Origin of the sequence: Solwaraspora sp. WMMD791, assembly GCF_029581195.1 — a bacterium.
Taxonomy (GTDB): Bacteria; Actinomycetota; Actinomycetes; order Mycobacteriales; family Micromonosporaceae; genus Micromonospora_E.
On record NZ_CP120737.1, the window covers coordinates 6,663,485 to 6,891,856 of the forward strand.

Annotated in this window: 210 protein-coding genes, 3 tRNA genes and 2 pseudogenes (2 of these 215 only partly in view); 128 read left to right on the forward strand and 87 right to left on the reverse strand. The window is 72.0% G+C overall.

The window, feature by feature from the left end; translation table 11 throughout:
* On the forward strand, nt 1-907 hold the 3' portion of the coding sequence (locus O7623_RS30065) for a pitrilysin family protein (protein ID WP_282226291.1). Its footprint begins 443 nt before the window's first position; only the last 907 of its 1,350 coding nucleotides appear in the window; the start codon falls outside the window, past its left edge; the stop codon is at nt 905-907.
* A gap of 52 nt (nt 908-959) precedes the next feature.
* Nucleotides 960-1,742 (forward strand): 4-hydroxy-tetrahydrodipicolinate reductase, encoded by a 783-nt coding sequence (gene dapB, locus O7623_RS30070; protein WP_282229651.1) that lies wholly within the window; start codon nt 960-962, stop codon nt 1,740-1,742.
* A gap of 18 nt (nt 1,743-1,760) precedes the next feature.
* Here the strand turns inward: dapB and O7623_RS30075 are convergent, their stop codons facing one another.
* Entirely contained in the window at nt 1,761-2,369 is a 609-nt protein-coding gene (locus O7623_RS30075; RefSeq protein ID WP_282226292.1) for a GNAT family N-acetyltransferase, read from the reverse strand.
* A gap of 31 nt (nt 2,370-2,400) precedes the next feature.
* Between O7623_RS30075 and O7623_RS30080 the strand changes: the two genes are divergently transcribed.
* Entirely contained in the window at nt 2,401-3,645 is a 1,245-nt protein-coding gene (locus O7623_RS30080; RefSeq protein WP_282226293.1) for a glycosyltransferase 87 family protein, read from the forward strand.
* Nucleotides 3,646-4,016: 371 nt separating this feature from the next.
* Here the strand turns inward: O7623_RS30080 and O7623_RS30085 are convergent, their stop codons facing one another.
* Together O7623_RS30085 and O7623_RS30090 are read right to left on the reverse strand one after the other, a co-directional pair.
* Nucleotides 4,017-4,592, reverse strand: a complete 576-nt coding sequence (locus O7623_RS30085; protein ID WP_282226294.1) for a GNAT family N-acetyltransferase — start codon at nt 4,590-4,592, stop codon at nt 4,017-4,019.
* Nucleotides 4,593-4,705: 113 nt separating this feature from the next.
* Nucleotides 4,706-4,984, reverse strand: a complete 279-nt coding sequence (locus O7623_RS30090; RefSeq protein ID WP_282226295.1) for a YggT family protein — start codon at nt 4,982-4,984, stop codon at nt 4,706-4,708.
* 160 nt (nt 4,985-5,144) lie between these two features.
* On the opposite strand from O7623_RS30090, the gene O7623_RS30095 reads away from it, so the two are divergent.
* From O7623_RS30095 to O7623_RS30135, 9 genes are all read left to right on the forward strand, one after another.
* Nucleotides 5,145-6,395: a crosslink repair DNA glycosylase YcaQ family protein gene (locus O7623_RS30095; protein WP_282226296.1), complete on the forward strand. Its 1,251-nt coding sequence runs from the start codon at nt 5,145-5,147 to the stop codon at nt 6,393-6,395.
* A 29-nt stretch (nt 6,396-6,424) separates the two neighbouring features.
* Entirely contained in the window at nt 6,425-7,051 is a 627-nt protein-coding gene (locus O7623_RS30100; RefSeq protein ID WP_282226297.1) for a DUF2752 domain-containing protein, read from the forward strand.
* A gap of 46 nt (nt 7,052-7,097) precedes the next feature.
* A complete protein-coding gene (gene thyX / locus O7623_RS30105; RefSeq protein WP_282226298.1) occupies nt 7,098-7,853 on the forward strand; it encodes an FAD-dependent thymidylate synthase in 756 nt (251 codons plus the stop codon).
* Nucleotides 7,854-7,913: 60 nt separating this feature from the next.
* Nucleotides 7,914-8,837 (forward strand): 4-hydroxy-tetrahydrodipicolinate synthase, encoded by a 924-nt coding sequence (dapA, locus tag O7623_RS30110; protein ID WP_282226299.1) that lies wholly within the window; start codon nt 7,914-7,916, stop codon nt 8,835-8,837.
* On the forward strand, nt 8,834-10,522 hold the full coding sequence (locus O7623_RS30115; RefSeq protein ID WP_282226300.1) for a ribonuclease J: 1,689 nt from the start codon (nt 8,834-8,836) through the stop codon (nt 10,520-10,522). Before dapA ends, O7623_RS30115 begins: the two co-directional genes overlap by 4 nt.
* Before the next feature lie 119 nt (nt 10,523-10,641).
* Nucleotides 10,642-11,544, forward strand: a complete 903-nt coding sequence (locus tag O7623_RS30120; RefSeq protein ID WP_282226301.1) for a helix-turn-helix transcriptional regulator — start codon at nt 10,642-10,644, stop codon at nt 11,542-11,544.
* Between the two features lie 137 nt (nt 11,545-11,681).
* A complete protein-coding gene (locus tag O7623_RS30125; protein WP_282226302.1) occupies nt 11,682-11,879 on the forward strand; it encodes a DUF397 domain-containing protein in 198 nt (65 codons plus the stop codon).
* A 200-nt stretch (nt 11,880-12,079) separates the two neighbouring features.
* The gene (locus O7623_RS30130) at nt 12,080-13,633 is read left to right on the forward strand and encodes a S1 family peptidase (protein ID WP_282226303.1); all 1,554 of its coding nucleotides are present in this window, start codon (nt 12,080-12,082) and stop codon (nt 13,631-13,633) included.
* Nucleotides 13,634-13,762: 129 nt separating this feature from the next.
* Nucleotides 13,763-14,137: a DUF2784 domain-containing protein gene (locus O7623_RS30135; protein WP_282226304.1), complete on the forward strand. Its 375-nt coding sequence runs from the start codon at nt 13,763-13,765 to the stop codon at nt 14,135-14,137.
* Here O7623_RS30135 and O7623_RS30140 read toward each other — a convergent pair.
* From O7623_RS30140 to O7623_RS30150, 3 genes are read right to left on the reverse strand one after another with little or no spacing between them, the layout of a single operon-like run.
* Nucleotides 14,094-15,668, reverse strand: coding sequence for a YbjN domain-containing protein (locus tag O7623_RS30140; RefSeq protein ID WP_282226305.1), 1,575 nt, complete (start codon nt 15,666-15,668; stop codon nt 14,094-14,096). The genes O7623_RS30135 and O7623_RS30140 overlap by 44 nt on opposite strands.
* A complete protein-coding gene (locus tag O7623_RS30145) occupies nt 15,665-17,509 on the reverse strand; it encodes an HSP90 family protein (protein WP_282226306.1) in 1,845 nt (614 codons plus the stop codon). Before O7623_RS30145 ends, O7623_RS30140 begins: the two co-directional genes overlap by 4 nt.
* A 5-nt stretch (nt 17,510-17,514) precedes the next feature.
* On the reverse strand, nt 17,515-17,985 hold the full coding sequence (locus O7623_RS30150; RefSeq protein WP_282226307.1) for a YbjN domain-containing protein: 471 nt from the start codon (nt 17,983-17,985) through the stop codon (nt 17,515-17,517).
* A 228-nt stretch (nt 17,986-18,213) separates the two neighbouring features.
* Here O7623_RS30150 and O7623_RS30155 point away from each other — a divergent pair, with 228 nt between their 5' ends.
* The 9 genes from O7623_RS30155 (at nt 18,214) to O7623_RS30195 (ending at nt 27,219) form a co-directional block, all read left to right on the forward strand.
* Entirely contained in the window at nt 18,214-20,703 is a 2,490-nt protein-coding gene (locus tag O7623_RS30155; protein WP_282226308.1) for a DNA translocase FtsK, read from the forward strand.
* 56 nt (nt 20,704-20,759) lie between these two features.
* On the forward strand, nt 20,760-21,077 hold the full coding sequence (locus tag O7623_RS30160) for a multidrug efflux SMR transporter (protein WP_282226309.1): 318 nt from the start codon (nt 20,760-20,762) through the stop codon (nt 21,075-21,077).
* A gap of 1 nt (nt 21,078) precedes the next feature.
* Entirely contained in the window at nt 21,079-21,780 is a 702-nt protein-coding gene (locus O7623_RS30165; protein WP_282226310.1) for a TetR family transcriptional regulator, read from the forward strand.
* Nucleotides 21,781-21,894: 114 nt separating this feature from the next.
* Nucleotides 21,895-23,403 (forward strand): 30S ribosomal protein S12 methylthiotransferase RimO, encoded by a 1,509-nt coding sequence (rimO, locus tag O7623_RS30170; protein WP_282226311.1) that lies wholly within the window; start codon nt 21,895-21,897, stop codon nt 23,401-23,403.
* A gap of 4 nt (nt 23,404-23,407) precedes the next feature.
* A complete protein-coding gene (pgsA, locus tag O7623_RS30175; protein WP_282226312.1) occupies nt 23,408-24,019 on the forward strand; it encodes a CDP-diacylglycerol--glycerol-3-phosphate 3-phosphatidyltransferase in 612 nt (203 codons plus the stop codon).
* Nucleotides 24,016-24,558 (forward strand): CinA family protein, encoded by a 543-nt coding sequence (locus O7623_RS30180; protein ID WP_282226313.1) that lies wholly within the window; start codon nt 24,016-24,018, stop codon nt 24,556-24,558. The genes pgsA and O7623_RS30180 overlap by 4 nt, the downstream gene beginning before the upstream one ends.
* A gap of 231 nt (nt 24,559-24,789) precedes the next feature.
* On the forward strand, nt 24,790-25,230 hold the full coding sequence (locus O7623_RS30185) for a helix-turn-helix transcriptional regulator (RefSeq protein ID WP_282226314.1): 441 nt from the start codon (nt 24,790-24,792) through the stop codon (nt 25,228-25,230).
* A 281-nt stretch (nt 25,231-25,511) separates the two neighbouring features.
* Nucleotides 25,512-26,390 carry a PspA/IM30 family protein gene (locus O7623_RS30190; protein ID WP_282226315.1) on the forward strand — a complete coding sequence of 293 codons (879 nt, stop codon included), beginning with the start codon at nt 25,512-25,514 and terminating at the stop codon, nt 26,388-26,390.
* Nucleotides 26,391-26,433: 43 nt separating this feature from the next.
* On the forward strand, nt 26,434-27,219 hold the full coding sequence (locus tag O7623_RS30195) for a hypothetical protein (RefSeq protein ID WP_282226316.1): 786 nt from the start codon (nt 26,434-26,436) through the stop codon (nt 27,217-27,219).
* On the opposite strand, the gene O7623_RS30200 is transcribed toward O7623_RS30195, so the two are convergent.
* The 4 genes from O7623_RS30200 to O7623_RS30215 form a co-directional block, all read right to left on the reverse strand.
* Nucleotides 27,122-27,964, reverse strand: a complete 843-nt coding sequence (locus O7623_RS30200; RefSeq protein WP_282226317.1) for a DNA-formamidopyrimidine glycosylase family protein — start codon at nt 27,962-27,964, stop codon at nt 27,122-27,124. The two genes, O7623_RS30195 and O7623_RS30200, sit on opposite strands and share 98 nt — an antisense overlap.
* An 80-nt stretch (nt 27,965-28,044) precedes the next feature.
* On the reverse strand, nt 28,045-28,722 hold the full coding sequence (locus O7623_RS30205) for a DUF4142 domain-containing protein (protein WP_282226318.1): 678 nt from the start codon (nt 28,720-28,722) through the stop codon (nt 28,045-28,047).
* Between the two features lie 388 nt (nt 28,723-29,110).
* Nucleotides 29,111-29,383 carry a CPCC family cysteine-rich protein gene (locus tag O7623_RS30210; RefSeq protein WP_282226319.1) on the reverse strand — a complete coding sequence of 91 codons (273 nt, stop codon included), beginning with the start codon at nt 29,381-29,383 and terminating at the stop codon, nt 29,111-29,113.
* Between the two features lie 85 nt (nt 29,384-29,468).
* The gene (locus tag O7623_RS30215) at nt 29,469-34,148 is read right to left on the reverse strand and encodes an ATP-dependent helicase (protein ID WP_282226320.1); all 4,680 of its coding nucleotides are present in this window, start codon (nt 34,146-34,148) and stop codon (nt 29,469-29,471) included.
* A gap of 198 nt (nt 34,149-34,346) precedes the next feature.
* Here O7623_RS30215 and O7623_RS30220 point away from each other — a divergent pair, with 198 nt between their 5' ends.
* The 10 genes from O7623_RS30220 to O7623_RS30265 all read left to right on the forward strand — a co-directional run bounded on the left by O7623_RS30220 (nt 34,347) and on the right by O7623_RS30265 (nt 44,267).
* On the forward strand, nt 34,347-34,655 hold the full coding sequence (locus O7623_RS30220) for a hypothetical protein (RefSeq protein ID WP_282226321.1): 309 nt from the start codon (nt 34,347-34,349) through the stop codon (nt 34,653-34,655).
* A gap of 155 nt (nt 34,656-34,810) precedes the next feature.
* Entirely contained in the window at nt 34,811-35,224 is a 414-nt protein-coding gene (locus O7623_RS30225; RefSeq protein WP_282226322.1) for a hypothetical protein, read from the forward strand.
* Nucleotides 35,225-35,413: 189 nt separating this feature from the next.
* The gene (locus tag O7623_RS30230) at nt 35,414-38,350 is read left to right on the forward strand and encodes a Na+/H+ antiporter subunit A (protein WP_282226323.1); all 2,937 of its coding nucleotides are present in this window, start codon (nt 35,414-35,416) and stop codon (nt 38,348-38,350) included.
* 1 nt (nt 38,351) lies between these two features.
* On the forward strand, nt 38,352-38,837 hold the full coding sequence (locus tag O7623_RS30235) for a Na(+)/H(+) antiporter subunit C (RefSeq protein WP_282226324.1): 486 nt from the start codon (nt 38,352-38,354) through the stop codon (nt 38,835-38,837).
* Nucleotides 38,834-40,531, forward strand: coding sequence for a Na+/H+ antiporter subunit D (locus O7623_RS30240; protein ID WP_282226325.1), 1,698 nt, complete (start codon nt 38,834-38,836; stop codon nt 40,529-40,531). Before O7623_RS30235 ends, O7623_RS30240 begins: the two co-directional genes overlap by 4 nt.
* Complete coding sequence (locus O7623_RS30245) at nt 40,528-41,094, forward strand: Na+/H+ antiporter subunit E (protein ID WP_282226326.1); 567 nt, start codon at nt 40,528-40,530, stop codon at nt 41,092-41,094. Before O7623_RS30240 ends, O7623_RS30245 begins: the two co-directional genes overlap by 4 nt.
* On the forward strand, nt 41,091-41,384 hold the full coding sequence (locus O7623_RS30250) for a monovalent cation/H+ antiporter complex subunit F (protein WP_282226327.1): 294 nt from the start codon (nt 41,091-41,093) through the stop codon (nt 41,382-41,384). The genes O7623_RS30245 and O7623_RS30250 overlap by 4 nt, the downstream gene beginning before the upstream one ends.
* Entirely contained in the window at nt 41,381-41,740 is a 360-nt protein-coding gene (gene mnhG, locus O7623_RS30255; RefSeq protein WP_282226328.1) for a monovalent cation/H(+) antiporter subunit G, read from the forward strand. The genes O7623_RS30250 and mnhG overlap by 4 nt, the downstream gene beginning before the upstream one ends.
* A 128-nt stretch (nt 41,741-41,868) precedes the next feature.
* Nucleotides 41,869-43,206 carry a hemolysin family protein gene (locus O7623_RS30260; RefSeq protein WP_282226329.1) on the forward strand — a complete coding sequence of 446 codons (1,338 nt, stop codon included), beginning with the start codon at nt 41,869-41,871 and terminating at the stop codon, nt 43,204-43,206.
* The gene (locus tag O7623_RS30265) at nt 43,203-44,267 is read left to right on the forward strand and encodes a hemolysin family protein (protein WP_282226330.1); all 1,065 of its coding nucleotides are present in this window, start codon (nt 43,203-43,205) and stop codon (nt 44,265-44,267) included. Before O7623_RS30260 ends, O7623_RS30265 begins: the two co-directional genes overlap by 4 nt.
* A 65-nt stretch (nt 44,268-44,332) precedes the next feature.
* Here O7623_RS30265 and leuE read toward each other — a convergent pair whose 3' ends face one another.
* Both leuE and O7623_RS30275 read right to left on the reverse strand, forming a co-directional pair.
* A complete protein-coding gene (gene leuE / locus O7623_RS30270; RefSeq protein ID WP_282226331.1) occupies nt 44,333-45,007 on the reverse strand; it encodes a leucine efflux protein LeuE in 675 nt (224 codons plus the stop codon).
* A gap of 110 nt (nt 45,008-45,117) precedes the next feature.
* Nucleotides 45,118-45,744: pseudogene (locus tag O7623_RS30275) on the reverse strand (pyridoxamine 5'-phosphate oxidase family protein); the annotation flags it as partial.
* A 32-nt stretch (nt 45,745-45,776) separates the two neighbouring features.
* On the opposite strand from O7623_RS30275, the gene O7623_RS30280 reads away from it, so the two are divergent.
* The 7 genes from O7623_RS30280 to rny all read left to right on the forward strand — a co-directional run bounded on the left by O7623_RS30280 (nt 45,777) and on the right by rny (nt 53,858).
* Complete coding sequence (locus tag O7623_RS30280) at nt 45,777-47,150, forward strand: aminotransferase class I/II-fold pyridoxal phosphate-dependent enzyme (protein WP_348775117.1); 1,374 nt, start codon at nt 45,777-45,779, stop codon at nt 47,148-47,150.
* 23 nt (nt 47,151-47,173) lie between these two features.
* On the forward strand, nt 47,174-47,848 hold the full coding sequence (locus O7623_RS30285; RefSeq protein WP_282226332.1) for a UdgX family uracil-DNA binding protein: 675 nt from the start codon (nt 47,174-47,176) through the stop codon (nt 47,846-47,848).
* Nucleotides 47,848-49,206 (forward strand): MFS transporter, encoded by a 1,359-nt coding sequence (locus O7623_RS30290; RefSeq protein WP_282226333.1) that lies wholly within the window; start codon nt 47,848-47,850, stop codon nt 49,204-49,206. Before O7623_RS30285 ends, O7623_RS30290 begins: the two co-directional genes overlap by 1 nt.
* Nucleotides 49,207-49,264: 58 nt before the next feature.
* On the forward strand, nt 49,265-49,465 hold the full coding sequence (locus O7623_RS30295) for a DUF3046 domain-containing protein (protein WP_282226334.1): 201 nt from the start codon (nt 49,265-49,267) through the stop codon (nt 49,463-49,465).
* Nucleotides 49,466-49,772: 307 nt separating this feature from the next.
* Complete coding sequence (recA, locus tag O7623_RS30300; protein WP_282226335.1) at nt 49,773-50,819, forward strand: recombinase RecA; 1,047 nt, start codon at nt 49,773-49,775, stop codon at nt 50,817-50,819.
* Nucleotides 50,820-50,824: 5 nt separating this feature from the next.
* A complete protein-coding gene (locus tag O7623_RS30305) occupies nt 50,825-51,586 on the forward strand; it encodes a regulatory protein RecX (protein WP_282226336.1) in 762 nt (253 codons plus the stop codon).
* Between the two features lie 490 nt (nt 51,587-52,076).
* A complete protein-coding gene (gene rny / locus O7623_RS30310; RefSeq protein WP_282226337.1) occupies nt 52,077-53,858 on the forward strand; it encodes a ribonuclease Y in 1,782 nt (593 codons plus the stop codon).
* Between the two features lie 162 nt (nt 53,859-54,020).
* Here the strand turns inward: rny and O7623_RS30315 are convergent, their stop codons facing one another.
* The 4 genes from O7623_RS30315 to O7623_RS30330 form a co-directional block, all read right to left on the reverse strand.
* On the reverse strand, nt 54,021-55,043 hold the full coding sequence (locus O7623_RS30315; protein WP_282226338.1) for an amino acid ABC transporter permease: 1,023 nt from the start codon (nt 55,041-55,043) through the stop codon (nt 54,021-54,023).
* Between the two features lie 70 nt (nt 55,044-55,113).
* Nucleotides 55,114-55,821 carry an amino acid ABC transporter permease gene (locus O7623_RS30320; RefSeq protein ID WP_282226339.1) on the reverse strand — a complete coding sequence of 236 codons (708 nt, stop codon included), beginning with the start codon at nt 55,819-55,821 and terminating at the stop codon, nt 55,114-55,116.
* Nucleotides 55,822-55,981: 160 nt separating this feature from the next.
* Nucleotides 55,982-56,869 (reverse strand): glutamate ABC transporter substrate-binding protein, encoded by an 888-nt coding sequence (locus O7623_RS30325; protein ID WP_282226340.1) that lies wholly within the window; start codon nt 56,867-56,869, stop codon nt 55,982-55,984.
* Between the two features lie 82 nt (nt 56,870-56,951).
* Complete coding sequence (locus O7623_RS30330) at nt 56,952-57,698, reverse strand: amino acid ABC transporter ATP-binding protein (RefSeq protein WP_282226341.1); 747 nt, start codon at nt 57,696-57,698, stop codon at nt 56,952-56,954.
* 168 nt (nt 57,699-57,866) lie between these two features.
* Between O7623_RS30330 and O7623_RS30335 the strand changes: the two genes are divergently transcribed.
* A complete protein-coding gene (locus tag O7623_RS30335) occupies nt 57,867-58,367 on the forward strand; it encodes a hypothetical protein (RefSeq protein ID WP_282226342.1) in 501 nt (166 codons plus the stop codon).
* Nucleotides 58,368-58,410: 43 nt separating this feature from the next.
* On the forward strand, nt 58,411-59,913 hold the full coding sequence (miaB, locus tag O7623_RS30340; protein WP_282226343.1) for a tRNA (N6-isopentenyl adenosine(37)-C2)-methylthiotransferase MiaB: 1,503 nt from the start codon (nt 58,411-58,413) through the stop codon (nt 59,911-59,913).
* Nucleotides 59,914-59,990: 77 nt separating this feature from the next.
* On the opposite strand, the gene O7623_RS30345 is transcribed toward miaB, so the two are convergent.
* Nucleotides 59,991-61,199: a DUF349 domain-containing protein gene (locus O7623_RS30345; protein ID WP_282226344.1), complete on the reverse strand. Its 1,209-nt coding sequence runs from the start codon at nt 61,197-61,199 to the stop codon at nt 59,991-59,993.
* 271 nt (nt 61,200-61,470) lie between these two features.
* Between O7623_RS30345 and O7623_RS30350 the strand changes: the two genes are divergently transcribed.
* Nucleotides 61,471-62,322: a hypothetical protein gene (locus tag O7623_RS30350; protein WP_282229653.1), complete on the forward strand. Its 852-nt coding sequence runs from the start codon at nt 61,471-61,473 to the stop codon at nt 62,320-62,322.
* The gene (gene miaA, locus O7623_RS30355; protein ID WP_282226345.1) at nt 62,307-63,320 is read left to right on the forward strand and encodes a tRNA (adenosine(37)-N6)-dimethylallyltransferase MiaA; all 1,014 of its coding nucleotides are present in this window, start codon (nt 62,307-62,309) and stop codon (nt 63,318-63,320) included. The genes O7623_RS30350 and miaA overlap by 16 nt, the downstream gene beginning before the upstream one ends.
* 177 nt (nt 63,321-63,497) lie before the next feature.
* Here miaA and O7623_RS30360 read toward each other — a convergent pair.
* Nucleotides 63,498-64,883, reverse strand: a pseudogene (locus O7623_RS30360) (NAD-dependent malic enzyme); the annotation flags it as partial.
* 312 nt (nt 64,884-65,195) lie between these two features.
* On the opposite strand from O7623_RS30360, the gene hflX reads away from it, so the two are divergent.
* A complete protein-coding gene (gene hflX, locus O7623_RS30365; RefSeq protein WP_282229654.1) occupies nt 65,196-66,635 on the forward strand; it encodes a GTPase HflX in 1,440 nt (479 codons plus the stop codon).
* Between the two features lie 72 nt (nt 66,636-66,707).
* Nucleotides 66,708-68,408 carry a hypothetical protein gene (locus tag O7623_RS30370; RefSeq protein ID WP_282226346.1) on the forward strand — a complete coding sequence of 567 codons (1,701 nt, stop codon included), beginning with the start codon at nt 66,708-66,710 and terminating at the stop codon, nt 68,406-68,408.
* A 55-nt stretch (nt 68,409-68,463) separates the two neighbouring features.
* On the opposite strand, the gene lexA is transcribed toward O7623_RS30370, so the two are convergent.
* Nucleotides 68,464-69,177 carry a transcriptional repressor LexA gene (gene lexA, locus O7623_RS30375; protein ID WP_282229655.1) on the reverse strand — a complete coding sequence of 238 codons (714 nt, stop codon included), beginning with the start codon at nt 69,175-69,177 and terminating at the stop codon, nt 68,464-68,466.
* A 545-nt stretch (nt 69,178-69,722) separates the two neighbouring features.
* On the opposite strand from lexA, the gene nrdR reads away from it, so the two are divergent.
* Both nrdR and O7623_RS30385 read left to right on the forward strand, forming a co-directional pair.
* A complete protein-coding gene (gene nrdR, locus O7623_RS30380) occupies nt 69,723-70,220 on the forward strand; it encodes a transcriptional regulator NrdR (protein ID WP_282226347.1) in 498 nt (165 codons plus the stop codon).
* Nucleotides 70,221-70,499: 279 nt separating this feature from the next.
* On the forward strand, nt 70,500-73,373 hold the full coding sequence (locus O7623_RS30385; RefSeq protein WP_282229656.1) for a vitamin B12-dependent ribonucleotide reductase: 2,874 nt from the start codon (nt 70,500-70,502) through the stop codon (nt 73,371-73,373).
* A gap of 133 nt (nt 73,374-73,506) precedes the next feature.
* Here the strand turns inward: O7623_RS30385 and O7623_RS30390 are convergent, their stop codons facing one another.
* Nucleotides 73,507-73,629 carry a hypothetical protein gene (locus tag O7623_RS30390; protein ID WP_282226348.1) on the reverse strand — a complete coding sequence of 41 codons (123 nt, stop codon included), beginning with the start codon at nt 73,627-73,629 and terminating at the stop codon, nt 73,507-73,509.
* Nucleotides 73,630-73,707: 78 nt separating this feature from the next.
* Here O7623_RS30390 and O7623_RS30395 point away from each other — a divergent pair, with 78 nt between their 5' ends.
* The 7 genes from O7623_RS30395 to O7623_RS30425 are packed head-to-tail and all read left to right on the forward strand — an operon-like array spanning nt 73,708 to nt 81,621.
* Nucleotides 73,708-74,583, forward strand: a complete 876-nt coding sequence (locus O7623_RS30395; RefSeq protein ID WP_282226349.1) for a hypothetical protein — start codon at nt 73,708-73,710, stop codon at nt 74,581-74,583.
* Nucleotides 74,565-75,653, forward strand: a complete 1,089-nt coding sequence (locus O7623_RS30400) for a glycosyltransferase (RefSeq protein WP_282226350.1) — start codon at nt 74,565-74,567, stop codon at nt 75,651-75,653. The genes O7623_RS30395 and O7623_RS30400 overlap by 19 nt, the downstream gene beginning before the upstream one ends.
* Entirely contained in the window at nt 75,640-76,635 is a 996-nt protein-coding gene (locus O7623_RS30405) for a glycosyltransferase (RefSeq protein ID WP_282226351.1), read from the forward strand. The genes O7623_RS30400 and O7623_RS30405 overlap by 14 nt, the downstream gene beginning before the upstream one ends.
* On the forward strand, nt 76,635-77,693 hold the full coding sequence (locus O7623_RS30410; RefSeq protein ID WP_282226352.1) for a glycosyltransferase: 1,059 nt from the start codon (nt 76,635-76,637) through the stop codon (nt 77,691-77,693). Before O7623_RS30405 ends, O7623_RS30410 begins: the two co-directional genes overlap by 1 nt.
* Nucleotides 77,690-78,934: a hypothetical protein gene (locus O7623_RS30415; protein ID WP_282226353.1), complete on the forward strand. Its 1,245-nt coding sequence runs from the start codon at nt 77,690-77,692 to the stop codon at nt 78,932-78,934. Before O7623_RS30410 ends, O7623_RS30415 begins: the two co-directional genes overlap by 4 nt.
* 12 nt (nt 78,935-78,946) lie before the next feature.
* A complete protein-coding gene (locus tag O7623_RS30420) occupies nt 78,947-80,242 on the forward strand; it encodes a hypothetical protein (RefSeq protein WP_282226354.1) in 1,296 nt (431 codons plus the stop codon).
* Nucleotides 80,239-81,621: a glycosyl hydrolase family 28-related protein gene (locus O7623_RS30425; protein ID WP_282226355.1), complete on the forward strand. Its 1,383-nt coding sequence runs from the start codon at nt 80,239-80,241 to the stop codon at nt 81,619-81,621. Before O7623_RS30420 ends, O7623_RS30425 begins: the two co-directional genes overlap by 4 nt.
* A gap of 46 nt (nt 81,622-81,667) precedes the next feature.
* Here O7623_RS30425 and O7623_RS30430 read toward each other — a convergent pair whose 3' ends face one another.
* Nucleotides 81,668-82,642: an LCP family protein gene (locus O7623_RS30430; protein ID WP_282229657.1), complete on the reverse strand. Its 975-nt coding sequence runs from the start codon at nt 82,640-82,642 to the stop codon at nt 81,668-81,670.
* A gap of 276 nt (nt 82,643-82,918) precedes the next feature.
* Here O7623_RS30430 and O7623_RS30435 point away from each other — a divergent pair, with 276 nt between their 5' ends.
* Nucleotides 82,919-84,289 (forward strand): sugar transferase, encoded by a 1,371-nt coding sequence (locus tag O7623_RS30435; protein ID WP_282229658.1) that lies wholly within the window; start codon nt 82,919-82,921, stop codon nt 84,287-84,289.
* A gap of 45 nt (nt 84,290-84,334) precedes the next feature.
* Nucleotides 84,335-85,273, forward strand: a complete 939-nt coding sequence (locus O7623_RS30440; protein WP_282229659.1) for a DUF2332 domain-containing protein — start codon at nt 84,335-84,337, stop codon at nt 85,271-85,273.
* A 13-nt stretch (nt 85,274-85,286) separates the two neighbouring features.
* Here O7623_RS30440 and O7623_RS30445 read toward each other — a convergent pair whose 3' ends face one another.
* A complete protein-coding gene (locus O7623_RS30445; protein WP_282226356.1) occupies nt 85,287-86,018 on the reverse strand; it encodes a hypothetical protein in 732 nt (243 codons plus the stop codon).
* A gap of 129 nt (nt 86,019-86,147) precedes the next feature.
* Between O7623_RS30445 and O7623_RS30450 the strand changes: the two genes are divergently transcribed.
* From O7623_RS30450 to O7623_RS30475, 6 genes are all read left to right on the forward strand, one after another.
* A complete protein-coding gene (locus O7623_RS30450; protein ID WP_282226357.1) occupies nt 86,148-87,113 on the forward strand; it encodes a helix-turn-helix domain-containing protein in 966 nt (321 codons plus the stop codon).
* 96 nt (nt 87,114-87,209) lie between these two features.
* Complete coding sequence (locus O7623_RS30455) at nt 87,210-88,205, forward strand: helix-turn-helix domain-containing protein (RefSeq protein ID WP_282226358.1); 996 nt, start codon at nt 87,210-87,212, stop codon at nt 88,203-88,205.
* Nucleotides 88,206-88,343: 138 nt separating this feature from the next.
* A complete protein-coding gene (locus O7623_RS30460; protein WP_282226359.1) occupies nt 88,344-89,147 on the forward strand; it encodes an alpha/beta hydrolase in 804 nt (267 codons plus the stop codon).
* Entirely contained in the window at nt 89,147-89,983 is an 837-nt protein-coding gene (locus tag O7623_RS30465) for an alpha/beta hydrolase (RefSeq protein WP_282226360.1), read from the forward strand. The genes O7623_RS30460 and O7623_RS30465 overlap by 1 nt, the downstream gene beginning before the upstream one ends.
* Nucleotides 89,984-90,001: 18 nt before the next feature.
* Nucleotides 90,002-90,796 (forward strand): alpha/beta hydrolase, encoded by a 795-nt coding sequence (locus O7623_RS30470; protein WP_282226361.1) that lies wholly within the window; start codon nt 90,002-90,004, stop codon nt 90,794-90,796.
* Nucleotides 90,793-91,602: an MBL fold metallo-hydrolase gene (locus tag O7623_RS30475; RefSeq protein ID WP_282226362.1), complete on the forward strand. Its 810-nt coding sequence runs from the start codon at nt 90,793-90,795 to the stop codon at nt 91,600-91,602. The genes O7623_RS30470 and O7623_RS30475 overlap by 4 nt, the downstream gene beginning before the upstream one ends.
* A gap of 374 nt (nt 91,603-91,976) precedes the next feature.
* Here O7623_RS30475 and O7623_RS30480 read toward each other — a convergent pair whose 3' ends face one another.
* Together O7623_RS30480 and O7623_RS30485 are read right to left on the reverse strand one after the other, a co-directional pair.
* Nucleotides 91,977-93,059, reverse strand: coding sequence for a TauD/TfdA family dioxygenase (locus O7623_RS30480; RefSeq protein WP_282226363.1), 1,083 nt, complete (start codon nt 93,057-93,059; stop codon nt 91,977-91,979).
* Nucleotides 93,060-93,349: 290 nt separating this feature from the next.
* Nucleotides 93,350-93,478 (reverse strand): hypothetical protein, encoded by a 129-nt coding sequence (locus O7623_RS30485; protein WP_278168079.1) that lies wholly within the window; start codon nt 93,476-93,478, stop codon nt 93,350-93,352.
* Nucleotides 93,479-93,960: 482 nt separating this feature from the next.
* Between O7623_RS30485 and O7623_RS30490 the strand changes: the two genes are divergently transcribed.
* From O7623_RS30490 to O7623_RS30505, 4 genes are read left to right on the forward strand one after another with little or no spacing between them, the layout of a single operon-like run.
* On the forward strand, nt 93,961-94,926 hold the full coding sequence (locus tag O7623_RS30490; protein WP_282226364.1) for an ABC transporter substrate-binding protein: 966 nt from the start codon (nt 93,961-93,963) through the stop codon (nt 94,924-94,926).
* A 46-nt stretch (nt 94,927-94,972) separates the two neighbouring features.
* Entirely contained in the window at nt 94,973-95,833 is an 861-nt protein-coding gene (locus O7623_RS30495; protein WP_282226365.1) for an ABC transporter permease, read from the forward strand.
* Nucleotides 95,830-96,675, forward strand: a complete 846-nt coding sequence (locus O7623_RS30500; RefSeq protein WP_282226366.1) for an ABC transporter permease — start codon at nt 95,830-95,832, stop codon at nt 96,673-96,675. The genes O7623_RS30495 and O7623_RS30500 overlap by 4 nt, the downstream gene beginning before the upstream one ends.
* A gap of 44 nt (nt 96,676-96,719) precedes the next feature.
* A complete protein-coding gene (locus O7623_RS30505) occupies nt 96,720-97,565 on the forward strand; it encodes an ABC transporter ATP-binding protein (RefSeq protein WP_282226367.1) in 846 nt (281 codons plus the stop codon).
* Between the two features lie 20 nt (nt 97,566-97,585).
* Here O7623_RS30505 and O7623_RS30510 read toward each other — a convergent pair whose 3' ends face one another.
* Both O7623_RS30510 and O7623_RS30515 read right to left on the reverse strand, forming a co-directional pair.
* Complete coding sequence (locus tag O7623_RS30510; protein ID WP_282226368.1) at nt 97,586-99,535, reverse strand: FtsX-like permease family protein; 1,950 nt, start codon at nt 99,533-99,535, stop codon at nt 97,586-97,588.
* A complete protein-coding gene (locus O7623_RS30515) occupies nt 99,532-100,269 on the reverse strand; it encodes an ABC transporter ATP-binding protein (RefSeq protein WP_282226369.1) in 738 nt (245 codons plus the stop codon). Before O7623_RS30515 ends, O7623_RS30510 begins: the two co-directional genes overlap by 4 nt.
* Before the next feature lie 109 nt (nt 100,270-100,378).
* Here O7623_RS30515 and O7623_RS30520 point away from each other — a divergent pair, with 109 nt between their 5' ends.
* Both O7623_RS30520 and O7623_RS30525 read left to right on the forward strand, forming a co-directional pair.
* Nucleotides 100,379-101,647: a sensor domain-containing protein gene (locus tag O7623_RS30520; protein WP_282226370.1), complete on the forward strand. Its 1,269-nt coding sequence runs from the start codon at nt 100,379-100,381 to the stop codon at nt 101,645-101,647.
* A gap of 17 nt (nt 101,648-101,664) precedes the next feature.
* On the forward strand, nt 101,665-102,318 hold the full coding sequence (locus O7623_RS30525; RefSeq protein ID WP_282229660.1) for a response regulator transcription factor: 654 nt from the start codon (nt 101,665-101,667) through the stop codon (nt 102,316-102,318).
* A gap of 221 nt (nt 102,319-102,539) precedes the next feature.
* Here O7623_RS30525 and O7623_RS30530 read toward each other — a convergent pair whose 3' ends face one another.
* Nucleotides 102,540-103,604, reverse strand: a complete 1,065-nt coding sequence (locus tag O7623_RS30530; RefSeq protein ID WP_282226371.1) for a helix-turn-helix domain-containing protein — start codon at nt 103,602-103,604, stop codon at nt 102,540-102,542.
* Nucleotides 103,605-103,856: 252 nt separating this feature from the next.
* On the opposite strand from O7623_RS30530, the gene O7623_RS30535 reads away from it, so the two are divergent.
* The 4 genes from O7623_RS30535 (at nt 103,857) to O7623_RS30550 (ending at nt 107,254) form a co-directional block, all read left to right on the forward strand.
* Nucleotides 103,857-105,278: a hypothetical protein gene (locus tag O7623_RS30535; protein ID WP_282226372.1), complete on the forward strand. Its 1,422-nt coding sequence runs from the start codon at nt 103,857-103,859 to the stop codon at nt 105,276-105,278.
* Nucleotides 105,275-105,805 carry a GNAT family N-acetyltransferase gene (locus O7623_RS30540; RefSeq protein ID WP_282226373.1) on the forward strand — a complete coding sequence of 177 codons (531 nt, stop codon included), beginning with the start codon at nt 105,275-105,277 and terminating at the stop codon, nt 105,803-105,805. Before O7623_RS30535 ends, O7623_RS30540 begins: the two co-directional genes overlap by 4 nt.
* A 448-nt stretch (nt 105,806-106,253) precedes the next feature.
* Nucleotides 106,254-106,502, forward strand: coding sequence for a hypothetical protein (locus tag O7623_RS30545; RefSeq protein ID WP_282226374.1), 249 nt, complete (start codon nt 106,254-106,256; stop codon nt 106,500-106,502).
* Complete coding sequence (locus O7623_RS30550; protein ID WP_282226375.1) at nt 106,478-107,254, forward strand: GPP34 family phosphoprotein; 777 nt, start codon at nt 106,478-106,480, stop codon at nt 107,252-107,254. Before O7623_RS30545 ends, O7623_RS30550 begins: the two co-directional genes overlap by 25 nt.
* Nucleotides 107,255-107,331: 77 nt before the next feature.
* Here the strand turns inward: O7623_RS30550 and O7623_RS30555 are convergent, their stop codons facing one another.
* Together O7623_RS30555 and O7623_RS30560 are read right to left on the reverse strand one after the other, a co-directional pair.
* A complete protein-coding gene (locus tag O7623_RS30555) occupies nt 107,332-108,429 on the reverse strand; it encodes a glycoside hydrolase family 11 protein (protein ID WP_282226376.1) in 1,098 nt (365 codons plus the stop codon).
* Nucleotides 108,430-108,728: 299 nt separating this feature from the next.
* The gene (locus O7623_RS30560) at nt 108,729-108,938 is read right to left on the reverse strand and encodes a hypothetical protein (protein ID WP_282226377.1); all 210 of its coding nucleotides are present in this window, start codon (nt 108,936-108,938) and stop codon (nt 108,729-108,731) included.
* Between the two features lie 478 nt (nt 108,939-109,416).
* On the opposite strand from O7623_RS30560, the gene O7623_RS30565 reads away from it, so the two are divergent.
* The 5 genes from O7623_RS30565 to O7623_RS30585 all read left to right on the forward strand — a co-directional run bounded on the left by O7623_RS30565 (nt 109,417) and on the right by O7623_RS30585 (nt 113,731).
* Nucleotides 109,417-111,021 carry a ricin-type beta-trefoil lectin domain protein gene (locus tag O7623_RS30565; RefSeq protein ID WP_282229661.1) on the forward strand — a complete coding sequence of 535 codons (1,605 nt, stop codon included), beginning with the start codon at nt 109,417-109,419 and terminating at the stop codon, nt 111,019-111,021.
* 44 nt (nt 111,022-111,065) lie between these two features.
* Nucleotides 111,066-112,400: a cellulose binding domain-containing protein gene (locus tag O7623_RS30570; RefSeq protein WP_282226378.1), complete on the forward strand. Its 1,335-nt coding sequence runs from the start codon at nt 111,066-111,068 to the stop codon at nt 112,398-112,400.
* A 230-nt stretch (nt 112,401-112,630) separates the two neighbouring features.
* Nucleotides 112,631-113,011, forward strand: coding sequence for a DUF2089 domain-containing protein (locus O7623_RS30575; protein WP_282226379.1), 381 nt, complete (start codon nt 112,631-112,633; stop codon nt 113,009-113,011).
* Nucleotides 113,008-113,268, forward strand: a complete 261-nt coding sequence (locus O7623_RS30580) for a hypothetical protein (RefSeq protein WP_282226380.1) — start codon at nt 113,008-113,010, stop codon at nt 113,266-113,268. The genes O7623_RS30575 and O7623_RS30580 overlap by 4 nt, the downstream gene beginning before the upstream one ends.
* 31 nt (nt 113,269-113,299) lie before the next feature.
* The gene (locus tag O7623_RS30585; protein ID WP_282226381.1) at nt 113,300-113,731 is read left to right on the forward strand and encodes a hypothetical protein; all 432 of its coding nucleotides are present in this window, start codon (nt 113,300-113,302) and stop codon (nt 113,729-113,731) included.
* Nucleotides 113,732-113,905: 174 nt separating this feature from the next.
* On the opposite strand, the gene O7623_RS30590 is transcribed toward O7623_RS30585, so the two are convergent.
* From O7623_RS30590 to O7623_RS30600, 3 genes are read right to left on the reverse strand one after another with little or no spacing between them, the layout of a single operon-like run.
* Nucleotides 113,906-114,616 (reverse strand): DNA alkylation repair protein, encoded by a 711-nt coding sequence (locus O7623_RS30590; protein ID WP_282226382.1) that lies wholly within the window; start codon nt 114,614-114,616, stop codon nt 113,906-113,908.
* A 34-nt stretch (nt 114,617-114,650) separates the two neighbouring features.
* Nucleotides 114,651-115,601, reverse strand: coding sequence for a zinc-binding alcohol dehydrogenase family protein (locus O7623_RS30595; RefSeq protein ID WP_282226383.1), 951 nt, complete (start codon nt 115,599-115,601; stop codon nt 114,651-114,653).
* A gap of 27 nt (nt 115,602-115,628) precedes the next feature.
* The gene (locus O7623_RS30600; RefSeq protein WP_282226384.1) at nt 115,629-116,297 is read right to left on the reverse strand and encodes an NADPH-dependent F420 reductase; all 669 of its coding nucleotides are present in this window, start codon (nt 116,295-116,297) and stop codon (nt 115,629-115,631) included.
* Between the two features lie 171 nt (nt 116,298-116,468).
* On the opposite strand from O7623_RS30600, the gene O7623_RS30605 reads away from it, so the two are divergent.
* Nucleotides 116,469-117,014 (forward strand): TetR/AcrR family transcriptional regulator, encoded by a 546-nt coding sequence (locus O7623_RS30605; protein WP_282226385.1) that lies wholly within the window; start codon nt 116,469-116,471, stop codon nt 117,012-117,014.
* 15 nt (nt 117,015-117,029) lie between these two features.
* Here O7623_RS30605 and O7623_RS30610 read toward each other — a convergent pair whose 3' ends face one another.
* Both O7623_RS30610 and O7623_RS30615 read right to left on the reverse strand, forming a co-directional pair.
* The gene (locus O7623_RS30610) at nt 117,030-117,956 is read right to left on the reverse strand and encodes an alpha/beta hydrolase (RefSeq protein ID WP_282226386.1); all 927 of its coding nucleotides are present in this window, start codon (nt 117,954-117,956) and stop codon (nt 117,030-117,032) included.
* A gap of 1 nt (nt 117,957) precedes the next feature.
* Nucleotides 117,958-118,431: a hypothetical protein gene (locus tag O7623_RS30615; protein ID WP_282226387.1), complete on the reverse strand. Its 474-nt coding sequence runs from the start codon at nt 118,429-118,431 to the stop codon at nt 117,958-117,960.
* A gap of 128 nt (nt 118,432-118,559) precedes the next feature.
* Between O7623_RS30615 and O7623_RS30620 the strand changes: the two genes are divergently transcribed.
* A complete protein-coding gene (locus tag O7623_RS30620; protein ID WP_282226388.1) occupies nt 118,560-120,533 on the forward strand; it encodes a transglycosylase domain-containing protein in 1,974 nt (657 codons plus the stop codon).
* Between the two features lie 30 nt (nt 120,534-120,563).
* Here O7623_RS30620 and helR read toward each other — a convergent pair whose 3' ends face one another.
* Nucleotides 120,564-122,801, reverse strand: coding sequence for an RNA polymerase recycling motor ATPase HelR (gene helR / locus O7623_RS30625; RefSeq protein ID WP_282226389.1), 2,238 nt, complete (start codon nt 122,799-122,801; stop codon nt 120,564-120,566).
* 206 nt (nt 122,802-123,007) lie between these two features.
* On the opposite strand from helR, the gene O7623_RS30630 reads away from it, so the two are divergent.
* Both O7623_RS30630 and O7623_RS30635 read left to right on the forward strand, forming a co-directional pair.
* Nucleotides 123,008-123,409 carry a hypothetical protein gene (locus O7623_RS30630; protein ID WP_282226390.1) on the forward strand — a complete coding sequence of 134 codons (402 nt, stop codon included), beginning with the start codon at nt 123,008-123,010 and terminating at the stop codon, nt 123,407-123,409.
* On the forward strand, nt 123,391-123,825 hold the full coding sequence (locus O7623_RS30635) for a PIN domain-containing protein (protein WP_282226391.1): 435 nt from the start codon (nt 123,391-123,393) through the stop codon (nt 123,823-123,825). The genes O7623_RS30630 and O7623_RS30635 overlap by 19 nt, the downstream gene beginning before the upstream one ends.
* Before the next feature lie 36 nt (nt 123,826-123,861).
* Here O7623_RS30635 and O7623_RS30640 read toward each other — a convergent pair whose 3' ends face one another.
* Entirely contained in the window at nt 123,862-124,926 is a 1,065-nt protein-coding gene (locus O7623_RS30640; protein WP_282226392.1) for an SAM-dependent methyltransferase, read from the reverse strand.
* Nucleotides 124,927-125,000: 74 nt separating this feature from the next.
* On the opposite strand from O7623_RS30640, the gene O7623_RS30645 reads away from it, so the two are divergent.
* Together O7623_RS30645 and O7623_RS30650 are read left to right on the forward strand one after the other, a co-directional pair.
* Nucleotides 125,001-125,249 (forward strand): DUF5522 domain-containing protein, encoded by a 249-nt coding sequence (locus tag O7623_RS30645; protein WP_282226393.1) that lies wholly within the window; start codon nt 125,001-125,003, stop codon nt 125,247-125,249.
* A 158-nt stretch (nt 125,250-125,407) separates the two neighbouring features.
* Nucleotides 125,408-126,019 carry a hypothetical protein gene (locus tag O7623_RS30650; RefSeq protein WP_282226394.1) on the forward strand — a complete coding sequence of 204 codons (612 nt, stop codon included), beginning with the start codon at nt 125,408-125,410 and terminating at the stop codon, nt 126,017-126,019.
* A 92-nt stretch (nt 126,020-126,111) separates the two neighbouring features.
* Here the strand turns inward: O7623_RS30650 and O7623_RS30655 are convergent, their stop codons facing one another.
* Nucleotides 126,112-126,837 carry a metal-dependent transcriptional regulator gene (locus tag O7623_RS30655; protein WP_282226395.1) on the reverse strand — a complete coding sequence of 242 codons (726 nt, stop codon included), beginning with the start codon at nt 126,835-126,837 and terminating at the stop codon, nt 126,112-126,114.
* A 146-nt stretch (nt 126,838-126,983) separates the two neighbouring features.
* Here O7623_RS30655 and O7623_RS30660 point away from each other — a divergent pair, with 146 nt between their 5' ends.
* From O7623_RS30660 to O7623_RS30670, 3 genes are read left to right on the forward strand one after another with little or no spacing between them, the layout of a single operon-like run.
* Nucleotides 126,984-127,784, forward strand: a complete 801-nt coding sequence (locus O7623_RS30660) for a sulfurtransferase (RefSeq protein ID WP_282229662.1) — start codon at nt 126,984-126,986, stop codon at nt 127,782-127,784.
* A 4-nt stretch (nt 127,785-127,788) separates the two neighbouring features.
* A complete protein-coding gene (locus O7623_RS30665) occupies nt 127,789-129,012 on the forward strand; it encodes an acetoin utilization protein AcuC (protein ID WP_282226396.1) in 1,224 nt (407 codons plus the stop codon).
* A 17-nt stretch (nt 129,013-129,029) separates the two neighbouring features.
* Entirely contained in the window at nt 129,030-131,627 is a 2,598-nt protein-coding gene (locus tag O7623_RS30670; protein WP_282226397.1) for a bifunctional GNAT family N-acetyltransferase/acetate--CoA ligase family protein, read from the forward strand.
* A 92-nt stretch (nt 131,628-131,719) separates the two neighbouring features.
* Here O7623_RS30670 and sigB read toward each other — a convergent pair whose 3' ends face one another.
* The 3 genes from sigB to O7623_RS30685 all read right to left on the reverse strand — a co-directional run bounded on the left by sigB (nt 131,720) and on the right by O7623_RS30685 (nt 134,870).
* Entirely contained in the window at nt 131,720-132,709 is a 990-nt protein-coding gene (gene sigB / locus O7623_RS30675) for an RNA polymerase sigma factor SigB (protein ID WP_282229663.1), read from the reverse strand.
* A gap of 207 nt (nt 132,710-132,916) precedes the next feature.
* Complete coding sequence (dtd, locus tag O7623_RS30680) at nt 132,917-133,363, reverse strand: D-aminoacyl-tRNA deacylase (RefSeq protein WP_282226398.1); 447 nt, start codon at nt 133,361-133,363, stop codon at nt 132,917-132,919.
* Nucleotides 133,364-133,376: 13 nt separating this feature from the next.
* Nucleotides 133,377-134,870, reverse strand: coding sequence for a methyltransferase (locus tag O7623_RS30685; protein ID WP_282226399.1), 1,494 nt, complete (start codon nt 134,868-134,870; stop codon nt 133,377-133,379).
* Nucleotides 134,871-135,001: 131 nt separating this feature from the next.
* Between O7623_RS30685 and O7623_RS30690 the strand changes: the two genes are divergently transcribed.
* Nucleotides 135,002-135,577, forward strand: coding sequence for an HhH-GPD-type base excision DNA repair protein (locus O7623_RS30690; protein WP_282226400.1), 576 nt, complete (start codon nt 135,002-135,004; stop codon nt 135,575-135,577).
* 55 nt (nt 135,578-135,632) lie between these two features.
* On the opposite strand, the gene O7623_RS30695 is transcribed toward O7623_RS30690, so the two are convergent.
* Nucleotides 135,633-135,947 carry a hypothetical protein gene (locus O7623_RS30695; protein WP_282226401.1) on the reverse strand — a complete coding sequence of 105 codons (315 nt, stop codon included), beginning with the start codon at nt 135,945-135,947 and terminating at the stop codon, nt 135,633-135,635.
* Between the two features lie 11 nt (nt 135,948-135,958).
* Nucleotides 135,959-136,246 (reverse strand): hypothetical protein, encoded by a 288-nt coding sequence (locus O7623_RS30700; RefSeq protein WP_282226402.1) that lies wholly within the window; start codon nt 136,244-136,246, stop codon nt 135,959-135,961.
* Nucleotides 136,247-136,353: 107 nt separating this feature from the next.
* Between O7623_RS30700 and O7623_RS30705 the strand changes: the two genes are divergently transcribed.
* Nucleotides 136,354-136,710, forward strand: coding sequence for a DUF3099 domain-containing protein (locus tag O7623_RS30705; protein ID WP_282226403.1), 357 nt, complete (start codon nt 136,354-136,356; stop codon nt 136,708-136,710).
* Here O7623_RS30705 and O7623_RS30710 read toward each other — a convergent pair whose 3' ends face one another.
* Nucleotides 136,711-137,658, reverse strand: coding sequence for a PfkB family carbohydrate kinase (locus O7623_RS30710; protein WP_282226404.1), 948 nt, complete (start codon nt 137,656-137,658; stop codon nt 136,711-136,713). It abuts the gene before it with no gap.
* Entirely contained in the window at nt 137,655-138,596 is a 942-nt protein-coding gene (locus tag O7623_RS30715) for a pseudouridine-5'-phosphate glycosidase (RefSeq protein WP_282226405.1), read from the reverse strand. The genes O7623_RS30710 and O7623_RS30715 overlap by 4 nt, the downstream gene beginning before the upstream one ends.
* Nucleotides 138,597-138,686: 90 nt before the next feature.
* On the opposite strand from O7623_RS30715, the gene O7623_RS30720 reads away from it, so the two are divergent.
* The gene (locus O7623_RS30720; protein WP_282226406.1) at nt 138,687-138,905 is read left to right on the forward strand and encodes a DUF3039 domain-containing protein; all 219 of its coding nucleotides are present in this window, start codon (nt 138,687-138,689) and stop codon (nt 138,903-138,905) included.
* A gap of 85 nt (nt 138,906-138,990) precedes the next feature.
* Nucleotides 138,991-140,715, forward strand: a complete 1,725-nt coding sequence (locus tag O7623_RS30725; RefSeq protein WP_282226407.1) for a DEAD/DEAH box helicase family protein — start codon at nt 138,991-138,993, stop codon at nt 140,713-140,715.
* Nucleotides 140,716-140,803: 88 nt separating this feature from the next.
* On the opposite strand, the gene O7623_RS30730 is transcribed toward O7623_RS30725, so the two are convergent.
* The 4 genes from O7623_RS30730 to O7623_RS30745 form a co-directional block, all read right to left on the reverse strand.
* The gene (locus O7623_RS30730) at nt 140,804-141,292 is read right to left on the reverse strand and encodes an SRPBCC family protein (RefSeq protein ID WP_282226408.1); all 489 of its coding nucleotides are present in this window, start codon (nt 141,290-141,292) and stop codon (nt 140,804-140,806) included.
* Nucleotides 141,292-141,699 (reverse strand): metalloregulator ArsR/SmtB family transcription factor, encoded by a 408-nt coding sequence (locus O7623_RS30735; RefSeq protein WP_282226409.1) that lies wholly within the window; start codon nt 141,697-141,699, stop codon nt 141,292-141,294. Before O7623_RS30735 ends, O7623_RS30730 begins: the two co-directional genes overlap by 1 nt.
* A 187-nt stretch (nt 141,700-141,886) precedes the next feature.
* Nucleotides 141,887-142,117, reverse strand: coding sequence for a hypothetical protein (locus O7623_RS30740; RefSeq protein WP_123604458.1), 231 nt, complete (start codon nt 142,115-142,117; stop codon nt 141,887-141,889).
* Nucleotides 142,118-142,359: 242 nt separating this feature from the next.
* A complete protein-coding gene (locus O7623_RS30745; protein WP_282226410.1) occupies nt 142,360-144,063 on the reverse strand; it encodes an RNA polymerase sigma factor in 1,704 nt (567 codons plus the stop codon).
* Nucleotides 144,064-144,402: 339 nt separating this feature from the next.
* Between O7623_RS30745 and O7623_RS30750 the strand changes: the two genes are divergently transcribed.
* Complete coding sequence (locus O7623_RS30750; RefSeq protein WP_282226411.1) at nt 144,403-145,218, forward strand: inositol monophosphatase family protein; 816 nt, start codon at nt 144,403-144,405, stop codon at nt 145,216-145,218.
* A gap of 100 nt (nt 145,219-145,318) precedes the next feature.
* Here the strand turns inward: O7623_RS30750 and O7623_RS30755 are convergent, their stop codons facing one another.
* On the reverse strand, nt 145,319-145,834 hold the full coding sequence (locus tag O7623_RS30755) for a LytR C-terminal domain-containing protein (RefSeq protein WP_282229664.1): 516 nt from the start codon (nt 145,832-145,834) through the stop codon (nt 145,319-145,321).
* Nucleotides 145,835-146,264: 430 nt separating this feature from the next.
* On the opposite strand from O7623_RS30755, the gene O7623_RS30760 reads away from it, so the two are divergent.
* The gene (locus tag O7623_RS30760) at nt 146,265-146,561 is read left to right on the forward strand and encodes a DUF4193 domain-containing protein (protein WP_282226412.1); all 297 of its coding nucleotides are present in this window, start codon (nt 146,265-146,267) and stop codon (nt 146,559-146,561) included.
* A gap of 94 nt (nt 146,562-146,655) precedes the next feature.
* Complete coding sequence (locus O7623_RS30765; protein WP_282226413.1) at nt 146,656-147,564, forward strand: hypothetical protein; 909 nt, start codon at nt 146,656-146,658, stop codon at nt 147,562-147,564.
* Here O7623_RS30765 and O7623_RS30770 read toward each other — a convergent pair whose 3' ends face one another.
* Nucleotides 147,565-148,104, reverse strand: a complete 540-nt coding sequence (locus O7623_RS30770) for a DUF3093 domain-containing protein (RefSeq protein ID WP_282226414.1) — start codon at nt 148,102-148,104, stop codon at nt 147,565-147,567.
* A 124-nt stretch (nt 148,105-148,228) separates the two neighbouring features.
* On the opposite strand from O7623_RS30770, the gene dut reads away from it, so the two are divergent.
* The 4 genes from dut (at nt 148,229) to O7623_RS30790 (ending at nt 150,858) form a co-directional block, all read left to right on the forward strand.
* Nucleotides 148,229-148,714 carry a dUTP diphosphatase gene (dut, locus tag O7623_RS30775; RefSeq protein ID WP_282226415.1) on the forward strand — a complete coding sequence of 162 codons (486 nt, stop codon included), beginning with the start codon at nt 148,229-148,231 and terminating at the stop codon, nt 148,712-148,714.
* 111 nt (nt 148,715-148,825) lie between these two features.
* Nucleotides 148,826-149,512, forward strand: a complete 687-nt coding sequence (locus O7623_RS30780; RefSeq protein ID WP_282226416.1) for a DUF3710 domain-containing protein — start codon at nt 148,826-148,828, stop codon at nt 149,510-149,512.
* Nucleotides 149,513-149,663: 151 nt separating this feature from the next.
* On the forward strand, nt 149,664-150,044 hold the full coding sequence (locus tag O7623_RS30785; RefSeq protein WP_282226417.1) for an OB-fold nucleic acid binding domain-containing protein: 381 nt from the start codon (nt 149,664-149,666) through the stop codon (nt 150,042-150,044).
* 67 nt (nt 150,045-150,111) lie between these two features.
* Nucleotides 150,112-150,858 (forward strand): DUF3159 domain-containing protein, encoded by a 747-nt coding sequence (locus O7623_RS30790; protein WP_282226418.1) that lies wholly within the window; start codon nt 150,112-150,114, stop codon nt 150,856-150,858.
* Nucleotides 150,859-150,947: 89 nt separating this feature from the next.
* Here the strand turns inward: O7623_RS30790 and O7623_RS30795 are convergent, their stop codons facing one another.
* Both O7623_RS30795 and O7623_RS30800 read right to left on the reverse strand, forming a co-directional pair.
* Nucleotides 150,948-151,637, reverse strand: a complete 690-nt coding sequence (locus O7623_RS30795; RefSeq protein ID WP_282226419.1) for a TrkA family potassium uptake protein — start codon at nt 151,635-151,637, stop codon at nt 150,948-150,950.
* 1 nt (nt 151,638) lies between these two features.
* Nucleotides 151,639-152,304, reverse strand: coding sequence for a TrkA family potassium uptake protein (locus tag O7623_RS30800; protein WP_282226420.1), 666 nt, complete (start codon nt 152,302-152,304; stop codon nt 151,639-151,641).
* Nucleotides 152,305-152,477: 173 nt separating this feature from the next.
* Between O7623_RS30800 and O7623_RS30805 the strand changes: the two genes are divergently transcribed.
* The 6 genes from O7623_RS30805 to O7623_RS30830 all read left to right on the forward strand — a co-directional run bounded on the left by O7623_RS30805 (nt 152,478) and on the right by O7623_RS30830 (nt 161,428).
* The gene (locus O7623_RS30805) at nt 152,478-154,532 is read left to right on the forward strand and encodes an APC family permease (protein WP_282226421.1); all 2,055 of its coding nucleotides are present in this window, start codon (nt 152,478-152,480) and stop codon (nt 154,530-154,532) included.
* Nucleotides 154,533-154,582: 50 nt separating this feature from the next.
* Nucleotides 154,583-155,848 carry a TRAM domain-containing protein gene (locus tag O7623_RS30810; RefSeq protein ID WP_282226422.1) on the forward strand — a complete coding sequence of 422 codons (1,266 nt, stop codon included), beginning with the start codon at nt 154,583-154,585 and terminating at the stop codon, nt 155,846-155,848.
* Nucleotides 155,849-155,950: 102 nt separating this feature from the next.
* Complete coding sequence (gene dxs / locus O7623_RS30815; RefSeq protein ID WP_282226423.1) at nt 155,951-157,951, forward strand: 1-deoxy-D-xylulose-5-phosphate synthase; 2,001 nt, start codon at nt 155,951-155,953, stop codon at nt 157,949-157,951.
* Nucleotides 157,952-157,988: 37 nt separating this feature from the next.
* Complete coding sequence (locus O7623_RS30820) at nt 157,989-159,347, forward strand: PQQ-binding-like beta-propeller repeat protein (RefSeq protein ID WP_282226424.1); 1,359 nt, start codon at nt 157,989-157,991, stop codon at nt 159,345-159,347.
* An 81-nt stretch (nt 159,348-159,428) separates the two neighbouring features.
* Nucleotides 159,429-160,121, forward strand: coding sequence for a response regulator transcription factor (locus O7623_RS30825; protein WP_282226425.1), 693 nt, complete (start codon nt 159,429-159,431; stop codon nt 160,119-160,121).
* Nucleotides 160,122-160,216: 95 nt separating this feature from the next.
* Nucleotides 160,217-161,428, forward strand: a complete 1,212-nt coding sequence (locus O7623_RS30830; protein ID WP_282229665.1) for a HAMP domain-containing sensor histidine kinase — start codon at nt 160,217-160,219, stop codon at nt 161,426-161,428.
* Between the two features lie 138 nt (nt 161,429-161,566).
* On the opposite strand, the gene O7623_RS30835 is transcribed toward O7623_RS30830, so the two are convergent.
* Entirely contained in the window at nt 161,567-163,636 is a 2,070-nt protein-coding gene (locus tag O7623_RS30835; protein ID WP_282226426.1) for a 3-hydroxyacyl-CoA dehydrogenase NAD-binding domain-containing protein, read from the reverse strand.
* Nucleotides 163,636-164,850 (reverse strand): acetyl-CoA C-acyltransferase, encoded by a 1,215-nt coding sequence (locus O7623_RS30840; RefSeq protein WP_282226427.1) that lies wholly within the window; start codon nt 164,848-164,850, stop codon nt 163,636-163,638. Before O7623_RS30840 ends, O7623_RS30835 begins: the two co-directional genes overlap by 1 nt.
* A 245-nt stretch (nt 164,851-165,095) precedes the next feature.
* Here O7623_RS30840 and galE point away from each other — a divergent pair, with 245 nt between their 5' ends.
* A complete protein-coding gene (galE, locus tag O7623_RS30845) occupies nt 165,096-166,097 on the forward strand; it encodes a UDP-glucose 4-epimerase GalE (protein WP_282226428.1) in 1,002 nt (333 codons plus the stop codon).
* Nucleotides 166,098-166,217: 120 nt separating this feature from the next.
* Here the strand turns inward: galE and O7623_RS30850 are convergent, their stop codons facing one another.
* Complete coding sequence (locus tag O7623_RS30850; RefSeq protein WP_282229666.1) at nt 166,218-167,474, reverse strand: ribonuclease D; 1,257 nt, start codon at nt 167,472-167,474, stop codon at nt 166,218-166,220.
* A gap of 297 nt (nt 167,475-167,771) precedes the next feature.
* On the opposite strand from O7623_RS30850, the gene O7623_RS30855 reads away from it, so the two are divergent.
* Entirely contained in the window at nt 167,772-169,004 is a 1,233-nt protein-coding gene (locus tag O7623_RS30855) for a S1C family serine protease (protein ID WP_282226429.1), read from the forward strand.
* Between the two features lie 48 nt (nt 169,005-169,052).
* On the opposite strand, the gene O7623_RS30860 is transcribed toward O7623_RS30855, so the two are convergent.
* The gene (locus tag O7623_RS30860; protein WP_282226430.1) at nt 169,053-169,625 is read right to left on the reverse strand and encodes a DUF3000 domain-containing protein; all 573 of its coding nucleotides are present in this window, start codon (nt 169,623-169,625) and stop codon (nt 169,053-169,055) included.
* Between the two features lie 180 nt (nt 169,626-169,805).
* Here O7623_RS30860 and hemE point away from each other — a divergent pair, with 180 nt between their 5' ends.
* From hemE to O7623_RS30880, 4 genes are all read left to right on the forward strand, one after another.
* Nucleotides 169,806-170,882: a uroporphyrinogen decarboxylase gene (gene hemE, locus O7623_RS30865; RefSeq protein ID WP_282226431.1), complete on the forward strand. Its 1,077-nt coding sequence runs from the start codon at nt 169,806-169,808 to the stop codon at nt 170,880-170,882.
* Between the two features lie 72 nt (nt 170,883-170,954).
* Nucleotides 170,955-172,385: a protoporphyrinogen oxidase gene (gene hemG, locus O7623_RS30870; RefSeq protein ID WP_282226432.1), complete on the forward strand. Its 1,431-nt coding sequence runs from the start codon at nt 170,955-170,957 to the stop codon at nt 172,383-172,385.
* Nucleotides 172,382-173,086: a hydrogen peroxide-dependent heme synthase gene (gene hemQ, locus O7623_RS30875; RefSeq protein WP_282226433.1), complete on the forward strand. Its 705-nt coding sequence runs from the start codon at nt 172,382-172,384 to the stop codon at nt 173,084-173,086. Before hemG ends, hemQ begins: the two co-directional genes overlap by 4 nt.
* Before the next feature lie 117 nt (nt 173,087-173,203).
* Complete coding sequence (locus O7623_RS30880; RefSeq protein ID WP_282226434.1) at nt 173,204-173,578, forward strand: hypothetical protein; 375 nt, start codon at nt 173,204-173,206, stop codon at nt 173,576-173,578.
* 95 nt (nt 173,579-173,673) lie between these two features.
* Here O7623_RS30880 and O7623_RS30885 read toward each other — a convergent pair whose 3' ends face one another.
* From O7623_RS30885 to msrB, 3 genes are all read right to left on the reverse strand, one after another.
* Nucleotides 173,674-174,213, reverse strand: coding sequence for a GNAT family N-acetyltransferase (locus O7623_RS30885; protein WP_282229667.1), 540 nt, complete (start codon nt 174,211-174,213; stop codon nt 173,674-173,676).
* Between the two features lie 38 nt (nt 174,214-174,251).
* The gene (locus O7623_RS30890; RefSeq protein WP_282229668.1) at nt 174,252-174,512 is read right to left on the reverse strand and encodes a Prokaryotic metallothionein; all 261 of its coding nucleotides are present in this window, start codon (nt 174,510-174,512) and stop codon (nt 174,252-174,254) included.
* A gap of 128 nt (nt 174,513-174,640) precedes the next feature.
* Nucleotides 174,641-175,081: a peptide-methionine (R)-S-oxide reductase MsrB gene (gene msrB, locus O7623_RS30895; protein WP_282226435.1), complete on the reverse strand. Its 441-nt coding sequence runs from the start codon at nt 175,079-175,081 to the stop codon at nt 174,641-174,643.
* Between the two features lie 75 nt (nt 175,082-175,156).
* Here msrB and ligD point away from each other — a divergent pair, with 75 nt between their 5' ends.
* Nucleotides 175,157-176,200 (forward strand): non-homologous end-joining DNA ligase, encoded by a 1,044-nt coding sequence (gene ligD / locus O7623_RS30900; protein ID WP_282226436.1) that lies wholly within the window; start codon nt 175,157-175,159, stop codon nt 176,198-176,200.
* A gap of 60 nt (nt 176,201-176,260) precedes the next feature.
* Here ligD and O7623_RS30905 read toward each other — a convergent pair whose 3' ends face one another.
* The 3 genes from O7623_RS30905 to O7623_RS30915 all read right to left on the reverse strand — a co-directional run bounded on the left by O7623_RS30905 (nt 176,261) and on the right by O7623_RS30915 (nt 180,059).
* The gene (locus tag O7623_RS30905; protein ID WP_282226437.1) at nt 176,261-177,859 is read right to left on the reverse strand and encodes an alpha/beta hydrolase; all 1,599 of its coding nucleotides are present in this window, start codon (nt 177,857-177,859) and stop codon (nt 176,261-176,263) included.
* Entirely contained in the window at nt 177,856-178,941 is a 1,086-nt protein-coding gene (locus tag O7623_RS30910) for an ATP-dependent DNA ligase (RefSeq protein WP_282226438.1), read from the reverse strand. Before O7623_RS30910 ends, O7623_RS30905 begins: the two co-directional genes overlap by 4 nt.
* A 104-nt stretch (nt 178,942-179,045) precedes the next feature.
* Nucleotides 179,046-180,059, reverse strand: a complete 1,014-nt coding sequence (locus O7623_RS30915) for a class I SAM-dependent methyltransferase (protein WP_282226439.1) — start codon at nt 180,057-180,059, stop codon at nt 179,046-179,048.
* A gap of 138 nt (nt 180,060-180,197) precedes the next feature.
* On the opposite strand from O7623_RS30915, the gene O7623_RS30920 reads away from it, so the two are divergent.
* Nucleotides 180,198-180,728, forward strand: a complete 531-nt coding sequence (locus tag O7623_RS30920) for a DUF1990 domain-containing protein (RefSeq protein WP_282226440.1) — start codon at nt 180,198-180,200, stop codon at nt 180,726-180,728.
* Nucleotides 180,729-180,770: 42 nt separating this feature from the next.
* Here the strand turns inward: O7623_RS30920 and O7623_RS30925 are convergent, their stop codons facing one another.
* The 11 genes from O7623_RS30925 to O7623_RS30975 all read right to left on the reverse strand — a co-directional run bounded on the left by O7623_RS30925 (nt 180,771) and on the right by O7623_RS30975 (nt 193,864).
* Nucleotides 180,771-181,706 carry a DNA-3-methyladenine glycosylase 2 family protein gene (locus O7623_RS30925; RefSeq protein WP_282226441.1) on the reverse strand — a complete coding sequence of 312 codons (936 nt, stop codon included), beginning with the start codon at nt 181,704-181,706 and terminating at the stop codon, nt 180,771-180,773.
* A gap of 67 nt (nt 181,707-181,773) precedes the next feature.
* Complete coding sequence (locus O7623_RS30930) at nt 181,774-182,697, reverse strand: Pecanex-like protein 1 (RefSeq protein ID WP_282226442.1); 924 nt, start codon at nt 182,695-182,697, stop codon at nt 181,774-181,776.
* A gap of 276 nt (nt 182,698-182,973) precedes the next feature.
* Entirely contained in the window at nt 182,974-183,672 is a 699-nt protein-coding gene (locus O7623_RS30935) for a hypothetical protein (RefSeq protein ID WP_282226443.1), read from the reverse strand.
* A gap of 285 nt (nt 183,673-183,957) precedes the next feature.
* Nucleotides 183,958-184,836: a zf-HC2 domain-containing protein gene (locus O7623_RS30940; protein WP_282226444.1), complete on the reverse strand. Its 879-nt coding sequence runs from the start codon at nt 184,834-184,836 to the stop codon at nt 183,958-183,960.
* Nucleotides 184,833-185,528: a sigma-70 family RNA polymerase sigma factor gene (locus tag O7623_RS30945; RefSeq protein WP_282226445.1), complete on the reverse strand. Its 696-nt coding sequence runs from the start codon at nt 185,526-185,528 to the stop codon at nt 184,833-184,835. The genes O7623_RS30940 and O7623_RS30945 overlap by 4 nt, the downstream gene beginning before the upstream one ends.
* Before the next feature lie 80 nt (nt 185,529-185,608).
* Nucleotides 185,609-186,466, reverse strand: coding sequence for a fused MFS/spermidine synthase (locus tag O7623_RS30950; protein ID WP_282226446.1), 858 nt, complete (start codon nt 186,464-186,466; stop codon nt 185,609-185,611).
* A gap of 70 nt (nt 186,467-186,536) precedes the next feature.
* Nucleotides 186,537-187,538 (reverse strand): DNA double-strand break repair nuclease NurA, encoded by a 1,002-nt coding sequence (locus O7623_RS30955; RefSeq protein ID WP_282226447.1) that lies wholly within the window; start codon nt 187,536-187,538, stop codon nt 186,537-186,539.
* Nucleotides 187,535-190,075, reverse strand: a complete 2,541-nt coding sequence (locus tag O7623_RS30960; RefSeq protein WP_282226448.1) for an SMC family ATPase — start codon at nt 190,073-190,075, stop codon at nt 187,535-187,537. The genes O7623_RS30955 and O7623_RS30960 overlap by 4 nt, the downstream gene beginning before the upstream one ends.
* Entirely contained in the window at nt 190,072-191,223 is a 1,152-nt protein-coding gene (locus O7623_RS30965) for an exonuclease SbcCD subunit D (protein WP_282226449.1), read from the reverse strand. The genes O7623_RS30960 and O7623_RS30965 overlap by 4 nt, the downstream gene beginning before the upstream one ends.
* 25 nt (nt 191,224-191,248) lie before the next feature.
* A complete protein-coding gene (locus tag O7623_RS30970) occupies nt 191,249-192,997 on the reverse strand; it encodes an ATP-binding protein (RefSeq protein WP_282226450.1) in 1,749 nt (582 codons plus the stop codon).
* A gap of 102 nt (nt 192,998-193,099) precedes the next feature.
* Nucleotides 193,100-193,864 carry a pyrimidine reductase family protein gene (locus tag O7623_RS30975; RefSeq protein ID WP_282226451.1) on the reverse strand — a complete coding sequence of 255 codons (765 nt, stop codon included), beginning with the start codon at nt 193,862-193,864 and terminating at the stop codon, nt 193,100-193,102.
* Between the two features lie 148 nt (nt 193,865-194,012).
* On the opposite strand from O7623_RS30975, the gene O7623_RS30980 reads away from it, so the two are divergent.
* The 10 genes from O7623_RS30980 (at nt 194,013) to O7623_RS31025 (ending at nt 207,095) form a co-directional block, all read left to right on the forward strand.
* Nucleotides 194,013-194,558, forward strand: a complete 546-nt coding sequence (locus O7623_RS30980) for a plasmid pRiA4b ORF-3 family protein (RefSeq protein WP_282226452.1) — start codon at nt 194,013-194,015, stop codon at nt 194,556-194,558.
* Nucleotides 194,559-194,875: 317 nt separating this feature from the next.
* Nucleotides 194,876-196,177 carry an extracellular solute-binding protein gene (locus O7623_RS30985; protein ID WP_282226453.1) on the forward strand — a complete coding sequence of 434 codons (1,302 nt, stop codon included), beginning with the start codon at nt 194,876-194,878 and terminating at the stop codon, nt 196,175-196,177.
* Between the two features lie 138 nt (nt 196,178-196,315).
* The gene (locus tag O7623_RS30990; protein ID WP_282226454.1) at nt 196,316-197,305 is read left to right on the forward strand and encodes a sugar ABC transporter permease; all 990 of its coding nucleotides are present in this window, start codon (nt 196,316-196,318) and stop codon (nt 197,303-197,305) included.
* Nucleotides 197,306-197,311: 6 nt separating this feature from the next.
* Nucleotides 197,312-198,211: a carbohydrate ABC transporter permease gene (locus O7623_RS30995; RefSeq protein ID WP_282226455.1), complete on the forward strand. Its 900-nt coding sequence runs from the start codon at nt 197,312-197,314 to the stop codon at nt 198,209-198,211.
* The gene (locus O7623_RS31000) at nt 198,208-199,626 is read left to right on the forward strand and encodes a GH1 family beta-glucosidase (protein WP_282226456.1); all 1,419 of its coding nucleotides are present in this window, start codon (nt 198,208-198,210) and stop codon (nt 199,624-199,626) included. The genes O7623_RS30995 and O7623_RS31000 overlap by 4 nt, the downstream gene beginning before the upstream one ends.
* Nucleotides 199,627-199,711: 85 nt before the next feature.
* A complete protein-coding gene (locus O7623_RS31005) occupies nt 199,712-200,758 on the forward strand; it encodes a LacI family DNA-binding transcriptional regulator (protein ID WP_282226457.1) in 1,047 nt (348 codons plus the stop codon).
* A gap of 145 nt (nt 200,759-200,903) precedes the next feature.
* A complete protein-coding gene (locus O7623_RS31010; RefSeq protein ID WP_282226458.1) occupies nt 200,904-201,737 on the forward strand; it encodes an amino acid-binding protein in 834 nt (277 codons plus the stop codon).
* Between the two features lie 142 nt (nt 201,738-201,879).
* The gene (locus O7623_RS31015; RefSeq protein WP_282226459.1) at nt 201,880-202,947 is read left to right on the forward strand and encodes a GNAT family N-acetyltransferase; all 1,068 of its coding nucleotides are present in this window, start codon (nt 201,880-201,882) and stop codon (nt 202,945-202,947) included.
* Between the two features lie 417 nt (nt 202,948-203,364).
* Complete coding sequence (locus tag O7623_RS31020; protein ID WP_282226460.1) at nt 203,365-205,782, forward strand: glycoside hydrolase family 9 protein; 2,418 nt, start codon at nt 203,365-203,367, stop codon at nt 205,780-205,782.
* Nucleotides 205,783-205,913: 131 nt separating this feature from the next.
* Nucleotides 205,914-207,095 carry a low temperature requirement protein A gene (locus O7623_RS31025; RefSeq protein ID WP_282226461.1) on the forward strand — a complete coding sequence of 394 codons (1,182 nt, stop codon included), beginning with the start codon at nt 205,914-205,916 and terminating at the stop codon, nt 207,093-207,095.
* Nucleotides 207,096-207,148: 53 nt separating this feature from the next.
* On the opposite strand, the gene O7623_RS31030 is transcribed toward O7623_RS31025, so the two are convergent.
* Nucleotides 207,149-207,916 (reverse strand): GH25 family lysozyme, encoded by a 768-nt coding sequence (locus O7623_RS31030; RefSeq protein WP_282226462.1) that lies wholly within the window; start codon nt 207,914-207,916, stop codon nt 207,149-207,151.
* 59 nt (nt 207,917-207,975) lie between these two features.
* A complete protein-coding gene (locus O7623_RS31035; RefSeq protein ID WP_282226463.1) occupies nt 207,976-209,169 on the reverse strand; it encodes a S8 family peptidase in 1,194 nt (397 codons plus the stop codon).
* Nucleotides 209,170-209,357: 188 nt separating this feature from the next.
* Here O7623_RS31035 and O7623_RS31040 point away from each other — a divergent pair, with 188 nt between their 5' ends.
* A complete protein-coding gene (locus O7623_RS31040; RefSeq protein ID WP_282226464.1) occupies nt 209,358-213,593 on the forward strand; it encodes a hypothetical protein in 4,236 nt (1,411 codons plus the stop codon).
* 67 nt (nt 213,594-213,660) lie between these two features.
* Here the strand turns inward: O7623_RS31040 and O7623_RS31045 are convergent, their stop codons facing one another.
* The 4 genes from O7623_RS31045 to bioB all read right to left on the reverse strand — a co-directional run bounded on the left by O7623_RS31045 (nt 213,661) and on the right by bioB (nt 216,839).
* Entirely contained in the window at nt 213,661-214,983 is a 1,323-nt protein-coding gene (locus O7623_RS31045) for a S1 family peptidase (RefSeq protein WP_282226465.1), read from the reverse strand.
* A 138-nt stretch (nt 214,984-215,121) separates the two neighbouring features.
* Nucleotides 215,122-215,634 (reverse strand): GNAT family N-acetyltransferase, encoded by a 513-nt coding sequence (locus O7623_RS31050; RefSeq protein ID WP_282226466.1) that lies wholly within the window; start codon nt 215,632-215,634, stop codon nt 215,122-215,124.
* Nucleotides 215,627-215,836 (reverse strand): hypothetical protein, encoded by a 210-nt coding sequence (locus O7623_RS31055; protein ID WP_282226467.1) that lies wholly within the window; start codon nt 215,834-215,836, stop codon nt 215,627-215,629. The genes O7623_RS31050 and O7623_RS31055 overlap by 8 nt, the downstream gene beginning before the upstream one ends.
* A gap of 7 nt (nt 215,837-215,843) precedes the next feature.
* Nucleotides 215,844-216,839, reverse strand: a complete 996-nt coding sequence (gene bioB, locus O7623_RS31060; RefSeq protein ID WP_282226468.1) for a biotin synthase BioB — start codon at nt 216,837-216,839, stop codon at nt 215,844-215,846.
* Nucleotides 216,840-216,880: 41 nt separating this feature from the next.
* Here bioB and O7623_RS31065 point away from each other — a divergent pair, with 41 nt between their 5' ends.
* Both O7623_RS31065 and bioD read left to right on the forward strand, forming a co-directional pair.
* Complete coding sequence (locus O7623_RS31065) at nt 216,881-218,020, forward strand: 8-amino-7-oxononanoate synthase (RefSeq protein WP_282226469.1); 1,140 nt, start codon at nt 216,881-216,883, stop codon at nt 218,018-218,020.
* Nucleotides 218,008-218,742, forward strand: a complete 735-nt coding sequence (gene bioD, locus O7623_RS31070; RefSeq protein ID WP_282226470.1) for a dethiobiotin synthase — start codon at nt 218,008-218,010, stop codon at nt 218,740-218,742. Before O7623_RS31065 ends, bioD begins: the two co-directional genes overlap by 13 nt.
* A gap of 26 nt (nt 218,743-218,768) precedes the next feature.
* Here the strand turns inward: bioD and O7623_RS31075 are convergent, their stop codons facing one another.
* Nucleotides 218,769-219,983, reverse strand: a complete 1,215-nt coding sequence (locus tag O7623_RS31075) for a cytochrome P450 (RefSeq protein WP_282226471.1) — start codon at nt 219,981-219,983, stop codon at nt 218,769-218,771.
* 4 nt (nt 219,984-219,987) lie between these two features.
* A complete protein-coding gene (locus O7623_RS31080) occupies nt 219,988-220,665 on the reverse strand; it encodes a 50S ribosomal protein L11 methyltransferase (RefSeq protein ID WP_282226472.1) in 678 nt (225 codons plus the stop codon).
* Between the two features lie 192 nt (nt 220,666-220,857).
* Between O7623_RS31080 and O7623_RS31085 the strand changes: the two genes are divergently transcribed.
* On the forward strand, nt 220,858-221,739 hold the full coding sequence (locus O7623_RS31085) for a hypothetical protein (RefSeq protein ID WP_282226473.1): 882 nt from the start codon (nt 220,858-220,860) through the stop codon (nt 221,737-221,739).
* On the opposite strand, the gene O7623_RS31090 is transcribed toward O7623_RS31085, so the two are convergent.
* The 4 genes from O7623_RS31090 to O7623_RS31105 all read right to left on the reverse strand — a co-directional run bounded on the left by O7623_RS31090 (nt 221,710) and on the right by O7623_RS31105 (nt 225,634).
* Nucleotides 221,710-222,906 carry an FUSC family protein gene (locus O7623_RS31090; protein WP_282226474.1) on the reverse strand — a complete coding sequence of 399 codons (1,197 nt, stop codon included), beginning with the start codon at nt 222,904-222,906 and terminating at the stop codon, nt 221,710-221,712. The two genes, O7623_RS31085 and O7623_RS31090, sit on opposite strands and share 30 nt — an antisense overlap.
* 54 nt (nt 222,907-222,960) lie before the next feature.
* Complete coding sequence (gene rhaI, locus O7623_RS31095; RefSeq protein ID WP_282226475.1) at nt 222,961-224,130, reverse strand: L-rhamnose isomerase; 1,170 nt, start codon at nt 224,128-224,130, stop codon at nt 222,961-222,963.
* A gap of 21 nt (nt 224,131-224,151) precedes the next feature.
* Entirely contained in the window at nt 224,152-224,499 is a 348-nt protein-coding gene (locus O7623_RS31100) for an L-rhamnose mutarotase (protein WP_282226476.1), read from the reverse strand.
* A gap of 91 nt (nt 224,500-224,590) precedes the next feature.
* Nucleotides 224,591-225,634 (reverse strand): substrate-binding domain-containing protein, encoded by a 1,044-nt coding sequence (locus O7623_RS31105; protein ID WP_282226477.1) that lies wholly within the window; start codon nt 225,632-225,634, stop codon nt 224,591-224,593.
* 188 nt (nt 225,635-225,822) lie between these two features.
* Here O7623_RS31105 and O7623_RS31110 point away from each other — a divergent pair, with 188 nt between their 5' ends.
* A complete protein-coding gene (locus tag O7623_RS31110) occupies nt 225,823-226,668 on the forward strand; it encodes a PmoA family protein (RefSeq protein ID WP_282226478.1) in 846 nt (281 codons plus the stop codon).
* A 44-nt stretch (nt 226,669-226,712) separates the two neighbouring features.
* Here O7623_RS31110 and O7623_RS31115 read toward each other — a convergent pair whose 3' ends face one another.
* Nucleotides 226,713-227,315: a TetR/AcrR family transcriptional regulator gene (locus O7623_RS31115; protein WP_282226479.1), complete on the reverse strand. Its 603-nt coding sequence runs from the start codon at nt 227,313-227,315 to the stop codon at nt 226,713-226,715.
* A gap of 266 nt (nt 227,316-227,581) precedes the next feature.
* Here O7623_RS31115 and O7623_RS31120 point away from each other — a divergent pair.
* The 3 genes from O7623_RS31120 (at nt 227,582) to O7623_RS31130 (ending at nt 227,847) form a co-directional block, all read left to right on the forward strand.
* Nucleotides 227,582-227,654, forward strand: a tRNA-Gly gene (locus O7623_RS31120).
* A gap of 35 nt (nt 227,655-227,689) precedes the next feature.
* A tRNA-Cys gene (locus tag O7623_RS31125) sits at nt 227,690-227,760 on the forward strand.
* Between the two features lie 12 nt (nt 227,761-227,772).
* Nucleotides 227,773-227,847, forward strand: a tRNA-Val gene (locus O7623_RS31130).
* A gap of 155 nt (nt 227,848-228,002) precedes the next feature.
* Here the strand turns inward: O7623_RS31130 and O7623_RS31135 are convergent.
* Nucleotides 228,003-228,372, reverse strand: the 3' end of a protein-coding gene (locus O7623_RS31135) for a site-specific integrase (RefSeq protein ID WP_282226480.1). It continues 746 nt past the right edge of the window; the window shows 370 of its 1,116 coding nt (coding positions 747-1,116); its start codon lies off the right edge, out of view; its stop codon occupies nt 228,003-228,005.

The following is a 228,372-nucleotide window of genomic DNA, read 5'->3' on the forward strand; positions in this document are numbered from 1 at the left end:
CGTGATCCTCGAAGAGATCGCGATGCACGACGACGAACCCGACGACGAGGTCCATGACCTGCACGCGGAGGCGGTCTTCGGGCCGCACCCGCTGGGCCGGCTGATCTCCGGCACCGAGGCGACCATCTCGGCGTTGACCCGTCGGCAGATCCACGACTTCTACCGTCGCCGCTACACCCCGGGGGCGATGGTCGTCGCCGCCGCCGGGAACCTCGACCACCGTTCGGTGGTCCGCCAGGTCCGGGCCGCGTTGCGGGGCAGCCCGCTCGACGCCGAACGGCCCGGCCAGCCGGACCCGCCCCGCGCGGCCACCCCGGCGGTACGGGTCCGCCCGCCCCGGGTGGTCCTGCGACACAAGGAGACCGAGCAGGCCCACCTGGTGCTCGGCGGGTCAGGGATCCACCGCACCGACGAGCGGCGGTTCGCGCTCGGCGTACTGAACAACGTGCTCGGCGGCGGCATGTCGAGTCGGCTGTTCCAGGAGATCCGGGAGCGGCGAGGGCTGGCGTACTCGGTCTACTCCTACGCCAGCCAGTACGCCGACGCCGGCACGTTCGCCGTCTACGCCGGTTGCGCGCCGAACCGCCTCGACGAGGTGCTGGCCCTGGTCCGCGCCGAGTTGGCGGCCCTGGCCACGCACGGGGTGACCCCGGACGAACTCGCCCGGGGCAAGGGCATGAGCCGGGGCGGCTACGTGCTGGGGCTGGAGGACACCGGTTCCCGGATGGGTCGGCTGGCAAAGGGCGAACTGCTCTACGGCGAGCAGTTGCCGGTGGACCATCTGCTCCAGCGGGTCGCGGCGGTGACCGTCGAGCAGGTCGCCGCGGTCGCTGCGGACCTGCTCAACCGGCCGATGTCGCTGGCGGTCATCGGGCCGGTGGAGTCGGCGACGCTGTCCGGACCGTGACGCGCCGGTGGGATAGGTTGTGCCGGTGAGCGAAGATGGTGCGAATGTGACGATGGTGCCGGCCGCCGCCGCCGCCGGCGCGGTCCGGGCGGTCGGGGCGCCGGTCCGGGTCGGTGTGCTCGGTGCCCGGGGCCGGATGGGCGTGGAAGTCTGCCGGGCGGTCGACGCCGCCGACGGACTCGAGCTCGTCGCCACGATCGACCAGGGTGACCCGCTCGCCGCCGCCGCTGACGCCGAGGTCGTCGTCGACTTCACCAACCCCGACGCGGTGCTGGACAACCTGCGCTGGTGCATCGACCGGGGCATCCACGTGGTCGTCGGGACCAGCGGGTTCACCGATTCCCGGCTCGACCAGGTCCGGTCGTGGCTGACCGGGGCTCCCGAGGTCGGCGTGGTGATCGCCCCCAACTTCGGCATCGGCGCGGTGCTGATGATGCAGTTCGCCGCCAAGGCCGCCCGGTACTTCGAGTCGGTCGAGATCATCGAGCAGCACCACCCGGCGAAGGTCGACGCACCCAGCGGCACCGCCGGGCACACCGCCCGGGTGATCGCGGCCGCGCGCGCCGCCGCCGGGTCGGCGGCGATGCCGGACGCGACCACCTCCGAGGTGCCGGGTGCCCGGGGCGCGTCGATCGACGGGGTCCGGGTCCATTCGGTACGGGCCGCCGGCCTGGTCGCGCACCAGGAGGTGCTGTTCGGTACGGCCGGTGAGACGCTGACCATCCGGCACGACTCCTACGACCGGGCGTCGTTCATGCCAGGGGTGCTGCTGGCGGTACGGGAAGCGCCGCGACGCCCCGGGCTGACGGTCGGCCTGGACAGCCTGCTCGACTGAGATCCGCCGGCGGTCAGCTCACTCGTCGGTCGGCGGGGCCGGCGGGTCGGCCTGCTCCGGCGCTTCCGGTGGGATCGCCACGTGCAGCCGCAGCTGCGGCACCAGCATGTCGGCGACGTCCAGCGCCCGGGTCGCCCCGTCGGGCTCCCAGCCGGCCGAGCCGAGGAACGCGCGGGTCGCCGGGTCCTGCTCGTACGCCCAGGCCACGGCGGTGTCGAAACCGTCGCCGCGCCACAGGTCGACGGCGGCGGCGAGCAGCCGGCTGCCGTGCCCGCGTCGCCCCCAGCGCGGTTCGACGAGCAGGTCGGTGACGGCGGCCACCCGGTCGCCGAGCGCCTCGGCCGGCTCCTGCGGGGCCAGCGCCTGCTCGTCGACCGGGCCGGAGGCGGCGAAGCCCACCAGATACGATTGCTCGGCCTGCTCGACGGCGACCAGCACCCGGTGTCGCGGCGACGGCGGGCTGGTGATCGCGGCGTCCCACTGCTGCGCCAGCCAGCCCTCGTCCACCTCGTCGAGCACCTGCCGGGGCAGTAGCCGACGGTAGGCGACCCGCCAGGTGGCCAACTGGAGGCGGGCGATCTCACCAGCGTCGCCCGGTCGGGCAGGACGGACATATCCGAGCGCCATGACTGGTCAGCGTACGGACAGGGGGACGGCCATGCCGCAGCGGGCCACCGGGGGTACCGGCCGGCAGGTGGCGATCGTCGTCGCCTGCGTGGTCGTCGTCGCCGGCTTCCTCGCCGTCGCCGCCGAGCGGCACGGCTTCTTCGACCTGAAGGTCTACTACGGCGCGATGCACCACTGGTTGCGCGACGGCGGCGAACTCTACGACCACATGAAGCCGTTCAGCCAGTACGGGTTCACCTACCCGCCGTTCGCCGCCTTCGTGATGTCGCCGATGGCCCTGCTGCCGTGGCATCTGGCGATCGTGGTCAGCGTGAAGCTCGCCGTGGTGACCAGCGCGCTGCTGCTGTGGTGGCTGGTGGACCCGGTGTCGCGTCGCGAGGGCTGGACCCGCTGGTTCGCCTTCGCGCTCGCCGTCTGCCTGGTGGCGGCGTACGAGCCGATGCGGGAGACGGTCAACTTCGGCCAGGTCAACACCGTACTGCTGTTCCTGGTCGCGGCCGATCTGCTCTGGTTGGTGGCGGCCGGGTCGCCGGTGCCGCAACGGTGGCGCCGGTTCGCCGGTGTCGGGATCGGGCTGGCGACGGCGATCAAACTGACGCCCGGCATCTTCATCGTCTACCTGCTGGTCACTCGACGGTTCCGGGCTGCGTTCACCGCCGCCGCCACGGCGACCGTGGCGACCCTGTTCGCGGCGGCGTTCGCCCCGGACGCCTCCCGGGAGTTCTGGACGCAGGCGCTGTGGAACACCGACCGGGTCGGCGCGTTGGACTTCGTCTCCAACCAGTCGCTGCGGGGGGTCGTCGCCCGGATCGACCCGCTGCACCCGAGTACGGTCGCCTGGCTGGCGTTGGTGCTGGTCACGGTGCTCTGGTGGGCGTGGCGCTGCCGCCGCGCGGTCGCCGCCGGAGACGAGGCGACCGGGCTGGCGCTGACCGGTGTGGTCGGCTGCCTGGTCAGTCCGGTCACCTGGGTGCACCACCTGGTGTGGCTGCTGCCGGCGCTGATCCTGCTGGTGGACAACGGGCTGGCGGCACCGGCGCGGTCCCGGCGGCGGCGGGCGCTGCTCGGCTTCGCCGTGGTCGGCTACCTGGTGCTGATCAGCCGGTTCGTCTGGATCTGGCGCAACGAAGACGCCGCGAATCTGCCGGGCTTCCTGGGCAGCAACGCCTACGTCTGGATCAGCATCGGGCTGCTGCTGGTGCTGCCGGTGCGGCAGTTGGACCGCTCCGCGGCCTGGCCGGCACCGGCCGCCGGTCGAGCGATCACATCGAGGTGACGCTGACGCACGTCAAGACGCAAAGATGACGTGCGTCAGCGTCACCTCGATGTCGCGGGCGGGTCATCGTGCGGCAGTGTCGGTGCTTGGGCTGGTCGCGATCAGGTATGGGCTGCGCTGGAACGCCACGGCGTGGTCGAGCCGAGACCGCGTCCGATCCAGGCGTACCCAGCAGTCGGATCGGGCCGGAGCCGGTGCTGCCCCTGACTGGATTGTCTGACGTTGATCGCCGCCACAAGCTGCCGTGGACCCGACTCCGCAAGTGTTCACGAGATTCACGGACAGGGCTGTACTCGGACCGGCCCGGTCGACCGTTTGCGGGCTCTCGCGGTCCCTCCGCAGGGCGGATGGCAGGTCTCCGATCGTGCCGGTCAGCCGGCCAGGGCGAGGATCCGGTCGCCGGTGATCCGGGCCAGGTAGCGCAGCTCGTCGAGCCCGACCGGGGTCTGCCCCGGTGACCGGGGCACCTGGTAGACGCTGCGGTGCCCGTCGGGGCGCAGCCCGGCCGACTCGTAGAAGCGCCGGCCCCGCTGGTTGCCGTCGAGCACCCACAGCCGCATGGCCCGCCAGCCCTGGCCGGTCAGCCCGGCGATCGAGGCGGCGAGCAGGGTGCGGCCGATCCCGGTGCCCCAGCGGGTCGGGTCGACGTACATGCTGACGATCTCGCCGTACGTCGGGTCGAGGTTGTCCCGGTCCTGGTCGATGCGGTAAGGGCCGTAGGTGCTGAACCCGACGATCTGCCCGCCGTCGGTGGCGACCAGGGTGCGGAACGGCTGCTCCGGGTCGGCGGTGCCGACGTCGCGGCGGCGTTGTGCCCAGGCGGCGACGTTGAGCCGGTCGAGGACGTCGGCGGGGACCAGACCGGCGTAGCCGGCCTGCCACGCGCGGACGTGGACGGCGGCGATGGCCTCGGCGTCGTCCGGAGTCTCCTGCCTGACTTCTGGCATATGGGCTTTCTATCCTGATTAGCCCCGAACGTCCAGCAGCGCTCTCGGGTGTCGCCACCGGGTGGCCGGTGCCGTCGGCCGTACGAACCAGGCCGTGGCGGGTGCCGGTCGGGTCACGGCAGCACCGCCCGGATGATCACGATGGCGACGAAGACCACGATGAAGGAGAGGTCGATGGCGGCCCCGCCGACCCGTACCGGCGGCAGCACCCGGCGGACCGGGGCCAGGACCGGCTCGGTCAGCGTGTGCAACGCGACGGTCGCCCGGGAGCGCAACGAGTCGCGGGCGCTCGGCCCGGCCAGCACCGTGCTCCAGTCGAGGATCGCGCGGCCGATGAGCAGCAGTTGGAAGATCAGCAGCAGCAGGCTCAGCAGAGCGAACAGGGGACCCATCGGGGCAGACCTCCAGTGCCAGGCGGTGAGCGTTCCACTATGCCTGGCGATCGTGTGTGGCCGCTGGGAATCGCCGACGGGCGCGCCCGACGAGGGGCATCCGGTCGACAGCGCCGGCGTGGTGCGACTCTGTCGTACCGGGGCGGTAGCTTGCGTGACGATGCCCGCACCAGACAGTCTCTCGCTCGCCCAGGCCCGCCGGATCGCGTTGGCCGCCCAGGGCTTCGCCGACCCCGCGCCGACCGGCGTTCCGACCCGTCGGCACCTGCGTCGGGTGCTCGACCGGGTCGGGCTGATCCAGATCGACTCGGTCAACGTCCTGCAACGCGCCCACTACCTGCCGCTGTACAGCCGGCTCGGCCCGTACCCGACCGACCTGCTGGACCGGGCGGCCGGGCACGCGCCCCGGGAGCTGTTCGAGTACTGGGGCCATGAGGCGTCGTTGATCCCGGTCGACCTGCAGCCGGCGCTGCGCTGGCGGATGGCCCGCGCCCGCGACGACGCCTGGGGCGGGGTCCGACGGATCGCCGTCGAGCAGCCCGAGCTGGTCGCCCGCGTCCTCGAAGAGGTACGCACCCGAGGCCCGGTCACCGCCGCGCAACTGGAGCAGGACACCGTCCGTCCCACCGGCAACTGGGGGTGGAACTGGTCGGCGGTCAAGACCGCCCTCGAGTACCTCTTCTGGGCCGGCGAGATCACCTCCGCCGGGCGGACCAGCACCTTCGCGCGGCGCTACGACGTACCGCAGCGGGTGCTGCCGCCCCGGGTCCTCGCCGCGCCGACGCCGACGACGGCCGAGGCGCACCGGCAGCTGGTCGAGATCGCCGCCCGCTGCCTCGGCGTGGCCGCCGAGCCGGAGCTGCGGGACTACTTCCGGCTGTCGGCGGCCGCGGTCCGGCCGGTCGTGGCCGACCTCGTCGCCGACGGCATCCTGCGCCCGGTCCGGGTGCAGGGCTGGTCGCAGACAGCCTACCTGCACCATCAGACCCGACTACCGCGCTGGATCCGGGCCGCCACGCTGCTCAGCCCGTTCGACCCGGTGGTCTGGGAGCGGGCCCGCACCGAGCGGCTGTTCGGGCTGCGGTACCGCATCGAGATCTACGTACCGGCCGCACAGCGGGTGCACGGCTACTACGTACTGCCGTTTCTCGACGGCGACCGGCTCACCGCGTTGGTCGACCTCAAGGCGGACCGGCCGGCCGGGGTGCTGCGGGTGCCGGCGGCCTGGCCGGTGCCCGGTGTCACCACCGACCCGCAGCAGACCGCGGTGGCCCTCGCCGACGAGCTGGTCCGGCTGGCCGGCTGGCTCGGCCTGTCGCAGGTCGCCGCACCGGTCGCCGGCGACCTGGCCGGCCCGTTGACCCGGGCACTGACTGCCGCCGGTGCACGTGGCGCGGTCGGTGTACCGTGAAACCTTCCAGTGCTGCAGGAGGAGGGGCGATGGCGGGTCAGGACGGCACGGCCGCGAGCGCAGCCGCCGTCGACGCGCAGCCGCCGTCGACCGGCCCGACCCCGACCGGGTACGCCGACCCGCACACGCACCACCCACCACCATCTGACGCCGCCGCGTACGCCTACCCGTACCCGGGCGGCCACCACGGCGGCCCGCCGCAGCCGCAGCCGGACCGGCTGACCCGGCTGGTCAACCACGCGTGGGCGCGGTCGCCGCGCTGGCTGGCCCCGCTGGCGGTGCTCGGCTGCATCGGTGCCGCCGCCGGCTACACGGTGCTCACCGACCCGGCCACCAGCACCGCCGACGCCGCCCCGACCTGCCTGCTGAAGCTGACCACCGGGCTGGACTGCCCCGGCTGCGGCGGCACCCGGGCGGTCTGGTACCTGCTCAACGGCGACCTCGGTGCCGCCGCCCGGCACCACGTGCTGCTGGTCTTCGCGATCCCGTTCCTGCTCTACGTCTACGTCGCCTGGGCCGGCCAGCACATGGGCCGGTGGCGGCTGCCGCAGCTGGCGATGACCCCGAAGGTGATCGGCTGGTTCCTCGGCGCCTGGCTGGCCTTCTCGGTGCTGCGCAACCTGCCGTGGCCGCCGTTCACCTGGTTCTACGTCTGATTGCCCGTGTTGCTCGTGGTGCGGGCCGACAACTAGAGTCCGAGAAATGCCGGAAATCGTGTCGCCGCAGGTCACGCTGATCGCCTGGACCCACTTCGAGCCGCCCGCCGATGTCGACTGGTCCACCGACGCCGACGGCGGTCAGGCGTTGGCCGAGTTCGCCGGCCGGGCCTGCTACCAGTCGTGGCGCAAGCCCAACCCGGCGACCGCCACCAACGCCGGCTACCTGCGGCACATCCTGGACAGCGGCCACCTGTCGGTGCTGGAGCACGGCAGCGTCACCTTCTACCTGACCGGGATCTCCCGTTCGTTGACCCACGAGCTGATCCGGCACCGGCACTTCTCCTACTCCCAGCTGTCCCAGCGGTACGTGCCCGAACGCGACGCCGCCATGGTCGAGCCGGCGGTCATCGCCGAGGACCCGCAGCTGCATCAGCAGTTCGTCGCCGCCGCCGAGGCGAGTGTGCGGGCCTACACCGAGCTGCTGGAAGGCCTGGAGAAGCGGTTCGCCGACGAGCCCAACCCGACGCTGCGCCGCAAGCAGGCCCGGCAGGCGGCGCGGGCGGTGCTGCCGAACGCCACCGAGACCCGGATCGTGGTCACCGGCAACTACCGGGCCTGGCGGCACTTCATCGGCATGCGGGCCACCGAGCACGCCGACGTGGAGATCCGCGAGCTGGCGGTGGAGTGCCTGCGGCAGTTGCAGCGGGTCGCGCCGAGTGTCTTCGCCGACTTCGAGATCAGCCAGCTGCCGGACGGCAGCGAGGTCGCCGCCAGCCCGTACACCCGGCAGGGGGAGTAGGCCGTCCGCCCGTACCGCCAGCGCTGAAATCGCGGTGCGCCCGTCCGATAGGTTGTCCGTATGACGCAGCACCACCTAGCCGGTTCCGGGGCGGGGAGACCGACCCCGTTCGGGCGGCTCCTGACCGCCATGGTCACCCCGATGCACGACGACGGCTCGCTCGACTTCGACGGCGCGGCGCGGCTGGCCAGCTACCTGGTCGACGAGCAGGCCAACGACGCGTTGGTGATCAGCGGCACCACGGGCGAGTCGCCGACCACCAGCGACGCGGAGAAGGAGCAACTGCTCCGGGTCGTCGTCGACGCCGTCGGGGACCGGGCCAAGGTGGTGGCCGGCGTCGGCACCAACGACACCCGGCACACCGTCGAGCTGGCGGTCGCCGCCGAGAAGGCCGGCGCGCACGGGCTGCTGGTGGTCACGCCGTACTACAACAAGCCGCCGCAGGCCGGGGTGGTCCGGCACTTCACCGAGGTCGCCGACGCGACCGGGCTGCCGGTGATGGCGTACGACATCCCGCACCGCGCCGGGATCGCGATCGCCACCGAGACCCTGGTGCGCCTGGCCGAGCACGAGCGGATCGTCGCGGTCAAGGACGCCAAGGGTGACCTGGTCGCCACCTCCTGGGCGACCAGCCGCACCGATCTGGCGTTCTACTGTGGTGACGACGCGCTCACCCTGCCGACGCTGGCGATCGGCGGGGTCGGGCTGGTCGGCACCTCGACCCACCTGACCGGCGCGTTGACCAAGCAGATGATCGAGGCGTACGTCGCCGGTGACCAGGCCACCGCGCTGGCGCTGCACCACCGGCTGCTGCCGCTGTTCACCGGGATCTTCCGTAGCCCCGGCACCATCCTGGTCAAGGCGGCGTTGGCGACACTGGACCTGCCCGCCGGCCCGGTCCGTTCGCCACTGGTCGAGGCCACCGACACCGAGCTGGACCAGTTGCGCGCCGACTGCGCCGCGGCCGGACTGGAGCTGCCGTGAGCCAGGCACACGTCGACATGGATCTGCCGCCGCAGCTGCCGCCGGGCGGGTTGCGGGTCATCCCGTTGGGTGGGCTCGGAGCCATCGGGCGCAACATGACGGTCTTCGAGTTCGACGGCAAACTGCTGATCGTCGACTGCGGGGTGCTCTTCCCGGACGTCGAGCAGCCCGGTGTCGACCTGATCCTGCCGGATTTCGCCCCGATCCTGGACCGGCTCGCCGACGTGCAGGCGATCGTGCTGACCCACGGTCACGAGGACCACATCGGCGCGGTGCCGTACCTGCTCGCCCACAAGCCGGACATCCCCTTGGTCGGGTCGCAGTTCACCCTGGCGCTGGTCGAGGCGAAGCTGGCCGAGCGGCGGATCGACCCGTACACGCTGACTGTCCGGGAGGGCCAACGGGAGCGGATCGGGCCGTTCGAGTGCGAGTTCTTCGCGGTGAACCACTCCATCCCGGACGCACTGGCGGTGGCCATCCGGACCCCGGCCGGACTGGTGCTGCACACCGGTGACTTCAAGATGGACCAGTTGCCGCTGGACGGGCGGATCACCGACCTGGCCGGATTCGCCCGGCTCGGGGCCGAAGGCGTCGACCTGCTGCTGTCGGACTCCACCAACGCCGAGATTCCCGGCTTCGTCACCCCGGAACGCGACATCGGGCCGGTGCTGGACTCGATCTTCGGCAAGGCCAAGGGCCGGATCATCGTGGCGAGCTTCGCCTCCCACGTGCACCGGGTGCAGCAGGTGCTGGACTCGGCGTACGAGTACGACCGCAAGGTCGCGCTGATCGGCCGGTCGATGGTGCGCAACATGGGCATCGCCCGCGATCTCGGCCTGCTGCGGATTCCGCCCGGTCTGGTGGTGGGGCTGGACGAGGCGACGGCGTTGCCGCCGGACCGGATCGTGCTGATGTCCACCGGTTCGCAGGGTGAGCCGATGAGCGCGCTGGGCCGGATGGCCACCGGCGACCACCGGCACATCACCGTCGCCCCGGGCGACACCGTGGTGCTGGCCAGTTCGCTGGTGCCGGGCAACGAAACGTCGGTCTACCGGGTGATCAACCAGCTGTCCCGGGCCGGGGCGACCGTGATCCACAAGGACGTGGCGAAGGTGCACGTCTCCGGGCACGCGCCGGCGGGGGAGCTGCTGTACCTGCTCAACGTGGTGCGGCCGAGCAACCTGCTGCCGGTGCACGGTGAGTGGCGGCACCTGCGGGCGCACGCCCGACTGGGCATCGAATCCGGTCTGGACCCGCAGCGGGTGGTGCTCTGCGAGGACGGCGACGTGGTCGACCTGGTCGACGGGCACGCCACTCTGGTCGGCCACGTCAAGAGCCGGTACGTCTATGTGGACGGTCTCGCCGTCGGCGACGTCGGTGAGTCGTTGCTGACCGAGCGTCGAATCCTCGGCGACGGCGGATTCATCGCCGCGACCGTGGTGGTCGACTCGGTCACCGGCAAGGTCGTCGGCGGCCCCACCGTGTCGGCGAAGGGGTTCTCCGAGGACCCGGAGGCGTTCAACGCGGTGGTTCCGCTGATCACCGAGGCACTGGGGCGGGCCGCCGCCGACGGCATCACCGACCCGCACCAGTTGCAGCAGGTGGTCCGCCGGATCGTCGGGCGCTGGGTCAACGACGCGTACCGCCGTCGGCCGATGATCGTGCCGACCGTGGTGGAGGTCTGAGGACGCGCATCGGGTGGCACAGGTCTGAAGACGCGCTGACGGGTCGCCGGGGCTGACCCGGCGACCAGTTGGCGGCATACTGGACCGACAGTTACCTACCGTGGTCCGGAAGGCCTGGCGTGCGTGACGATCCCGGTCCCGGCGAGTCCCCGGCGGCGGCGCGGCGTCGGCTCCGGTTGGCGCTGCGCCGCGCGCGGGAGGCAGCCGGCTTCACCCAGGGCAAGGTGGCCGACACTCTGGACTGGTCGGTGTCCAAGGTCAACCGGATCGAGAAGGGCGACGTCACGGTCTCGTCGACGGACCTGCGGGCGTTGCTGGCGCTCTACGGAGTCGCCGACCCCGACCGGGCCGAGCGGATGCTGCACGACGCCCGCACCTCACGGCGGCGCGGTTGGTGGGACGAGCCCCGCTACCGCGAGCACCTGACCCCGGCAATGTTGCAGTTGTTGCAGCTGGAGAGCGAGGCCAGCGCCATCCGGGTGTTCCAGCCGACGCTCATCCCGGGCATGTTGCAGACCCGGGAGTACGGCGAGTTCGTGCTCAACTTCTGGCGCAGCGAGCTGCCGGAGGCGGACCGGGTGCTGCGACTGGAGGCCCGGCTGCGTCGTCGTGAGCATGTGTTGGACCGCCCCGACCCGCCGGAGTTCCACCTGGTGCTCGACGAGTCGGTGCTGTGGCGCACCATCGGCGGCCCGCAGGTGATGTCCCGGCAGTTCGCCCACCTGTTGCAGCAGATGCGGTCACCACACGTCCGGGTGCGGATCGCGCCGTTCGCCGACGCCGCGATCATGGCGATGCTGGCCCCGTTCACCTTGCTGGACTTCGGCGACGAGGACAACGCGCTGCTCTACCGCGAAGGGATTCTGATCGACGAGATCGTCCACGCGGCGCAGCGGATTCACCGCCACCGGGGCTACTTCGCCCATCTGTGGGCCGCGGCCCACGACGAGGCGACCTCGGCCCGGTTGATCGCCGAACGGTCGGCGGCGCTCGGTGGCGGCGAGCAGGCGGTACGCGACTGACGCCCAGCCGTGCGGCCCGGACGGTTGAGGCGCCAGGCCAGCCGACTGGACCGACTCTGGGTGGATCAGGCATCGGGCGGGTGAGCTGGCCGGCATAATGCCCGAAAAATAGGTGTAAATCATGAAAGGGGAATGTGATGTTGCGTGCCGACCAGGGCTGGCGGCGAAGCAGCCGGTGTGACACCAACGCCTGCGTGGAGGTGGCGGCGACGGCGGCCGGTGGCGCGGCGCTGCGGGATTCGGCCGACCCGGCCAGCCCGGAACTGGACTTCGGGCCGCACCAGTGGCGATCGTTCCTGCGGGGGATCTCCCAGGGGCAGCTCACCGGCCGGTGACAGCGCCGACCGGTAGGGATCGGGTGGAGGCCGATCCCTACCGGTGCGGCCGTCACGGTCAACGCGGCACCGGCCTGCCCGGTTCACCCGACCCGCTGTGAAATTCCGCATCGTCGAGGATTGATCCATCGACGGTTGTGCTCCGTACCACCGCGCGGCGCCAGAAAAAGGTCCGGCGCCCGCGGCGGAAGGAGACAGCGATGCGACGCCGACGGGTGATCACCGCAGGAGTCACCGTGGCCGCGGTGGGTCTGCTCGCCGCGGTGACGTTGCCGGCGGTGGCCGGCGACGACCGTACCGACCAGCCGGCCACCGACCGGGCCGGCGCCGAGCCGCCGGCCGCCACCGAGATCGTCACCGCCCTCGGCCGCGACCTCGGCGTCAGCGCGGCCGACGCCCGGACCCGGCTGGCCACCGAGCGGTGGGCCGGTCGCACCGTGGCCACGCTGCGCGCCGACCTCGGCGACGCGTACGGCGGAGCCTGGATCACCGCCGACGGCACCGACCTCGTCGTCGCCGTCACCGACCCCGACCTGGTCGCCCAGGTCGACGCCAGCGGTGCGAAGGCGCGGCTCGTACAGCGCAGCCAGCGCCAGCTCGACGCCGTCAAACGACAGCTCGACGGCGACGCCGAGACAGCCAACCCGGATCTGGCCGGCTGGTACGTCGACGTCGCCGACAACACCGTCGTGCTGCTCGCCCGCCCCGGTGCGCAGGCCGCCGCCCGTGACTTCGCCGCCGTCGCCGCGGTGCCCGCCGACGCGCTGCGCGTCGAGGTGTCCGACGAGGCCCCAGTGCCGCTGTTCGACGTACGCGGTGGCGACCCGTACTTCATCGGCGCCGGCGGACGCTGCTCGGTCGGCTTCTCCGTCGTCGGCGGCTTCGTCACCGCCGGCCACTGCGGCCGACCCGGCGACACCACCACCGGGTTCAACCAGCAGGCGCAGGGGGTGTTCCAGGCGTCGTCGTTCCCCGGCGACGACTGGGCCTTCGTCGCGGTCAACGGAGACTGGACCCCGCAGCCGGTGGTCAACGACTTCAACGGCGGCACCCTGCCGGTCGCCGGTGCCACCGAAGCGCCGGTCGGTGCCAGCATCTGCCGGTCCGGATCGACCACCGGCACCCGCTGCGGCGTGATCCAGGCCCGCAACGTGACGGTCAACTACCCGGAAGGCGCCGTCACCGGGCTGACCCGTACCGACGTCTGCGCCGAGCCGGGCGACTCCGGCGGTGCCTGGCTCTCCGGCGACCAGGCACAGGGCGTCACCTCCGGCGGGTCCGGCAACTGCCGGGTCGGTGGCGTGACCTTCTTCCAGCCGCTGGCCGAGATCCTCGAGGCCAACAACCTGACCCTGGTCACCACCGGGGCCGGTACCCCGCCGGGCGGCGGACCCGCCGTCCCGACGGTGGCACCGACCCCGCCCGGCGACGGCTCGTCGGAGGGGTGTGCCGGGCACGAGGTCGTCCGCCGGGGCGAGCTCGACGCCGTCGGTGACCGGCAGGTACAGCCCGACGGCCGGTTCTTCCGGGCCGGTGCCGGGCGGCACAGCGCCTGCCTGCAGGCACCGGACGGGGCCCGGTACGACCTCGCCCTGCAGCGGTTCACCGCAGCGGGCTGGCGCACCGTCGCCCGGGGCGACGCCGACGGCAGCGTGACCGAGCTGAGTTTCTCCGGACCCGCCGGGTCGTACCGCTACCGGATCGGGTCCGAGCAAGGCGTGGGTGGCTACCTCCTCGGGTTTTCGGTGAACTGACCGCCACCCGCCGCGCCGTCCCCGGGGACCGCCCTCCCCGGGGACGGCGCACACCCGGAACACCTGAGTACGCGTACCCTCCCGGCCGCCCGGTGCCGTTCGTAGCCTGGCAGTCGGGGAGGTTCCACCATGGGCTACCAGTTGTTGACCACCGTCATCCTGATCCTGCACTTCGGCTTCCTGGCCTACCTGGCCGTCGGCGGTTTCCTGGCCTGGCGGTGGCCGCGCACGATCTGGCTGCACCTGAGCGCCGCCACCTGGGGTGTCCTGGTGGTCGCCGCCAACCTGAGCTGCCCGCTGACCGTGGCCGAGCACTGGTCGCGCCGCCGGGCCGGACAGGTCGGCTTCGACGACGGATTCGTCGACCGCTACCTGTCCGGCGTGATCTACCCCGAGCGGTACGCCTGGCTGGCCCAACTGGCGCTGGCCGCCGTCGTGGCGGTCAGCTGGGCCGGGGTGGTCAGGGCAGCTCGGCGACGGCGTCGGCGAAGCCCGCTCCGGTGAGGATCGCCGCGTTGACCAGTACGGCGAGCTGCGCCCCGCTCACGCCGTGCTCCAGGTCGGTGCTGACGTCGCCGGCCAGGATCAACTCACCCTCGCCGGTGTCGTGTACGTAGACCTTCGGCAGCAGCCGGTCGTGGTTCCAGGCGTTGCAGAACTGGTACGCCTCGGTCAACCGGCCGGCCGGCAGCCGCCGTTCCGCGATGATCCGGGTGTGCAGGATCTCCCGCTGCTCACCGAGGCGTTCGAAGTGGATCACCGCCCGGCCCCACTTGCCGCCGACCACACCGTCGTCGTCGACGAAGTACCGGTCGCCACGCTCGTTGAGGGCCGCGGTGATGCCCTCCAACGTCAACGGTGCGACCACGTCCGGGATGCCCTCGGCGGGTAGCGCCTCGGCGACGTACCCGGGTCCGGCCGGCTGGTCGGCGGGCAGCTCGACGCCGTCGGTGAGCGGCTCGGCGGCCAGCCATTCGGCTATCCGTCGGGACTGGTGGTCGGTGCCGTTGCGGGCGTCGAACCGGCCGGCCAGCTCGGTGGCGGCCTCGGCCAGCAGCGCGCCGAGCGCGTCGACGGTCAGTTCCGCGGCCGGCCGTTCGCCGTGCTCGGGCCGGTGCATCGTCCGGTCGCCGGACCCGGCGGTGCCGGCGAGCCGGCAGACCAGGGCACCGGCGGCGGCGAACTCCATCGCCGACGCGTCGTCGTAGGGCCGGTCGAACCAGTCCAGGTGCTCGGCGAGGATCGTCAGGCCCCGCTCGTGGTGCCCGGTCAACGCGCAGAACCGCAGATGGTCGGCGAGGTACGGGAAGGCGTCCCGCTCGTGGCGGTGCCGCCGGTAGGCGCGCACGTGCGCCTGGGCCGCCTCGGCGTACCGACCCAGCCGCAGATAGGGCATGATCACCGCGACCAGGGCCTTCTCCGGCTGCTCGGTGCAGCCCAGCGCACCGCTGAGCACCGGTTCGGCCACTGCGATCGCCTGCTCCCATTCGCCCCAGTCGGCCAGCAGCTCGGCCTGCCGGGACGGGTCGCAGCCGGCGCAGTCACTGTTGACGTCGCGGGGCGCGGTGCGCCACCGGTCCAGCCACTGCCGTGCCTGCTCCTGGTCACCGACGTGGTCGGCGATCCGGCAGCGCAGGTTGTAGACCGCCTGCAGGCTCTGCCCGTCGCGGGTGAACCGGCGCTCCAGATCGTCCAGCGCCGCCTGGGTCTGCGCCAGGCCGACCCGTGGGGTGCTGCGCAACGTGGCGACCGCCCACTTGTGGTACCAGCGCAGCAGTTCGGCGTCCCACGCCTCGAACAGCTCCGGGTGCTCGTCGAAGGTGCGCAGGCACCAGCCGAACGCCGGCAGCATCCGCCACCGTTCGGTGTGGTTGTTGTACGTGTCGATCAACGCCATCCGGGTGTCGAATCCGATCCGGGTCTGCCCGGCCGCGTCGGCGTGCGCGGCGATGCGTTCCAGCTCGGCGATCTTGCCGTCGCCGTCGGGCAGGTCGGTCGCCTCGTCCAGTGCCTGGATCAGCTCCTCGGGGCTCACGGGGTCTCCTCGGCGGGGGTGCCCGGCCCGGTCGCCGGGTCGGTGAAGGCCCGGTCCAGCAGGGCCAGGAAGGAACGGTTCAGCGCGGCGCTGTCGACGGCGCGCAACGGATGATGCCCGGCCAGCAGCGCCTGGCCGTAGAGCGCTTCGACGGCGTGCCGCAGGGCGGGGGACGGCGGCACGGCGGCCAGCCGGCGGATCAGCGGGTGCCGCCAGTTGAACACCAGCTCCGGGCGGTGGTCGACGTCGACGTCGGCGAACGCCGACAGTACCTCGGACCAGAGTTCGTCGGAGCCTTCCCGGCCACGTCGGATGCTGTCCTGCTCCTGGGCGGCCCGGCCGACGATGTAGAGGGCGGGCACGGTCACCGGGTCGAACTGCCGCAGCTGCGGTACGCAGTCCAGGTCGGCCAGTACGGCGCGGGCGGTCGCCAGGAAGTCGGCGGCGGCGGCCAACTGCCCGGGGGAGAGGGTCTCCAGTCGGGCGGCGAGCTCACCTGGGTCGAGCCGGCGGGTGCGCACGGCCGGGTCCAGGCGGGGCAGCCGGTGCAGGATCTCGGCGTCGTAGGCGTAGCCGGCGTTGACGATCGGCGTACCGGCGGCGGAGGCGATGGCGGCGAGCGAGCGGAACTCGTCGACCGTCTCCACGTACCGGATCATCGCCAGGTGCTGGCGGAAGGCCCGCAGCGGCATCAGGCCCCGGCTGGTCTCGAACGGCAGCCAGGAGTCGACCAGCCGCAGCATCTCGTCGTCGCGGACGGCGAGCGCCTTGACACCGAGGTGGTGCACCCGCAGGAACGCGGCCAGGCGTTGCGGGTGGTGCACCGGTAGTTGCAGCAACCAGTCGCGCACCTGCTCGCCGAGGCTGTGTCGGACGGTGCTCAGCAGGTCGTCCTCGTAGAGCGCCTCGCGGCTGGCGGTCGGTCGCAGGACGGCGGTGTCGACTACGCAGCGGATGAAGAACGCCCATTCCGGCAGGAGCTTTCCGGCGTTGTCGCTGAGCAGCATGCGTTTCAGGTAGACCCGGTGCCCGCCGGAGCCGACGGCGGCCGCCGACGGCAGGACGAACCCGACGCCGACCAGGCCGGCCTCCGGTACCCGCAGGTCGATCACGTCCATCGGCCGCGCGCCGAGCAGTGTGGCACCGTAGTCGAGCAGCGCGTCGCGGCGGGCCTGCGGGTCGGCGTAGGGCTGCTCCCATGGTGCCTGCGGCTCGGTCAGCCGCACCGGTCCGTCGCCGGGCGCGGCTCCGTCGCCGGGCGCGGCGAACCATACCGGTACGTCGAGCAGGTGCGCGTAGCTGCTGACCAGCTCGCGGACCTGGTCGGCGGCGAGCCAGTGCTCGGCGCCGGCACGCGGGCGCAGCGTGACGGTGGTGCCGACCTCGGCGCGCGTGTCGGGGTCGACCTCGGTGGTGTAGCGCCCGTCGGCGTACCCGGTCCACCGCACCGCCGCCGCGCCCCGAGCCGACCGGGTGACCACTTCGACGGCGTCGGCGACCATGAAGCAGGAGAGCAGCCCGATGCCGAACTGGCCGAGGAAGTCCTGCCGGGCGAAGCCCAGCTCGTCGCGTTTGGAGGTCCGTCCGACACTGGCCAGGAAGGAGTGCACCTCGGGTTCGGTCAGGCCGATGCCGTCGTCGTGCACCCGCAGCCCGCCGTCGGCGGTCGGCTCGATGCGCACCGACCCACCGGACCAGTTCGGGTCGACGTCCCGGCGGGCGGTGATCGCGTCGGTGGCGTTCTGCACCAGTTCCCGGGCGAAGACCCGGGGGCTGGCGTACAGGTGGTGGCTGAGCAGGTCGACGATGCCACGCAGGTCGACCTGGAATCTGTTCTCCATGCCGGTCAGGTCGCCAGCTCGGCGGCGGCGTCGGCGACCTGGCATCCGGTGGAGATCCCGCAGCTGACCAGGTGGTCCAGTTGGGCCGGGGTGACGCCGCGCTCCAGGTCGGTGATCAGCTCACCGCAGACCCGCGCGGTGCCGTCGTCGTCGACGTGGACGAAGGTCTTCGGCCACAGCCGGTCGTGGTTCCACTCGTTGCAGAACGCGTACAGCGTCGGTACGTCGTCCACGGAGAACGCCGTCGCCGCGATGGTCCGCACCCGTAGCACCTCGCCGTGCGGGCCGAGGCGGGAGAAGTAGATGACGTTGTCGTTCCATCGGCCGACCAGGTCACCGTCGGGGTCGGTCTGGAACCGGTACTCCCGGGCCTGCAGCGTCTCGGCGATGAACTCGGTGGTCAGTGGCCGCAGTACCTGCATCTCGCCGCCACCGACGGGCGCGTCCGGCAGGTCGTCTCGGTCCGGCGGGGACATGGGGGATTCCTCTCGGTACGGCAGGGTCGTCGCGGTGGCGGGGTCGTCGCGGTGGCGGGGGCCGTCGCGATCGCGGGGGTCGTCGCGGGGCCACCGACGGCATCGGGCGGGCACCCGATGGACGGCGGCACCGACCGGCAATGGTGGCACAGCCGCGCAGCAGCGTGTGCCCGGGACACGGCCCGGAAAAGCGAGGATCGGTGCGCGGCCGGGTTACGGTGTGACTCTATGGCGGGCCGTTCCTCTCAGCCGAGTCGACGCCGTGGTGGGTCGACGACCCGTGGCGCCTCGACTTCGCGCGCCCGCACTCCGGCGCGCAAGCGCCCGGTAGCGCGTAAGCGGCCGACCCGGACGTCGCCGGCGGTGCTGGTCGGTCGGGCGGTCGGCACCACCTGGATGGGGCTCGCGCATGGCGTGGGGTGGGCGGTGCGGGCCGCCGGTCGACGGGCGGCCACCGCCCGTGACCTGGGGCCGGAGCATCGTCGCGACGGTGCCGGGCTGTTCCTGCTGGGCCTGGCCATCCTCACCTCGATGGCGGTCTGGTTCGGCGCGGCCGGGCCGTTCGGTACGCGGATCGCCGACTCGCTGCGGCTGTTCGTCGGCGCGATCGCGGTCGCGGTGCCGCTGCTGCTGCTGATCGGCGCGGTCCGGCTGATGCGCGACCCGCCGGAGGAGCCGGAGCCCCGGGGCCGGGGGTTCGTCGGCTGGACGGCGATGCTCGTCGGTACGGCGGGTCTGCTGCACATCGGCCAGAACCCCGACGGTGACCTGCAGCGCGACTACGCCGGCGGGCTGATCGGGCTCGGGGTCGGCGAGGTGCTGGCGCGGACGGTCAGCTACTGGGTGGGCGTACCGCTGCTGATCCTGCTGTTGATCTTCGGGCTGCTGGTGGTCACCGCCACCCCGATCAACAAGATCCCCGAACGGCTGGGGCTGCTCGCCGGAGTGGTCGCCGGCCGGGAGCCACCGGCCGGGCCGGATGCCGACGACGACGCCGACGAGCCGGGGCCGGCCCGCAGCCGGCAGCGCCCGCCGCGCCGCCGGCCGGCCGGCCCGCCCACCGACGCGACTGCGGCCGCCACCGCCGGTGACGATCCGGCCGACCTGCTGGATCTGCAGGAGACGGTGGAGCTGCCGCGCCGGGCACCGGCCAAGGTGCCGACCACCCGTAAGCCTGCCGAGCCGCCCGAGCATTCGCCGCTGCCGACCCGGGCCGAGCAGTTGGCGATCACCGGGTTGTCCGGCGACTACACGCTGCCACCGCCGAAGCTGCTGCGTACCGGCTCGCCAGCGAAGACCCGTAGCAAGGCCAACGACGAGGTGATCGCGGCGCTGCAGGGCGTCTTCGAACAGTTCGACGTCGACGCCGCGGTGACCGGGTTCACCCGTGGTCCGACGGTCACCCGTTACGAGGTCGAACTCGGCCACGGCGTGAAGGTCGAGCGGATCACCCAGCTGTCGCGCAACATCGCGTACGCGGTGAAGTCGCCGGACGTGCGGATCCTCAGCCCGATCCCGGGCAAGAGCGCGGTCGGCGTGGAGATCCCCAACACCGACCGGGAGGATGTCGCGCTCGGTGACGTGCTGCGCTCGCGGGCCGCCGGTGCCGACCATCACCCGATGCTGGTCGCGCTCGGCAAGGACATCGAGGGTGGCTACGTCGTGGCCAACTTGGCGAAGATGCCGCACATCCTGATCGCCGGCGCGACGGGTGCCGGCAAGTCGTCGTGCCTGAACTCGCTGCTGATCTCGATCCTGACCCGGGCCACCCCGGATGAGGTTCGGCTGCTGCTGATCGACCCGAAGCGGGTCGAGATGACCGGCTACGAGGGGATCCCGCACCTGGTCACACCGATCGTCACCAACCCGAAGAAGGCGGCCGAGTCGCTGGAGTGGGTGGTGCGCGAGATGGACATGCGCTACGACGACCTGGCGGCCAACGGCGTACGGCACATCGACGACTACAACCGCAAGGTGCGCGCCGGGGAGATCACCGCCCCGCCGGGCAGCGAGCGTGAGATCCGGCCGTACCCGTACCTGCTGGTGATCGTCGACGAGCTGGCGGACCTGATGATGGTCGCGCCGCGCGACGTGGAGGACTCGGTCGTACGGATCACCCAGCTGGCCCGGGCCGCCGGGATCCACCTGGTGCTGGCCACCCAACGGCCGTCGGTGGACGTGGTGACCGGTCTGATCAAGGCGAACGTGCCGTCCCGGCTGGCATTCGCCACGTCGTCGTTGTCCGACTCGCGGGTCATCCTGGACCAGCCGGGTGCGGAGAAGCTGATCGGCCGGGGTGACGGATTGTTCCTGCCGATGGGTGCGTCGAAGCCGCTGCGGATCCAGGGCGCCTGGGTCAGCGAGAAGGAGATCGACGACGTCGTCACCTTCTGCAAGAAGCAGCGGGAGCCGGAGTTCCGCCCGGACGTGCTCACCGCCGCCCAGGAGAGCAAGAAGAAGATCGACGAGGACATCGGTGACGATCTCGACCTGCTGGTGCAGGCCGTCGAGCTGGTGGTGACCTCGCAGTTCGGCTCGACCTCGATGCTGCAGCGCAAGCTGCGGGTCGGCTTCGCCAAGGCGGGCCGGCTGATGGACCTGATGGAGACCCGGGGCATCGTCGGCCCGTCCGAGGGCTCCAAGGCCCGCGACGTGCTGGTCAAACCGGACGAGCTGGAGGAGGCGCTGGCCGGATTGCGCGGTGTCGGGGCGAGCTGACGACAATCTGGTACGGTCGTACAAGTTGGTACGCCCGTACCAGATGTGGGGTTGTCATGGCTTGGCTCATGCTCGTCATCGCCGGCCTGCTGGAGACCGGGTTCGCCCTGGCACTCAAGCAGAGCGCCGGATTCACCCGGCTGGTGCCGTCGGTGACCTTTATCGTCTTCGCCGCCGCCAGCTTCGGCCTGCTCTCGCTGGCCATCCGCGAGCTACCGGTCGGCACCGCGTACGCCGTCTGGACCGGTATCGGTGCCGCCGGCACCGCGATCGCCGGGATCGTCTGGTACGGCGAACCGAGCCACGTCGCGCGGTTGGTCTCGATCGCGCTGATCGTGGCCGGTGTCGTCGGCCTACGGCTGTTCCACGCCTGACATGGCCGCGACCAGCCGGGGTGCCACCAGCCGGGGTGCCACCCACCGGGGCGCCGCCCGCAGGGACGCGCTGCTCGCCGCCGCCTGCGAACTGATCCGCGAGGTCGGCTTCGACCAGACCAGCCACCGTGCGGTGGCCACCCGTGCCGGCCTGCCACTGGCCGCGACCACGTACTACTTCACCACGCTGGACGCGTTGCTCGCCGCCGCCGCCGAGGAGCTGATGCGCCAGCACCTGGCGGCCGGTCGCGCCGTCGTCGACGCCTTCGCCGTCGGTGCCCACGGCGGCCCGACACCGCAGCGGCTGGCGGCGGCCGTGGTCAGCGTCCTGGTCGGTGCCGCCGCCGACCCGCCACCGGCCCAGGTGGCCGCGCTCTACGAGCGGTTCCTGCAGGCCGGGCGTCGACCGGCGGTGCGGGAGATGGTCCGGGACTGGAACGCCGCCCTGGCCGGGCTGATCGACGACCTGCTGCGCCGCGCCGAGGCGCTGCCGGCCCCGCCCACCGACGTCGGCGGGGCGCCGTCTGAACTCGATGGGGACGTCGGCGGGGCGCCGTCGGTGACCGCCCGGACGGTGCTCGCCCTCGCCGACGGGATGCTGCTAGCCGAACTCGCCGAAGGCAACGCCACCGCCCTGCATCAGGCCCGCCACCGGCTGGCGGCGGTCCTGCCAACGGTGACCGCGCTACCGGCGGCGGGATAGCTGGCACCGCGCGTAGCGGCCCGCCGACCGACCGGCCGTCCGGGCAGCGGAATCGTCGTCGACCCGGTGCCGCCGCCAGGAGACCGCGTGCCCGTGGCCCGGTACCCTCGTCAGGTGTCTGCGTTTGCCCCGACCCCCGCCCCATCGCCCGGCCGGCGAGTCGCCCTGCTCACCCTGGGCTGCGCCCGCAACGAGGTCGACTCGGAGGAGCTGGCGGCACGTTTGGACGCCGACGGCTGGCAGGTGACCACCGACGCCGACGGTGCCGACGTCGTGCTCGTCAACACCTGCGGCTTCGTCGAGAAGGCCAAGCAGGATTCCGTACAGACCCTGCTCGACGCCGCCGACACCGGGGCCCGGGTGGTGGCGGCCGGCTGCATGGCCGAGCGGTACGGCCGGGAGCTGGCCGAGCACCTGCCGGAGGCGCAGGCGGTCCTCAGCTTCGACGACTATCCCGACATCTCCCGGCGGCTCGACGCGGTGCTGGCCGGAGAGCAGTTGTCCGCGCACACCCCACGGGACCGCCGCAAACTGCTGCCGTTGACCCCGGTGGCCCGACAACAGTCCGCCGTCGTCGTGCCCGGCCACTCCGTGGTCGACGAGCGGACCCCGGCGCATCTGCGGGCGGTGCTGCGCCGCCGGCTCGACACCGGCCCGGTCGCCTCGCTGAAGCTCGCCAGCGGCTGTGACCGCCGCTGCGCGTTCTGCGCCATTCCGGCGTTCCGGGGGGCGTTCGTCTCGCGGACCCCCGACGAGCTGCTCGCCGAGGCGCACTGGCTGGCCGGCACCGGCGTCCGGGAACTGGTCCTGGTCAGTGAGAACTCCACCTCGTACGGCAAGGACCTGGGCGACCCGCGGCTGCTGGAGAAACTACTGCCCCAGCTGGCCGCGATCGACGGCATCGTCCGGGTCCGGGTCAGCTATCTGCAGCCGGCGGAGACCCGGCCGGGCCTGATCGAGGCCATCGCCACCACCCCGGGCGTCGCGCCGTACTTCGACCTGTCCTTCCAGCACGCCGCTGAGCCCGTTCTGCGCCGGATGCGCCGGTTCGGCTCGACCGGGCGGTTCCTGGACCTGCTGGACTCCGCCCGGGCGCTGGCCCCGCAGGCCGGTGCCCGGAGCAACTTCATCGTCGGTTTCCCGGGGGAGACCCGGGCCGACGTCGAGGAGCTGGTCCGGTTCCTCTCGGCTGCCCGGCTGGACGCGATCGGCGTCTTCGACTACAGCGACGAGGACGGCACCGAGGCCGCCGGTCTGCCTGGCAAGGTCCGCGCGGCGACGGTCAAGCGCCGGTACGACCGGATCAGCGCGTTGGCCGACGAGCTGTGCGCCCAGCGGGCCGAGGACCGGCTGGGCAGCACCGTGGAGGTGCTGGTGGACTCCGTCGACGACGGAGTCGTCGAGGGCCGCGCCGCCCACCAGGCACCCGAGGTGGACGGCTGCACGACTCTCGTCGCGGCGCCGCCCGGCACCACCCCGTCGGTGGAGCTGGCCCGGCTGTGCGCCGGCGACCTGGTGCGGGCCACGGTCACCGGTACGGAAGGGGTGGACCTTACCGCGGTGCCGGTCACGGTGATCTCGTCGACGGCGGGCAGCCGGCCGTTGTCGGCCGTGGCCGGGTGAGTCGGTGACCGAGCCGAGCGCCTCCGCCGGGGCCCGCCCGACCGTGCCGGCGGTACCGGTGGTCAACGCGGCGAACGCCCTCACCGGGCTGCGGATGGTGCTGGTCCCGGTGTTCGTGCTGTTCGTGGTCGTCTCCGGGATGACCCATCCGGGCTGGCGGGTCGCCGCGTGCCTGACCTTTCTGGTCGCGTCGGCGACCGACCTGGTCGACGGCTGGATCGCCCGCCGGTACGGCCTGGTTACCTCGTTCGGCAAGGTCGCCGACCCGATCGCGGACAAGGCGCTGACCGGCACCGCGCTGGTACTGCTCTCCTGGTACGACCTGCTGCCGTGGTGGGTGACGGCGCTGATCCTCATCCGTGAGCTGGGCATCACCCTGATGCGCTTCTGGGTGCTGCGGCACGGGGTGATCGCGGCGAGCCGGGGCGGCAAGGCGAAGACCGCGCTGCAGATCACGGCGATCGCGTGGTACCTGCTGCCGCTGCCGGGGCTGCTCGCCGCCGTCGGCCCATGGATCATGGGTGCGGCGCTGCTGGTCACCGTGGCGACCGGCCTGGACTACGTGGTACGGGCGGTGCGCCTGCGGCGACCGACGCCCCTCGGGGGCGGCGGATGAGCCCGCCGGGCGACGACGCCCCGGCCGGCACGGATCTCGGCGTCGGTCGGCCGGCGACCGGGAGCCCCGCGGCGGCGGTGGTACACGCGCTGGCGGAGCGGGCGCAGACCCTTGCGGTGGTCGAGTCGTTGACCGGTGGGCTGCTGGCCGCTGCTCTGGTCGACGTCGCGGGGGCCAGTACGGTCTTCCGCGGTGCTCTGATCGTCTACGCCACCGAGCTGAAGGCGACCCTGGCCGGGGTGTCGGCGGAGCTGCTCGCGCAGCGCGGGCCGGTCGACCCGGACGTCGCGGTGGCGCTGGCCGAGGGCGGCCGGGCCCGCTGCGGCGCGGACTGGGCGCTGGCCACCACCGGCGTGGCGGGGCCGCAGCCGCAGGGCGGCAAGCCGGTCGGGCGGGTCTACGTCGCCCTGGCCGGGCCGACCGGACCGCAGGTCCGTCGGCTGGACCTCGGTGGCGGGCGCGAGGCCGTACGGGCCGCGACGGTCACCGCCGCGCTGCGGTTGCTGGCCAACCAGCTCACCGACCCGTCGGCGGGCTGACGCAGGGACCCGTCGGCGGGCTGACGCAGGCCGACAGGGGCGGCCTGCAGCAGGTCACCGTGGTCACCGACGTGGTGACCCGGCGAGGCGGACATAGTGCGCAACACGCGACCTTTTTCGGCCATGGACGTCATTCGTGGCCCGGGGTGGGGTGTCGATCGGTGGCCCACCGGATAAGGTTGCGGGAAGCCTCCGGCACTCGCCGGCCGGTCCCGATCAGGGGGAGGTGCGATGGTCCTGCTACGCCGCGTCATCGGTGACGCGCTGCGCGCCCGCCGGCAGGGTCAACGCCGGACCCTGCGGGAGGTCTCCACCGCGGCCAACGTCAGTCTCGGCTATCTCTCCGAGATCGAGCGCGGTCAGAAGGAAGCGTCCAGCGAACTGCTAGCCGCCATCTGTGACGCCCTGGGTGCCAGACTCTCCGAGGTCCTGCGCGACGTCAGCCACACCGTCGCCGACGCCGAGCAGCGCCATGGCGTCCTGGTGGCCGTTCCCGAGCAGTCCGGTCAGCCGCTGCGGTCGCATCCGGAGCACCCGGCCGGCGAGGTCGCTGTCGAGGACGGCGTGACCGTCTCGGTGCACAGCGACTCGCCGCTGAAGGCCACCCTGCGCACGACCCGGCGGGTGCCGGCCAGCGGCGGCCGGGACCGCGACGTCGTCTGCGCGGCGTGACCAGGCGGGTCTGGTCGACGCCGACCCGTCGGCGACGGGTCACGGCAGCCGTCGGTCGGCCCGCGCACCGTACCCGCACGATCCCTTTGGTTGGCCAGGACTGGATCCGGCGCACTAGGGTTGATCCTCTACCGGCGTACCCTGCGGAATTCCCACTGACGCCCCATGACGCGGTGGCGTCGGCCTGGGACGATGGTGAGGGTGCGTCGCACCACTGCCCGGGTCGGGCCCGCCTGAGGTCACCCGACCGTACGCGCCGATATTGAGGGGATACCGCGGAGATGGCGAACCCGTTCGTCAAGGGTTGGCGCTACTTGATGGCGCTGTTCGGCGCCAAGATAGACGAGCATGCCGATCCGAAGGTGCAGATCCAGCAGGCGATCGAGGACGCCCAGCGACAGCATCAGGCGCTGGTCCAGCAGGCCGCAGCCGTGATCGGCAACCAGCGCCAGCTGGAGATGAAGCTCTCCCGGCAGATGAGCGAGGTCGAGCGGCTGCAGGGGATGGCCCGCCAGGCACTGGTGCTGGCCGACAAGGCCCGCGCCGAGGGCAACGAGGCCGAGGCCGCCAAATACGAGCAGACCGCGCAGACGCTCGCCACCCAACTGGTCTCCGGCGAGCAGTCGATGGAGGATCTCAAGACCCTGCACGACCAGTCGCTGGCCGCGGCGGCCCAGGCACGCCAGGCGGTGGAGAACAACCAGATGATCCTGCAGCAGAAGCTCGCCGAGCGCACCAAGCTGCTCAGCCAGCTGGAGCAGGCCAAGATGCAGGAGACGGTGGCGGCCTCGCTGGAGTCGATGTCGGCGCTCGCGGCACCGAAGAACACCCCGTCGCTGGACGAGGTGCGCGACAAGATCGAGCAGCGGTACGCCACCGCGATGGGCCGGGCCGAGCTGGCCGGCAACTCGGTCGAGGGACGCATGCTGGAAGTGCAGAAATCCACCCTGGATCTGGCCGGCTCGTCGCGACTGGAGCAGATCCGGGCGAGCATGGCCGGCGAGCAGCTCGCCGGGGCCCAGCCGTCCCCGGCGGTCGAGTCCGGCCAGGCACAGGCTGCGGCCGCGGACAGCGCCGGCGTCGCCCGCCTCGACCAGTTGCGTGCCTCGATGGCCAAGGACAAGGACAAGAACGCCGGTGACGCCAGCGCCGCCAGCTGAGCACCGGCGAGGCTGACCGGCCGGCCGGCGGGAGGAGCAACCGGTGGCAGATCCACGTACCCGCTACTTTCGCAACCTGCGCCGGTTCCGTCGGTCCGCCCGACGGTGGAGCGTGCTCGCCGGTGGCTTCGGCGGCGCGACGGCGGTTCTCCTGCCGCTCGGTGGCGTGAGCGCGGTCGACGCCATCTGGGCGGCAGCGGCCGGTGCGAGCACTGCATTGGCCGCGTGGCGGTGGTCGGATCTGCGGGCGCTCACCGCGCAGCCACCGCCGCCGGAGGCCGACCCGGCCATCGCCGGGCGGCAGGCCCGGCAGCGGCTGGTCGCCGCCGTGGAGCGCAACCCGCTCGGGCGGGCCGCTATCGGCGAGGTACGCCGCCAACAGGCGATGCTGGCCCTGCGCGGCACCGCCGCCGCCGAACCCTGGTCCCGGCTGGACCGCGCGGCCGGAACCCTTGGCGAGCTGACGCCACGGCTGACCGGCCCGGCCGAGTCGGTCCAGTTGGAGGCGGCAGTGGCCGAGCAGTCCCTGCGCGACCTCGCCTACCGGGTGGCGAGCGTGGAGAAAGCGTTGCGGCTGGCCCCTACCGACGCCACGCTCGTCAACTCGCACCGGGTGCTGGTCGAGCAGATGCAGGCCGGGATCGTCGCCTACGAGGGCATGGTCGCGGCAGCTGCCGGCTACGTCGCCGAGGACGGCCGGGCGATCGGCGAGCATCCGTCGGTGCACCGGCTCACCGAGGCGAGTGATCTGCTCCGGGGGGTCGCCGCCGGTCTGGCGGAGTTGCGGCGGCACGCCGGTCCGGTTGACAGTTCGGGCACCAGTAGCTGACCCGACCGGCGAGCTCGGTCCGTCGTACCGCCGTGCCGCAGCGGCGGCACGGCTGATGGGCGCGCCCGTACACGTAGGTGGCCGCCGCAGGTAGGCCGGTGATGCTGCGACGGGGCCGACCCCGGTTCGCCCGCAGCAGCCGGTGTGCGAGGTCGACCAGCGCCGGCAGGTCAGGCACCGCACCCACCGGTGTCCACGGCGCGACGCCGCGCAGGAACAGCACCTCACCGGCGTACACGTTGCCGATGCCCGCGAGATTGCGCTGGTCGAGCAGGGCCTCGGCGACGGCGACGTCGGGGCGGGCGGCCAGTCGCCGTACCGCCTCCGCCGGGTCCCAGTCCGCGCCGAGCAGGTCCGGGCCGAGCGTGTCGGTCAGCCCCGCTTCCTGCCGCGTCGGTACGATCGTCAGCTCGTGCAGGTGGTATCCGACCGCGACCACCGTCGCGGTCCGCAGCACCACCCGGATCAGGTGGGCGGGGCCGCCGGTCCAGCGCGCGCCGGTCCGGTAGATCCGCCAGCTGCCGTCCATCCGCAGGTGGGAGTGCAGTGTGTAATGCCGGTCGTCCGGTGCGGCGAGGCGCAGCAGCAGGTGCTTGCCGCGGCTGGCGCAGTCGTGCACCAGCCAGCCGGACAGGTCGGTCGTCGCCAGCTGCGGGACCCGCAGGTCGCTGCCGGTGAGCCGCTGCCCGGCCAGCGCTCGCCGTAACCGCTCGGCGGTGTTCCAGACCGTGTCGCCTTCGGGCACGATCCCATCCTGCCCGATCCGGGCGTGACGCGACGCGGGGGTGGCGGACAGTATCCGCCACCCCCGCGTCGCGTCACGCGTCAGTATCGTCGTCGGAAGACCGCCCAGGTGGCACCGGTGCCGAGCACCAGCGCGGCACCCAGGATCACCCAGACCGCTGTGGAGTTGATTCCGGTGCCCAGCTCGGCGTTTGCCGCCACCGCCGCGAACAGGCTGTCGTCCGGCGGGGCGGGCATCGCCACCGGCGGCAGCTCGCCGTAGCGGACCAGGCCGGTGCTCTCCAGCAGCGTCATGTGGGTCATGACGAAGCCGTTGGCGTCCTGGGCCAACTGCCGGACCACGTCGTTACGGGTGCTGGCCCGTACCGCGCCGATCACCGGGAAGATGTTGCCGTGCGCGGCCCGCAGCCGGTCGACGAAGATCCGGTCGAACCGTGCCCCGGTCGACGTCTTCATCTCGTCCACCCAGCCCTGCTGGGTCGGGGTGGGGTCGGTGGGTAGCTCCACGCCGAGCTGGTTGGCCGCCTCGACGACCAGGAGATCGAGCTCGATGTGCTGCTGGGCGATCTCGGCGCCCACCTCACGGACCCGCTGCGTGCTGCCCTTCTCAGCCGCCAACTGCCCGGCGGGGATCTCCCACAACCCGGCCAGCCGGACGCCGTTGAGCAGCGCGATGTCGGCGGCGCCGAGCTGGGTCGCCCCGGACTGTTGGGCAACCGCGACGCCCGGCAGCGCGAGCAGTCCGGCGACCAGGCCCACCAGGACTGCTGTCAGTCGGCGTGGAGTGGATGCCGCAGATCGTGCCCGGGCCATAGTTTCTCAACCTCCGAGTGGGGCCATAGAGGAGTCTGTGATCGATCAGAACCGTATGTCGAATGCCTCTTGCCCGTCAATGCTCCCAGCATGAAAATTGCTGGATCTGTGCCACATTTAATCGCTTCCTGTGGCTAATCTGACTCAACTCGCAGGCATCATCCGTTCGGATGATCCCGGCGGTTCAAGCGGCAGGTCAGGGAGTTGCTCACAGAGTGCAAATTCTGGCGTGAACCGCGTCGTGGCGAGCAGCGTGTGTTGCGCCGGGGTAACGATGTGCCGACGGTAGCAGAATGTCGGCCCATTGTTGACCCTGCGAAAACGTCGAAATCCGCTACGGGTACTCGTCGGGGCGGGGGGAACGGACGATGTCGGCGTAGCGCTGGTGGCTCGCGCCGTAGATCGCGAAGTTGAGCCGTGCCAGGGACAGGCTCAGATCGCCGTTCGGTCCGCCACGCACCACCTCTGCGTCCTGGTCGCCCTGGCCGTCGTCGGTCCAGAAGCAGACGGGGCAGGTGGTGCATCCGGTCCGGTAACCACAGCAGGGACATCTGTCGACGGAGTGCGGGCCCACCCGGTAAGCCTTCCACAGGAGCGTTTCAGACATGTGCCTGCGGTCGGTTCACTCCGTTGTGGTCGATCCGCACCCCCCGGACGCTGCCCAAACTCGGACGAGGTCGAGAGGTCACCCTTCAGCCGCGCAGACGCAGGCCACGCGGGGTGACCCGGAATCCGGCGGCGGCCAGCGCGGGATGCAGCGGAGAATCCCGGACCGGTTCACCGTCGGCGCGTTCGACCGAGATGGCACCGAGCGCGCCGGAGGTCACCGTGGCGGCCAGCGCCCGGGCCGCCACGGCGAGTCGCTGCCCGTCGTCGGTGAAGCGCAGCAGGCTACGGCCGCCGCGCTCGACGTAGAGCACCAGCTCGCCACCGACGAGCACCACCACGGCACCGGCCTTGCGCCCCGGCCGGTGCCCGTCCGGCTCGGCCGACCGCTCCGGCCAGGACAGTGCGGCACCGTACGGGTTCGCCGGATCGGTCGCCGCGAGCACCAGCGGGTCGCCGTCCGGGCGGTCCGCTGCCGGTCCGGCCAGTTCCCGCAGCCGCTCGACCGCACCGGGCAGGGCGAACTGGGCGGCACCGAGCCCGTCGACGAAGTAGCCCCGGCGGGCCGCCCCGCGTTCCTCCAGAGCGGACAGCACCGGATACACGGCGGCGAAGCCGCCCGGGGTGCCTTCGCCGGCCACCGCACCACGGGTCAGCACGCCGTACCGCTCCAGGAGGACGTCGGCGAGCGCCGCCGCCCGCCGGGTCGGCTCCGGGTCCCGGTCCGGCAGACGTGACCACCGGCCGGCGAGTGTCGGCGTTGCCGGGTGCACCGCGAATCCCCGGCCGGGCCGGCGGGACCTGGCCCGGGGTGGCTGACCGGCGCGGGACCGGTGCGTCCCGCCGGGGCCCAGCACGGCGCGCAGTGCCGCCAAGGTGTCGTTGGTCAGCCAGCCCGCCCAGACCAGGTCCCACAGCGCCGATTCGATCGCGCCCGGGTCGTGTCGGTGTCCGGCCACACCCCCGGCCACACCCCCGGGCGCACCCCCGGCCGCCGCGTCGGTGGCCGGCCCGTCGTCGAGGGCGTCGGTGGCCGCCGGTCCGTCGGCAGCGGCGACCGCGGCGACCCGATCGGCGAGCTGGCGGAAGAACAGCGCCTGCCCGTCTGCGAGGGCATCGAGCAGGGCCGTGTGGACCGGGGTCAAGGTCAGTGCCGTATCCGGCGGCGGCAGCAACAGCGCGGCGGTCTCGGCGAAGACGAGCCGGATCCAACCGTCGGTGGTGCCGATCGCGCCCGCACCGGCCCACTGGACCTCGCCGCTGGCGCAGAGCTCGTCCAGGTACGACGGCGAGTAGTCGGGCACCCGGGCCGGCAGCACCAGGCGTTCCAACGCCGAGGCCGGTACGGCGACCGCCTGCAACTGTTCGATCACCGCCGCGACGGCGTCGACCCCCCGCCCGGTGCCGCCGACCTGCTGCCACCGGGGCAGGAACCGGGCCAGCGTCGCTGCCGGAACCGGCTCGATCTCGCGGCGCAGTGCCGCCAGCGACCGGCGCCGCAGCATCCGCAGGACGTCGGCGTCGCACCACTGCGGTCCCGACTGGTCCATCGTGAACTCACCGGCGACGACCCGGCCAGCCGCGGCCAGTCGGCGCAGTGTCTGCTCGACTACCGAGCGGCCCAGGCCGAACCGCTGCGCGCACTGTGTCGCGTCGAACGGACCCCGGGTCCGCGCGTAGCGCCAGACGAGGTCAGCGAGTGGGTCGTCGACCGGGGTGAGGTGGGCCTCGGCGAGGCCGACCGGCAATGCGACGCCGAGGGCGTCGCGCAGCCGTGCCGCGTCCTCGACGAGAATCCAGCGTTGCTCTCCGGCGACCCGTACCTCGATCGCCCGTCGGCCGCGGGTCAGCTCCGCCAGCCAGGCCGGATCCACCTGCCGCTCGCGCAGCTGCGCCTCGGAAAGGTCGCCCAGTACACGCAGCATCTCCGCCAGGTCCTCGGCGTCGCGGACCCGCCGGTGCCCGTCGAGCCACCGCAGCTGACGGTGTGTTTCGGCGACCACCGCAGGGTCGAGCAGTTCCCGCAGCTCGACCCGGCCGAGCAGTTCGCCGAGCAGCGTCGCGTCGAGGCTCAACGCGGCGACCCGACGTTCGGCCAACGGCAGATCGCCTTCGTAGAGGAACGCACCGACGTACCCGAACAGCAGCGACCGGGCGAAGGGTGAGGGCCGGGCCGTCTCGACCTCGACGAGTCGCAGCCGGCGTGCGGTCAGATCAGTCATCAGCCCGGTCATGGCGGACATGTCGAACACGTCCTGCAGACATTCCCGGGCGGCTTCGAGGGTGACCGGGAAATCGGGGAACTCCCGGGCGACGTCGAGCAGCTGAGCGGCGCGTTGCCGCTGCTGCCACAGCGGTTGCCGGCGACGTGGATCCCGGCGGGGCAACAGCAGTGACCGGGCGGCGCATTCCCGGAACCGTGCCGCGAACAGCGCGGATCCGCCGACGGACTCCTCGACGAGCGGGCCGATCTCGTCGGCGTCGAAGACGACGAGATCGGCGCCGGGCGGCGTGTCGACCATGTCGGGCAGCCGGACGACGATGCCGTCGTCGGCGGGCAGCACCTGGGCGTCGACACCGTACCGTTGGCTGATCCGCCGACCGATCGCCATCGCCCAGGGGCCGTTGACCTGGGCGCCGAAGATGCTGTGCACCACCAGCCGCCAGTCGCCGAGCTCGTCGCGGAACCGCTCGACGAGGATGGTCCGGTCGTCCGGCAACACCCGGGTGGCGTCACGTTGCTCGTCGAGGTAGCGCAGCAGGTTGTCGGTGGCCCAGTCGTCCAGCCCGGTGGCGCCCAGTGCGGCCCGCGCGGTCGGGGCGTCCTGCCGACCCAGCTCGCGCAGCCGGGCACCGAGCGCGCGGCCCAGCTCCACCGGCCGCCCCGGCTGGTCGCCCTTCCAGAACGGCATCCGGGCTGCTTGGCCCGGTGCTGGGGTGACCAGCACCCGGTCGGGAGTGATCTCCTCGATCCGCCAGGAGGTGGCGCCGAGCAGGAACACGTCACCGACCCGTGACTCGTAGACCATCTCCTCGTCGAGCTCACCGACCCGGGTGGTCTGGGCGGCGCCGGCCAGGAAGACGCCGAACAGTCCCCGGTCGGGGATGGTGCCGCCGCTGGTCACCGCCAGCCGCTGGGCACCCGGTCGACCGGTCAGCAGGTCACTGTGGCGGTCCCAGACGAGCCGGGGCCGCAGCTCGGCGAAGGCGGTCGACGGGTACCGGCCGGAGAGCATGTCGAGCACCGCGTGCAGCGCGGAGTCGGGCAGTTCGGCGTACGGGGCCGCCCGGCGGACCAGCGTGGCGAGTTCGTCGAGCCGCCACGGGTCGACCGCCACCATGGCGACGACGTGCTGGGCGAGCACGTCCAGTGGGTTGCGGGGGAAGCGCAGCTGCTCGATCTCACCGTTGGCCATCCGCTGTGTGACCACCGCGCAGGCCAGCAGGTCACCCCGATGTTTCGGCAGCACCACCCCCTCCGACAACGCGCCGACCTGGTGCCCTGCCCGGCCGACCCGTTGCAGACCGGCGGCGACGCTCGGCGGTGCCTCGATCTGCACGACCAGGTCGACCGCGCCCATGTCGATGCCCAGTTCGAGGCTGGAGGTGGCGATCACCGCCGGGAGCCGGCCGGACTTGAGCGCCTCCTCGATCTGCAGCCGCTCCGAGCGCGAGACGCTGCCGTGGTGGGCGCGGGCGATCACCGGCGGGACGCCACGGGCAGCGTCGGACTGGGCCATGATCTCCGCCGGCATCCGGGTGCTCCGCTGCGCCGATGCGGGCTCGGCGGGTGGCGGGTCGGTGGCGGCCTGCGCCGCCGCGCGGTCGGCGGCGAGTTCGTTGAGGCGGGCGCAGAGCCGCTCCGATGAGCGCCGCGAGTTGGTGAACACGATGGTGGAGCGGTGCCGCAGGATCAGGTCGAGGACCCGCTCCTCGACGGCGGGCCAGATGGAGCGGCTGGTGCGGGCCGGTGCGTCGTCGTCACCGTCGGGCTGCTCGTCGAGGTGGGCCAGGTCGGGCACCGGGACCTGGACGCTGACGTCGATGAGTTTCGTGGTGGGCGGGGCGACCACCCGGACCGGATGCCGACCGCCGAGGAACTGGGCGGTCTCCTCGACCGGCCGTACGGTGGCCGACAGCCCGATCCGTTGGGCCGGTGCGGCGAGCAACGCGTCCAGCCGTTCCAGCGACAGCGCCAGATGCGCGCCGCGTTTCGTGCCGACGACGGCGTGCACCTCGTCGACGATGACCGTCTGCACGCCGCGCAACGACTCCCGGGCGGCCGAGGTCAGCAGCAGGAACAGCGACTCGGGCGTGGTGATGAGGATGTCCGGCGGCTGTTTGCCGAAGGCGCGACGCTGGTCCGCCGGGGTGTCGCCGGTGCGTACCCCCACGGTGACCGCCGGCGCGGGCAGCCCGAGTCGGGCCGCGGCCTGTGTGATGCCGACCAGCGGGGTACGCAGGTTGCGGTCGACGTCGACGGCGAGGGCCTTGAGCGGGCTGAGGTAGAGCACCCGGCAGCGGCGCCGGGGGTCGGCCGGCGGGGGCGTCCGCAGCAGTTGGTCCAACGACCAGAGAAAGGCGGCGAGGGTCTTGCCGGAACCGGTCGGCGCGACGACGAGGGCGTGCTGGCCGTCGCTGATCGCCTCCCAGGCGCCCTGCTGGGCGGCGGTCGGCGCTGCGAAGGCGCTGCCGAACCACTCCCGGGTGGCGGCACCGAACCGCTGCAGGACCGCCGAGGCCGATCGACCCTGCCCACTGGGCACGGCTTCATCCTGCCTGCTGGAGATCGCTTCATCCTGCCCGCTGGACATCGCCTCATCCTGCCCGCTGGATCTGACAGTTCCGCACCCCCAGCCACCATAGGGCGAAAAAACATGGTGAAGCTGGCACGCCGGACTTGCCCGACTTAGTAGTTATGCAGTAACTTTCGGTCATCATCCGGTCTGCCGAGGAGTACCCCCATGCCCGTCGTCGAGCGCGGCCTGCACCACGACACCGAGGTGCTGCTCCGTCGGGTGGACGGGCTCGCCGCCCTGCTGCGGTTGCGCCATCCCGGCCCGGACGCCGCGATGGTGGAGCCCGTCGTGGAGGCGCTTCGTGCGTTGGTGGTGAACAGCGCCTCGGCGAGTGCCGCGGACCGGGCCCGGGTCCGGGCGACGGTGCACTACTACATGGTGCTGGCTGGTCGCGGTGGTCTTCTGCAGATCCCGGCCGTCGCCGCCGTACGTCCCACTCCGCCGGCCGTGCCCGAACCGGCCACCATGGACTGAGTGCTGGTCGGCCCGGCACCCGCCATGCGTCGGTAACCGCGATGTAACTGCCCAACCACGTAGGATGGCTTACCATCCAGGTCCCGACGATCGTGGACCGGTGACCGTGGGCCGGTAGGGTAGCGGGGACGACAACTGCGTGGAGGGGGGCGACGATGGCGCGACTTCGCCACCCGCCATGCCCCCGCTGGGTCGCCATCGCGCTGCTTCTCCTGCTGACCGCTACCGCTGTGCACGGCGCCGGTTCGGTGGCCGTACCCGCCGTTGCCATCGCCGCCGGTCCGGCCTCCATCGGTGCCGCCCTGCTGCACCAGACGATCTCGCCCGGCGGGCGCAGTGGCGCAGACGACGCCGCCACCCAGCGCGACGACCGGCAGTACGCCGACGACCGCCCCCGGTCCGCCGGCGGTGACCGGGCCGGGCTGCCCCCGGTGCTCGCCGCGAACTGGCCGTCCGGGCCGGACACCGGCACCGGGTGTGTCCATCGCCGCCCCGGCGACCACGTCACCGGGGGCACCCAGCGGTGCCACGGCAGTCGGGCACCGCCGGCCAACCCCAGCCTGACCTGACCACCTCGAGCTGACCGGCCCGTCCCGGCGCGGTGCCCGGCTGACCGACACCGCATCCCGCAGGGCCGGCCGGCGTTGCGCGTCGTCCGGTGGCGACACGCCGTCCGACGCCTTCCTCCGCGCCAACCGTGCGAATCTGTCAACGGACCCGGGTCGACGGCCCGCGACGACATCTACCTGGAGCCCCGTGTGCTGGTCCTGCTGATCGTCCACCTCGTGACCGCGCTGATCGCGCCGCTTCTGGTCCGCTGGTGGGGTCCGCGTGCCTGCTACCTGGTCGCCGCCGCGCCCGGTGCGGCGTTCGTCTGGGCACTGGTCAACACCTCGGCGGTACGCGACGACGGCCCGATCGAGGAAACCTACCCCTGGGTCCCGCAGTTGGGGCTCGACGTGGCCCTGCGTACCGGCACCCTGTCCTGGCTGATGGTGCTGCTCGTCGGCGGGGTCGGCGCCTTGGTGCTGATCTACTGCGCCCGCTACTTCACCGCCGACGAGCCTGGGCTGGGCCGCTTCACCGCGGTCTTCGTCGGCTTCGCCGGAGCCATGCTCGGCCTGGTCATCGCCGACGATCTGATCCTGCTCTACATCTTCTGGGAACTGACCACGGTCCTCTCCTACCTGCTCATCGGCCATCACCCGGAGAAGCGGGCCAGCCGCCGGGCGGCCGCCCAGGCGCTGATCGTGACCACCCTCGGCGGACTCGCCATGCTGATCGGGTTCATCATGCTCGGGGAGCAGGCCGGGACGTACCGCTGGTCGCAGATCGCCGAGAGCACGCCGCCGTCCGGCGGCTACCTGGCGGCCGCGTTGGTGCTGATCCTGGTCGGCGCGTTGTCCAAGTCGGCCATCTTCCCGTTCAGCTTCTGGCTGCCCGCCGCCATGGCCGCCCCGACGCCGGTCAGTGCCTACCTGCACGCCGCCGCCATGGTCAAGGCCGGCGTCTACCTGGTCGCGCTGCTGTCCCCGGTGTACGCGGCGAACCCGTGGTGGTACTGGTTGATCGTCGTCACCGGCACCGCGACGATGCTGGTGGGTGGCTGGGCGGCGCTGCGCCAGACCGACCTGAAACTGCTCCTGGCCTACGGCACAGTGAGCCAGCTCGGCCTGCTGATGGTGGTCGCCGGTGCCGGCGACCGCGATCCGGCACTGGCCGGGATCACCATGCTGCTCGCACACGCCCTGTTCAAGGCCACGCTGTTCCTGGTCGTCGGGATCGTCGACAAGTGTGCCGGTACCCGGGACCTGACCGAGTTGAGCGGGCTGGGTCGGCGGATGCCGCTCGTCGCCGGTGCCGCCGTGCTGGCCGCCGCCTCGATGGCCGGGGTGCCACCACTGCTCGGCTTCGTCGGCAAGGAGGCGGTGCTGGCGGCGTTCGCCCCGGATCCACTGGTCCTCACGTTGATCGTTCTCGGCGCGGTGCTCACCACCGCGTACAGCGCACGGTTCGTCTGGGGCGCGTTCGCCAGCAAACCCGGCCGGGCACCGACAGCGAGTACGCCGGTCGGGGCGGCCTTCGTCGTCCCGGTCGGCGTACTCGCCCTGACCGGGCTGGCCCTCGGGCCGCTGGCCGCCACCGTCGACGAGATCCTCGCGCCGTACGCCGGTCTGTTCGGACCAGGCGACTACCACCTGGCGTTGTGGCACGGGTTCACCCCCGCGTTGGGGCTGTCCCTGGTCGCGCTCGCCGCCGGCGCGGTGCTGTTCGTGCTGCGCGACCGGGTCGCGACCGTCCAGCGACGGCTGCGTGCCCCCACCGACGGGTCCACCGTGTACGCCCAGTCCACCCACGGACTGGACCGGCTCTCGGTCGAGGTCACCGGTGCCACCCAGCGGGGTTCGCTGCCGCAGTACCTCAGCATCATCCTGCTGGTCCTGGTCGCCGTGCCCGGTGGTGCGCTGCTGGTCAACCGGCCGTGGCTGGAGCAGTGGCGGTGGTACGACACCCCGGTGCAGGTCGTGGTCGCGGCCGTGATGGTCGTCGCCGCGATCGCGACGGTACGCGCGCAGCGTCGACTCAAGGCGGTGATCCTCGCCGGCGTCACCGGCTATGGCACCGCGCTGATGTTCGTCCTGCACGGCGCGCCGGATCTGGCGCTGACCCAGTTCCTGGTGGAGACCATCACCATCGTCGTGTTCGTGCTGGTGCTGCGTCGGCTGCCGATCTACTTCTCGGAACGACCGCTGCGGTCGAGCCGCTACGCCCGGATCGCGCTCGGGGTGGCCGTCGGCACGGTGATGGCCGGGATGGCGGCGGCAGCGGTCAGCGGCCGGGATGCCGCACCGATCTCGGACGCCTTCCCCGAGCAGGCCGTCGAGTACGGCGGTGGGCGCAACGTCGTCAACGTGACGCTGGTCGACATCCGCGCCTGGGACACCATGGGCGAGATCTCCGTACTCGTCGTGGCCGCCACCGGCGTGGCGAGCCTGGTCTTCCTGCGGCCCCGCACCGGGCCGGGCCCGCGGCGGGCCAGTGTCGAGGCGCCGGCCGGCGGGCCGGGCCGCCGCCCGGCCAGCTCAGCCGAGCCACCGGCGGGCGGCTCGCCGGTGCGGTCCCGGCGTCAGCGCATCTGGTTGCGCGGCGGCGCCACCCAGGCACCCCGAGGCCGGTCGATCATCTTCGAGGTGATCACCAGGTTGTTGTTCCACGCGGTCCTGGTCTACTCGATCTTCCTGCTCTTCTCCGGGCACAACGCGCCCGGCGGCGGATTCGCCGGCGGCCTGGTGGCCGGCCTCGCCCTCGCTGTGCGGTACCTGGCCGGCGGGCGGTACGAACTGAACGAGGCCGCCCCGGTCGACGCCGGTCTGGTGCTCGGGGTCGGGCTGTTCCTGGCCGTCGGCGCCGGGCTCAGCCCGATCCTGGTCGGCGGCGACGTCCTGCAGAGCGCCATCGTCGACCTGTACGTGCCGGTCATCGGCAAGGTGCACCTGGTGACGTCGCTCTTCTTCGACGTCGGCGTGTACCTGATCGTGGTGGGCCTGGTCCTGGACATCCTGCGCAGCCTGGGTGCCGAGGTCGACCGCCAGATCGCCCGCTCGGCCGAACCGGACGTCGACGTCGACGACACGCCCACCAACGAGATCACCGACGGTGTCGGCGACCCCGAACCGGTCGGATCCAGGAGCTGACGTGACACCCAATCTCGTGCTCGTCCTCGTCGTCGGGGTGCTCTTCGCCGCCGGGGTCACGTTGCTGCTGGAACGCAGCCTCACCCGGGTGGTGCTCGGGGTGATCCTGCTCGGCAACGGCGCCAACCTGCTGATCCTGCTCGGCGGGCGGGCCGGTGGCGCACCGATCGCCGAGGTCACCCCGCAGGAGGAGATGAGCGATCCGCTGCCCCAGGCGCTCATCCTCACCGCGATCGTGATCACCCTCGGACTGACCGCCTTCCTGCTCGCGATGGCGTACCGCAGTTGGCTGCTCTTCGGCCACGACGAGGTCCAAGACGACCTGGAGGACCGCCAGATCATGCAGCGGGCCGTCGCCGACCAGGGCCCCAACGCCGACGACGACGCCGAGGACGACGAGGACGACGACACCGACCCGATCGACGCCATCGGCGCGCCACGCCAGTCCCCGGCCCGCGCCGGCGACCTCGAAGGGAGCGGCAAGTGACGTTTCTGGTGCCCCTGCCGGTGATCCTGCCGCTGCTCGGTGCGGGAATCACCCTGGTGCTGGCCCGTCACCCGCGGGCACAGCGGACCACCAGCGTCGCCGTCCTCACCGTCACCTTCGGGGTGGCGCTGGCCCTGCTGGTCACCGCGCATCTGAACGGGCCGCAGGTGGTCCTGGTGGGCGGCTGGCCGGCACCCCTGGGCATCGCGTTGGTCGCCGACCAGCTCGCCGCGCTGATGCTGGTCGTCTCCACCGCCGTGACGCTGTGCGTGCTGCTCTACTCGATCGGCGAAGGCCGGGCCGATGGCAGGGAGAGCACACCGGTGGCCATCTACCACCCCACGTACCTGATCCTGACCGCCGGGGTGACCAACGCATTCCTCTCCGGCGACCTGTTCAACCTGTACGTCGGTTTCGAGATTCTGCTCGGGGCCAGCTACGTGCTGCTGACCCTCGGCGGCACGGAGGTACGGATCCGAGCCGGTACGACGTACGTGGTGGTCAGCATCCTGTCGTCGGTGATCTTCCTGACCGCGATCGGGCTGATCTACGCCGCCACCGGCACGGTGAACCTCGCCCAGCTGGCCGCGCGGCTCGACGGTCTGCCCGACGATCTGCGGCTTGTGCTGCAGCTGATGCTGCTGCTGGCGTTCGGAATCAAGGCTGCGGTGTTCCCGCTGTCGGCCTGGCTGCCGGACAGCTATCCGACCGCGCCGGCCCCGGTCACCGCCGTCTTCGCCGGTCTGTTGACCAAGGTCGGTGTGTACGCGATCATCCGTACCGAGACCCTGCTGTTCCCCGGCGGACGCACCCGGGACATGCTGCTGGTGGTCGCCCTGCTGACGATGGTGGTCGGCATCCTGGGTGCGGTCGCCCAGTCCGACATCAAACGGCTGCTGTCGTTCACCCTGGTCAGCCACATCGGCTACATGCTGTTCGGAGTGGCGCTCGGCACCGCCGCCGGGCTGGCCGCGGCGATCTTCTACGTGGTGCACCACATCACTATCCAGACCACCCTGTTCCTGGCGACGGGACTGGTGGAACGCCGGGGCGGCAGCACCAACCTGGAACGCCTCGGCGGGCTGGCCCGCGCGGCACCGTTGCTCGCCGTACTGTTCTTCCTGCCGGCGTTGAACCTGGCCGGGATTCCCCCTTTCTCCGGGTTCCTCGGCAAGCTCGGCCTGCTGCAGGCCGGCGTCGCCGACGGTGGCCCGCTGGCCTGGGCGCTGGTCGCCGGCGGCACGGTGACCAGCCTGCTCACCCTGTACGCGGTGACCCGGGTGTGGAACCTGGCGTTCTGGCGCAAGCCGGCGCCGGACGCCGTACCCGGTGACGCCCAGTCCGAGGCCGAACCGCTGGCGGGCAGCGCCCGGCAGGACACATCGGCGGGCGGCCCGACCGCCACACCGTCGGGTACGTCGACCGCCACGTCGCCAGGTACGTCGACCGCCACGTCGGTCGCGGTCCGGGTGCCATCGACCGATTCGGACTCCACGCCACTCGCGGCGGGCGGTCCCGGGGCGGTCGAGCCGATGCCTCCGTTGCTGGTCGGCGCGACGACCGCCCTGGTCGTCCTCGGTCTGGCGTTGACGGTGCTGGCCGGGCCGCTGTTCCAGATCAGCACCGAAGCGGCGGCGAACCTGGTCGACCGGACCCCGTACGTCGAAGCCGTCTTCCCGCAGGGAGCCCCATGAGTCCCGTCACCAAGGCCGCCCGGTGGCGTAGCCAACTGATCGCCGTCGCCGCGTTGGTCGCGCTCTGGAACCTGTTCTACGGTGACCTGTCGGTCGGCAACCTGATCGGTGGCACCCTGGTCGCGCTGGTGGTGATCACGGTGTTCCCGTTGCCGCCGGTGGCTTTCGAAGGGCGGATCCGGCCGCTGGCCGTACTGCGCTTCCTCGGTCGGTTCCTCGTCGACCTCTTCGTGGCCAGCGCCCAGGTGGCCTGGACCGCCGTCCGCTTCGGCCACGTGCCGCGCAGCGCGGTGATCGCGGTCCGGTTGCGGGTCCGGACGGATCTGAATCTGACCCTGACGGCGGAGGCGCTGTCGCTCGTGCCCGGCAGCCTGGTCGCCGAGGCCGACCCGGCCAGCGGCACGCTCTACGTCCACGTGCTCGACGTACGCGACGCGCGCGACGTCGAACGGGCCCGGGAGAAGGTGCTCGCGTTGGAGGCCCGGATCGTGCGCGCGGTCGGCTCGGCCGACGAGGTCCGCCAACTCGACCTGCCGGCACCGGCGAGAGGAGAGGTCGCATGAGCGCGGTCGCCGTCATGGTCGCCGTCGCGTTGGGTACGGCGGCCCTGTTGGCCGTCGGCCGGATCATCCGTGGCCCGTCCCTGCTGGACCGGGTCGTGGCCGCCGAGGTACTGATCGCGATCATCGTCGGCGGGATCGCCGCCGAGGCCGCCATCAACCAGCACGCCACCACCCTGCCGGTGCTGGTGGTGTTGTCGCTGCTCGGCTTCGTCGGCACGGTGAGCATCGTCCGGTTCGTGGCGGCCCGCTCGGCGGCGGTCGCGGCGGCCGAGCGTCGGGAGGAACAGTGACCGCTGTCATGACCGTCCTGTCCGGGGTGTTCCTGATCGGGGGTGCGCTGCTCAGCGTGGCGGCCGCCATCGGTCTGCTGCGGTTTCCCGACGTCGCCTCGCGGATGCACGCCGCGACCAAGCCTCAGGTGCTGGGTCTGCTGCTGATGCTCTCCGGCCTGGCGCTGCGGTTGTCCAGCGGTACGGAACTGGCCACCCTGGTGCTGGTGGCGGTCTTCCAGATGATGACCGCGCCGGTCGCGGCCCACATCATCTGCCGGGCCGCCTACCGGGCCGACCTGATGCGGCGGGACCTGCTGATCGTCGATGAGGCGGCCGGGATCCACGACGAGACGCCGGGCCGTCAGCCCAGCTGAACCGGGTCGATTCAGCTATATAATCCCGCCATGACCGACGCTCCTGCCCAGGAGGGCAGCAGTAGCGAGCCGGGTGAGACCCGGCTGCCGTTGTCCCCGTCGCCGGTCGGCGGAGCGCTGAGTCGCCTGTGCTGATCGCCTTCGGTCTGTTGCTGATCGTCGTTCTGACCGTGGCGACGGGCTACTTCGTCGCTCAGGAGTTCGGGTACGTCGCCGTCGACCGGGGCCGGCTTCGGACTCTGGCCGACCAGGGCGACCAGGCGGCGGCCCGGGCGCTGCGGGTGACCAGCCGGCTGTCGTTCATGCTCTCCGGTGCCCAACTGGGCATCACGGTGACCGCCCTGCTGGTCGGCTACGTGGCCGAGCCGTACCTCGGCGCCGGCCTGTCCGAGCTGCTCGGCGGGGTCGGCGTACCGGCGGCCGCCAGCCTGACCCTGTCCGTCGCCCTCGCGTTGGTCATCTCCACGGTGGTGCAGATGGTCCTCGGCGAGCTGGCGCCGAAGAATCTCGCCCTGGCCCGCGCCGAATCGCTGGCCCGGGCACTGAGCCGGTCGACGTTGATCTACCTCGCGGTCGCCGGGCCGCTCATCCGGATGTTCGACATCGCCGCCAACCGGCTGCTGCGCCGGGTCGGCATCGACCCGATCGAGGAGCTGCCCAGCGGCGCCACCGCCGAGGACCTCGGCCAGATCATCGCCGAGTCACGCCAGGAGGGGCACCTCGACTCGGCGATGTCGACACTGCTCGACCGGGGGCTGCACTTCCGGCAGCTCACCGCCGGGGAGGCGATGGTGCCCCGGGTCGACGTGCACACCGTACGGGTCGACGCCCCGGTCACCGATCTGGTCGAGCTGCTGGCCACCGGCCATTCCCGGTTCCCCGTCCACGGCTCCGACGGCGTCGACGACGTCGTCGGGATCGCCAGCATCGCCGACGTGCTCACCGTCGCGCCGCCCGAGCGCGCGAGCACCACGGTCGCCGCCGTGATGGTCCCGCCGCTGCTGGTGCCGGAGACCCTGCCGCTGCCCGCCGTGCTGGACCGGCTGCGCAAGGGCCACCGGCAGCTGGCCTGCGTGGTCGACGAGTACGGCGGGTTCGCCGGGGTGATCAGCCTGGAGGACATCGCCGAGGAACTGGTCGGGCCGATCCGCGACGAGGACGACCCGGAGGAGCCCACGCCGACCCGGCAGGCCGACGGGTCCTGGCTGGTGCCCGCCCGGTGGCGCATCGACGAGGTCGCCGACACCACCGGCATCGGCCTGCCGACCGCCCCGGAGTACGACACCCTCTCCGGCCTGGTGATGCGGGAGCTGGGCCGGGTGCCCGAGGTCGGTGACCGGATCTCGATCGATCTCGACGAGGCGACCACCGGCAACGGCCACCGGGCCGGCCAGCGGGCGGTGCTGCACGTGCTGACCGTGGACCGGCACGTCCCGGACTCGGTGCGGGTGGAGGTGATCGGATGAGCACCGGCTGGGCGCTGCTGACCTCCGTACTGCTGTTGGCGCTGAACGGGTTCTTCGTGGCCGCCGAGTTCGCGTTGGTGGCGAGCAAGCGGTACCGGCTGGAGCAGGCGGCGGCGACCGGGTCGCGGGCCGCGCGGGCCGCCGTCGACGGCTCACGGGAGTTGTCGCTGATGCTCGCCGGGGCCCAGTTGGGCATCACGGTCTGCACCCTGGGCCTGGGGGCGCTGGCCGAGCCGGCGGTGGAGCGGCTGGTCGCGCCCTGGCTGGAAGCGGCCGGTCTGCCGTACGCCGCCAGTCACCTGATCGCGTTCCTGTTCGCTCTGGCGCTGGTGGTCTTCCTGCACCTGGTGGTGGGGGAGATGGCACCGAAGTCGTGGGCGATCACCCATCCCGAGCGGTCCGCGCTGCTGCTGGCCCTGCCGTTCCGGGCCTTTGCCCGGGTCTCCCGGCCGATCCTGTTCGGACTGAACGCGATCGCCAACGCCGTACTGCGGGTGTTCCGGGTCGAGCCGCAGGACCAGCTGGCCCAGGTGCACGGCCCGGAGGAACTGCGGATCCTGCTGGAGCAGTCCCGTGAGCACGGACTGCTCCCGCCGGACCAGCATGAACTGCTGGCCAAGATGCTCCAGCTGGAGCGGATCACGGTGCGCGACGTGATGCAGCCGGTGGACCAGGTCGTCGCCGTGTCCCGCACGGACACCGCCGAGCAGGTCGAGTCGGCGTCGCGGGGCAGCGGTCGGTCCCGGCTGGTCGTCGCCGGCGACGCCGGGGACCTGATCGGCATCGTGCACGTACGGGACGCGGTGCTGGCCAACGCCAGCGGTGGGGCCGCGACGGCGGAGGCGCTGATGAGCCGGCCGTTCACCCTGCCGGCGACCGCCACGGTGACCGAGGCGGTCGCCGCGATGCGCGCCGACCAGGTGCAGCTGGCACTGGTCACCAACGGCGCGGGCACCGACCGGCCGGTCGGGTTCGTGGCGTTGGAGGATCTGCTGGAGGAGGTCATCGGCGAGTTCGACGACGAGACGGACACCGCTGCCCGGGGGCGCCGGCTGCGCTGACCCCGCCAGCGCAGGCGGGTCAGGCCGCGCCGGCGCTGGCCGGGTGCCGGTCGGTGGACGAGGCGTCAGGCCGCGCCGGCGCTGGCGGTGGCGAGTTTGACGCCGAAGCCGAGAAAGAGCGCGCCGATGCCGCTGGTGACGGCGGCGGCGAGCCGGCGTCGTTGGCGGAACTGCATCGCCAGGTACGTGCCGGTGAAGATCAGCACGGTCAGGTAGATCACGCTGAACAGCTGCGCGATCAGACCGAGCAGCAGGAACGACAGCGCCGGGTACGGGTAGGCCGGGTCGACGAACTGGATGAAGAACGACACGAAGAACAGGATCGCCTTCGGATTGAGCAGGCTGATCACGGTCGCCCGGCGGAACGGGTGCCGGACCGCTGCCGGCTCGGCGGCGTCCACCAGCCGGGGTGCCTGCGGGTCGTCGCGTCGACGCCACCGTCGCCAGGCACCCCGCAGCATGGTGAACCCGACGTACGCGAGGTATCCCGCCCCCGCGTACTTGATCACCGTGAAGAGTGTCGGGTGGGTCCTGAGCAGCGAGGCGACACCGGCGGCGGAGAGCACCATCAGCACCGTGTCGCCGAGGAAGACGCCGCCGGCGGCCCGGTAGCCGTAGCGCACGCCCCGACGTGCGGCGGTGGAGAGGACGAACAGCGAGTTCGGCCCCGGCAGCAGGATGATCGCCACGGTACCGAGGACGTAGGTCCAGATGTCGGTGATGCCCAGCACGCCGGTCATCTTCGTCTACCGTCGGGCCGTGGGGCGAGCGGTTTTGTCGCTGGTCACGGTGTGTCCTGCGGCACGGCGGGCAGGGCAGCGGCCGGTGCGGCCGCCGGCGCGGCGCCGGGCAGGTACGCCGGGGCCGGGCCGGTGACCCCGGGTGCCGGCTGTGCCGGGTCGGCGACGGTACGCAGCGGCACGACTCCGGCCCAGTAGGGCAGCGCCAGGTCGGCCGGGTCGTCGATCGGCGCGCCGCTGCGCGACTTCACCGACACCTCGTCGAGGCCGACGGCGAGGACCGCGGTTTCGGCGAGTTCCTTGCGGCTCGGCGGTCGGGCGTCGGCGCTGCGACCGGGACCGACCTTGTCGACCAGGGCGTCGAGTGCCCGGCGCTTGTCGTCGGGGTCGGTGACCAGCCGGGCGCTGCCGTGCACCACCACGGACCGGTAGTTGGCGCTGTGGTGGAACTGGGACCGGGCGTAGACCAGCCCGTCGAGCAGGGTGACCGCGACGCAGACCGCCAGCCCGGCGGGCCCCCGGGCGGCGAGCAGCGGCGTGCTGCCGGTGGATCCGTGCAGGTAGAGCGTTTCGTCGACGCGGACGTGCAGGGTGGGCAGGGCGCGCGGCGCGCCGTCGACGACGAACGTCAGGCAGCAGTGGTACGCCTCGTCCAGGATGCGGTGGGCGGCTGCCCGTTCGTAGCTGATCCGGTCGCGGTCGCGGGCTGCCGTGGTGCGGGCGGTACGGGGGTACATCGGCGGCTCCGATTTCGTACTAGTACAATCTGATGACTGTGGCAGCACATTATCAGCCGAGCGGATCCACCGCCATCGAGATCGCCGCCAGCGTCGAAGCGGGCGTGCGTACCGGTGACCTGACCGCCGGCGACCCGCTGCCGGCCGTCCGGAGCCTGGCCGCCGCGCTCGGGGTCAGCCCCGCCACGGTCGCCCGGGCGTACCAGACGCTGCGGCACCGCGGCATCGTGGACACCGCCGGCCGCCGGGGCACCCGGATCCGGCCCCGGCCGCCGGTCGCCGGACCCCGATCCGCCCCCCGACCCGGCCCACCACCCGGCGGGCTCGACCTGTCCACCGGCGAACCCGACCGCCGACTGCTGCCCGGCCTCGCCGGGCCGCTGGCCGAGGTGTCCCGGAGACTGGCCGCCGACGGCACCACCGCCGGCTACGCCGACGCCGGCGTACTGCCCGAGATCACCGCGTTGGCCACCGACCGCCTCGCCGAGGTCGGCCTGCCACCCGGCGCCATGACTCTCACCAGCGGTGCCCTCGACGGCATGGAGCGCCTGCTGACCAGTCATCTGCGGCCGGGCGACCGGGTGGCGGTGGAGGACCCCGGCTGGGCGGACCTGCTCGACCTGGTCGCCGCCCTCGGTCTCACCGCGGTGCCGATGCCGGTCGACGACGACGGCCCGACCGATGCCGGTCTGCGCCAGGCGCTGACCGCCGGCGCGGCCGCCGTCGTCGTCACCACCCGCGCCCAGAACCCGACCGGGGCGGTCCTCGGCCCGCACCGGGCGGCGGCCCTGCGCGCCACCCTGCGGTCCGGGCCGGACGTCCTGCTCATCGAGGACGACCACGCCGCCGAGCTGTCCGACGCCGCGCCGCAGGTGCTGGCCGGAGCCAGCCGACGGTGGGCCTTCCTCCGCTCGGCCAGCAAACCGTACGGGCCCGACCTGCGGGTGGCGGTGCTCGCCGGCGACGAGGCCACCGTCGGCCGGGTCGTCGGCCGGGCACGCATCGGCGCAGGCTGGGTCTCCACCGTGCTGCAGCGGCTGCTCGCCGAGCTGTGGCGCGACCGCGAGGTCGCGGCGACGGTGGCGGCGGCCGGTACGGCGTACCGGCACCGCCGGCAGACGCTGCGCACCGCGCTGGCCAGGCTCGGCGTCGCCAGCCACGGCGACAGCGGGCTGAACGTGTGGATCCCCGTCCCCGACGAGCTGCACGCCGTCACCACTCTGCACGCCGCCGGCTACTGCGTCTCCCCGGGCTCCCGGCACCGGCTGCGCAGCGCGCCCGGTATCCGGGTCACGGTCAGCGGCCTCGACGACGCGGCCGTCCCCGCACTGGCGGCCGCGATCGGGCAGGCGGCCGCGACAGGGCAGGCCGGTACGCCGGCGCACAGGCCGGGTGTCGGCCGGTGAGGCCGGAGCGGTATGAAGGTCCGGTGACCACACAGCAGACCGCAGCGGGCGCGGACCGCTACGTTCCCACGGACGCCGCCGACCTCGCCGCCCTACGGGAAGCCGCCGCCGGTTGCCGGGGCTGCGAACTGCACCGGGACGCCAGCCAGGTGGTCTTCGGCCGAGGTGCGCCCGACGCCCGGGTGGTCATGGTCGGCGAACAGCCCGGCGACGTCGAGGACCAGCAGGGTCTGCCGTTCGTCGGCCCGGCCGGCCGGTTGCTGCGCCGCGCGGTCGACGACGCGGCGATCCCCGTCGACCAGATCTACCTGACCAACGCGGTCAAACACTTCCGGTTCGAGCTGCGCGGGCGACGGCGGATCCATCAGACGCCGGACCGGGTGCACATCGCCGCCTGCCGACCCTGGCTGGTCGCGGAGTTCGGGAAGCTGCGTCCGCGCGTGATCGTGGTGCTCGGCGCGACCGCCGGGCAGGCGCTGCTCGGTCCGTCGTTCCGGGTCACCCGTTCGCGTGGGGTGCCGATGCCCTGGCCGGACTCGGCCCAGCGGGCGGTGGACTTCCCGGTCGCGCCGGCCGTGCTGGTGGCCACCATCCACCCCTCCGCCGTGTTGCGGGCCGACGACCGCGACGTCGCCTACCGGGGACTGGTCGCCGACCTGACCATCGCCGGGCGGCTGCTGACCGAAGGACGTTCGTGATGATCTCCTCGACCACGGCACCCGTGGTGGCCGACCCACCGCCGGTCGACACCGCCCGGGTGCAGCGGCGCACCCTGCGACTACTCGCCGGCACCCAGGTGATCGGCGGTATCGGGATCACCATCGGCATCGCGGTGGGCGGTCTGCTCGCGGCCCGCCTCGGTGGCGTGACCGTTTCCGGGTTGGCGCAGAGCGCCGCCGTTGTCGGCGGGGCGCTGCTCGCCGTACCCGTGGTGGGCATCATGAACCGGTACGGGCGTCGCCCCGGCCTGGCGCTGGCCTACCTGGTCGGCGCCGCCGGCGGCGTGCTGGTCGTGGTCGCCGCCGCGCGCGGTTGGGTGCCGTTGCTCTTCGCCGGGATGCTGCTGTTCGGTGGCGCGAGCACGGCCGGACTGCAGGCCCGGTACGCCGCCGTCGACCTCGCCGAACCGCACCGCAGGGGCCGGCAGCTCTCCCTGGTGGTGTGGGCGACGACGATCGGCGCGGTCACCGCGCCCAACCTCGCGGGGCTGGCCAACCAGGCGGGCATCGGCATCGGACTGACCCCGTTGTCCGGCCCGTTCGCCTTCAGCACGCTGGCGTTCCTGCTCGCCGCCGGACTCGTCTGGCTGGTGCTGCGTCCGGATCCGCTGCTGCTCGCCCGCCGGCTCGCCGCCGGGTCACCGGCTGCCGTACCCGGCCCTGCCGGAGCATCCACCGCCGCGCCCGGTCCTGACGCCGCGCCCGGTCCTGACGCGGCGCCCGGGCGGGGGCTGCGGGCGGCGTTCGCGGTCATCGCCGACCGGCCCGCCGCCCGGCTCGGCATCGCCGCCGTGGCGGTCGGGCACCTGGTCATGGTCGGCGTGATGGCGATGACACCGGTGCATCTGGGCTACGCACACGTCGGCGACGAACTGCTGCAGGTGGTCGGCCTGGTGCTGAGCCTGCACATCGCCGGGATGTACGCGTTCGCGCCGGTGGTGGGCTGGCTGACCGACCGGGCCGGCCGTCGGCCCGTCATCCTGGGTGGGGTCGGGTTGTTGCTGGCCGCGTGCGCGGTCGCCGGGACGGCCGGTCACGACACCCTGCGGCTGGTGATCGGGCTGGTGCTGCTCGGCCTGGGCTGGTCAGGCACGATGGTGGCCGGTTCGACGTTGCTGTCGGAGTCGGTCCCGGTCGACGTGCGACCGTCGGTGCAGGGCCTGTCCGATCTGGTGATGGGGCTGGCCGGCGCGGCGGCCGGCGCGGTCAGCGGTGTCATCGTGGGGCTGGTCAGTTTCGGTGTGCTGACCATTCTGGCCGCAGTGGCCACCGTGCCGCTGCTGGCTCTGGCGCTGCGCCCGGTCCCGGCGGCACGGCCCGCAGGGCGGCCGGGCTGACCGGGAGTCGGGGCACGACGTGCGGGTCAGCGGTACGACGATCGGGGAGGGGCGCGGGATGCGGCTGACGGACTTCTGGGGACGGCTGGACGAGGTCTTCGGGCCGGCGTACGCCCGCAGTATCGCTGCGGATCAGGTGCTGGCCCAGTTGGGTGGGCGTACCATCGCGCAGGCGCTCGCGGCCGGTGAGGAGACGGCGGCGGTCTGGCGGGCGGTCTGTGCCGCCTATCCGGACCGGGTGCCCGCCCGGTTGCGGTGAGCGGGCCGATGCAGGGATCCGGTCGGGGCAACCGGGCAACCGTTTCGGTCACCTGTCGTCGTCCATTGATGCGCTCTCGGTAAACAATTACTTTGCGTGCTTGGGTGACTGCATTCTGGTGTGAAATTCGTCGGCGTGTCCGCTGGCCCAGTCGTACACCTGTTCGGCTATTGTCCACAGCGAGGTGCTCGTCCACAGGCTGCGGCCAGTCGGCTGTTTTCTGTCGGACCCAGCGCCTAGCGTGACCCGTGTGACGAGAAGCTCGGCCAGGACGCCTGGGAAGTCGGCGAACGTAGGGGTGGCAGCAATGGCGGCATTGCCAGACAAGGAAAAGGCGCTCGATCTGGCGCTGGCCCAGATCGACAAGCAGTTCGGCAAGGGTTCGGTGATGCGGCTGGGCGAGCGGCCGGTGATCCAGACCGCGGTGATCCCGACCGGGTCCATCGCCCTCGACGTGGCCCTCGGTGTCGGCGGCCTGCCGCGCGGCCGGGTGGTGGAGATCTACGGGCCGGAGAGCAGCGGTAAGACCACGGTCGCCCTGCACGCGGTGGCCAACGCCCAGCGTGCCGGTGGCATCGCGGCGTTCATCGACGCCGAGCACGCCCTCGACCCGGAGTACGCCAAGGCGCTCGGCGTGGACACCGATGCGATGCTGGTCTCCCAGCCGGACACCGGTGAGCAGGCGTTGGAGATCGCCGACATGCTGATCCGCTCCGGCGCGTTGGACATCGTCGTCATCGACTCGGTCGCGGCCCTGGTGCCGCGCGCCGAGATCGAGGGGGAGATGGGCGACAGCCACGTCGGCCTGCAGGCCCGGCTGATGAGCCAGGCGTTGCGCAAGATCACCGGTGTGTTGAACAGCACCGGGACCACCGCGATCTTCATCAACCAGCTTCGGGAGAAGATCGGTGTGATGTTCGGCTCCCCGGAGACCACCACCGGTGGCCGGGCACTGAAGTTCTACGCCTCGGTGCGGCTGGACGTGCGCCGGATCGAAAGCCTCAAGGACGGCACCGACATCGTCGGTAACCGGACCCGGGTCAAGGTCGTGAAGAACAAGGTCTCCGCACCGTTCAAGCAGGCCGAGTTCGACATCATGTACGGCAAGGGCATCTCCCGGGAAGGCTCGCTGATCGACGTCGGGGTGGAGCAGTCGATCATTCGTAAGTCCGGCGCCTGGTACACCTACGACGGCGACCAGCTCGGCCAGGGCAAGGAGAAGGCCCGCGAGTTCCTTCGGGAGAACCCGGACGTGGCAGCCGAGATCGAGAAGAAGATCCTGGAGAAGCTGGGCGTCGGGGTGCTCGGTGCCGACGAAGCCGGCGGGCCTGAGCTGCCGCCGGTCGACTTCTGACCCACATGGCGGGGCGGCGCCGAGGCGCACGGACGGGGCGGGGCTGGGACGCGGCTCCACCCCGTCCCCGCCGTGCCTCCGGACGGCCGCCGGCCGACGGTTCCGACGACGATCCGATCGGCCCGGGCAGCGGCCCGGACCGTCCGGGCGCCGGCCGGGGCGCCTCCGGCAACGTCCGGGCCGGGGCCAGCGCCGGTGCCGGAGGCGAGCCGCAGGATGAAGCTCAGCAGGCCCGGGACATCTGCCTGCGCCAGCTCGCCGTGCGACCGCGTACCCGGGCCGAGCTCGCGGCGGCGCTGCGACGTCGGGGCATCTCCGACGAGACGGCCGGGGCGGTCCTGGATCGCTACGACGAGGTCGGGATGATCGACGACGCCGCGTTCGCCCGCGCCTGGGTGAGCAGCCGGCACCACGGCCGAGGCCTGGCCCGGCGCAATCTCGCTGTCGAGCTGCGCCAGCGCGGTGTGGATCCGCAGGTGGCCCGGGACGCGCTCGACGGGCTCGACGAGCAGACCGAGCGGGCGACCGCCGAGGAGCTGGTCGCCCGCAAGTTGCGGACCGCCCGAGGTGCGCCCGACGTGCTGTTCCGGCGGCTCGTCGCCATGCTCGCCCGCAAGGGCTACCCGGCGGGTGTGGCGGTGCCGGTGGTGCGCGACGCGCTCGCCGCGCAGTCCGCCGAAGCGGCAGAGTTCACCGACACGGTGGCGGAGGATGCGCTGATCGGTGACCTTCCCGACCCGGATGCCGGGCAGTCCTGGTCCACGTGACGAGACGTCGTCCTCCGCAGGATGTGCCAAATTTCCGACTCATCCCGCCGCATCCTGAGTGCGATCAGCTGCGAGTGAGCGCGCCGATGCCCTACGTTCTGCTGCCGCTCGGATCATGAGTTCTTGACCGAACGGCCCCTCGCGACCTAGCCTCGCGTTACAGACGAACAACCGATCCGTCGCAGGCTAACCGCACAACATAGATCGCATAACGGTACGGCATCACTTCGCAACAGCTCAGTAGCCAGATACGTCGTTACCGGACAGGCCGGTCCGGTGGCCATGGCTCGTCGCAGCGGCTCTCGCCTGCCGTGACGAGGCACCGCGAGGTGCCGTCTGGTCGATGGTCAGCCGCCACGGTCGGGTGTTCCCATAGCCGTGGCCGGGCCGGAGCGACATACCTCCGGGTGGCCGACGGCGGACTGGAGGCGGGCGTGGCGCAGCGTAGGGCAGCGGAAGACATGGGTGTCAGCGTGCCCGGAGGTCCGGCATGACCGGGCTGGAGTGGGCGCTGTTCGCCATCGTCGTCCTGCTCGTCGGTGTCGTCTTCGTCGGCCTCGCCATCGGGGTGCGCACCCTGCGCCGACTCACTCTCACGGCACCGCCAGCGCCCCCGGCCGAGGACGATCCGGCCTTCGTCGCCGCCCGGGACCGGCAGGAGCAGTCGTTGGCCGCGCTGCGCACCGCCGCCGACGAAGCCTCCGCCGCCGTCGAGCAGGCCAAGTCCGCCGCTGCGGCGGCCCGGACGGACGCCGCAGCCGCCAAGGCCGAGGCGATCGCCGCCCGCGCCGAAGCCCGGCGGGTGCTCGACGCGGCCCGCGCCGAAGCCGACACCATCCTCGAACGGGCACACCGGCAGGCCGAGTCCGAGGCCGAGCAGGTCCGGGCGGCCGCCCGCCGCAGCGGCGAACGGGAGATCGCCATGCTCTCCCGTACCGTGAAGGAACAGTCGGTCGAGCTGGACCGCCGCACGCAACGGATGGACGAGCGGGAACGGCTGCACGCCGAGGAGGCCGACCGGGTCGCCGAGCGGGACCGCAGGCTCAGTGCCACCGCCGCCGAGTTGGCGCAGCGCAAGGCCGCCCTGGCCGCCCGCGAGGCCGACCTGGCCGCCGCCGAGGAGCGGTGGCAGCGCGAGTTGGAACGGGTGGCCGGGCTGACCGCTGAGGCGGCCCGTGGCGAGCTCGTCGAGGCGATCGAGAGCCAGGCCAAGCGGGAAGCGGCGATCCTGGTCCGCGACATCGAATCCGATGCCCGCGCCACCGCCGACCAGCGGGCGCGGCACATCGTGGTCGACGCCATCCAGCGGGTGGCCAGCGAGCAGACCGCCGAGAGCGTGGTCAGCGTGCTGCACCTGCCCGGCGACGAGATGAAGGGCCGCATCATCGGCCGCGAGGGGCGCAACATCCGGGCGTTCGAGTCCGTCACCGGGGTCAACCTCATCATCGACGACACCCCCGAAGCCGTCCTGCTGTCCTGCTTCGACCCGGTACGCCGGGAGATCGGCCGACTCACCCTGGAGAAGCTGGTCCTCGACGGCCGGATCCACCCGCACCGGATCGAGGAGGTCTTCGACACCGCCCGCAGCGAGGTCGAGCAGTTGTGCCACCGGGCCGCCGAGGACGCCCTCGTCGACGTGGGCATCACCGAGATCCACCCCGAGCTGGTGACCCTGCTCGGTCGCCTGCGCTACCGCACCTCGTACGGTCAGAACGTCCTCAAACACCTGGTCGAGACCGCCCACATCGCCGGGGTGATGGCCGCCGAACTGCGGCTGGACGTGCCGCTGATCAAGCGCTGCGCGTTCCTGCACGACATCGGCAAGGCGCTGACCCACGAGGTCGAGGGCAGCCACGCGCTGATCGGCGCCGACGTCGCCCGCAAGTACGGGGAGACCGAGGACGTCGTCCACGCGATCGAGGCCCACCACAACGAGGTGCTGCCGCAGACCATCGAAGCGGTCCTCACCCAGGCCTCCGACGCCTGCTCCGGTGGGCGCCCCGGTGCGCGGCGGGAAAGCCTCGAGGCGTACGTCAAGCGGCTCGAGCGGATCGAGGAGATCGCCGCCGGCAAGGTCGGCGTCGAGAAGGTCTTCGCCATGCAGGCCGGCCGGGAGATCCGGGTGATGGTCAAGCCCGACGACGTCGACGACATCGGGGCGGCGGTGCTCGCCCGCGACGTGGCCAAGCAGGTCGAGGAGGAGCTCACCTACCCGGGGCAGATCCGGGTCACCGTCGTCCGGGAGTCACGGGTCACCGAGATCGCCCGCTGACGTCGCCCACCACTCCACCCCACCCCTGACCCCGCGATCTTGCAGTTATCGAGAGCAAATGTCGCGTTTGTCCGTCGATAAGTGCAAGATCGTCGGGGTCAGGGGTCAGGGGTCAGGGGCGGGGGCGAGCGGGATGGATCGGGGCGGTCAGGTCAGGTCAGGTCAGGGCGTAGGGGTGGCCGCCGCCGTCGCGCCACCGGCGGGGGTGCCTGGTTGCTGCTGCTGGCCGGCCGCCGTCGTCGACGGTGGCGGTGCCGCTGGCGGAATCGCGGCGGTACGCCGCCCCTTGGCCAGCGTTCGCTGGACGAACTCGGCCAGCTTGGACAGCGCGTAGTTGACCGCGATGAACAGCACTCCGATCACGATGTACACCTGGATCGGGTTACGCAGGTTCTGGATGATCGTCCGGCCCACCAGCAGCGTTTCCTGGTAGCCGATGATGAAGCCCAGCGAGGTGTCCTTGAGCACCACGATCAGCTGGCTGATCAGTGCCGGCAGCATGATCCGGAACGCCTGCGGCAGCAGGATCATCCTGGTCGTCTGGAACGAGGTCAGCCCGATCGCGGCGGCGGCCTCCCGCTGCCCCGAGGGCAGCCCCTCCATCCCGGAGCGCACGATCTCACCGATCACCACGCCGTTGTAGATGGTCAGGCCCAGCACCAGGTACGGCAGCATCTCGTGGCCGAACGGCAGGGTGATCTCCAGCCCCAGCTCCGGCAGACCCCGGGCCACGAAGAAGATCGTGATGACCACCGGCAGCCCGCGGAACACCTCGACGCAGAAGCGGGTCACCGCGTTGAGTACCCAGCTCAGCGTGCGCACCGCGATCGCCAGTGGGGTGGCGAGACCGACGAAGCGGCGCCGCATCAACGCCTTGAGCTGGATCCGCAGCACCGCCAGCGCGGTGCCGAACAGCAGCGACAGCACGATCGCCAGCCCGGCGGCGGTCAACGTGGCCCGGATTCCCTGCCCGAGTAGCGACCAGACCTGGCTGAACACCTCGTTGCCGGGGTCGACCAGCGGGCCCCACTTGTCCATGGTGAACTGGTCCCGGGCCGCCAGCGGCCGGTAGATCAGGAAGTAGGCCGCGATGGCGGCCGCGACCGCCGACAGCACACTGACGATCAGGGTGACCAACCGGGCGCGTGGCCCGGGGGCGTCGTACAGCACGCTCTGCTGGCTCACGCTGCCCATCCTTCGTTCGTGGTGCCCGGTCCCTGGGGTCCGGCCGTCGGTCGGTCGCCGTGGACGGTCCTCACCGGGCCACCGCCCGACGCGCCTCGACCCGGTCGAGCAGCATCCCCAACGGCACTGTCATGATCAGGAAGCCGATCGAGATGCCCACGAAGACCGGGATGATCGGCTCCCCGAGCGCGCTGGTCAGGTTCTGGGCCGAGTTCGACAGATCGCCGACGACGCCGAAGAAACCGGCCAGCGCCGAGTTCTTGATCATCGCGATGATCACGCTGCCGAGCGGGACGATCGCCGCCTTCCACGCCTGCGGCAGCACGACGTGCCGCAGGTTCTGGGTGAAGGTCAACCCGATGGCCCGGGCGGCCTCGGCCTGCCCCGGCGGCACCGCGTTGATCCCGCTGCGCAGCGCCTCGCAGACGAACGCCCCGGTGTAGACGCTGAGCGCGATCACCGCGAACCGGAAGTACGGCAGGTCGATACCGAGCCGGCTGAAGATCGTGCTCAGCCCCGGGATCCGCAGGAAGTCCGCGTTGGAGCCGAGCGCCGGCAGGCCGAAGGCCGAGAAGAACATCACGATGGTCAGCGGCACGTTGCGGAAGACCGTGACGTACGCCCCGCCGAGCCAGCGCAGTGGCGGCACCGGCGAGATCCGCAGGACCGCGATGAACGTACCGATCAGCAGCGCGCCGGTCGCGGAGAGCACGCACAGCTGAAGGGTGAGCCAGAAACCTCCGACGAACACGTCGAAGTGGTCGACGAGCACTCTCACGCGGTGGACCCTTCCTGCGAAGCGTGCGCCGGGACTGCCGGCCGGTGCCTGGCGGCCGACCGGGGCAGAGTAGACCCGGGCCGGCCGGTGCCGAGCGGCCGACCCGGGCCGAGGTTCACCCGGGCCGGCCGTGCTCGGTCAGGTGTGACCGGGACGGTCGTCAGTAGCGGTCGACGGCCGGGCCGGTCGGGGTGTTGTCGTCGAACGCGCCGGCGGTGGACTCCCACGCCTGGGCGTACGAGCCGTCCTCGTAGATCTTCTCCAGGGTGTCGTTGATGAAGTCGCGGAACGCGTCGTCACCCTTCTTCACCCCGATGCCGTACGGCTCCTCGGTGAACTGCTCACCTGCCAGCTTGAACTCGCCCTCGTTCTCGGCGATGAAGCCGAGCAGGATCACGTTGTCCGTGGTGACCGCGTCGACCTGACCGCCGCGCAGCGCCTCGACGCACTTGTCGTAGACGTCGAAGAGCACCAGCTGCTCGCCGGCGTTGGCCAGGTACTCCTGGATGTTCTCCGCCGGGGTGGAGCCCTGCGCCGAGCAGACCTTCTTGTCGCCGGCCTCGAACGACTCCGGCCCGGTGATCGAGTCGTCGTCGGCGCGGACCATGATGTGCTGGCCGGCGACGTAGTACGGGCCGGCGAAGTCGATCCGCTCCTTGCGGGCGGGGTTGATCGTGTAGGTGGCGACCACGATGTCGACCCGGCCCTGCTCGATGACCTCCTCGCGTACGGCGGAGGGAGCCTCCACGTACTCGATGTCGTCGGCCTCGATGCCCAGCTCGGCCGCGATCAGCTTGGCGATCTCGACGTCGAAACCGGCCGGCTTGCCGTCAAGGCCGAGCAGGCCGAAGCCGGGCTGGTCGAACTTGGTGCCGACGGTGATCTTCCCGGCTTCGCTGAGCCGGGCCATGGTGGTGCCGGCCTCGAACGTCGGCGTCGCCACCTCAGGGTTCTCGCTGCCCGTACCCTCGTTGCTGTCGCCGCAGGCGGCCACGGACAGCGCCAGGGCGGCTGCGGCGGCTACCGCCGCTACGCGTGACATACGCATTGCTCGGTGATCTCCTTTTCGATGGGAAGCCCGCCGGATCGCGGCCGACTCCACGATGGATGAAACATGTCCGGAAGCGGTGTCAGTGCGTGAGGATCTTCGACAGGAAGTCTTTGGCGCGGTCACTGCTCGGGTTGGCGAAGAACTCCGTCGGCGGGGCGTCCTCGACCAGTTGGCCGTCGGCCATGAAGATCACCCGGTTCGCGGCGTGCCGGGCGAAGCCCATCTCGTGGGTGACGACGACCATCGTCATCCCCTCTGCCGCCAGTGACGTCATCACGTCCAGCACCTCGCCGACCATCTCCGGGTCGAGGGCACTGGTCGGCTCGTCGAACAGCATCGCCTTCGGCTGCATCGCCAACGCCCGGGCGATCGCCGCCCGCTGCTGCTGGCCGCCGGAGAGCTGCGCCGGGTACTTGTCGGCCTGGTTGGCGATCCCGACCCGGTCGAGCAGTTGCAGGGCACGTTCCCGGACCGCCGCCGGCTTCTCCCGGCGCACCTTCACCGGACCGAGTGTGACGTTCTCCAGGATCGTCTTGTGCGCGAAGAGGTTGAACGACTGGAACACCATGCCGACCTCGCTGCGCAGCCGGGCAAGCGCGCGGCCCTCGGCCGGCAGCGGTCGACCATCGAACAGGATCGTGCCGGAGTTGATCGGCTCCAGCCGGTTGATCGCGCGGCACAGCGTGGACTTGCCGGAACCCGAAGGGCCGATCACCACCACGACCTCGCCCCGGTGGACCGACAGGTCGACATCGTCGAGGACGTGCAGCGGGCCGAACCACTTGTTGACCCCACTGAGCACGATGAGTGGTTCACTGGTCGTCACCGTCGAGCTCCGTCCTGTCATGCACCGTCCCCTGTGCCGGCGATCGGCGAGGCCACCTCACGACCGTCCCGCCACTTTAGGCGGGGCTGTGTGTCGGAAGGCAACTCGAATGGTCACGGAGCGGTAACACACGCCGCGTAGTCGCGGCCGCCCCGGCAACATGATCCTATGGCGATTGCACCGTTTCGCGCCGCGTTGTGGAACTGGTCCATCGACGGGCCACTCGCCCCCGGCCAGATTCGAGCCGGCCTCACGGCCGTACTGGGTCGACCGGTGGTCGCGCTCAGTGACGCCGTCGCGGACCAGTTCCCCGACGACGCGGTGCTCTGCGACATCTGGCAGGGCGCCGGGGACTTTCCGGTGACGGTCGACTGCTACGCCGCCCCACCGGAGCTGTCGGAGACCCGGGTGCTCGCCGCGTTCGCCCGCCGGGTACGGCGCCGCTGCGTCCTGCCCGACGACACCCTCGACCCCGGTCGGCATCTGCTGATCTCGCCGGACGGCACCATGCGCCCGGTGCACCTGGACATCGAGCCGACCAGCTACGGCGACCGGCGCAGCAACCTGCGCCCGTGCAGCCTCGTCGACCCCGGCTGTCACAACGGCGTGTCCTGCGGCGCCTCCCGCTGGGGCCCGGACTCGGTGGTGCCGGCCCGGGCGGCCGCCTGAGCGTGACACCGGCGTCGCGCCGGCGGCTACGCTGTCCCCTGTCATGACTACCAGCGCAGCACACGCCCGCCACCCGCGTACCTACCAGGTGCGCACCTACGGTTGCCAGATGAACGTGCACGACTCCGAACGGATCTCCGGCCTGCTGGAAGCAGCCGGCTACGTCCGGGCGGGGGAGTCCGACGATCCCGACGTCGTCGTCTTCAACACCTGCGCGGTGCGGGAGAACGCCGACAACCGGCTGTACGGCAACCTCGGCCATCTGCGGCCGGTCAAGGACGCGCACCCGCAGATGCAGATCGCCGTCGGCGGCTGCCTGGCGCAGAAGGACCGCAGCGAGATCGTCCGCCGCGCCCCCTGGGTCGACGTCGTCTTCGGCACCCACAACATCGGCGCCCTCCCGGCGCTGCTCGACCGGGCCCGGCACAACGCCACCGCCGAGGTGGAGATCCTCGAATCCCTGGAGGTCTTCCCCTCCACGCTGCCGGCGCGCCGGGAGTCGACCTACGCCGGCTGGGTGTCCATCTCGGTCGGCTGCAACAACACCTGCACCTTCTGCATCGTGCCGTCGCTGCGTGGCCGGGAGAAGGACCGCCGCCCCGGCGACGTCCTCGCCGAGGTGCGGGCGCTGGTCGCCGAGGGCGTGCTGGAGGTGACGCTGCTCGGGCAGAACGTCAACTCCTACGGTGTGGAGTTCGGTGACCGGTTCGCGTTCGGCAAACTGCTGCGCGCCTGCGGCGAGGTCGACGGGTTGGAACGGGTCCGGTTCATCAGCCCGCACCCGAAGGACTTCACCGACGACGTGATCGCCGCGATGGCCGAGACCGACAACGTCTGTCATTCGCTGCACATGCCGCTGCAGTCGGGATCCGACGCGGTGCTGCGGGCGATGCGCCGGTCGTACCGCGCCGACCGCTATCTCGGCATCATCGACAAGGTCCGCGCCGCGATGCCGGACGCGGCGATCACCACGGACATCATCGTCGGGTTCCCCGGAGAGACCGAGGAGGACTTCGAGCGCACCCTCGAGGTGGTCCGGGCCGCCCGGTTCGCCTCGGCGTTCACCTTCCAGTACTCGAAACGCCCCGGTACGCCGGCGGCGGCGCTGCCCGACCAGCTGCCGAAGGCGGTGGTGCAGCAGCGGTACGAGCGGCTGATCGCCTGCCTGGAGGAGATCACCTGGGCGGAGAACCGGCGACTGGTCGGCCAGCCGGTGGAGGTCCTCGTCGCGGTCGGCGAGGGACGCAAGGACGAGCGCACCGGCCGGCTCTCCGGCCGGGCCCGGGACGGTCGGCTGGTGCACTTCGACGCCGGTACGCTCGCCGGGCGTGTCCGCCCCGGCGACATCGTCGAGACCGTGGTCAGCTACGCCGCGCCGCACCACCTCAACGCCGACGGCGAGCCGATCGCGCACCGCCGTACCCGGGCCGGCGACGCGTACGAGGCGGGCCGTACGCCGCGTACCGCCGGTGGCGTGCTGCTGGGTCTGCCGACGATCGGCGCGCCGCCACCGGCCCCGGCCACCGCTTCGGCCTGCGAGCGCTGACGGCCCGGCCACTGCTTTGACCGGCGAGCGCTGACGGCACCGGCCGGTGCCGTCAGCGCTCGCCGAACGCGGATGACTCAGCCGGCCTTCTCGGCCAGCTCCAGGAACTGTCGCTTGCCGGCGAGGGCCTTCTCCGCCTCGCGGATCCGCTTCGCGTCACCGGCGGCCCGGGCGCGGGCCAGCCGCTGCTCGGCCTCGGCGACCTGCTCGCGCATCTGGGTCAGCAGCGGGTTGGCCGACGGCTCGGTCCGTCGCCAGGCCGAGTCCATCGCCTCGCGTACCCGCTCCTCGACGGCCCGCAGCCGACGGTCCAGGCCGGCCTGCGACTCGCGTGGCACCCGACCGATGTCGTGCCACTGGCCCTGTGCCTCGCGCAGCTTCGCCTGTGCGGTTCGCGGATCCGTGTCGACGTCGATGGCTTCCAGCTCGGTCAGCAGCGCCTGCTTGCGCTCCAGGTTGGCGCGCTGCTCGGCGTCGCGGGCCGAAAAGACCTCGCTGCGGCGGGTGAAGAAGGCGTCCTGGGCGGCCCGGAACCGTTCCCACAGCTTCTGTTCGGCCTCCTTCGACGCGCGGGGGGCCGCCTTCCACTGGGTCATCAGCTCCTTGAGCCGGTTCGCGGTGGCCGCCCAGTCGGTCGACTCGGCCAGCGACTCCGCCTCGGCGACCAGCTCGCTCTTGGCGGTCTGGGCCTGCTTACGCTGGGAGTCGAGGGTCGCGAAGTGGGCACCCCGGCGGCGGGTGAACCCGTCCCGGGCGGCGGCGAACCGTTTCCACAACTCGCCGTCGGCCTTCTTGTCGACGCCCCGGATGGTCTTCCACTCGTCGAGGATCTCCTTGAGCCGGTCCCCGGCGGTCTTCCAGCCGGTCGACTCGGCGGCCAGCTTCTCCGCCTCCTCGACCAGCGCGGTCTTGCGGGCCAACGCCTCGGCGCGGGCCGCGTCGCGGGCCACCTTGGCCTGCGCCGCCTTCTCCTCGGCGAGCGCGGTGAGCTTGTCCAGCCGCTCCGCGAGCGCATCGAGGTCGCCGACCACGTGGGCCTCGGCGAGTGAGCCCCGCAATCGCCGGATCGTGGTGAGCGAATGCGTCGCGTCTGCGGCGCCGGACTGTAGCCGGGCCTCCGTCAGATCGACCTCGGTCACCAGATCGGCGAACCGGCGGGCGAAGTGCGCCAGCCCTTCCTCGGGCGCTCCCGCTTGCCAGGAACCGACCGCGCGCTCTCCTTCGGAGGTCTTGACGTAGACCGTGCCGTCCGCATCAACCCGTCCGAAGGAAGTCCAGTCGCTCATGTGCCCATCCTCGTTCTCCCGGCGCCACAAGATCGAGATCCCTCGATAGACGCCGCCACGGCGCAGTTAGATTGCGGGTAAGTTTCCCCCGCGCATTGTCACAGGTCCAACCCTGTCCGCGTCGAGCGCCTGTCGCCGACCGTGACCATACGGTGTCCTTGTCCGGGGTCGACCCGGCAGCCGTACCCGAACGGGCCGAATCGCAGCACCGACAGTCACTGTCCGATTGCGCAATGCCATGCCGGATCCCGGCTACCGTAGGCCGGTGCCCATGATCCACGCCGCCTTCTGCCCACAGCCGCCGGTGATCGTCCCCGAGGGCGCGGGGCGGGCGGCCGTCGAACTCGATGCGTTGCGCACCGCCGCCGACACCGCCGTACGCGAACTGCTCGCCAGCCCGGTCGACCGGATCGTGGTGATCGGCGGTCAGGATCCCGGTCCCGCCCGGGTCACGGCGGCTCCGGCGGTGCCGGCCCCGCCGGCTGCAGCGGCCCCGGCGGTGCCGGCCTGGCCGGTGTACCGACCGCCGGTGCGGGCCAGCTTCCGGCCCTACGGCATACCGGTCGACGTGGACCTGCCCACCCGGTCGACGCGGGCCCCCGTCGGGTCCGCCGCGCCGACCCGGTCCGCCGCGCCGACCCGGTCCGCCGCAGCGCGATCCGGTGGCCGGATGCCGCTGAGCCTCACCGTCGCCGCCTGGCTGTTGGCCCGCAATGGCTTCGACGGCGGCCGGCACACCGTCGAGCTGGTCGCGGTGCCGGACACGGCGCCGGCAACCGACTGCCGCCGGTTCGGCCAGCACCTCGCCGCCGACACCGCTGCCTGGGGGGCGCTGGTGATGGGGGACGGGTCGGCGTGCCGGGGGGCCGCCGCCCCCGGATACCACGACGAGCGCGCCGAACCCTTCGACGACCGGGTGGCCACGGCGCTGGCCGGCGCCGACCACCCCGCAATGGCGGCGCTCGACCCACAGGTCGCCGCCGAGCTGCGGGTCGCCGGCCGCGCGGCCTGGCAGGTGGCCGCCGGCGCGGCCGACCAGGTCGCCGGGTGGGCCGGCCGACTGCACTGGTACGCCGCCCCCTACGGGGTGGCGTACTTTGTGGCCTCGTGGCAGCACACATGACCGACCAGGACCGCACCGGCCGTCGCCCGGAGCCGACCGCGGACCGCCGTACGGTCCCGACGGTGCAGCCGGTCCCGACGGCGACGACGCGGCCGGGTCGCGTCGTCGCGATCGTCGGCCCGACCGCGGCCGGCAAGTCCGCGCTGAGCATCGCGCTCGCCCAGGCACTGAACGCCGAAGTGGTCAACGCCGACTCGATGCAGCTCTACCAGGGCCTGGACATCGGCACCGCAAAACTCACCCCGGAGGAACGGGCCGGCGTGCCCCACCACCTGCTGGACATCTGGCCGGTCACCGCCGCCGCCAGCGTCGCCGAGTACCAGCGCCTGGCCAGAGCGGCGATCGACGACATCCACCGCCGTGGGCGACTACCGATGCTGGTCGGCGGCTCCGGCCTGTACGTCCGGGCGGTCCTGGAGAAGTTCGACTTCCCCGGCACCGACCCGGCGCTGCGCGACCAGCTCGAAACCGAACTGGCGACACAGGGCCCGGCGTCGCTGCACGCCCGACTCGCCGCCGCCGACCCGGCCGCCGCCGCTGCCATCGCGCCGAGCAACGGTCGGCGGATCGTCCGCGCGCTCGAGGTGGTCGAGCTGACCGGCCGCCCGTTCACCGCCGCCCTGCCGGACCCGGTGCCCTACTACGACGCGGTGCAGCTCGGGGTGGACCTGCCCACCGACGAGCTCGACGAGCGGATCGCCCGACGGGTCGACCGGATGTGGGCCGACGGCCTGGTCGCCGAAACCGAGGAGCTGGTCCGGCAGGGCCTGCGGCAGGGCCGTACGGCCAGCCGGGCGCTCGGCTACCAGCAGGTGCTCCGGATGCTCGACGGCGCCTACGACGAGCCGCAGGCCCGGGCGGAGACGGTACGGGCGACGCGACGCTTCGTCCGCCGCCAGCGCACCTGGTTCCGCCGGGACCTGCGGGTGCACTGGCTGACCGGCACGGGCACGGACCTCACCGACGCCGCCCGTACGCTGCTGACCGGTGCCGGCTGACCCGCGCCGGCCGGGTCAGCGCGCGGCCGTGGTCGGCTGCTGCTCGACCGGCGCCGGCCCGGCCTGCACCAGCGTGGCGGGGCCGCCGCCGGTCGCCTGACCCCCGTCGGTGGCCGCCGCCGGACTCCCGCCGCCGGCACCCTCGTCGGCCGCCGGCACCGGTACGGCGGCCGCCTGCTGGGCCGCCGCCCGCACCGCGGCTGCCACCGCCGGCGCCACCCGGGGGTCGAAGACGCTCGGCACGATCACCGTCGGGTTGATCCGCTCCTCGCCGACGACGTCCGCGATCGCCCGCGCCGCCGCCAGCGCCATGTCGTCGGTGAACGTCTCCGCATGGGCGTCCAGCATGCCCCGGAACACCCCGGGGAAGGCGAGCACGTTGTTGATCTGGTTCGGCTGGTCGGACCGCCCCGTCGCGACGACGGCCGCGTGCTTGCGGGCCTCCCGCGGGTCCACCTCGGGGTCCGGGTTCGCCAGCGCGAACACGATCGAGTCCGGGGCCATCGTCGCGATGTCGTCACCGGTCAGCAGGTTGGGCGCGCTCACCCCGATGAACACGTCGGCACCCCGCAACGCACCGGGCAGGTCACCGGCGTACCCGGTGACGTTGGTGTGCTCGGCCAGCCACTGCCAGGTCGGGTTCAGCCCGGACAGCCCCCGGTGCAGCGCACCCGGACGGTCGTAGGCGATGACGTCACCGACCCCTTGGCGCAGCAGCAGTTTGATGATCGCCGTACCGGCGGCACCTGCCCCGGACACCACCACCCGTACGTCACCGAGCTGCTTGCCGACCACCCGCAGCGCGTTGGTCAGCGCGGCCAGCACGCAGATCGCGGTCCCGTGCTGGTCGTCGTGGAACACCGGGATGTCCAGCAGCTCGCGTAGCTTCGACTCGATCTCGAAGCAGCGCGGCGCGGCGATGTCCTCCAGGTTGATGCCGCCGTAGCCCGGCGCGATCGCCCGCACGATCGACACGATCTCGTCCGGATCCTGGGTGTCGAGCACCACCGGCCACGCGTCGACGTCGCCGAACCGCTTGAACAACGCGGCCTTGCCCTCCATCACCGGCAGCGCCGCGGCCGGGCCGAGGTTGCCCAGCCCGAGGACCGCCGACCCGTCGGTGACAACGGCCACCGTGTTCCGTTTGATGGTCAACCGGCGGGCGTCGGCCGGATTGTCGGCGATCGCCAGACAGACCCGGGCCACGCCCGGCGTGTACGCCCGGGACAGTTCGTCCCGGTTGCGCAGCGACACCTTCGGCGACACCTCGATCTTGCCGCCCAGATGCAGCAGGAACGTCCGGTCCGACACCTTGCGCACCTCGACGCCGTCGAGCGCCTCCAGCTCCTTGACCACGTCGTCGGCGTGCGCCGAGTCCGCCGTGTCACAGGTCAGGTCGACGACCACGCTGACCGGATCGGAGTCGACCACGTCGAGCGCGGTCACGATCGCCCCCGCCTCGCCGACACAGGTCGTCAGCCGGCCGATCGCCGACGCGTCCGCGGGGATGCTGATCCGGATGGTGATGGAGAAGCCGGCACTGGGCAGGCGGGTGGTCGCCACGGGTTCCCTCCGTCGTTGGTGGGTGCGGCCGGGCCGGGCCGCCCGACCATTCTTGCGCGCGTTCCGGCACGGCGGCGGCGCGGGCGAAGCGTACGGCGTGGCGACCCGGCCCGACCGCCCGGCCCGGCCGCCCGACCCGGCCCGGCAAGCGGACGGGCCGGTACGGATCAGCCGGTCGTCGCTGGGTACGCCCCTGATGGCCGGATCGGGCAGCGCCGACGGGCGTGAATTGTAGGTGCGTCACGGCGGCTCGCGTGTCACGATCGATACCTGAGGAGGCAACTTTTGCGTACTTATCGTGCCGACGAGGCCGTGCACCCGTCGTTCGCCCCGCCGACCGCCGACGACGCGGTGGCACCGGAGTCCGCCGACACCGTCGGCGAGCTGGAACTGGCCGACCGGCACGCGCTGCGCCGGGTGGCCGGGCTCTCCACCGAACTGACCGACATCACCGAGGTGGAGTACCGTCAGCTCCGGCTGGAACGCGTGGTGCTGGTGGGAGTCTGGGACGCCGGTACCGTCGTCGACGCGGAGAACTCGCTCACCGAGCTGGCCGCGCTCGCCGAAACCGCCGGTTCCCAGGTGCTCGAGGGCCTGATCCAGCGCCGCGACCGCCCCGACCCGGCCACCTACGTCGGTCGCGGGAAAGTGGGCGAGCTGGGCGACGTGGTGCTGGCCACCGGGGCGGACACCGTCATCTGCGACGGCGAGTTGTCCCCGTCGCAACTGCGCAACCTGGAGCAGTCCGTCAAGGTCAAGGTGATCGACCGGACGGCGCTCATCCTGGACATCTTCGCCCAGCACGCCAAGAGCAAGGAAGGTAAGGCCCAGGTCGAGCTGGCCCAGCTGGAGTACCTGCTGCCCCGGCTGCGGGGCTGGGGCGAGACGCTGTCGCGGCAGACCGGTGGTAGCGGTCGCGGCGGCGGCGCCGGCGGCGGCGTGGGCCTGCGCGGCCCCGGTGAGACCAAGCTGGAGACCGACCGGCGCCGGATCCGGACCCGGATCGCCCGCCTGCGGCGGGAGATCAAAGGCATGCGGACGGTACGCGAAACCAAACGCGCCCGCCGTACCCGCAACGCTGTTCCGGCGGTGGCGATCGCCGGCTACACCAACGCCGGCAAGTCCAGTCTGCTCAACCGGATCACCGGCGCCGGGGTCCTCGTCGAGGACGCCCTGTTCGCCACCCTCGACCCGACCACCCGTCGGGCACACACCGCCGACGGCCGCGTCTACACGCTCTCCGACACCGTCGGCTTCGTCCGGCACCTGCCGCACCAGATCGTCGAGGCGTTCCGGTCCACCCTCGAGGAGGTCGCCGAGGCGGACCTGGTGGTGCACGTCGTCGACGGTGCCCACCCGGACCCGCAGGAGCAGGTACGGGCGGTGCGCGAAGTGCTCGCCGAGGTCGGTGCCGACCGTCGCCCCGAGCTGCTGGTCGTCAACAAGATCGACGCCGCCAGCGAGGAGGAGCTGCTGCGGCTCAAGCGGCTGTGGCCCGACGCCGTCTTCGTCTCCGCCCGGCAGGCCCGGGGCATCGAGGACCTGCGGGCCGCCATCGAGCAGCGCCTGCCCCGCCCGTCGGTGCAGGTCCGCGTCGTCCTGCCGTACCACCGGGGTGACCTTGTCTCACGGGTGCACCACCGTGGCGAGGTGCTCGCCACCGCCCATACCGGTGCCGGTACGCTGCTGCACGCCCGGGTCGACGACGCGCTCGCCGCCGAACTGCAACCATTCCTTGCCGACGATGAGTGACTTTCCTGATGACGTCCAGTGATTGATCACTGTGTAACACCAGCGCTGAGGCCGGCGTGCGACACTCGTCGGATGCGTCGGTTTCTCACCCCGGCCGCGATCCTCGGCGGGCTGCTCGCGATCCACGTCGCCCTGCCGGCCGGTCCGGCCCTGGCCCTGCCCGCGCAGGACCCGGCCGGCACACCGGCAGCCGGCGAACGGGTCTGCGAGATCACCGACGAGCGGCTGCGGGAGCTGTCCGGTCTGGTCGCCACCGCCGACGGCTACGTCGTCGTCAACGACGGCACCGAGGTCGACCGCAACGAACGGGTCTTCTTCCTCGACTCGTCCTGCGAGGTCGACGACACGGTCGCCTACCCGTCCCGGCCGCTGGACCCGGAGGATCTCGCGCTCTCCCCGGACGGGCAGACGCTGTGGATCGCCGACATCGGCGACAACCCGACCAACGACGAACGTCGGGAACGCATCGCCCTGTGGTCGATGCCGGTGGACGGCTCCGACCAGCCGGTGATTCACCGGGTGAGTTACCCGGACGGCCCGCACGACGCCGAGGCACTGCTGATCGGCCCCGACGGCGTCCCGCTGATCATCACCAAGGAGACCGGGCCCGCCGGCATCTACCGGCCGGTCGAGCAGCTGCGCAGCAACAACGACGACCCGGTGCCGATGGAGAAGGTCGGCGAACTCGAACTTCCCCGTACCACCACGCCCAACCTGTTCGCCGCCGCCGGGCGGCTCACCGTCACCGGGGCGGCCCGCTCCCCGGACGGCACCCGCGTCGTCATCCGCACCTACGCCGACGCCTTCGAGTGGGACGTGCCGGCCGACGGTGACCTGGTCGCCATCCTGACCGGCGAGGAACCTCGGGCCACCGCGCTCGCCGACGCGTTCGGCGAAGCGATCGCCTACACCCCCGACGGCGCCAGCTTCGTCACCGTCTCCGACGTCGCCACCCTCGACGAGGACACCCCGGTGGAGATCCTGCGCTACACGCCGAGCACCGAGGTCGCCGCCGAGGTCGCCGCCGACGGCGACGACGGGCAGGAAGGGCCGTCCTGGCTCAACCGGATCACCCTGCAGGACATCAACTACCTGATCGCGTCCGTCGGCGTACTCGGCGCCCTGCTCGTCGGGGTCGGCATCTACGGCATCGTCCGGGCCCGCCGACGGGTCCGCCGCAACGGTGCCCGGGAGACCGCCCGGGCCGACCGCGACGACGACGGCGATTCGGCGTACGCCAGTGACAGCCTGGGCAGCGGCGCGTACGCCAGCGGTGCACTGGGCAGCGGCGCGGTGCCCACGGGTGCGGCCGGCGCGACGAAGTCCGGCGGCGTCTACGGTGCCGCCCGGCCCGTCGCCGCGGCCGCCCGACCGCCGGCTGCCGGCGGACCGCCCCCCGCCGCCGGGGCCGCTCCCCGGGGCGGCGGCGGTGTCTACGGCGGGCAGAAACCGTCCGGCGGCGTCTACGGCGGTGGCCCCGCCGCGCCACGTCGGGAATCGGGCGGTTACCGCGCGGCCGGGGTGGTCGACTCGGGTGCGGTCTACGGATCGGCGGCCCCGCCACCCCCGCCCGCCCGACCCGGCGGCGGCGTCTACGGCGGTGGCCGGTCCGCCGGCGGCAGCGACGTCGGTGGCGACTATCCCGGCGAGGGTTACCCGGCCGACCGCTACGACCAGCCCCGGGCCGGCGGCCGCCCGCCCGAGCGCGGCCGTGGCGGCGGGCGTGACGCCGGAGTCTACGGGCGACCCGCCTCCGGCCCCCCCGACGACTGACGGGCCGCCGGGCGTCCGGCTGGCTGACCGGGCTGCCGTGGTGACCCCGCAGGGGTCAGACCCGGCGCAGCACCGCCACGACCCGGCCCATGATCGTCGCTTCGTCGCCAGGGATCGGATCGAACGCCGCGTTGTGCGGCATCAGCCACACGTGGCCGTCGCGTCGCCGGTAGGTCTTCACCGTGGCCTCGCCGTCGATCATCGCCGCGACGATCTCACCCGAGTCTGCGGTCGGCTGCTGACGCACCACGACCCAGTCCCCGTCACAGATCGCGGCGTCGATCATCGAGTCGCCCTTGACCTGCAGCATGAACACCTCGCCCTCGCCGACCAGCTCACGTGGCAACGGGAAGACGTCCTCCACCGCCTGCTCCGCCAGGATCGGGCCACCAGCCGCGATCCGACCCAGCATCGGCACGTACGCCGGGGCCGGCCGGGAGGCCCGCGCCGCCTCGTCGTCGGCGGACTCGGCCGGCGGCCGCACGTCCACCGCCCGCGGCCGGTTCGGATCCCGCCGCAGGAAGCCCTTCCGCTCCAACTCCTTGAGCTGGTACGCCACGCTCGACGGGGAGACCAGGCCGACGGCCTCGCCGATCTCCCGCACACTCGGCGGATAGCCGTGCCGGTCGACCCAGGTCCGGATGAACTCCAGGATCCGGCGCTGGCGGGCGGTCAGCTCGCTGGTGGCCGGGTCGGGGAACGAACTGACCACCGAGGTCACCGCCCGCAGTCGTGCCTCGCCCGACCGGCTGGCGCGCCCCGTACGCACCGACGCGCCGGCGTTGGCTGTCGTCGCGGCGCTCTTGCCGGCGCTCTGCCGGGGCGATCCGGTCCTGTCGTCGGTCGACACGTGGCGTCCCTTCCCCAGCCGCCTCAGATCCCGCTGAGCCGGCGTACCGTCGGTGTTGACCATGACCGTAGTCAGTGAACCGGCCCGGTTCAAACATTTGTACGAGGTGCGTCGGCGTGTCGTGTCGGCGGCCGGTGCGGCGTACCGCGATTCTATCGTACTCATGTTCTAATGGCTGTCTCCTGGCTGTGCCGTCGCTCTCGTGCCGGTAACCCTCGGCCGTGGTCGGGTGTTGGCAGAGTGACGACGCGCCGAGGTGCGCCGGTCGACTTGACCGGACCCCTCCGGCGGAATACGGTCGACCCCAACATCTAGTAGTTACAGGGGCGTAAGTCGTCTACAGGTTGGGTCTATCGTCGGGAGCGGCGCTCTCCACGAGCGGACCTCGCGTACCCGCGTGGCGGTGCGGGCGACCGACGACCACCCGCAGCGGACCCCACCCGGCCCACGGAAAGGACCTCGGCATGCGTTGCCCGTACTGCCGGCACGCCGACTCGCGCGTGGTCGACTCCCGGGAGGCCGACGACGGTCAGCTCATCCGCCGCCGCCGCTCCTGCCCGGAGTGCGGCAAGCGGTTCACCACGGTCGAGGAGGCGGTCCTGGCCGTGGTCAAGCGCAGCGGCGTCACCGAACCGTTCAGCCGGTCCAAGATCATGGGCGGGGTCCGCAAGGCGTGTCAGGGCCGCCCGGTGGACGACGACGCCATCGCCCTGCTGGCGCAGAAGGTCGAGGAGACCGTCCGCGCCAAGGGCGCCGCCGAGATCCCCAGCCACGACGTCGGTCTGGCGATCCTCGGCCCGCTGCGCGAACTCGACGAGGTGGCGTACCTGCGGTTCGCCAGCGTCTACCGGTCCTTCGACTCCCTCGACGACTTCGAGCGCGAGATCGACACGCTGCGGGCCGCCGCCCAGGCGCGGGCCGCCGGTGCCGACCCGGTGGCGGCCGGAGCCGGGCCCGGCTGAGTGGGCCGAGGTGGCCCGGCTGACCGCCGGGCCGCGGTCGGCCGCGCATCAACAGGGCGTACGCCCTCCCGCGCCGGACCCGGCGCGGGCAGGGCGCGAAAAAAGCTGGACAGCACAGACGGAAACGAACGCGTGGCACGACGCTGCGCGAGAGCCTGAGGGGGCGATCAGATGGCGGGGGATGGTGTGACCGCGAAAACAGGCGGTAGCGGTAGTAGTGGCACGGCCCGGGCCAACGGCAAGGCGGGCACCGGCGCGGCGGCCAACGGCAACGGTCGGGTGCGGGCCAAGGCGGCCGGCACCGGCGGGCTCACCGTCGAACGGGTCTGGACCACCGAGGGCGTCCACCCGTACGACGAGGTGACCTGGCAGCGCCGCGACGTGGTGATGACCAACTGGCGGGACGGCTCGATCAACTTCGAGCAGCGTGGCGTCGAGTTCCCGGAGACCTGGAGCGTCAACGCGGCGAACATCGTCACCACCAAGTACTTCCGGGGGGCGGTGGGGACCCCGCAGCGGGAGTGGTCGCTCAAGCAGCTGATCGACCGGGTGGTGAAGACCTACCGGGCCGCCGGCGAGCAGCACGGCTACTTCGCCACCGGCGCCGACGCCGAGATCTTCGAGCACGAGCTGACCTGGATGCTGCTGCACCAGGTGTTCAGCTTCAACTCGCCGGTCTGGTTCAACGTCGGCACGGCCTCTCCGCAGCAGGTATCAGCGTGTTTCATCCTTTCTGTGGATGATTCGATGGATTCCATCCTTGATTGGTACAAAGAGGAAGGGCTGATCTTCAAGGGTGGCTCCGGCTCCGGCGTCAACCTGTCCCGGATCCGTTCCTCCAAGGAGTTGCTCTCCAGCGGTGGCACCGCCTCCGGCCCGGTCAGCTTCATGCGCGGCGCCGACGCCTCGGCCGGCACCATCAAGTCCGGTGGTGCCACCCGCCGGGCCGCCAAGATGGTCATCCTCGACGTCGACCACCCGGACATCGAGGAGTTCGTCCTCACCAAGGCCCGCGAGGAGAACAAGATCCGGGCGTTGCGCGACGCCGGGTTCGACATGGACCTCGGCGGCGCGGACATCGTCAGCGTCCAGTACCAGAACGCCAACAACTCGGTCCGGGTCTCCGACGAGTTCATGCGGGCGTACGAGGACGGTGGCAGCTTCGATCTGCGCGGTCGGCTCGACGGCTCGGTGATCGACACCGTCGACGCCAAGAAGCTGTTCGGCACCATTTCTCAGGCTGCTTGGGAGTGCGCCGACCCGGGTCTGCAGTACGACGACACCATCAACGACTGGCACACCTGTCCGGAGAGCGGACGCATCACCGCGTCTAATCCATGCAGTGAATACCTTCATTTGGACAATTCTTCGTGCAATCTTGCGTCGCTGAATCTGATGAAGTTCCTGCGAGCCGACGGCGGCTTCGAGGTCGAGAAGTTCGTCCGCTCCGTCGAGTTCGTCATCACCGCGATGGACATCTCCATCTGCTTCGCCGACTTCCCGACCGAGAAGATCGGTGAGACCACCCGGGCGTACCGGCAGCTCGGCATCGGCTACGCCAACCTCGGCGCCCTGCTGATGGCCTCCGGTATGCCGTACGACTCGGAGGCGGGCCGGTCCTACGCCGCCGCCATCACGTCGGTGATGACCGGTACGGCGTACCGCCGCTCGGCCGAACTCGCCGGCGTCGTCGGCGCCTACGACGGCTACGCCCGCAACGCCGAGGGCCACAAGCGGGTGATGCGCAAGCACGCGGCCGCCAGCGACGAGATCCGCCCGACCGGCCCGACCGCCACCGCCCTGGCCCGCGAGGCCGCCCGCCAGTGGGAGATCGGCAACAAGCTCGGCGAGAAGAACGGCTGGCGCAATTCACAGGCAAGTGTATTGGCGCCCACCGGGACCATCGGTCTGATGATGGACTGCGACACCACCGGGGTGGAGCCGGACCTGGCGCTGGTCAAGTTCAAGAAGCTGGTCGGCGGCGGCTCGATGCAGATCGTCAACCAGACGGTGCCGCGGGCGCTGCGCAGCCTCGGCTACCCGGAGGAGCAGGTCGAGGCGATCGTCGAGCACATCGCACACCACGGCCACGTGGTCGACGCGCCGGGTCTGCGCACCGAGCACTACCCGGTGTTCGACTGCGCGATGGGGGAGCGGTCGATCGCGCCGATGGGGCACGTGCGGATGATGGCGGCGGTGCAGCCGTTCATCTCCGGAGCGATCTCCAAGACGGTCAACATGCCGGAGGCGGCGACCGTCGCCGACGTCGAGAAGATCTACTACGAGGGCTGGAAGCTGGGCCTGAAGGCGCTGGCGATCTACCGGGACAACTGCAAGGTGGGTCAGCCGCTGTCGGTGGCCAAGTCCAACAAGGCGGACAAGGCCGAGAAGGCCGCCGCCGAGCAGGCCGCCGCCGTCGAGAAGATCGTCGAGAAGGTCGTCGAGTACCGGCCGGTGCGCAAGCGGCTGCCGAAGAAGCGCCCGTCGGAGACGGTGTCGTTCTCGGTCGGCGGTGCCGAGGGTTACCTGACCGCGTCGTCGTACCCGGACGACGGCCTCGGTGAGGTCTTCCTGAAGATGTCGAAGCAGGGTTCGACGTTGGCCGGGGTGATGGACGCCTTCTCGGTGGCCATCTCGATCGGCCTGCAGTACGGCGTACCGCTGGAGACGTTCGTCGCGAAGTTCACCAACATGCGCTTCGAGCCGGCCGGCATGACCGACGACCCGGACGTGCGGATGGCGGCGTCGGTGATGGACTACATCTTCCGGCGGCTGGCGTTGGACTTCCTGCCCTACGACCGTCGTGCCGAGCTGGGCATCTTCACCGCCGCCGAGCGGACCGCGCAGATGCGGGCCGAGGCGGAGGCGGAGAGCACGGCGTCGGAGCTGTCGGCGATGGCGGTGTCCGCGCCGGTCGAGCCGAAGCCGGAGCCGAAGGCGTCGTCGTCGGCAGAGCCGGTCAGCGGTACGGCGGACGCGCCGGCCGCCGCCGCCCCGGCTCCGGCGTCGGTGCACTCGTCGACGGAGCTGCTGGAGGCGGTGATCGGCAAGGCGGCCGACGCGCCGCTCTGCTTCACCTGCGGGACGAAGATGCGCCCGGCGGGTAGCTGCTACGTCTGCGAAGGCTGCGGATCCACGTCCGGCTGCAGCTGACACCAGTGGACACCGGAGGGGTTCGGCCAGTGGGCCGGACCCCTCCGGTGTGTCCGGTGACCATGGTCGCGGTGCCGGTCCTGAGTCGAGGTGTGCTGATATCGTGCCGCTCGTGACTGATGAAGCGGCCCGGTCAGGGCAGCAGTGGCCGGGCGGTGGGCACGGGCCCGGCGAGCCGGTCCAGCCGGGTCACGCAGGCGAGCCGACCCAGCCAGGTCACGCAGGACACCCGGTCCAGCCGGGTCAACCTGGCCATCCGGTCCAGCCGGCACAGCCGGGCGCGGTGCCGACGTCGTCGCCACCGGGTCCGTGGTCACCGCAGGCCGGACCGCCGGTGCCCACGTCGCCGGCGGCTGCCGCACCGTACGGTCGGGACGAGTTCGGCCTCGACGTCGCGCCGGCGTCCGGTGGGTTTCCCGCCGCACCCACCACCGGCGGCTACCCCGGTCCGTCGGCCGCTGGCGGCTATCCGCCGGTGCCGGTCTCCGGTGGCTACCCGGCGCAGCCGGGCGCGGGAGACTACTTCGCGTCGTACCCGCCGATCGAGCCGTCGCCGCCGCCGCAGCGCCGGATCCTGCCGTTGCCGGCCCCACCGCCCCGGCGGATCTGGCCCAGCCTGGTCGGTGGCCTGCTCGCCGGTGCCCTGGTGGCGGGCACGGCGGCGTTCTTCGTCGGTCGGGCCACTGTGGATTCCGCTGACCCGGCGCCGGTGGTCGCGGCGCAGCCACCGGCGGTCACCGAGTTGATCGAGGCCAACCGGGCGAGTTTCCCCGAAGACCTGCTTCCGGTGGCGCAGCCGTGGCTGGCGGACATGAGCGACTGCGTCGCCGACACCGACAGCGACGGTCCGACGTTGGACCCCGGCCAGCGGTCCCATGTGCTGTGCCGCGACGGTGGCATGTACCTGCACTTCGTGGCCTACGCCTCGGCCGAGGCCAAGGCCGCCGACCTGAGCTTCCGGCGGCAGATCGCGTTGAACTCGTCGAGTGTGCTGCCCGGTGCCGATCAGCCGGACCGCAAACTGGGTGGGGTCACCGGCGTCGGCGGCACCTACGTGGAGTACGCGGTGCAGGCCGGCGAGGACCCGGCGTTGTGCGGGGTGTGGTGGAGTCCGGACGGCACCGACACGGCCGTCTACGTCGACGTGCTGTGTGACAGCCTCGGTGGTGAGTGGGAGCCGCTGCGCGCGGTGTGGCAGCGGCACAGTTGATGGCGGATCTGCTGGCCGACCGGTCGGTGGCGGTGGTGCACGAGTGGTTCAGCGCCGTCGGCGGCTCGGAGAACGTCTTCCTGGCCATCGCCGACCTGGTGCCGCACGCCTCCCGGCACGTGCTGTGGGCCGAGCCGGACGCCGACCCGACCGGGCTGCGGCAGACGTGGCTGGCCCGTACGCCGCTGCGTCGGTCGAAGGCGTTGGCGTTGCCGGTGATGCCGCTGGTGTGGCGTACGGCGGGCCGGCCGGCGCCGGACGTGGTGATCTCGTCGAGTCACGCGTTCGCGCACACGGTGAAGTTCGGTGACCCGGCGCGGACCCGGCACCTGAGTTACGTGCACACCCCGGCCCGGTACCTGTGGTCGCCCGATTTCGACGGTCGGGGGGCGAATCCGCTGCTCGGGCTGCCCCGGGCGGCGTTGCGCCGGGTCGACCGGTGGGGTGGGCGGCACGTGCACGCGTACGCGGCCAACTCCGTCGAGGTCCGGGACCGGATCCGGCGGTTCTGGCGCCGTGACGCGGTGGTGGTCAACCCGCCGGTGGACGTGGAGTTCTTCGGCGCCGGGCCGGACGGTGCCCGGGACTACCTGCTCGGTGTGGGGCGGTGGATTCCGTACAAGCGGTTCGACCTGATGATCGACGTGGCCGAGCAGGCCGGGATGCCGCTGGTGCTCGCCGGGTCCGGCCCGGCCGAGGCGCAGCTGCGCCGGCGGGCCGGGTCCGCCGTACGGTTCGAGGTGCGTCCGTCGCGGGCGCGGCTGCGCGAGCTGTACGCCGGGGCGGCGGCGCTGCTGTTTCCCGCGCACGAGGACTTCGGCATCGTGCCGGTCGAGGCGCAGGCCGCCGGTACCCCGGTGGTGGGGCTGGCCCGGGGTGGTCTACTGGAGACGGTGGTGCACGGGGAGACCGGGATGCTGGCCGATTCGACCGACCCGCGGGTCCTCGCCGGGCTGCTGGCCGAGGTGCCCCGGCTGGACCGGGCGCGGATCCGGGCGCAGGCGGCCCGGTTCAGCCATGCCCGGTTCGCCGAGCGGATGACGAGGTGGGTCGACGATGCCGTCGGATGAGCGCCGGGTGACGGTGCTGGACGCCAGCGGGGTCGGCCCGGGTGGGATCGCCCGGATGTTGCGGGAGGTGGTGCGGCACTGGCCGACCGATCACGACCTGCGGGTCGTGGCCGCGCCACCGGGGTTCGAGGCGGCCAGCGGGATCGTGGTGAGTCACCAGTCCGGCGGCCGGGCGGGGACCATCGCCGCCGCGACCGCCGCCCTGCGCCGGCAGCGGTCCGGGCGGATTCTGTCGCTGAGCCCGTCGATCGCGGTCGCCGGTGCCCGGCTGCCGGTGACGACGATCGTGCACGATCTCGCGTTCCGGCTCTGGCCGGCGGGCCTGTCGCGGTCCGTGCGGGCCTACCGGCGGTGCAGCTACGCGACGGCGCTGCGCCGCTCCTCGGCGCTGCTGTGCGTCAGCGACCGGACCCGCCATGATCTGTTCGGCCTCTACGGGGTGGCCGGTGACCGGGCCACGGTCTGGCATCCGGGCAGTGACCTGGCCGGGCCCGGGGCGGCACCGCCGCTGCCGGCCGAGTACGTGCTGGTCGCCGGACACGCCCCGCACAAGGGGGTCGAGCTGGCGATCGAGGCGGTCCGCGCGGTTCCCCGGTACACGTTGGTGGTGCTGACCGGCGGGACCCGGCACTTCCACGACGAGACCGGCCGTACGGTGTTCCTGGACCGGTTGGACGACGCCGCGTACGCCGCGACCGTGGCCGGTGCCGCCGCGTTCCTGATGCCGAGCCATTTCGAAGGGTTCGGCCTGCCGGCGGCGGAGGCGCTGGCCCTGGGCGTTCCCACGATCATCTCGCCGGATCCGGCGCTGCACGAGGCGACGGCCGGGGCGGCGGTCCGGATGCGGGACTGGTCGGTCGGGGCGCTGGTCGAGGCGTTGGCGCGGGTCGACGCGTCGACGGAGGTCGGGCGACCGGGGCCGGTGGCGGTACGTAGCTGGCGGCAGGCCACGACGGATCTCGTCGAACGGCTGTGGCGCTGATGCGCATCGCGATGGTGCACGCCTCGTTCGCGGTCCGGGGCGGGGCGGAGCGCTACGTCGACGATCTGGTCGCCAGCCTGGTCGCCCGGGGCCACCAGATGCGGGTCTTCACCGCCGGTGACCGTCCACGGTGGTCGGCGCGGCTGCCCGGTAGCGTCGCCGTGCACCTGGGTGACCTGCTGGACCCGACCGGTCTGCGGCCGGCGCACCTGCGGGACTTCGCTCCCGACGTGGTGCACGTGCACAACTGGCAGGGGCTGGGGGTGCCGGTGGTGGCCCGGCTGGCGGCCGCGTACCCGACGGTGCACACCGTGCACGACCACGCGGTGGTCGATCCGAACAACACGATGCGCAACGTGGGACGTTCCCGGCTGCTGGACGCGCTGCTGCGGGCCCGCTCGGCGTGGATCCTGCGGCGGTTCGCGCGGCTGCGGCTGCTGTGCGCCACCGAACGGGTCCGCGACACGGTGCTGCGCGCCGCGTCGGGTACCCGGCGGCCGGCCAGCCGGGTCGTGCCGCTGGCGGTGGCGACCGACTGGAACCGGCGGGCCTGGCCGGCCGGCGACCAGCGGACCTTCCTTTTCCTTGGCGCGTTGAGCGCCCACAAGGGCCTCGATCTGCTGCTGGACGCCTGGGACGGGCCGGGCACCCTGCTGGTGGCCGGCGACGGGCCGTTGCGGGCCCGCGTCGAACGGGCCGGTCCGGGCGTGCAGGCGCTGGGCTACCTCGACGAGGCCGCGAAACGGGCGGCGGTCGGCCGGGCCGGCTGGCTGGTGTTCCCCAGCCCGGGGGCCGAGACGTACGGTCTGGCCTGCGCCGAGGCGCTGATGGCCGGCCGGCCGGTCATCGCCGGCGCGCACGCGCCCCCGCCGATGGCGGCCGGAACGTCCACGCTGCTCTACACCGGTGTCGACGGGCTGCGCGCCGCCCTGCGGCGGGCCGCCGCGATGCCGCCCGACGAGTATGCCGCGATGGCGGCGTCGGCGGCGGCCGACGGCCGGAAACTGGACTGGGACGACCACGTCAGTGCCGTACTCGACGCCTACGAGGAGAGATGATCACCGCGCAGCCGCAGGGCACGATGTCACGTTGGGACCGCGTCGACGAGTACGGGCTGCTGTTCGTCCTGGTGGCGAGCACCGCGCCGCTGGCCCTGTCCGGGCTGTCGTGGCTGCTGTTCGGCGGCCGGTCCTGGGTGATCAACCTGGCCGCTGCCGTGGTCACCTGCGCGCTCGCGGCCGGCGTGGTGCTGCGCCGGGGCGGTGACCTGCCGGTGCGGTGGGTGGCGGTCGGCGCGGTCGCCACCGGGGTGGCGGTGACGTGGAGCGTCATCGGCATCGCCCACCACGGGGCGGCCCAGACCGTCACCGGGCTGCGGCTGATCCTGATCCCGGTGGCGCTCGCCGTGGTCGTCGCCGCGCTCGCCCCGGACGCGGTACAGCGCCTGCTCACCGCACTGTCCTGGATGGTCGTGGCGAACGCGGTGGCCGGGGTGGCGCAGGTGCTGATCGGCCCGGCGACCCTGGTCGAATGGGGGTTCAGCCCGCACCACAACGTCCGCTACATCGACGGGGTGTTCCGGGTGCCCGGCCTGACCGAGTTCAACGCCGAACTGGGCCTGCTGGCCGGGGCGTACCTGCTCGGCTACGTGGCCTGCTGGCTGACCCCGAAACGCCGGCCACGGTCGGTGCTGTGGCACGTGGCCGCCACGGCGGCGGTGCTGTGCCTGGTGTTGAGCACCAGCCGCTCCGGTGCGTTGCTGGTGGTGGCCGGCGTGACCGGTGCGCTGCTGCTGCCGTACAGCCGTTCCCGGGGCCGGCGGCTGCTCGCCGTCGCGATCGCCGGGTCGATCGCGGTCGGTGTCGCGGCGACGTTCGTGATGATCGGCGCGGGCGGCACCGCCAGCCTGTTCGAGCGGTTCGGTGTCTGGGGGGACCTGCTGGCGACGGTGCCGCTGGCCGGCGACGGCATCGGCGCGGCCGGTGGTGCCTCGTACTCGCGGGTGGCCAGCTCACCGCCGCGGTTCGTGGACAACTACTTCCTCAACGTCGGCCTGCAGTTCGGTCCGGTGGTGATGGTGCTGCTGCTGGCCGCCACGGTGTACGCCCTGGTGCGCCTGGCCCGGGCGTCGGCCGACCGGCCCGAACTGGTCCTGCCGATCGCGCTGCTCAGCGGTCTGGCCGGGGCGAGCCTGACGGTGGACACCTGGGAGTTCGCCTCGACGATGCTGACGCTGATCCTGTTCGGCTACCACGGCCTGCGGCCCGACCCGACAGCGTCCGATCCGGCCCGGCGATGACACGGCCCGGCGATGACACGGCCCGGCGATGACACGGCCCGGCACGTCATGATCCGGCGTGGGACGGTGCTGGTCGGGCGGCTGCAGCGGTCGCAGCTGTCCGTGCAGGCGTCGACCCGGTCGGCCAGCATCGCGGTGTTCCTGCTGGCGTCCTGGGCCGACCATGGTCACGTCGCGCTGGTGGCGTTCCAGGGTGCCCTGCTCGCCGTCCCGTACACCCTGATCGAGGCACTGGTCGGCCGTCCGCAGTCGGCCGAAGTGGTGCCGGTCGGGTGGGACCGGCAGGCGTGGGCGACCCGGGTGGCGGCGGTGGTCACGCTGCCGGTCGCCGTGGTCGGCGTCGCGGCGGTCTCGGTGGCGCTGCCGCAGTCCAGCGTCGCCGACCGGCTGCTGGTCGTGGCACCGGTGCTGCTGCAGCTGCCGCTGGAGGCGCTGTTCTGGTCGATGGCCGCCGACCGGGGGCGGCGGCGGGCGAACCTCGTACCGCAGCTGGTCGCGGCCGGCACCATCGGGACCGCTGTCGTCTTCTTCGCCGTCGGTGCCCGGCTGGAGATCGCGGCGGTGCCCGGCCAGCTCGCCGTACTGGCCTGGGCACTTGGCACTCGGCGCCGCGCCCCTGGACGGACCCGGCCGGGCCTGCTGGCCGGGCTCCGACCCGGCCTGACCTACTGCCTGGCGGCGGCGGTCGACCTCGGATACGTCGTGGCGTTGCCGGCGGTCGCCGCCGTGGTGGCCGGCCCGGCCGCGATCGTGGTGCTGCGGGCGATGGACCTGGCGTTCGGTCCGTTCCATGTGGCGTTGGCCGCGACCACCCGTGAGGACCTGGTGGCCGGGCGGGCCGCCCGGTTGCGCACCGGGACCCGGCTGCTCACCGTGGTCCTGCTGGCCGGGGTCAGCGGGGTGCTGCTGGCCAGCGCCGGGGTCCGGGGGCTGCTGGCCGCCGAGTTGGCCGCTGCGGGTCTGGTCCCAGTGGCGCTGTACGGCGCGTACAAGGCCGCCGTCATGGTGTCGACCTGGCTGTCGGTGCGGCACATGGTCCGGGCGGCACCTCGGACGTTCCTCGTCTCGGCGGTCGGATCACGGACGATCGCGGTCGTCGGGCTGGTTGCCGCGCTGCTGTGGGTGGACGCTGTCGGTGGCCTGTTCGGGCTGCTCGCCCTGGGGGAGACGCTGGTCGCCCTCTGGTACGCGGTGCGGCTGGCGGTGACCACGGCCCCGCCGCCCACCGCACCGGCTGGGGAGATTGTCCGGCCGCGCGATCCATCGACTACTCTCGTCACGTCCCGCCAGCCGCAGGAGACGTCATGAGACCGCAGCCGCCCGGCGAGCGAGCGCAGCCGTCCGGCGAGGCGAATGCGCGTCGGGCCGTGCCGCGTCGGCGGGCGATCGCCACCACCGCCGCGCTGCTCGCCGGCACCGGGGTCGGCGGGATCGGTGCCGCCGCGTACGGCAGTGGGCTGGCCGCGCCGGCCGAGCGGGACTACGACGTACGGGAGTTCGGCGCCGCCGGCGACGGCAGCACCGACGACACCCACAGCCTGCAACGCGCCCTGGACGCCGCCCGCGCCACCGGCGGCATCGTGTTCCTGCCACCGGGCGTCTACCTGACCCGCCGGCTCACCCTCTACTCCCGGGTCCACCTGCGTGGCTCCGGCGGCGACGCGACGATTCTGCGGCTGGCCCCCGACAGCAACACCGCCGTCGTCGAATCCGACGACTACGAGGCGCAGTCGCGGGCCGGCAGCGACGCCGGGATCACCCTGTTCAGCGTCCGCGACCTGACCGTCGACGGAAACCAGGGGCAGGGCAACCCGGTCAGCTGCGGGCTGCGGCTGTACGGGTACGGCTACGAACTGACCGACCTGACGGTGTTCAACTGCGGTGCCGACGGGGTGGCCAGCGGCTGGGGGACCGCCGGGCACCTGCCGGCGCCGTCGCACCAGATGGAGTCACGGATCACCGGTCTGCGTACCCACGACAACGGCGGCCACGGGGTGAACTTCGCCGGGCCGCACGACTCGATGTTCCTCAACTGCCTGTCGTTTCAGAACGCCGGCACCGGGTTCCACCTGGCCGGCAACTCGTACGGCACCCTGATGGTCAACTGCCACGCGTGGGGGGTCCGGCAGAACGTCTCGTTCGAGCTGGCCGCCTCCGGTATCGGCTGCGTGAACTGCTACGCCGACCTCGACGGCGGGGTCGGCGTCCGGATCTCCCGCAACGACTGCCGTTGGCTGGCCGGCTACGTCCAGGGGGCCAACCACCCCGGCCCGGCCACCGAGATCGGCGTCCAGTTCGTGCCCGGTGCCGTCGCGGCGGAGCCGGCCTGCATCACCGTCGACACGTTGATCCGCAACTGCGCGACCGCCGCCGTCGACTTCGGCGCCGACCGGGGCATGTCGAGCGTACGGGCCGTGCTGTCCCAGCCGGGGGTGGCCGGCGCCGCCGACACCGGGCTCGGCTGGATCGGACGGCCCGCGCCGGACACCCAGGTGGAGATCACCCACGGCCTCGGACATCCGAAGAACCTGGTCGTGCGGCCCGCGTTCGACCTGCGGGCCGAGCCGACGCCGCCGGCCCCGGACGACAGCCAGGTCCGGGTGTTCGCCCGCGAGGTCGACGGCCGTACGCAACTGTGCGCCCGGTTCGCCAACGGCGAGGTACGGGTGCTGGCCAGCGACACCTGACACCTGACACCTGACGTCGGTCGGCCGAGGTGCCGCGCTGGTGCGGCTACCCGGCGGCGGTGCCGGTGGCCGCGATGGCCGCCGTGTCGTCGCGGCGGACCGCGTCGAAGAACGCCTCGGCCCGGACCGTGTCGGGCAGTACCACGCTCTGGTCGCCACGCATCCCGGTGCCCGAGGTGGGGCTGGTGTAGAAGCTGAGGTTCCCGCTGCGCAGATGCCGCAGGTCGGTGGCGACGCCGACGATGTTGAGGGTGTCGTCGACGGCGACGGCGTCGGCCGTGGCCCGCAGGAACGCGTTGAGCCGGCCCGGGTTGGTGAGGATTCCACCCGACGACGCCTTGTCGATGATCGCCCGGATCACCTGCTGCTGGTGGCGGATCCGGGCGAAGTCGCCGTCGGCGAACGCGTACCGCTCCCGGGCGTAGTCCAGCGCGGCGGCGCCGTCCATGGTCTGCGGTCCGGCCTCGAACCGGCGGATGCTGTCCGGGTTCAGCGAATGCGTCGAGGTGAACGCCTCCTCGACGTCGATCTCCACCCCGTCGAGGGCGTCCACGATGTCCTTGAAGCCGGCGAAGTCGACCATCACCACATGGTCGATCCGTACGCCCGTGTAGTTCTCGACGGTCTGCACCATCAGCGGCGCACCACCCCAGGCGTACGCCGCGTTGATCTTCGCGTCGGTGTCGCCGTACCGGCCGTCGGCGCTGCGCGGCACGTGAATCCAGGTGTCCCGGGGGATGGAGACCAGCTGCGCGCCGGAGCGGTCCGCCGGCACGTGCATCAGGATGATGGTGTCGGCGCGGGATCCGCCGGTCGACCCGGGGTCGCGCGTGTCGCTGCCCAGGATCAGCAGGTTCATCGCGTTCGCCGCCACCTCCTCACGTACCGGACGCTCCTCCTGCGGCACCTCGTCGAACGCCTCGATGCGGACGATGTCGGCGCCGATGTCCCGGGCGTACCACCACGCCGCGAGCGCGCCGCCACCGCCCAGCAGGGCCACGACGACCAGGGTGACCAGCATCGTCCGCAGCCACCGCCGCCGTCGGGTCGGGGCGGCCGGCGGCCGGGACGGCGCGGCGGCGTCGGTGGGAGTCGTGTCGGCGGGCATGCCCGGATGGTAGCGGCTGCACGGGCATCGACGGCCGCCGTATCATCTGGACGGCTGGTCAGCTACTCGGGGGACGTCGTCATGACACAGGTGGAGGCCGTACCGCGGCAGCGTTCGGTGTCGACGGTCGCACCGCCGGGCCCGGCGGTGCCGCCGCCGGCCGGGCACCGCAGTGCGCTACGGGCCTGGATGCTCACGCTCCCCGTCGACCTGGGCGCGTTCCTGCTGCCGCTGGCCTGGAACCGGGACCACTGGAAAGGCGTCATCGCCGCCAGCCTGGTCACTGTGGTCATCTTCGCCCTGGGTGGACTGTACGCCGGCCGTCGGCACGTCAGTTTCCTCGACGAACTGCCCCAGCTGTGCGTGCGGCTGCTGGCCGCCGCCGCCGTGGTCGCGATCGTCGCCGCCGAGCGGCACGACTCGGTGGACTACGTGGCCGGGTTCATGCGGGTCGTCGCGGTCAGCGCCGGGCTGGTGCTGCTCGGGCGGCTGGTGACCCGGCTGGCCGTGGTGCTGGCGCGCCGCCGTCGCTGGGTCGAGCATGCCGCCGTCATCGTCGGCGGCGGCCCGGTCGCCATCGAGCTCGCCCGGCTGCTGCACCGCTACCCCGAGTACGGCCTGCACGTCGTCGGGTTCGTCGACGTGGCGGCCACCGGGCACCGGGCCACCGACGTGGCCACGACCGGGCACCGGGGCATCGACGTGGCCACGACCGGGCACGGCGTCGTCGACGGCCCGCCGCTGCTCGGCGGCCTCGACCAGATCGAGGAGCTGATCCGCCGGGTACGGTGCGAAGTGGTGCTGATCGCCGACGTCGACTGCACCGACGAGGAGCTGCTGCGCGTCGCCCGGCTGCCCGGGGTCGCCGCCTGCGACCTGTGGGTGGTGCCCCGCCTGCGGGAGTTCCACGCCCGCAACGGCATCCCCGACCACATCGGCGCGATCGGGGTCAGCCGGGTCACCCCGCCGTCGCTGACCGGCCCCCAGTTCGCGGTGAAACGCGCCTTCGACATCGTCGCCGCCGGCATCGCACTGGTGCTGCTCAGCCCGGTGCTGCTGGTGTGCGCGGTGGCGACGCGCGTCGAGGGCGGCCCCGGGGTGCTGTTCCGGCAGGTCCGCGTCGGGCGGCACGGCCGGCCGTTCGAGCTGCTGAAGTTCCGGTCGATGCGGCCCGCCGACGAGACCGAGTCGCAGACCACCTGGTCGGTGGCGGACGACCCCCGGCTACGTCCGGTCGGCCGGTTCCTGCGCCGTACGTCGTTGGACGAGCTGCCCCAGCTGTGGAACATCCTGCGCGGCGACATGACCATGGTCGGCCCCCGCCCGGAACGCCCCTACTTCGTCGACCAGTTCTCGGTCGACTATCCCGAGTACGCGATGCGCCACCGCGTACCGGTCGGGCTGACCGGGTTGGCGCAGGTCAGCGGGTTGCGCGGCGACACACCCATCTCCGACCGGGCCCGGTTCGACAACTACTACATCGAGAACTGGTCGCTCTGGCTGGACGTGAAGGTGATCCTGCGGACAATGATGGAGGTCGTCCGGGGCGGCGGCCGCTGACGCGGCGATCATCAGGCGGTGAGCACCGCAGACCCGACGCCGAGGCTGTCGACCGCCCAGTGGTACGCCGACTTCGCCCGCCGGCAGGCGTCCGGGGTGTCGCCCAGCTACGAGCGGCTGGCGTACGCGGTCGCCCGCGACGACGATCTGTTGGCGCTGCTGGACTCGTTGCCGCCGCCGACCCGGCAACCCAACCTGCTGTTCGGGGTGGTCCGGCTGCTCGGCGGGCCGGTCGACGACCCAGCCGCGTTCCACGACTTCACGGTCGCGCGCTGGCCGGAGGTCGAGGCGCAGATGCGTCGCCGGTTGACTCAGACCAACGAGGCCGGGCGGTGCGCCGTACTGCTGCCGGTGCTGGCGGCGTTGCCGCAGCCGCTGGCGTTGCTCGAAGTCGGCGCGTCGGCGGGCCTGTGTCTCTACCCGGACCGGTACGCCTACCGCTACGACGGCGGCCCGACCGTGGGTCAGGGCGAGCCGCTGCTCGACTGTGTGACGACCGGGCTGACGCCGCCGCGTACCCGGCCGAAGGTGGTGTGGCGGGCCGGGTTGGACCTGACCCCGCTGGACGTCACCGACGCCGCCGACATCGCCTGGCTGGACGCGTTGATCTGGCCGGAGCAGGAGCATCGGCGGGCCCGGCTGGCGGCCGCTGCGGCGGTGGCGGCGGCCGATCCGCCGCTGCTGGTCAGGGGCGACCTGGTCGACGATCTGCCGGCGCTGGCCGCGTCGGCGCCGCCGGACGCGACGCTGGTCGTGTTCCACACCGCCGTGCTCTACCACGTGCCGGCACCGCGCCGGTCGGCCTTCGTCGACCTGGTACGCGGCCTACCCGGCCACTGGCTGGCGAACGAGGGGCCGGACATTCTGTGCCACGACGCGTTGCCGCCGCCACCGGACGACACCCTGCACAACGTGCTGGCCCTGGACGGCCGACCACTGGCCTGGACCCGCCCACACGGCCAGGGGATCGTCTGGTTCGGTTGACCCGTCGACGGGGTCAGGGCTGGTGCAACCAGACCCGCAGGGCACCGATCGGGCGGAAACCGTGCGTACGGGCGAGGGACAGGTCGTCGCCCTGCTCGTAGCCGACCAGGGGCAGCCCCGGGAAGTTGGTGGGTGCCTCGTTGATGGCGGCCGCCCAGACGTCGGACCGGTGGACGCTGTCGGTGGCGAACAGGTTGGACAGGCCGACGACGCCCTCGGCACAGGTCAGGACGAATCCACCAGCAACCCTGTCGCCGTCGGCCCTCAACGAGAAGATCCGTACCGACGGTTCGCGCAGCAGCGCCGGCCGGAAGACATCGACCGGGCTGTCGTCGCCGTGCCAGGCGGCCTGCCACTCGTGCAGCTCGGCGGCGGTGGTGACCTGCCGGACCGTCAGGACCGTCAGAGTCGGCGTCGTCGGTACGGGCAACCCCGCTGGGCGGTGGATCCAGTCGGCGGTGAACAGCTCGACGAAGCCGTCCGGGCCGAGGTCCAGGGTGGCGAAGCTGTCCTTGACCGAGCATCCCGGTGACGTCGTGTCGATCCGGCCGAGGAGGTCGGCGGGTGTCGCGTCGGGGCGCAGGGTGACCGCGTCGGGGTAGTACGGCGGTGTCCGGCGGGCGCTGCACCACGCGGCGTCGTCGACGGTGTCGGGGCAGCCGTGTGAGCGTGAGACGGCCGCGCACCAGGCGGCATTGTTACAGGCCGCCGCGCTACGCATCGCGGCCGTGGTGCTCGGGTCCACATGGACAGTCTGTCACGCGCGGGCGTCCGGCAGCTGACCGACGCGATCCGGGTGACCGTTCACGACGACGTGGCGTCACTCGGTGGCCTATATTCGCGGCAGGCACACAGACAGTAGAAGCGGACATCGATGCCGTACGTTCTCGACACCACGGACATGCCGCAACCGGACCGCATCGACGCCGTCTACCTGGCGATGATGTACGCTTCGGCACCCTGTCACGTCATCCACGAGGACCCCGATGGGGACATCCACTGCCGGATGGAGCTGTGGGATCTCGGCAACGCCAACATCTTCATCAGCCGATCCTCCGGCATCCGGCTGCTGCGTACCGCCAGACAGGCCAAACAGGACGCGATGCCGGTCGTCGCCCTTTCCGTCCAGCGGCGGGCCCACGGGCACCTCGATCAGTACCGGCACCTGCAGGTCGTCCCACCGGGCGGGCTGCTCGCCGTCGACCTGTCCGGCCCGTACGACTACTCGTGGTCCGGCGACGGGGCCGCCGGCTGCATCCAGGTCCCCAGCGACCAGCTCGGCCTGCCGATCGACGTCATCCGCCAGGCCGTCCACCGGCTGCGGGCCAGCCCGCTGTACGGCATGGTCACCGCCCACATCGCGAACCTCACCCGGGACCCGGCGCGGATCACCGCCGACCTGGCCGCCGGGTCCGTCGCCACCGCCAGCATCGAGCTGGTCCGGGCGCTGCTGGCCTCGGCCGCCCACACCGACCGGCTGACCAGCCAGGTGCTCGCCGAAACGCTGCTCACCCGGGTCCGCGCGTACGTCCGGCAGCACCTGGCCGACCCGGACCTCACCGCCCGGCGCATCGCGGCGGCGCACAACGTCTCGCTGCGGCACCTGTACAAGGTGTGTGCGCAGGCCGACATCAGCCTCGAACAGTGGATCATCAGCGAGCGGCTGCACCACGCGTGGCACGACCTGCGGCGGCCGGAGAACCGGCACCGACCGGTCGCGGTGATCGCCCACCGCTGGGGGTTCCGCGACCCGACGCACTTCACCCGGCGGTTCAAGGCCCGCTACGGACTCTCCCCGGGGGAGCTGCGGCGGTCGTCGCAGGAGGCACCCGACGCCTGACCGTGCACTGTGGGCAACACTGGTGCACTCAGGGCCCCTCAGCGACGTCGAACTCCGGCGCTATTTTCACACCGTCAGCGCCAGATAGGGGCAATCATGCTCGTTCTCGACACCCAGTCGCTGCCGGTCGCCGACCGCGCCGAGGCGTTCCAGGCCACGGTCAGCGCGAACTGCTCCTCCAGCATGGCGACGTTCGAGGACCCGTCAGCGATCCAGGCGAGGATGACGGTCTCCGACTTCGGCGCGGCGAAGGTCTTCAACATCGACGCCTCCGGCACCACGCTGCGCCGTACGCCGTACATGTCCCGGTCCATCCCGGAGACGTCGATCGTGCTGGCCCTGCCGATGCGTACCGACAACCATCTGAGCTGGGCCCGGGAGGAACGGCTGTACGGCCCCCGGGACCTGATGCTGGTCGACCTGTCGCTGCCCTATGTCTACGGCTGGCAGGGCGGTGGTGCCTCGTACGCCCTGCATGTCGACGTCGACCAGCTCGGCGTCCCCCGCGACATGATCCACGACGCCGCCCGGGAACCCCGCCGCAGCCCGCTCTACGACCTGGTACGCGACCACGTCGCCCGGGTGACCGCGCAGGCGGAGCAGTTGGCCGACGGCCCCGGCGCGGCCGAACTCGGGGCCGCCTCCGCCGAGCTGATGCGGGCGCTGGTGGTCTCCGCCGCTGGCGACGGCCGGCGGCTCAGCGACGCCATGCACTCGTCGATGCAGGCCCGGGTCCAGGCGTACGTCCGCAACAACCTGCGCGACCCCGACCTGACGCCGGCCCGGATCGCGGCGGCGAACGCCATGTCGCTGCGCGCCCTCTACAAGCTGTACGAGGCGATGGGGCAGAGCCTGGAGCAGTCCATCATCGAGCAACGCCTGCAGGGAGCCCGGACCGACCTGACGGCGTCACACCGGCGGTACACCTCCATCGCCGCCGTCGCCCGTGCCTGGGGTTTCGCCAACCCGAGCTTCTTCGCCACCAAGTTTCGCCAGGCGTTCGGCGTCACACCCCGGCAACTGGTGGCGGCCAGCGACCCATCCAGAGGCCGTGACCTCGCCAGATCGGCAGCCGACGGCGGCTCCGGCTGACACCGACCGGTGCAACCACAGCAAAGTGTGCAACGAGACGAAAATGCTGTGCGTCGTCAGAAAACTCCGAGCGTCGCCACGGTGCGACATTTTTTCGCATCGCCGGCCCGAACGCGGCCGGCGCCGTGAGGAGTTTCGATGTTCAGTTCCCTACGGAGCTGGCGGTTGCCGCGTCTGGCGTTGGCGATCGCCGTACTGCTCGGGGTGAGCGCCACGGCGGCGGTGGCTGCTGGCCCGCACGGCCCCAAGCCGACCGTCGTGCTCGTGCACGGCGCGTTCGCCGACGCGTCCGGCTGGACCGACGTGACCCGTAACCTGCTGCGCAAGGGCTACCCGGTGATCGCCCCGGCCAACCCACTCCGCGGCGTCGACTCCGACGCCGCGTACCTGCGCAGTGTGCTGGCCACCATCGACGGCCCGATCGTGCTGGTCGGCCATTCGTACGGCGGTTTCGTCATGACCACCGCCGCGACCGGCGACCCGGACGTCAAAGCACTGGTCTACGTCGCGGCGTTCGCCCCGGACGCGGGCGACACCGTCGGCGGCCTGGCCAGCCAGTTCCCTGGCAGCCGGCTCGACCCGACCGCCCTCGACATCCGCCCCTACCCGGGCGGCAACGACGGTTACATCAAGACCTCGGTGTTCCGCTCGGTGTTCGCCGCCGACGTGCCGGCCGGCACCGCTGCGGTCATGGCCGCCACCCAGCGTCCGGCCGAACTCGCCACCCTTGGCCAGCCCGCCGGCGAACCCGCCTGGGCGACCATTCCGACATGGACGCTGGTCGCCACCGACGACCAGGTGATCCCGGCTGCCGCCCAACGGTTCATGGCACAGCGGGCGGGCGCCCGAGTCACCGAGGTCAAGGCCTCGCACGCCGTCATGGTCGCCAAGCCCGGCCCGACCACCGACGTCATCCTCGCCGCCATCAAGGGAGTGTCCTGATGCCGTACGTGACCACCGCCGACGGCGCCGAAATCTTCTACAAGGACTGGGGCCCCGGCACGGGCCGCCCGGTCGTGCTCAGCCACGGCTGGCCGCTGAACTCCGACAGCTGGCAGATCCAGGCGCTGTTCCTTGCGGAGCACGGGTTCCGGGTGATCGCCCACGACCGGCGCGGCCACGGCAGGTCGACCCAGACGTGGGACGGCAACGAGATGGACACCTACGCCGACGACCTGGCCACCCTGATCGACACCCTGGACCTGCGGGACGTCACGCTGGTCGGCTTCTCCACCGGCGGTGGAGAGGTGGCCCGGTACGTGGGTCGGCACGGCACCGGCCGGGTCGCCCAGGTCGTCCTCGTCTCGGCGGTGCCGCCGATGATGCTGCAGACCCCGGACAACCCGGGCGGCGTACCGATCGAGGTCTTCGACGGCATCCGGGCGGGCTCGCTGGCCGACCGCTCCCAGACCTACCGGGACCTGGCCGACGGGCCGTTCTTTGGTAACAACCGGCCCGGCGCGGTCGTGTCGCAGGGCATCCGGGACGCGTTCTGGCTGCAGAGCATGGCCTCCGGGCACCGCAACGCCTACGAGTGCATCGCCGCGTTCTCGGCCACCGACTTCCGGCCCGACCTGGACGCGATCGACGTACCCACCCTGGTCATCCACGGCGACGACGACCAGGTCGTGCCGTTCGCGGTGGGCGGCCAGGCATCGGCGGCCCGGATCAAGAACGCCCGCCTCCTCGTTTACCCCGGTGCGCCGCACGGCATCACCGACACGCATCCCGAGCAGCTCGGCCGGGACCTGCTCGACTTCGTGACCTCGACTGCCTGACCGGAGAGGACGTCTGACATGGCACCCGACACCATCGTGCTGATCCACGGATTCTGGGTCACCCCGCGCAGCTGGGAACACTGGATCAGCCACTACGAGGCCAAGGGCTTCCGGGTCCTGGCACCCGCCTACCCTGGGTACGAGGTAGAGGTGGAGGCGCTCAACGCCGACCCGACCCCGATCCTGCAGTCCACCGTGCCGCAGATCATCAGCCACTACGAGGCGATCATCGGCGAGCTGGAGAACCCGCCGATCATCATCGGCCACTCGGCCGGCGGCGCGTTCACCCAGATCCTGCTCGACCACGGCTTCGGCGCGGCGGGGGTGGCGATGAACTCCGCTCCGACCGAGGGCGTCCGGGTGGTGCCGTTGTCGCAGGTGAAGTCGACGTTCCCGGTGCTGAAGAGCCCGGCGAACCGGCACAAGGCGGTGCCGTTGACGTTCGAGCAGTGGCAGTACGCCTTCACCAACACGTTCACCGAGGAGGAAGGCCGGGCACTGTGGCAGCGGTACGCCATCCCGGCCAGCGGCGGCATCCTGTGGGGCAGCGTGCTGGCGAACTTCCAGCCGGGCCACCAGGACATCTGGGTCGACTACCACAACGACGACCGGGCGCCGCTGCTGTTCGTCTCCGGCAGTGAGGACCACATCATGCCGCCGACGATCCAGGCGTCCAACGCCAAGCACTACAAGTCGAACACCATCACCGATCGGATCGAGTACGAGGGATACGCCCATCTGCTGCCGGCCCAGAAGGGCTGGGAGGCCATCGCCGACGAAGTCCTCGACTGGGCGCTGCGGCACGCGCGGTGAGCGACGTCCGGATCACCCACATCGGCGGTCCCACCGCGTTGATCGAGGTGGCAGGCTGGCGGATCCTGACCGATCCGACGTTCGACGGCCCCGGCCGGACATACCGGTTCGGCTGGGGCACGGCGTCACGCAAACTGGCCGGTCCGGCGGTGCCGCCGGACACCCTGGGCCACATCGACGTGGTCCTGTTGACCCACGACCACCACGCCGACAACCTCGACGACGCCGGCCGGGCGCTGCTGCCGTCGGCCGACCGGATTGTCACCACGATGGCCGGCAGCCGCCGCCTCGGGGCCGCCGCCCTCGGCTCCGCGTCGATTGTCGGGCTCGCGCCGTGGGGTGGCACCGAGTTGACCGCGCCGGGCCGTCCGACGGTCGAGGTGACCGCGACTCCGTGTCGGCACGGGCCGCCGCTGAGCCGCCCGGTCTCGGGTGAGGTGACCGGGTTCGCGCTGCGCTGGCCAGGTCAGCGGTACGGCGTACTGTGGATCACCGGTGACACGGTCCTCTACCCCGGGGTACGGCAGGTGGCGCAGCGGTTCACCGTGGGCACGATGGTGCTGCATCTGGGGGCGGTGCGGTTCGGTCTGACCGGTCCGCTGCGGTACACGATGACAGCCGCCGATGGTGTGGAGCTGTGCACCCTGGTCGAGGCGCGGACGGTGGTGCCGGTGCACTACGAGGGCTGGGGCCACTTCACCGAGGGCCGCGCGGCGGTCGAGGCCGCGTTCACCGATGCCCCGGAGCCGGTACGGCGCAGCCTGCACTGGCTGACACCCGGCACGGCCACGTCTCTGCCGGTCTGACCTGGGCTCCCGGTGCCGGTGGTACCTCCACCGGCACCGGGATCGGGCGCGCCTCTGATCTTGCGGCTGCGGTCGGTCGGCTCCCCGGTGACGGGTTTTCGCACCCGTACCCGTCACCCCTGAGACGGGACACGGCGAGGCGGAAGGATGACGTGATGAGTGCGGACAGCGGCTGGCGGAGCTGGACGGCAGCGGGCTGAGCGAGGTCGACGAGCCGGCGTTCGCGAAACTGACGCAGCGGCACCGGCGCGAGCTGCGCGTACGCCTCAGCGGGCCCGCCGGAATGCGGGCCCACCTTCCGTCGAGCGGCAGGACCGGACCGGCGGGCAGGACGACGCCGGTACGGGCGAACTGGTGCGCCGCTACACCGAGTATCAGACGCCCCAGTCGCGTCGGGGTACCGCCGCCTTCGTGATCGTGAAGTGTCCCGACCCGCTCGAGGTCGCGTCGCCTCGGGTCTCGGTGCGGTCCATCACCACGTGCCGTCCGAAGTTCGGCACGAGTGGGCGGCCGGTCTCCCGCTTGAGCCACAGCCGGAGCAGGTGGCGCTGCCTCCCCGGCTCGGGATGGTCGATGAACTCGGTCCGTGAGTGCAGCGCGGCGTAGTTCAGGAGCCACTGGATGTCACCTGGCTGGAAGTCCATGTCCAGGGCCACGCCGGGCTCCTGGCTGATGTCGTCGAGCAGGGTCAGCACCTCGAGCTGCTCCGGGGTCAACGGCGGTACGTCCGGGTAGTCCTGAGCCGCCTTGATCATGCCGCTGCCCGCGTACATGCTGAACACGCCCTCGGTCCAGCTGACGATGGGCGAGGTGTACCAGTCGGCCGGCGCGTCGGGGTCCTGCCGACGCCAGTCGAAGTACCACGGCTCCAGCAGCAGTGGCGCCAGGTTGGGTCGCCGACGCAGCACCTCGTTGAACAGGGTGGCCCCGCTGACCAGGCTGCTCGCGCCGCCTTCCTTCGCGGGCCGCAGACACATCAGGGCGACCACGTCGGAGCTGTCGGAGTGGAAGGGCAGCCGGTCCCGCACCCGCGACGGTAGGGCGGTACGGTCCTGCAGGGTCTTGTCGGACGTGGCGATCACGTGATCGACGAGGTCGCCGAGCTCGTTCTGCCGCATCGGCACGCCGAGGTGCAGGCCCATCAGGTAGAAGATGGCTGCGGCGAGTGTGTCGTCGTAGTCGTTCATCCGCAGGCCTCGCACCAGGACGAAGCCCCGGCCGCTGTCCATCTCCCGGCCGAACCCGGTGATCGCGTCGGCGGTGACCGGGAGCGGGTATTCGGCTGCGGTGACGGTGCGCAGATCGGGATCGTCGGCTACGAAACGGCGACCGACCTGCTCAAGCTCATTGATCTGTGCGTCGTCCAGGTGGTAGATCCACTCTCGGCTGGTGGAGAGCTGGTCGCCCCGCCAGGCACACGGGGCGGTGACGGGGCTGAGTACGGGGACAGTGGTCATCGTCAGGTGTGTCCTCTCTGATGCCCGGACAGGCGCTCCGCCGAGGCCGGCTGCCACGCGCTGGGGTACGAGCGTCGCTTCATCTGCCCGGCTGGGGTGCGGGAGTGAGGTCGAGCTCGCGCGTCGGAGCCGTCTCGGACTGGAGGAGACAGGGATGGGGCTTGCCGCGTCACGCGGGCCTTCGGCCACCATCGATGAACGGGTCGCTGCCCGTGGATGAGCCGAACGCCATCGCGCCACACCACCGTGCCCGTTTTTGGGCAGAGTGGTGCCAAAGGCGGGGTCGCGGCTTAGAAGGGTACGAGGGCCTTGCCGGCACCGGTGCCGGGGCGGATCGCGGGGAACTCCGGGCCCTTCCAGTGTCCGATCGGCGCACGGGTGATGGCTGGTACGGCCGCGACGGGCTTCTCCCAGCTCATGTCCACTCCCGGGTCGACGGATTCACGGGGCAATCTGTTGGCGAAGCTAGCCGCCGCTGTACGTCTTGTCAACAGGGATGGCGTATCGTCATGTGACCCGCGTGTTAACTGATCACGGTGGTTCTCTCGGCCTTGTGGACACCACTACGCGAGATCACATCCCGCATCTTGACATGGGATTTGTCGGCCCGTACCTTCGCTGCAAGTCGGTGAGAGCGTCAGGCGCTGCTGGGGTGCAGCCGGACGCCGGGCCGGACCGAGTGACGGCCCACGCCAGCTCGCGATGCCATGAACCTGCGTGCCAGACCGATCCCGTCGGCAGAGCCGGCGAGACGATTTTTCCGGGCTCCGGGCGGATCAGTCCGCGACGGTGGGCTCGCGTGAACACCCCATAAACCATCTACTTCCTTCGCTGTACAGCCCTGTCACCGGTTTCGGTGTCAGGCGACCTCAGCTGCATACACAAGATCAGGAGTGGTGACATGAGCACACGACGCTTGGGCGCGGTGGCGGTCTCCGCCGCGCTGCTCCTCGTGAGCGCCTGCGGTGGCAACGACGACTCCGCCGACGCCGCAGGAGGCGACACCAAGGTTTCCGTCACCAGTTTCGGGTGCGAGATCTGGAACACCTGGGCGATCGACAAGGGCATCTACGCCAAGCACGGACTGGACGTCGAACTGGTCCGGGCCGGGGGCGGATCGGCGGCGGTGGCCGCCGTTCTCTCCGGGGCAGCCGATTTCGGTTACGTCAACGGCTACACGGCGATCAACGCCTACAACACCGGTTTCCCGATCCAGATGGTCTCCGGCGCGAACGTCAACGCACTGCCGCCGGCCGAGCCCGCGCAGGGCGTCTTCGTCGGCAACGACTCACCGATCGACGCTCCCGCCGATCTCGTCGGCAAGAAGATCGCCGTCAACGAGATCAACGGGATCAACCAGATCGTCACCTCGAACTGGCTGAAAGCCAACGGGGTGGAGCCGGACAGCGTCAGCTTCGTGGCGTTGCCGTTCGCCGAGCAGATCCCGGCGGTGCTCAACGGCCGGGTGGACGCGGCGCAGCTGGGCTACTCGCTGCTGGGCGACAACAACGACACCGTACGGAGCCTGGCCGACCCGTTCGCCAGCATCGACAAGGTCTACATCGCCACGTACGTCTCCTCGAAGGAATTCGTGGCCGACAGCGACGCGGCCAAGCGCTTCCACGAGGCCCTCACCGAGACCATGGAGCAGCTCGAGGACCCGGCGAACACCGACGAGTCGTTCCGGCTGCTGTCGGAATGCCAGAAGGTCCCGGCGGAGACCCTGGCCGCCCAGCCACAGAACGCGCTGGAGCCGGCCGTCGACATGGCCGCCCTGGAGCAGATGGCCCAGCAGATGGTCGACCTCAAGCTGATGCCGGAGACGCCCGACCTCGAGTCCCTCGTCGCCGACTTCGCCCGGTCCTGAGCCGGGTTTCCAGGCAAGGACGCAGCGTGCGGAAGGGAGACGTGACATGGCGCCTGGCGTCGGTGTGACCCAGACAGTCGAGTCGACGGTCCGTCCTACGCCGCCCTCCGGCGGGCCGACCACGGCCCGCCGGAGGCGCCCCGTACCCGATTGGGTCATCGGGCTGGCCGGCGCGGCGACGATGCTCGTGCTGTGGGACCTGGTGGTCCGCAGCGGTGCGGTGTCCCCGGACTCCCTGCCGTACCCCGGCACCACCCTGCTGCGGGTCGGCGAGCTCCTCGTCGACGTCACCTTCCTGACGGAGGTGGCGCACACCCTGTGGGCCTGGCTGATCGCCATGGTCGCCGCCAGCGCCGTCGGGATCCCACTGGGCCTGACGCTGGGCTACTTCTCCGCCCTGAACCGGCCCGCGTCCTCGGTCGTGCACGCCGGCAGGTCGATCCCCTCCTCGGCGTTCCTCCCGATCGCCATCCTGCTGTTCGGGCTGGGCACGCAGATGAAGGTCTCGCTGGCGATCTACGCGATCTTCTGGCCGATCCTGCTGAACGCCATGTACGGCGTCCGGGACACCGAACCGCTGATGCTGGCCACGGGACGCAGCATGGGCTGGGGACGGCTGCGGCTGCTGCGCCGGGTGGTGCTGCCGTCGGCGGCCCCCGCCATCGCCACCGGCCTGCGGGTCGCCAGCTCGACGGCGCTGATCGTGGTGCTCTCGGCCGAGCTGCTCGGTGCCACCAGCGGCGTGGGAAACGTGATCACCACATACCAGCAGGCGCAACGCCCGGACTTCGTCTACGCGGGGATTCTCCTCGTAGGAGTGCTCGGAATGCTGCTCTATTACGGCTTCAACCTGGCCGAACGCCTCATCGTGCCGTGGGGCCAGGCGCAACGGGAGGGCGGGAAGTGAGCACCAACGACGCGACGCGGCCGAGCCTGGTCGGCTCGGCGCTGGCGGTGGGGCGGGGCGTGCAGTCACTGTGGCTGCTCGCGCTGCTCCTGGTGGTCTGGGAGATCGCCGCCCGGCTCGCCGGCTCCCTGTTCATCCCGCCGGTGTCGCAGATCTTCGTCGCGTTCGTCGACACCTGGCTCTCCGCCTCGCCCACCTCGCTGTTCCTCAGTGAACAGTTCCGCACCGACGTGCTGCCCAGCCTGGCGCGACTCGGCCTCGGCTACGGCACGGCCGCCACGGTCGGCATCTGCGCCGGCATCCTGATCGGCGTGTGGCGACCCGCCGGCGCGTTCTTCAACCCGCTGATCCGGCTCGGCATGTCGGTGCCGGTGACCGCGCTGCTGCCCATCGCGATCGTGGTCTTCGGCATCACCAGCGGCATGAACGTCTTCCTGATCGCGCTCGGCTGCCTGTGGCCGATCCTCATCAACACCTACGACGGGGTACGGGGCCTGGACCGCACCGCGGTCACCGCCGCGAAGAGCCTGCGGTTGACCCGGCGTCGCTACTTCCTCCAGGTGCTGCTGCCCGGTGCCAGTCCGGCGATCTTCGCCGGCCTGCGGATCAGCATCGGCATCGCCCTGGTCCTCATGGTGATCTCCGAGCTCTACGCCGCGACCGCCGGGCTCGGCTTCTACATCGTCAACCAGCAGCGGCTGTTCCGGTTCCCGGAGCTGTGGTCGGCGATCGTGCTACTGGCGCTGTTGGGGATCCTCTTCAACGCCATCTTCGCCCTGGTCGAACGCCTGCTGCTCGGCTGGCACCGCAACGTGCGGCCGGACGGCGCGGAACGCCACTGACCCGTCGGCCGACCACACCAGGCACAAACGCAGAGGAGGACCGGATGGAACCGGTGACGATCCCGCACCACCAGCAGGACCCGGCCAGCGCGACGCCCGTGCTCGACGTCCGCAAGGCGGGCAAGTCCTACCCCTCCCGCAAGGGGGAGGTGCTGGCCGTACGCAGCATCGAGTTCGCCGTACACGCCGGCCAGTTCGTCTCGGTCGTCGGCCCCTCCGGCTGCGGCAAGACGACACTCATGATGTGCATCGCCGGCCTGCTGCCCATCTCCACCGGGGAGGTCGTCTTCCGGGGAGAGACCATGTCCGGCCCCCGCGACGGCGTCGCGGTCGTCTTCCAGGACTACAGCCGGTCGCTGTTTCCCTGGCTGACGGTCGAAAAGAACGTCACTCTTCCGCTGCGCGACCGGCGGCTGCCGCGCGCCGAGATCCGCGACCGGGTGCGGCAGTCGCTGGAGATGGTGGGACTGGCCCACGCCGCCGGCCTGTATCCGTGGCAGCTCTCCGGCGGTATGCAACAGCGGGTGGCGATCGCGCGCGGGCTCGCCGTACGGCCGGAGATGCTGATCATGGACGAGCCGTTCGCCTCGGTCGACGCCCAGACCCGGGCGAGCCTGGAGGATCTGCTGCTCAAGATCTGGGCGGAGACGGGGACGACGGTGCTCTTCGTGACCCACGACATCGACGAGGCCGTGTACCTGTCCGACCGGGTGATCGTCCTGTCGCAGGGGCCGTCCACCGTCGTCGCCGACCTGCCGGTCCCACTCGACCGGCCCCGGGACCAGATCGCGACCAAACAGACGTCGACCTTCGGCGAACTTCGGGAAGAGGTCTACTCGCTCGTCATGTCCTCCCAACGGCGCACCTCCCTGTCGGCCGAACCGACCTGACCACCTGCGGCTGCGGTCGGTCAGGCCGGGTCGTCGGCACGGTGCGGTGACTTACGCGTACGGATGCCGGCTGTCGCCGCCGCTGCGGTGAGCAGCAGGCAGGTGACGCCGATGCCGAGCAGCGGGAGCCACGGAATCGTGATGGGCGCGTCGATGCCGGCGGCCAGGTCCGCCGTGGTGGCGCGGCGTACGAGCCAGCCCATTAGCGCCATGGTGGCACCGCCCAGCAGCAGACCGGTGCCGCAGACGAGAGCCGCCTGCCAGATGGCGGCTCGTCTGACCTGGTCGGGGCTCGCGCCGAGAAGCTGGATCAGGTCGCGTTGCCGGCGCCGTTGGGAGGCGCCGATGAGGGTGGCGTTGACCATCGCGATGGCGGCGTACAGGCCGGCCGGGCCGAGCAGGATGATGAGGCCGAAATTGTTGGACTCGCGGGTCCGCGCCGCGATGGCGTCGACCCAGTCGCCGGAGTCGACGATCCGGCTGTCGGTGCCGGCGAGCGTGCGCCGCAGGGATTCCCGTGTCGCGGCGACGTCGGCGCGCGGGACGACGAAGACCGTCCCGGTGGCCCGGACGCTGTCCGGCGGGAGCAGTTCGGCCGGGACGACGAGTTCGGCGTACAGGCCGGGTGCGTCGGGGAGGACGGCGACGACCCGCAACGGGACCCGCTTGCCGTCGATCCAGACCGGGAGGGTGCCGCCCAGGTCGACGCCGGCGTCGGTGACCCAGGTGGCGGTGACCGCGACCGCGTTCCCGTGGAAGTCGTCGAGGGTGCCGCGCGTGGCGGCCAGGCCCCGGGCTGCGGACGCGGTGGCCAGGTCGACGACCTCGACCCGGTCGGGTTCGCCGGGGCTGCCGTCGTCGTCGTGCGCGAGCGTGGCCTGCCGGCGTACGTCGGCAGTCGCGACGGTCCGGTCGGCCGCGACCGACGAGGCCGCATCCGACGCGGCTGTGGCCGGGCTGCCCACCTCGACGACCAGCGGCGCGTGCAGCCGGGCCCGGTTCTGCGCGGTCGCCCAGTCGGCGGTCAAACTGAGGGTCAGCAGCAGCGACCCGGCGATAGCCGAAATGGCCAGCACCGGGGCGGCGACCGCAGCGGTGGTGCGGGCAGCGGCGCGTACCTCGTCGCGGGCCATCCGAGCCGTCACGTCCCGCCCGATGAACGGGCGGGCGAGCAGGGCAGCGAGCCGAGGGATGACGGCGGGTCCGATGCACATCAGGCCGATCACGACCACCTCGGGCAGCAGGATGGAGGCGAGCATCGACAACAGCGGCGGCTCGTCGGCGGCGGCCACGACGGTGGCCACCAGGCCACCGAAGCAGAGCGCCGCGACGACGAACTGAACGACGCTGGGCCGGGTCCGCTCGACCGCGGCCTCCCGCAGCGCGGCACTGGGGCTGATCCGGGCGGCCCGGCGCGAGGACCGCCAGGCCCCGAGGAGCGCGACCGCCGCGCCGGTGGGTGCGGCGACGACCCAGGCGATCCACGGGCTAGGGGCCTGCAGGTCGAGAGTGGTGATCCCGACCGCCCGGACCAGCCGGAGAACGGCCGGAGCCGACACCGTGCCGAGTAGGCAGCCCACCGTGGTGGCCGCGGCCGCGACGACGACGGACTCGCCCAGCAGGAGCCGGCGTACCTGTCGTGGTGTCGCGCCGACCAGACGCAGCAGGCCGAGCTCACGACGGCGGCCGGCCACGACGAAGCCGAACGTGCTACCGACCACGAAGAGAGCCATGAACGCCGAGATCGTCGACATCATCCCGAACATCGCGGCCAGGCCGTCGAGCTGGGCCCGTTCGTCGGCGCTCGTGCCGGGCCGGCCGTCGGTGGCGTCGATGCTCCCGATGAGCGTCACGGTGACGGAGATCAGGACGACCCCGAACAGCAGAGCGACGAAGGCCCCGAGGTAGCCGCGCCAGGAGTGGTGCACGGTCTGCCGGGCCAGGGCCAGCGTCGTCGGGCCGCGCATCATCGCCGCTCCAGGTCGTTCATCGTCTCGGCGATCTGGCCGGCGTCAGCGCGGGCGAGATGCCCGACGATCTGCCCGTCGGCGAGGAACAACACCCCGTCCGCGTACGAGGCGGCCAGCGGATCGTGGGTCACCATGACGACGCTCTGGCCGCCGTCGGCCAGCGACCGCAGCAGCCCGAGCACGTCGCGTCCGGTGCCACGATCCAGCGCGCCGGTCGGCTCGTCGGCGAACAACACGTCGGGTCGGCCGTGCAGCGCCCGGGCGATCGCGACCCGCTGCTGCTGACCGCCGGACAGCTCCGACGGCCGGCGTCGGGCATGCTCGGCGAGGCCGACGTGGGCCAGCGCGGTCCGTACCGTGGTCGGATCGGCACGGCGCCCGGCCAGCCGGGCCGGAAGCGCGACGTTGTCGAACGCGGTGAGTGCGTCGAGCAGGTTGTACGACTGGAAGACGAACGCCATCGCCGTACGCCGGAAGCGGGTCAACTGGGTCTCGTTCAACGTGTCGAGCCGGGTCCCGCCGACGGTCACCCGCCCCCCGGTCGGCCGGTCGAGACCGGCGGCGAGCTGGAGCAGGGTGGACTTGCCGGAGCCGGACGGCCCCATGATCGCGGTGAACGTGCCGCGCTGGAACACGTGGGTCACGCCGCGCAGTGCATGCACCGAGCCGGCGCGGGAGCGGTAGGTGCGGCTGAGACCGTCGAGTGTGACGGCCGCCGGAGTTGCCTGGGTCATGCCTCCAGTGGACCCGGCGGGCACGGTCCGGCACACGGGCCCGGACGCGACTTGCGGGGTAGCGCGTGCGCCACCCCGCACGGCCGATGCGATCCGTAGGGTTTGACCCGTGAGCGACGCCTGGACCGCCGTACGCGGACACCCCGCACGGTTCCTGGCCTCGGTGTGGCCGTGGCGCTCCCTGGCGTACCTGGCCTCCACCGTGCCGGTCGGTCTGGCCTGGCTGACCGTCCTGGCCGTGGTGGTCGCGGTGGGTGCGGCCACGGTCGTGCTGATCGCGGGACTCCTCGTGCTGGCCGGGATTCCGGTGCTGGTCCACCTGGCCGCCGCCGGTGAGCGGCGTCGGCTCCGGCTGATCTACCCCGGGCGGCCGGTGCGCCAGCCACCAGCGCCACGCGACCCGGCGCATCCCCGGGCGTCCTGGCCGCGTCGCCGGGCGTTCTGGCCGCCTCGCCAAGCGTCGTGGCCGGAGGCGGGCGTCACGGTCCTGCTCACGACGGTGTTCTGGATCGCCGACGCTGTGCTGCTGCTCCTGCTGACGGTCCCGGTGCTGCTGCTCATCGCCCCGGTGCTGGTCCGTTCCGGCACCATCGACATCGCCGGCTGGCGGGTCGACACCGCCGGTGAGGCATGGGCCGTGGCACCCGCCGGCCTCGTCACCCTGGTCCTGCTGACGTACGCGGCCACCGCGCTGGCCTGTGGCCAGGCGGCACTGGTCCGGCACCTGCTGGACCCGCCCGAGGCCCAGCTGGCCGAAGCGGTCCAGCAGCTGCGCAGGTCCCGCACCGGGCTGGTCGACGCGTTCGAAACCGAACGCCGCCGGATCGAGCGCGATCTCCACGACGGCGTCCAGCAACGTCTCGTCGCCCTGACCATGACACTGGGCAGCGCCGAACTGGACCTGCCCGCCGGCCCCGGCCTCGACCTCGTCCGCGAAGCGCACCAGCAGGCCGAACAGGCCCTCGCCGACCTGCGCACCACGATCCGGGGCATCCATCCCCGGGTACTGACCGACCACGGCCTCGCCGCAGCCGTGCACGAGATCGCCGGCCGGTCACCCGTCCCGGTCGACCTCCAGCTCGCCGTCGACGGCCGGCTCCCGCCCACAGTCGAGGCCGCAGCCTACTTCTTCGTCAGCGAGAACCTGACCAACGTCGCCCGCCACGCCCGCGCCCGATCGGCACAGGTGCACGCGTGGATCGAGGACCACACGCTGATCGTCTCCGTCGTCGACGACGGCGTCGGCGGCGCCGACCCACGGGCCGGCACCGGTCTCGCCGGACTGCACGCCCGGCTCGACGCCCTCGACGGCGAACTCGACATCACCAGCCCCACCGGGGGCCCGACCCAGGTCAGGATGACGTGCCCGATCCACTGACCCCGCCACAGAACCCGCTGCGGATCGTGGTCGCCGAGGACGCGGCCCTGCTCCGGGAAGGGCTGGTGCGGATCCTCGAACGCGCCGGCCACGAGGTCGTCGCGGCCGTCGCCGACGCGCACGCCCTGCTCACGTACGCCGGAAACTGCCACCCCGACCTCGTCATCACCGACATCCGCATGCCACCCACCCACACCGACGAGGGACTGCGCGCGGCGGCGACCATCCGGGCCGCTCAACCCGGCGTCGCGATCATGTTGCTGTCGGCCTACGTCGCCGACGCCTACGTCGGCGAGCTGCTCGACTCGACCCCCGGCGGCGGCATCGGCTACCTGCTCAAGGACCGGGTCGGCCACGTACGCGACTTCCTGGACAGCATCGACCGGGTCGCCGCCGGCGGTACGGTCGTCGACGCCGAGGTCGTCCGCCAACTCGTCAGGCTGCGGCGGGCCGACGGCCCACTCGCCGGCCTCACCGAACGCGAACGCGAAGTGCTCGCGCTCATGGCCGAAGGCCACACCAACCGCGCGATCGCCGGCAAACTGTTCGTGAGCGAGGCAGCGGTACGCAAGCACATCGGCAACATCTTCACCAAGCTTCCGCTCGACCCGCATTCGGATCGCCGGGTCTCCGCCGTCCTCACCTACCTGCGCGGCTCACCGAGCGCGTGACACCTCACACGAGATCATGATCGGTGAAGGCTCGGGTGCGGTCACTCAACCGGATAGGATGATTCGTATAAGAGGACTTGCCTTTTCCAGCAAGTCATTACCTAGATCCACGTTGCCGATGGCAACGCCGGCTAGTAGCCACATGAGTCGGCGAGGGAGGATGAACCGGACTTCGACTTGGATGTGTTGGGCGCGTGGTTCACTGGTCTCTGTATCGAGGGTCATGTCGCCGGCCCGTTATTGGGGTTAGGCTCCGGCGAGCTTGTGGGGATCGCTGCAGGTCTGGCGATCTGCAGTTCTCCGTGGCGTCTGGTTCTCGGTTGGGAAGCAGGACTGCGTACCTCTGTCGGGGAGACGCCGAAATGCTGTTTGAAGTCCCGGGCGAACTGGTCAGGGCGGAGGTAGCCGTGCATAGCCATTATGGCCTTGATGGGTGTGCTGGCCAGCGAGGGGTCGCGTAGGCTTCGGTGGGATGCTTCGAGACGCACCTTCTTGAGCAGTTGCATTGGAGTGAATCCAGTGTTCTGGAATATCTTGAACAGGTAGCGCGGTGACACGTTGGCTATCTGCGCAAGCTTCTCGGGACCGAATGCCGGGTCGTTGAGGTGTCGGTGAAGGATGGCGCGGATACGTGCCCTATGTAGCAGTCGTCGAGTGCGCGGTGTGATTCCGTTCGGTTGGTTGAGTCGCTGACGGATCAGCCCGACCGCACACTCGCGTAGGGTGTTTGCGAGATCCGGTTCGTCTCCCTGTTCAGTGGCTGCATTGGTCAGCTCGATAAGGAACTGTGCGATCAGGCTGCGCCCGGGAAGGTTTCGTGGAATTGCGGTGCCGGCGAGTGACGTTATCGCCGATCGGCGCATTGGTATCAACTTTCGCGAGAATGTCAGCATGACCAGATGCATCGGTTTGGTTCCCATCGGGTGTATAGCCCGCCATGGCTGAGATAGGTCATACAATGCAATGTCCCGAGCGCGGAAGGACACCTGGGTGCCTGCCTGCTCCATCTGGGCGTTGCCGTTGACGCTCAGGAATAGGCGGTAGCACCCTGGGTCGCAGGCCCTGATGAGGCGGCCGGTTCGGTTTCCGATAATCTCGGAGTCTGCAGCCCACGTCACTTCCTCGATTTTGAAGTCGCCGATCTCGGCGACCGACATCACTGCGAGCAACTTGTCTGGTGCGCGTCCGTGGATGGCAACTGGGGCCAGCTCGGCAGCAGCGCCCTCGCGGGCATATTCGTACCGCTCGAGCGGGTGAACAGATCTGGTGTCATACAGCACGTACATGGCCGTCCCTCTACTCCAAAGACGATTGACGTCTACCCATTGTCCGCTGGAGAGACCAGTCCGGAGTTGGCTGTGGACGCACCTCTGGCGATGATCAGCAAGATCGCTCCGTTGCTCACCGGCGGCACCTGGCCTGTCCCCCAGTCCTCATCGTGAATCTCGTGAACCTCGGCGGCCCGCCGGATTAGGACAGCGGTCGTCGCAGCTCAATCGGTAGGTTGCGATGGGGAGCACCGACACGCGGAGGTTCGGGTGGACAGAGCGTCGACATCGCTGGCGGAGTTGCTGCATGTCGCGGAGTGGGGGCCACGTCAGCTTGTGGTAGCGATCAACGCCAGGCTGTCCAGTCAGGGGCGGGACCGGCTCAGACTCGATCCGACGGCTGGGTACGCCTGGGTGCGACGTGGGTTCTGCCCTCGGCAGCCCATCCCGGACCTGGCCGCTGCTGTGCTCTCCGAACGGCTCGGCTATCCGGTTTCCGTAGATCAACTGTGGCCAGGGCGAGGCGGCGCGGCGACCGGGCAACAGTCGGCAGTCGATGACCTCGGCTCCATGGCGCACCTCGACGATCTGCTGCGCGAACTCGGCAGGCTCGCCGTCACCACATCTGCGCCGAGCAGCCCCATCGGCGATGCGTCCGGCGCTGACCTGACGGCTACGATCCATGACCAACTCCGGAGTGCTGTCCTCGTGGCGCGCAATCGGGCTGGTCATGAGTACGTGCTTCCGGAGCAGGTGGACCTGATCGCAGCTCACGTCGCGGCGTTGCGCCAACTCGACGATCGCCAGGGCGGCGGCACGCTGAGTCTCCGATACGTCACCGCAGAGCTACGCAACGTCGTCGATCTCGTCAACCACGCGAACTATGACGCGGCGACCGGCCGGCGTCTGCTGGCTATCGTGGCCGACCTGTCTCAGCTTCTCGGATGGCTGCACTTTGACTCCAGTCGTTACGGCTCCGCCGAGCGGTATCTGCTGCTGAGCGTCGGCGTGTGTCGGGCATCCGGTGCGAGCGACCGGGCAGCCAACGCCATCGGGATGCTGAGCTACGTGTCGGCCTTCGCGGGCCACGGCGCGGATGCCGTTCGCCTGGCGGAGGCAGCGGCCGCTGAGGGGCGTTCCCCATACCGACGGTTGCGGGCTCGGCTGTTGGGACGAGAAGCTACCGCTGCGGCGGCTGACGGGGACCTGTCTCGATTCCGCAGGTCGGCTGATCAGGCCATCGATGCGCTCGATCATAGTCAGGATTCGGCGGAGACCTCGTTCCTTTACTACCTGAGTCCGGAGCAGCTCAGTGCGGAAACCGGGCAGGGACTGGTCGTTCTCGCGGAGCGGACCACCGCGAACCGCAGCCGGCTCCTCGACGAGGGGATCAACCTGCTCGCGGGTGCCGTCGCCACCATGATCGCCCCGCACCGGGCCGGTGGTGCACCTCCGTACGCACGATCCGGCCTGCTGCACCTCACGTTCCTCGCGAGGGCGCACCTGCTACGCGGCGACGTGCCGGAAGCCGTGGCGGTCATGCGGGCCGGCCTGGGCCTGCTGCCGCTTGTGCAGTCGCCACGCGGGCGGAGCTACCTCCGAGGGCTTCGCCCGATGCTGGCCCGGCGGTCCCGCTCCGCCACCGTCGCCGAGTTCCTTCCGGAGTTCGATGCGGCATTATCGAGGATGTGAGGAACAGTCACACCGCCCTCCCTGACGGGTTTGCGCTGCTCGAACGCGGCGTGCGGCACCCGGACGCGGCGCTCCTGCTGCGCAACTTCTACCAGGAGCAGGTTGGCCGGTACGGCTTCGCTGAGCCGGCCGCTCTCGACCCAGCGGCGTTCGCGGCTCCAAACGGAATCTTCCTCGTCGCCTACCGACAGGGCGGCCCGGTAGGTTGCGGTGGCTGCCGCTGGTACGAACGGGAGACCGGCACGGTCGAGATAAAGAAGACGTTCCTCCTTCCCGAGGCACGCAGCCTCGGGGTCGGACGTGCGATGCTAGAACGCCTCGAAGATCAGGCGGCCAGGTGGGGTGCGCGGCGAGCAGTCCTCGAAACCGGAGTCCGCAACACCGCCGCGCTCGCGTTCTTCGCTGAGAACGGCTATCAGCCGATCGACGCCTACGTCCCCGGCCGTGATCCGGCGATCAACCGTGCATTTATGAAGTGGTTGTCTCCGGTCTCTGAGTCAGTGGTCGAGCAGGTCAGCGCCCGATAGCGTTACTCGCTACCTTCGCGGTTCGATTGAATCGCCGCGTTGGAAGTTCATGTAGTTCACGCATTGCTCCTGCCGTTCACGGCATTCACGGTTGGCGTGCATTCCCGTAGCCACTTGGTGCTGGTCAACTGGATCTGCGATCCGCTCTCACGTCATGGCGGCCCGTTGTCGGGCCGACGGATCGCACCCTCGGACGCCTCACTCGTGTCTGCTTTGGAGGAGCGTTGTGGATTTTGCTTGCAGCCGTGGCCGGTCTGCTGGTTGGCGTGGTGGGTGGGTTCGTGTTGTGCCGATGTCGGCACCGGTGGTGTCCAGTGTGCGGGCAGACGTTGACCTGCCCGGACTGCACCGCACCAATCGAGCGGACCTGGGGCACCGCGCCACCGCCTCAGTCGCAGTCGAGCGTGCGCGGGCGGCGGTGGCGCAACCAGGCCGGGGTGCAGCACCGGTGACCGGCCGAGACGACGTGCTGCACGTGCCCGTACGGCCGGTCTGGTCCTGCTCGGGGTGCGGGCCGCAGGTCGACTGGCCGTGTGAGTACGCGCGGGCCGAGTTGACCGCGAACCTGGACCCGATCTCGCGCAGCATGTACGCGGCCGAGCGGATGGTGGAGGCGATCGCCGACCTGCCGGAGGAGGCGACGCCGGGGGAGCTGTTCACCCGGTTCCTGGCGTGGACGAGGCGGGCCGGCCGGTGACCGTCTACCGCACCTGCACCCGCGACTGGTCCACCACGACACCCGCAGCGGCACCGCTGGCGGAGCCGGCCGTACCGTTTCCGCCGGCCGGTTGGCTCGCCGACGAGCTGTTCCTGATCGCCCACGACGACGTGACCGGCCGACTGCGCGCCCCAGCCGGAGTCGTCGGGCGTGGGCTGGCCGCCGCGATGCTCGCCGACCTGGCCTTCGTCGGCGCGGTCACGGTCGCCGCGACCGGCAGCGTCGTCACCGGTACGGCCCCGCCAGGTGCGGTCGACTCGTGGGGCCGTACGGTGCTGCGCTGGATCGACACCGACACACCGCACCCGCCGCCCGCCTGGATCGACCGGCTCGCCGGGCACGCGTACCGCAGTGTCGCCGACCGGCTCACGGTTGCCGGGCTGGTGCGGCCGTGCACGGTCCGCCGCTGGTGGCGTCGGGACACCGTCTACCCGCCGGTCGACACGAACGTCGCGGCCTGGCCGTGGGCGCGGCTGTCGATGCGCGTACGCCGCCGCACCCGCCTCAGCGTGCACGACAGCACGTTGGCCCGACTCTGTGTGGCGACCGGACTCGGCGGCCACATCCTCGGCGTGGACACGTTGACCGCCCGTCGGCAGCTGCGGCAGCTGCTCACCCCCGTACCACCGGGGGTCGACCAGCTGGTGCGACACGTTGCCGCCGCCGACGGACGAAGCCGGCACAGCCGGCATGACCGACGGAGCCGGCACGACCGACGGGGCCGGCGGTGACCACGACCGCCGGCGCCGCCGGCCCAGACACCTGCCTCGGGGCCAGACCCGTCAGTGCCTGGCCCCGAGGCGAGCGGTCAGTTCCGCAGGCTCCACTGCTGGTTCGACCCACCCCAGCAGCTGTACAGCTGGATCATCGCCCCGTTACCGCTGCCGCCGGCATCGAGGCACAACCCGGACTGCGCGCTGGTGATTCTGCCGTTGGAGACGTTCCACTGCTGGTTCGCGCCGCCGTGGCAGTCATAGATGATCACGGGTGTGCCGTTGCTGGTTCCGCCACCTGAGGCGTCCAGGCACTTGCCGTTCACTGTCAGTTGCCTGCTCGAGGTCTGGGTGAACCGCTGGTTGGCACCACCCCAGCAGTCGTACAACTGCAGCTGGGTGCCGTTGGTGGTGCTCGCGTTCGGGACGTCGAGGCACCGGCCGGACTGCTGACCGACGATCATCTGGCCGGAACCGGAGGGTGGGTTGGAGGGGTTGCCCGGGTTCCCGGGGTTGCCGCTGCCGCCTTCCCAGACGGTGATGTCGGAGCTTCCCTGACTCTGGTAGCCCTCGGTCGCCATGACCTGGTAGGCCCAGCTGCTGCCGAGGTTGAGGCCGACCCGGGCCCAGGCGTCGAAGTGGTTGGCGGTGGTGATGGTGCCGCCGGTCCGCTTCTGCTGCCGGACGCTCCAGTACTGGTAGAACGTCTGGGTGCCGTCGATCGACGGCGCGTTGACCCGCTGGCTGCGCAGAATGTCGTAGGTGCCGCCGTCGGTGGTCACCGTGCCCAGCCGGGTGGCGCCGCTGCTCGGGTTGTAGCTGCCGAAGTTCTCGACGATGTAGTACTCGATGAGCGGGTTGCGGGTCCATCCGTACAGGGCGAGGTAGGTGTTGTTGTTGCCCGGGTTGTAGCTGCCCGAGTAGCTGATGGTCCGGCGGCTGCCGGTGGCCCAGCCCTTGCCGCCGACCCAGTTGTTGGTGCTTCTGCCCCAGGAGCTGGAGTACCGGCCGTTCTCGCGCAGCACCATGCAGGCGTCGCCGCTGTCTTTCCAGAACGAGAAGTAGAACCCGTTGTGCGTGCCGGTGGTGTTCGAGCAGACCTGCCGGTCGGCTTCGGCGTGGGCGGGGCTGGCCAGGAGTACGGCGGTGCCGGTCGTGACCAGCGCTACGGCGCAGGCACCGCTGATGAGCATTCTGAGCAGGCGGCCGCGGCGGTGTTTCTCAAGTTGCGGGGGGACGTTCTTCATCTTCGAGTGCTTCTCCCTGTGCGAGGCGGCGCGAAGCAACCGGCGGGGTGGGTGGGTGCGGTCGAGGGACGACCGCCACCACGCGCCGGTGCTGCGCCTGGGTGGACGGAATGTCTCGCATCTATATTGAGAACTATCGTTATCTTGGCGTGCGGCGTCAGTCAAGAGTTCCTGCCCGACCGGCGCCACCGACCAGCCAGACCGATGCCAGCGCCTGGTCCGAGCGGGCAGGGGGGGCAGTTCGTTCAGTGCGGGTACGCGCGGGGGATGCGGGTGGAGACCTCGTCGCGGAACGCCTCGATGCGCGTGATCACCTGCCGTCTGCCGTAGGTGTTCTCGATCCGGTCCAGGTAGAGGCATCGGGCGGCGAGTGTGTCGAGGTCGACGGTGAAGTAGACCGCCATCAGCGGGTTGACGAACAGCGCGCTGCCGCTGGTGCGCCGGGTGAACTGCACGTCGCCGAACTCGCCGGCGGTGGCCGCCGCGTGGGCGTCACCGCCTGATCATCGGCCATCGCAGCAATGTGATCGCTAACCACGTCCCGGCTGCCGGACCCGGAGGGCGGGTCACGGGGCCGGCACCGGGCGGAAACAGTTCGGCGACGGCACGAACCGGTTCTGCCCGATGCGAGCGAGGGTAGCTCATTTACAGGTACCGATGTCAGCGTTAACATTGCTGACACCTTCGTGACGTCGCCCGGTATCCGCACCACGGAAGCAGGCCGGACCCGACCCGACGGCCTGCAGATCACCGGCCGCACCACCCGGCCGAGCACCGGTGATCGGCTGTCCGCCCCCGGTGACGGCCGACCCGACCGCCGTGGCGATGTTCCGTCCGCCACCGGTCGACGCCGGTAGACGTCGACCGGTAGACAAGGAGACGCACGTGTGGAAACCCAAGAAGTGGCTGACCGCGGTCCTGGGCGTGCTCGCGATGACGCTGGCGACGACCGTGGCGAGTGAAGGCGTGGCCCCCACCCCGGCACAGGCGCTGGACAACGGGGTCGCCCGTACGCCGCCGATGGGCTGGAACACCTGGAACACCTTCGGCTGCAACATCAACGAGACGCTGATCCGCCAGATGGCCGACGCCATCGTCAACCACGGACTGCGCGATCTCGGCTACAAGTACGTCGTCGTCGACGACTGCTGGTTCAACCCGAACCGCGACGCGCAGGGCAACCTGCAGGCCCACCCGGAGCGGTTCCCGAGCGGTATGAAGGCCCTCGGCGACTACCTGCACTCACGTGGCCTGCTGTTCGGCATCTACCAGGTGCCGTTGGACCGGACCTGCGCCCAGTACTTCGGCTCCTTCCCCGGCGCCACCGGCAGCCTCAACCATGAATATCAGGACGCCCGGCAGTTCGCCGCCTGGGGCGTGGACTACCTGAAGTACGACTGGTGCTCGCCGACCGGCACCATCAACGACCAGGTGGCCCGGTTCAGCATCATGCGCGACGCGCTGGCCTCCACCGGCCGGCCGATCGTCTACAGCATCAACTCCAACAGCATCCACGAGAAGACCGGGCCGCAGCGCAACTGGAGCGACGTGGCGAACCTCTGGCGCACCACAGAGGACATCACCAACACCTGGGACAGCGGCCAGACCAACGGCTACCCGATGGGCATCCAGAACATCGTCAACGTCAACGTGCCCCTGGCCGGGTACGCCGGACCGGGCGGGTTCAACGACCCGGACATGCTGGAAGTCGGCAACGGCGGCATGACCGACACCGAGATGCGCAGCCACTTCGCGCTCTGGGCGATCATGGCCGCGCCGCTGATGATGGGCAACGACCTGCGCTCGGCCAGCACGGCGACGCTGAACATCCTGCGTAACCAGCACCTGATCGCGATCAACCAGGACTCGCTGGGCCGCCAGGCGGTGCAGGTCTCCAACGACGGCACCCGCCGGGTGCTGGCCAAGCGGCTGGCCAACGGCGACGTCGCGGTCGCCCTGTTCAACCAGGGCAACTCGACCACGACGGTCTCCACCACGGCGGCGGCGATCGGCAAGTCCGGCTCCTCGTTCACCCTGCTCGACGCCTGGACCAACGGCACCTCGACCACCTCCGGCAACATCTCGGCGAGCGTCCCGGCACACGGCACGGTGGTCTACCGGGTCAGCGGCGGTGGCACCGTCGACCCGCCGCCCGCGACCACGTTCCGGCTGCGCAGCGAGTCGTCCGGCCGCTGCCTCGACCTGGACAACTCCAACACCGCCAACGGCACCGGGACGTTGATCTGGGACTGTCACAGCAACCCCAACCAGCAGATCACCCAGAACGGCCAGACGCTGCGGGTCCTCGGCAAGTGCCTGGACATCCCGAGCAACGCGACCAACGGCTCCCGGGTCGTGGTCTGGGACTGCCACGGCGGCGCCAACCAGCAGTGGACCCTCAACGGCAACGGCACGGTGAGCAGCGTCCAGTTCCCGTCATTGTGCCTCGACGTCAACGGCAACGGGACCGCCAACGGCACAGCGGTGATCGTCTGGTCCTGCCACGGCAACTCCAACCAGCGCTGGAGCCGTGCGTAGCCGACGCGTCCGTGTCCACTCACCGCGTCACTGGGAGATTCCTGATGCGTAGACCCAGATCCTTGTTCCGACCGGTCGGAGTCGCGGCGCTGCTGGTCGCGGCGCTCACCGTCACGACGGTGGGTGCGGCGGCCGCCGACACCCGTACATCCGCCGCCGACACCAGTACGGCCAGCACCGCCGCGTCCGGCGACGCCGTCGGCATCACCGCTGCGACGGCCGGTTGCGGTCGCGCGCCGGGGCTGGCCAGCGGCACCCGTACGGTCCAGAGCGGCGGCCGGACCCGCAGCTACATTCTGCGGCTGCCGGACAACTACAACCAGAATCAGCCGTACCGCCTGGTCCTTGGTTTCCACTGGTGGGGCGGTACGGCGGTCGACGTCGACACCGGACAGACGGTGCAGCGGGACGTCTGGTCCTACTACGGGCTGCGCCGGCTGGCCGACAACAGCACGATTTTCGTCGCCCCGCAGGGCATCGACAACGGCTGGGCCAACACCGGCGGTTCCGACGTCACGTTCGTCGACGACCTGCTGCGGCAACTCGACGCGAACCTGTGCATCGAGACGACGCAGCGGTTCGCGCTCGGGTTCAGCTACGGCGCGGCGATGAGCTACGCCCTGGCCTGTGCCCGGGCCGACGTGTTCCGCGCGGTGGCGCTCTACGGTCCGCCCCGGGAGCTCAGCGGGTGCAGCGGCGGCACCCAGCCGATCGCGTACTTCGGGGCGCACGGCGTCAGCGACGTCATCGCCAGCGGCCGGTCCATGCGGGACCGGTTCGTCCGCAACAATGGCTGTACGCCGCAGAACCCGCCAGAGCCGGCGGTCGGCAGCCTGACCCACATCACCACCACGTACTCGGGTTGCCGGGCCGGTTACCCGGTGGTGTGGGCGGCATTCGACGGCGGCCACATCGCCGCACCGCAGGACGGCGCTCCCGGTGACAGCGGCACCCGGACCTGGCTGCCGGGGGAGACCTGGGACTTCTTCACCCAGTTCGGTGCCACGCCGGGTCCGGACCCGACGACTCCGCCGCCGGGGCCGACCACTCCGCCGCCGGGGCCGACGACCCCGCCGCCCGCGACCGGTGCGTGCACCGCGACGTACCAGACCATCGGCTCGTGGCCGGGTGGGTTCCAGGGCGAGGTGACCGTCCGGGCCGGCAACGCGGCGATCAACGGCTGGACCACCCGGTGGACCCTCGCCGGTGGTCAGGGCATCAGCCAGAGCTGGAACGGTGCGCTGAGCGTCAGCGGGTCGACCGTGACCGTCCGTAACGTCGACTACAACGGAGCACTGCCGGCCGGCGGTACGGCGACCTTCGGGTTCATCGGCAGCGGTGCCCCGTCGAGCCCGGCGGTGAGCTGCTCCAGCCCGTAACCGCACCCCGCTGCCCGCGACTGGCGGCGGATCCCTCACCTGTCGACGCGTCCTGCGCGTGCGACGGGTGGGTGGGTCCGCCGCCAGTCGCATGTCCGGGCCACTGAGCTGGCCAAATAAAAAAAATTAAGATCAACATCAAGAAAATCAAGATCAAGATGTGGTACGGACGAGAAAAGTGAGGTACAAATGAGTGGCGAGCACATCGCCGAGAGCAGGGGAGCCGAGCAGTGGACTGGCAGGAGTTGACCGACCTGACGCGCGGGCAGCCGTTCGTGGTCGAGCGGGTGCGGCTGGTCGGCAGCGGCGTCGCCGTCGAGGGCCAGTTCGAGCCGCCACAGCTGGCGCAGCTCAGCGCCGACGATCAGGTCTTCGTCGCCGCGTTCGTCCGGTCGCACGGGTCGATCAAGGAGATGGAGCGGATCTTCGGGGTGAGCTACCCGACGGTCAAGTCCCGGCTGAACCGGATCGCCGAGCAGCTCGATTTCGTCGAGCAGCTCGACATCGCCGACACCGGCCCGACGTCGGCCAGCGCCGACGTCGTCGACCGGCTGCGTCGCGGCGAGATCGACGTCCAGCAGGCGTTGGCCGAGCTGGAGGGGCCCCGATGATGCCGCAGCTGGTGACGGTGCGCTGGCGTCAGGGCGACGGCCGCCGACGGCGGCTGTGGGTCCCGGTTCTGCCGGTGCTGCTGGTGCTGTCGCCACTGCTGACGATCGCCGTCCTGGGTGGACTGATCGCCTGCCTGGTCTACCGGGTCAGCCCGACCGGTGCGCTGCGCGCCGCCGGAGGTCTGCTGTGGGCGCTGCCCGGCGCCCGCATCGAGTTCGCGCAGGGTCGCACGGCCCTGCTGGTCAGTGTCAGCTGAGCCGAGAACGACAGCGAAGGAGAAGAACGAGATGAACGAGCAACGCCGCCAGATCCTGGAGATGCTGGCCGAAGGCAAGATCACCGCCGCCGAGGCCGAGCAGCTGATGGACGCCCTCGACCGGGAGCAGCCTGGGCCGGCAGCCAGCGACCCGCCCCGCCCGAAGACCAGACCGAAGTATCTGCGCGTCGTCGTGGACTCGGCCGAGGAAGCCGGCGGCGACGGACCGGCCCGGATCAACGTACGGGTCCCACTGCAGCTGCTGCGCGCCGGTGTCCGGCTCACCAGCCTGATCCCGCCGCAGGCGCTCGCCCACGTCAACGCCGAGCTGGGCAAGTCGGGGGTGCCGATCGACCTGACCCAGCTCAAGCCGCAGCACATCGAGGATCTGGTCGAGCAGCTCGACGACCTCACCGTCGACGTCGACCAAACCGACGTCAAGGTGAAGGTCTTCTGCGAATGACCTCGCCGCGACCGCGTCGGCTGCCCGCGCGGACCACGGGGCCGGGCGGGCAGCCGTAGTAGCCGGCGTGAACCCGCGTCGAGGTGACGGCTACGCACGTCATCCTTGCGGTTTGAGGTGTGTGTACGTCACCTCGACGCGTTTTGCCGCGATAACGCAAGCCAGCCCGGGCGGTCAGGCCGTTCCGGCGAGGTACGCCGCGCGGCGCTGCGGCTCGAACTTCTCGATGGCGTACCGCAGCATCACTCTCGGCATGTCGCGTTGGTGGCGGGTCAGGAACGACTCGGCCACCGTACGGTCGCGGTTGCCGACCTCGCGCAGCATCCAGCCGACGGCCTTGTGGATCAGGTCGTGCGGGTCGTGCAGCAGCCGCTCGGCGAGTCGCAACGTCCAGTCGAAGTCCCCGGCCCGGATGAAGGCGAACGTCGCCATGATCGCGATCCGTCGGTCCCAGAGCAGGTCGGAGGCGGCCAGCCGGTCCAGCACCGTCCGATCCTTGTCGATCAACCAGGGACCGACGATGTACGGGGCGCACGAGTCGACCAGGTCCCAGTTGTCGATCCGGTCGGTGTGGGCCAGCACGGTGTCGACGATGGCGGCCCGCTGCCGTTGCCTGCCCTTGTCGAACATCCGCACCAGGATGAAGATCGCGGTCAGCCGCTCCTCGTGCACCTGGCTGGTCAGCAGCCGGGTCGTCTCGGCCAACGACAGGTCACGCCAGTACCGGCCGGCCACCCGACGCTGGTCCGGCACCGGTACGCCGATCGTCCGGTCGCCCTCGCCGTACCCGCCGGGTCGGATCTGCAGGAACCGGCGCGTCTGCTCGGCGCGACCCGGGTCGGCGAGGGCGGCGAGTTCCCGGCGGACATCGTCACTGGTGGCCATCGACCGCCGAATCTACCGCTGGTCGGCGGTGGTCTCACCCGTCGGGGGTGAACACGATGCGGGTGCTGCTGTCGGCGGGCAGCGGCCAGGTCTGCTCCACCTGGTGCAGCGGTACGACGGTGGCGGGCACGGCGAAGGTACCGCGGGCGATCTCCGCGGCCACGGCGGGCAGATCGGCGGCTATCTCGGCGGTGCTCAACGACCCTTGACCGCTACCGATCAGCTCCAGCCGCGACGATCGCAGGAGCCCGGCCGGCACCGGCGTCTCGTGGCCGGCCATCTCACCGAGGTTGATCCAGGTGAGGGCTCTGCCGGGCGGGTCGGCGCGCCCGGCGACGAGGGCAGCCATCGTGGTGGTTGCCGGGGCTCCCCAGAGGAAGTCGAGGACGACGTCGACCTCGGCGCCGACGCGGCGAATCTGCTCGGGGTCGTCGAGGAGCGCGGTGGCGGTGGCACCGGGGACGGCGGCCAGGCGTCCGGCGTCCCGGCCGACGGCGACCACCTGGTCCGCACCGAACAGCCGGGCCACCTGGACCGCCATCTGTCCGGTGCCCCCGGTGGCGCCCATGACCATGACGTTGCGGCCCTGGTGAAAGGTGATCCGTCGGCTCAGCGCGAGCCAGGACGCGATGGCACAGTTCAGCGTGGCGGCCACGGTCACCGGGTCGGCGCCGTTGGGCAGCGGGATGCTGCGCCTGGTGTCGATCAGTGCGCGCTCGGCCATCGAGCCGGGTGCGGCACCGAGCGTGAGGAAGTACCACAGCGTGCCGTCCGGTCCACGTCCCACTCCGTCGATGCCTGGCACCAGGGGCAGGTGCTCGTCGGAGCTGGTGTAGTGGGAACCGTTGGCCTGCATCCGGACGCGGGGGTGCAGGCCGGCGGCGAGTACGTCGACCACCAGTTCGTGCTCGCCGGTCGCTCGCGGGTCGACATGGTCCTGATAACGCGGTGGTGCGCTGTAGCTGGTGACGACTGCTGCTTTCATCTGGGCTCCGTAGCGGCTGGTGGCCGGTCAGAAGCTGTCGAGGAGTTCGGCGAGCCGGGCCGCGCTGGCCGGCCGGCCGGGGGCGGCGAACATGCCGTCCGGGTCGAGGTAGGCGTGGTAGGCCGGCGTACCGGGGCCGAACCGGCGGTTGTCGGCGAGGGCACCCGCGTCGTGGACGTCGTAGCCGAGGGTGTCGATGAGGGCGGCGACGGTGGCCTTCGCGGCGCGGTCGTCACCGGCGATGGCGATGGCGCTGCGGTCGGCGGCGCCAGCGGGCCGGGCGAGCGTGGCCAGGTGTTTGAAGAAGATGTTGCTGAACGCCTTCACGACGAACGACTCGGGCAGGTGGGCCTGGAGCAGTTCGCTTGCGGTGGTCCGGCCGGCGTCGAGCTCGGGGAAGTGGCCGTCGCGTTCCGGGTGGTAGTTGAGGGTGTCGATGACGACCGTGCCGCGCAGCGGCGCGACGGGGACATCGCGGTAGGCCCTGAGCGGGATCGTCACCACGACGGCGTCCCCGGCCCGAGCAGCCTCGCCGGGCGTGGCGGCGCGCGCCTGCGGCCCGAGCCGGGCGACCAGGTCCCGCAGGGTGTCCGGGCCCCGGCTGTTGCTGAGGACGACGTCGTGTCCGGCGTCCACGGCGAGCCGGGCGAGTGCGCCGCCGATCCTGCCGCTGCCGATGAAACCGATCGTGCTCATCGTGGCTCCTGACTGTCGGGGAGCTGCGGGGTCGGGTGACCACCGCTGGCTAGAGTGGGGACAGCCCCGCGTACCGAAGGGGTTCCTTGACTTTAGCGCAGGGATGCCTGCGTTTCGCTACTGCGTACCGCCGAAGGGACTGTGATGGCCGCCACCGGGTCCGAGCCGCGCATGACCGTGCGTCGGCCGCAGCGGGCCGACGCACGCCGCAACTTCGACGCCCTCCTGGCGGCCGCCCGCGAGGCGTTCGCCACCGACGGCTCCGGGGCCTCCCTGGAGGGCATCGCCCGACGCGCCGGCGTCAACATCGCCACCCTCTACCGCAACTTTCCGACCCGCCAGCACCTGTTCGAGGCCGCGTACCTCGACGAGGTGCAGACCCTGGCCCGGACCGCCGCCGACCTCGCGCACCTTGACCCCTGGGCGGCGCTGGAGAGCTGGCTGCGCCAGTTCGTCAGCTACGCCACGACCAAGAAGGCCGTGTACGACGCGATCGCCCACAACGAGGCGATGTTCGTCTCCGGCCGGGAGATCATCCACGCCGCCGGTCGGCCGCTGCTCGAACGCGCCCAGCGCGCCGGAGCGGCCCGCGCCGACGTCACCTTCGACGACGTGCTGTTCCTGGTCAACGGCGTCAGCGGGGCCAACTTCGTGCAGGAGGCCCAGCGCGACCGGGTCCTGACCATGGCCCTGGACGGCATCAGAGCAAGGGCCTGACCTGCGGCGCAGGCCTCAGCGGGTGACGAAGCCGGCGACGAGATCGGCGACTCCCGCCGGGTCCTCGGCGATCATGGCGTGACTGGCGCCGTCGAGCGGCTGTACGCGTACCAGTGGATTGTCGGCCGCGACGGCGCGCGACGTGTCGATCTGCCAGCGCCGGTACGCGGCGTAGAGCGCGGCGTACGGCTGCTGCTCGGGCAGGTCGACGGTGGCGAGCACCAGCAGCAGCGGGCAGCGGGCCGCCCGGTGGACGGTCGGCAGGTCGAGGGAGTCCATCGCCGGGCGCAGCGTGGCCAGGGTCGCCGGCAGCGGCCGGAGCCAGGTGTCGCCGGCCACGGCCGTCTCGTTGCGGGTGACCGCTTCGGTCCAGTCGGCGGCGGTGCCGCCGTGCCGGGTCAGGCCGGCGAGCTGGGCCTGGCGGATCGGGGCGAGCTGGTCGGGCGGGACCGGCCGGGCCATCGCCTCGGTCATCGCGGTGAACGCGGCGTGCAGCCGGTCCAGTTCGGCGGCGGCGTCCGCCGGTGCGAGGCCGGTCAACTGCTCGGGGCGGGTCGGTGCCGGGTTGCCGTCCAGGCTGACCACGCCGGGGCAGGTCGGGTGGCGGGTGGCCCAGAGCGTGGCGATCATGCCGCCGAGCGACGAGCCGGCCACCGCCGGGTCGGTCAGCCCCAGCGTGTCGACGACGGCGTCGAGCCCGTCGAGGACGGCGTCCCAGTCCCAGGCCGGAAGCTCACCGGAGTGGCCGTGGCCTGGCAGGTCGACGGTGACCACCCGGTGCCGGTCGGCGAGGTGCCGGGTGAGCACCGACAGCCAGGCGAGGTTGCCGCCGGCGCCGTGCAGCAGGATCAGCGGCGGATGGTCGCCGCCGGTGTCCCGTACGGCGATCGTGGTGTGTCCGGTGTCGACGAAGTGGTCGATCGTGGTCGGCGCGGGTCGCATGTCAGCTCCGGGTGGCGGGTGGGGCCGGCTGCGCGCGGAGCCGGTCGCGGATCGAGGCGGAGGTGACGCCACCGTCCGGGTGGCGGTCGAGCTTGCCGCGTCGGACCAGGTCGTGCACGCCCTGGCGGCTGATGCCGAGCATCGCCCCGGCGACCGGCAGTGAGACGCCGGCCGCCGTCGGGTGGCCGAACCGGGCGGCGACGACCTGGCCGAGCGGGGTGCGCCACCACTGGGCGGGCGGGTCGAACGGTCCGTCGCCGGGGTGCAGGCTGCTGTAGAGCCGGATCGCGGTGTGCAGCGCGGCGGTGTCGTCGCCGTCGAGCAGTGCGGTGGCGAGGGCGCCCGCGCGGTGGTGAACGCGGCCGCGCAGGTCGTCGAGCGGGTCGTCGAGCAGGATCTCCAGCGGGTCGACCAGCCTGACGTCGATCTGTCGCACCAGGTGGTCGGCGAGTTCGGTGTGGGTCGGTACGGCCACGACGGCACCTCCTTGACGACTATCGTCAAGTACCTGACGATGGCTGTCAACCAGAGCCCGGACCGGACAAACCCTAGGATCGTGATCAGTGCGCGTCGGGGAGCTGGGGCATCCCCGCTCTTGTCTGTGTGGACGATCAGCGATGCGACGACAAGGACATCGGCCGTTGGGCATCCCAGACCGGCCGCCACCGCCGGACTGCTCGCTACCGGGCCACCGACCGCAAGCTGGCCCTGCTCTGGCGGCGCAACAGATGGTGGCGGGTGCTGTGCCGAACCACCGGGGTGCTGGTGACCGGGGCGATCGCCGCCGGCATCGCCGTGGCGGTCTACGTACACTCGGTCGATCTGCCGGCCGACCCGGTCGAACCGCAGGCGTCGACGCTCTACTACAGCGACGGGCAGACGGTGCTGGCCCGGATCGGGGTCACCAGCCGCACAGACGCCCCCCTCGACGAGGTTCCCGAGCCGGTCCGGCGGATCGTGCTCGCCGCCGAGGACCGCGCCTTCTACACGCACTCCGGCGTCTCGATCCGGGGCGTGCTGCGCGCGCTGGTGGCGAACGTCGAAGGCCGTCGGGAGGGGGCCTCCACGATCACCCAGCAGTACGCCCGCAACGCGTTCCTGACCCAGGACGTCTCGCTGGACCGCAAGGCCCGCGAGTTCGCGATGGCCATCAAGCTGGAGCGCCGACACAGCAAGGACGAGATCCTCGAGCGGTACCTCAACACGATCTACTTCGGGCGGGGCGCCTACGGGATCACCGCCGCCGCACACGCCTACTTCAGGGTGCCGACCCGCGAACTGACCGCTGCCCAGGGCGCGGTACTCGCAGCGGTGATCAAAGATCCGTACGGCTTCGACCCGGCCAACGACGCCGAGGCCGCCCGGGACCGCTGGGATTGGGTGATCGGGGCCGCCCGAGACGCCGGATGGCTCGCCGACACCCCGGAGTATCCGCCGGTCCAGCCGCCGTCGATGCTGCACATCGGCCCGAACGGCATCGTGCTCGACCAGGTGGAGCAGGAACTGTCCCGCCGGGGCGTCGCGGCGACGTCGCTGTACACGGCGGGTCTGTCCGTCGTGACCACGCTGGACGCCGCCGCCCAGCCGGCGGCGCTCGCCCAGATCGAGGCCCACCTCGACGGCCAACCGGAGAACCTGCGGGCGGCGCTGGTCGCGGTGGATCCGGGCAGCGGCGCGGTGCGCGCCTACTACGGCTCGCAGGAGCAGGGGCAGTACGACTTCGCCGTCGCCCCACGTCCACCGGCGGCGACCTTCGCACCGGTCGTGCTGGCACTGGCGACGCTCCACGGATTCGGGCCGAACTCCCGGTGGGACGGCACCTCGCCGCAGAACTTCCCGGGGCGACTCGGCGTGCCGCTGTACAACCGGGACGACATCCAGTGCCCCGACTGCACCCTTGAGCAGGCCATGATGGAGTCGCTGAGCACCCCGTTCTACGCCGTGACCGAGAAGATCGGTGCCGAGCAGGTGCGGGAACTGGCGTACCAGCTCGGCGTCCCGCAACGGTACGGCGACCACCGCGCGCTGGTCGACGTCGAGGGCGAACCCCTGCCGGGGGAGACCCGCTCGGACATCTCGATCGGCCGTTACCCGGTCGCACCGGTGGATCTCGCTACCGTCTACGGAACCTTCGCCAGCGGCGGCGTCCGGTACGAGCGGCACTTCATCGAGTCGGTCGCCGCGGCGACCGGCGCGAGCCTGCTGACGAACAGCGCGCGCGAGGGGCGCCCGGTGCTACCGCCGCTCCCGGCTCGGATGGTCAACCGGACCCTCGCCGTCACACTGCTGCGCAACGGCCACTCGCCGGGCCGACCTGCCGCCGGCAAGACCGGAAACCAGCTGTGGGCCGACACCAGCGACTACCAGGACGCCTGGATGGCGGGTTACACCGCCGAACTCGCCACCGTGGTCTGGATCGGTGGTGCCGAACCTGGGCCGCTGCGCGACCGCGACGACAACCGGATCGAGGGCTCCTCGATGCCGGCCGCCATCTGGCGGGACTTCACCCGTGACGCCCTTGCCGGCCACCCCGTGCAGCAGCTGCCAGGTATGGGGGCGGCCGGTCGTCCGGAGTAGGCAACCCGGGGCAGACAGCCCGGTTCGCGCTCACCGGTCGCGGTCGGTCAGCACGACGAGTTGACCGGTGGCGCGGGTCATCGCCACGTACCGGTCGACCGCGCCGGTGATCCCGTCGCCGAACGACGCCGGGTCGACCACCACCACCAGGTCGAACTCGAGCCCCTTGGCCAGCTCCGGGGTCAGCGACCGGACCCGGGGCGTCGCCGGCAGGGCGTCGGCGTCGACCGGTGGTACGCCGATGACGCAGACCGTACCGTCGGTCTGCCCGGCCAGCCAGGTCTCCAGGATCCGCCCCAGGTCGGCGACGGGCCGGTGCGTGACCGGGACGCCGCCGTGCCGGATCGAGGTCGGCACGTTGGCGTCCGGCAGCGCGGCGCGGATCACCGGTTCGGCGTACGCCATGATCTCCGCCGGGGTCCGGTAGTTGACCGTCAACGTGGCGACGTCGACCCGGTCCAGGCCGACCCGGGCGAGCCGCTCCGACCACGCCTGCGTGAAGCCGTGCCGGGCCTGGGCACGGTCACCGACGATGGTGAAACTGCGCGACGGACAGCGGCGCAGCAGCATCTGCCACTGCGCGTCGGTCAACTCCTGCGCCTCGTCGACCACGACGTGCGCGAACGGGCCGGCCAGCGTGTCCGGGTCGGTGGCCGGCCCGCCCGCCTCGTCGATCAGGGTCTCCCGCAGGTCCTGGTGGTACAGCATCGCCAGGACACCTTCGCCGTCGTCGTAACTGTGCGCCTCCAGCAGATCGTCGATCACCCGGGCCCGGTGGACCCGTTCGACGGCCACCTCGGCCCGGTGCCGCCGCTCGCGCTCGGACGCCTGCGCGTCGCCGAGGCGCAGTCGGGCCGCGTCCAGCAGCGGCAGGTCGGCGACCGTCCAGGCCCGAGGGTCGGCGCGCTGCAGCGTACGGATCTCGGCCGGGTCGAGCCACGGCGCGCACCGGCGCAGATAGGCCGGTACCGACCACAGGTCGGCGACGATGTCGGCCGCGTTCAGCAGCGGCCAGGCCCGGTGCACCGCCGTACGCAGCGCCTGGTTCTGCTCCAGCGCGGCCCGGACCCGGTCGTCCGGCTCGTCGCCGTCGTAGCGGCCGACTCCGATGGTGAGCAACTCCTCCATGATCTGCTCACGGGCCTCGTTGTGCGGCACACCCGGCCCGGGCGCGGCGAACGCGTCCGCCCAGTCGTCCGGGGTGAGGGTCCACTCGAACCAGCCGGTCGCCACCGTCGTCGCGGTTGGCGGCGGCTCCTCGTAGAACCGGACCGCCGCCTCGACCGCCGCCTCCCACCGCGCCGACGACTTGAGCCGGGCCACCTCGGGGTCGGGTTCGGCCGTCGCGGAGGCACCCTCGGGCACCAGGTCGGCCAGGGTGCAGGGCTGCACGTCGTCCTCACCGAGGTGGGGCAGCACGTCGGCGACGTACGCCAGATAGGGCCGGTGCGGGCCGACGAACAGCACCCCGCCGCGACGCTGGCCGAGCCGGGGATCGTGGTAGCGCAGGTACGCGGTGCGGTGCAGGGCGACGACGGTCTTGCCGGTGCCGGGTCCGCCGTCGACGACGAGGGCACCCGACGAACCGGCGCGGATGATGGCGTCCTGGTCGGCGGCGATGGTGGCCAGCACGTCGCGCATCCGGTCCGACCGGTGCCCGCCGAGGCTGGCGATGAAGGCCGACTGGTCGTCGAGGGCGGCGTGCCCGTCGAGCGCGTCGGCGCTGAACACCTCGTCCCAGTAGTCGCTGATCCGGCCCAGCGTCCAGCGGTACCGCCGGCGGCTGGCCAGACCCATCGGGTTGCCGTGGGTGGCACCGAAGAACGGTGCGGCGGCGGGGGAGCGCCAGTCGAGCAGCAGTTGGCGGCCGGCCTCGTCGGTCAGGCCCTGCCGCCCGACGTACACCGGTCCGACGTCATCGCCAGCGCTGTCGCCGCCGGCACCGGCACGGTCGGCGGCGGCGCCGTGGTCGGGGACCATCCGGCCGAGACACAGGTCGAGGCCGAAGCGGCGCAGCGCCCGCAGCCGTACGGTGAGCCGGCGGACCTCCTGGTCGCGGTCCACCGCCCGCCGGCCCCTGCCGGCCGGTGCCTTCCGCGCCGCGTCGAGCCGCTGCGACAGGTCGGCGGAAAGTTGATCCAGGCGGTACGCGATCGCCGCGAAATGCCGTTCGTCGTCGGCGATCAGTTTCGGGTCGGCCTTGGCGTGCAGCCGGTCGGGGAGATCGAAAGCGCTGGTGGTCAGCGGGCGCACCTCGATCAGCTCCATTCTCGGGTCGGCAGTACGAGCGCAGCGTCCAGCGAATGGCAAATGCCAGAGAACTGCCGTAGGAACGCGATTGTGCGCTACGACCCGGGTCTTGCCGCAAGACCCCCTATGCGCTATACGTTAATAGTGGCGGGCGACGAGAGTGTCAGCCCGTCATCGTTCTCATCGTGGCGAGATGAAGTTGCTACCGCTGGTAGCATCGTCCTGTGGCTGTCGAACCGCTCCCGCCGAGCCTCGAGGACCCTGCGGACCGCCTGCGCCTGATGCTGCCGGAGGTCCTGGAGGCAATCCGCGACCCCAGGTCGGCGTCGCCCGGCCTGCTGGCTGAGTTGGCGGCCATTGCGGGTGAGGAACCCAGTCTCGGCCGCCGGCTCCGACTGGCTGGCCGAGCGCGCAAGGTAAGCGTGTCGATGCCGGAAGATCTCACTACCGCCGTGCAGCGGCGGGTCGGCCGAGGCGAGTTCAGCCAGTACGTGACCGAAGCGGTCGCACGACAGCTTGAGCTGGATTTGATCGGGGAGCTTTCCGATCTCCTCAGTTCGGAGTACGGACCAGTGCCCGCCGACGCGCTGGACGAGGCGAGGGCGTCATGGCCAGACGGGCGGTAAGCACCGGCGGCACGCTGGTCCTCGACAGCGAAGGCTTGGTGAAGCTCTCGCTGGGGGACAACAAATCGAGAGCCTTCCTGGAAGCTGCGCGGGAACGTGGTGCCAGGGTCGTCGTAAGCGCGGTCACCCTGACAGAAGTCCTTCGCGGCGGTCCGCGCGATGCTCGCCTGCACCGGGTCCTGTCGCGGATCGCGGTGCAGCCGGTGAGCCCGGACATCGGCAGACGGGCAGGTGAACTTCTCGGGGCGACCGGGCTGCCGGGGCACCGTTGTGCCATCGACTCGGTGGTGGCCGTGACCGCCCTGGAGATGCCCCGTCCTGTCGTGCTGTTGACCAGTGACCCGGACGACATGAACCGGCTGGTCGAGGAACCGGACCGCCCAAAGGAGCAGCGGGTCGTGGTGATCCACGTGTAGCGGGCGTCCAACGAGATCTTGTGGCACCAGACGGCACTACGGACGGCGGGCGACGATCAGGTCGCGGACGATCGCCTGATCGACCCGGTGGGCGAAATCGCCGTACCCCGGACCGTCGGCCACCTCCAGACCGACCTTGACCAGCAGCGCGGCCAGGTCGTCGCGGGCGGCGACCAGAGTGTTCCAGGAGATCCCCAGTGCCCCGCCGGGGCGCAGCAGCGCCATCCATACCGGCAGCGCCTCCGCCAGCAGACCCAGCGGATCGCGGGTCAACCGGTCCGCCTGGCCGCGGGTGCCGTGCGCCACCCCGTACGGGGCGTCGGTGACGATCGCGTCGAAGCTGCCGGCGCGGAAGAAGTCCCGGCCGCGCCGGGTGTCGGCGTGCACCATCGTCAGATCCAGGGTCCGCCCCGCCTTGTGGTCGTCCTTGCTGGCGGCCAGGGTGATCGCCAGCCGCCGGCCCAGCTGGGTCCGGTTGCGGCGTACTTGAGCGATGTCGGCCGAGTGCTTGAGCCGCTTGTGCTTCAACCAGGTACGGATGAAGTTGGCGTACACCTCGAAGTCCTTGCCGTCGATCTCTACCCCGGCGGCGTGCCAGCCGTACATCATCGCCTGGTTGAGAGTGGTGCCCCGGCCACACATCGGATCGAGGATCCGCAGCGGTGGGGAGTCCGGGCCGAGCGGGTCGACAGCTGTGTCGGCGGCACCGGCCCGGCCGGTAACGGCCAGCGCGGTCACGTTCACCAGCAGTTTGGTGAACTGCTCATTGGTCTTCCCGGCGTACTTCGGGATGGTGATCAGGTCACTGTCGAAGCGGTCCCGACCGGTCACCGCGACCGGCCGCAGCAGGTCGCCCTCGCGGGCGAAGAACGCGTACCGGGCGGAGAGGTTGGCCAGCACCGACAGGTCCCGGTCGGTCAGGTCGACCCCGGTGAAGGTGACGTACGGCAGCCCACCGATCGCGGTGACCGCGACGTCGGTCAGCCGCCCGCCGAGCGCCCGGTCACCGAAGACGGCCAGCTCGGCGGCGGCCAGCGCGACGGCGGACTCGGCGTACACCCGGTTCGCGGACGGGTGGATCAGCAGGGCGTACGCGGTCATCGGGGTCCGTTCGGGTCGGTGCGTGATGGACCCACGAGTGTTACCACACCGGCGGCCTGCGTAGGGTCACCGGTATGGCGGGTGCACGGGGGCGACGGTTGCCGCTGGCGGATCGGCCGCTCACCGAGCCGCATCCGGCCCGGCTGGCGCCGGGGCATCCGCATCGGGCGGCGATCCTGGCGGCGCACGCGGCGGCGCTCGACGCCGGGAACGCCGGCTACCTCGACCCGGGCACCGGACTGTTCGTGCTGACCGCCGCGTTCCTGGCCCGCCGGGGCACCTGCTGCGACCAGGGTTGCCGGCACTGCCCGTACCTACCGTGAGGCGCCGCCCGCGCCCGAGGTGACCGCCTGCGCAGCGGGCTGCGGCGTCGCGGCCGGGAGTTGCCCGGGTGGCGGACTTTCGCGCAGGGCCGGGAAGCCGTACGGTGTGCCACGAACAATCCGCCTTTTTCGACCGGCCTGACCCGTGGGAGGCCACTGTGGGCGTTCGTGTGTCCCTGTCCGGCGCCGCTGCGATCCTGCTGCTGCTCGCCACGGGCTGCTCCACCGAGGCGGCGGCGACCGCCGGCACCGAGTCTTCCGAGGCACCGCAGGCCAGCCCGTCGCCGAGCCCGGTCGAGCCGTACCCGGAGGTGCCCCGGCCACCGGCAGCCGAAGCCGGCGGCGTCTGCGCGGTGTTCGACTACGACGTGGTGGAGAAGATCGTCGGGTTCCGGTTCGAGGTGGCGGCGGCGAGCACCCACGACAAGACGCGCTCCTGCCTGCTGCGTCCGGCGCAGGAGCCGCTGCCGGACCTGATGCTGTCGATCTCGGACACCAAGGCCAGCGCGTCGGTGTTCGCCGACGACGTCGCGCCGGTCGGCGCCAAGGAGATCCCGGACTTCGCGAAGGCCGCCTACTGGGTCCCGATCAAACCCGACCCGGACACCGGGTACGGGGCGGCGCTGGAGGTCAACTGGATCACTGCCGACCCGACGCAACTCAGCCTGCGCTGGACGTTCGCTCCGGGTGACGACGAACAGTCCGCGGTCGAGATGGCACCGAAGATGGTGGAACTGGCCCGGCTGGTGCACGACAACCGGAAGAAGTGAGCCGGCCCCGGGGTGGTCCCCGGACCCGGCTCTCATCGATCAGGGCGCGAACGCCGACGCCCGTCGGTCAGGCGGAGGCGCCGTTTCGTCGGTCAGGCGGAGGCGCCGGCGAGTGACCGGCCGTGGTCGCCGACCGCGACGAACACCCGCGAGGCGACCTCCCGGGGCAGGTGGATCTTCTCCCCGGAGCGGTCGATGGTCACCCCGTCACGCTCCTGGGCGACCGTGACCGTGGCACCCGGATCCACCCCGGCGGTGTGCAGTTGCCGCAGCACGTCGGCGTTGGTCTGCACGCTCTCGCAGATCCGCCGGACCACGACCGTGCCGGTCAGGCCGGGGAACGCGAGGTTGCGCTCGGTTTCGGCGGCGATGTCGGGGCTGACCTTGGCCGGCTGCCCACCGGAGAGCGCCTCCAGGCCGGGGATCGGGTTGCCGTACGGCGACCGCGTCGGCCGGTTGAGCAGGTCGTAGACCTTCTGCTCCACCGCGTCGCTCATCACGTGCTCCCAGCGGCAGGCCTCCTCGTGGGCCTCCTCGTAGGGCATCCCGATGACGTTGACCAGCAGCAACTCGGCCAGCCGGTGCTTGCGCATCACGGACACCGCCTGTGCACGCCCGAGGTCGGTCAGCCGCAGGTTCCGGTCGTCCTCGATGGTGAGCAGCCCGTCGCGCTCCATCCGGGCAACCGTCTGGCTGACCGTGGGACCGCTCTGGCGCAGCCGCTCGGCGATCCGGGCGCGCAACGGCGGCACCGACTCCTCTTCGAGCTCGAGGATGGTGCGCAGATACATCTCAGTGGTATCGACAAGATCGTTCACGGTCTGCTGCCCTCCAGTGCTCAATGCTACCCTGCGACGCCGACAACCAGCCGTAACGGACACGTGGCTGCGGGCAGGCATCGGCCGACCTGGTGTTGAATGGGGCCGTGTTCGCTGCCGACGACCCTACCGTTGCCGTCGCCGCGTTGGCCGACGCGCTCACCCCCGACACGCCGCCGACGCTGCTCGACGTGCGGTGGCGGCTCACCGGCCCACCGGGGCGCGACGACTACGCCGCCGGACACCTGCCCGGCGCGGTCTTCGTCGACCTCGACACCCAGCTCTGCGGCCCACCCGGCCGCGACGGCCGGCACCCGCTGCCCGACCCCGCCGCGCTGCAGACCGTGCTGCGGGCCGCCGGGGTACGGGCCGGGCAGCCCGTCGTGGTCTACGACGACGGTGACGCGATGGCCGCCGCCCGCGCCTGGTGGACGCTGCGCTGGGCCGGGCACCGGCCGACCTGGGTGCTCGACGGCGGCTACCGGGCCTGGGCGGCCGCCGGTCTCCCGGTGGTCACCCAGGTGCCGTCCCCGTCGGCCGGCGACATCACCGTACGGCCGGGTGGCCTGCCGGTGCTCGACGCCGCCGGCGCCGGTCGGCTGCCCCACGACGGCGGCCTGCTGATCGACGTACGCGCCCCCGAGCGGTACCGGGGCGAATGGGAGCCGGTCGACCCGGTGGCCGGGCACATCCCGGGCGCGGTCAACCTGCCGACCACCGGGCACACCGACGGCGCCGGCCGGCTGCGCGACGCCGCCGCGCTGCGGGACCGGTTCACCGCCGCCGGACTGCGCCCGGACACCCCGGTCGCCGCGTACTGCGGATCGGGGGTGACGGCCGCGCACACGGTGCTGGCGCTGCACCGCGCCGGGCGCACCGACGCGGCCCTCTACGTCGGCTCCTGGAGTGAGTGGATCACCGATGCGGGCCGGCCCGTGCAACGATGACCAGATGCCGGACGCGACGGGCGAGACGACAGGCGGGACGGACCAGCAAGCGGACACGACGCTGGTCGTCTGGGACGACCGGCTGCTGACCTACGACCTGGGTGACCACCCGCTGGACCCGGTACGCGTGGAGCTGACCATCGCGCTGGCCCGCGAGTACGGCCTGCTCGACCGGGTCGGGGTACGGCTGGCCGCCCCCGAGCCCGCCGACGACGCCGCGTTGACCCGGGTGCACCGGCCCGACTACCTCGACGCGGTCCGGGTCGCCCACGACGACCCGTTCTTTTCCGGCTACGGCCTGGGCACCCCGGACAATCCGACGTTCGCCGGGATGCACGACGCCAGCGCGCTGGTCGCCGGCGCCACGCTGGCCGCCGCCGAGGCGGTCTGGCGGGGCACGGCCCGCCGGGCGGTCAACGTCTCCGGTGGGCTGCACCACGCGATGCCGGGCCGGGCCGCCGGGTTCTGCGTCTACAACGATCCGGCGGTGGCCATCGCCCGCCTGCTCGACCTCGGTGCCGAGCGGATCGCCTACGTCGACATCGACGTGCACCACGGCGACGGGGTGCAGGAGATCTTCTACGACGACCCCCGGGTGCTCACCATCAGCCTGCACGAGACCCCGTTGGCGCTGTTCCCGGGCACCGGCTTCCCCGACGAGGTCGGCGGCCCGACGGCGCGGGGCAGCGCCGTCAACGTGGCGCTGCCCTCCGGTACGGCCGACGCCGGGTGGTTACGGGCGTTCCACGCGGTCGTGCCGTCGCTGCTGCGGGCCTTCCAGCCACAACTGTTGGTCACCCAGTGCGGGGCCGACGCGCACCGGCTCGACCCGCTGGCCGACCTGGGCCTGAGCGTGGACTGCCAGCGGGCGGCGTACCTGGCGCTGCGGTCGCTGGCCGACGAACTCTGCGACGGACGCTGGGTGGCCACCGGCGGCGGCGGGTACGCCCTGGTCGAAGTGGTGCCCCGGGCCTGGACCCACCTGCTGGCGGTCGCCACCGGTGCCCCGCTGCACCCGGCGACGCTGACCCCGCCGGCGTGGCGGGCGTTGGCCGCCGCCCGCTGTCCCGGCCGGCCGGTGCCGCTGCGGATGACCGACGACGTCGACCTCGACTTCACCGCCTGGCAGCCCGGCGGCGACCCGGATCCGGTCGATCGGGCGATCATGGCGACCCGCAGCGCGGTGTTCCCGCTGCACGGACTCGACCCGCACGACCCCCGGGACTGACCGTGGATCCGTCGGCCGTGGACCGTCCAGAGCGGGATCGCTCTGCGCTGGACCGCTCGGCCGACGTCCTGCTGCGCGACGGCACCACCGTCCACCTGCGGCAGATCCGGCCCGACGACGCCGACGCGATCGTCGCCATGCACGCCCGCTTCTCCGAACGCACCCGCTACCTGCGCTACTTCTCCCCGTACCCGCGCATCCCCGAACGCGACCTGCACCGGTTCGTCAACGTCGACCACCACGACCGGGAGGCGTTCGTGGTGGTCTCCGGCGACCGGATCTTCGCCGTCGGCCGGTTCGACCGCCTCGGCCCGGGCTCCACCGAAGCCGAGGTCGCCTTCGTGGTCGAGGATGCCCACCAGGGCCGCGGCGTCGGCTCGGTGCTGCTGGAGCACCTGGCCGCCGCCGCCCGCGCCGACGGCATCGACTCGTTCGTGGCGGAGGTGTTGCCGGCCAACGCCCCGATGCTGCGGGTCTTCTCCGACGCCGGCTACCCGGTGCGTCGCCGCTACGCCGACGGCGTCGTCCACCTGAGTTTCCCGATCGCCCCCACCGAGGCGTCGCTGCAGGTGCAGTGGAGCCGGGAACACAGCGCCGAGGCCCGGTCGATCGCCCGGCTGCTGACCCCGCGCGGCGTCGCCGTGTACGGGGCCAGCACGACCGGGCAGGGGGTCGGTGCCGCCATCCTCGGGCACCTGCGGGACGGCGGATTCACCGGTGACATCGTCGGCGTACATCCCACGGCGCGACGCATCGGCGGGCTGCCCGCGTACCGGCGGGCCGCCGACGCCGACGTCCCGGTCGACCTGGCGGTCGTCGCGGTCACCCCGGACGCGGTGCCGGCGGTGGTGGCGGACGCGGCCGCCGCCGGGGCGCACGGCGTGGTGGTCATCTCCGCCGGGTTCGCCGAGACCGGCCCGGCCGGTGTCGCCGCGCAACGGGAGCTGATCCGCACCGCGCACGTCGCCGGCCTGCGGGTGGTCGGCCCGAACTGCCTCGGGGTGGCGAACACCGATCCCCGGATCCGGCTCAACGCCACGCTCGCGCCGCAGCTGCCACCGGCCGGTCGGGTCGGGTTCTTCAGCCAGTCCGGGGCGCTCGGGGTGGCGCTGCTCGCCGAGGCGGACCGGCGTGGCCTGGGGCTGTCCACCTTCGTGTCGGCCGGTAACCGGGCCGACGTCTCCGGCAACGATCTGCTGCAGTACTGGCAGGACGACCCCGGCACCGACGTCGTCCTGCTCTACCTGGAGACCTTCGGCAACCCGCGCAAGTTCGCCCGGCTGACCCGGCGCATCGGGCGGACCAAGCCGGTGGTGGCGCTCGCGCCGGGCAGCCGGCCCGATGGCCGGGAACCCGACGTCGGTGGGCCCGACGTCGGTGGGCCGGACGCCGCAGCGGTGACCCGGCTGTTCGCCCAGTCCGGGGTGATCCGGGTCGACACCGTCGCGGAACTGTTCGACGTCGGCACCCTGCTGGCCAACCAACCGCTGCCGGTGGGCCGACGGGTCGGCGTGGTCGGCAACTCGTCGGCGTTGGCGACGCTGGCCGCGGCGGCCTGCCGGACCCACCGGCTGACCGTCGCCGCCGGCTACCCGCGGACGGTCGCGCCCGAGTCCGGCGCACACGACTTCGCCGACTCACTCGCCGACGCCGCCGTCGACGCCGGGGTGGACGCCCTCGTGGTGGTCTTCGCTCCACCGCTGCCGGGTCAGCTGGCCGACGAGGACGCCGACTTCACCTCGGCGTTGGCCAGTGTGGCCCTCGCCGGGGACAAGCCGACCGTGGCGACCCTGCTGGCCGGGCAACCGCCGGTCGGCGTGCCGACGTACCCGTCGGTGGAGGAGTCGGTGCGGGCGCTGGCCCGGGTCGCCGACTACGCGGACTGGCTGCGCCAGCCGCCCGGCGCGGTGCCGACGACGGCCGGGGTGGATGCCGCCGCCGGGCTGGCGGCGCTGTCGGCGCAGCCGCCCGACGCGGTCGGCCTGCTCACCGCGTACGGAATCGAGGTGGTTGGCTCGGTCCCGGCGGCCTGCGTCGAGCAGGCCGTCGCCGCCGCCTGCGACCTCGGTTTCCCGGTGGTGCTCAAGGCGGCGGCCGACGGACTGCGGCACCGGCTGGACCTGGGTGCGGTTCGTCTCGACCTGGCGTCGGCCGCCGCAGTCGACCAGGCCTACCGGGAGGTGGCGGCGCAGTTCGGCGCCCAGGTGCTCGTCCAGCCGATGGTGCCACCCGGGGTGGCCTGCGTGGTGGAGCTGGTCACCGACCCGACGTTCGGCCCGGTGGTCGGCTTCGGGCTGGGTGGGGTGGCGACGGACCTGCTGGGCGACCGGGCGTGGCGGGCGGCGCCGCTGACCGACCGGGACGCGGCCGAGCTGATCGACGAGCCGCGTGCGGCACCGCTGCTACGCGGCTACCGGGGCGCCGGCGCGGTCGACCGGGACGCCCTGGTCGACCTTCTGGTCCGGGTCGGTCGCCTCGGCGACGAGCAGCCCCGGGTACACCGGCTACGGCTCAATCCGGTGCTGGCCCGGTCGGACGGGCTGGCGGTGCTGCACGTCAGCGTCGACGTCGGCCCGGCGGAGGTCCGGCCGGACACCGGCCCACGCCGGCTCTGACCGAGCCCGGGCAGCACCGCCGGCTTGTCGTGCCGCCGAACCGCCGGTGGCCGGTCGGGTGCGGACACCCGACCGGCCACCGTCCCCCACGGTCAGCCCGCGTACGCCTCCAGTCGCTGCGCCCGTGCCGGGTCACGCAGCTTGGACAGGGTGACCTTCTCGATCTGCCGGATCCGCTCGCGGGACAGCCCGAACTCGCGGCCGACCTCGTCGAGGGTGCGCTGGCGTCCGTCGTCGAGCCCGAACCGTAGCCGGATGACGTCCTGCTCCCGCTGGGACAGGGTGGACAGGACGATCTCCACCTCGTTGCGCAGCTTGCCGTCGGAAGCCGACGCGCCGGCCTGCTCACGGGGATCCACCGCGGCCACGAAGTCGCCGAGGGCGCTCTCGCCGTCCTCACCGACCGCCTGATCCAGGCTGACCGGCTCCCGGTCGTAGGAGATCAGCTCGATCACCTGGAACTCCGGCACCGACATCGCCGTGGCGATCTCGGCGATCGTCGGTTCGCGGCCGATCGTCACGGCCAGCTCCCGGCGGGTACGGACCATCCGGTTGACCTGCTCGACCATGTGCACCGGGATGCGGATGGTGCGGGCCTGGTCGGCCATGGCCCGGGTGATGGCCTGGCGGATCCACCAGGTGGCGTAGGTGGAGAACTTGTAGCCCTTGGTGTAGTCGAACTTCTCGACGGCGCGGATCAGGCCCAGGTTGCCTTCCTGGATGAGGTCGAGGAAGGCCATCCCGCGCCCGGTGTAGCGCTTGGCGATGCTCACGACCAGCCGTAGGTTCGCCTCCAGCAGGTGGTCCTTGGCGGCCCGGCCCTCGACGACGACGACACCCAGGTCGGCGCGCAGCCGCGCGGTGAGCCGACCGCCGGTGGTGAGCTTCTCCTCGGCGAACAGGCCGGCTTCGATCCGCTTGGCCAGCTCGACCTCCTGCGCGGCGGTGAGCAGCTTGGTACGCCCGATTCCGTTCAGATATGCGCGGACCAGATCGGCGGAGGCGCCGCGGTCGTCAGTGGCGTCAAGGTCGTGCTGACCGTCGGTGGTGACTCCGGCGGTGGTGTCGGTGCCGTCTTCGATGGTGCGTGTGACCACTCTCAGTCGCCTCCCCGCGTCGACAAGTGGTAAGCCAGCAGCGGAGTGCCGCTGGTGAAGACCAGCTTGCCGGTCGGGGCGTGAAGTCACGGTGAGGCGAGGGAGAGGTGGCATGAATCCGGGACCTGGCGACGCCCGGACGCGGCAGTACGGCTTCGCTACGTAGTCATCGGGCGACGGGAAGTCGTCGGCTCACAATTCCAGCAGGATGGTCTGCGGGCCAACGTTGACGCTCTCCACCAGCATGTGTGCGCGGAACCGGCCGGTCTGCACCGGCGCGCCCCGCTCGGTCAGCGCCGCGACGAACGCGCCGACCAACGGCTCGGCGACCTCCGCCGGGGCGGCCGCCGACCAGCTCGGCCGCCGGCCCCGACGGGCGTCTCCGTACAGGGTGAACTGACTGACCACCAGGATCGGTGCCCCCAGTTGCTCGGCGGACCGTTCGGCGGTGCCGACGGCGTCCGGGTCGGGCGGGAAGATCCGCAGCTCGTGCACCTTGCGGGCCATCTGGGCCGCGACGGCGGGGGTGTCGGAGCCGGTCACCCCGAGCAGCACCAACAGTCCGTCGTCGATCGCGGCGACGACGTCGCCGTCGACCGTGACCGATGCCCGGCTGACCGTCTGCACCACCGCCCGCATGCCGGTCAGCCTGTCACACCGGCTGCAGGATGCCGCGCTCGACCAGCCGCGTCAGGATCGGCAGGGCCGCCTCGGTCAACTCCGCCTCCGGTACGTCGTGTGCGGCCGCCAGCAGAGCGAGCTGCCCACGCATGGCGACCTGACCGTCGCAGCCGCCGATCAACGCCAGGACCAGCGGGTCGACCTCCTCGGACCAGCGCAGGCCGTCGGTCATCGTGACGATCTGCCGGTCCACCGCCCAGCCGTCGTCGCCGATGCTGGCCTCCTGCTGCAGGCGCAACCCGGTGGCCGCCCGGTACCGGGCCGCGAGCAGCCCGTCGGAGTCCCGGTCGCGCAGCCAGTCCTGCCGGGCGAACCACTCGTCGATCCGCTCACCCAGCGGCGGCGTCACCGGCTGGCGCAGCTCCTCGACCCGTACCAGCGGATCGTCGTGTCCGGCCCGGCGCAGCGCGACCAGGCCGAAACCGATCGCCTCGACCTTCTGGGCGTCGAACCAGTCGAGCCAGGCCGCAGCCCGGTGCGCGTCGGGCCCCTCGCTGGCGTCGGCGAGCCACAGGTTGACGTAGGCCACCGGGTCGGCCACCTCCCGCTGGATCACCCATCCGTCCATACCGGTGCCGGCGATCCAGCCCGCGACCCGCTCGGTCCAGTCCTCGCCGGCGACGTGCATCCAGTTGGCCAGGTAGAGCATCATGCCGCCGTCGGTGAGCAGCCCGTCGGCCGCCGCCGCCAGCTCGGCGCAGACGCCGTCGCCGACACGCCCGGAGTCCCGGTAGACGTGGGTGGCGGTGCCCGGCCCGACCACGAACGGCGGGTTGCTCACCACCAGGTCGAACCGTCGGTCGGTGACCGGAGCGGTCAGATCGCCGTGCAACAGCTCCCACTGCTGACCGTTGAGCGCGGCGGTCGTCGCCGCGAACCGCAGTGCCCGGACGGACAGGTCGGTCGCGGTGACCCGGGTAGCGTGCTCGGCCAGGTGCAGCGCCTGCACACCGCAGCCGGTGCCCAGGTCCAGGGCGGCACCGACCGGACGACGGGGGACCGCACCGGCCAGCGTCGTCGAGGAACCGCCGGCCCCGAGGACATGATCGGCGGCGAGGGGTCGCCCCGCCCGCAGATGCGCAGGTACGTCGGAGATCACCCACCAGGCGTCGCCGTACGGCTCCAGATCGACGCCCTGCCGCAGCCCCGGGCCGTCCGGGGCCGGCTCCACCAGTCCGGCGGTGAGCGCCTCGGCCAGAGGCAGCGGCGCCAGCGCGGCGGTGACCGCGTCGACCGGCTCCGTCTGCGCGCAGACGAACAACCGGATCAGAGTGGCGAGCGGGTCACCGTCGGCGGTGACCCGCAGCGCGGCGCGGTAGTCGTTGCGGGAAACGGCCGCGGTGGCCGAGGGCCCGAGCCGTTGCGCGATTCCGGTCGAGGTGAAGCCGGCCGAGGTCAACGCGGTACGGAGCTGGTCGATCCCGGTCGCGTCGAGCAGTGCGGGAAAGGCGGTGTCGTCGGTCACCCTGTCATCCTGCCCGGTCGCGCCGACGCGGTCCCGGAGGACCCGCGACCTTCGTACGGCGGGGGCATGGCCGACGGCGTGGCGCCGGTCGGTCCGGCGGTACCGCTGGCCGGTCCGGCAAGATAAGGCCCATGACACTGTCGTTGCCGATCGAGGCACAAGCCAACGAGCTGCTGGAACGCAGCCCGCTGGCGCTGCTCGTCGGGATGGTCCTGGATCAGCAGGTGCCGCTGGAGCGGGCGTTCTCCGCCCCGTACGACCTGACCCGCCGGCTGGGACACGAGCCGGACGCCCGCGAGTTGGCCGAGTTCGACCCTGCGGAGCTGGTGGCGGTCTTCGCCCAGCGCCCGGCCTTGCACCGGTTCCCGAAGGCGATGGCGGCCCGGGTCCAGCAGGTGTGCCGGGTGGTGGTGGAGCGCTACGGCGGCGACCCCGCCCGGATCTGGACCGAGGCGCCGGACGGGGCGACCGCGTTGGCCCGGATCGGTGACCTGCCCGGATTCGGCCGGCAGAAGGCGCAGATCTTCCTCGCGCTGCTCGGCAAGCGGTTCGGGGTGACCCCGAGCGGTTGGCGCGAGGCCGCCGGCCAGTACGGTGCCGCCGGGGTGTACGTCTCGGTGGCCGACATCGTCGACGAGGACTCGTTGATCCGCGTCCGGGAGCACAAGCAGCAGATGAAAGCGGCCGCCAGGGCGGCGAAGGCCTGACCCCGGCGACCACGGGGCGGGGGCAGCCGGGGACGGTGCGGGCAGGCCGACCGGATCAGGCGGCGTCGGGCTGGGTGGCCAGCGCGGCCAGGGCCCGCCGTACGTCGGCCAGCGAGACCGTGGCGGATTCGTCCAGGTCGGCGAGCCCTGCCTCGATCCACTGGCGCATCAGCGTGGTGACGCCGATCCCGCGCGCCTCGGCGGCGGCGCGGACCCGGTCGTAGGTGGCCAGCGGCAGCCGGATCGAGCGGCTGACCATCGGCTCGTCGGTGTCCGGGGTGGCTATCTCGGCCGGTGGGCTCTCGTCGATCAACTCGGCGATCCGGTCGCCGCCGTCGTGGAACTGCTTGATCGCGTCGTCACGGTGCATGACACGGACTCCTATCGTCGCCGGTGGTGCAGCGCCGCGTCGTAGCGTTTCGACTCGGCGTCACTGAGATCGCGCGCGGAGAGCACGTCCCAGTCGTTGTCGCTGTGTCGGGACTCGGCCAGTAGGACCGCCAGCCGCCGGCCGGTGCGCAGGGCCGCGTAGACGACCATCACGTCGTCACCGAGGTGGCGGATGATCCGGTGCCGGCTGTGCAGCGCCTCCCAGACCTCACCCGGCGTGACTCCGTAGATCGCCAGGTTGTCGAGGGCCTCGTCGGCGAAGCTGAACCGGTTACCCACCCTGGCAGCGTAACACGCACGTGGTACGACGGGCCGGCTGTCGACGCCGGCCAGCCGCCGGGCCCGACCAGGTGCGACGATGGGTGGACGGCGACGAGGAGGAACCGGTGAGACGAACAGCTGACCGCCCGACCGTGATCACCGACGCCGAGACCAGCCCGGCGGAGCAGCTGCGCCGCCGGCAGCGCCGGTACGTCGCCATGATGTCCATCCGTGGCGGCTGTCTGATCGTCGGCGCGGTCCTGGTGACGCTGGAAGCACCCCTGCTCTGGGTCTGGCTGCCGCTCTGCGCGGTCGGCATGATCCTGGTGCCCTGGCTGGCGGTGCTGCTCGCCAACGACCGGCCGCCGAAGGACAAACACCTGCTGGCCCGCCGCCGCCGACCGTCGGCGCGGACCCCCACGGCCCTCGGCGCGAACCCGGTGGCGTCACCCGCCGGCCCGGTCATCGACATGGAGCCGTGATCACCCGGCACCGGTACTGGTCCCGGTGTCGGTGCCGGCGCTGGTGACCGGCCGGGCGCCGACGACACCCACGGCGGCGGCACCCGCCCGTACGGCGGTCTCGAGAGCGTCCGCCGGGGCGGCGCCGGACACCCACGCGGCGAGCAACCCGGCCGCGAACGCGTCACCGGCACCCGTCGGGTCGACCACCTGCACCACCGGTGCCGGTGCCGTCACCGTGCCCTGCGGATCGTGCCAGCTCGCACCGGCCGCCCCCCGTTTCACCACCAGGTGCCGTATCGGCCGCCGCACCGCCGGCGCGTGCGGCACGCCGAGCACGACGGCCTCGTCGGCGTTGGCCAGCAGCAGATCGGTACCGTGCAGCCAGTCCAGGAACCGGGCCGGGCCGGTCGCGCGCAGCGGCGCCGCCGACGCCGCGTCGACGCTGGTGGACAGCCCGTTCGCCCGGGCAGTGACCAGCGCGTGCCGGGCGGCGGGCCGGGTCTGCGGGTGCAGCAGCGGATAGCCCGACAGGTGCAGGTGCGTCGCGTCCGGGAAGCCGGCCAGCGCGGCGTCGACGTCGGCTGTCCGCAGCGACAGGTTGGCGCCCCGGTCGGCCACCATCGACCGTTCGCCGGCGTGGGCCAGCACGATCACCGTGCCGGTCGGGGTGGACCGGCACCGGCGTACCGCCAGATCGACCCCGGCCGCGCTGAGTTCGGCCAGGCGCAGCGCGCCCACGTCGTCGTCACCCACCGTCGCGACCAGGGTGACCGGTACGCCGTGCCACGCCAGCCACGCCGCCGTGTTGGCCGCCTGGCCGCCGCCGGTGAACCGGATGGCGGCCGGGGTGTCCGAGCCGGCGGCCACCGGCCCGGCCAGCACCGCCACCACGTCGGTGACCAGGTCGCCGACCACGAGGATCCGCCCCGGTCGGGGGCGCGGTACCGGCCCGACGGGCGGGTTCACCCGGCAGCGGCGACCGCGATACGGCCGGCCAGGTCGGCGTTGCGCAGGATGATCCGGATGTTCACCGCCAGGCTCGCGCCGGCGGTCGCGGAGTGGAAGTGGGCCAGCAGGAAGGGGGTGACGCCCTTGCCGGTGACACCCTGCGCCGCCATCGCGGCCAACCCGTCGGCCAGCGTCGCGTCGTGCAGCTCCGGGTCCAGCTGCTCCTCGGTCGGCAGCGGGTTCGCCACCACCAGCGCGCCACCGCCGGTGCCGTGGCGGCGGCGGGCCCGGATGACCTCGGCGACCTGCTCCGGGGAGTCCAGCGACCAGTCCACCTCGTGCCCGCTGTCGGTGATGAAGAAGCCGGGGAACCGGCGGGACCGGTAACCGGCCACCGCGACACCGAGCGTCTCCAGCCGTTCCAGGGTGGCCGCCACGTCCAGGATCGACTTGACGCCGGCGCAGACCACGGTGATCGGTGTGCGGGCCAGCGTCACCAGGTCGGCCGACTCGTCGAAGGTCCGCTCCGCCTCCCGGTGCACCCCGCCGAGCCCACCGGTGGCGAAGACGCCGATCCCGGCAGCCGCAGCGACCGCGCTGGTCGCGGCCACCGTGGTGGCGCCGTCGACGCCGTTCGCCGCGGCCAGGGCAAGGTCCCGGGCGGAGAGCTTGGCCACCGTCTCGGAGTTGGCCAGGTAGGTCAACTGGTCGTCGTCGAGACCAACCACCAGGCGTCCACCGAGCATGCCGATCGTGGCCGGCACCGCACCGGTGGCGCGTACCGCGGACTCGATGTCCCGGGCCACCCGCAGGTTGTCGGGCCGGGGCAGCCCGTGTGCGATGATGGTGCTCTCCAGGGCGACGATGGCCCGTCCGTCCCGGCGGGCGTCGGCCACTTCGGCGCCGTACTGGATGTCGTGGTGCAACGGCCCGGTGCGGCCTGCGGAATCTGCCATGATCGCAACGGTACGGGGCGGTGGACCGGGCCGGAGGTTGGACCCGTACGCCGTGAACTGCCAGACTCTCAGCCGGAGGTGGGAGACGACGTGAGCACCGAGGTTCTGGAGCGTCCTGAGGTCAAGGACGCGGACACCGGTCCGGAGATGTTCCATTACGTCCGAAAGGACAAAATCGCGGAAAGTGCCGTGATGGGCACCTTCGTGATCGCACTCTGTGGCGAACGTTTCCCGGTCACCCGAAGCCCCAAGCCCGGGGCGCCGGTCTGCCCCCGGTGCAAGGAGATCTACGAGTCGATGGCCGGCTGAGCCGGCACCCGATCGGCCTTCGCGACCAGCGGCCGCGAGGGCCTTTTCGTGGGCGGAAGTAAGCGGACAGCGGAAAGGGGTGCGCGTGCCGGCCAGCATGCCGACGGTCGACACCTTCCCGGCGCTCCGTGGTTGGCAGCGCCGGGCACTGGTGGAGTACCTGCGCCGGCGCAGCGAGGACTTTCTCGCGGTCGCGACCCCCGGTGCCGGCAAGACGACGTTCGCACTGCGGATCGCCGCCGAACTGCTCGCTGACGGCACCGTCGAGGCGGTCACCGTCGTCGCCCCGACCGAGCACCTGAAGACCCAGTGGGCGCTGGCCGCCGGCCGGGTCGGCATCCAGCTCGACGCCGCGTTCCGCAACGCCGACCTGCACTCGTCGGCGGACTTCCACGGCGCGGTGGTGACCTACGCCCAGGTCGGCATGGCACCCCAGGTGCACCGTCGCCGCACGATGACCCGCCGCACCCTGGTCATCCTCGACGAGATCCACCACGCCGGCGACTCCCGGTCGTGGGGCGACGGTGTGAAGTCCGCCTTCGAACCGGCGGTCCGGCGGTTGATGCTCACCGGGACGCCGTTCCGTTCCGACGACAACCCGATCCCCTTCGTGCGCTACGAGGCCGGCGGCGACGGGCTGGCCCGGTCCCGGGCGGACAGCGTGTACGGCTACTCCGACGCGTTGCGCGACGGCGTGGTGCGCCCGGTGCTGTTCCTGGCCTACTCGGGGGAGACCCGGTGGCGCACCAGCGCCGGCGACGAACTGGCCGCCCGGCTCGGCGAACCGATGACCCAGGATCTCGTCGCGCAGGCCTGGCGGACCGCGCTCGACCCGGCCGGCGACTGGATGCCGGCGGTGCTGCGCGCGGCCGACGCCCGACTCGGCGTACTGCGCTCCGGCGGGATGACCGACGCCGGCGGCCTGGTCATCGCCAGCGACCAGGCGGCGGCCCGCTCGTACGCGCGGCTGCTGGAGCGGGTCACCGGGGAGAAGGCCGCCGTGGTGCTCTCCGACGACGTCGGCGCCTCGGCCCGGATCGCCTCGTTCGCCGCCTCCGAGCAGCGATGGCTGGTCGCGGTCCGAATGGTCTCCGAAGGGGTCGACATCCCCCGGCTGGCCGTCGGCGTCTACGCGACCAGCGCCTCCACGCCGCTGTACTTCGCCCAGGCGATCGGCCGGTTCGTCCGGGCCCGTCGCCCGGGCGAGACGGCGACGGTCTTCCTGCCCAGCGTCCCGCACCTGCTCGAGCTGGCCAGCGAGATGGAAGCCGAGCGTGACCACGTGCTGGGCGCGGCGAAGAAGCGGGAGGGCTTCGACGACGACCTGCTCGAGCGCGCCCAGCGCAACGAGCAGGCCAGCGGCGAGCTGGAAAAACGGTTCGAGGCGTTGTCCGCCACCGCCGAGCTGGACCAGGTGATCTTCGACGGCGCGTCGTTCGGCACCGGCGCGCAGGCCGGCACGCCGGAGGAGGAGGAGTACCTCGGGCTGCCGGGCCTGCTCACCGCGGACCAGGTGGCGGTGCTGCTGAACCGGCGACAGGCCGAGCAGGTCGCCGCCGCGCGACGGGCCCGGTCCGAGCAGCAACCGGTGCCCGCCGCCCGCCAGCCGGAACGGGCGCCGACCGCAGGGGAGCGGCGGATCGCCCTGCGCCGCCAGCTCAACGCCCTGGTCGCCGCGCATCACCACCGGACCGGACTGCCCCACGGCAAGATCCATGCCGAGTTGCGGCGCCGGTGCGGTGGTCCCCCGAGTGCGCAGGCCACCATCGAGCAGCTGGAAGAACGCATCGCGATGGTGCAGACGCTCTGAGCCGGTGCCGGTGCCGGTGCCGGTGCCAGGTGGCGGTGCCGGTCGCCGGCGCGGTCGGTCGGTCGGTCGGCTCAGTCGGTCGGTCGGCTCAGTCGGCCGCGAGCAGGTCGTCGAGTGTGGCGTAGCCCTCACGGATGCCGTGCTCCATGCCGCTGGCGAGCATCTGGTCCCGGGCGATCATGTTCTCCACCACCGCGAGTACGGTCACCCGGGTGCCGCCGTCGGGCAGGTCCTCGAAGGTGGCGGTCTCCAGACTGACCCCGTCCGGTACGCCGTCGTAGGTGAACGTCTGCACCAGGCGCTCGTCCGGGCGGACCTCGTGGAACGAGCCGTAGAAGCCGGCGAGCCGCTCGCCGTCGCGCCAGTGGGTGTAGCGGTAGCTTCCGCCGGTGTGCCCCTGCCAGTGCTCGATGGTCATCTGCACGCTGGCCGGTCCGACCCACCGGGTCGCCAGGTCGGGGTCGATCCAGGCGCGGAACACCCGCGCCCGCGGGGCGGCGAAGTCGCGGATGATCCGGATGGTCGGCAGGTTCGGGTCGGCTTCGATGCGGGTCTCGTCGCGGGTGGTACTGGTCATCAGGCAGCTCCTTGTCGGTTCCGTTGCGCGGGTGCGGTGCGGTCGGCCCGGTCCAGCTCGGCCCGGTCGTTGGTGCCTGACTCGGCCCGGTCCAGGTCGGCCAGTACGGCGTCGAGCCGGCGGAACCGCTGCTCCGCCTGCCGGCGGTACCGTTCGATCCACCGTGTGGTCAGGTCGAGGACGTCGGCCTCCAGGTGGCACGGGCGCCGTTGGGCGTCCCGGGCCCGGCTGACCAGCCCGGCCTCCTGGAGCACCTTGATGTGCTTGGAGACCGCCTGCACCGAGACGTCGTACGGTGCGGCCAGGTCGTTGACGGTGGCGTCGCCATCGGCCAGCCGGGCGACGATGTCGCGGCGGGTGGGATCGGCCAACGCGGCGAACACCCGGGACAGCTGGTCGTCGGTCATCAGCACACCTCATAATCAACCTATCGGTTGAATACGAGCCTAAGGCTAGGTCGGCCAGCATGCAACCCATTGGTTGAATAACGAGGTCGCAGTGGTGTCGGCGGCGCGGGGTGGGGCGCACACGAAGCGACGGCCGGGACCCCCGCTGTCGGGGGTCCCGGCCGTCGCTATCGGGTGGTACGCGTCGTCAGTTGGCCATCAGATCGGCGCCACGCCAGGTGAACTCGGGGTCGGCCTTGAACTGCACCGCGATCTTGACGAGATCGTCGGCGTACTTGTTCGCGTGGTGTCCGCAGAACACCAGCTCACTGCCGCCCGCCAGGGTCACCCGTAGTTTGCCGGCCGCGTTGCACCGGTCGCACCGTTCATCGGCGCCTAGGGCATCCACCGTCTCCGGAGGCGTGAGAGTCGGGGTCATCGCCTTCCTCCTCTGGTCGTCACCGATGAACACACTCTTCGGTCTGTCACCCATCGTCCAACACCGGCGGGGGTCCCCGCCTTCCCGATGTGCCCCCGGGGGACCGGGCTCACACCTGGTAGGCACAGTGTGCCGTGCACCAAGGGTGCCACGTCAACGATCACCGCCGGGTAACGCCCTGATGACCTGCGCTTGATAGACGCCAAGTGACGAAGGTTACACATTCGGTGGAGTGTCCGGGGTCAGTCCAGATAGTCCCGAAGTACCTGAGAACGGGACGGGTGGCGCAACTTGGACATGGTCTTGGACTCGATCTGGCGGATGCGTTCCCGGGTGACGCCGTAGACCTGTCCGATTTCGTCCAGCGTCCGAGGTTGACCGTCGGTGAGACCGAATCGCAACCTGACGACGCCCGCCTCCCGCTCGGACAGGGTCTGCAGCACCTGCTGCAGCTGGTCCTGCAGCAGCGAGAAGGAGACCGCGTCCACGGCCACCACGGCCTCGGAGTCCTCGATGAAGTCACCGAGCTGGCTGTCACCCTCGTCACCGATGGTCTGGTCCAGCGAGATGGGCTCCCGGGCGTACTGCTGGATCTCCAGCACCTTCTCCGGGGTGATGTCCATCTCCTTGGCCAGCTCTTCCGGAGTGGGCTCCCGACCCAGATCCTGCAGCAGCTCACGCTGTATGCGGCCGAGCTTGTTGATCACTTCCACCATGTGCACCGGGATGCGGATGGTGCGGGCCTGGTCGGCCATGGCCCGGGTGATGGCCTGGCGGATCCACCAGGTGGCGTAGGTGGAGAACTTGTAGCCCTTGGTGTAGTCGAACTTCTCGACGGCGCGGATCAGGCCCAGGTTGCCTTCCTGGATGAGGTCGAGGAAGGCCATCCCGCGCCCGGTGTACCGCTTGGCCAGCGACACCACCAGCCGTAGGTTCGCCTCCAGCAGGTGGTTCTTGGCCCGCTCACCGTCGCGGGAGATCCAGCCCAGGTCCCGGCTCAGCTGGGTCGGCAGGCTCTGCTCGCCCTCCTCGGCGGCCCGCAGCCGCTCGGCGGCGTACAGGCCGGCCTCGATGCGCTTCGCCAGCTCGACTTCCTGCTCGGCGTTGAGCAGCGGCACCTTACCGATCTGCTTGAGGTAGGCGCGGACCGAGTCGGCGGAGGCGGTCAGCTCGGCGTCCCGCCGGGCCTGCTTGAGCGCCTCGGACTCCTCGTCGTCCCACTCGAAGTCGTTGTCCCGGGTGGCGTCGGCCTCGGCGGCCTGGGCCAGCTCGGCCGGCTCCTCCACCACGACGTCCTCGATCTCGGCGGCCAGCGTCTCGGGATCGATCTCGTCGTCGCCGGTGGCCGGTGCCTCGCCGTCCTTGGCGGTGGCCTTGCCTGCCTTGGCGGGTGCGGCCTTGCCCGGTGTGGCCTTGGCCGTCGCTCCGGCCGCCTTGGCCGCCGTGGCGCCGCCTGCGGCCTTCGCGGCCCGGGCCCGGGTCGCCTTGGCCGGCGGCGCGGAATCGTCCGGCGTCGCGCCGTTGCGCGAGGCCGTCGGCACGGCCGCCGTCGTGGCCTTGCGGGTGGTGGCCTTCTTCGCCGGTACGGCGGCGGTCACCGCGACCGGCGCCGCCTCGTCCGGTGCGGGCGCCTGCTTCGGCGGGGCCGGCGGCGGCGCCGGGGCACGGCGGGTGGTCTTGGCGGTCGTGGCCTTGGACGCGGGGGTGGCGGCACGCGCGGCGGCCACCCGGCGGCGGGTGCTGGCCGAGCCGTCGACCACGACCGTGATCCCGGCGTCGGCGAGCGCCCGCAGGATCTTCTTGGCCTGGGCCGGGGTCACTTCGGCGGACTCGACCGTCCGTGCGACCTCGGCCGACGTGAGCTGACCGCCGGCCCGTTCGGCATGTGCGATCAGCGTGTCGGTTAGCGAGCGTACGTCGGCGCCGGTGTGGCGGAGTTCTGTCACGAATGACCTTCCGGAGCGATGAACGAGCACGGCCGGACCGGCCACCGCAGCGCGGAGCGACGTGCCGGTTGTGATTGTGTGACCCCCGCGACGGCGCACCGGCCGGGCCGGTGAACCGTGGCACGAGGGCAGGCGTGAATTGTAACGCCGTTTGTGGGGATCATCCCGCCACGCGCGAGCCAGCCGCCGGTCGGGGGCCACCGACATGGGACGAACGTGGACTTTGACAGGATGTTACCCCTGCCGTACGGGTCATTGTCGCTGACCGCCCGGGTGATGTGCGGGTTCGGGAAGGGACGCCTGTGCCACCGGGACGGACACCTGCAACGAGGGGGGACCATGGCGGAACCGACACCGGACCCGCAGGATCTGCTGAAGATCGCCGTCGAGGTCGCGCGGCACGCCGCGCGGACCGCCCGCGAGATGCGCCGCGAGGGCGTCTCCGGGTTGGCGACCAAGAGCACCGCGACGGACGTGGTCACCGCGGCCGACCGCGCCGTCGAGCGGCAGGTCGGGGCGGCGTTGCGCGAGCTGCGGCCCGCCGACGCGGTGCTGGGCGAGGAGTACGGCGACGCCGCGCTGGCCGGCCCGGCCCGGGTGCGCTGGATCCTCGACCCGATCGACGGCACCGTGAACTACCTGTACGGCCTGCCGAACTACGCGGTCTCGCTCGCCGCCGAGGTGGACGGGCAGGTCGTCGCCGGGGTGGTGCACAACGCCGCCACCGGGGCGGAGTGGACCGCGACGATCGGCGGCGGGGCCTACCGCGAGGGCCAGCGGCTGTCCGGCTCCGGGCGGACCGAGCTGTCCCAGGCGTTGGTGGCCACCGGCTTCGGCTACGACGCCGCCCGTCGGGTGCACCAGGCCCGGGTGCTGGTCGGTCTGCTGGCCGAGGTACGCGACATCCGTCGGTTCGGGGCGGCGGCGCTGGACCTGTGTCTGGCGGCGGAGGGCGGAGTCGACGCCTACTACGAAAAGGGTCTCAACATCTGGGACCACGCGGCCGGTGGGTTGATCGCGGCGGAGGCCGGCCTCACGGTGGGCGGGTTGGCCGGGGCGTCAGCCGGCCCACAGATGCTGGTGGCCGCGCCGCCGGCGCTGTTTCCCGCGCTGACCGAGCACCTGGTCCGGCTCGACGCCGCCGGCGGGCCGTGACCGGCCGGTGCGGTCCGTACGACCGGACGCCGGGTCCGGTCCGTACGGACCCGGCCGGGTCCGGTCCATACGGCCGGGTCCGGTCCGGCGGCGCTGCCGGCTACTGTGGCGCGGCGCAGGTCTCCGGCGGCAGGACCGGTTTGCCGAGGGCGGCCAGGGACTGGTTGACCTCGGTGGTGGTGGCCAACTGACGGAACCCGTTGCCGATCACCACGTCGACGATGTCGTCCTCCCGCGCCGGGTCGTACTCGGTCGTCGCCTGGTCGAGGAAGTAGGCCCGCATCAGGTGTGCCGAGCCGACCGCCTTGGGGCCGTAGCGCAGCACGGCCACGCCGTCGATGCGCCGACCCTCCGGGTCGTTGGCCGCCTCCTCGATCTGGAAGTTTCGGTTGCCCAGGTCGTCAGCGACGTTCGTGGCCAGTCCGCTGGTGTCGGTGGCGTTGAAGACGTTGAGCCGGACCTCCTTCGCCTCGCGCAGCGTGACGTCGGCGACCGCCCAACCCGCCGGGCAGGACGCCGCGGCGGTGTCGCCGCTCTGGCTGTCGCGGACCATCGCGACGACGACGAAGATCAGGGCGAGGACGACCAGGACGCCGACGACGACCAGCGCTCGCACGCGCGCAAAGCTCATGAGATGGCCCCCTGCAGGTGTGACGGTGCCGGAGTCGGCGCGCCGCACCGGTGACAACCGAGTATGCCGCCGAGGTTAGCGGTTGTCCGTCCGGCGCGGGAAACAGCGCCGCCCTCCGGCGTGCCGACGATGATCGGTGGCCAGGTACCCCTATCTTCGTGTCGCCTGAGTCACATTGGGAACAAGTTCCGGCGTCTGGGCGTACATCAATCCCACAAGGGCGGTATACATGCGTCGGCCAGAGGGGGGTAAGGTACCGCGCTCGCGGGGGGAGTTTCCTGCGGAAACCGCAAACCGGCACAAACCGGCACGAACGCTGGTCTGCGGTCCCAACGAGGGGACCCGCAAGGGAACCGAATTACCGTCGTCCGGCGTTATCACCGGAAGCGACTGAACGATACGGGAGAGTGAACCGATGGCCACCGACTACGACGCTCCGCGTCGAGACGAGGTCGACCTCGGCGAGGACAGCCTGGAGGAGCTCAAGGCACGGCGCGTCGACTCACAGTCGGGCGCCGTCGACGTGGACGAGGCCGAGGTGGCCGAGAGCTTCGAGCTGCCCGGAGCCGACCTGGCGGACGAGGAACTGACGGTGAAGGTGCTGCCGATGCAGTCGGACGAGTTCCGCTGCGCGCGCTGCTTCCTGGTCCATCACCGCAGCCAACTCGCCGTCGAGCGCAACAACGAGCTGATCTGTCGCGAGTGCGCCTGACGGCGTACCGGGGGAGCAGGAGGCGTGCGGCGACCTTGGAGACGAGGTCGCCGCAGTCACCATTGGTGCCGGTCGACCCGCCGTGGAGGCACACATGACCGAACCCGACGACGCGACCCGCCCGGACGGGCCGGAACCGGTCCGCCCGGACGGATCGGTTCCGACCAGACCCGACGGGTCGGAGCCGGCCCGGTCCGACGAGTCGGCGGCACCGTCGGGCGACCTCGCCCGGCTGCCCGGCACCGACCGCTTCGCCGCGACCGTCGCCGAGCTCACCGGCGACGGTGTCGACCCCGGTCGGCGCCGTCACCTGCTGCGACGCCTCGTGGGGCAACTGCGGCGGCGGGGTGTGACCGAGTTGTTCCGGCCCTCGGCGGCGATGCGCTGGTTGGTCGCCGCGGTCGCCGACGTCGCGCCGTACATCCCGATCCGCGACCGGGACACACTGCGCGCCCACCACCCCGGCCTGGACGACGAGGAGCTGGCCGAGCGGCTGATCCGCAACGCCAGCCGGGTCAGCGCCGGCATCGGCGCCGCCGGTGGCGGCATCTCCGCGATCCAGTGGGCCGCCACGCCGACGTTGCTGTCCGCCCCGGTGCTGCTGGCGGCCGAGACCGTCGCGGTCGTGGCAGTCGAGCTGAAACTGGTCGGGGAGCTGCACCAGGTGTACGGCGTACCGGTGCCCGGCAGCGGCACGGAACGGGCGATCAACATGATCCACTCGTGGGCGAACCAGCGGGGGGTCAACCCGGTGGTCCCGGGAGTCGGCGTCGGTGCGGTCCTCGGCACCGCCGCCCGTCGGGAACTCGGTGAACTGCTGCTGCGCCGGTTCGGCCGCAACCTGACCACCCTCGGGCCGTTCCTCACCGGCGCGGCGGTCGCCAGCTACCTGAACCGGCGGGCGACCCGTGCACTCGCCGATCGGGTCCGGGCGGACCTGCGAACCCAGCGGCGGGCGCTCGGCCTGATGCATCCGCCGCCGCCGCCGGCGATCGGCCCCTGATCAGCCGGTCGGGCCCACGGCGTCCGCCGCGGTGGCGGACGTACCGGGTGCCCGGTCGCGTGCGGCCAGGATCTCGGCCGCCAGCCGGACCGGCTCCCGGCTGCTCACCACCCAATACGGCGTGGGATCGGCCGGGTCGTCGAGGACGATCTGCACCGCGCCGGAGACCCAGGGGCGTTGGATCACGAACGCCAGCGGGTCGGCACCCACCCCGAGCAGTTCCCGGCGGCCGTCGGCGTCCAACGCGACGACGTCGGCGACGTGGCGCAGCGGCAGCCGGGCGTCGTCGACCTGGAACTCCTCCGTCGTGACCCGGACCGGGATCCGGCCGAGCCACCACAGTCCGACGGCGGTGGCCGGCAACAGCACACTGAACGGCAGCCAGGCACGGACCCCGGAGGTACCCATCCACACCTCGGCGGCGAGGAGGGCGGCCAGGCCGAGGGCGCAGGCCCAGAGCCACCACGGCAGCCGCAGCCGCTCCCGGTAGGACGCCACGGCCCGGTACGGTGTGTCGCGGTCAGCGGAAACGGCAGCCACGCCGTCCGAGACTACGCCGTCGCCGGGACCGACCGCCGGCCGACCGGCGGCGAGCCGACCGCGGGCGCCCCCGGCTCACGGGGGCGACGACGGCGCGACGAGGTGCGACGAGCAAGGAGGAGTCATGTCCGAGCTGGTGCCGGTGCCGGTGCGGCGGCTCGATCCGGGACTGCCGCTGCCGCGGTACGCCCATCCCGGTGACGCCGGTGCGGACCTGTTCGCGGCCGAGGACGTGGAGCTGGCGCCGGGGGCCCGGACACTGGTGCGCACCGGGGTGGCGGTGGCCCTACCGAGTGGGTACGTCGGTCTGGTGCACCCCCGGTCGGGGCTCGCCGCGCGGTTGGGTGTCACCGTGCTCAACGCCCCGGGTACGGTCGACGCCGGTTACCGTGGCGAGATCCTGGTGAACCTGATCAACCACGATCCGACGCGATCCGCCACGATCTCGCGTGGTGACCGGATCGCGCAACTTGTGATACAACGCGTGGAAACTGCAGATTTCCGGGCTGTCGACGAGCTGCCCGACTCCGCGCGTGGCGCGGCCGGGCACGGATCGACCGGTGGTCACGCCGGACTCTCCGCACCGGCCGCCGACGTCCCGATCGGCTAGCACCCCCGGGACGGACCCCGACCGTCGCGGCGGTCCGTCGACAGCCCATACTCCGCTGTACGCGGCCCGTCACGGCCGGGACAGCGACTCGCACAACGGAGGGTTGGCATCGTGGTCTTCTCCCGCGGCCGTGGGCGCGGCCGGCACGCCAAGGACGAGCAGGCGCAGCACGACACGATCGAGGCGCAGCCGTCGTCCGGGCCGGCGATCGGGCCGTACGACGTCTCCGAGGCGCCGACCGGGGTCCGTCGGCTGGACCTGGGCAGCCTGCAGATCCCCGCGATCGAGGGCGTCGAGGTGCGGGTGCAGGCCAATCCCGACGGGGTGATCCAACAGGTGGTGCTCGCGAACCGGGGCAGCGCCCTGCAGTTGGGGGTCTTCGCCGCACCCCGCAGCGAGGGCATCTGGGACGAGGTACGTGCCGAGATCGCCGAGTCGCTGCGCCGCGACGGTGCCACCGTGCAGGAGACGACCGGCGACTACGGTCCCGAGCTCGTCGCCCGGGTGCGCACCCCGGAGGGCCACACCCACCTACGGTTCGTCGGGGTCGACGGACCGCGTTGGATGGTGCGGGGCCTCTACCAGGGGGCGGCGGCGGATCCGGCCGCCGCCGGGCCGCTCGCCGAGGCGCTCCGGGGCCTGGTGGTCGACCGTGGCCAGGAAGCGAAACCGGTACGGGAACCGCTGCCGCTGCGGCTGCCCCGGGAGATCGCCGACCAGGCCGGCCAGGCGCCGGCCGCCCAGGCCTCGGCATCTGCGGCACCGGCTGTCCGGTTGCCTGGCTCTCCGACGCCGTAGCGTCGGCGGTCGCCCCGACGCCGCAAAGGTCGGCGTCGCCCCCGTCGACGGGGGCGGCCAGCGGGGCGGAGCACGGCGTACCCTGGACGGGTTGGACGCGACGGGGTGCGGCCGCGGCGGCACCGGCGACGGCAGGAGGGGGCGCACGGCCATGGCGATCGACGAGCGCCGTCCATCGTTGCGTCGGTTCCTGCGTCGGCTGGCCGCCACCGAGGACGAGTTGGACGCCGAGCAGCTGCAGCGCTCCAGCGCCGAGTGCGGTTCGGTGCCCGCTGGGCAGTGTCACCGTGGCGAGCTGGTCTCGGTGTCCGGTCGGCTGCGTACCGTCGTCTACTGTCCGCGGACGAACCTGCCGACCCTGGAGGCCGACCTCTACGACGGCAGCGACGTCGTCACGCTGGTCTGGCTGGGGCGGCGGCGGATCGCCGGCATCGAGCCCGGACGCCAGCTCACCGCCCGTGGCCGGGTCGCGGTACGCGACGACCGCAAGGTGATCTACAACCCGCACTACGACCTGGAATCCCCCAGGTGAGCCGGCCGGCGACCGTCGGCCCGGTCGACGCCGCAGGACGGTCGGCGAGGACAGGAGACGGTGGGCGATGACGTTCGGGCAGCAGGGTGCCGGTCCGGCGGCGCGGCGCGACGACGTACCGCGGACCGACCGGCCCACGGCGGCGTCGGCGCCGGCGGCGACCGACCCCGACGAGGCCGACGAACGGCTGCCGAGCATCACCGAGCAGATGGCCGAGCAGCTGGGCGGCTGGCGTGGCCTCGTCGAGTCCAGCGTGCCGATCGCCGTCTTCGTGATCTGCAACGTGATCTGGGACCTGTCGGTCGCCCTGATCGCGGCGGTCGGCGTCGCGGTCGGCATCGCCGTGGTCCGGCTGGCGCAGCGGCGCCCCATCCGGCATGCGGTCAACGGGCTGTTCGGCATCGGCATCGGCGCGCTGCTGGCCTGGCGCACCGGCGAGGAACGTGACTTCTACCTGCCGGGCATCCTGTACGGCATCGGCTACGGCCTGGCCCTGCTCGGCTCGGTGGTGATCCGCCAACCGTTGGTCGGCTGGATCTGGTCGGTGCTGGCCGCCGGCGGCCGCTCCGAATGGCGTACCGACCCGGTGTTGATCCGCACCTTCAACCGGCTCACCGTGCTCTGGGGCGTGGTCTGGCTGCTCAAGGTCGGGATCCAGGCCGGCTTCTACGTCGCGTCGATGGAGACCGCCCTGGGAGTGTCCCGGCTGCTGCTGGGTTATCCGCCGTACGCGGTGCTGCTGGCGATCACCATCTGGGTGGTCCGGCGGGTGAACCGGCAACGTCAGACCGCCGAGCCGCTGCCGGCGACCTGACCGTCCCGGCCACAGCCGCCCGCCGGACACTCCGACGGCTCGACCCGGCCGGGTCACGGCGGCTACTCGCCCCGGCGGGGTCAGGGCGGCTACTCGCCCCGGCGGGTCCGTTCCACGCTGTCGGCGCCGAGGACCACTGCCCGTACGTCGTCCTCCACGTCGGCGGTGCAGACGAAGACCAGCTCGTCACCGGGCTCCAGCGGGTCGTCCGGGCCGGGTGTCAGGACCCGCTTGCCCCGGACGATCGCGACCAGCGCGCAGTCCCGTGGCAGCGGCACCGTGTGCACCGCGTGCCCGACGTGCGGGGCGTCGGCCGGCAGGGTGATCTCCACCAGGTTCGCCTCACCCTGACGGAAGGTCATCAGCCGGACCAGGTCGCCGACGGTCACCGCCTCCTCGACCAGCGCCGCCATCACCCGTGGCTTGCTGACCGCGACGTCGACCCCCCACTGCTCGGTGAACAGCCACTCGTTCTCGGCCCGGTTCACCCGCGCCACCACCCGGGGCACGCTGAACTCGGTCTTGGCCAGCAACGACACCACCAGGTTGACCTTGTCGTCGCCGGTGGCGGCGACGACGACGTCGTAGGCGGCCAGTTCGGCGTCCTCCAGGCTGGCCACCTCGCAGGCGTCGGCGAGGACCCACTCGGCGTCCGGCACCCGTTCGCGGCGGACCATCGCCGGGTTGCGCTCGAAGAGGGTCACCTGGTGTCCGTTGTCGATCAGTTCCTGGGCGATGGATCGGCCGACGTTGCCGGCCCCGGCGATGGCGACCCGCATGTCACCGCGCTCCTTCCGGCAGGCTGCTCGCGGTCAACGTGACCGCGTCCGCGATGTCGTCGGTGACCAGCATGAACACCTGGTCGCCCTCCTGCAGCACGGTCGTCGGACCGGGCAGGGTGCCGATGCCGAACCGCATCAGGTACGCCGCGCGGGTCCGGGTGGCGGCCTCCAGCGCCGCCAACGGCCGACCGATCCACTCCCGGTGCACCGGCACCTCGATGATCGACACGGTGCTCGTCGGGTCCCGGAAGATCTCCACGTGACCCTCCGGCACGAGATGGCGCAGCATGCGGTCCGCCGCCCAGCGCACCGTCGCCACGGTGGGGATGCCCAACCGTTCGTAGACCTCCGCCCGGCGCTGGTCGTAGATCCGCGCCGCGACCCGGGACACGCCGAACGTCTCCCGGGCCAGCCGCGCCGAGATGATGTTGGAGTTGTCGCCGCTGGAGACGGCGGCGAAGGCGTCCGCCCGCTCGATCCCGGCCGCCGTCAGCACGTCCCGGTCGAACCCGGTGCCGGTGACGGTGCTGCCGGCGAAGTCGGCCGGCAGCCGGCGGAACGCGGTCGGATCCTGGTCGATCACGGCGACCGAGTGACCACGGTCCTGCAGGTTGTGGGCCAGGGTCGCACCGACCCGGCCACAGCCCATGATCACGACGTGCACCTGAGTCCTCCCGCAGGCGAAGGGTCGGGCGCGTACCGGGGCGGACCCGCGCCCGTCTGCCAGCCTGCCATGACACGGCCGGTGACGCCGCCGACCGTACCGTGCCGGTGCCCGGTGGCGCTGATCAGCCACCCGGATTCGCCAGGTGGCGGGCCACCGTACCCTTAGCGGTTGTGGCCAGTCCCACCTCCTTGATCAAGCGCCTGCTGCTGGGCCGGCCGTTCCGATCCGACCGCCTGCAGCACACCCTGCTGCCCAAGCGGGTGGCGCTGCCGGTCTTCTCCTCCGACGCGCTGTCGTCGGTGGCGTACGCGCCCGACGAGATCCTGCTGACCCTGTCGATCGCCGGCGCGGCGGCGTTCGTCTACTCGCCGTGGGTGACTCTCGCGGTCGCCGTGGTGATGGTGACCGTGGTCGCCAGCTACCGGCAGAACGTGCACGCCTACCCGTCCGGCGGTGGCGACTACGAGGTGGCCAGCGTCAACCTGGGGCCGCGCTTCGGGGTCGGGGTGGCCAGCGCGCTGCTGATCGACTACGTGCTCACCGTCGCGGTCTCGGTCGCCTCCGGGGTGGCCAATCTCGGTTCGGTGCTGCCGTTCGTCGCCGAACACAAGGTGGCGGTGGCGGTCGGCGCGGTGGTGCTGCTCACCGCCCTGAACCTGCGTGGGGTCCGCGAGTCCGGGCGGATGTTCGCCGTCCCGACGTACGGGTTCGTCATCGTGATCGGGGCGGTGATCGCCACCGGCCTGATCCGGATCTTCGTTCTCGGCCACGATCTGCGGGCGCCCAGCGCCGATCTGGTGATCAGCGCCGAGTGGGTCGACCTGAGCGCCTTCGCGATGGTGTTCCTGCTGCTGCGGGCCTTCTCGTCGGGCTGCGCCGCGCTGACCGGGGTGGAGGCGATCTCCAACGGCGTACCGGCGTTCCGGCCGCCGAAGAGCCGCAACGCCGCGACCACCCTGCTGCTGCTCGGCACCTTGTCGGTGGCCATGATCGGCGGGATCATCTGGCTCGCCCAGCTGACCGGCCTGCAGTTCGTGGAGAACCCGGCGCGGCAGATCGAGTCCGGCCCGCCCGGGTACGTGCAGAAGACCGTGGTCGCCCAACTGGGCGAGACCGTCTTCGGGTCGGGGCTGCTGCTGTTCCTGGTCGCCGGGGTGACCGCGCTGATCCTGTTCCTCGCCGCGAACACCGCGTTCAGCGGTTTCCCGGTGCTCGGGTCGATCCTCGCCCAGGACCGCTACCTGCCCCGCCAACTGCACACCCGGGGTGACCGGCTGGCCTTCAGCAACGGCATCCTGTTCCTGGCCGCCTTCGCGATCGTGCTGCTGGTCGTGTTGCAGGCCGAGCTGACCCGACTGATCCAGCTCTACATCGTCGGGGTCTTCGTCTCGTTCACCCTGTCCCAGGCCGGCATGCTGCGGCACTGGAACCGGCGGCTGCGTACCGAGCGGGATCCAGCGCGGCGACGGCGGATGCAGCGGTCCCGGGCGATCAACGGGTTCGGCATGACGCTGACCGGCGCGGTGCTGGTCGTCGTCCTGGTCACCAAGTTCGCGCTCGGCGCGTGGATCGCCATCGCCGCGATGGCGTGCGTCTACGCGGTGATGCTGGGAATCCGCCGGCACTACGACACGGTCGCCCGGGAACTGACCCCGGCCGAGGGCCGGCCGGTGCTGCCCGCCCGTAACCACGCGATCGTCCTGGTCAGCAAGGTGCACCTGCCGACGCTGCGGGCGGTCGCCTACGCCCAGGCCACCCGGCCGGACACGCTGGTCGCGTTGACCGTGCGGGTCGACGACGCCGACACCCGCGCGGTGCGGGCCGAGTGGGACCGGCGGGAGTTGCCGGTGCCGCTGACCGTGGTCGACTCGCCCTATCGGGAGATCACCCGGCCGATCATCGACTACGTCAAGTCGGTCCGCCGGGACGCGCCGCGTGACGTGGTGACAGTCTTCATTCCGGAGTACGTGGTCGGCCACTGGTGGGAGAACCTGTTGCACAACCAGAGTGCGTTGCGGCTCAAGGGCCGCCTGCTGTTCGAGCCCGGGGTGATGGTGACCAGCGTGCCGTGGCAGTTGGCGTCGAGCGCCGCCCGTGACCTCGACCGTTACGACGAGACGCTGAGCCGGACCCCGGCCCGGGGCCCGCGCCCGTCGGTCGACGACGACGCCGGTCCGGCCGACGGGGGTCCTGTCGACACGGGTTCCGGGCGGGCGGAGCAGTGACGGCCGGCTTCGCGGCGGCGGCTGACTCTGCGGCGGCGGCTGACTCTGCGGTGGCGGCCGACTCTGCGGCGGCGGCCGACCGGGATCCGTTGGCCGAGGGCGACCGGGTCACGGTCCGGGTGAGCGCGCCGGCCCACGGCGGTCACTGCGTGGCCAGGTTCAACGGTCAGGTGATCTTCGTCCGGCACGCCCTGCCCGGCGAACTGGTCACCGTCGACGTCACCGAGGTCCACCGGGGCTACCTGCGCGCCGACGCGGTGGCGGTGGCCGAGCCGGCGCCCGAGCGGGTCGAGCCACCCTGCCGGTACGCCGGACCGGGCCGCTGCGGCGGGTGTGATCTGCAGCACGTCAGTGTCGCCGGGCAGCTGGACTGGAAGGCCGCGGTGGTCCGCGAACAGCTGCTGCGGCTGGCCGGGCTGACCACCGCCGAGGTCGACGCGCTCGACGTACGGGTCCGGGCGTTGCCCGGCGGCCCGCTGGGCTGGCGGACCCGGGTCCGGTACGCGGTCGACGCCGCGGACCGCGCCGGCCTGCTCAGGCACCGCTCACACGAGGTGGTGGCCGTGGACCGCTGCCTGATCGCACACCCGGCCATCCAGGTGCCGGCGGCTCTGCCGTCGCCAGCCCTGGTGTCCTCGGCCGACGGACCGCGCTGGCCCGGGGTCGACGCGGTCGAGGCGGTCGCCTCCGGTGCCGGTGACGTCGTCGTCATCCCGACCCCTGGTGGCAGCGGCGACGTACCGGTGACGGAGACCGCCGGCGGACGGCGCTTCGACCTGCCGGCCGGGGCGTTCTGGCAGGTGCATCCGGCCGCCGCCGACACACTGTCCGCCGCCGTGCTGGAGTTGCTGGAGCCGGCGGCGGGGGAGTCGGCATGGGATCTGTACGGCGGCACCGGACTGTTCGCCGCCGCCCTGGCGACCCGGACCGGGCCGACCGGCCGGGTCACCCTGGTCGAGTCGGCCGGTCCCGGTGTCGCTGCGGCCCGGCGCAACCTGGCCGACCTGCCGCAGGTCGAGGTGGTGGCGGCGCGGGTGGAGCAGGCGCTGGCCCGACGCCGGATCACCGGACCGGTCGACCTGGTGGTACTCGATCCGCCCCGCGCGGGCGCCGGGGCGCAGGTGGTGGGCCCGATCGCCGCCGCCACCCGCCGGGCGGTCTGCTACGTCGCCTGCGATCCGGCCGCACTCGCCCGTGACCTGCGGACCTTCCGCGACCTCGGCTGGAGGTTGACCGGACTGCAGGCCTACGACTGCTTCCCGATGACCGGGCACGTCGAGTGCGTGGCCCTGCTCACCCCGGTGCCGTCCCGATAGACTCGGCGGTCATGGGCGGACGCCGCGCGGGCCGAAGCGCGCATCGCCGCCGGATGACGTCCCGCGTGCCGACGACGGCACGCAGGGCAGTTGGGAGCGAAATTGAGCCGAGCAGAGGCAGGAACCGACGGCCGCTTGCTGGCCACCGTACGCACACCACAGGACGTCAAGCGGCTCTCCGCCGAGGAGTTGACGCTGCTGGCCGCCGAGATCCGCGACTTCCTGGTCGCCAAGGTCTCCCGCACCGGCGGCCACCTGGGGCCGAACCTCGGCGTGGTCGAGTTGACCATCGCGATGCACCGGGTCTTCGACTCGCCCCGGGACCGGTTCCTGTTCGACACCGGTCACCAGGCGTACGTACACAAGATCCTCACCGGCCGGCAGGCCGGTTTCGACCAGCTCCGCCAGCGTGACGGCCTGTCCGGCTACCCGAGCCAGGCCGAGAGCGAGCACGACCTGATCGAGAACTCGCACGCCTCCACCGCCCTGTCCTACGCCGACGGTCTGGCCAAGGCGTACGCGCTGCGGGGCGAGGCGCGCAGCGTCGTCGCGGTGGTCGGCGACGGCGCGCTGACCGGCGGCATGTGCTGGGAGGCGTTGAACAACATCGCCGGGGCGCGTAATCCGCTGGTCGTCGTCGTCAACGACAACGGCCGGTCGTACGCGCCGACCATCGGCGGGCTCGCCGACCACCTGGCCGCGTTGCGTCTCAACCCGGGCTACGAGAAGGTCCTCGACCTGGTCAAGGAGTCGCTGGGGGCGACGCCGCTGGTGGGCCGGCCGATGTACGAGGTGCTGCACGCGGTCAAGAAGGGCATCAAGGACGCGGTCGCCCCGCAGACCATGTTCGAGGATCTCGGCATCAAGTACGTCGGCCCGATCGACGGGCACGACCTCGCCGCTGTCGAGTCGGCGCTGCACCGGGCCAAGACCTTCGGCGCGCCGGTGATCGTGCACGTGGTCACCCGCAAGGGGTACGGCTACCGGCCGGCCGAGGAGGACGAGGCCGACTGCCTGCACGGTCCGAGCAGCGCCTTCGACGTGGAGACCGGCAAACTGCTGGCGGCGCCGGCGGTCAAGTGGACCCACGTCTTCGCCGACGAGCTGGTGGCGATCGCCGACGAACGCCCCGACGTCGTCGGAATCACCGCGGCGATGGCCGAGCCGACCGGGATCGCCTCGCTGGCCCGCAAGTACCCGCAGCGTGTCTACGACGTCGGCATCGCCGAGCAGCACGCGGCGACGTCGGCCGCCGGGCTGGCGATGGGCGGGCTGCATCCGGTGGTGGCGGTCTACGCGACCTTCCTCAACCGGGCGTTCGACCAGGTGCTGCTGGACGTGGCGATGCACAAGCTGCCGGTCACCTTCGTTCTGGACCGGGCCGGGGTGACCGGACCGGACGGGCCCAGCCACTACGGCATCTGGGACATGTCGGTCTTCGGTGTGGTGCCGGGGCTGCGGATCGCCGCGCCCCGCGACGCCGCCACCCTGCGGGAGGAGCTACGCGAGGCGGTCGCCGTCGACGACGGCCCCACCGTCGTGCGGTTCCCGACCGGATCGGTCGCCGCGGACCTGCCGGCGGTCCGCCGGGTCGGCCCGGTCGACGTACTGGTCGAGTCCGACCGTGCCGACGTGCTGCTGGTGGCGGTCGGTGCGTTCGGGACACTGGGCGTCGACGTCGCCGCCCGGGTCGCCGAGCAGGGGTACGGGGTGACCGTGGTCGACCCCCGCTGGGTGCGTCCGGTCGCCGACGAGCTGGTCACCCTCGCCGCCGGGCACCGGCTGGTGGTCACCGTCGAGGACGGGGTACGTACCGGCGGGGTCGGGGACGCCCTCGCCAAGGCGCTGCGCGACGCCGACGTCCGGGTACCGCTGCGTGACCTCGGCGTACCGGCCGACTGGCACCCGCATGGCAGCCGGGCACAGATCCTCACCGATCTGCGGCTGACGGCCCAGGACGTGGCGCGTGACGTGACCGGCTGGATCTCCGGGCTGGACGACCCGGACGGCACCTCGGCCCCCGGCGCCGGCCTGGTCGCCGACGTCGGTGACGCCGACGAGCCGGGCCGGCGGGCCACCCGACGCGGCGCCGGCCGCAGCTGACCGGGTCTCGCCGGCCGGGAGCGTGCAGGAGTCGCCGGTGACCGCTGTCATCGACCTCGGTGAGGTCGGGCGTCGGCCACCGGAGCCCGGGCTGCCTGCCGGCCGGCGGTTCGGCCGCCGGCCGGCCCGGCCGTGGCTGGCCGGGCTGCTGGTCGTCGTCGTCCTGGCGACCGTTGCCGCCGCGCCCCCTCAGCTGCCGGAGCCGGTCCACCTCGGGTCCGGCTTCGAGGCCCAGTCGCTCATCGCCGGCGACCTGCTGTTCGTCATCGACGCCGGCGACGACGCGGACGTTGACGGCAGGCCCCCCGCCAACGCCGGTGACGACACCGGCGGTCGGACGATCGCCGCGTACACGCTGCCCCGGGGCGAGCTGCGCTGGCGCGTGCCGGTCCCGCAGCCCGGCGATGGTCGGCTGGGCCGGACCCTGACCGGCCTCCAACACGTCGCCGATCTGCTGCTGGTCGGCTTCTTCGACCGGGCAGGTGCTCCGGGTACCACCGCCGTCGACATCGCCGACGGGTCGGTGCGTTGGTCGGCCGACGGCTTCCTCGTGGGCGCCGTCGCGGACGACGCGATGGCGCTGTGGATGCCACGCAGTGAGATCGACCCGCGCACGCGGGAGTGGGTTCCGTCCGGGGTCACCCTGCGGGTCGTCGAGGCCGGCTCCGGGCGTACCCGCTGGACCGTGTCGACCTCGGCGCAGGCGGAGCTCCACTACCGGCTCGACGGCGACCTGCTCACCGACGTGGTGGAGGTCGAGCTCGGTGGTCGGGTCCGGGTCCGCGACGCCCGGACCGGCCAGCTGCGCACCGACGGGACGACCGGGCGGCCGATGGAACCGGGCCCTACCTGGGTGGTGGCCGACCTGCTCGTGACGATGACCGACGACGCCCTGTGGAGCGTCGACCTGGCCACGCTGACCCCGCGCTGGTCGGTGCCGGTGCCACTGGTCGGCGGCCTCACCCCGTGCGCGCCGCTGCTGTGCCTGACCCAGCCCGCTGGCGGAATCCGTGCGCTGGACCCGGCCGACGGCACCGTACGGTGGTCCCACGACGAGTGGATCCTCAACTCCGAATTCGGCCGCTACCTGCTGATCACCTCTCCTCGTCAACCGGACCGACCGTCGGCGCAGCTGGTGGTCGACCCGGCAACCGGCGAACCGGTCGCGGCCGATCCGTACTGGACGCCGTTCGCGGCCACCGCCGACGGCTGGCTCGGCCTGCGGTACGACCCCTACCAGTCGGCGGTGTGGGTGGCCAGGATCACCCCGGACGGCTCGCCGCCCCGGGTGCTGCTGCGACTGGCCGACGTGGTCGACAACTGCCAGGCCGGCGCCGACGTCGTGGTCTGCCGACGGGTCGGTGGCGGGCTCGGCGTCTCGGCACTACCCGACTAGTTTCAGCGTCGACCCTGCGGTTTCACGCAGGCTTAACACCCGGGCACGCAGGGTGGGTACCGACGGTGACAGGAGGCGGTCGTGCGGGTGCTGGTGGTCGAGGACGAACGGCACCTCGCCGACGCGATCGTGCGTGGGCTGCGGCGGCAGGGGATGGCGGTCGACGTTGCCTACGACGGCACCGTCGGCCACGAGATGGCCTTCGTGACCCGCTACGACGTGGTGGTGCTCGACCGGGACCTGCCCGGCGTACACGGCGACCAGATCTGCGCCGACCTGGTCAGCTCCGGGGCGCTCACCCGGGTGCTGATGCTCACCGCCAGCGGCGCCGTCGCCGACCGGGTCGAAGGGCTGCAGCTGGGGGCCGACGACTACCTGCCGAAGCCGTTCGCCTTCACCGAACTCGTCGCCCGGGTGCAGGCCCTCGGTCGGCGGGCCACCCCGCCGGCCCCGCCGGTGCTGGCCGTGGGCAACCTGACCGTGGACCCGGCCCGGCGGGTCGCCACCCGCGACGGTACGCCGGTCGACCTGACCCGCAAGGAGTTCGGTGTCCTGGAGGAGCTGGTCAAGGCACGCGGCGCGGTGGTCTCCAGCGAGGAACTTCTGGAGCGGGTCTGGGACGCCAACACCGACCCGTTCACCACGACCGTACGGGTGACGGTGATGACGCTGCGTCGCAAGCTCGGTGATCCGCCGTTGATCGAGACGGTGGTCGGCGCGGGTTACCGGGTCACCGGAGTGGACACCCCGGCCGGGGCCGAGGTGCACCGGTGACCCCGCCCGGCGGCGGCGTACCGCCCGGCGGCGCACCGGCGGTCGGTGCCGGCGTGCCCGACCGGGCGGGCACGGAACACCCCCGGTGGCGGCAGTTGCGCGCTGGTCTACGCTCGCCCCGGCCGACGCTGCGGCTGCGGCTCACCCTGTTCAACGGGGTGCTGCTGGTCGGCGCGCTGTCGGCCTTCGTGCTGCTCTCCTGGTTGCTGGTGACCGACGCGCTGCGGCCGGCCGAGCACCTGGCCCCGGGTACGGTGGTGGTGCTCACCGACGGGCGGGAGCTCGACGCCGCCACGTGGCAGGACCAGATCGCCGACCAGGCTTCCCGGGAACTGCTGGCCAAGGCCCTGGTCGCGTTGGTCGCGATCAGCGCGGTCGGGGTGCTCGGCGCGTACGCCGTGGTCGGCCGGGCGTTGCGTCCGCTGCAACAGGTGACCTCGACCGCTCGCCGGCTCGGTGAGCAGACGTTGGACCAGCGGATCCGCTATGCCGGTGCCGGGGACGAGGTGGCGGAGCTGGCGGCGACCTTCGACGACATGCTGGACCGGCTCAGCGCGGCGTTCGAGGCGCAGAAACGGTTCGTCGCCAACGCCTCCCACGAGCTGCGGACACCGCTGGCCGTGATGCGTACCGAGGTCGACGTGACGATGGCCGACGACACCGCCGACGTGGCCGAGTACCGGCGGATGGCCACGGTGGTGCGCGACGCCTCCGAGCGGGCCAACGGGCTGGTCGACGCGTTGCTGGTGCTGGCCAGCAGCGAGGCGCAGTCCGGGCGGCGGCTGGTCCGCAAGGTGCCGGCGGACCTGTCCGACGGGGTCTGCGCGGCGTTGTCGGCCATGCAGGTGGAGACCCGCCGGCTCAAGCTGGACGTGCGGACCGCGCTGGATCCGGCGGTGGTCGTCGGGGACCCGAGTCTGCTGGAGCGGCTGGCCGGCAACCTGATCGAGAACGCGGTCCGCTACAACCACCTGCACGGGCGGCTGTGGGCCCGCACCGGCAGCCACGGACCGCACGTGTACCTGCTGGTCGGCAACACCGGATTCGAGGTGGACCAGGCTGACGTACCGGGCCTGTTCGAGCCGTTCCGGCGGGGTGGTCGGGAGCGCACCGGAGCCCGCGGCTCCGGGCTGGGGCTGTCGATCGTCCGGGCGGTGGCGGCCGCGCACGGTGGCACGGTGTCGGCAGTGGCCCAGCCCGGCGGCGGCCTGGAGGTCACGGTGACCCTGCCGGCCGCCGACGACGCGCCAGGCATGGCTGGCGCACCGGGTGACGCCGCCGGCCCCCGGGCGGTGCGCGCCGGCTGATCGGCGTCGCGCCTTGGCCGGTCCACCGGTGGCGCCGGCGGGCTGATCGTCGCACCGCCGGCGCGACGGGTGGTCGCACCGGCGGTGCGGCGGCACGGCGGCGGGTCGGGTGTGGCCCGCGCCGTACGGCGGGTGGGGTCAGGCCGGCAGGCTGGCCACTCCGGCCGGCAGGAACCGGCGGCCGGTGACCCGTTCGGCGGTGCCGGTGCGGTCCAGGTACGGGGTGATACCGCCGAGGTGGAACGGCCATCCCGCACCGAGCAGCAGACACAGGTCGATGTCGTGTGGTTCGGCGACGACGCCCTCGTCGAGCATCAGCCGGACCTCCTGCGCCAGCGCGTCCAGTGCCCGCTGCCGGACCTGCTCGGCCTCCAGCGGCTGCGACCCGACCACCAACAGCTCGGCGATCGCCGGGTTGATCTCGTCGTCGACCATCAGCGGCAGCCCGGACTCGGCGATCCGCCGCAGGTTGTCGCTGACCGCGAACCGGTCCGGGTACGCGGCGTGCAGCGTACCGGCGACGTGGTGGGCGACCGGCGGGCCGACCAGTTGCAGCAGGGCCAGTGGCCGCATCGGCAGCCCGAGCGGGTCCAGCGCGCTGTCGGCGACGGCCGGCGGGGTGCCGGCGTCGACGGCGGCGAAGATCTCTCCCAGGAACCGGGTCAGCAACCGGTTGACGACGAACGCTGGCGCGTCGCTGACCAGGACGCAGGACTTGCGTAGCTGCTTGCCGACGGCGAACGCGGTGGCGAGGGTGGCGTCGTCGGTCCGCTCGCTCCGGACGATCTCCAGCAGCGGCAGTACGGCGACCGGGTTGAAGAAGTGGAAGCCGACGACCCGCTCGGGGTGGGCCAGCTCGGCCGCCATCTCCGAGACCGACAGCGACGAGGTGTTCGTCGCCAGGATCGTCTCCGGGGAGACGATCGCCTCCACCTCGGCCCACACCTGCTTCTTGACCTTGAGGTCCTCGAAGACGGCCTCGATGACGAAGTCGGCGTCGGCGAAGGCGGCCTTGTCGACCGAGCCGCTGACCAGGGCCAGCAGCTTGGCGGCGGTCCCGGTGTCCATCCGCCCCTTGCCGACCTGCTTCTCGATCTCAGCGTGCACGTAGCCCACGCCGGCGTCGACCCGGGCCTGGTCGAGATCGGTGAGGACCACCGGCACCTGCAGCCGCCGGGCGAACAGCAGCGCCAGTTGGGACGCCATCAGGCCGGCACCGACAATGCCCACCTTGGTCACCGGCCGGGCCAGCTCCGCCGACGGTGCACCGGCCGGCCGCTTCGCCCGTCGCTGGACCAGATCGAAGGCGTACAGCCCGCTGCGCAGCTCCGGGGAGACGATCAGGTCGGCCAGCGCCTCGTCCTCGGCGGCGGTGCCATCGGCGAACGGGGTCTCCTTGGCCAGGGCGAGCAGGTCCAGGGCCCGGTACGCGGCCGGCACGGCGCCGTGCAGCCGCTGGTCGAGCTGGTGGCGGGCAAAGTAGAGCACGCCGTCCCACATCTCCCGGTCGATCTCCGGGCGGGTGACGGTGATCTCGTCGCGGACGACGGCCGCCGCCCACTCCAACGAGCGCTCCAGGAAGTCCGCCGGTTCCAGCAGGATGTCGGCGATGCCCATGTCGGCGGCCTGCTTCGGCTTGAGCATCTTGTTCTGCATCAGCGGGTTCTGGATGATCACCTGCGCGGCGGCCGGGATGCCGATCAGGTTCGGCAGCAGCTGGGTGCCACCCCAGCCGGGGATCAGTCCGAGGGAGACCTCCGGCAGCGCCAGCGCGGCGGCGCCACCGGACAGCGTCCGGTAGTGGCAGTGCAGGGCCAGCTCCAGGCCCCCGCCCATGGCGGCGCCGTTGACGAAGGCGAAGGTCGGCACCGCACTGTCGCGCAGCCGGGCGAAGACCTGGTGGCCGAGGCGGCCGATCTGCAGGCCCTGGTCGCGGCTGGTGACCATCGGCATGGCGGTCAGGTCGGCGCCCACACAGAAGATGTACGGCTTGCCGGTGATCGCGACGAAGGCGGGTTCGCCGGCCAGCGCCTCGGTGATCGCGGCGTCCAGGCTGGCCAGTCCGGCCGGCCCGAGGGTGTTGGGCTTGCGGTGGTCCAGGCCGTTGTCCAGGGTGATCAGCGCGGCCGGTCGGTCCAGGCCGGGTACCCTCACCTGGCGTACCAGGGCCTTGGTGACCAGTTCCTGGGGGTTCTCCAACGCCGCCATCAGTTGCCGCCCTCCTGCTGCTGCGCCGAACCGGTCCAGGCCGGGTTCTCCCAGATGACCGTGCCGCCCATGCCGATCCCGATGCACATCGCGGTGACGCCGTAGCGCACCTCGGGGTGCTCGGCGAACTGCCGGGCCAGCTGGGTCATCAGCCGTACGCCGGACGACGCCAGCGGGTGCCCGATCGCGATGGCGCCGCCCCACGGGTTGACCCGGGGGTCGTCGTCGGCGATGCCGAAGTGGTCGAGGAAGGCGAGCACCTGGATCGCGAAGGCCTCGTTGAGCTCGAACAGGCCGATGTCGTCGATGCTCAGCCCGGCCAGTCGCAGCGCCTTTTCGGTCGACGGGATCGGCCCGACCCCCATCACCTCCGGCTCGACGCCGACGAAGCCGTACGAGACCAGCCGCATCGCGACCGGCAGGCCCAGCTCCCGGGCGACGTCCTCGGCGGCGATCAGGCTGGCGGTGGCGCCGTCGTTGAGCCCGGCGGCGTTGCCGGCGGTCACCCGACCGTGCGGCCGGAACGGGGTCTTGAGGGTGGCCAGCTTCTCCAGCGAGGTCTCCCGGGGAGCCTCGTCGACGGTGGCCAGCCCCCAGCCGGTCTCCGGGTCGCGGATCGCCACCGGGACCAGGTCGGGCTGCAGCTTGCCGTTGGCGTACGCCTTGGCGGTCTTGATCTGCGAGGCCAGCGCGTACGCGTCGGTGCGCGCCTTGGTGATGCCGGGTACGCGGTCGTGCAGGTTCTCCGCGGTGGCCCCCATCACCAGGGCGGACGGGTCGACCAGCTTCTCGGCGAGGATGCGGGGGTTCGGGTCGACCCCTTCACCCATCGGGTGCCGGCCCATGTGCTCGACCCCGCCAGCGACGGCGACGTCGTAGGCGCCCATGGCGATGCCGCCGGCGACCGAGGTGACCGCGGTCATCGCGCCGGCGCACATCCGGTCGATGGCGAAGCCGGGTACGGTCTTGGGCAGCCCGGCGAGCAGGGCGGCGGTGCGGCCGATGGTCAGCCCCTGGTCGCCGGTCTGGGTGGTGGCGGCGATCGCGACCTCCTCGACCCGGTCGGGGGGGAGTTGCGGATTGCGCCGCAGCAGCTCGCGGATGCAGCGGATGACGAGGTCGTCGGCGCGGGTGTGGGCGTACATCCCGCCGGCCTTGCCGAACGGGGTGCGGACGCCGTCGACGAAGACGACATCCCGGACTTCACGCGGCACGATGGGCCTCCTTGGCGGGCCGGGGTACGCGGGGCAGACCTCAATGCTACTTGTCGGTAACTATCGCACGTGGGGCGACCCGGTGTGGTCCGGGCCACACCGGGTGCCCCAGGTGTGGGTCCATCCCACTCGGGTAGCCTGTTGCCACTCGCACGGGCCCAACCGGACAGCACGCCCCGATCGTCGCGAACCGGTTGCCGGGGGCGGACCGCCGACCGGCCCGACCGACACGGAGGAGACGCGCGGTGAAGGTTCTGATCGCGGGGGGCGCGGGTTTCATCGGCTCCACGATCGCTTCCGCCTGCCTGGACGAGGGCCATGTGCCCGTGCTGCTGGACAACCTGGTGACCGGGCGCATCGAGTTCACCCGCGACCGGATCTTCTACCAGGGCGACATCGCCGACGGGGAGCTGGTCGACCGGGTCTTCGCCGACCACCCGGACATCGACGCCGTGGTGCACGCAGCCGCGCTCATCGTGGTCCCCGAGTCGGTCGCCGAGCCGCTGCGCTACTACCGCGAAAACGTCGCCAAGTCGATCGACTTCATCGAGCACGTGGTCCGCAACGGTGCCCAGCGGTACCTGTTCAGCTCGTCGGCGTCGATCTACCGGCCCGGCGAGGACTTCTCCGTCGACGAGTCCTCGGCGTTGGAGCCCACCAGCCCGTACGCCCGGACCAAGGCCGTCATGGAGATGTTGCTGGCCGACTGCGCCGCCGCGCTGCCGCTGCGGGCACTGTCGCTGCGCTACTTCAACCCGATCGGCGCGGATCCGCAGCTGCGGACCGGGCTGCAGATCCGTCAGCCCACGCACGTGCTGGGGCGGCTGATCACTGCGGTCGAGACCGGTGCCGAGTTCAGCATCACCGGCGTGGACTGGCCCACCCGCGACGGCTCGGGCATCCGCGACTACATCCACGTCTGGGACCTCGCCCGGGCCCACGTCCAGGCGCTGAACCGGTTCGACGAGATCCTGCCGCCCGGTGCCGACCAGCGCTACGACGTGCTCAACCTCGGCACCGGCGACGGCACCACCGTCCGCGAGTTCGTCGAGGCGTTCCGCTCGGTCGTGGACCGGCCGTTGCGGGTCAGCGTCACCGGCCCTCGGCCGGGGGACGCCGCCGGCTCCTACACCCGCAGCGTGCGTGCCCGGCAGCTGCTGGACTGGAAGCCGGAGCTGTCGATCGCCGACGGAATCCGACACTCGTTGGCCTGGTCGGCCAAGCGTGACGAGGTGCTCGGTAGCTGACCGGCCGAGTCGGGCCACTGACCGGCCGAGTCGGGTCACTGACCGGCGCGGTCCGGGCGACCGGGCCGACCGGCACCGGCGGGTGACCCGTCTACCAACCAGGTCACCCGTGCCGCCAGGTCACCCCTGTGGTACGCGCAGCGCCGTGGTCAGCTCGGCGACGATCAGCGACACCTGCCAGGCGCGGGCGCCGAACCCCCGCAACGTGGCCGCCACCGACTCCTCGTCGAGATCCTCCGGCGGGGTCCAGGCCAGCCGGCGGATCGAATCCGGTGCGATCAGGTTCTCCGGCGGCAGCACATGCGCCGCCGCCGTGCGCACCACGACCTCCCGGCAGCGCGCCAGCCTGGCCGCCGCCACCGGGTCGCGCTCCGCCCAGCGGTGCGGGGGCGGCGGCCCGTCCAACACGGGGGTCACCGGCAACGCGTCGTCGGGTAGCTCCCGGGCGGTGGCCAGCGCGTCCAGCCAGATGCGGGCCAGTCGGCGGACCGACCGGCCGTTGAAACCGGACAGCGCCAGCAGCGCCCGTTCGTCACGGGGATCCAGCTCGGCGGCCGCGACGATCGCCGCGTCCGGCAGCACACGGCCAGGTGCCGAGTCGCGGCGGGCGGCGATCTCGTCCCGGGCGTACCACAGGGCCCGTACCCGTGCCTGGGCCCGCGCACCGCGGACCCGGTGGATACCGGAGGTACGCCGCCAGGGTTCGGCCCGGACCTTCGGCGGCTGGCTGCCCCAGGCGACCAGCGCCGCGAACTCCTCGGCCGCCCAGTCCCACTTGCCCTGTCGCCGCAGCTCCGCCGCGAGGACGTCGCGCAGGTCGGTGAGCAGCTCGACGTCCAGCGCCGCGTAGGTCAGCCAGGACTCCGGCAGTGGCCGGGTCGACCAGTCGGCTGCGGAATGGTGCTTCTCCAGCGAGAACCCGAGCAGGGCCTCGGTCAGCGCCGCCAGGCCGACCCGTTCGAAGCCGGCCAGCCGGGCGGCCAGCTCGGTGTCGAACAACCGGCGCGGCCGCAGCCCGAGATCGGCCAGGCAGGGCAGGTCCTGGCTGGCGGCGTGCAGCACCCACTCGGTGTCGGCGATGGCCGCGTCCAGGGTGGCCAGGTCCGGTAACGGCAGCGGGTCGATCAGCGCCGTACCGGCTCCGGCCCGGCGCAACTGCACCAGGTAGGCCCGTTGGCTGTAGCGGTATCCGGAGGCGCGTTCGGCGTCGACGGCGACCGGCCCGGTCCCGGCGGCGAAGCGGTCCACGACCTCGGCGAGGGCGTCGACGGTGGCCACCGGTGCGGGAGTGCCGTCGCGGGGAGCGGTCAGCGGTACGGGCCCGTCGGTCGGAGCGGAGGGAACCCCTGCGACCTCGGACGCCGCCGGTCGCTCCAGCGGGTGGTGCGGCTCGCTCCCTGCTGGGCGTTGCGCGGTCCGACGGCGCAGGGGGGATTCGTCGGTCACCTGACAACCCTAGTGCCCGGCCTGCCGCCGACGACGCCAGGTCCGCCCGGCGCGTCGGCCCGCCGACCGCGGGCGTCCCCGTCGGCGCCGTGCCGGGCGGTCACCGCGGGCAATCAGGTGATCTCGGCGCACGGGGTGACGACAAATACCGTACTGCCCGGTACGGTCGTATCGCCGCTTCGGGCGGCAGGTGGGCCGGCTGCCGCAGTGGAGGAGAGGCTGCCAAGGATGACCAGTGGGTACAACGCGCCCTTCGCGCCTGGTCCGGAGTCGACGAGTCCGGAGCCGACAACCCCGCAGCTGCCCCGACCGGAGCCGACGAACGCGCCGCTGCCCGGTCCGCGTCACGCCGCACCCGCCACGCCTCCGGCGTTCGCACCGGGGGAGCCGCTGACGGGTCGGTCAGACAGCACGCCGCTACCGTCACGGGCCGGTCCGCCGCCGTGGCACACCGGCCCGCCCGCCGCCGCCCCGGACCCGTCGGCCGCGGCAGACCCGCTGACTGCCCCGGGCCGGGCGACCGCACCAGCCCAGCCGGGTGCGCCGCAACCGCCGACCGTACCGGGCTGGTCGGGCGCACCGGTCACCTTCGCCGCGCCGGCCCCGAGCGAGTTCACCTCGGCGGGCAGCGACAAACCCGGTTCGTGGGCCCCACCGGCGGACCAGCTGCGCCGGGTCGCACCACCTCGACGTGGCTGGCTGGCCGGCACCGCGCTGCTGCTGACGCTGGCGCTGGCCGGGGCCGTCGGATTCCAGGGCTACCAGATCCACCAGCTGACCGGTCGGCTCGCCGACGCCGACCAGCGGCTGGCCCAGGCCCAGGGCGCCGACGCCGAGCGGTTCGACCTGGTCGAGTCCCGTACCGGTGAGTTGGAGCGCGCGGTCGGCGCGGCCTTCAACCCCGAGGCGATCGCCGAGTCGGCGCTGCCCAGCGTGTTCCGCGTCGCCGCCGGCCGGTTCACCGGAACCGCCTTCGCCGTGGGCCCGGCCGGATCCGACGGCACCGACCTGCTGACCAACTACCACGTCGTCGAGTCGAGCTACCTGGCCGGCAACCGCCGGGTCTTCCTGGAACGTGACGGGCAGCGGATCGAGGCGGCGATCGTCGCGGTGGACGACGAGATCGACGTCGCCCAGCTGCGCACCACCGAGTCGTACGCCGGGCTCGAGGCGGCGGTCGAGCCGGTCCGCTCCGGTCAGCAGATCGTCGTGGTGGGTGCCCCGCTCGGGCTCGCCGACAGCGTCACCATCGGCGTGGTCAGCGCCTACCGGGAGGCCGACGACGGCTCGGGACCGGTCATCCAGTTCGACGCACCGATCAACCCCGGCAACTCCGGCGGCCCGGTGATCAACAGCAGCAAGCAGGTGGTCGGCATCGCCACCGCGAAGGCCCGCGACGCCGAAGGGATCGGGCTGGCGGTGCCGATCCAGACCGCCTGCGAGGCGTTCGACCTGTGCTGATCCGCGTCCGCCCTGGGCGGGCGCGGGGCATGGCTGGGCAGCTGCCGGTCAGGCCGCGCCGGCCGGCCACCGGCCCGGCAGTACGGCCACCCCCGGGGGCGGCAGCCCGGCGGTGGACGCCAGCAGGTCACACCAGGCCAGCAGGTGGGCGCCGAGCGCGGTGGTGAGCGGGGTCCAGGAGGCCCGGATCTCGATGTCGCCGCCGGCCGGCTGACCGGCGAGCTCACCGAACCGGGTCGAACAGGTCTGGGTCACGGTGCCGCCGAGCGCGGTGTACGTCGCACCGTGCGCGTCGAGGCCGTCGGTCAACCAGGTCCATCCGACGCTGGGTAGCAGCGGATCGGCGACCAGGTCCACCTCGAGGTCGGCGGTGACGTAGGTCACCAGCCGCAGCGTGCCCTGCCAGGCGTCGTGCCCGGCCGGATCGTGCAGCAGGACCAGCCGACCGGTGGCGACCTCCTCGGCCGACCGCAGCACCGTGGCGCTCAGCGCGAACGCGTACGGTGCGAGCCGTTGCGGCGCACCGACCTCCTCGACCTGGATCTCCTGACGTGGAGTGGCCGCGCGCAGTCCGGCGACGGCGCGGTGGAACGCCTCGGGCAACGCGGTAAGGGGGGCCATGACCGCAGCCTAGGCCGAACCCCGCGTCGGATGGGGCCCGGCACGCCGGTACCGCGCCGGTGCCACGCCCGATCGCCGGTGCCCCGCCCGATCGCCGGTGCCCCGCCCGATCGCCGGTGCCACGCCCGATCGCCGGCGTCGCCGCTGATCGCCCAGGCAGTCGTGGCACGATTGGCGCCGATGACCACGACGACATCGGGCGACACCGCCCCGCACGCCGCGTCCGCCACACCGGCCGACTCCGTCTTCGTCCAGGCCTGCCGGGGCGAACCCGTACCGCACACACCAGTGTGGTTCATGCGCCAGGCCGGCCGGTCGTTGCCGGAGTACCGCGAACTGCGCAGCGGGACCGGCATGCTGCAGGCCTGCCGGCAACCAGAACTGGTCGCCGAGATCACCCTGCAGCCGGTCCGCCGGCACGGCGTGGACGCCGCGATCCTGTTCAGCGACATCGTCGTACCGGTGGCGGCGGCCGGCGTCGAGTTGGACATCGTGGCCGGCACCGGACCGGTCATCGCCGACCCGGTCCGCAGCGCCGCCGACGTGGGGCGGCTGCGCCGGATCAGCCTCGACGACGTCGGCTTCGTCGACGAGGCGGTCCGGCTGCTCGTCGCCGAACTCGGCGCCACCCCACTGATCGGCTTCGCCGGGGCGCCGTTCACCCTGGCGAGCTACCTCGTCGAAGGCGGGCCGTCGCGGACCCACGCCCGCACCAAGGCACTGATGTACGCCGACCCGGAGACCTGGCACGCGCTCTGCGCGCGGCTCGCCGAGATCACCGTGGAGTTCCTGCGGGTCCAGGTCGCCGCCGGAGCGTCGGCGGTGCAGCTGTTCGACTCGTGGGCCGGGGCGCTGTCCGAGGCCGACTACCGCCGCTACGTCCTGCCGCACTCGGTGACGGTGCTGCACTCCCTCGCCGACGCCGGAGTGCCCCGGATCCACTTCGGGGTCGGCACCGCCGAGCTGCTCGGCGCCATGGCCGAGGCCGGTGCCGACGTGGTCGGAGTCGACTGGCGCACCCCGCTGGACGCCGCGACGGTGCGCGTCGGCCCGGACCGGTCGGTGCAGGGCAACCTCGACCCGTGCCTGCTGCTGGCGCCCTGGCCGGTGATCGAGACCGAAGTCCGGCGGGTGCTGGCCGAAGGCCTGGCCGCGCCCGGCCACGTGTTCAATCTCGGCCACGGCGTACTGCCGGAAACCGACCCCGAGGTGCTGACCCGGGTGGTCGAGCTGGTGCACACCGTGTCGGCCCGCTGAGCGCGGCGCGACAGGTCACAACACGGCAAGGTGGTCGGCGACCCCGCCGGCCCGGGGTGGCAAGGTGGCGGTATGCAGCAACCGTGGCGGATAGCCGTGGTGGGTGGCGGGATCGCCGGGCTGGCCGCGGTGTTGCGGCTGCGCGAGCGTTGTCCGGCCGGCACCCGGGTCATGCTCTTCGAACAGTCCGGTGAACTGGGCGGCAAGCTGCGTACCGGGCAGTTCGCCGGGCTGGCGGTGGAGCGCGGCGCCGAGGCGTTCCTGATGCGCGACCCGGCCGGTGGGGACTCCGCGGCACTGGCACTGGCCCGCCGGGTCGGCCTCGGCGACCAGTTGGTGCATCCGGCGGTCGGCCAGGCCGCCCTGGCCATCGGTGGGCAGCTGCGCCCGCTGCCGGGCGGGACGCTGATCGGCGTACCCGGTGATCCTGCCGCCATCGCGGCGGTGGCCCGCGCCGACGAGACCCGCGACCCTGACGACGGTCGGCCGTTGCTCGGCCCGCACGCCGACGTCGCGGTCGGCGAGCTGGTCCGTCGTCGGCTCGGCGACGACGTCGTCGAACGGCTCGTCGATCCGATGCTCGGCGGGGTGTACGCCGGCCGCGCCGACACGTTGTCGCTGGCGACCACGATCCCCGGGCTGGCGGCCGCCGCCCGCCGGGAGCACACCCTGCGCGCGGCGGTACGGGCAGCGCTGGCGGCCCGACCGCCCGCCGCCGGCGCACCAATCTTCGCCAGCATCGACGGTGGACTGAGCCGGCTGGTGGCCGCCGTGGGGCAGGCGGCGACCGTCGACGGCGGCCCGGTCGACGTCACGTTGCGCACCGGTGCCACGGTGCGGGAGCTGGCGGCGACGTCGACGGGGTGGCGGCTGGTGGTCGGACCGACCCGCGGTGCCGAGCGGATCGACGTCGACGCGGTCGTGCTCGCGGTGCCGGCCCGGCCGGCCGCCCGGTTGCTCGCGGCGGTCGACGCGGCCGCGGCCGTCGGCGTCGGCGCCCTGGACTACGCCAGCATCGCCCTGGTCACCCTGGCGCTGCCCGATCCCGACCTGCCCGAGCTGTCCGGTTTCCTGGTGCCGGCGACCGAAGGCACCACGACGAAGGCGGCCACGTTCTTCAGCACCAAATGGGCCCACCTGCGCCGGGCGGACGGGCTCGCCGTGGTGCGGGCCTCCGTCGGCCGCTACGGCGACGAGCAGCTGCTGCAGCGCGACGACGACGAACTGGTCGCCACCGTGCACGCCGAGCTGGGCCGGTTGTCCGGGGCACGGCTGCCGGCCGTCGCGCAGTCGCACGTGCAGCGCTGGGGCGGCGCGTTGCCGCAGTACCCGCCGGGGCACCTGGACCGGGTCGCGGCGGCCCGGCGGTCACTGCGCGACGCACGGCGGGGGCTCGCGCTGGCCGGTGCGGCCTTCGACGGGATCGGCATCCCGGTGTGCGTACGGTCCGGCGAGAACGCCGCCGACGAGATTGTCACCACCCTGGAGGGAGTACGCCGATGAGCGGCGAGCAGAGCAACGCGGCCCGGCTGCGGGAGCTGAACGCGACGATCCAGTACACGATGTGGTCGGTGTTCCGCGTCGCCGAGCGGTTGCCGGCATTGCGTGACGGGCTGATCGGTGAGGTCGAGTCGCTGATCGACGAGCTGACCGCCAAGGGCGTCACGGTACGCGGTACCTACGACGTCGCCGGGCTGCGCGCCGACGCCGACATCATGATCTGGTGGCACGCCGCCGACAGCGACGACCTGCAGGACGCGTACGGGCGCCTGCGCCGTACCGCACTGGGTCGCCATCTCGTCCCGGTCTGGTCCCAGATGGCACTGCACCGACCGGCCGAGTTCAACAAGAGCCATGTGCCGGCGTTCCTGGCCGGCGAGGAGCCCCGGCCGTACATCTGCGTCTACCCGTTCGTCCGGTCGTACGAGTGGTACCTGCTGCCGGACGCCGAGCGTCGGGCGATGCTGGCCGAACACGGCCAGATGGCCCGCCCCTATCCGGACGTACGGGCCAACACGGTTGCGTCCTTCGCACTCGGTGACTACGAGTGGCTGCTCGCCTTCGAAGCCGACGAACTGCACCGGATCGTCGACCTGATGCGGGACCTGCGCGCCTCGTCGGCCCGCCGGCACGTCCGCGAGGAGGTGCCGTTCTTCACCGGCCGGCGGCGCCCGGTCGCCGATCTGGTGAACAACCTGCCCTGATCGGGTTGGTGAGCCGGCCACGGTGGGTACCAGGAACGTGCCCCCCGAGGTTGGTCGGCCGACCGGGCCGTACCGACCGGACCGGAGAACCACTCATCTGATCCGGAGGAGGGCACGATGAGTACGCAAGCTCCGACCCGCGACACCGCCATGAACCGGCCGATGATGGACCAGCAGTCCACCACCGCCACCCGGATGGGCGACATGAACGCCGGGATGCGGCCGGCCGTGGCACCGGGCACCGAGACCAAGTCGGCCTTCAAGAGTACGGAGTTCTACGTCTACCTGATCGCCGTGGTCGGCGTACTGCTGGCTTCCCAGGTCGTCAACGCCGACATCGACGGCGTGCAGGGCACGGCCGGTGCCGGGGATCCCTTCCCCGCCAGTACCGCCTGGTGGTACGTGGCGCTGCTGACCATCGGTTACGTCGTCAGCCGTGGTCTGGCCAAGGCCGGTAGCGCGTGGCGCAACTCCGGCGAGCGGCACCACTGACCCTCGGGTCGGTCCTGCCGAGCAGGGGCCGGCGGCTGTGGTGGACGGCACCGTCCACCCGGCCGCCGGTCACTCTGCGTGTCGCAGGCCGTACGTCACTGCGCGTGCCGCGACCGCCGCCCACCGGGTGGCCGACGCATCGGCACGTGCGGGATGCCGTCCTCGACGTACTCCGGGCCCGCGACGACGAATCCGTGCCGGGCGTAGAGGGCGGTCAGATGGGCCTGGGCGTCGAGGACACACGGCTGGTCACCGGCGATCGCCAGGGCGGCCTCGATCAGCCTGCCGCCGTGGCCCCGGCCGCGTTCGTGAGCAGCCACCGCCACCCGGCCGATCCGACGGACCCGACCACCGCCTGCCGTGCCGTGCGGTTCGGCCGTGCTCGCGTCCGGTTCCGCCGGGCTCGGGTCCGGTTCGGCCGTGCTCGCGTCCGGTTCGGTCAGCAGGCGCAGGCAGGCGATCACCGCGCCGGCCCGGGCCAGCCACAGCTGCAGGGTCTGCGGCTCGACGTCGCGACCGTCCAGCTCCGGGTATGCGCACTCCTGCTCCACGACGAAGACGTCGACCCGGAGTTTCAACAGCTGGTAGAGGGTGACCGGATCGAGCTCGGCGGTATGCGCGACATGCGAGGTCAGGTCGGGTTCGGCGGGCACGCCGAGAGATGATACGCCGATCAGCCGGGTCGGCTGCCGACCGCGTCACGTACCTGCGCGCCGGTCTCCTGGTCCACCGCGCGGGCGCAGTGCGCACAGCAGAAGAACCGCCCCGACACCTCGACGCCGTGCCCGACGATCTTGCACTGGCAGTGCTCGCAGATCGGTGCCAGAAGCTGGATCGCGCACTCGAACGAGTCGAAGGTGTAGGTGTCCCCGCTCACGGTCCGGATGTCGAACGCCATCCAGTAGTCGTTGCCGCAGACCTCACAGGTCGCCATCGTGTCCCCCAAACGTCGGCCTCCTCGCAGCGTGCGTCATCGGCCGTGGCGGGGCGGTGCAAACCGGGAAAAAAACCCACCGAGCGGCCTCAGACACGTCGGTGACCGGCCGCCGGCGGGGGCCGCGGTCAGGCCGGCTCGAGCCGCAGCGCCACCGAGTTCATGCAGTACCGGGCGTTCTTCGAGGTGTACCGCTCGCCGTCGAAGCGGTGGCCCAGGTGCGAATCACAGGTCGCGCAGCGCACCTCGGTACGCACCATGCCGTGCGACCGGTCCTCGATGTAGCGCACCGCGCCGGGCAGCGCCTCGTCGAAGCTCGGCCAGCCACAGTGCGAGTCGAACTTGGTGTCGCTGGTGAACAGCGGTGCGTCGCAGGCCCGGCAGTGGTACGTACCGACCGTGGTGGTCTCGACGTACTCGCCCGACCAGGGCCGTTCGGTGCCGGCCTGACGCAGCACCCGGAACTCCTCGGGGTTCAACCGGGCCCGCCACTGCTCGTCGGTGCGCGGCAGGTCGTCGGTCCGGGGCCGGTCGCCGGGACGGGGCAGGTCAACCTTGTCGTCGGTCATACCCTCCACGGTACGGCGGTCGCCGCCCGGACGCGTCGGCTCCCGAACCCGCGCCCGCTGCCTTAAGGTCGGCGTATGGCTGGCACGAGCCGCGGTACCCGGTCGTCGGCGACCACCGTCGAGGTGGCGGGCCATCAGGTGCGCCTGAGCAGCCCGGACCGGGTCTGTTTCCCCGGGCCGGGCTACACCAAGCAGGACGTGTTCGACTACTACCTGGCCGTCGGCGACGGGATCATGCGGGCGCTGCGGGACCGCCCGACGACCCTGCAACGCTTCCCGGACGGCGTCGACGGGGAGATGTTCTATCAGAAGCGGGTGCCGGCCCGGGGCGTGCCGCCGTGGCTGCGTACCGCCGAGATCGCCTTTCCCAGCGGTCGGACCGCCGACGAACTCTGCCCTGCCGACCTGGCCCACGTCGCCTGGGCGGCGCAGATGAGCACCGTGGTGTTCCACCCCTGGCCGGTGCGCGCCGCCGACGTGGACCGGCCGGACGAGCTGCGGATCGACCTCGACCCGCAGCCGGGCACCGATTTCGTCGACGCGGTCGCCGCCGCGGGCGAGGTGCGTGCCCTGCTCGACGAACTCGGCGCGGTCGGCTACCCGAAGACCTCCGGCGGCCGGGGAGTGCACGTCTACCTGCGGATCGTGCCCCGCTGGTCGTTCGCCGAGGTACGCCGGGCGGTGATCGCGTTCGCCCGCGAGGTGCAGCGCCGCCGCCCCGACCTGGTCACCACCTCATGGTGGAAGGAGGAACGCGGCGAGAAGGTCTTCATCGACTACAACCAGATGGCCCGGGACCGCACCATCGCCTGCGCCTACTCGCTGCGCGCCAACAGCCGCGCCACGGTCTCCACCCCGGTGACGTGGGACGAGTTGACCGAGGTGGAGCCGGACGACTTCGATCTGCGGACGGTGCCGCCCCGACTGGCCGAGCGGGGCGACCCGCACGCCGGTATCGACGACACGCCGTGGGACATCGGGCCGCTGCTGGAGTGGGCCGACCGCGACGAGCGGGACGGCCGGGGCGGGGACCTGCCGTACCCGCCGGACCATCCGAAGATGCCCGGCGAACCGCGGCGGGTCCAGCCCTCGCGGGCCCGGCCGGACCCGGCCGGCTGACCTGCGGCACCGCCCGGCCGAAACCGGGCCGGCGTGCCGGGACCCGGTCGGGGCGCCGGCTCAGGCCGGGCAGCGCAGGCCGTCGGCGGGCACCGTCAGATCGATCAGGTACGCGTCGACCGTCGCCGCCACACACCGTGCGTGCGGGTACGCGGTGTGCCCGTCACCTTCCCAGGTCACCAGCACGCCGCTGCCCAGCAGCTCGGCGAGTCGAGGGGCCTGCTCGTACGGGGTCGCCGGATCCCCGATGGTGCCGATCACCAGGATCGGTGGGGCACCGGCCGCCGCGCCGACCGGGTACGGGTCGGCAGCGGTCGGCCATTGCGCGCAGGCCAGCAGACCGACCGCCAGCGCCGGGCCGAACCGGGGGTGCTCCTGGCGCCACTGCTGCTGCAGCGCGCGGATCTGCGTCGGGGGCAGCGGCATCTCGGCGTCGGCGCAGTTGATCGCCAGGTTGGCGGCGAACAGGTTGTCGTAGCCGCCGTCGGCGTCCCGGCCGGTGTACCCGTCGGCCAGGGCGAACACCGGTGCCGGGTCGCCGTCGCGCAGCGCGGCCACCGCACGGGCCAACCGTGGCCAGCCGCTGTCGTCATAGAGCGAGGCGACCACGGCGTAGAAGATCCATCCGGGGGTCGTCGACCGGCCGTCGACCGACGTCACCGGATCCGTGCGGGCCCGGTCGACGGCGTCGTCGAGCGTGCCGGCGGGATCGGTGCTGATCGGGCAGGCCGCCGGGGTGGCGGCGCACCACCGGACGAACGCGTCGAAGGCACGTTCGAAGCCGGCGGCCTGGCCGAGTGAGCCGGCCACCGGATCCTGCTGCGGATCGATCGCGCCGTCGAGAACCAGCGCGCGGACCCGGTCCGGGAACAGGTGGGCGTAGGTGGCGCCCAACAGGCTGCCGTACGAGTAGCCGAGGTAGGTGAGTCGCTCGTCGCCGACGGCGGCCCGGACCGCGTCAAGGTCCCGGGCGGTCTGATGGGTGGAGAAGGCGGCGAGCCGGTCGCCGTGGCGGGCCGCGCAGTCGGCCGCGATCCGCCGACTCACGTCGGCGGCGGCGGCGAAGGCGGCATCGTCGTGGGGATCCGGGTCGGCGCCGAAGACGGCGTCCCAGTCCGCGTCGGCCCCACAGTCGACGCCGGCCGAGCGGGCCACCCCACGCGGGTCGAAACCGACCACGTCGAACCGGTGCATCACCGCGTCGGGCAGGCCGCCGGAGCGTTCGCCGAGGGCCAGCCGCGCGGCGGCGTCCACCCCGGACACGCCCGGACCACCGGGATTGACCACGAGCGCGCCGATCCGGTCCCGCTGCGCGGTGGAACGCGCCCGTAGCAGTGCGAGGGGCAGGGTCCCGGCGGCCGGGCCGGCCGCCCAGTCGACCGGTACGTCGAGCGTGGCACAGTCGTAGCGCAGGTCGTCGCGGACCTCGCCGGACCATTGGCGGGCAATCTCGGGGCAGGGCCGCCAGTGCAGCCCGGTCGTGTCGTCGGCACCCGGTCGGCTCGACCCGGCCGGCGGTGCCGCGCCAGGGCCGTCGGCCCTGGTGCAGGCGGTGAGCCCGGCCACGACCAGGGTGAGTACGGCGGCGACGACGGGCAGCCGACGGTGGTGCCGACGCGGGGGTGGACCCTGACGCGGGGGGTCGGCGCGCCGGGTCACCGTGGACCAGTGGGGTCGCCGGCCAGGACCCGGTCGACGTCGAACCGCACCGGCCGGACGAGCTGGTCGTAGCGGCACGAGGCGGGATCGCGATCCGGGCGCCAGCGCAGGAACCGTGCGGTGTGCCGGAACCGGTCGCCCTCCATCGCGTCGTAGCCGACCTCGGCCACCCATTCGGGTCGCAGCGGCTGCCATTCGAGGTTCTTGCCGCCGCTCCACCGACTCGGTGCTCCCGGCACGCGCTGCCCGGAGGCCTCGTCACCGCCGACCCATGGATGTTCGGCCGGGGTGGTACGCAGCGGTGCCAGCTCCTCGACCAGCTCGGCCCGCCGAGCCGCGGTGAACGACGCGCAGACCCCGACGTGGTGCAGCGTGCCAGTGTCGTCGTAGAGACCCAGCAGCAGCGAACCCACCACCGGGCCGGACTTGTGCCAGCGGAATCCGGCCACGACCACATCGGCGGTACGCCCGTGCTTGACCTTGAACATCGACCGTTTGCCCGGTTCGTACTGCAGCTCGGCCGGTTTGGCGATCACCCCGTCGAGGCCGGCGCCCTCGAAGATGTCGAACCACTGCCGGGCGGTCGCCGGGTCGGTGGTGACCGGGGTCAGGTGCATCGGCCCGGTGACGGTGGCCAGGGCGTCGGTCAACCGTTCGCGTCGGACCCGGAACGGCTCGTCGAGCAGGGCAGTGTCGTCGAGGGCGAGCAGGTCGAAGGCGACGAAGGAGGCCGGGGTCTGCTCGGCGAGCAGCCGGACCCGCGACGCCGCCGGGTGGATACGCTGCCCGAGCAGGTCGAAGTCCAGTCGTGACCGGCCCGCGTCCGGGCGGATCACGATCAGCTCACCGTCGACGACGACCCGGGGTGGCAACTGGGCCAGTGCCTGGGTGATCACTTCCGGGAAGTACCTGGTCAGGGTCTTGCCGCCACGGCTGGCCAGCTCCACCTCGGTGCCGTCGCGGAAGATGACGCACCGGTAGCCGTCCCACTTGGGCTCGTAGCTGAGCCCGTCGGCGACGGGTAGCGTGGTGACCGGCCTGGCCAGCATCGGCTCGATCGGGCAGGGGATCGGCAGCTTCACCGGACCAGTGAACCATTCCGGTCCGACGGTCCGGGCCCCGTCGCGGCCGGCGATTCCGGCCGGGCCGTCACCGGCGGTCCCGTCTCGCGGTCACGGCCGTCTCGTCACCGGGAACGCCGCCACACGTCGCGTACCCGCCGGAACACCGGCCGGACCGGACGGGCCAGCCAGGGCATCCGGCGGGCGGCCTTGCGGTACATCGGGACGGTGGCGGCGCGCAGTTCCTCCCGTACGGTCTTGAGTTGCCGTTTCGTGCGGTCGAGCTCGGCGCGGCTGGACCGCAGCTGCTCCTCGAGCTCGCTCAGCCGGGCGGTCGGAATGGTCGACATCGGCTCGTGCTCGAGGATCGGACCGGACTCGCCGTTCTCGCCGCGCACCAGCCAGGGTCGGTCGGCGTAGACGTCGACCTGATGTCCGGCGAGCGGTACGTCGGCCTTTTCCCGGGTCGCGGCGAAGTGCTCGGCGAACATCGCCCGGTACTGCTTGGCCTGCTCCACCGAGGTGGCGAGGACCAGCTTGTTGGGCACCAGGACGGCGGGCACCAGGCTGCCGCCGTGCTCGAGGTACCGGAAGAGGCCGGTGATCACACCGAGCCAGTGCCGGTTGAGGATGTCGTCGAGGACGACCATTCCTCGCTCGGTGACCGTCTGCTCGGCGATCCGAAGGTCGTTTTCGGTGATCTCGGTGGTGTGTCCGCCGTCGATGGAAAAGATCCGGAACCGGCGTCCGGGCGTGAGGAATCCGTTCTGTTCCAGCTCCAGGCTGGATGTCTGCAGGATGTCGACGTTGTCACCGACGCCGTAGGTCGCCAGGTTCTGTTCGAACGTGTCCCGGTCGCCGTACCCGGACTGGTCCACGTTCGCCGACTGGTCGCCGAACACGTCGATGGCGACCGCCCGCTGGTCCGCCGGCAGGGCGAGCGCGAGACAGAGGAACGACTTGCCGTGGTGGATGCCGATTTCGGCGACATCGCCGGTGATGCCGTCGGCGCGCTGCGCGGTCTCGATACCGCTCAGGTAGACGGCAGTCGAAGGGTTCAGCCAGCCGTGGACCCGATGGATGCCGGTGCGAAGGTAATTCGCCTTCGGATCGGGCAGGACCGGTGTGAGCGCCGTCATGTTGGGAGACCTTACCGCCAAATGTGGAAACATCAACGGGTCGTTGCGGGCACAATTCGAGGCGCGTACCGCATCGCGCACCGCCTGTCTCGACTGCTTGTCGACGGTGGCGGCAGGCACCCGAGAAAGGCGGACCGGATGTCAGGTTTCACCTATGCGCAGACCGGGGCCACCAGCCAGCTGCTGCGTACCGCCGAGGCCGGGCACCGGCACGGGCCGGCCCTGCCCGCCGGCTACCGCCACCTGCGCTACCGGACGGCGCTACGACCAGGCACCTTCGACCGCGCGGGCCGGGCCGTGCTCACCTGGCGGATGCACCGGGCCGTTGGGGCCCGGGTCGCCGCCTCGGCACCACGCGCCGATCCCGGCGTGCAGGTCACGGTCAGCCTCGGCGTGGGTCCGCTGCGGATGACCGCGCCGTGCGCGGTGGTGTGGGCGACCGACACCGCGGACCGGGCCGGGTTCGCCTACGGCACCCTCGACGGGCACCCCGCCAGCGGCGAGGAGGCCTTCCTGGTGGAGCGGGCCGGCGACCGTGTGTGGTTCTCCGTGGTGGCGTTCAGCCGACCGGTGGCACCGGCGATGCGGCTCGCCGGCCCGGTCGCGGTGGTGGCCCAGCATCTCTACGCCTGGCGGCTCGGTGTCGCGCTGCGTCGACTGACCCGCTGATCCGGTGCGGCCGGGCCGCGCCGAGGCCCTCCGCCGACGCGGTCAGAACCTCGCGAAGGACCGCAGTGGCGCGCGGGGGCCGAACCGGGGGGCCGCCAGGCCGGCCAGTTCCAGCAGCAGGCAGACCCGTCCCCGGTGACCACGGAACGGTTCCAGCAGGTCCAGCATCCGCTGGTCGTCGCCGCGTGCCTCGCCGGCCAGCGCCCAGGCCACCGTGTTCGGCAGGTGGAAGTCCCCGACGCTCACCGCGTCCGCCGCGCCGAAGGCGACCCGGACCACCTCGGCGGCGGTCCACGGGCCGATCCCGGGAAGGCTCGTCAGCCGACCGGTCGCGGTCGACGCGTCGACGCTGGCCTCCAGCCGGTCTGCCACGGCCGCCGCCCGGCGCAGGGTCTGCGCCCGGCGCTGTTCGATGCCGAGCGGGTGGAACTTCCAGTACGGGGTCGTCGCGATGACCGCCGGATCGGGGGTGACCCACATGCCGGGTGCCGGCCCGGGGGCCGGTGTCCCGAAGGCGCGTACGGTGGCGGCGTACCCGCGGTAGGCCTCGACTCCGGTCACCTTCTGTTCCAGGACGGCCCGTAGTACCCGGGCGAACACCGCGCCGGTCGCGGGCAGGCGGACCCCGGCGTAGCGGCGGGCCAGGGCGTGCACCACCGGGTGGTGTCGAGCGAGCGCCCGGAATCCGTCGACGTCGTCGCGGAGCCCGGCGACCGCGTCGGCGATGTCGACGACGTCGGCTGCGCCGGGGCCGTGTCCGGTGGCGATCAGCTCGCCGCCGCGCCGGTGCAGCGCGAGGGCCGCCGGGCCGCTCGGCGTACGGGCGGTCCACCAGAATGTGTCCGCGTGCCAGCGGGCGCAGGGGTCGTACCGCCCCATCGCCAGCGGACGCACGGACATGGCCAGGTGGTAACCGTCCGGTGGCCGCAGGATTCGTTGCCGGCTCGCCGACCTGCCCACCTGCTCGTGCCCGACCATGACCGCCACTGTGCCAGCCGGTGTGGTGCGGGTGGTCACCGCCCCGGCGGCCACCCGCACTGGGCACCTACCGGGTGACCAGCACCCGGACCACGTCGAAGGCGGGGATCTGGTTGGCCCGCTGCATCATCGGCACCCGGTGGGAGCCGTCGCCGGCCCAGGACGCGCACTGCGCCACTCCAGGGCCGGGCAGGCCCGGAACCTCGACGGTGACCTCGTCGGCATCCGCACCGCCCCGGCCGTCCTCGGTGGCCACGAAGAACGCCGGCACCGGTCCGGGCTGCGGTGCGGTGCGGTTGCTGGTGAGCATCCGACAGGCGGTGTGGAAGTGCCCCCTCGTCAGCCCGTCCTCGTTCAGGAACGAACTCTCCAGGTAGTAGCCACCCTGCCCGGCCGGCAGGAACCGGTCCCGGACCAGGTTGCGGGTGCTGATCCGCAGGGTGAAGGGCTCGTTCGACCGGACCCGGTCAGGCGCCGAAACGATCATGAGCTGGGGGTTGGTGTCGGCGTCGCCGACCTCGCCGAAGGCGGTGCTCACGCAGCGGTCGCCGACCTGGAATCCGTCGTGCGGCGGCAGGTCGCTGCCGGAGCAGTCGTCGCCGAGGATCTCCAGTGCTTCGGGGGTCGGCACGGCCGTGGCCGTGCCCTCGGCGGACGGCTGCGGACAGCCGTTTCGGCCGCCGGCCGGGCCCCGCTGGCCGTCGCCCCAGTGGTGCCGGACCCCGAACTCGTCCACGGTGGTGCCCGTGTCGGCCGGATCGGTCGATGCCGCCGGGTCCGGTGCGCTCTGACAGGCGACGGCACGGTCCCGTCGGTCCCGGTCGCGGTCCCGGTCCCGGTCGCCACGGGTCCCGGCGGCGGAGATCTGGGTCACGGCGACGACTCCGCCGAAGACCGCGAGCATCATGACCACCGCGATTACGCGGGTACGGGTGCTGCCGCGTCGGGCAGGTCGATCGTCGGTACGCCGTCGGCGCGGTGAACTGCTCACGTGATGCCACCTCTTTCATCGGACCCCGACGGAGGGCGTCCGGTGCAACGCGTCGGTGCTGCGATGTCTGTTCGCGGAGACCGACCGTACGAAGGTGACTCGATGACAGTCAACGAACCTTCCGGCAAATGCGAAACACTTAGGCGGCAATTAATGTCGATTTCAAGATTGCCGATGATGTGGCGTGCCGATGATGTGCGCACACAACGAGGCGGCGGCCGGCCGCGCCCTCCCTGGCAACGACCGGCCGCCGCGAATCACGGGCGCCGTGAGGTATCAGTAGTCGTAGTCGCCCGAGTCGCTGTCGGAGTCGGCGTCCTTGTCCGAGTCCTTGCTGTCGAGGCCCTTGATGTTGTCGCGGCCGTCGCCGTCCGGCACCGCGATCGGCTTCGGCGTGCCCTCCGGCAGGCATTCGAGGTTCTTCGAGCCGTCCGGCTGGACGACGAACCAGGTGCCACCGACGCCCTGGCCCTTCCAGTCGCCGGGCTTCTCGTCGCCCGCGTAGTAGTAGATCGGCCATCCGTCGATGGTCAGCTGCCGGGTGCCGTCGGGCCGGTTCACCGTACCGACCAGCTCCTCGTCCACGCCGGACAGGATCGGGTCGCCGTCGGTCAGGGCCGGCGGCCAGATCTTGGCGCAGTCGCCCTCGCAGTTCGACGCCGGCGGGTCGTCGGTGTCGTTCTCGAAGCGGTAGAGCAGCCAGCCGTCCTCGTCCGTGACGACGTTACCCATCTTGTCGACAGCCTTGCCGACCAGTTCCTTGGTGAGGTCCTCGTCGGCGACGTCGACGGCGACGTCATCGGTCTCGACCGGCTCGGGCGCGGCCGAAGCCTGCGCCGCGTTCGCCGCGTTGACGACCGGCTGGGCCTGAGCGCCGCCAAAGTCGTCCGGGTTGTAACCTGCCGGGGCGCAACCCGGCAACACGAGTGCCGCCAGCGCGCCTGCGACTATGACGGTCCGCTTTCCCAGTGCCACGTGCCCTCCCTCATTCGTCCACATCGGGCTTCATCTAGAGGTACGCACCATCAGCAGGATTGGATCGGCAATAGCGAGTGCACAATTTCACATGTGCTGGTTGAACCAGGTGATGCTCGGCTGCGTGTGGCCTGCTTCTGCGGTGCGGTCAGGCGGACCCGGCCGCCTGCCGATAATCAAAAAGCCGACAGCTCGTGGGTGTCCGGAGCGAATTCCGGACACCCACGAACTGTCGGCGTCACACCTGATTCTGTTGTCGATGCGGGAATGGTCGAGACCTCCCGGTCAGACCGGTACCGTCACGAGTGCCGTGGCCACGCCGGACTGGTCGACGGCCTGCACCTGGATCCGTTCGATGTCGTCGCGTGGTGCCGCGGTGGACGTCGTCAGCAACAGTGGGGCGGGCTGTTCGGGCGTGCCGTAACCGGTTTCCGGCACGGCCCAGGTGGAGAGCACCTCGGCGGTGCCGCTGGCCCGGATGACCACCAGCCGGCACTGCATCGGTCCCGGTACCCTGCGCAGCGCGAAGGACACCTGGGTACCCCACCCGGCCTCCTCCAGCACCACGTCCGCCTCCACGCCGGTGGTCGGGTCGACGGTGCTGAACTTCTCCCCGGTCACCTCCGGCCCGCCGACCCCGGACTGTGGACCGAGCGGGGACGGGCCGGCGGTGACCGACGTGCCACCATCGGCCTGCGGCACCGTGGTGGTGTCCGCGCCGAACCACTGCGCGCCGACCAGGAACGAGCCGCCGGTCAGGGTCGCCATCAGGACGAACCCGGCAGCGATCTGCGCCGGACGACTGGCCAGCAACCGTCGGCGGGAGCTACGGGCGCGGTCGAGCGGAAGGACCTGACCGTGGTCGCGGCGCCGGTCGGTGCCGGACTCGCCGCCGGCCCAGGCGGGCGGCGGCACGTCGTCGCCGCTGTCGGTCGCCCCACCAGGCAGGTCCACACCGGCGGGGCTGTGCGGAGGGAGGGCGGAACTGCCCTCCAGCTGACCGATGTCCACGGTAGACATCAATCCGACGATCGGGATCAGGGACTCGAGTTCGGCGGCGCAGGCCCAGCAACCCGCGAGGTGCTCCTCGAAGCGCTCCACGTCGTCGGCGTCGAGCGCGCCGAGGGCGTACGCCCCGACGTCCCAGTGTGCGGACCGTGTCATTCCGTTACCCCCCGCTGTTGCAGCGCCGTCCGCAGCGCACGTAGCGCGTAGTAGACCCGCGACTTCGCCGTACCCAGTGGCAGCCCCAGCTCCTGTGCCGCCTCGGGGACGGTGCGTCCCCGGAAGTACGTCTCGATCAGGATCTCCCGGTGCGGCTGGCTCAACGTCCGCATGGCGTCGGTCACCGTCATCTGACGCAGCACCTGATCGGTGCCGTCGGACTCGGCGAAACTCTCCAGGTCCCGGTCGTACTCCTCGGTCGGCCGGGCCTTCTCGCTGCGGTGGTCGTCGATGGCGATCCGCCGGGCGACGGTGACCAGCCAGGGGCGCAGCGACGCCTGCCCCTGGGCACCGAGCCGGTGGGCGTTGCGCCACGCCCGTAGCAGTGTTTCCTGGACGATGTCCTCGGCCCGCTGCCGGTCCCCCCCGGTCAGCCGGAGCACGAACCCCAACAGGGGTCGGGCGTGTTCGGCATACAGCGTGCGGACGAGATCGTCCCCGTGGCTGGACTCCGGCGTCCCGGCCTGGTGCCGGCTGCGTGCAGTCCGTGACGTCACCGGCTCATCATCGCGCTCGGCCGCCCTCCCGTCGATGGTCTGCCAACGTTGCATGGCCCTGATGGCTGGCGACCCGCTGCCGGTCACGCCTGGCCGGACCGTCTCCGCCTGCCAGCCGCTCGCGACCGCATACATCGCAGGACCTCCATCCGACGTCACCTGACGGCCCGCGGCTGGGGGCCCACCCCCAGATACGGAGCCGACCGGCGGACGGATCAAAGCCCATTCGGAAAAGTTCCGTCGGGTGGTGGCGGCGACGGCGTGGCGGTGGCGTCGTCGATCGGTACCGCCGCCGCGATCAGCTGGTCGAGCGCGGCACCGTGCACCACCCGGCTGGGGAACCAGTCCCCGGCGGCCCGCCGGGTCAACTCCGCGACCTGCGGCAACGTGCGTGCGGCGACCACCACGAGGTTGCCGTACCGGCGTTGTCGCAGCACCGCCGCGTCCGCGATCAGGCAGATGCCGGGCAGCACCTTCCGGACCGACGCCAGGTGTCGCCGGGCCCAGTGCAGCGGCGGCCCGTCGGCGACGTTGGACACCAGCTGCCCGCCAGGGGCGAGCACCCGGGCCACCTCGGTCACGAACTCCACCGAGGTCAGCTCCGCCGGGGTGCGGGCACCGGAGAAGACGTCCGCGATCACCAGGTCGTAGCTGCCGGTACGGGCCTGCTCGACCGCGCTACGGGCGTCGCCGATCCGGACCCGCAGGTTGCGGTCGGCCGGCAACGGCAGTTCGCGGCGGACCAGCTCGGTCAGCGCGGAGTCGATCTCCACCACCCGTTGGTGCGACCCGGGCCGGGTCGCCGCCAGGTAGCGCGGCAACGTCAACGCGCCGCCGCCCAGATGCAGCACCCGCAGCGGTACGCCCGGGTCGGCGGCCAGGTCGACGGCGGCAGCGATCCGCCGGACGTACTCGAACTCCAGATGCGTCGGATCGTCCAGGTCGACATGTGACTGTTGGGTCCCGTCCAGCAGCAGGGTGTAGCCCCGGCGGCGGTCCGGATCCGCGACGAGTTGCGCGGTGCCGGTGTCGACCTGGACCGGCGGCGGTACTGTCCTACGAGCGCGGCCCACGGTGGCAGTATGCCGGTACCGCTCCGGACATCCGGCGGCGGACGGGCTCAACGCGCGGCGGCCGACCGGCTCATCGCCGGGCGGCCGACAGGCTCAACGCCCGGTGCAGCAGTCGGGCGTCGCCGAGCATCGCCCGCAGCCGCCGCTCCAGCCCGGCGATCGGCACCAGGTTCTGCGGCGCGCGGGGGTCCTTGTACGGCGTCGAGGCGAACCGGGGCAGCACCGCCAGCGAGAGATCGGCCAGGGCGATCGCCGCCTGCGCCGTGATGTCCGGCCGGCACTCCACCCGGACGATGCCGGCCCAGGGAGCCCCGCGTGGCCCGGGCAGCCGCAGGTACCACGAGTAGGTTCGCCACCGGGTGCCGTGCAGGAACACCGGACTGCGTTCGGCCGGTCGCAGCCCGGTCACCACCGGGAGCAGGTTTGCCGGCAGGTACGTCTTGCTGACCGACTTGATGTAGCCGACGGTGTTCGGCAGCTGCCGACCGCGTAGCGGACCGTCCACCACCAGCAGTTCGTCATCGGCGCTGTCGGCACCGGCCCGGGCCTGCTCGGACACGGCGATCTCCAGCGCGGCCAACGCCGGCTGCACCACCTGCGGCAATGTAGCCGGATCCGGGTGGTCGACCCGCCGCGCCGGGTAGCGGATCTGCCCGACGGTCAGGTCGGTCGCGGCGGCGCTCGGAGTGAACAGGCCGCGCTCCGGCCGCGCTCCGGCCAACGTCGCCGCCCCTGCGCGCAGGTCGCAGCGGACCACACCGGCCGCGTACGAGGCGGCGATCGCCGGATAGGACACTCCGTCCGGTTCGTCGCTCCACAACGACGCGTCGATCCGGCGTACCCCGTCGACCAACAGCACCACGTCCGGTGCCCGCACGTCGGCGGGCTGCCGCAACGCCTGCCAGGCAGCGGGATCCAGCTCCACCGCGAGATCGGTGGCGTCCGAGCCGTCGTCGGTCGTGCCCGGCGCCCCCGCTTCGGATGCTTCGAACGACGTGCCGTAGCCGGGCTGCCAGCCCTCGACGAACCAGCGGACACCGCCGCCCGGCTGCTGAGGCGGCCCGCCGGTCACAGCCCGCTCCGGTGCACCCGCGCGGTCCGGGCGTCCTTGCGGACCTCGAAGCGTACCGGCACCCGCGCGGCGAGCGCCGGTACGTGGGTGACGATCCCGACCACCCGGTCACCCCGGGCCGCCAACCCTTCCAACGTCGCCGCGACCGTGTCCAACGTGGCCGCGTCGAGGGAGCCGAAGCCCTCGTCGAGGACGATCGACTCCAGGCTTGCCGCGCTGGTCGACATGCCCGCCAACTGCTCCGACAACGCCAGGGCCAACGCCAGCGACGCCTGGAACGTCTCCCCGCCGGACAGGGTGCGCACACCTCGGCGCAGCCCCGCGTCGTGATGGTCGACGACGAAGAACTCACCCGCGTCGTGCACCAGCTCGTACTGGCCGTTGGACAACTCCTGCAGAATTCGCGACGCCCCGTCCACCAGCAGGTCCAGCGCCTCGACCAGCAGCCACCGCTCAAAGTTGTTCGCCCGCAGGTGCCCCGCGAGGGTCCGGGCCAGCTGCGCCTGCCGCTCCTGGTCGGCGCGGCGCTGCCGCAGCTCGCCCACCTGGGCGAACCGTTCGACGAGCCGGTCGTGGTCGCTGCCCGCCCGCTGCACCGCCAGCGCGGCGGCCTGCCGGTAGGCCGCCGGGTCGACCGCCGAGCGGGCACCCGACCCACCGTCGTCGGCGCCGCCGTGCCGGGCGTCGGGTACCGGCACCGGCTGACCGGCGGCGACGAACAGGGCGTCGATCCGGTCGGCGACGGCGGCGGCCGACTCCCGAGCGTTCGTCAACTCCTGGTCCGCGCGGATCTGCGCCGCCCGGCGGTCGGTGACCAGCGCGTCCGCCCAGTCGGCCAACTGCGCCCAGGCGCCGGCCAGGTCACCACGTTCGGCGGCGGGCGGTGCCAGCCGCGCCACCGCGTCGCGGACGGCGTCGAAGTCCCGCCAGGCCGACTGCAGCCGCTGTTCGCTGGCGGCGGCGGCCCGCTGCGCCCGGCGGGCGGCCTCCCGGGCCTGCCGGACCTGACCGCCGGCGGTGTCGAGCCGGTCCTGCAGCCGGTCGACCGCCGCCAGTTCGGCGTGCAGCGCCTCGCTGCCGGGCGAGGCGGCCACCTCGCGGTCGAGCTCGGCCAACCGGCCCGCCAGTTGCTCGGTGCGTACCCGGGCGCGGTCGACGGCCCGGTCCACCTCGCGCAGTGCCTGCTCTGCGTCGGTGACCGCCTGACGGGTCTGGTCGGCGACGGCCCGGGCCGCCAGGCCGGCGGCCTTCGCCTCGGCGACCCGGGATCCGGTCGGCTCCGGTGGCAGCACCTGCACCGGCTGGGCGCAGACCGGGCAGTCCGCCCCGGCGACGAGGTCGTGGCGCAGCGCGGCGGCCTGGTCGGCGGCCTGCGCCTGCTGGTACGCGCGGCGGGCCTGTTCCAGCGCGGCGTCGGCTGCCTCGGCGCGGGTCCGGACCGCCCGCAGCGCCGCCTCGCCGGCGGCCTGCTCGGCCTGCGCGGTGGCGAGCGCCGGAGCCAACTCGGCGATCTCCGCCGCGACCCGGTCCCGTTCGGTGTGCGCCTGCAGCAGCAGCCGCAGGGCGGCCGGATCACCGGCGGCGGCCAGTTCGGCGCGGACCTTCTCCTCCCGTTCCTCGGCGGCGAGCACCGCGCGGTCGGCGTCGGCGGCGGTGGTCCGTGCCCGGGCCACCTCGTCGGCGAGGACCGTCGCCGACGCCGGCGGTGTCACGCCGGCCAACAGGTCGATCTCCGCGGCCAGCTCGGCGACCCGGTCGGCGACCGTGGTCACTGTCCGCTGTGCCTGCTCCAGCTCGGGCAGTACGTCGTCGACCGCGTCCGCCAGCGTCCGCATCGCCTCGACATGTGCCGCCGCGGCGGCCACCGCGTCGGCGTCGGCGTCGGTCAGCCCGCCGAGCAGGTGGTCGACCGCGGCCATCGCCGCCTCGGCGGCGCCCGCGCGGGCGGTGGCCCGCTCCCGGACCTGCTCGTAGACGTGCAGCCCGAGCAGGTTGACCAGGATCTGCTGGCGGGTGGCCGGCTTGGCGTGCAGGAAGTCGGCGAACCGGCCCTGGGGCAGCAGCACACAGGTGGTGAACTGCTCGTACGGCAGCCCGACCGCCTCCAGCACCGCCTGCTCCATCTCGGCCGGACTGCCGGCGAGCACCTCACCGAGGTCGTCCGGGCTCATCCCGGTGTCCAGCCGGGTCACGTCGAACCCCGGCGGCATCAGCTGCAGACCGGCGCTGCCGGTCTTGACCGCGCCCCGGGCGTCGCGGCGCACCACCCGGGTGGCCACGTAGCGGCTGCCGGCGCTCTCGAAGACCAGCCGTACCCGCGCCTCGGTGGCCGACGGTGCCAGGGCCGAGCCGATGCCCCGGCTGCTGCCCCAGCGGGGTACCTGGCCGTACAGGGCGAAGCAGATCGCGTCGAGGATGCTCGACTTGCCCGACCCGGTCGGCCCGACCAGGGCGAAGAAGTCGGCGTCGGTGAAGTCCACCGTGGTCTCTTCCCGGAACACGGTGAATCCGGCCAGGTCCAGGCGCAGCGGCCTCACGACGAGGTCACCTCCTCGTAGAGGGTGTCGAACAGGGCGCGGACCCCGTCGTCGTCCTGCCCGCGCGCCTCGAGGTAGTCGGCGAACAGCACGCCGGGGTCGCGTCCGGTGCGCTGCGCGGTCCGGGCGGGACCGACCTGGGCACGGGCGAACTCCGGGTCGATGCGGACCTCCAGGGCCCGGGGCAGCAGCTCCTGCACCTGTTCGCGCAGCCCGGCCCGGGGCACCTCCCGGATCAGGACCCGCAGCCAGGCGTCGCCGTGGTCGCCGGCGGCCAGCTCCGCCAGGGTGCCCCGGACGGTACGCAGCGTCGCGGCGGCGGTGACCGGCACGTCGCGTACCCGGGCGGCGGTGGTGGCGCTGACGTCGACCAGGCTGACCGACGGTACGTTCTCCTCCTCGCCGAAGTCGACCGCCAGCGGGCTGCCGCTGTAGCGCACCGGACAGGGCGCCTCCAGCTGCTGCGCCCGGTGCAGGTGGCCGAGAGCGACGTAGTGCGTGCCGGTCGGGAAGACCGTCGCCGGTACGGCGTACCCGAGAACGGTGTGCACCTCGCGCTCGCCGCCGCCGGAACGCCCACCGACCACGGTCAGGTGCGCGGTGATCAGATCGACCACGCCCGGTTCACCGGAGCCGTCGGTGAGCCGGGCCAGCACCCGGGCGACGTGGTCGGCGTAGGTCTGGGTGGCCTCGGCGGCGGTCAGCTGGTACATCTCGGTGGCCCGTACGGCGTACCGCTGGGACAGGAACGGCAGCGCGACCAGCCGCCACCGTTCGCCGCCGCCGGTGACGCCGGTGACGACGTGCTCGTCCGGGTTGTCGCGGACCGTGCCGCGCAGGGTGATCCCGGCGGCGTCGGCCCACGGCCGCAGCGCGTCCAGCGCGGCCCCGTTGTCGTGGTTGCCGCCGATGGCCACCACGGCGGCCCCGGTGGCACGCAGCGCGGTCAGCGCGCGGGTGACCACGCGGGTGGCGTCCGGCCCGGGGGCGGAGGTGTCGTAGAGGTCACCGGCGACGATCACCAGGTCCGGGCGTTCGGCACGGGCGATCTCCACCAGCTGGGCGAGCACCTGGATCTGCTCGGGCAGCCTGGGCTGTCCCTTCAGGACCTTACCGACGTGCCAGTCGGAGGTGTGCAGGATCCGCATCCGGGGGGACCTCCTGAGCCTTGGGTCAGAACGGGATGTCGTCGTCGCTGATCGTCGACCGGCTGCCGACCACCGCGAACGGGTCAGCCGACTGCACGATGGAGCGCAGCGTGCCCGACGGCGCGGCCCCCGCCTCCGACGAGCGGGTGGCCCAGGCCGGAAACGGGAACTCCAGGCAGAGCGGGACCGGGATGTCCGGCTGGTTGACGAACATCGTCCCCGGCTTGGCCAGCAGCACCCGTTGGCGCTGCACGGCCGGCAGGAAGCCGTACTCCGGCCGGGACGCCTCGGCCGGGTCGAGCCGGCCGACGACCCGGATCGCCGAGTTGGTGACGATCCGCCGCTCCACCTCGCTGGCGGTCTGCTGGGCACCGATCAGGATCACCCCGAGGGAACGGCCCCGCTCGGCGATGTCGAGCAGCACCTCCTTGATCGGTGACGACCCGTCCCGGGGGGCGTACTTGTTCAGCTCGTCGAGCACGACGAACAGCAACGGCTTTGCGGTGCCGGCCCGCTCCTTGCGCTCGAACTCGCCCTTGAGCGTGACGCCGACCACGAACCGCTGCGCCCGGTCCGGCAGGTTGTGCAGGTCGACCACGGTGACCTGGGCGCTCTCTGCGGTGCTGATCTGGTGCGGGCGACGGCTGGCCAGGTCGCCGCGGATCAGCCGGGCCAGGTCCCGTTTGCTGCCGATCAGCCGACGGGCGAAGGCGTTGACGGTGCCCATTCCGACCGCCGACCCGGCCCACGCCGTCCGGGTCTCCTCGTCGCCCAACTGGTCGACGATGTGGTCCACCAGGTCCGGGTACGAGTGGATCCGGCGCCCGTCGAGGCTGATGCCGCCGTCGGCCGGCTGCGCGTGCCGGTGCAGGTACGCGGTGACCGCGTGCACCACCATCGTGTACTGCTGACGTTCGTCGTCGGCGTCGGCGAACACGTACGGCAGCAGCCGCTGGTCGCAGAACTCGGTGACCGTCCAGTAGAAGCTGTCCACGCCGGTGAGCCGGCTGGTCACGTCGGGCGTGCCGGAGGCGTCGCCGGCCCGGGGCGGGGCGTAGACCCGCACATCGGGAAAGGCCCCGGCGGGCAGGCCCAGCTTGGCGTACGCGGCGGTGGTGGCCTCGTCGAGCCGGACGTTGGGATGGTCGAGGAAAAGCAGGTCCTCGCCCTTGACGTTGAAGATCAGCGCTTTGGCGTTGACCGCGTCACCACCGAGGGTGCCGGAGCGGAACACCGAGTAGAGCAGGAAGGTGGCGAAGCTGGTCTTGGTGGCGACGCCGGAGATGCCGGAGATGGACACGTGCGCGCCGCGCTGACCGTCGAGGAAGTCGGCGTTCAGGTAGACCGGCACCCCGTCGCGGCCGGTGCCCATCGGGATCCGGCGCTCCATCCGGTCGAAGTGCAGGGCGCGGGCCCGGGCGTCGCCCTGGGCCCGCCAGACCGGTGCGCCCGGTGACGGCGGTACGTAGATCTCCGGGTCGACCCGGGTGGCGGTGACCTCGGCGGCCTCCTGAACCTGGGCGGGCAGGGTGCCGTCGGCGATGGCGAACACGTCGGAGTCGAACTGCGCGCCCTCGTGCCGGGCGCGCACCTGGGTGACCACCCCGGCGATCGTCACCGGCTCGGCTCCCGGCAGCTCGCGGCGGGTCACCACGACGTCGTCGAGCTGCAGGTAGTTGTGCTCGTCGACCGCTGTCCAGAACTGCAGCGGGGTGGCGTCGGCGGTGCCGAGCACCCGGCCGACCGGGGTGCCCTCCGGCGTCGCATCACTCATTGTGATGTCCTGATCGCTGCATCTCGCGTCGCTTCGTTCCCACGGGTTGCATCCTGCCCCACTGGTACGACTCCGGCCGCATCCGACCCGGGGTCGGGCGCGTCAGTCGGGTCGGGTGTAGCGCAGCAGCAGCATGCCGTCGTCGGCGGCCAGCACCTGGTGCAGCCGCATCGGGCGGACCGGCCCGGACGGCCCGGCGGTGATCCGGCCGGCGCCGGCGCCGGCGAGCAGCGGCGCGACGGTCAGGCAGAGTTCGTCGACCGCGTCGACGGCGGTCAACGTACCGAGCAGCAGCGGGCCCCCCTCGCAGAGCAGTTGGCGCAGGCCGCGGTCGCGCAGCGCGTCGAGCCCGGCGGCGAGGTCGACGGTGTGCTCGCCCGCGACGACCAGGTCGGCCACCGGCGCCAGCCGGGTCCGCCGGTACGCGGGCGCGTCGGTGGTGGTCAGCACGATCGGCCGGACCGGCGCGTCGGCCAGGGCCGGCAGCGCGGGATCCAGATCCAGGGAACCGGAGACGACCACCAGGGTGGGTTGGGCCGGTCGACCCTGACGCTGGCGCCAGTCGCGTCGCCGTTCGTCGAGGCGCAGCGGGCGGTACTGCTCCTGGCGCAGCGTGCCGGCGCCGACCAGCAGCGCGTCGCAGAGCATCCGCAGGATGCCGAAGACCCGCTTGTCGGCGTCACCGGACAGGCCGGCCGAGCGACCGTCGACCGCCACCGCGCCGTCGGTGCTGGTCACGAAGTTGGCGCGCAGGTGCACGTCGGTGGTGACGGCGTACGCGTCGACGAGCCCCTGGTCGTCGAGCGGGTCGCTGGTGGGCCCGGGGGAGAGCCGGCGGATCGCCGCCGCTGCCGTGGCGGTGCTCATTCGCCGGCCGGACCGGTGACCGGGGGGACCGGGGCGGGGGTACGGTGCTGACAATCGCACCAGTTACCGCCTCGACACTTTTCGTGCTGGTGTTCCCGGCACGCACGGCAGATCATGAGTCCGAGCCTAGGCCAGAGAAAGGGCCGGTATGCCTCGTCAGATCTTCCATCTGCTGGTCACCCTCGCCGAGGTGGCGCCGCCGGTCTGGCGCCGGGTGCAGGTGCCGGGCGGCTACACCCTCGACCGCGTGCACCGGGTGATCCAGCACGCCATGGGCTGGCAGGACTGTCACCTGCACTCCTTCGAGATCAACGGCGCGCAGTACGGCGAGCCGGATCCGGACGGCGAGCTGCTGCTGCGCGACGAACTGGACACCCGGTTGGACGCGGTCGCCAGCAAGGGCACCCGGTTGCGCTACACCTACGACTTCGGTGACTGGTGGGAGCACGACGTCGTGGTGGAGGACGTCGGCGCGCCCGAACCGGATATGCGCTATCCGTACTGCGCCGACGGGGAGCGGGCCTGCCCGCCCGAGGACGTCGGCGGTGCGTTCGGTTACGTCGAGTTCGTGTCCGCGATCGCCGATCCGGCGCATCCTCGGCATACCGAGATGCGGGGCTGGGTGGACCGCCGGTTCGATCCGGCCGCTTTCGACCCGGGCCGGGCCACGACGCTGCTGCGCCGGCTGACCTGAGTCCGCCAGCGCCGCCGACCGACTACGCAGCGTACGGATCACTGCGGCACTGGCCACGCGTCGGCGTCCGAACGGCCGTAACGAAATGGGAACGCTCCCATCGGCCTCTTGACACCTCCGAAACCTGCCGGCAATCTCATGGGAGCGCTCCCGGCCGGGGTGAGTGAGACTGACATCACTTGCTTGTACTCCGCGGAGCGTGGTCGCGCAGTGCCCGCTCCCGGTCGACGGACCCCTTTCGACCCACGCTGTCCCCGCCGGAGCGGACATCACGTGATCACCCCCCACCACAGAAAGCGACCTTGAGAGGGGTCAGGATGAGCGTCACGCTCCGGCGGTACGCCGCAGTCGCACTCGCCTCCGCCGTCCTCGTGACGGCGGCGGCCTGCGGCTCCGACGACGCCGAATCGGATCCGGACGGCCCGATCACCCTGGTCGTCGACATCTTCGGCGACGCGGGTTTCGGATATGACGAACTGATCGAGAAGTACCAGCAGGACAACCCGAACGTCACCGTGCAGCAGCGGGGCAAGGGTCTTGGCCTGGGCGACTACAACACCCGCCTCACCCAGCAGATCACCGCCGGCTCCGGTGCCGGGGACGTGGTGGCGATCGAAGAGGGCACGATGTCGCAGTTCTTCGCCCAGGCCGACAAGTTCGTCGACCTCGGTGAGCACGGCGCCAACGACCTGAAGGACAACTTCCTGCCCTGGAAGTGGGAGGCCGGTGTGCTGCCCGACGGCAAGGTCCTCGGGCTCGGCACCGACGTCGGCGGTATGGCGCTGTGCTACCGCAAGGACCACTTCGAGGCCGCCGGTCTGCCGACCGAGCGTGACGATGTCAGCGCGCTGTGGTCCAGCTGGGAGGACTTCATCGAGGTCGGCAAGCAGTTCAAGGCCGCCACCCCGGACAAGGCGTTCGTCGACTCGGCGACCAGCTTCTACAACCTGGTCCTGAGCCAGATCGCCGGTGCGGGCAGCGGGCACACCTACTACGACACCAGCAACGAGTTCGTGCTGGAGAGCAACCCGGACGTGCGGGCGGCGTTCGACCTGACCACCGACATGATCGGTGCCGACCTGTCGAACAACCTGCAGTCGTTCTCCAACGAGTGGAACGCCGGCTTCAAGAACGCCAGCTTCGCCACCATTGCCTGCCCGGCCTGGATGACCGGTGTCATCGAGGGCCAGGCCGGACCGGAGGCCGCCGGCAAGTGGGACATCGCCAAGGCACCCGGCAACGGTGGCAACTGGGGCGGTTCCTTCCTCGCGGTGCCGACCTCCAGCAAGCACCAGGCTGCCGCCGCTGAGCTGGTCAAGTACCTGACCAGCCCGGAGGGCCAGATCGCCGCCTTCGAGGCGGTCGGCAACCTGCCGTCGTCGCCGCAGGCGCTGGCGGACCCGAAGGTCGCCGAGGCGGTCAACGACTACTTCTCCGACGCCCCGACCGGTGAGATCTTCGCCGCCGGTGCCAGCGAGCTCAAGCCGGTCTACCTCGGCCCGAAGAACCAGGCGGTCCGTACGGCGGTGGAGAACGCGCTGCGTGCGGTCGAGCAGGGCCAGTCGCCGGAGGCGGGTTGGCAGGACGCCGTCACGAACGGTACGGCCGCCGGCCGATAGAGCGGTGCGGCACCCCGTGTGAGAGGTGGCGTCGGCAGGACCTGCCGACGCCACCTCTCCCGCCGCGTCGCGGTGCCAGCGGCGCGTGGACCCCCTGGCCAACGGCGGCCGGCCGCCGTAGAACCGAAGGACTTCCCGATGAGCCTGGAGCTTGACACCCCCGCGCCGGCACAGCCGCGCGGTCACCGGGCGGGTCCGGCCGGCGGCGGCGAGAAGGCCCGACGCCTCTCGCTCACCCGCCTGGACCTCAAAATCTCCCCCTACCTGTACGTCCTGCCGTTCTTCGTCATCTTCGCGATTTTCGGCGTCTACCCGATCGTCTACACCGTCTGGATCGCGCTGACCGACCGGTCGCCGCTGAACGCCGAGATCAGCTTCGTCGGCCTGGACAACTTCGTCCGGCTGATCACCGACGACCCCCAGTTCTGGAACGCGGTCTACAACACTTTCGGCATGTTCGTGATGGCCACCGTTCCGCAGCTGGTGATCGCGATGATGCTCGCCAACGCGCTGAACCGGCGGATCAAGGGACAGACCTTCTTCCGGATGGCCATCGCCATGCCGATCATCACCTCGACCGCAGTCGTCGCGCTGATCTTCTCGATGATCTACGCTCGCGACTTCGGCCTGGTCAACTGGCTGCTGTCGGTGTTCGGCGTCGATCCGATCGACTTCCGGGCCAGCAAGTTCGCCTCCTGGTTCGCGATCTCCACGATGGTCGACTGGCGGTGGGTCGGCTACAACGCGCTGATCTACCTCGCCGGGATGCAGGCCATCCCCAAGGACATGTACGAGGCCGCCGCGCTCGACGGCGCGTCCCGGATGCGGCAGTTCTGGTCGATCACCGTGCCGCAGCTGCGTCCCACCATCATCTTCACCCTGATCATCTCGACGATCGGCGGCCTGCAGCTGTTCACCGAGCCCTTGCTGTTCACCAGCGGACCCGGCGGTATCTCCGGTGGGTCCCAGGGGCAGTTCCAGACGATCACGATGTACCTGCTCGACGTCATGAACCAGCGCTTCCAGTGGGGCTACGCGGGCGCGGTGTCGCTGCTGCTGTTCCTGCTGATCGCGGGCATGTCGCTCGTCAACTATCTGCTGGCCCGTCGAATCAGCTCGGACAAGTGAGGCACGATGAGCACCGCTACCCTGCAACCCGTGGCGCGCACGCCCAAACGCGGCAAGGGCCCGTCGTCGACCTCTGAGCGGCTGTTCAAGGCCAGCCCGCTGACCTGGATCGGGCTCGTGCTGGGCGTGATCCTGTCACTCTTCCCGTTCTACTGGATGATCGTCATCGCCTCGCGGACCAACGACGCGGCCAACGCCTGGCCGCCGCCGTTCCTGCCCGGCGGCAATCTCGGTGAGAACATCGGCCGGGTGCTGGCCAACCAGGACGCCAACATCCTCAAGGGCCTGATGAACTCGGTCCTGGTGTCGGGCACGATCACCATCGCCACGGTCTTCTTCGGCTCCCTCGCCGGCTTCGCCTTCGCCAAGCTGCGGTTCCGGGGCAAGAGCGCCATGCTGCTGATCGTGCTCGCGTCGATGATGATCCCGATTCAGCTCGGCGTGCTCCCGCTGTACATCCTGATGTCCGAACTCGGCTGGCTCAACCGGATGCCGTCGGTCATCGTGCCGTTCCTCATCGGTGGGTTCGGCATCTTCATGATGCGCCAGTACGCCGAACAGGCGGTGCCCAACGAGTTGATCGAGGCCGCCCGGGTGGACGGCTGTTCCACCTGGCGCGTCTTCTGGTCGGTGGTCGTGCCGGCGCTGCGTCCCGCCGCGGCCGTGCTCGGCCTGCTGACCTTCATGGAGCAGTGGAACCAGTTCTTCTGGCCGTTCGTCGTCCTCGCCGATCCGACCAACCCGACGGTCCAGATCTCACTGCGAAGTCTGAACTCGGCGTACTTCGCCGATAATTCCCAGATTTTCGCGGGCACGCTGATCGCGACGCTCCCGCTGTTCATTGTGTTCATCATCTTCGGCCGCCAGATCATCGGCGGCATCATGGAAGGCGCCGTCAAGTCGTGACAAAAGCAGTAGGTCCGCAGGCCGCAGGGCTGCCGGAGAGTTCCGGGCAGCTGCTGTTCCCACCGGGTTTCCTCTGGGGTGCCGCCACCGCGGCGTACCAGATCGAGGGCGCGGCGACCGTCGACGGGCGGACTCCGTCGATCTGGGACACGTTCAGCCACACACCGGGGAAGGTGCTCGGCGGCGACAGTGGGGACGTGGCCTGCGACCATTACCACCGCTACCGTGACGATGTCGGCCTGATGGCCGAACTCGGGCTGAAGTCCTACCGCTTCTCGGTGTCCTGGCCCCGGGTCCAGCCCGGCGGTTCCGGTGCGGCCAATCAGGCCGGAATGGACTTCTACCGTCGACTGGTCGACGAACTGCTCGGCCAGGGCATCGAACCCTGGCTCACGCTGTACCACTGGGACCTGCCCCAGCCGTTGGAGGACGCGGGTGGTTGGCCGGCCCGGGACACCGCGGCACGGTTCGCCGACTACGCCGAGTTGGTGCACGCCGCGTTGGGCGACCGGGTGCGGTACTGGACGACCCTCAACGAACCGTGGTGCTCGGCGTTCCTCGGCTACGGCTCGGGGGTGCACGCGCCGGGCGTCACCGACGGTGCCGCGTCGGTGCGGGCCGCCCACCACCTGATGCTGGGGCACGGACTCGCCGTACAGGCCATGCGGGCGGCCCGGCCCGACCACGAGTTCGGCGTCACGCTCAACCTGTACGCGGTCTCCCCGCAGTCGGACTCGGCGGCCGACGCCGACGCCGCCCGGCGCATCGACGGTCTGGCGAACCGGATCTTCCTGGACCCGGTGCTGCGGGGTGAGTACCCGGCCGACGTGGTGGCGGATCTGCAGCCACTGACCGACATGGCGCACGTGCGTGACGGCGACCTCGACGTCATCTCGACCCCGTTGAACGTGCTCGGGATCAACTACTACACCCGCCACGTGGTCGCCGCGCCGGTGCCGGAGACCGCGCCGGAGCCGTCCTGCTGGCCGGGCAGCGAGCAGGTGCGGTTCGTCGACCGGGGGCTGCCGGTGACCGACATGGGCTGGGAGGTGGACGCTCCCGGTCTGGTCGAGGTGCTGCGCCGGGTGCACGCCGAGTACCCGGAGGTGCCGATCTACATCACCGAGAACGGTTCGGCGTACGTCGACGAGGTCGTCAACGACAAAGTCGATGATCCGGACAGGTTGGCCTATTTCGACGCCCACCTGCGGGCATGTCACGAAGCAATCTCGGCCGGGGTGCCGGTGCGGGGCTACTTCGCGTGGTCTTTGATGGATAATTTCGAATGGGCCTGGGGCTATTCGAAGCGCTTCGGCATGATCCACGTCGACTACGACACCCAGCTTCGGATCCCCAAGTCGAGCGCCAGGTGGTACGCCGATGTGATCCGACGTAACGGTCTGGCCGCACAATAGGCGTGGTCAGCCAGCAATAACGGGCCGCGCGGCGCCGGTCCCCGCCGGGACCGGCGCCGTCGACCCAGGGTCGGAGGAACAGACGATGACAACCCAGCGCACCCGGTCACTCGGGCGGCCCACTCTCGATGCGGTCGCCGCGCGGGCGGGGGTCGGGCGAGGCACGGTGTCCCGTGTCGTCAACGGGTCCCCGCAGGTCAGCCCCGAGGCCAGGGCAGCGGTCCAACAGGCGATCGCGGAGCTGGGGTACGTGCCGAACCGGGCCGCCCGGGCGCTGGTCACCCAACGGACCGACTCGGTGGCCTTGGTGGTCTCCGAGTCCGAGGAACGGGTCTTCGGGGAGCCGTTCTTCGCCGGAATCGTCCGGGGGATCAGCTCCGGACTGCTCGACACCCCGATGCAGCTGTGGCTGGCGATGGCCCAGTCGCCGGCCGAGCGGGAGCGCGTCGAGCACCATCTGACCAATCAGCACGTCGACGGGGTGCTGCTGCTGTCGCTGCACGACTCCGATCCGTTGCCGACCCTGCTGGAGCAGCGCGGTCTGCCCAGCGTGCTGGGCGGCCGACCGGCCCGGATGCTGCATCCGGACGCCCGCCCGGCCTATTTCGTCGACGTCGACAACGCCGGTGGCGCACGACTGGCCGTCGAGTACCTGCTGGCCGCCGGCCGCCGTCGGGTCGCCACCATCGCCGGTCCGCAGGACATGGGGGTCGGCGTGGCCAGGCTCGCCGGCTACCACGAGGCGATCCGGCACAGCGGCCAGGCGGATGCGCCGTCGCTGGTCGCCTACGGCGACTTCAGTGAGGGCAGCGGCACCGCGGCAATGCGCCAACTGCTCGAACGCCACCCCGACCTGGACGCCGTCTTCGTCGCTTCGGATCTGATGGCCTGCGGCGCCCTGCGGGCGCTGCGCGAGGCGGGTCGCCGGGTGCCCGAGGACGTGGCGGTGGTCGGCTTCGAGGACGCCCCGATCGCGCGCCAGTCGGATCCACCGTTGACCACCGTGTACCAGCCGGTGGAGGAGATGGGCCGGCAGATGGCGCGGCTGCTGCTGAGCCGGATCCGCCGGGACGAGCTGCAGGTCCCGTACGTCCTGTTGGAGACCCATCTGGTCCCGCGCGCATCGGCCTGACTGTTTCGCCCTTCCGGCGTAGGCGGCAGGTGTTCCTACGGGTGATTTCCGCCCGGGTCATGCCATCGCAACAGGGATGAAATGGTCATCGGGCAAGCTGGTTGACGACCGGGGGAGGGCCGGCCTGCGCGACGGGAGGACTGACATGTTGCTGAGGGTTCGCGTGACCCTGCCCGACCGGCCCGGTGCGCTCGGCCAGGTGGCCCGCACGCTCGGTGTCGCAGGTGCCGACATCGTCCAGGTGACGGTGCTGGAGCGGCTCGGTGGCCGGGCGGTGGACGACTTCACCGTCGTCTGGCCCGGAGCGGCCCGGGTCGACCGGCTGCTCGCCGGTCTGGCGGCCATTCCCGGCGTCCAGGTCGACGGGGTGTGGCGCGCGATCGGTACGCCCGTCACCGGTGGGCAGGACGCCGAGTTGCTGGCCCAGGTGGCGGGTAACCCGGTCGACGGGCTGGCCACCCTGGTCGACGCCGTACCCGGTCTGCTCGCCGCCGACTGGGCCGCCGCCGCCGTGGTGCCGGCGGACTGGGCGATCCGCAGCGGTGCCCGGCAGTCGTCCGGTGCTCCCGCGCCCGCGACGTCGACCTCGTACGACTTGGCCGGTCCGGACGGGCCGGGCCGCTCGGGCGAGGGCTTCGTCGCCGGGCTGAGCGTGCCGGTCGACGAGCCACCGTCCGCAGGCGCGCCGGCGGTGGCGTACGCCAGTTGGCGTGCCCCGGTGCCGCTGCGGCTGCCCGAGGTCACTCCGCTGCGCGCACGCCCGATGGACGGCCCCGACGGGGTCCGTTACGCCTCGGTGCCGTTCGGTCGCGCGGGCCTGGTCCTGATCGTCGCCCGGTCCGACGGCGACGGGCTGCCGGCGGCCGCCTTCCACATCACCGAGGTGGACCGGATCGCGCAGCTGGTGCGGGCCGCCACGGTGATCCTCGGCGACCGGCTGGACCTGGTCGGCGCCGACCCGGTCGTGGTCCGGCGCTGACCGGGGCCGGTCGCGGCCAGCCACTGCGAGAAGTCATCGCCGGGCAACCTGAGGGAAACAGCATCGCGGCAAGCTGGGATGTGGGCGCAGTGCGGCGCTGAGGTCAGCGGGCACCGGGCACCATGCGGGAAGGGAGCAGCCGATGGCGCTGTGGCGGATTCGAGCGACGGTGGACGACCGGCCGGGTTACCTGGCCGTGCTCACCGCCAGCCTGGCGTTGCGTGCGGTGAACATCCTCGCCGTCCAGGTGCACACCACCGAGGCGGGAGCGGTCGACGACTTCCTGGTCGACGCCCCGGAGACGCTGACCGAGGCGGATCTGGTCGCCGCAGTGGAGCGGGGTCGGGGTCGCGACCCGTGGGTCGCCCGGGCCGAGGCCCGTGGCCTGGCCGATCAGCCGACCCGGTCGCTGGCGCTGGCCAACCGACTGGTCCGGGATCCGGAGGCGCTCGGTGACGTACTGCGGGCGTTGCTGGGTGCCAGTGCGGTGACCTGGCGTCCGGCCCCGGTACCGGAGCCGGCCGCCCGAATGTCCGACACCATGCGCCTGCCCGATCCGGCCGGCGGCTGCTACGACGTCGTGCGCCGGGAGCCCAGCTTCACCCCGGCCGAGTTCGCTCGGGCCCAGGCACTGGTGGAGCTGGCGGCGGCGGTCAACCGTCGGACCGGTGACCAGGTCAACCTGATGCTGGCCGACGGCACCGAGCTGACCGTGCGGTCCGCCGTAACCGACGATCTGCCCGCCCTGCGGGCGATGATCTCCCGCTGTCCGGTCTCCGGCGGTACGCCGGGGCTGCCCGGTCGCCCGAGCGCGACGGTCACCGCCCGGCTGCAGCGGATGTTGGAGCAGCCCCGTGGTCTGCTGCTGGTCGCTGTCGAGGCCAGCGCGGCCGGCGATCAGATCGTCGGCGTCGGTCAGCTGGTCGTCGAGGGTGCGCTCGGCGAGGTGTCGCTGCTGGTGGAGCCGACCTGGCGGCGGCGCGGAGTCGGTACCGCGCTGCTGCGTCGGCTCGCTGCGGCCGCCGGCCGCGCCGGCCAGGTGGCGCTGGTGGCGCACGTCGCCGCCAGCGATCTCGGCATGCTCCGGACGCTGGCCCGGCTGCAGCGTCCCGGGCCGGTCGAACAGGACGGGGAACTGATGAGCGTAACGGTGCCGTTGGTCGATCGGCCGGTCGACGTCGCGGCACCGACTCCCGCCGCCACGACCTAGGCGGTTGCCCCGACGTCCCGGTCCTGGTGCGGGGCCGGTACGTCGGACGACTGGGTCGCCGGTGGCACGCGGGGTCTCCTCCTGTAGGACGGCAGGAGGAGACCCCGCCTCCAAACGTGTCCGACGCGGTTCTCCGGAGGGTGGGGCCTTCACAAACGCGGGGCGAGGCGGTTAAATCATCGGTACGCCGGGCGATCGCCACCCATCGATGGGAGCGCTCCCAGGCCCCTGGTGTCTCCCGACTTCGGACCTGCCAGTGGTGATCGGCTCTGCCCGGTCACCGTACGGCCGGCCGTAGCCTCCGCCGCGATGGTGCGATCAGCGCGTGAGGCGAGGGGCGGATGCGCCCACATCCGCCGCTCGGTGTCCCTCCACGACGCGATGTCGCGCGCGGCTCCACGGACAGGAGCGAGTGTAATGCGCGAAAGCAATAGACCTGCCAGCGTCGTCACTGGTCGGACCCGACGGCAGCGCCGGCTGGCCGCCGCCGGCTTGGCCGTCCTGCTCGCCGCGGTCGCGGTGCTCGTGACGGCGCCGCGCTCCGGCGCGGCCGCCGCCGGGCCGTTCAACTACGGCGAGGCCCTGCAGAAGTCACTGCTGTTCTACGAGGCGCAGCAGTCCGGCCCGCTGCCGCAGTGGAACCGCGTCTCCTGGCGCGGCGATTCGGCACTGACCGACGGCGCCGACGTCGGTCTGGACCTGACCGGTGGCTGGTACGACGCCGGAGACCATGTCAAGTTCGGCTTTCCGATGGCCTTCACCACCACGATGCTCGCCTGGGGCGCGGTCGAGTACCGGGCCGGCTACAGCGCCTCCGGGCAGCTGCCGCACCTGCTCGACAACCTGCGGTTCGTCAACGACTACTTCATCAAGGCCCACCCGTCGCCCAACGTGCTCTACGGGCAGGTCGGCAAGGGCGACGACGACCACAAATGGTGGGGTCCGGCAGAGGTGATGCCGATGGCGCGGCCGGCGTACAAGATCGACGCCAGCTGTGGCGGCTCGGACCTGGCCGCCGAGACGGCGGCCGCGATGGCCGCGTCGTCGATGGTGTTCCGGCCGACCGATCCGGCGTACGCCGACACGCTGGTCCGCCACGCCCGGCAGCTCTACACCTTCGCCGACACCGTGCGCCGGGCGTACCACGAGTGCATCACCGACGCGACCAGCTTCTACCGATCCTGGAGCGGCTACCAGGATGAACTGGTCTGGGGCGCGATCTGGCTGCACCGAGCCACCGGGGAGGCGGCCTACCTGGCCAAGGCCGAGGCCGAGTACGACAACCTCGGCACCGAACCGCAGACCACCACTCGCGCCTACAAGTGGACCCTGGCCTGGGACAACAAGCAGTTCGGCGCGTACGTGCTGTTGGCGAACCTGACCGGCAAGCAGAAGTACGTCGACGACGCCAATCGCTGGCTGGACTACTGGACCGTCGGGGTCAACGGCGAGAAGGTCCGTACCTCGCCCGGTGGCATGGCCGTGCTGGACACCTGGGGGGCGCTGCGCTACGCCGCGAACACCGCGTTCGCCGCGCTGGTCTACAGCGACAACACCACGGACGCCACCCGCCGGACCCGATACCACGACTTCGCCGTCCGGCAGATCGACTACGCGCTCGGCGACAACCCGCGCAACTCCAGCTACGTCATCGGCTTCGGGGCGAACTCGCCGCGCAACCCGCACCACCGCACCGCGCACGGCTCCTGGTGGGACAGCATGCAGGTGCCGGAGCAGACCCGGCACGTGCTGTACGGCGCGCTGGTCGGCGGTCCGTCGGCGCCCGACGACGCGTACACCGACCGTCGTGACGACTACGTGATGAACGAGGTCGCCACCGACTACAACGCCGGCTTCACCTCCGCCCTGGCCCGGCTGCACATCGAGTACGGCGGCACCCCGCTGGCCAACTTCCCGCAACCGCAGGCACCGGACATCGACGAGATGTCGGTCGAGACGACGATCATGCAGAACGAGACCCGGTCGACCGGTGTCAAGGTGATCATCTACAACAAGTCGGCATTTCCGGCGCGGGCGTTGACCCGGGCCACCTTCCGGTACTACTTCGTCCGGGACGGCTCCGGGGCGCTCCAGGTGAGCAGCCCGTACAGCCAGGGGTGCCCGAAACCGACCGAGGCCCGGCAGCACTCCGGTGACCTGTGGTTCGTCGAGGTCGACTGCACCGGTCACACCATCGCTCCGGCTGGTCAGTCGGCGCACCGGATGGAGGTGCAGTTGAAGATCGGGGTCGCCGAGGGCGGCACCTGGAATCCGGCCAACGATCCGTCGTACCAGGCGGCGGCCGGGCCGAACCGGTCGGTGCCGCTCTACGACGGTGGCCTGCTGATCTGGGGGCAGGAGCCGGACGGACCGACGCCGTCGCCGACCCCGTCGGTCTCGCCGAGCCCGTCGGTGTCGCCCACGCCGTCGCCATCGGTGAGTCCGTCGGTGAGCCCGTCGCCGTCGGTGAGCCCGTCGGTGTCGCCGACCCCGTCACCGACCGGGACGTTGCCGGTGCTGGGCTGCCGGGTGGCCTACAGCACCAACGACTGGTCCACCGGGTTCACCGGCACGGTGACGATCACCAACATGGGCGGTTCCCCGATCAGCGGGTGGACGCTGCGGTTCGCCTTCCCCGGCGGTCAGCTGATCACCCAGGGCTGGTCCGCCACCTGGTCGCAGAGCGGCAACCAGGTGACCGCGACGAACGCGTCCTGGAACGGTGCCCTCGCCCCCGGCGCGAGCACCAGCATCGGGTTCAACGGCACCCATCCGGGCAGCAACCCGCGACCGACATCGTTCAGTCTCAACGGGCAGGTCTGCACCACGGTCTGACGACCGGCCCGGCCGGTCGGCGGTGGCGATCGTCAGCGCCGACCGGCCGGGAAGCCGTACGATAAGACCGATATGTCGGTCTTTCCTGTCCTTGACCAGCGGAGCCGACGGCCGTCTTCGGCGGAGCCGTCGTGACCGCCGACAACCGGCTCGGACTGCTCCGCGGTGAGCAGGCGCCGCGCCGGGCCACGTTCTTGGAGCTCTTCTTCGACCTGGTCTTCGTCGTGGCCCTCGCGCTGCTGTCGGAAACCCTGGTGAACCGAATGACCCCGGTCGGCGCCATGGAATCGGCGATCCTGCTGCTGGCGATCTGGTGGGTGCGGGTGATCACCACTTTGGTCACCGACCTCTACAACCCGGACAGCGTCGCGATCAAGGCCGTGACGGTCGGCGTCATGTTCGGCGCGTTGCTGATGGCGGCCGCGCTGCCGGCGGCCTTCGGCGACCGTGCCCTGCTGTTCGCCGGCGCGTACGTGGCCATCCACCTGGGTCGAGGTCTGTTCTTCTTCCTGTTGCTGCACGAGCAGATGGCCCGCCAGCGGGCGCTGCGGATCTGGGCCTGGTTCGGTGTCTCCGCGTTGCCGTGGCTGCTCGGCGCCGTCCTCGGCGGCACCGCGCAGTTGCTGCTCTGGGCGGTCGCGTTGGCGATCGAGTACGCCGTGTTCGCCGCCGGCTACCCGGTGCCTGGCCGTCAATCGATCCCCGCCCGCCAGTTCAACCCGACGGCCGAGCACCTGGCGGAGCGGTACCACCAGTTCTTCATCATCGCCCTCGGCGACATCATCCTGGTGGCCGGCCTGGCGTTCAGCCGCGGTGCCGTCACGCCCGGCCGGACCGTCGGGTTCGTCGTGGCGTTCGCCAGCGCCGCGATCCTGTTCCGGATCTACGTGCACTGCGCCGGGGCCCAACTGACCAACGCCATCGAAGCCGCCCGTACCCCAGGTCAGTTCACCCGGGCGGCACCGTACACCCACCTGCTGATGATCGCCGGTGTGGTGGCGACCGCCACCAGCGCGAAGCTGGTCATCGACCAGCCGACCGGCACCATCCCGATCAGCTGGTCGATCGTGATCGTCGGGGGAGCGGTGGTCTTCCTGATCGGCCGCAGCCGGTTCGAGTACGAGGTCTTCGGCCGGTTCGGCTGGCCGCTGCTGGCCGGTACCGGGGCGCTGGTGCTGCTCGCCCCGGCGCTGTCACACCTGCCGCCGGTGTGGGTCGCCGGCTGCGTCAACGTGGTGCTGCTGACGATCGTCGTGTTCGACCTGGCGCTGCGCGGTCGGCGCAACCCGGTGCCGGTGGACCCACCGTTGTGACCGCCGACCGGCGCTGGCCGGCGCTGTCCGCCAGTGGGTCCACCGGTCGCGGCTCAGGTGTTGTTGGCCAGGGCGACCAGCCGGGCCCGCGTACCGTTCCAGTGGTTGCGGTCGACCGCCCCGGCGACACCGGCGACGCTGCCGCTCGCGGTGTACTGCCAGAACGACCAGTACGGCGCGCCGGCCGGCAGCGTTCCCGGGCTCGACGACCACCGGGCGATCCACAACGGATGGTTGCTCCACGGCCCGGTCCAGTTGCCGGTGCAGCTGGTCCACCAGCTGGTGGTGGTGTAGATGACCGCGTACCGGCCGGTCCGCGACCGGTAGGTGGCCAGGAAGTCGTTGATCCAGCTGCGCATCGCCGACTGGCTGAGCCCGTAGCACATCGCGCCGTACGGGTTGTGCTCGATGTCGAGCGCCGCCGGCAGCGTGCGGCTGTCCGCCGACCACGCACCACCGTTGCTGGCCAGATAGTTGGCCTGGACCGCGCCGGAGGAGCGGTCCGGAAGCGCGAAGTGGTATGCGCCCCGGATCACCCCGGCGTTGTACGCCGCCACGTAGTTGGTGTTGAACCGGGGATCCTTGTAGCTGGTGCCCTCGGTGGCCTTGATGTAGGCGAACTCGATTCCGCTGTTGCGCACACTGGTCCAGTTGATCGAGCCCTGCCAGTGTGAGACGTCGATGCCGGCGGTGGTCGCCGCCCGCGCCGGTACGGCGGCGATGACCAGGATCGTCGCGGTGACGCCCAGCAGGGTGAGTGCTGCGGCGAGCAGCCGACCTACCGCGGGTGTGTTGTGGCTGACGGTGACGGTAGTGGACATCCGTTTCCTTCCTCTGGACCGGGTCTGAGCCGGCTTGCCGGACCGGGTCTGAGTCGGCCTCAGCCGATGCAGTGGACGAGTCGGTTGGGGGTGCCGGCACCGGGGTTGGTGACCACACCGGTGGTCGCCGTCGACACCAGCCGGTCGGCGACCTGGGCCGGGCTCCACGTCGGGTTGGTTGCCAGCACCAGCGCGGCACAGCCGGCGACGTGCGCCGACGCCATCGAGCTGCCGCTGATCGTCACCGTGGCGGTGTCGGTCGTGTGCCAGGTCGACGTGATGCCCGCCCCGGGGGCGAACAGGTCGATGCACGACCCGTAGCTCGCCGAGCTCATCCGGGCGTCGGTGATCGTGGTGCCGGCGACGGTGAGCGCGGCGGGCACCCGGGCGGGGGAGGTGTTGCAGGCGCTGGTGGCGGAGCTGCCGCCGGGCACCGCGTAGCTGATCCCGGAACGGATCGAGGCGGTCACGGCGGTGTCCAGCGCCGTACTCGCCCCGCCACCGAGGGCGAGGCTGGCGACCGCCGGCCGGACCGCGTTGGCGGTGACCCAGTCGATTCCGGTGATGACCCCGGCGGTGGTGCCCGACCCGGTGCAGCTGAGCACCCGTACCGGCACCAGTTGGACGGCCTTGGCCACCCCGTGTGCCCGGCCGCCGATGATGCCGGCGACGTGTGTGCCGTGGCCGTTGCAGTCGTCGGCGGGTCCACCGTCGATCACGTCGAACCCGGGGGCCACCCGGCCGCCGAAGTCGGTGTGGGACTGTCGTACCCCGGTGTCGATCACGTAGGCCCGCACGTTCGGCGCGGTCGACGGGTAGGCGTACCGACCGTCCAGCGGCAGGTAGCGCTGGTCGATGCGGTCCAGACCCCAGGACGGCGGATTCAGCTGTACGCCAGCGTTCAGCGGGGTGACGACGTGGTCCTGCTCGACGTGGGCGACCGCCGGATCGGCGGCGAGGCGGCGGGCCGCCCGAGCGGACATCGAGACGGTGAACCCGGTCAGCGCGGCATGTAGGACGTGGTGCACGGTGCCGCCGTAGCGAGCGGTGAGTCGGTGGGCGGTCGTCGCGGGGTCGGCGGTGGGGTCGGCGCGCAGAACGACGACGTAGCTGTCCGGCACGGCGGTGGCGCCGCCGGCCCGGCGGATCTCGCCGAGCGGGCCGGCGGCCAGTGCCGGGGTCGGCTGCCCGACCGCCACCAGCAGGGCGAGCAGGCCGGTGGTGAGCACTTTCCGGATCGCGGAGACTGTCACGGGACATCCCTTCGGCGGGTCGTCCGGCCCTCGGCGGGCACGGTCACCCTCCATCTTGTCGCTGTACGTATTCATTTGAATACCCATCATCGTGGATATCGGTCGCGTGTTATGGCCGAGCGGGCCGCCCGGCTCGCCACCGGGGTCTACTGTGCACAGGTAGACGTCCCGTCGAGGTGAGGAGGGCCATGCCGGACCAGGAAGCGGGCGATGCCGCCGAGCAGGCCCGCCGGGGGGTACGCGACTGGGTCCGCGCCGGTGCCCGCCGCGCCGGGCAGGGGCTTCGCGGTGCCACTCCGTACGGCGTCCTCGCTTTCCTCGCCGGATCCGCCCTGGCCCCGATCGCGGCCAGCGGTTTCGGGGTCGGCGGTCTGCTCGGTGCCACCCTCGACCAGCTTGGCCAGGTCGGCGGCGGATACCTGGCCGATGTGCTCGGTGAGACCGCCCGGCGGGCCGGCGGGCGGTCGCGCGACGAGCAGCTCCTGCGCGAAGCGCTCGGGCAGGAGCTGCTCGCCCGGCTCACCGCCGACGACGATGACGGCAGGTCCGCAGCGCTCGGTGCCGAGATCGGCCGCCTGCTGCAGGCGGTCGACGCGGTCGAGGTGGCGCTCGCCGCGGCGGCCGAGACCGACGCGTCGGTACGCGACGAGCTCGCCGCCGCCTTCCACGCGCTCGGCACCGACGTCGGCGCGCTGCAGTGGATGGTCACCGACGTCCGTCGCAGCCTCGGCGCGCTGCGGTGGGAGCTGGCGCAGCGCAGTCATGAGCAGCGCGTCGAGATGGAACGGGTCCGGCGGCAGCTGATCACCATCACCCAGCTGACCAGCCAGGTCGGACGCCCTGACCGACCAGCCGACACCACACCCGCCACCACACCCGACACCGCAGCCGCACGCGATGCGGCAGCCGGCCGGGCCGACGACGTCGACGGCGCTGCGACCCACGACGCGGGCGGCGCCGGCCTGGCGTGTCCCTATCCGGGCCTGGCGGCCTTCGAGCCCGAGGACGCGCCGTGGTTCCACGGCCGCGAGGAGCAGGTGGCCGAGATCCTCGGCCGGCTGGCCGAGCAGGCGATGGGCGGGCCGCCGCTGGTGCTCACCGGCGTGTCCGGCGTCGGCAAGTCGTCGCTGCTGCGCGCCGGCGTGCTGCCGGCCGTCGCCGTCGGCGCACTCGGCGACGCGCGGCAGTGGCCGTGGCTGCTGCTGACACCCGGCGCGCAGCCGCTGGACGAACTCGTCGCCCGGACCCTCGTCGCGGTCGGCCGGCCGGCCGCGGACGTCGCGGCGGCACAGGCGGCGGTCCGCGCCGCGCCGGAGTCGTTCGGCAGCGTCTGCCTGCCGGCGGAGACCGGGGTCCGGCCGGTCATCGTGGTCGACCAGTTCGAGGAACTGTTCACCCAGTGCGCCGACGTCTCCGGGCGGCTGGCCTTCGGCACCGCGCTGGCCAACGCCGCGCCCGCAGTCGTGCTGATCGCGGTCCGGGCCGACTTCTACCCGGACTGCGCCGAGTTGCCGGCGCTGGCCGGTGCCCTCGCCGCCGGGCACCAGGTGCTCGGCCGGCTCGACGCCGACCAGTTGCGCCGGGCCGTCGTCGCACCCGCGACCCGGGCCGGGCTGGAGATCGAGTCGGGCCTGGTCGAACTGCTGCTGGCCGACCTGGGGGCGCGCACCCCGACCGGGTACGACCCCGGCGCGTTGCCGCTGCTCGGTCACGCGTTGCGGGCCACCTGGTCGCGGCGCGACGGCCGGCGGTTGACCGTCGCCGGCTACCGGGCCACCGGCGGCATCCACCGGGCGGTCGCCGAGACCGCCGAGCGGATCTACCTCGACCTCGACGTGGCCGGCCGGGACCGGCTGCGAGCGGCGCTGCTGCGGCTGGTCACCGTCACCGACTCGGCGGTGGTGGTGCGTCGTCGGGGCGACCGGCAGCTGTTCGATCCCGAGTTGCTGACCCGGCTGGTCCAGGGGCGGCTGGTCACGGTCACCGCCGACTCGGTGCAGATCAGTCACGAGGCCCTGCTGGACAACTGGCCACGGCTGGTCGGCTGGCTGGCCGAGGACCGGGACCAGCTGCTGCTGCGGCAGCGGTTGGCCGCTGCGGCCGAGGACTGGCACGCCGGCGGGCGGGATCCCGACCAGCTGCTGCGGGGCGCGCGGCTGGCGACGGTCCGGGACCGGGCGGACCTCGCCGGACTCACCCCGGTGGAGACCGCATACCTCGACGCCAGCGTGGCCGCGGCGCACGCCGCCGAGGTGGCCCGCCAGCGCGCCGTCCGTCGGCTGCGGCGGCTGGTCGTCGGTCTGGCGGCGGCGCTGCTGCTCGCCGTCGTCGGTGGGGTCGTCGCCGTCGGCCAGCAGCAGGCCGCCGAGCAGCAGCGCCGGCAGGCGACCTCCCGGCAGTACGCCGCCGAGGCGCTCACCGCGCTGACGGCCGACGACGACCTGCTCGCCGTACGCAAGTCCCTCGATGCCTGGCAGCAGGCACCGACGACGGAGGCGTACGGTGCGTTGATCTCCGCGCAGGCGGTACGCACGATCGGCACCCTCGGCACCGGTGTCGGCGGCTCGGCGACCGCGGTCAGTCCGGACGGCAGCACGGTCGCGGTCGGCCAGCCGGACGGTCGGACCCACCTCTGGGACGTCGCGACCCTGCGTCAGCGCGACATCGAGCTGCGCGATCCGCGTGGCGCCACCGTCATGTCACTGGCCTTCGCGCCGGACGGCCGGCGGCTCGTCACCGGTGCGCTGCACCTGACCGAAGGCGTGCGGATCTGGGACACCTCGACCGGGGAACTGCTGCGGACCGTACCAGCGTTCGGCGCGGTCGCCTGGTCGCCGGACGGATCCACCGTGATCGCCAGCCGGTCCGACCCGGCACTTTCCCCGCAGGTGCAGGTGGCCGGATGGTCGGCGGAGACCGGTGCTCTGCGATGGTCGTTGCCGACCGGCACGTTCGGCTACGAACTGGCGTTGAGCGCCGACGGACAACTGCTGGCGGTCGCGGACCCGACCGACGACCGTACCCAGGTGTGGCGGCTGGCCGACCGGACCCGGCTGCGCGACCTGCCGGCTGCCTTCCACGTGGCCTTCGCACCGGACGACGCGCTGGTGCTCGGTACCGTCGACGGCGGGCTGCAGGTGTGGACGCTCGACGGGCAGCAGGTCGAGTTGTCGACGGCGCCGGACCGGGCACCGATCCCGATCGCGGTCACGCCGGACGGGATCCTGCTGACGCCTGGTGGGTGGCAGGCCGGTCGGATCGACACGTGGGCACTGTCCACCCAGCTGGTGGCGACGGGATACAGCGGCTACGCCGGCCGGGTGATCTCCGACCTGGCCGTGTCCGCCGACGGCCGGACGGTGGCGGTCACCGGGCAGGACGCGCCGACGGTGCTGTTCCGTCGCGGCGGTCCGGTGCTGCCGCACCCGGAGGCGGTGCAGTACCTCGTGGTGGATCCGTCGGCGGACCGGATCGTGACCGCCGCCGGCGACGGTGCGGTGCGGTCGTGGGACCTGGCCACCCGGACCGTCCAGCGCACGATCGGCGCGCCGGCCGGGGTCAACGGGCTCGCGATCGCCTCCGACGGCACGATCGCGGTCAGTACGGCGGGCGGGACCGTGTACCGCTACACCGCCGCCGGTACCTCGTTGCCGGAGTTGTCCGTACCGCTGGCCGCCGGTGCGCGGGTCCACAGCCCGGCGTACTCGCCCGACGGGCGGTTGCTCGCGGTCGCCGTCGACGAGCCCGAGGACCCCGACGACACGGGCCGGGAGCGTGACGGTGTCCTCGTCTGGCGACTCGACGATGCCGGGGCGCCGACCTATCTTCCGACCGGCGGCGAGGTCTCCGTACTGCGGTTCACCGCAGACGGTGCCGCGCTGCTGGCGGCGGTCGACTTCGCCGCCGCTTCCGGCGCCGACCTGACGACCGGCACCCAGCTACGGTCCTGGCGGGCCGCGGATCTGTCGCCGGCGGACCGGGTGGCGATCGCCGACCGGCAGCTCACCGGCCTCGCGGTGACCCGCGTCGGCGACCTGGTCGCGGTGGCCCGCAGCAACGGCCAGGTCGAGCTGCGGGCGGCGGCCGGACTGCAACTGGTACGGGTGATCCAGACGCCGACCTCCGGGCTGTCCGGGGTCGCCTTCAGCCCGGACGGCGACCTGCTGGTCACCACCGCCTACAGCGACGATCTGCTGCGGCTCTGGGCCGCCGACACCGGGCGGCCGGTCGCGGTGCTCGTCGGGCACGTCAACGACGTCAACGAGATCGGCTTCACTCGGGACGGTCACCTGGTCAGTGGTTCGCTGGACGCCACCGCCCAGGTGTGGGATCTCGACGCGGAGCGGGTCGCGCGGCGACTCTGCGGCGGCGCCGTACCGGCCGCCCGGACGGTCGGCGCGACGCCGCCGCAGTGGTGCGGTTGACCGACCCGCCGTCGGGGTCGACCCCGTCCGCCGGTCGACCCCGTCCGAGGTCAACCTCGTTCGGAGGTCAACCTCGTTCGTAGGTCAGGCCGCTCCAGAACGACGGCAGTGGGCTGAACCACGAGGTGTGCGGGGCCGAGTTGCAGCCGCTGGCGCTCCGGCTGTGCAGGCCGTACGCCCAGCGGGTGCCGCTGGAGCTGAGCCAGTACCAGCCGCCGCCGCTGTCGCCCGGGCAGGCGTCGTACCCGTCGACCCGGACCATGCCGCGCCGCTGAGGGTCGCTGACCAAGGTGATGGTGCCGCACGGGTTGCCCGGGCTGGCGGGTTCGGTGACCCGGGCGGCCAGGCAGACCGTCTCACCCTGCAGGATGAAGCCCATGGTCGCGGCCGCGCCGTCGACCGGCGCCGAACGGCCGGGCACGCCGTGCAGGTAGATCCGTCCGACGGTGTCGACGTGGTAGCCGGCGTCGGTGACCTGGATGGCGCCGGCGTCGACCCGGCCGGAGTCGATCGCGTCGGTCATCGTGCCGACGACGGCGGGGGTGGTGGTGCCGGTGGACCAGGCGGCGTCGAGCCCGGCGCAGTGGCCGGACGTCAGCAGCCAGCGGATGCCGGTGCTGCCGCGGGCGGTGAAACCGGCGGAACAGGTCGCCCCCGGTCGGCGGATCACCAGACCGGAGCGCAGGCTGTCGGTGCAGTCGGCCCGGGAGACGCACGCGTCGAGGTCGACGGCGTGGGTGTCGGCGGCGACCACCCGTACACCGGCGGGAGCGCGCCCGGCGAGCGCGGCCTGTCGCTGTCGCGCGACGGCGACCACGACGCTGTTGTCCACCACGTCGATGCCGACCAGACCGGCGGCGGCCGCGCCGAGCGGGTCCCGGCCGGTACGCAGCGCCTCGGCCTGCCGTTCCAGCTCGGCATAGGTGCGGGTGACCTGATGGGTGCGTACCGGTATCCCGAGTCGGCGGCCGACGGCGGTGATCTCGGCCGCGGCGGTCGGGCTGGTGACCGCGACCCGGTAGGTCGCCGCGTGCGGATCGAACCAGGCCCCGCCGAAGGTGGCCGACCGGGCGACGAGGTCGGCTTTGAGCAGGTCGCCCCGGGCCTGGGCGGCGACGGCGGTCGCGGCGGTGTCGGCGGTCATCCCCGGGTAGGTGGTCAGGTACGCCTGGATCATCGCCTCGGCGGTGGCCTTGCCGGTGTCGCGGGCGGCGGGGGCGCTCACCCCTACGGCCGGTGTGGCCACCGCCGGGGCGGCTCCGGCCAGGCCGGCTGCGGCGAGCAACGCCATGACGAGTACGGCGGTGCCGACCCGGCCCAGCGGGCGGGCCCTGCCGTCAGATGTGCCGGTGCCGGTGCGGGTGCGGGTCGGGCCTGAGTCAGCTGTCACGTGTCACGTCTCCTCCTCCGGATCCGGCGGTCGGGCGGGGACCGCCGAGGAGCAGGCTTACGCAGGATTATCGTTCGATAACTCTTCGTGTCAGAAATGCGATAGGACGGTGCCGACGTGGTGATGGTCTGTCCGGGTTCACAATCGCCGGTGCATCACGTGCAGGCCGACGTACCCGTGTCGTGGGTGTCGGAACGCCTCCGGCACCGTGGCCAGGACGTCGAACCCGAGCGAGCGCCACAGCGCCACCGCCCGTACGTTCGTCTCCACCACCGCGTTGAACTGCATCGCCCGGTAGCCGTCCGACCGGGCCAACTCCACCATGTACGTACCGAGTCTCCGGCCGACACCCCGCCCGGCCGCGGTCGGGCCGACCACGAACGACGCGTTCGCCACGTGGTCGCCGGCGCCACCCTGGTTCGGCTGACTGCGCGCGGAGCCCAGCACCACGCCGGTCGGATCGACCGCCACCACCAGGCGGCCCCGGGGTGGCAGGGACATCCAGTACCGCCGGACCGCCTCCTCCGAAGCGCCCGGATCCACCGTGAGGGTCTCACCGGCGGCCACGACCGGGGCCAGGCATCGCCAGATACCCGGCCAGTCCGCCTCCGTCGCCGCCCGGACGACCACCTCCGTGGCCGGCTCAGCCATCGGCGGACACCGTCGACGGGCCGACCACGCCGTGCTCGACGCAGCGTGCGGACCAGCCGGCCGGCAGCACCTGAACCGTCATCCGGCGGCGGCACCGGGCACAGTAGCGCGGCGGCTCCCAGGCCCGGGCGGCGACACAGTCGTCGTGTCGGCCGGTGTCGGCCCGCGTGCCGCAGCGGTCACACCAGATCGCGTCCTGCATGTCGGTCTCAGATCGTCGCCGACAGGGCCTTGACCGGCATCTTCAGATCGGCAAGCAGCGCCAGGTCCTCGGTCGCTGGGCGACCCAACGTGGTCAGGTAGTTGCCGACGATCACCGCGTTGATCCCGCCGAGCAGCCCGTCGCGGGTACCCAGGTCGCCAAGGGTGATCTCCCGGCCACCGGCGTACCGCAGGATCGTGCGGGGCATCGCCAACCGGAACGCGGCGATCGCCCGCAGCGCGTCCCTGGCGTCGATCACCGGACGGTCACCCAGTGGCGTGCCCGGTCTCGGGTTCAGGAAGTTCAGCGGCACCTCGTGCGGGTCGAGCTCGGCCAGCTGCGCGGCGAACTCGGCCCGCTGCTCGATGGTCTCGCCCAGGCCGAGGATGCCGCCGCAGCACACCTCCATGCCGGAGTCGCGGACCATCCGCAGCGTCTCCCAGCGCTCCTCGAAGGTGTGCGTCGTCACCACGTTCGGGAAGTAGGAACGGCAGGTCTCCAGGTTGTGGTTGTACCGGTGCACACCCATCTCGACCAGCTCGTCGACCTGCTCCTGGGTCAGCATCCCCACCGACGCCGCGACCTGGATGTCCACTTCGGCCCGGATCGCCGCGACACCGTCGCGGAGCTGCTTCATCAGACGCGCGTCCGGGCCCCGGACGGCGGCCACGATACAGAACTCGGTCGCGCCGGTCGCCGCCGTCTGCTTCGCGGCCTCGACCAGCGAGGGGATGTCCAGCCAGACCGCCCGCACCGGGGAGGCGAACAGTCCCGACTGGGAGCAGAAGTGGCAGTCCTCCGGGCAACCGCCGGTCTTGAGCGAGACGATCCCCTCGACCTCGACCTCCGGTCCGCACCACCGCATCCGCGTCTCGTGCGCGAGTTGCAGCAGCGCCGGCAACTGCTCGTCGGGCAGCCGCAGCACGGCCAGGACACCCGCTTCGTCCAGGCCGACGCCACGCTCGAGAACCTGGGCGCGGGCTAGGTCGAGGATCTGCGACATGGTCGTACCCTACAAGGCGGCGCGAGTGACGAGGGGGAGCCGTGGCGGACTGGTGGGACGGCCTGCGGCGGCGTGCCGCCCTGCGGGCCACGGCCGGGCTGACCCGGGAACTGCGCCCCCGGTCGGCCGGCGACGGGCAGGTCGATCTGGCCGGCAACGACTACCTCGGCCTCACCACGCACCCCGAGGTGGTCGCGGCGGCGGCCACCGCGCTGCACCGGTACGGGCTGGGCGCGACCGGCTCCCGGCTGGTACGTGGCTCCACCGACGCGCACACCGCCCTGGAGACCGGCCTCGCCGACTGGCTCGGCACTGAACGCAGCCTGGTCTTCTCCTCCGGCTACCTGGGGAACCTCGGCGCGGTCCGGGCGGTGACGCAGCCGCGTACCCTGCTGGTGTCCGACGCGCACAACCACGCCTCGCTGATCGACGGTTGCCGCCTCACCGGCGCGCAGACCGAGGTCGTCGGGCACGCCGATCCAGCCGCGGTGGACGACCTGCTCGCCACCTACCCCGGCCGGCCGGCCGTGGTCGTCACCGAGTCGGTCTTCTCCGTCGACGGTGACCTGGCACCGTTGGCCGCCCTGCACGCGGTCACCCGCCGGCACGCGGCCCTGCTGCTGGTCGACGACGCGCACGCCCTCGGAGTGATCGGGCCCGACGGTGCCGGCGGTGTCGCGGCCGCCGGGCTCACCGGTGCGCCCGACGTCCTGGTCACCGCGACCCTGTCCAAGGCGCTCGGCGGTGCCGGGGGAGTGCTGGCCGGCCCGGAGCCGCTGATCCGGCACGTGGTCGACACCGGACGGACGTTCATCTTCGACACCGCGCTGCCGCCGGCGGTGGCCGCCGGGGCGCTGGTGGCGCTGCGGCACGCCCGCGCCGGCGAGCGGCTGCGCACCGAGCTGGCCGACCGGGTGTCAGCGGCGGTACGCCGGTTCACCGCCGCCGGGTTGACCGTCGGCGGCCCACCGGCCGCCGGGGTGGTCTCGGTCGGCGCGCCCGACCCGCAGGCCGCGGTGGCCTGGGCGCGGGCCTGTCACGACAAGGGGGTGGCGGTCGGCTGTTTCCGTCCACCGTCCACCCCGGACCAGCGGGCCCGGCTGCGGATCACCGTCAACGTCGGGGTGCCCCGGGCCGACTTCGACCACGCGCTGGACGTGATCGTGAAGTGCGCGCCGTGACCGGCTGGCGGGGGCCGGTCGTGGTCACCGGCACCGACACCGGTGTCGGCAAGACCGTGGTGACCTCGGCGATCGCGGTCGCGGCGCAGGCCGCCGGGTTGCGGGTGGCGATGGTCAAACCCGGCCAGACCGGTACGGCGACCGGTGAGCAGCCGGACGCCGACGTCGTGGCCCGCCTCGCCGATCCGGCGACCGTGCGTACCCTCGCCAGCTATCCGGAGCCGCTGGCGCCACTGGCCGCCGCCCGGGTCGCCGGCGCCGAACCGCTGGAGCTGTACGCCGCCGTCGACGCGGTACGCGCGGAGGCCGACAAACACGACCTGGTGCTCGTCGAGGGGGCGGGCGGGCTGCTGGTGCCGATGGGGCTGCGACCCTCCGGCGAGCCCTGGACGGTGGCGGACCTGGCGGTGTCGCTGGGCGCGCCGGCCGTGGTGGTGGCCCGGGCCGGGCTCGGCACGCTCAACCACACCGCGCTGACGCTCGAGGCGCTGGAGCGCCGGGCGATCCCGGCCGGGGTGGTCCTCGGTGCCTGGCCGGCCGAGCCGGAGCTGGTGCACTGGGCCAACCTCAGCGAGCTGGTGCCGACCATGGTCGGGGCGGTCCCCGACGGTGCCGGCGGCATGGAGCCGGGGGTGTTCCGCCGCTCCGCGTCGGGCTGGCTGACGCCGGCGCTCTACGGCGTCCTGGACGACTGGCGGGCCTGGGCCGACGACGTCAGCTGATCCGCCCCGTCAGCTGATCCGCCCCGTCAGCTGATCCGCCCCGTCAGCCGGTCTGCCCTGTCAACTGATCCGCCGGTCGTCGCCGGCCGGCGGATCAGCAAGGCGTCGGGCATCCGGAACGACAGGTTGTCCGGCGACCACGGTGCCCGGACCACGTCGGCGCCGACCAGCAGCGGCAGCGCCTGCTCGACCACCACCGCCGTCTCCATCCGGGCCAGCTGCGCCCCGACACACCGGTGGGCCCCGGCGCCGAAGGCCAGATGCCGACGGGACCCCCGCTGACCCGGCACGAACTGGTCGGTCCCGGACACCAGCGCCGGATCGCGGCCGGCGGCGGCGAGCCAGAGCACCACGCTCGCGCCGGCCGGCACCGGTACGTCGGCCAACGTGGTGTCCACCGCCGCCCGACGCCGCCAGGTGACGATCGGTGGCACCAGCCGTAGCCCTTCCTCCACCACGTCGTCGACCCGGACCGACCCGTCGCGCAGCCCGGCGAGCACCGTCGGCTCGCCGACCAGCCGGTGCAGCAGCAGGGTCAGGAACTGCGAGGTGGTCTCCTGCCCGGCGACCAGCAGGAAGAACAGCGCCCCGACGACGGTGTCCGGCGGCTGCCCGCCCGCGCGCAGCGTCGCGGCCAAACCGTCGCCGGTGACCGCGAAGTCACGCAGCACGGTGTGGAACCGCCCGACCGTGTGTGCCAGTTCGATCTGCCGGTCGGCGTCCACCGGGGCCCAGAACAGTTCCAGCGCGGCGCGGGCGAACCGTTTGACCGTCGCCGTGGCCGCTGGCGGCAGCTGGACCAGCCTCGCCAGGACCAGCAGCGGCAGGTCGGCGGCGAGGTCGGCGTACAGATCGACCGGCCGGCCGGCGGCCAACGCGGCGTCCAGCGCCGCCACCCGGTCGCGGACCAGCGCGGTCAACCAGTCGACCTGGGCGGTGACCCGCGTCGGGTGCAGCACCTCGGCCACCGCTGCCCGGATCGCCGGGTGGGACGAGGTGCCGTTGTTCGCCAGCGTCGGCGGCAGTCGGAAGCCGTACGAGGCGAGGATCCGCAGCGCCGCGACGGGGATCGGGGTGACCGCGTCCAGGGCGTTGTCCGGCCGGTACGTGTCCGGGTCGGTCAACACCTGCCGGACCAGGGCGTGCCGGGTCACCAGCAGATGGTCGGCACCGACGTGGTCGGTGACCCGGGCCACCGGCGGCCACCGGTCGTCGACCCTTTCCCAGTTACGGAACAGCACCCGGTCACGCTAGCGTCCGGGCCGGTCGGCGTACCGGCGGGCGTAGCTGCCAGACCCGGGTGTGCCGCACCCGGACGCTCTCCAGCGCCGGGGGCACCGGCACCTGGTAGCTGCCGAGCTCAGTGAACCGCTCCCGGGGCAGGAACGCCCGGTCCGGGTCGCCGACCAGCACCCGGGCCCCGTCGGCGGCGGCGGTCAGCAGGAACCGCAGCACCCGCGCCGCCATCGCCTCGCTGTAGAAGACGTCACCGGCGAGCACCACCTCGGCGTCACCGTGGTCACCGTCGAGCAGGTCACCGACGGTGACGTCCAGCCGTACGTCGTTGGCGGCGGCGTTGAGTCGGCTGGCGGCGCCCGCGACCGGGTCCAGATCCACCGCGCGGACCACGGCCGCGCCGGCCCGGGCCGCCGCGACGGCCACCAGCCCGGAACCGGTGGCCAGGTCCAGCACCCGTAGCCCGGCGACGGTCTCCGGCCGGTCCAGCAGGTACCGGGCGAGCGCCTGACCGCCGGCCCAGGCGAACGCCCAGAACGGTGGCGGTTGTTCGCTGCGGAACTCGCCCTCGGTCAGCTCCCACAGCCCGATCGGCTCGGCCGCCTGATGCAGCCGTAGTTCGGGTACGTGGGCCACCGGGGCGAGTCGGGTGTGGGCGCGGACGAAGTCCGACGGGTCGGCAGACACGTCTGCGGATTGTGCCGGGTCGACCGACCGTCGCCAACCTTGGCTCGGGGTCACCGGTTCACCACGGGTGGTTAATTCGCCCGTTTTACTTTGCGCTGGGTGACAAGTTGGGCCCTGTCCCACCAGCCGGCACGCACGTACCGTGGCCGGTGGACATGATCGGTGGGACAAGGGATGAAGGTGGTGGGCTCGGTGGGGCGAATCGCGACCGGAGTCGCGGTCGGGCTGGCCGGAGTTGCCGGACTGCTGTTCAGCGCCACACCGGCGGCGGCGCAGGGCGGATACCAGGCCCAGATCACCGAGTTGCCCGACGAGGCCGTCGCCGGTGAAGGTCCGGTGGGCATGACGGTGGTGGTCAGCCGGGACCTTGGCGGGGACTGCGAGAAGGTCCGGTGGTCGCTGCTGCTGCGTGTCGACGGCGTCGAGTTCGACCAGATCCGGGCCGCCCGGGTGGAACAGGGCCAGGCGTTCGCCGTCGACGTGCAGATCGACGACGACACCGCCCGCCTCACCGACGTCGCACTCGACCCGGGCACTCTCTGCCAGGACCGGACCGTCACGGCGCAGTACCAGTTCAGCTTCACCGACGACGCCGAAGGTCGGGTGACCCTCACCGCCGAGGCCTACGACGAGGACGTCAACCTGCTCGCCGACACCGCCGTCACCCTGCCGGTGGTCACCGAACCCGGCGGGTCCGACCCGGAGCCGACCGAGTCGGTGCCGCCGGTCGTCGACGACCCGGCGGTCATCGCCGACGCCCCGGCCGGGACCGGTGGTGGGGGTCCGCAGCCGGTCGACGCGATTCCCGCAGGTGACACCTCGGGGATCCCGGTGGCCTGGTTCATCGCCGGTGGCGCGATGGTCTTCGTCGGTTTCGGCCTGCTGATGCGGGTCCGGGCCCGGCTGCTGCGCTCGACAGCGGACCCGGACGGCCCGCTGCCCGCCACCGGGGCCGTGCCGGGGCCGTCGGGTGACGGGTGGCGGTCGGCGGCTGATGTGTGGCGGTCGGCGGCGGCACCGTCGTCGGCCACCGGCTGGGGCCGGTCACGGCCGGGGCGGAGCCGGTGGCGGTGACGGTGGTCGGCTGTGCCCGGCGGCGCGGCGGACCATCCGGTTCGCGGCCCGCCGCCCGATCCCGGTAGCCCGCAGCAGGTCGCTGCCGGCCGTACGGACCTGCGCCACCACCACGTTGCCGGAGTAGCCGAGCCCTTCGGCGTACGCCGACCCGGACTGGTCGACCGCCCCGAGCGCCTGCTCCCGGGTCCGGTGGAACTCCCGCCCCCGGTCGAGTTCCTGGCGCATCGTGCGCAGCGCCTCGCCGAGCTGGCGGACCGCGGTCGGCAGCTGGCCAGGCACCGGTTCGTCGTCCTCGAGCACCGAGACGATCCGGCGCAGCATCGCCCGGCAGTTGCGGGTTGCGCGTTCCAGGTGTTCGCCGCTGCTGGTCAGCTCGGCCAGCACGTGCCGGTTCGACCACCGCTGCGGCGCCAACGTCACCACCTCGTTCGCCGCCGCGAGTGCGTCCTGCAGCGTGGCCAGGCGTTCGTCGAAGTCCCGTACCCGGTCCAGCGCCCGCTGAGCCTGGGCGGCGTCGCCAGCGGTCAGCGCCGCCGCGGCGTCGTCCAGCAGCGTGGCCAGCCGATCAAGCGCCGGTCCGACCGCACGCTGCACCAGCCGCAGCGGGTTGAGCGGCAGCAGCACCAGCACCACGGCGAGCCCGACCAGACCGCCGACCACCGCGTTGACGAATCGGGGTACGACGATGTCCGGGTTCGCCGGGGCCAGCGTGGCGATCAGCACCGCCGTGCCGCCGGCCTGCACCAGCAGGGTGCTGCCGCCGCGCAGCAGCAGCGCCAGCGCCACGGCGATGGCCACGATCATCCCGGTCTGCCACGGGCCGCTGCCGACCACGGCGATCAGGACGTCACCGGCGCCGATGCCGACGGCCACCCCGATGACGGTCTCCAGGGTACGGCGGAGTCGGTTGCCCAGGGCCGACACGATGGTGCCGACCGCGATCGCCGGGGCGAACACCGGGTCCGGGTTGCGCAGTACGTCGTCGGCGAGCAGCCAGGCGAGCGCGGCCGCGACGCCGGCCTGCACCGGGATGATCATGTTGCCGCGCAGGTGCCGCAACCGTGCGCGGCAATTGCGGGTCAGCCGCGTCCAGCCGTCGCGTACCAGCCGCGTCCAGCTCTCGCGGCTGATGCGCTGGGCGGGCCGGGTGCGGTCGTCGGGCACGTGCCGACCTACCCGCCAGTGCCCAGCGCAATCCTCGACGGAGCGCCGGCCGGGTCAGGCTCCCCAGCCGGCCTGCTGCCCGCCGCGACGTTCGGCGACGATGCGCTGCGCGTAGCCGCTGCGGGCGTAGGCCGCCATCGGGTCCGGGTCGAGGCCCTGCTCGGTCCGCAGCTCGCGCAGCATCGGGCGGACGTCGGTGTGGAAGGCGTCCATCAGTACGGCGTTGGCGCCCAGCACGTCGCCGGCGGCCTGCGCGTCGGCCAGGGCCTCGGCGTCGACCAGCAGCGCCTTGGCGGTGGCCTCCTGCACGTTGAGCACCGACCGGATCTGGCCGGGGATCTTCGGCTCGATGTTGTGGCACTGGTCGAGCATGAAGTTGATGCCGGCCGCCGGGTCCAGCGCGTCGGCGGCGACGATCTCGAACATGATCCGGAACAGCTGGAACGGGTCGGCGGCACCGGCCATCAGGTCGTCGTCGGCGTAGAAGCGGGAGTTGAAGTCGAACGCGCCGAGCCGGCCGGCCCGCAGCAGGAACGCCACGATGAACTCGATGTTGGTGCCCGGGGCGTGGTGCCCGGTGTCGATGACCACCTGCGCCCGCTCGCCCAGCCGCAGACAGTGCGCGTACGCCGTACCCCAGTCAGGCACGTCGGTGGTGTAGAACGCCGGCTCGAACAGCTTGTACTCCAGCAGCAGCCGCTGCTGCGCCCCGAGCCGGGCGTACGTGGTGTCCAGGGCCTCGGCCAGCCGGTCCTGCCGGGCCCGGATGCTGTCCTGGCCGGGGTAGTTGGTGCCGTCGGCGAACCACAGCTTCAGATCCGTCGATCCGGTGGCGTCCATCACGTCGACGCAGTCCAGCAGGTGCGCCACGGCCTTGCGGCGGACGCGCGGGTCCGGGTTGGTGACGCTGCCGAGGCGGTAGTCGTCGTCGGAGAAGACGTTCGCGTTGATGGTGCCGATCCGTACGCCGAGGTCGACGGCGTACCGGGCGAGCTGCCGGTAGTCCTCGACCCGGTCCCATGGGATGTGCAGCGACACGATCGGGGCGATGCCGGTGACCGCGTGCACCTGGGCGGCGTCGGCGATCTTCTCCTGCGGGGTGCGGGGCACCCCGGGCTGGGTGAAGACCTTGAACCGGGTGCCGGAGTTGCCGTACGCCCAGGACGGCACCTCGATCCGCTGCGTGCGCAGTACGGCTTTGATTCGTGCGGTCACGTCAGGCATCTGCTGCCCCGCCGTCCCAGGTCACGCGTCGCCGGTCGCGGCGAGCTGGTCGTCAAGGTTGAAGATCTCGTCGAGCAGGACGAAGCCCTCGTCGGGCCGGCGGCCGTCGAGGTCGGTGAAGTACGGCGCCATCTCGGCCTGCCACCGGGCGTTGACCTCGGTCGCGGCCATCGCGGCCTGGGCCGAGGCGAGGTCGGTGGCGCGGACGTGGCCGACCAGCAGGCCGTCCGGGTGCAGGAAGAGGGAGTAGTCGTGCCAGCCGGCGTCGCGCAGCGCGCGCAGCAGCTGTGGCCAGACTGCGGTGTGTCGGGCCCGGTATTCGTCGATCCGGTCGGGGCGGACCCTCAGCAGGAAGCAGTAACGCCGCACGTCGCCTCCATATGAACCGTTTCAATAGTGGTCCAAACATATGAGCGCGCCGATACGGCTGTCAAGGTCGGACCGTCGATGGCCCGAGGGCTCAGAACGCCGGACGTGGCGGCCGGACGTCCTGGCTGGACTCCCGCACGACCAGCTCCGGGTCGAAGACCACCTGTTCATGGCGGTGGGTGCCGGGATTGGTCGCCTCGTCGAGCAGCAGCGTCGCGGCGGTGTGGCCGAGGCGCTGCCGGGGCTGACGTACCGATGACAGCGGCACCGCGGCGGCCGCGGCGAAGTCGATGTCGTCGTAGCCGACCAGAGCGATGTCCTCGGGGACCCGGACCTGCTGGCGGGTCAGCCCCTGCAGAACGCCGAGCGCGAGCAGGTCGTTGGCGCAGAAGACGGCGGTCACCCGGGAGCTGCGGGGCACCCCGAGCACCCGGGCGGCGGCGTCGCGCCCGGCGGACACCGTCAGGCTCGGCGTGTCGAACCGGCGCAGCGCCCGCTCGCTGAGCCCGGCGTCGACGAGCGCCGCCGCCGCTCCGGCGTACCGGTCCCGGACCTGCTCCAGGTGGGTCGGCCCACCGACGAAGGCGATCCGCCGGTGGCCGGCGTCGATCAGGTGCCGCACCGCCAGTTCGCCGCCGAGCCGGTCGTTGACCGACACCGAGCACAGGTCCGGCCGGCGGGAGCGGCGGTCCAGCAGCACCACCAGTACGCCGCGTTCCCGCAGCTGCAGCAGGCGTTCGCTGGCGTCGTCGACCGGGGTGATCAGGACACCCTGCACCCGTTGCTCCTCGAGCAGGTCGAGGTAGGCGTTCTCCCTGGTGGCGTCGCCGTCGCTGTTGCAGAAGATCACCGGCATCCCGGCGGTGCTGGTGGCCTCCTCGACGCCCCGGGCCACGTCGGTGAAGAACGGGTTCGCCACGTCGAGGACCACCAGGCCCAGGGTGCGTCCCCGGCCCCGGCGCAACTGCCGGGCCGCGTCGTTCGGGACGAAGCCGAGTTCGCTGATGGCGGCGAGCACCCGCGAGCGGGTGCCAGCGGCGACGATGTCCGGCCGGTTGAGCACGTTCGACACGGTGCCGACGGAGACGCCGGCGCGGGAGGCGACGTCCCGGATGCTGATAGCTGGTCCCGGCACCTGGTCTCCCCTCGACGGCGGTCCACTGACGCTGTGTGACATGTCACCGCCTGCGGTCGATTATCCGTGCCGCCGATCGCTGCGGGGCAGCGGTGCCGGCGTCGGTCGCCGCCCACCGTCGGGCGGTCGACCTGGCACAATCGGCAAGCGCTTTCCCGATGGTGGGAAAGGAGTACGGAAGGAGCCCGATGACCGACAACCTGATGCTGCGGGTGGCGGGACGCCCTGTCGCCGAGTACGTGGTCCACCCCGACGTCGACCCCCGGTACTCGCCCCGGCCGTACCTGCATCCCGTGCGTACCCTCGCCGGCGTGCCGGTGACCGACACCCTGCCGGAGGACCACCGCTGGCACCTCGGTGTCTCCGTCACGATGCAGGACGTCTCCGGGACCAATCTCTGGGGTGGCCGGACCTACGTCCGCGACGCCGGCTACACCTGGCGCGACGACCACGGTCGGATCGTCCACGACAGCTGGCTCGACCGTGCCCCGGACGGGTTCCGGCAGCGGCTACGGTGGTGCGATCCGGCGGGCGCCACCCTGCTGACCGAGGACCGGACGGTCACCGTCGGCGAGGTCGCCGGGCACGCCACCGCCTGGCGCTTCGAGATCGGGTACTCCTTGACCGCCCCCGCCGACCGGGAGATCGTCCTTGGCAGCCCAGCGACCAACGGACGCCCCGGCGGAGCCGGGTACGGCGGCTTCTTCTGGCGGCTGGCCCCCGGCACGCCCACCGTGTTCACCGTCGACGCCGACGGTGAGGAGGCGGTCAACGGCAGCACCGCGCCGTGGGTCGCGCTGACCAGTCAGGGTGCCGACGGGTCGCCGTACACGGTGGTCTTCACCGGCCTCGGCGACGGCGACCACTGGTTCGTGCGGGCCAGCGGTTACCCGGGGGTCTGCGCGGCGTTGGCGTTCGACACCCCGGTGCCGGTGCCGGCCGGCGGGCAGCTCGCCCGACGGCACCGGGTGTACGTGGTCGACGGGACCCTGCGGCGCCCGGACGTCGTCGCGCTGCTCACCGCCGCCGAGTGAGTCGCTGCCCGACGTTGATTGAACCGCTTCGATCGATGCGATGGTCACGCCAGTTCGTTCGGTGTGCAGCCGATCTCCCGGGCGACGGCCAACCGGATCCACTCGGTGAGCTGTCGCCGGGAGACGACCCGGTCGTGCATCGTCGCCTGCACCGCGAGTCCGTCGATCAGCGCGTTGATCCGCCACGCCGCGCCCTTGGGATCCGGGCAGGTGAAGGTGCCGTCGGCGCAGCCGGTGGCGATCACTCCGGTCAGTGCCTCCTTCCACCGCAGGTCGAGATTGCGGCACACCCGGTTCAGTGCGGGGGTACGCATCGATTCGGACCAGCCGTCGATCCAGAGTGCCCACGACTTGGCGCGGCCGGTCGGCGCGTACAACCGAATGATCTTCTTGATCTTCTCCAGTGGCCCGGCGGTCGACCGCACGACGGCGTCGAGTCTGGCCAGATCCTGCTCGGCGGCGTACGCGAACGCCTCGGCCAGCAGCCGGTCCTTGGTCGAGAAATGGTAGAACACCAGCGCCTGACTGACCCCCGCCGCTTCGGCGACATCAGCGGTACGGGTGTTTGCCAGCCCGCGTTGCACGATCACCTCGCAGGCGGTCCGCAGCAGCGAGTCAAGGCGTATCTCGGCCGAACGTCTTGTCACGGCGAACACGGTAACGCACTATCATCGATACGATGAGTTACCAGTCAATTTCCTGACTCACGTCGGGGCGGAGATCGGCTAACCCGAACTCGCCTCGCGTGACGGGGTCCGAGCGGGAGCCCGTCCGTGCCGCGATGGGAAGTTTGTCCAGCACATCGGCATCGGGCGCGCCGAGGTGACCCCGAGTTGGCAACCGCGCGACGGCTCGGCTAGAGTTCTCATTCGTCGGCAGGAGCGCCCCAGCGGGGCGGGAAAGCCGAGCATATGCGGACGTAGCGCAGTTGGTAGCGCATCACCTTGCCAAGGTGAGGGTCGCGGGTTCGAGTCCCGTCGTCCGCTCGGAGATGCCACCACGACACGTCGGGGGCAACCTCGGTGGAGTGGCCGAGAGGCGAGGCAACGGCCTGCAAAGCCGTGTACACGGGTTCAAATCCCGTCTCCACCTCGTCAACAACGAGGGCGATTGGCGCAGTGGGAGCGCGCTTCCTTGACACGGAAGAGGTCACTGGTTCAAACCCAGTATCGCCCACCAGCTGTACGAGCACGTCACGTGGCCCGTTGCCGGACATCCGGTAACGGGCCTACTGCTGTCGCGGCCCTTACCGGGGGAGCGCAGGGGGAGCGGGTCCGCTCCCTGGGGGTGACAGCTTCCGTTAACCGACTGTCCTGCTCCACGGTGAGCACTTCCTAGTGCGAAGTGTTGTCACCCCAGGGTCGGGGTGTCCGCTCCCACCGTGCCTGCAGTCTGTCGGCGAGCCGCTGCTCGACGGTAGGGCTGACGTGGCTGTAGATGCCCCGGATGCCGGGGAGGCGGTGGCCGAGTCGCTTGGCTTGGGCGACCTCGGGTACGTCGTCTTCGATGAGCCAGGTCTTGTGGCTGTGCCGTAGGTCGTGGAAGTGGAGTCCTCGGATGATGGCGGGGATGCCGTTGGTGGGGTCGCCGTCGGTGGCGGGTCGCCAGTGGCGGCGGTGGAAGCTGGAGCGGCGGTGTAGGCCGCCGTCGCGGCCGGTGAAGACGTGGTCGTGGTCATGGCTGTCGAGGTGGGTGCGTAGTAGT

Coding starts and splice junctions, on each gene's coding strand:
- O7623_RS30455 (WP_282226358.1), top strand. CDS start 87,210: ATGCTCGTTCTCGACACCCAGTCGCTGCCGGTCGCCGACCGCGCCGAG.
- O7623_RS30160 (WP_282226309.1), top strand. CDS start 20,760: ATGGCTTGGCTCATGCTCGTCATCGCCGGCCTGCTGGAGACCGGGTTC.
- O7623_RS30290 (WP_282226333.1), top strand. CDS start 47,848: ATGATCTCCTCGACCACGGCACCCGTGGTGGCCGACCCACCGCCGGTC.
- O7623_RS30860 (WP_282226430.1), bottom strand. CDS start 169,625: ATGGCCCCCCTTACCGCGTTGCCCGAGGCGTTCCACCGCGCCGTCGCC.
- dtd (WP_282226398.1), bottom strand. CDS start 133,363: ATGCGGGCGGTGGTGCAGACGGTCAGCCGGGCATCGGTCACGGTCGAC.
- O7623_RS30795 (WP_282226419.1), bottom strand. CDS start 151,637: ATGCGGGTCGCCATCGCCGGGGCCGGCAACGTCGGCCGATCCATCGCC.
- O7623_RS30585 (WP_282226381.1), top strand. CDS start 113,300: ATGAACGAGCAACGCCGCCAGATCCTGGAGATGCTGGCCGAAGGCAAG.
- O7623_RS30980 (WP_282226452.1), top strand. CDS start 194,013: ATGCCTCGTCAGATCTTCCATCTGCTGGTCACCCTCGCCGAGGTGGCG.
- O7623_RS30880 (WP_282226434.1), top strand. CDS start 173,204: ATGAGTACGCAAGCTCCGACCCGCGACACCGCCATGAACCGGCCGATG.
- O7623_RS30715 (WP_282226405.1), bottom strand. CDS start 138,596: ATGGCAGATTCCGCAGGCCGCACCGGGCCGTTGCACCACGACATCCAG.
- thyX (WP_282226298.1), top strand. CDS start 7,098: ATGCCGGAAATCGTGTCGCCGCAGGTCACGCTGATCGCCTGGACCCAC.
- O7623_RS30185 (WP_282226314.1), top strand. CDS start 24,790: ATGGTCCTGCTACGCCGCGTCATCGGTGACGCGCTGCGCGCCCGCCGG.
- O7623_RS31010 (WP_282226458.1), top strand. CDS start 200,904: ATGTTGCTGAGGGTTCGCGTGACCCTGCCCGACCGGCCCGGTGCGCTC.
- O7623_RS31040 (WP_282226464.1), top strand. CDS start 209,358: ATGCCGGACCAGGAAGCGGGCGATGCCGCCGAGCAGGCCCGCCGGGGG.
- O7623_RS30130 (WP_282226303.1), top strand. CDS start 12,080: ATGCGACGCCGACGGGTGATCACCGCAGGAGTCACCGTGGCCGCGGTG.
- O7623_RS30345 (WP_282226344.1), bottom strand. CDS start 61,199: ATGAGCGACTGGACTTCCTTCGGACGGGTTGATGCGGACGGCACGGTC.
- O7623_RS30600 (WP_282226384.1), bottom strand. CDS start 116,297: ATGAGCACGATCGGTTTCATCGGCAGCGGCAGGATCGGCGGCGCACTC.
- O7623_RS30995 (WP_282226455.1), top strand. CDS start 197,312: ATGAGCACCGCTACCCTGCAACCCGTGGCGCGCACGCCCAAACGCGGC.
- dut (WP_282226415.1), top strand. CDS start 148,229: ATGTCCGAGCTGGTGCCGGTGCCGGTGCGGCGGCTCGATCCGGGACTG.
- O7623_RS30645 (WP_282226393.1), top strand. CDS start 125,001: ATGGCGGGTGCACGGGGGCGACGGTTGCCGCTGGCGGATCGGCCGCTC.
- dapA (WP_282226299.1), top strand. CDS start 7,914: ATGACGCAGCACCACCTAGCCGGTTCCGGGGCGGGGAGACCGACCCCG.
- O7623_RS30350 (WP_282229653.1), top strand. CDS start 61,471: ATGATCCACGCCGCCTTCTGCCCACAGCCGCCGGTGATCGTCCCCGAG.
- O7623_RS30510 (WP_282226368.1), bottom strand. CDS start 99,535: ATGATGCGCGGCCCGACGACGCTGGCCCTGGCCCGGCAGACCGTGCAC.
- hemG (WP_282226432.1), top strand. CDS start 170,955: ATGCAGCAACCGTGGCGGATAGCCGTGGTGGGTGGCGGGATCGCCGGG.
- recA (WP_282226335.1), top strand. CDS start 49,773: ATGGCGGCATTGCCAGACAAGGAAAAGGCGCTCGATCTGGCGCTGGCC.
- O7623_RS30295 (WP_282226334.1), top strand. CDS start 49,265: ATGCGGCTGACGGACTTCTGGGGACGGCTGGACGAGGTCTTCGGGCCG.
- O7623_RS30095 (WP_282226296.1), top strand. CDS start 5,145: ATGCCCGCACCAGACAGTCTCTCGCTCGCCCAGGCCCGCCGGATCGCG.
- O7623_RS30785 (WP_282226417.1), top strand. CDS start 149,664: ATGGCGATCGACGAGCGCCGTCCATCGTTGCGTCGGTTCCTGCGTCGG.
- O7623_RS30750 (WP_282226411.1), top strand. CDS start 144,403: ATGGCGGAACCGACACCGGACCCGCAGGATCTGCTGAAGATCGCCGTC.
- rny (WP_282226337.1), top strand. CDS start 52,077: ATGACCGGGCTGGAGTGGGCGCTGTTCGCCATCGTCGTCCTGCTCGTC.
- O7623_RS30990 (WP_282226454.1), top strand. CDS start 196,316: ATGAGCCTGGAGCTTGACACCCCCGCGCCGGCACAGCCGCGCGGTCAC.
- O7623_RS30250 (WP_282226327.1), top strand. CDS start 41,091: ATGAGCGCGGTCGCCGTCATGGTCGCCGTCGCGTTGGGTACGGCGGCC.
- O7623_RS30570 (WP_282226378.1), top strand. CDS start 111,066: ATGCGTAGACCCAGATCCTTGTTCCGACCGGTCGGAGTCGCGGCGCTG.
- O7623_RS31110 (WP_282226478.1), top strand. CDS start 225,823: ATGACCGACAACCTGATGCTGCGGGTGGCGGGACGCCCTGTCGCCGAG.
- O7623_RS30410 (WP_282226352.1), top strand. CDS start 76,635: ATGCGCATCGCGATGGTGCACGCCTCGTTCGCGGTCCGGGGCGGGGCG.
- O7623_RS30485 (WP_278168079.1), bottom strand. CDS start 93,478: ATGAGCTGGGAGAAGCCCGTCGCGGCCGTACCAGCCATCACCCGTGCG.
- O7623_RS30135 (WP_282226304.1), top strand. CDS start 13,763: ATGGGCTACCAGTTGTTGACCACCGTCATCCTGATCCTGCACTTCGGC.
- O7623_RS30085 (WP_282226294.1), bottom strand. CDS start 4,592: ATGCCAGAAGTCAGGCAGGAGACTCCGGACGACGCCGAGGCCATCGCC.
- O7623_RS30390 (WP_282226348.1), bottom strand. CDS start 73,629: ATGGCCAGGTTGACCCGGCTGGACCGGGTGTCCTGCGTGACCTGGCTG.
- O7623_RS30740 (WP_123604458.1), bottom strand. CDS start 142,117: ATGACCCCGACTCTCACGCCTCCGGAGACGGTGGATGCCCTAGGCGCC.
- O7623_RS31030 (WP_282226462.1), bottom strand. CDS start 207,916: ATGTCCACTACCGTCACCGTCAGCCACAACACACCCGCGGTAGGTCGG.
- O7623_RS30100 (WP_282226297.1), top strand. CDS start 6,425: ATGGCGGGTCAGGACGGCACGGCCGCGAGCGCAGCCGCCGTCGACGCG.
- O7623_RS30405 (WP_282226351.1), top strand. CDS start 75,640: ATGCCGTCGGATGAGCGCCGGGTGACGGTGCTGGACGCCAGCGGGGTC.
- O7623_RS30835 (WP_282226426.1), bottom strand. CDS start 163,636: ATGGCGGCGTTGGAGAACCCCCAGGAACTGGTCACCAAGGCCCTGGTA.
- O7623_RS30155 (WP_282226308.1), top strand. CDS start 18,214: ATGGCGGGCCGTTCCTCTCAGCCGAGTCGACGCCGTGGTGGGTCGACG.
- helR (WP_282226389.1), bottom strand. CDS start 122,801: ATGGAGCTGATCGAGGTGCGCCCGCTGACCACCAGCGCTTTCGATCTC.
- O7623_RS30465 (WP_282226360.1), top strand. CDS start 89,147: ATGCCGTACGTGACCACCGCCGACGGCGCCGAAATCTTCTACAAGGAC.
- O7623_RS30420 (WP_282226354.1), top strand. CDS start 78,947: ATGACACGGCCCGGCGATGACACGGCCCGGCACGTCATGATCCGGCGT.
- dapB (WP_282229651.1), top strand. CDS start 960: ATGGTGCCGGCCGCCGCCGCCGCCGGCGCGGTCCGGGCGGTCGGGGCG.
- O7623_RS30470 (WP_282226361.1), top strand. CDS start 90,002: ATGGCACCCGACACCATCGTGCTGATCCACGGATTCTGGGTCACCCCG.
- O7623_RS30460 (WP_282226359.1), top strand. CDS start 88,344: ATGTTCAGTTCCCTACGGAGCTGGCGGTTGCCGCGTCTGGCGTTGGCG.
- O7623_RS30665 (WP_282226396.1), top strand. CDS start 127,789: ATGCCGGACGCGACGGGCGAGACGACAGGCGGGACGGACCAGCAAGCG.
- O7623_RS30495 (WP_282226365.1), top strand. CDS start 94,973: ATGGCGCCTGGCGTCGGTGTGACCCAGACAGTCGAGTCGACGGTCCGT.
- O7623_RS30975 (WP_282226451.1), bottom strand. CDS start 193,864: ATGAGCACCGCCACGGCAGCGGCGGCGATCCGCCGGCTCTCCCCCGGG.
- O7623_RS31005 (WP_282226457.1), top strand. CDS start 199,712: ATGACAACCCAGCGCACCCGGTCACTCGGGCGGCCCACTCTCGATGCG.
- O7623_RS30435 (WP_282229658.1), top strand. CDS start 82,919: ATGCTCACGCTCCCCGTCGACCTGGGCGCGTTCCTGCTGCCGCTGGCC.
- O7623_RS30225 (WP_282226322.1), top strand. CDS start 34,811: ATGGCGCGACTTCGCCACCCGCCATGCCCCCGCTGGGTCGCCATCGCG.
- O7623_RS30940 (WP_282226444.1), bottom strand. CDS start 184,836: ATGACACGGTCCGCACACTGGGACGTCGGGGCGTACGCCCTCGGCGCG.
- O7623_RS30075 (WP_282226292.1), bottom strand. CDS start 2,369: ATGGCGCTCGGATATGTCCGTCCTGCCCGACCGGGCGACGCTGGTGAG.
- O7623_RS30695 (WP_282226401.1), bottom strand. CDS start 135,947: ATGCACCGTGACGACGCGATCAAGCAGTTCCACGACGGCGGCGACCGG.
- O7623_RS30180 (WP_282226313.1), top strand. CDS start 24,016: ATGAGCCCGCCGGGCGACGACGCCCCGGCCGGCACGGATCTCGGCGTC.
- O7623_RS30245 (WP_282226326.1), top strand. CDS start 40,528: ATGAGTCCCGTCACCAAGGCCGCCCGGTGGCGTAGCCAACTGATCGCC.
- O7623_RS30080 (WP_282226293.1), top strand. CDS start 2,401: ATGCCGCAGCGGGCCACCGGGGGTACCGGCCGGCAGGTGGCGATCGTC.
- hemQ (WP_282226433.1), top strand. CDS start 172,382: ATGAGCGGCGAGCAGAGCAACGCGGCCCGGCTGCGGGAGCTGAACGCG.
- O7623_RS30985 (WP_282226453.1), top strand. CDS start 194,876: ATGAGCGTCACGCTCCGGCGGTACGCCGCAGTCGCACTCGCCTCCGCC.
- O7623_RS30530 (WP_282226371.1), bottom strand. CDS start 103,604: ATGTACGTGCTGTATGACACCAGATCTGTTCACCCGCTCGAGCGGTAC.
- O7623_RS30605 (WP_282226385.1), top strand. CDS start 116,469: ATGACCGTGCGTCGGCCGCAGCGGGCCGACGCACGCCGCAACTTCGAC.
- O7623_RS30890 (WP_282229668.1), bottom strand. CDS start 174,512: ATGGCGACCTGTGAGGTCTGCGGCAACGACTACTGGATGGCGTTCGAC.
- hemE (WP_282226431.1), top strand. CDS start 169,806: ATGACCACGACGACATCGGGCGACACCGCCCCGCACGCCGCGTCCGCC.
- O7623_RS30480 (WP_282226363.1), bottom strand. CDS start 93,059: ATGACCACTGTCCCCGTACTCAGCCCCGTCACCGCCCCGTGTGCCTGG.
- O7623_RS30690 (WP_282226400.1), top strand. CDS start 135,002: ATGACACTGTCGTTGCCGATCGAGGCACAAGCCAACGAGCTGCTGGAA.
- O7623_RS30565 (WP_282229661.1), top strand. CDS start 109,417: ATGACGCTGGCGACGACCGTGGCGAGTGAAGGCGTGGCCCCCACCCCG.
- O7623_RS30765 (WP_282226413.1), top strand. CDS start 146,656: ATGACCGAACCCGACGACGCGACCCGCCCGGACGGGCCGGAACCGGTC.
- O7623_RS30165 (WP_282226310.1), top strand. CDS start 21,079: ATGGCCGCGACCAGCCGGGGTGCCACCAGCCGGGGTGCCACCCACCGG.
- O7623_RS30925 (WP_282226441.1), bottom strand. CDS start 181,706: ATGGTCGGGCACGAGCAGGTGGGCAGGTCGGCGAGCCGGCAACGAATC.
- O7623_RS30730 (WP_282226408.1), bottom strand. CDS start 141,292: ATGACCAGTACCACCCGCGACGAGACCCGCATCGAAGCCGACCCGAAC.
- O7623_RS30325 (WP_282226340.1), bottom strand. CDS start 56,869: ATGCGTATGTCACGCGTAGCGGCGGTAGCCGCCGCAGCCGCCCTGGCG.
- O7623_RS30580 (WP_282226380.1), top strand. CDS start 113,008: ATGATGCCGCAGCTGGTGACGGTGCGCTGGCGTCAGGGCGACGGCCGC.
- O7623_RS30145 (WP_282226306.1), bottom strand. CDS start 17,509: ATGGAGAACAGATTCCAGGTCGACCTGCGTGGCATCGTCGACCTGCTC.
- O7623_RS30305 (WP_282226336.1), top strand. CDS start 50,825: ATGGCGGGGCGGCGCCGAGGCGCACGGACGGGGCGGGGCTGGGACGCG.
- O7623_RS31020 (WP_282226460.1), top strand. CDS start 203,365: ATGCGCGAAAGCAATAGACCTGCCAGCGTCGTCACTGGTCGGACCCGA.
- rhaI (WP_282226475.1), bottom strand. CDS start 224,130: ATGCCTGACGTGACCGCACGAATCAAAGCCGTACTGCGCACGCAGCGG.
- ligD (WP_282226436.1), top strand. CDS start 175,157: ATGGCTGGCACGAGCCGCGGTACCCGGTCGTCGGCGACCACCGTCGAG.
- msrB (WP_282226435.1), bottom strand. CDS start 175,081: ATGACCGACGACAAGGTTGACCTGCCCCGTCCCGGCGACCGGCCCCGG.
- O7623_RS30965 (WP_282226449.1), bottom strand. CDS start 191,223: ATGCGGATCCTGCACACCTCCGACTGGCACGTCGGTAAGGTCCTGAAG.
- O7623_RS30210 (WP_282226319.1), bottom strand. CDS start 29,383: ATGTCTGAAACGCTCCTGTGGAAGGCTTACCGGGTGGGCCCGCACTCC.
- O7623_RS30505 (WP_282226367.1), top strand. CDS start 96,720: ATGGAACCGGTGACGATCCCGCACCACCAGCAGGACCCGGCCAGCGCG.
- O7623_RS30595 (WP_282226383.1), bottom strand. CDS start 115,601: ATGAAAGCAGCAGTCGTCACCAGCTACAGCGCACCACCGCGTTATCAG.
- O7623_RS30515 (WP_282226369.1), bottom strand. CDS start 100,269: ATGACCCAGGCAACTCCGGCGGCCGTCACACTCGACGGTCTCAGCCGC.
- O7623_RS30415 (WP_282226353.1), top strand. CDS start 77,690: ATGATCACCGCGCAGCCGCAGGGCACGATGTCACGTTGGGACCGCGTC.
- O7623_RS30150 (WP_282226307.1), bottom strand. CDS start 17,985: ATGTCCCCGCCGGACCGAGACGACCTGCCGGACGCGCCCGTCGGTGGC.
- O7623_RS30430 (WP_282229657.1), bottom strand. CDS start 82,642: ATGCTGGTCACCCTGGTCGTCGTGGCCCTGCTGGGCGGTGGCGGCGCG.
- O7623_RS30610 (WP_282226386.1), bottom strand. CDS start 117,956: ATGCGACCCGCGCCGACCACGATCGACCACTTCGTCGACACCGGACAC.
- bioB (WP_282226468.1), bottom strand. CDS start 216,839: ATGTCGCAGATCCTCGACCTAGCCCGCGCCCAGGTTCTCGAGCGTGGC.
- O7623_RS30635 (WP_282226391.1), top strand. CDS start 123,391: ATGGCCAGACGGGCGGTAAGCACCGGCGGCACGCTGGTCCTCGACAGC.
- O7623_RS30945 (WP_282226445.1), bottom strand. CDS start 185,528: ATGTATGCGGTCGCGAGCGGCTGGCAGGCGGAGACGGTCCGGCCAGGC.
- O7623_RS31055 (WP_282226467.1), bottom strand. CDS start 215,836: ATGCAGGACGCGATCTGGTGTGACCGCTGCGGCACGCGGGCCGACACC.
- O7623_RS30490 (WP_282226364.1), top strand. CDS start 93,961: ATGAGCACACGACGCTTGGGCGCGGTGGCGGTCTCCGCCGCGCTGCTC.
- miaB (WP_282226343.1), top strand. CDS start 58,411: ATGACTACCAGCGCAGCACACGCCCGCCACCCGCGTACCTACCAGGTG.
- O7623_RS30220 (WP_282226321.1), top strand. CDS start 34,347: ATGCCCGTCGTCGAGCGCGGCCTGCACCACGACACCGAGGTGCTGCTC.
- O7623_RS30555 (WP_282226376.1), bottom strand. CDS start 108,429: ATGCTCATCAGCGGTGCCTGCGCCGTAGCGCTGGTCACGACCGGCACC.
- O7623_RS30335 (WP_282226342.1), top strand. CDS start 57,867: ATGGCGATTGCACCGTTTCGCGCCGCGTTGTGGAACTGGTCCATCGAC.
- O7623_RS30735 (WP_282226409.1), bottom strand. CDS start 141,699: ATGACCGACGACCAGCTGTCCCGGGTGTTCGCCGCGTTGGCCGATCCC.
- O7623_RS30915 (WP_282226439.1), bottom strand. CDS start 180,059: ATGACGGCGCTCACACCGGTCCTGCCCGATCCGAAGGCGAATTACCTT.
- O7623_RS30790 (WP_282226418.1), top strand. CDS start 150,112: ATGACGTTCGGGCAGCAGGGTGCCGGTCCGGCGGCGCGGCGCGACGAC.
- O7623_RS30265 (WP_282226330.1), top strand. CDS start 43,203: ATGAGCACCGGCTGGGCGCTGCTGACCTCCGTACTGCTGTTGGCGCTG.
- leuE (WP_282226331.1), bottom strand. CDS start 45,007: ATGACCGGCGTGCTGGGCATCACCGACATCTGGACCTACGTCCTCGGT.
- O7623_RS30450 (WP_282226357.1), top strand. CDS start 86,148: ATGCCGTACGTTCTCGACACCACGGACATGCCGCAACCGGACCGCATC.
- O7623_RS30760 (WP_282226412.1), top strand. CDS start 146,265: ATGGCCACCGACTACGACGCTCCGCGTCGAGACGAGGTCGACCTCGGC.
- O7623_RS30190 (WP_282226315.1), top strand. CDS start 25,512: ATGGCGAACCCGTTCGTCAAGGGTTGGCGCTACTTGATGGCGCTGTTC.
- O7623_RS30855 (WP_282226429.1), top strand. CDS start 167,772: ATGACCAGTGGGTACAACGCGCCCTTCGCGCCTGGTCCGGAGTCGACG.
- O7623_RS31050 (WP_282226466.1), bottom strand. CDS start 215,634: ATGGCTGAGCCGGCCACGGAGGTGGTCGTCCGGGCGGCGACGGAGGCG.
- O7623_RS30125 (WP_282226302.1), top strand. CDS start 11,682: ATGTTGCGTGCCGACCAGGGCTGGCGGCGAAGCAGCCGGTGTGACACC.
- O7623_RS30370 (WP_282226346.1), top strand. CDS start 66,708: ATGCGTCGGTTTCTCACCCCGGCCGCGATCCTCGGCGGGCTGCTCGCG.
- O7623_RS30640 (WP_282226392.1), bottom strand. CDS start 124,926: ATGACCGCGTACGCCCTGCTGATCCACCCGTCCGCGAACCGGGTGTAC.
- O7623_RS30590 (WP_282226382.1), bottom strand. CDS start 114,616: ATGGCCACCAGTGACGATGTCCGCCGGGAACTCGCCGCCCTCGCCGAC.
- O7623_RS30970 (WP_282226450.1), bottom strand. CDS start 192,997: ATGAGTGATGCGACGCCGGAGGGCACCCCGGTCGGCCGGGTGCTCGGC.
- O7623_RS30280 (WP_348775117.1), top strand. CDS start 45,777: ATGACTGTGGCAGCACATTATCAGCCGAGCGGATCCACCGCCATCGAG.
- O7623_RS30425 (WP_282226355.1), top strand. CDS start 80,239: ATGAGACCGCAGCCGCCCGGCGAGCGAGCGCAGCCGTCCGGCGAGGCG.
- O7623_RS30090 (WP_282226295.1), bottom strand. CDS start 4,984: ATGGGTCCCCTGTTCGCTCTGCTGAGCCTGCTGCTGCTGATCTTCCAA.
- nrdR (WP_282226347.1), top strand. CDS start 69,723: ATGCGTTGCCCGTACTGCCGGCACGCCGACTCGCGCGTGGTCGACTCC.
- O7623_RS30920 (WP_282226440.1), top strand. CDS start 180,198: ATGTCAGGTTTCACCTATGCGCAGACCGGGGCCACCAGCCAGCTGCTG.
- O7623_RS31015 (WP_282226459.1), top strand. CDS start 201,880: ATGGCGCTGTGGCGGATTCGAGCGACGGTGGACGACCGGCCGGGTTAC.